The following is a 230,686-nucleotide window of genomic DNA, read 5'->3' as shown; positions in this document are numbered from 1 at the left end:
TGTTACTGCTCAATAAGATAGACACCTCTGCCCAAGAGGAACTGGAAGCCCAGGTGGCTTTTTGGAGAGAACAACTTCCCAATGCAGAGATTCACCCTATCTCGGCCTTGCAGAATTTTAATGTGCAAGGAGTGTTTGAGCGCATACTCGAACTATTGCCAGAATCTCCTGCTTTCTATCCCAAAGACATGATTACCGACAAGCCCGAGCGCTTTTTTGTCAACGAGGCTATACGAGAAAAAATACTGCTCTACTACAAAAAGGAGATTCCTTATTCCGTAGAAGTAGAAACAGAAGAATTTCTTGAAGAAGAAGATATTATCCGTATACGCTCGGTTATTATGGTAGAGCGCGATTCGCAAAAAGGAATCATCATCGGCCATAGAGGAGCTGCCTTAAAAAAAGTGGGTATCGCAGCTCGTCGAGACCTCGAATCCTTTTTCGATAAACAAGTTCACCTCGAGCTTTTCGTAAAGGTGAATAAAGACTGGAGAAGCAACAACCGGCAGCTTCGAAGGTTCGGATATGACCAGAAGTAGTATTTTTTTATATGGTATACAGCTTTCTGTATTACCTTTGCCACTGTTAAAAATTTTCACATGAGTAATATAGTAGCTATCGTAGGGAGACCCAATGTAGGCAAGTCTACCCTGTTCAATCGTCTTATCCAGCGTCGAGAAGCCATAGTAGATGCGGTAAGCGGAGTGACCAGAGACAGACATTACGGCAGAGCTGATTGGAACGGGAAAGAGTTCTCTCTGATAGATACAGGAGGTTACGTGATGGGAAGTGACGACATTTTTGAACAGGAGATAGACAAGCAAGTAGAACTGGCTATCGATGAGGCCGACGTCGTTATTTTTGTGGTGGATGTAGAAACCGGAATTACCGGAATGGACGAAGATGTAGCCCGCTTGTTACGACAAACGGACAAGCCTGTTTTACTCGCAGTAAACAAAGTTGATAACAGTGCTCGTGAAAACGATGCTGTGGAGTTTTACGGACTCGGGCTGGGCGATTACTATACGATTTCAGGGATAAACGGGAGCGGTACGGGCGAACTTCTCGATGCCCTTGTAGAGCGGCTGCCAGAGAATGAAACAGTGGTAGACGATGAACTGCCGAGGTTTGCTGTGGTGGGGCGTCCCAATGCGGGGAAGTCGTCCTTTATCAATGCGCTTATAGGCGAAAACCGCTATATTGTTACCGATATTGCCGGAACTACACGCGATAGTAACAATACAAAATACAACCGTTTCGGTTTCGAATTCAACCTCGTAGATACGGCCGGTATACGAAGAAAAGCCAAGGTGAAAGAAGACTTGGAGTTCTATTCGGTGATGCGTTCTGTACGCGCAATTGAACACAGTGATGTTTGTCTGTTGTTAATCGATGCTACCCGTGGCTTTGAAGGACAGGACCAAAGCATATTCTGGCTGGCTCAGCGAAACCGTAAAGGGATAGTTATCCTCGTAAACAAATGGGACTTGGTAGAAAAAGATACCCATACTACCAAGGCCTTTGAACAAAAAATACGAAAGCTGATAGAACCCTTTACCGACGTGCCTATACTGTTTATTTCGGCCCTGACCAAACAGCGTATTTATAAGGCGATAGAAACAGCAGTCGAGGTATACCAAAACAGGAGTAAAAGAGTGGGAACCAGTAAACTCAATGAGGTGATGCTGCCTATTATCGAAAAGACACCGCCGCCCTCAAATAAAGGCAAATACATCAAGGTAAAGTTCTGCACACAACTGCCTACCCCCACACCGCAATTTGTCTTTTTTGCCAATTTACCGCAGTATATCAAGGATCCGTACCGCCGTTTTGTAGAAAACAAACTCCGGGAGCACTTCGGTTTTAACGGGGTGCCTGTAGAGGTTTATTTCAGGAAGAAATAGGCTTGTATTTTAAGGTAAACTTTTCTGGTACTTTAAGGGGGATATAGATTATGGCTTTTGACGTTTTTTAGTACTGTCCCGAAGTCTGGTGATATATTTCATTATTCGTATTGTATTTTTTTGGTACATTTGAGGCTATCTGTCGAAGCAATATTGCCAAAGCCTAAATGCCTTGTCGCGATACACTTTATTAAGCTGGTGTTTTTTACTTATCTTTAAAGTATTCTGAGTTAATATCTACAATGAATAGGTGTTTTCTGATGAGGTTTTAATATTGAACAGCAGTAAAAAATATAAATGTACATCAGGTAAAATTTATACAGGCATTTAGAAGTTGTCCAAGCAGTGGGTGCCTCAAGTGGACTGTTATGGAGCTAAGATTTATTTTTGCAGAAATACAGCAGGGAAACCGAACAGTATTTAAAAAACTTTTTGATCAGTTTTTTGAAGAATTGGTGCACTACGCCAATCACTACCTAAAAAATATGGAGCAAAGTGAAGACGTAGTTCAGGAAGTTTTTATCTATATCTGGCAAAACGCTGATAAATTGAATGTGAGAATTTCTGTAAAGGGATATTTGTACACCATGGTAAAACACAGGTGTATAAATATTCTAAAATCCCTTAAAATAACGGACGATTTAGAATATATAGATTTTCACATAGCGGTACTACACGAATACGATCCGCTTATCAGAAATGAGAATGCTATGGAGAAAATAGTCTTCTCACAAGCAGTTGCAGAAATGATCAACACTTTTCCTGCCCAAATGCAACAGGTTTTTAAGTTGTGGTTTTACAACGATTACAATTACCGCGCTATTGCCGAAGAAATGGAAGTGTCTGTAAGTACGGTAAAGACTTACTTGAAAAGAGCTCAAAATAAGATTGCTGAATCTTTGCCACTGTCTAAAAAGAGCTTTCCATAAGATAAGACCTCTTTTTACTCCTCAATTTTTTAGAATTATTGCCACCAAATTATTTAGGGATATCCCCAGTGTAAATGATTGATATGTAGAGGTATGTTGTTGATGATTGGGATAGGTGAAATCTTTAATTTTGAAAAAAAACAAAAAAAATTATTCTTTTTTGACGTCTATTTGCAAAAAACATTGTCTTATGTGTAAGAGAGTCGCCAAAAACATCTAAAAATAAAAGCGATATATTGATGTTGAGTGATGTTCTGCCCAAAAGGAATTACACGAAGGGGATTATGGAATACATAAATATCATAAAGAAGTTGCTGAATATTTTAACGGCAGAAGAAAAGGAAACTTTTGACCGCTGGTATGAAGAATCTGAGAAACACCGGGATCGTTTTCGTCGGGAGGAAGAGTTTTTATATTCTAAGGGTTATCCGCAGGTAGACAAGACAGCAAATTGGAAGAGATTAACTGTTGAAATGGACCATTTAAAACAGCGAAATTCAATAGTTGATACCAGTATAAAAAGAAAGAGGTATTGGAGTTATGGAGCGGCGGCTTGCATTGCATTGTCCGTTGCTGTCGGAGCCTATTTTTACGGTGGTTTAGACAAGGAGATTATCCCTGAAGAAACCGTGATAGAAATGGGTGGTAGTAAAGCCATTCTCACTCTGGACGATGGTACCGAAGTGGCTTTAAAAGAGGGGGAGGCGTATACATCAGATTATATGAGTAGCAATGGAGAAGCTGTGGTGTATACCCCTGAAAAAAAAGGGAACAATCCAATTGTATACAACTATTTGACCATTCCCCGAGGGGGAGAGTTTTTGCTGCAGTTGGCAGACAGTACCAAAATATGGCTTAATTCAGACAGTAAGATCAGGTATCCCAATACTTTTGTAAAAGGACAGCCTCGTGTAGTAGAATTGCTTTATGGTGAAGCTTATTTTGAGGTTTCCTCCGCTTCAAAACACCAGGGAAGCAGTTTTAAGGTAAAAACGCGAAATCAGGAAATAGAAGTCTTAGGTACAGAGTTTAACGTATCTGCCTACAAGGAGGACGACCAGATAGTCAGTACTTTGGTTAAGGGAGAGGTCGTGGTGAGTAACGGAAGTATTACAAAAGAGCTGACACCAGGTAAACAGGCTATTGTTGTAGATAGTACTCGAGAAATTGAAGTAAAAGAAGTTGAAGTATACAACTATATGGCGTGGAAAGAGGGCTATTTTGGTTATGAAGACAAACCCCTGAAAGAGATTATGCAGATGTTGTCTAGATGGTATGACGTAGAGGTGAAAATTGAAAATAAGGAGCTGGAGAATATACGTTTTGGGGGCGTGTTGAGCCGCCGTGTACCTATAGAAGATTTGTTGCCGATGTTTTCTGGGGATATTACCTACGAAATAATTGGTAAACAAGTGATTATTAAATAACAACTCACTGTTGTTGGGGTGTTGGATATAGGACAAGCATTCGACCTTTAGTCGAGATAGACACGGCAAAATTTGGATGATAAAATATAAAAAAAACTGCCTATGAAAAAAAAATAGCAAGCCTTAGGTTTTGCCTAGCTTTAGAAATAAAAAAGGGAAAAGTTCCGGTCTTCCACAACGCTGAACAATTCCCTTGTAGTATTCATCAGTTAATAACCGAAGAAAAAACAAATTTATGGAAAATAGGAATGCCAACCACTTTTTCCTCAAGGGGAAAAGGATAACGCTATTTTTAATGAGGGTCTATATTGTACTGTTTTGTTTGGTCGCCTTTGGCTTTACTTCAAAAAGCGGGTTCTCTCAAACCGAAATCGTCGTTGAGAACAATATTACCATACCCGCTGTAGAAGCAATCAAGCTTATTAAAAGACAAACAGACTACCTCATCAATTACCGAACTGAAAGAATTAAAGAACTTCCGCAAGTATCTCTAAAGAAAGGGAAGATAAACGTCGGAGATTTATTGAGTAAAATACTGTCTTCAAGCGATTTGACTTATGAGATTCTAACCGGAAAAAGGATAAACATCGTTAAAAAACAAGATGTTGACCAAGTGGTTAAGCCGGAAGTTCAACAATTTGAACTTAGCGGAACGGTAACATCAGAACCTGATGGATCCCCCTTGCCCGGAGTGAATGTTATTGTCAAGGGGAGTAGTAGGGGGACTATAACCGACTTCGACGGTAAGTATAGCATAACGGTTCAAGATACGGATATTCTCACTTTTTCGTATATAGGATATAAAACAGAAGAAGTAGTTGTAGACGGTCAAACTACCCTAAACATAGCTTTGAAAGAAAGCGCTGAATCTTTAGAAGAAGTGGTGGTCACTGCACAGGGGATTAAAAAATCGAAAAAAGCCCTCGGATATGCCATAACCCAAGTTTCGAGCGAAGAAGTTGAAAAACGTCCAGAGGCCGATTTGGCCCGTACTCTGCAGGGAAAAGTAGCTGGGGTAAATATAACTCCGGCAAGTGGACAAACAGGTTCCGATTCCCCCATACTCATCAGGGGTAATATTTCGTTGACGGGTTCCAATAATCCACTTATTGTGGTTAATGGCGTTCCCTTTAACGGCTTGTTGCGAGACTTGGATCCCAACGATATCAAAAGTATCAATATTTTAAAGGGGTTTAATGCCGCTGTACTCTACGGTAGTGAAGGGAGGAACGGAGTGATTTTGGTCGAGACTAAAAGCGGGTCGGCCATGGTGGGAGAGGCCCAAACTACGGCAACCTATTCGTCTACATTATACGTCAATTCGGTATCGCAAATGCCCGAATTTCAAAACAAGTATTCCAATGGAGGAGAAGGAGACTTTACACCTACGGGGGTGTCCAATTTTGGTCCGGCCTTTTCTGAAATCGGTACTGCACCACATCCTTATGCATCGTTGGGAGATATCTTTCCCGAGTATGACGGTCTCACCATTCCCATTCAAGCCAAGCCCAACAATGTCAGAAATATTTTTAGGACAGGTATAGGAACCACACATTCACTCACTGTGGCGACATCTATGGAAAAAGTGGCTTTTAATGTGTCTGCCGGTTATACCGATGAGTCGGGGATTATTGCCAATAACGACTTGAAACGTTTTAATGTCAGTGTGGGAGGAAAAGCTCAGTTGAGCGATAGGTTTAGTTTGTCCGCAACGTTAAATCACTCTACTAGGAAAGTAGATTTGGTCAATGCAGCTGATATTTTTGACGCCGTATTTCACTTACCCAGATGGATAGACCTTACTGAATTGCCCTATGAAAACCCATTGACCGGAGAATCGGTGTACTACAGGAACAACACCAACCCTCTTTGGATTCTACACAATAGTGGAACTCAAGTGAAAGTGGCTCGGATGTACGGTACCTTTGCAGCCGATTATGCCGTAAACGATATGTTGAATCTGACCTATAGGGTCGGTTTAGACAACCAACATTACAACAGTTTTGATTATTCAAACAAGGGAGGATATAACGATGACGTGTACAAATACGGATATCTGAACCTGGAATCGAGAGAAGAGACTGTTGTAAACCAAACTTTGATGGCCTCTTTTAATTACGATTTAACCGATGACTTGAACCTTGAAGCCCAAGTAGGTGCCAATTCTAAGATAACCAGATACGCCTCGAGTTTGTCAGCCTCTTCAAGTCAAATCGTTTACGATTTTTTCCGTCCCTCTAATTACAGTACTACGCAATCTGACTATACGACCACAGACGAGAACATGCTCGGCTTGTTCGGGCAGTTCCAGTTTGCTTATAAAGACTATCTCTACGCTACACTGTCTGGAAGGAATGACTGGGGAAGCACTGTTGAAAAAGAGAACCAATCGCTGTTCTATCCCGGTGCTTCAATTTCTTTTATCCCGACTTCGGCTTTTGATTTCGGGGGTGATGTGGTCAATTATTTGAAGATACGGGGAGCTTATGCTACCTCTTCTGGATATCCGGAAGCGTATAGAACGCGAAGTACCTTGATCATAGATCCGCTGCGGTTTGCAGCGTATGACGGCTCTTATCCGGTGACCAATCGCTTCAGTACCCGTTATGCCAATCCGGATTTAAGACCGGAATTGCACCGGGAATTTGAAATAGGGGTAGAGGCCAAGTTGTTCCGAAACAGAGTGACTTTAGAGACCTCTCTTTACAAAAGAATTTCGGAAGATCAGATTGTCGACTCTCCATTGGCGGGATCTTCGGGTTATGACACACAATACATCAACCTCGGTAGAGTGGATAACAAGGGGGTTGAAGTCGATTTGGGGATAGATGTCATCCGAAATAAAAATCTGCGGTGGAACCTGAGAAATATTTTTACAGCCGATGAATCTCTAGTGGTCGAGACCACATCTACGGGGGCTGATATCAATGTTATAGGAGATCGTTTTGCGGTAGTAGGTCAACCCTTTGGCGTGATAAAAGGAGACTATGCGCTCAGAGACGAAGACGGCAATCTTTTGATTAGCGGTAACGGAGGAGGTACACGTGTTGGAGAGGTAATCAACAGTGCAGATGTGGGATTGGCCGATAAGGTTATTGGCGATCCCAATCCCGATTGGAAGTTGACTACCATCAATAATGTGTCGTACAAAGGTTTTACCTTCTCCGCACAGGTAGAATACCGCCATGGAGGAGAAATATACTCTAATGTAGTGAGCCGTATGTTACAAAGAGGGGTGACCAGAGATACTGAAGACAGAGACCGTTCATTTGTAATACCAGGTTATCTTGCCGATAACGATTCCGGCGAACCTTTATTAGATGCCAATGGTGATAAAATACCCAACACCATTCAGTTGAACTCCGGGAGGATTGGCTATTCGAACTACTACAACCCAAACGACCTGTCGAGTTGGGATACCTCTCTGTTTCGGTTGCGGGAAATTTCGATAGGATATACTCTTGAAAAGACCGATGGGATGAAACTGCCTTTCAAAAGGATAGATTTCACCCTTTCAGGAAGAAACTTGTGGTATAAGGCTCCGAATTTCCCTACCTATGTAAACTACGATCCCGAAAGTAATGGATTCAGAGGGTACAGTACTGTTCCTTCTACTAAAAGAATCGCCTTTGGGATAACAGCAACATTTTGATACACCTTAAAAAAACAGATATATGAAACTGAAACATTTTTGCATAAGTGTTTTGACTTCCCTGCTACTAATGGGGTGTGAAGTCTCAAACTTCGACCTTCAGGATAACCCCAACTATTTAACTCCTGAAAGCGCCGATCCGGAGTATCTATTAAACGAGATGCAGTACCTTTTTCAGCATTTTATGGGTTGGATGATACTCAATACAGATGATGTGATGCGTTATGAAGGTATGACAAGCCCGTACGGAGCCATAGTTTCTACCGATGTTCTCGATGGTGCAGATAGTGCTGAATGGGAAACCTACTATGAAGCTCTTAACAATGCCAGAACTATACAGGAACAAGCCAAAGAAGATAACACTCTGCTTTTTCACAGTGCTATCAGTAAGCTTTTAATGGGATATCTTACGGTGACTATGGTAGATTACGTGGGTAAAATACCCTATTCCGAAGCTATTAATACGGCAGAGTATTCCGACCCTAAATTAGATGAGGGGGCAGATTTGTATAAAATGGTATTGTCGGATATCGATGAGGCACTCGCAGGTATTGAGGCTTCAACTTTCAACTTTTCATCCGATTTGTTCTATCAGGGAGACAAGGAAAAGTGGATAGCCTTTGCCAATTCCTTGAAATTGCGCATTCTGGTGCAGACACGACTGGCAAGTGCCGATATAGGAGTTGCTGATTTAAAAGGAGAAATCAACGCACTCTTGGCCAAAGATCTTATAGATACCGAGGCAGAGGATTTTCAGTATACCTATAGCACTGTGGCGCAACCCGAAAGTAGACATCCCTATTTTACAAGAGGATATGTCAGTGGTTTTGGAGAATATATGGGTAATTATTTTATGAATTTACTCCTCAACGACAAAAGTGTAAGAGATCCTAGAATTCGTTATTATATCTATCGCCAGTCTGATGTAGACCCTTTTAGCGGTCCTCCATATTTGCCTTGTCAGGGTGATCCCAGCGTAGATTATTGCTATCTCGGCGATCATTATTGGGGCTACGACCACGGAGAAGATCGCACCGGACGGGGAGATAATTTGTTGAGGTCTGTATACGGAGTTTATCCCGGTGGGGGCGCATTTGATGAAGATCAATTTGTCGATGCTCCGAGCAGTACTAATAATTTAGGAGGGGCGGGTATTTTGCCTCTTATAACAACATCGTTTATGAAGTTTCTTCAGGCCGAGGCAGCTCTTACTGTGGGCTCAGATGGTGACCCGGCAACACTGTTGGAAGAGGGGGTAAGAGCATCTATGCACAAAGTGATAAATTTCGGTAATATAACGTCGCCCTACGTTCCGGGAAGTGCAGAGGTAGATACCTATGTGGCCGATGTGATGGATAGGTTCAATGCAGCTGCCACAAACGAAGAAAAGCTGGATGTGGTTATCAAGGAGTATTATCTTGCCGGTTACGGTAATTCTCTCGAAGCCTATAATGCGTATCGTAGAACTGGGTATCCGTCGGATATACAAGTACCTATAGACGATGACGACCCTACATTCCCAAGGAGTTTTCCGTACTCAGAATTAGAGACACAGCGAAATGCTTCCATCACACAAAAGAGAAATTTTGAAAAAGTGTTTTGGGATACGAATCCGGATGGTTTTATTAAATAATCACCATCAGATGAGCAAAATGATAAACATCAAACAAGAGGTATTCTCGTATTTTGACAATGTTGAAAAAAAATATAGTATGAAACAGAGTATTAGATTTTTACTGGGTATATTGCTGTTCTTCGGGTGTTCTAAGGATTATAATACCTTGCAGGATATCACCGATCACGGAGGGTTTATCTCCTTCGAAACTATGCCAGAAACCAGTTTTAACCTTTTAGAATTGGATTCAGAAGCGCTTACGGGAACATTGTGGGATCCCAACGACAATGCTGTAAGTTTCGTTCTTACGGCAGAGTACGATGGTAGCATTGCCGTTGTTGCGGAGGTAACTTCCTTTCCTACCGCTATAGAGTTGCCTATAGCCGAGGTGTTATCTGCCTTGGAGATTAACCCGGAAAGCCTTGATTCGGAATCCGTGATTTCGTTTGTAGGAACCGTAACAACTGAAGATGGTGTGGAGTACGACGGACGTTCCCCGGCATATAACAGTGACAACGAAAACGAAGGAGGAACCGCTACCAGTCGTTTAAAAGATTATTTTCCAAATCAGGCCATGGAGTTTAGTATATCCTTTTATTAGACTGTAGACGAAGCGTGTAGTTTGAAAAAGTAAGCCCTCCGGAACTTGAGCTGATATCTGAATGTCATAAGGGAGGTTCGATAGATATCGGCGTCCGGAGAATGGTTTTCCTTTCTCTTTTCGAATAATTTTTGTGGCTTATCCCGAAAAATCAAAGCGATTAAGCTGAGGTATAATGTGACAATTGGAGAGTTTAATGCCTTGACTACACTGTCTGTATTTTTAAAGTTAAAGTTTACAAAGAGGTTGTAAAAGGTGTTTTCAACCTCTGGCTTTAGGAAGAGAACAACTCTGTTCTGAAATTCCACACCTTGGCAATATAGAGCACCAAAAATATTACGGTGACCACCAATTTCATAAAAGTACCTGAAAGGAAACCCAGAAATGAGCCAAAAGCTGCTTTCAAGGCAGTTTTGCCGTCTGCTTTGTTGATGAGTTCGCCTATCAGCGCACCTACAAAGGGACCGATGAGAATGCCGAGGGGAATAGGTGCGATAATACCGACCACTAGCCCGATGGTAGTACCCCACATTCCAGCCTTGCTTCCACCAAATTTTTTGGTGCCCATAGCTGGAATTACGTAATCTAGTATCGTGATACCTACGGCTACGACAAAAGTGAGGGCGAGAAACCACCAGCTCAGAGTAACTCCTTCGGTAAAATGGAGCAGCAGTAAGCCCACCCAACTTATAGGCGGACCCGGCAATACAGGTAAAACACTTCCGAGTATTCCGATGATCATACACAAAAAACCTATAACAGTTAAAGCTATATCCATAGTTGTCGCAATATTTGAGGTCTAAAAATACTAAAAAAGAAACTGCTTTTCTACGCTTTCAAAATATTTTTAACTAAAATTTGGTTTAAATGAAGTATTGGATTATAATTGTGTATTAAAACTAAAACGCACTATCTTCTTTTTAATAACTAACTAAAACCAAAAATTATGTTACAGAAGGTAAACCTTGTATACACAGGTCGATTCAAGTATTTGTTAGTACTCCCCCTGCTTATTGGAACACTGATATGCAGTTCCTGTGCCTCAAAAAAAGCTAAAGATTCTTTGGCTTCCAAAGAAAAGGAAAGCTCGTTAGAAAAGGAGAGTTCGTTGGAGCGGATACCGATATTTCCCGGATGTGAAGATGCCGAGAATCTCCAAAGTTGTTTTCAGGCAAAAAATCGTGAACATATACGGGATTATTTTTATTATCCTGACGAAGCAATAAGTCAAAAAATTGAGGGGAAAGTGTCTATATTGTTCACCATAGATGAAGAAGGGAATGTTACGGATATTGAAACAAAAGGACCACATCCGATGCTTGAAGAAGAGGCGAAGATAGTCATCGAACAATTGCCTGTAATGACTCCAGGGATATCGTATAGGGGGAATCCGGTGAGAGTTCCTTTTGCAATTCCAATAAACTATAAACTAAGGTCTGATGGTACACCTACCTGTTCTAATGGCAAATCTATTCGTCCTGAGGGAGTCAAAAGAAATCGACATGAAATGCCTTCCTATATTAAGAGCTAACTCTTGAGTAACTGTATAGAGTAGAGGTTTAGAACATCTTTTGCAAGCCCTTGTTTTTCGCTGTAGTTATAATATCCAATGTCAGCGCGAGATAAGGGCTTGTAGTTTCTTAAGTACTTTACTCTATAGGTGTAATTTCGTAAAAAGTCGTAATTTTCGACCTTAAAAAGGTAGATTTATGCAAACACCGAGGAATGGTTTCTTGCTGGAATTCCGAAATATGTGTCGGCTCAAAATAGCTTTTCGTATTTTTATTTGGGGCTTGAGTTCCTTAGGAGTGGTGGCTTGTAGAAATAGCGAAAAGAAATCTCCTGTAGACGATCTCGTCAAAAGCGAGATAAGAAATATCGACTGGAACGACGTAGATCGATATCCACTGTTTGAAGAATGTGGTGAAAATGGGAGTAAAGGGGAACAAAAAGACTGTTTTGAGAGCCGTTTTGTAAGTTACCTCTACGAAGGTATGAACAAGCACAACATAGTGATACACGGGAGTGTGGAAGATACGATCTATGTGCGCTTTCTCATTGCCCGCACCGGAGAGATTTCGGTGGTCGAAATCGAATCGCCTGAACTTTGGCAGAAAAGGGTGCCTCAGCTCGACAGTCTTGTCCGTCTTGGTTTGGAAAATATACCCAAACCCTATCCTGCTTTGAAACGCGATATCCCGGTAGCTACAAAATATCGCTTGCCACTGCTGTTGAACGGAGATGTGGAAAAAACACAGTAAGGGAAGACATCCCCATTGTAAATCTTTATCTTTGTCGCTGTATTCTAATTATTCAGATGTGACTCAGGAGAGGATTATATTAGGCATAGACCCCGGAACGACTATTATGGGGTTCGGATTGATCAAGGTGTCCGGAAAACAGATGTCATTTCTGCAACTGAACGAGTTGCAACTGCAGAAATACAGCGATCACTATCTGAAGCTCAAACTGATCTTTGAACGTACCGTAGAACTGATAGAAACCTATCACCCCGACGAAATCGCTATTGAAGCCCCCTTCTTTGGTAAAAACGTACAGTCCATGCTCAAGCTTGGCAGAGCACAGGGCGTGGCTATGGCTGCCGGATTGTCGAGGGAGGTGCCGGTTACCGAATACTCACCTAGAAAGATAAAAATGGCCATCACTGGAAACGGAAATGCTAGCAAGGAACAGGTGGCTCGTATGTTGCAACAACTACTCAAGTTGGGAGAGCTTCCGAAAAATTTGGATGCTACCGACGGTCTTGCTGCAGCGGTGTGTCACTTTTTTAATTCGGGTAATGCACTGTCTTCCGGAAAGTCGTATGGCAGTTGGAGCTCTTTTGTAAAACAGAATGAAGATAGAGTTAAAAAATAATACTCTTCTACAGTAAAACCTCAATTCTAATCGAGCCTTTGGGAGCACTCTATATTCACATACCGTTTTGTAAACAGGCTTGTCATTATTGCGACTTTCACTTTTCCACCTCTCTGGCTAAAAAGCCGGATATGCTGACAGCTCTGGAAGGAGAATTGGAGCTTCGTGCCGAAGAGTTTAGCGGTGAACTTGTAGAGACCATCTATTTTGGAGGGGGGACTCCTTCACTGCTCACTGCCGCAGAATTGGAGCGTCTCATCGCAAAGGTATATCAGCACTACAATCTTGCTACAGCTCCAGAAATAACCTTGGAGGCCAATCCCGACGATCTTACGGAAACGAGAATACGCGAACTGGCAGCATCGCCCGTCAACCGGCTCAGTATAGGAATACAGTCGTTTTTTGATAGCGATCTTCGCCTGATGAACCGCGCCCACAACGCAGAAGAAGCCCTGAAATGCCTGGAGCTGGCTTCGAAGTGTTTTGACAATATTACGGCCGATTTGATCTACGGTATTCCGGGGATGGACAACAACCGCTGGAAAGAGAATGTACAGAAGCTCTTGCAATTCGATATACCCCATATCTCGGCCTATGCGCTTACCGTAGAAACCGGAACAGCACTCGATCGCTTTGTAAATAGCGGTAAGGTAGCCGCTCCCGACGAAGGACAGGCCGAAGAACAGTTTGCCGTATTGGCAGCCTTGCTCACAGCGGAAGGCTTTGTGCATTACGAGCTGTCCAATTTTGGAAAGGAGGGGTATTTTTCCAAAAATAATACTTCCTATTGGCTAGGAAAGAAATATATGGGTATCGGTCCCTCGGCTCACAGCTATAACGGAAGAGAACGCAGTTGGAATGTGGCCAGTAATCCGAAGTATATCAAGGCAATGCTCAAGGGAGAACTTCCTCAAGAAAAAGAGTTGCTCAGTATTGCAGATCGCTACAACGAATACGTTATGACCGGACTGCGCACTATATGGGGAGTTGCAGCCGTCAAAGTGAGAGAGGAATTTGGCGAACATTACGAAAAATATCTTATTAAACAGGCCGAGAAATATCTGGGAAACGGCTTGTTGTCTTTTGAAAAAGGAGTGCTCTACACCACCTCCAAAGGTAAATTTCTCACCGATGGCATCGCTTCCGATTTGTTTTATGTGTGAGTTGGAAAAGTGAGCTCTGTTGCGCTTTATTGGTATAATCGCTACATTGCAGTATGCAAACGATAATTTACTTTCAAGGCAAGACCTATCGCACAAATTTGAATGATCCTCTGGATATTTCCCTGCCGTTGCAAGCCTCGACAGCCAATCCCGTGGCCTGGTATCTCGGACCGCCCGAAATTGCTCCCGAACAGTCGGAAGGGTGGATAGGAAGCGTGGCCGATGGAGCCTCGGTCAACTTCAATAGCATCCGTTTTAATCCCCATGCACACGGGACACATACTGAATGTGTGGGACATATCACTCGCGAATTTCACAGTGTGAACGAGGTTTTAAATAGATTTTTCTTTATTTCGGAAGTGATTACCGTAACCCCTGAACAACAAGGGCAGGATCAGATAGTGACGCTCAGAGAAATAGAGGCACGGTTGTCAGACAATCTGCCGGAAGCATTGGTGATAAGAACATCGCCCAATGACGAAAGTAAACAACACCGCAACTACTCACATACCAATCCGCCGTATTTGGACGAGTCCGTAGCTGTATTTTTGAAAGAAAACGGGGTAAAGCACTTATTGGTCGATTTGCCTTCGGTAGACCGAGAGGAAGACGGTGGAAAGTTGCTTGCGCATAATGCGTTTTGGAATACGTCAGGGGAGCTGAGGCAGGATGCAACCATCACAGAAATGATTTTTGTGCCCGATACGATTGAAGACGGAACATATTTGCTAAATTTACAGTTAGCACCCTTTGTCAACGATGCCTCACCGTCTCGGCCGGTGCTGTTTAGACTGTGGTAGTGAGGTGATTCTTTTCAGCGCACTCATTTGGGCGTGATTGGGAGAAATAAAAACAGAGAAAATTAATGAGCGATATATCGATATTATTTATAGGGCTGGTAGCCGGAGTGGTAGCGACCTTCTGGTTGTACACCTATTTAAAGCGAAGGCAACAAAAGCAGCTGACCGAAAAGCAGTCGGTGGTGTTGCTCGAAAAAATAAGAAGGGTTTGCAAGCTGGTTACCGTAGAAGGAGAGTTTGCCGAAATTTATCACTACGAGAACAGTAAACAGGGGTTTATCAGCCTTTTTTCTGGGAGGAAAAAAGCCTTGATCGTCATCAATGCAAAGGTGCATATAGGATACGATCTGAGAAAGGTAAAGATGAATGCCGACAACAGGCGAAAACGCATTGTGTTAAACGAGTTTCCGCAGCCTCAGGTGCTGTCTATTGAACCCGATCTGAAATATTACGACGTGAAGAACGGACTTTTTAACCGTTTTGATTCCTCCGACCTTACCGAACTCAACAAAGAAGCCCGGCAGCATATCCTCGACAAAATTCCGGAGAGCGGATTGATGAATACAGCGCGAAAAGAAGTGCTAGAAGCTATACTTCTCATAGAAACCATAGTGCAAACCATAGGTTGGAAACTGGATTACTCCGCTTTGGAGTTAGGCGAAGGGGAAAATCCGGTATTAGAAAATAATACATCAAAACCCGAAACAGAAGGATAAATACGTATTGGAGTATGAATATTGACGAACTCAGAAACTACTGTCTAAACAAAAAAGGAGCTACAGAAGATGCCCCCTTCGGAGCGGATACTATCGTTTTTAAGGTGATGGGAAAGATGTTTGCATTGACTTCGTTGGACAAGTGGGAGGCTGGTGACCACTCGGTAAACCTCAAATGCGAGGTGGAACGGGCCCATCAACTTCGCGAAGAGTACGAAAGTATTCAGCCCGGATATCACATGAACAAAAGACATTGGAATACCGTACAACTCGACGGCGGAGAACTCTCTCCCGCACTGATCAGGGAACTTATTGACCACTCCTACGAACTGGTGGTAAAAGGTCTTACCAAAAAACAGCGCGAAGCGCTGGAAATGCTGTAGATATAATACGACTTCCTCAAACAAAAAAGCGACCTTGTAAGATCGCCTTTTTGTAGTGAATATCGGCAAAATTATTCGCCTTACTGTGGTGACTGCTTTAATTCGGTAAAATACTTGTAAAACAGCGGTATGGTCTCTATTCCTTTCAGATAGTTGAAGATGCCGAAGTGTTCGTTGGGCGAATGTATGGCATCGCTGTTCAGTCCGAATCCCATAAGTATGGTCTTGCTTTTCAATACGCTCTCAAAAAGAGATACGATTGGAATACTACCACCACTTCGCTGCGGTATCGGAGTCACTCCAAAAGTATCACTATAGGCTCTGCTCGCAGCTTGGTAACCAATGCTGTCTATAGGAGTTACATAAGCCTGTCCGCCGTGATGAGGTGTTACCTCTACCTTTACACCTTTTGGAGCAAGACTTTCAAAGTGATCTTTAAACAGTTGGCTTATCTCTTTCCAGTTCTGGTCAGGTACTAATCTCATAGATATTTTGGCATAAGCCGCAGAGGGGATTACCGTTTTGGCTCCTTCTCCCGTATAGCCACCCCATATTCCGTTTACATCCAGAGTGGGGCGTATAGAGTTCCTTTCGTTGGTAGTATAGCCTTTTTCCCCATAAACATCGTCTATATCCAGTGCGTTTTTGTACTGTTCGAGTGAAAAAGGCGCTTTGGCCATTTCACTGCGTTCTTCGGGCGAAATCTCTATCACCTTGTCGTAAAATCCGGGAATGGTAATATGCTGATTTTCATCGTGAAGTGAAGCGATCATCTTGGTGAGGATGTTGATAGGATTGGCCACAGCTCCACCGTATAGTCCGGAATGCAAATCGCGATTAGGGCCTACCACTTTTACCTCCATATAGCTCAATCCCCGTAGTCCGGTAGTGATAGAGGGTTGAGTATTGCTGATCATCCCGGTATCGGAAATGAGAATAACATCATTTTTCAGTTTTTCCTGATTGCGTTCTATAAACCATCCGAGACTTTCAGAACCCACTTCTTCCTCCCCTTCAATCATAAACTTTACATTACAGGGGAGCGTGCCCGATTGCACCATATACTCCAGTGCTTTGACGTGCATAAACATCTGTCCCTTGTCGTCGCAGGCACCGCGGGCAAAAATAGCCCCTTCCGGATGTATGGGCGTTTGCTTAATCACCGGATCAAACGGACCACTTTCCCAAAGATCCATCGGATCGGGCGGTTGTACGTCGTAATGTCCGTACACCAAGACCGTGGGGAGGGTAGGATCTATGATTTTTTCTCCGTAAACAATAGGATATCCCGGAGTGTCACAGATCTCTGCGTGCGCACATCCCGCTTTGAGCAAGCTCTCTTTTACAGCTTCTGCAGCGTTGAGTACATCCTGAGAAAAAACAGGATCGGCACTTACCGAGGGTATTTTGAGGAGGTCTTTTAACTCCTCGATAAAACGTTCTTTATGCTTTTGAACATACGATGAAATATCTTCCATGAAGAGAATTACTTTTATAAAACACTCAAATGTACAAAAAAGATATTTTTTAAAGAGCTATCGTTTTTAATCGAAAAATAAATTATATTTGCAGCCTCATCACATAAGCGGATGTGGTGGAACTGGTAGACACGCTAGACTTAGGATCTAGTGCCGCGAGGCGTGGGGGTTCGATTCCCTTCATCCGCACGAAAAGCCGAGGAGGAATCTTCGGCTTTTTTGTTTTGTAGTTGATTAGTTTGTAGTTCGTAGTTTGTAGTGGGGATTTTGTTGACGTGGAGACTTGGAGGTGAGGAGACTCGGTGAAAAGGAGAAAGAGGGGATACGTGTCATGGCGAGGAGCACCCCGCGCAGCGTGAGGTGCGACGTGGCCATCTCACCCCCTGAGCAACATACCATTACAAACAATCCTTTTTTAGGGAATGGTTTGTGTGTGCTTGCCGGGAGATTGCCGCGATGCCTCCCGTTGGTCGGCTTCTCGCAATGACGGGTTTTAGTTGTTTGGTTCTTCTAAAGATACTTAGCTTGGGGTGAGATCTCTCCACCTCGGTCGAGATGATATTTTCTCAGTATAGAAAACCGAAGAGCCATAAGGGTATTTTATTTTGATATCCGTACAGGATATCATCTGCAACGACATAGGCGTTTTCAACAGATTCAATTTGCTTCGTTTTTTTTCCCTTTCCTCCAATTTCAAAAGTAAATTTGTCATCCACCAAAAAATCACCATTTTCAGTATACCTAAGAGAATGTCTATAGGTCAATTGGTTTAAAAAAAAGGTTTCTCTTAGATTTCCCTTATCGGCATTTTGTCGAGCCATTAGATAAATGAGGTTGGTGTTGTCTAAGTATATTTTGGAAGGCTTTTGCAATTTACTGATACCTCGAGCGCTTTTATATAAGTTCTGAGTCAGTCCTATCTCATCAAGATAATGCAGATAGGACAATAAAGTAGCTCGATTAATTCCGATTTTATTACTTAGCTTACTTACATTGGGGATAAAGGGAACAGATTCGGCGATGATAACCAAAAGTTGTTTTACTTTGGCTACATAGGCTAAGTCTATATTTCGCAGCAAAGGAAGTTCAATTTCCAAAACCATGTTGAGCACTTCCCCCAAACGCATTAAATATAAATCAGGTTGCTCCATATAAAAAGGGAAATACCCGTATTTAAGATATTTCTCGAAATGTTCGAATGGCTTTATACGCTCATTAATTTTTTGGGCTTCCTCATGGTGATTTTTAATAATTTGGTCGAGAGACAAAACGGGAAGGTCTACCCCTGTCTCCACACTAATATGTTCCCGAAAAGAAAATCCCTGCATGCTATAGACCACAGCTCTTCGACTCAAATCGGCACGAGCATTTAAGATTTCGAGAAGAGACGACCCGGTAAAAACGATTTTCAGGGCAGGATAATTATCATATACGTTTTTCAGTTCTTGTGCCCAGCCAGGATATTTATGAACTTCATCCAAAAAGAGGTATTTGCCACCTTGCCGTTCAAAATCGCGTACTAAGTGTACAAGAGAATGGTTGTTGAACCAAATATCGTCCAAACTCACATATAAAGTTTGATTAAAAGACTCACTCAGGTTTAACTTGATATATTGTAACAAAAGTGTGGTTTTCCCTATTCCTCTTGCCCCTTTAATTCCTATAAGCCGTGCATTCCAATTGATTTCACTCATTAGGGAACGGACAAAATCAAGTGAGGTGTATTTTAACTTTTGACGAAATTGCTCTATTAAAAACTCCATTTTTGTTTATTACAGTAAACAAAAATAGAAATAATTTGTTTAATCCAATAAACAAATTTATCGACAGGCCTTTTATTTCTCTATGTTTTGAAATTCCGGGTAGTGAGATCTCTCCACTTCGGCCGAGATGAAACCCCGTCATAGCGAGGAGTGTAAGGTGCAGCTGCACGCGACGTGGCCATCGGGAAATAGTTTTTTAGTTGTTAGTTCGGAGTTGTTAGTGTGGGGCTTTTGTTTTTCTGTTTTTTTGCGTTTTTGCTTCGTTTTGTGTCAAGACAAAATGAAGGAAGGGTTTTGTTGACGGGGAGACTTGGTGATGAGGAGACTTGGTGATTAGTTATCACTCATTAACCCATTAACCCAATAACAATCCATTAGTTCATAGTTGTTTATTATGGCCTTAACTACCTTATACAGGGCGATTAGTAGAACAGCAATATGACATAAACCAGACACTGTAGAGACGCAAAATTTTGCGTCTCCCCCCATAGACGAATTAGTGTGGTGAGATTTGTAGTTGATTAGTTCTTAGTGTTTTTTCTTAATAGTTATAAAAAAGACTCCTCCCTTTAGACAAAGGGAGGTACCCTAGTGCAGCGAGGGGGGAGGGTTCTGAAACCCCAAACGATTGTACTATTCCTAAATGTTTAGGGTAAAACAGCCATGTTTCGGGCTTGTCAGAACTCCCCGTCCAGCGAAGCTGTCCACCCCTCTTTGTCTGAAGAGGGGAGTTTTTGATCTGTTAAAGATTCTTTGAGCTTGGGGGGAAATTCTTCTCTCCGCTCAGAATGAACATTTTCCGTGTCATTCCTTAATATCGATTGAGTAATGAGACCAGAAATGATTTAATCCCGATTCTTCATTTTCCGAAGTTTCTGATAGGCTTTGCTCATCTGGTTTTCTACGGTCTTTATGGAAATGTTTAATTTTTGGGCTATCTGACTGTATTTCATCCCCTTAATTTTATGGAGGACAAAAATCTCCCTACATCGCTCGGGCAGTGTATCGATAGCTTGTTGTAGCGTTTCGCGATTAGGTAGGGCTTCTTTTCCCTCGGTTTCCTCCGCCAGAAAACTTTCCAGATAAAGGTGGTCGGAAAGAAAAACAGTATTTCTGTTTCGTCTAAGGCTATTGATAAATAGATTGTGAGAGGCTCTGAAGAGGTAGTTTTTCAAGGAAGTGTGTACCGCAATGGTGTCGTGCTGTTCCCAAAGTTTGACAAAAACGTTCTGTACTATATCTTCTGCCTTGGCGCGGTTGTTACACAAACTGTAGATATAACATACCAAATCGTCGTAAAAGGCCTCAAAAATATATTTGAAAGCGGCTTTATCTCCCGAATGAAGCGCGTTGAGGAGTTCGGCCTTATTTTTCGGTTGGTATTTCATTGACAGTCGTACAGCTCGTGATAACGAAAAGATAATTTTGTTTTAACAAAAATGAAAAAAAAATATGAACTGGGTATAGGGGTTTTTTAAAAGCTTGTGTCATATAGTAAAAGTCTTCTTGTAGTTTATGGAGAAAGAGCGGTTTTACAATTTGGTGCACAAGTACTTTTCCGGCGAGCTGTCGGAAACAGAACAGCTCGAGCTAGACGAATTGCTAAAGAAAGCGTCGTATGCGGAGCTATTCAAATCGTATGCCAACTTAAACCGGCGTATTGCAGCCTGGTCGTACACGCCCCCTTCAAAAGAGAAAAAGGAAAAACTGCTAAGCGAAATCCTAAATCTGTCAACACAAAAAGGGAAAGTGCGCCGTCTTCCCACATTTGTTAACTATGCAGCTGTATTGCTTATTTTGTTGGGTGTAGGGCTGGCTGTAATCGACCGATCTCCCCAAACGGCTACACAGGATAAATCGGTTAAAAAGGGAGTGAGCCTTCGTTTGTCTGATACCCTGATAAAATCGCTCAAAAGTAATTCTCACGGGACTTTGGGAATTTTGCAGGGAGTGGAGGTAAAACAGCTGGGCGATACCGTAAAATATATTGCTACCGGAGAAGCCAATACAGAAAGCTATAGTGAAATTGATGTGCCCTACGGAGAAACCGCTGTTTTGGTACTGAGCGATAGTACTCGTATTACACTGAATTCGGGAACATGGCTGAAATTTCCGCACAACGTCACCTCGGGTTCTACCCGTGAGGTCTATTTAAAAGGAGAGGCTTTTTTTGAAGTTTCAAGAGATACTTCCCGCCCTTTTGTAGTGCGTACTGATGAGGTTGGAGTGCGAGTGCTGGGCACTAGCTTCAATGTGAGTAATTATCCGTCAGATTCCGTGGTGAGTACGGTTTTGGTAGAAGGGAAGGTGGCCTTGTACAAGGCTGCGGAAACTTATGATGAAGAAAAGGCATTGCTTATAAAGCCGGGAACACTTGCAGAATTTGACAATCAAGGGGAGTACTTGAGAACGAAAACTGTAGATACTGAACGTTATACTGCTTGGAAAGATGGTGCGATGATCTTTGAAGGAGCCGATTTTGCCTCCATTATACACAGCTTGGAACGAAAGTTTGACGTGCGTATAGAAAACCACAATAAACAGCTTGAAAAAGAGATATTTACCGCTAAATTTTATGGAGAGCCTCTGCCAAAGGTGTTGCAATCATTTCAGAGGAGTTATCCTTTTGAATATACTATAGAGGGGAATACCGTAATTATTAATTAATCGTCAATTATGAAAACCAAAACCTGACCAACACAAGCTTGTATGGAACAAAAAAATCGGAAAATGTTGCCGCATTCTCCGATTGGTGTTCACCGATTTACTAAAGTAAACCAGCTAATTCAAAACAAAAGTATGAAAAAACCTATTAACCGTTTGGGGCGCGCCTGTTGCGTCCTGAAATTTGACCTGAAAATGAAACTTGCATTATTCTTTCTTTTCATTGCTGTGTTTCGCATAGAAGCGAGCTCGTATTCACAGAATGTAAAAGTTTCAGTAGACCTCGAACAAGTTACTGTAGAAGAATTTTTTAAAACTGTAGAGACTATTACCTCTTACCGGTTTTTGTATAATCACCGAGATGTAAACCTCTCCCGTAAGATTAGTGTTTACGCCCAAAAAGAACCGCTGTCGCAAGTGCTGAAAAAAGTGTTTGGGGATACAGATGTCGTTTTTCAGCTGTTCGACCAGCAGATTGTATTAAACACAACTCCCTCTACTTTAGGCGTAGCAGATACGAAGGAAGCTGTACAAAAGTTGATTACTGGTGCCGTAAGGGATAAAAGCGGAATGCCTTTGATGGGAGCCACAGTCTTGGTAAAAGGAACCCAAAAAGGGACAACAACCGACGAAAACGGTAAATTTAGTATTATGGCCGAAGAGGGGGATGTGCTTGTCTTTAGCTATATAGGATTTACAAGTAGAGAAATACCGGTGGGATTAGAACAGGAGATTGTTGTGAGGTTGACAGAACAAGCCAACGAACTTGGTGAGGTGACCGTTACCGGATATCAAACCATATCGAGCGAGCGAACTACGGGGGCCTTTACCAAGTTGGAGAGTGAGGATTTTGAATCGCAGCGACTCAACGATCTGGATGCTGTGTTGGCAGGGCGTATTGTAGGCTATCAGGACGGGGTAATAAGAGGGGTGACCTCTATGAGCGGACTCACCACTCCGCTCTATGTTATAGATGGGTTTCCGGTAGAGAAAACCAGGTATAATCAGTACTACAGTCTCGAAGAAAACCTCCCGGATTTGAATGTGGAAGATATAGAGAGTATTACTGTGCTTAAAGATGCAGCGGCTGCTTCTATTTACGGAGCACGAGCAGCTAATGGAGTAATAGTAATCACTACCAAAAAGGCCAAGGCCGGACAAACTGATATTTCCTTTTCCAGCAGCCTGACGATTTCACCTTATAAATACTATACGGGCAATCTGACTAATGCAGCTGATATCATCGGATTGGAGCAGGAGTGGGCCAATGGAAACCCCAATTTGCAAGCCACCGGAGCTGCCGCTTATGCCACTTCGCTACTCGACAATGCGGTGTATACCAGCCAAGGGATGCAAACCCTACTCAACTACTACGCCGGAAATATTTCGGAATCTGAAATGAATAGTGCCATAGCCCGACTGGGAGCATCCGGATATCAGTATTACGACGATTTGGAGCGCTATGCCAAACGCGATCAGTATTACCAACAGTACAACCTCAGCTTTGGACGAGCCACCGAAAATAACAGTTTTAACGCTTCGGTGACGTATAAAGACAACAAGTTTGAAGATCGTTATTCAGAAGACAATTCTATAGGGATCAATTTGAGAAATTCTACTGAAATCACCGATTGGCTCAGCTTAGATCTCGGAACCTACGTGTATTTTAACAATGCAGACGAACAGGCCTTCGATCCGCTTAATCCTGGTTTTAAATTTCAGCCCTACAACCGCCTGATGAACAGCGACGGAACACCTTTTACTTCTACCGCCGCCTCGCGTTACAACCGCTCTACCTTGCAGTCTATGAATCTCTACGGCTTGTACAGTATGGATATTACCCCCATAGACGAGCTGGGGAGAAACTTGAGAGAACACAAAAATTTCAGCAATAGAACCTATGCTAAGTTAAACCTCAAATTGAGCGAAGCGTTTTCGTATAGCGCCATGTTCCAGTACGAATACGGGGTAGGACGTGTAAATCAACTGAGAGACAAGAGATCGTATGAGGTGCGGTCGAGGGTAAACGAACTGGTCACCATTTCGCCCGACAACAAAGCTGTGTACAATTTGCCCTATGGCGATATTTCGTATAGGAGTAATCAGTATTCCAACGCTTACAATTTCCGCCAGCAGCTCAATTTTAATAAATTGTTTAAGGATGTGCACCATGTCAGTGCTATCGCAGGTATGGAAATGAGACATTCCAAATTGGAGTATAGCGAGAATACACGCTATGGCTATGACGCTCAAACTTTGAGCTTTACTCCCATCAATCAGGCCGATTTGTTACAAGCTTACGGTGCTGTTTTTAGCGGGTATATGTCTCAAAACGATTTCTCTGCCGAAAGAGAACTGACCAACCGCTATGTCTCGGTATACGGCAATGCCGGATATACCTACGATTCGCGCTACTCTTTTACAGGGAGTTTGCGTTGGGATCGATCCAATCTTTGGGGCACAGACAACAAATACCAAAACAAACCGACCTGGTCGGCCGGAGCGGGGTGGAATATACACAACGAATCCTTTTTTAATCCTTCGTGGGTAAATATGCTCAAGCTGCGGTTTTCATACGGTATAGGAGGCAATGTTGCCAAAGACTCGGCGCCTTATCTCACCGCTTACTACAGCTCCAATCCCAACGTTGGAGGATTGCAAGGGGGGATTAACTCTCGTCCGAATCCACAGTTGTCTTGGGAAAAAACCACTGCCGCCAACTTGGGGGTAGATTTTTCCTTGTTCGACCACAGACTAAGTGGTACACTCGATCTGTATCACAAAAAGGGGGAAGACCTCTTGGCTAATAGCAACGGGGTACCCACAGAAGGTTGGGGGTATTCTACCTATACCTTAAACAATGGTGAAATGACCAACAAAGGTGTAGAAATCAGCCTAGACGGACGCATTGTTCAAACCTCTGATTTCTCTTGGGATATAGGTCTGATGTACGCTTACAACAAAAACAAGGTGACCAGCGTAAACGTAGAAGCTCCGGTGTATTATTTACAACTGGATTACCCTTCTGAATTTCCGAGAGTGGGTAAAGACTACAACACTATATACGGTTATCAATGGGCCGGATTGAGCGATACAGGGCTGCCTCAGGTGTACGATGCTGCCGGAGAGGCCGTATCGTATAACCCTGCCGATTTAGAGGCGATTAATGATTATGGCACAACGGTACCCGTTCAAAGCGGATCTTTTAGAACGGCGGTATCTTACAAAGATTTTTCGCTGTCTGCTCTCTTTATCTACGAATTGGGACACAAGATCAGGAATAACTTTTTGCCGATGTTTGGAAGTAGCTACTCTAGTGCTACAGGGGGATATATCGCTAATATAGCCACGCTAAACAACCGAATTAGAGATCGTTGGTTGCAACCCGGAGACGAGGCACATACCGATGTGCCCAGAGCCATATACGAGTACGATGCTGATTACAGCTACGACCTACAGTCTATTTACTCTTATGCGAGCCAAAATATTCTAAATGCTTCAAACCTGAGATTGAGCAATGTATCGCTCTCCTACAACAGTACCGATTTGGCTACTAAACTGGGTATAGAGCGTCTTCGCATAAACTTTAATGTGGAAAATGTGTTTACCATCGCTAAAAGCAGAGACGCAAAATTTCTCTTAGGAGGCTATTACAGTCCGAATTTTGTACTAGGGTTTAATGTGAATCTTTAACCGTTAAAAACAAACAGATGAAAAATAGATATATCACCTTAATATATATACTGGTACTGGCTTCGGGATTGGTTTCTTGTGAAGATTATCTAGACGATATTCCCAAGGGGTCTAAAATCCCGCAAACACTATCCGATTTTGAGGCATTGATCAGGGACGAATACACCAATCACGTGCTCAATGTAGATCAGGCGCTAAACTTGTTGAACGACAAATATGTATCTGATGCAACCTTGTCTTTTTACCCTTTGGATAAAGCTAATTATCTCTGGGATGAATCGGCCGATCGCATCAGCTTAAACCGTGCCGACGAAGCCACTTATTACGGAGGTTATGGGGGGATTTCTACCTTCAATCTGATTGTGGAGAATGCGCTGCAAACCACAGAGGCCACAGAGAGTGAACAGAGAGAGCTTTGGGCGCAAGCCAAGGTGTTGAGAGCGATGAGTTATTTTAACCTCGTCAATTATTACGCCGATACCTACGAGGCCTCTAATGCGTCGGATAAACTGTCTGTACCTTTGATTACCAGCGCAGATATCAATGCACCGAGCAAACAGGTGAGTATTCAGGAACTATACGATTTTATGCTTGCCGATATGGAGGAAGCGCTGCCTTATTTGCCCGAGACTTCAGCCACCGTACTACATCCAAACTCAGGTGCAGGTTACGCTTTTATGTCTCGCTTGTATTTGCAGATGAGCAACTATGAACAGGCATTGGTTTATGCCGATAAGGCTCTTGAAAAAAATAGCAGTCTGTACGATTGGATCGCCTATTACAACAGCAATAAATCACTTATAGAAGATCCGGACTCTTATTTGACTATGCCGTCTCCTGTGGGATTTGACTATGTGGAAAACTACAACTATCGCCATGGCGCACTGTCGAGGATTAGTCCTGAAAACGATATTCCGGTAGAACGAGCAGAGCGATTTGAAGAGGGAGACGCTCGCTTTTTGTCCCGTTGGAAGATTAGGACAGTGGGAGTGGATACCTATTACAACGCTACCTTGTCGGGCTATTTTAACTACGGAGGGATGACCACAGTAGAGGTATATCTGATAAAAGCCGAGTGCCTGGCGAGACAGGGTCAAGTAACAGATGCCGTAGCCATACTGAACAAGATACGCCAAACGAGAATATTACCCGATAAGTACACCGACCTCAGTGTTGCCGATGAAGCGGAAGCTATGGAAGCTATTATCGCCTTGAAGAGCAATGAGCTCATCATGTCTATAGTGCCTTTTTGCGATGCGCGTCGCCTGAATGCCGAAGGGGTTTACACCGTAGGATTTAGCAAGATATACCAGGGTGAGACTTATACACTGACCCCTGATTCTCATCTGTGGACCATGCCCTTCCCACAGGGGGCTACCGACAATCCGGGGAATGGAAGTCTGGTTCAAAACGTAGATAAATAATTAAAAAATCAAACAATGATCAAAACTGTAAACAAAGTATTGGGTTTGTGCTTTATCCTACTTGTAGTTTCTTGCAAGAAAAAGGCTGAGAAAAGTACAGACGCTTATGTGCTGAAAGGACATATTGAAAATATAGCAGACGGAACAACGGTAAAACTCCTGCCGGGTGCTACACATAGCAATGAAAAGGCTGTAGCAGAAACAACGGTGGAAAACGGTGAATTTAGCTTTAGCGGAAAATTGGAGGAACCCCGTTTGTTTTACGTGGTTTTCGGAGATAATCAGGGCTTTATAAACGCTGTGTTGGAGAATGCTGAAATCAGCCTGTCAGCCAAAGCCGGAGATCTTGATGAAGAGAGCGGCAGAATTGTGTTCTCTGACGAAATAATCACCGGCTCTGAGGCGCATGATTACTACCGAGAACAAATCGCTTTTAAAGAAGAGTTAGAACAGGATTATGCCGATTATCACAAAGGTTATGAAGAGTTGAGCAGGCTTTTGGGGAAAGCTAGGGGGGATAATGATGACAAATTGATGGATTCTCTGTTAAACACGTCAGAATACAAGGAATTTGAACAAAAGGAAAAGGCTTTTTTTGAAAAAGTGGAGAAGAAGTCTACAGATTTGATTTTAGGGCACAAAGATTCGTGGTGGGGTCCCTTGTTTATGCTTACTCAATACGCTTATTTTACACCTGAACAGCGACCTATTTTTGAACAGTTTTCTGAAGAGGCCAAAAACAGCTATTACGGCCAATTGCTACATGAAGAGCTGTTTCCTAAAGGAATGAAGGGAGAGAAGGTCGCTGATTTTAACTTGAAAGACAAAGATGGGAAAAGCGTACAGACTACTAGTGTATTTGCAGGTAAAAAGTATATACTGATAGATTTCTGGGCTTCTTGGTGTGCCCCCTGTCGCAAAGAAATACCCAACCTCAAAAAAGCATACGAAGAATTTTCGGGCAAAGGCTTTGAAATACTGAGTGTTTCTATCGATCAGAAACACGATGCCTGGCTAAAAGCGCTGGCGGATGAAAATATGCCATGGCCCAACCTTATAGACGATGGTTCAATGAGTGATGCCTTTGCGGTAAAAGCTATCCCTGCCACCTTTTTGGTAGATGAAAGTGGTACGGTGATCGCCGAAAATCTCAGAGGAGAGGCGTTGGATGAAAAATTGAAAGAATTACTGCCGTAATTTAAACAGGTATTAATCGATAAAAAATCCCGGGAAAACACAGATTTTCCGGGGATTTTTTTTGCTAATTCAGTGTTTTCTATTCTGCGCCACAGTTTGTTATTCCGGAGAAGTAATATTGTGGTTTACCTTAATCCAGTTAAAGCTGTTGGCGACAAAGTGCACTTTGTTATCTTTTATTTCTATCTGTACCATGGCTGTTTTTCTAGGGTGAACCTCATTTTCTGAATAATGGGTGTGTAACACATAAAAGGTGTTTCCGTCCGGTCCATTTACAATATCGCCATGCCCGATTCCGGGTTCTCCGGCACTGCTCTGTGATATGATTGGGTTTTGATCGGCTTTTTCCCAAGGACCTGTTGGATTGTCGCTTACAGCATATCCCACAGCGTAGTCCGGATTTCTGAAATCGTTGGTAGAATAGAGTAGGTAGTAAAGTCCTTCCTTTTTAACAACAGTAGGCCCTTCCGCTACCGGCCATTCCACCTGTTGGGTGTTTTCCCAAGGCTCTTCGGCATGAACACATTCGGTAAGGGTTTCTGGTTTTAAGCTGCTCAGGTCGTCGGTCATTTCGGCAACGAAAATCCTGTTCCCTTCCTGAAGACGTACGTGGTACATATATATATTGCCGTTGTCAAAAAAGACAAAAGGATCTATCTGTTTTACTGGGGCTTCTATAGCTTGTCCGTCGTTGGTAAAAGGTCCCAGTGGACTATCGGCTGAGGCTATAGCGATATGTTCGTCTGCGGTATAGGCTATATAAAACCTAGAATTGTACTCAAATATTTGAGGTGCCCAGAATCCTCCATTTCCAAAAGCATCTCCTTTTTTTAGAGCGAAGCCATCGGTTGCCCCCGAAGGGCCTTCCCAGTTTACCAGATCGGTAGAAGTATAAACCAGAAAACCCTCTCCTTCAATCTCTGGATCGCCTTTGGTTCCGTAGAGATAATAGGTGCCGTCACTTTCAAAAATGGTAGGATCTGCCAGGTAAATCTGTTTTTTTTCTACTGTTTTTGCCGGGTCTTCTTCTCGGGAGCCCGCATGTGTTTGTCCGGAATTTTGACAACCGACTACAAAACCAGCCAACCCGATAAGCAGGAGATAAAATTTGTTTTTCATGTGATGACAATGGGATTAAATCGATTAAACTTTACACCAAAATTTACTTTTTTTCCTCTATTCCAAAGTTTTTTACAAGCTTGTTGTATTCCTCACGAGAGATGGATATCATACAACCGTGTCTTACGGAAGGGGGGAGTCCGTATTTGTCCCAGTCACTGAAAAAAGTGTATCCTGAAGCCTGATACCAGGGGCCGTTGAGGTTGTCGGCAATGGAGAGTCCGTACGATACCCCCGGATATTGCTCGTAATACAGATACCACGCCTTGCCGTTGGGAGAAGGAATCAATGTTGGTGCTTCTCTGAAATTCGGACTTATGGGGTCGGAGGGAAGGGAGTAGGGACCGGTTAACTGATCGGCTCTCGCGATGCGGATCGTTTTTCCTGTAGGCCAATACAATGTGGGATAGGTCTCGTCTTTTAGTATGGCGTAATAGGTGTCGGCTACTTTGCGGATAATGACGTCTATAGTGCCAAATTCCCATTCAAACAGTTTGCGGGGTGGATTTTCAAAAGTGATAAGATCTTTTGAAAATACGTATAGGGTGCGTTGACTAGCCCAGTATCGTTCCGGATCTTCCTTGGAGCCTTCTTCGTGAGGGGTGTGCCAAGTCATGATGAATTGTCCTGAGGCCTCGTCGTAAAATAATTTTGGAGCTCCTATGCGCTGAAGTGCCTCGGTGTATCCTGGAGTTTTTCTTAGTGGTGGCGTGTAGGTGGAGTGCTTTTTCCAGCTAATGAGATCTTCCGATACCCATATTACAATGTCAGGAGAAGCATCGCTGCTATTTCCAGCCATATAATAACGACCATCGGGTCCTTTGGCGATATCGGGATGACCTTGGTAGTCTTCCGATATTCTTTTCCCGTTGTTGAGAGAATACCAATGCAATCCGTCCAAGCTAACCGAATAGTACAGGCGCCCGTAATCCTGATGGGTCATATGGGCAAAAAGATAAGCTTCATTTTTAGGTTTTTCGCCCGTTGCGACCTGACCGGGAGGGTCAGGTTGCTGGGCGTTTACGCAGGTTATTACGAAAAGTATTGGGATGAGAATGAGGCGGTATAGGGTATTCATATTTATGGTGTTACAGAAAAGTTATAGAGTGATACAGTGTGATATGTTTCCCCGGGATTGAGGGTGATAGAGGGGAAGTCGGGCTGATTGGGAGTATCGGGAAAATGTTGGGTTTCCAGTGCAAAGGCGGTTCGGAATTCGTCTTTGGCTCCGCTCTTGAAGGTGTTTTTACCTTGCATAAAGTTTCCGCTGTAAAACTGCATTCCGGGTTCTTGGGTGTATACGTTCATCACAATGCCCGATTGATCTCCTGTAACAGTGGCAGCGTGGTTCATTCCTTCTGCCGGTGTTTGATTGAGCACAAAATTATGGTCGTATCCCTGTCCGAATTTCAGTTGTTCATTGTCTGCGTCTATACGTTCGCCTATGGTATGCGGCTCGGTAAAATCGAAAGGAGTGTCTTTAACATCTCGAAGTTCTCCGGTAGGAATCAGTCCTTCATCTACAGGTGTGAACTGATCGGCATAAAATTGGACTTTGTGATTGAGTATGCTTCCACTACCTTCTCCGTTGAGGTTAAAAAAGGCGTGATTGGTAAGATTTACCGGAGTCGCTTTGTCTGTGGTCGCTTCGTATTCCATTTTTAGCGTTTTTCCAGCGATGGAATAAGTGACTTTTACATCGAGGTTTCCGGGGAATCCCTCTTCCATATCGGGTGACCTATAGTGGAGTACCAGGGTTTGTTTGTCGGGTTGCTCTGCTTCCCATACTACGTCTTGGAATCCTTTTTTACCTCCGTGAAGTGTGTTTTCTCCATTGTTTATCGGAAGAGAATAGGTCTCGCCGTTGAGTGTAAATTTTCCTTTGGCAATACGATTGCCTACCCGGCCAATGGTAGCTCCGAAATAGGGTTCAGTGGTACGGGTATAGCCTTCAATATTTCCGGGTCCCCAAACCACATCGGTCATATTGCCGTTTTTATTTGGTACCCATAGCCCGATAAGGCGTCCGCCGTAATTGGTAAAGGCTGCTTTTATATCGCTGCTTTCTACCCAGTACAGTCCTACTTGTTTACCGTCGATTATGGTGTCGAAAGCTTTTTCGGTAAGAAGAGTAGTGCCGGCATCGATACCGACTTCTTCAGAATTGATATTTTCGGTTTTCTGAACTGTTTCTGTTTTTTCTTTGCTGCTCTTTTGCTTGCAGGCGGTTAGTCCGGCAATAAGAGCGATAATAACTATTCGCGTTGTTGTTTTCATAGTGTTGAATTAAAATGTTTCGGACAAGTTCTGAAATATAGCTGAATTAGAACTTGTGTATTTTGTGAAATTTTTACTTCTCCACTGTTACAGGAATTGGTTTTGGAGTGGTTGAAGGACCGTCTACCCGCAATATTCCGTCGTCGATTTCTATACGGTCTATAAACACTACGCGTTCGTTTCCCGTAGTCTTTGTTCGACCGTGGTACACGCAATACATGTTGTTGTCGTCCAGAAACACTAGGCTGTTGTGCCCTGTTCCTGTAACTTCTCCTCCGTGTTGTGTGTTTTTTTCCAATACAGGGTTGGTGTCCGATTTTTTATAGGGACCTAAAGGTGAAGTAGCTGTGGCATAGCCTACGGCATAATTTTCTCCTTGATAGTAATTGGCAGAATACATCATGTAGTAGGTGTCTTCATTTTTAAAGGTGTATGAGCCCTCGGTCCACCGTCGGTTCATCTCCCTTGAGGTCACCGAACGGCTTTCCCATTCGGCATTTTTGTCGTCCATGCGGAGTGGTGGTTGCAGCAGCAATACAGGCTCTCCCGTTATCCCGCTGAAATCGGGTTTTAATTCTACTCCGTAGACCCAGCTTTCCTCGATTTCATCATACCAACCTTTTTTACGAGCCCATTCCGCTACCTCACTCTCTACGGGATGTTTGTAACACACTCTGGAATAGTACAAGTAATATTTACCGTTGTCGTCTACAAACACATTGGCATCGATAATTGGATATCCCGGATCGAAGAGCGGTTGATCACTTATTTCCTCGAAAGGCCCTTCCGGACTGTCGGAGACCGCGACACCAATACGGAAATTCTCCAGTTCATTATTTGGGTTGTCTCTCCATTGTGCGCTGAAAAACATATAGTATTTATCTTCGAAACGATATACTTCGGGGGCCCAAAAGTGATCCGTAGCCCACGAAGATGCGGTGTTTCCGGTATATACCTGTCCCCGAGATTGCCAGTGTACCATATCGGAAGAGCGGTATACTGAAAAACCGTCTTTGGCTCCGCCACCGGTACCGTACATATAAAATGTACCCTCGTCGTTCAGGATGTAAGGATCGCCGAAGGCTACATCTAGTGGATTGGTATAGGTGGCGACGGCTTTTTCCTCTTTTTCTCCATCGTCCTTCTGTGTTTTAGAAGGTGAGGTGTTACACGAGTAAAGCAGAAGGGCGGCAGCGGGGATGATGTAATGTGATATTTTCATTTTTTCTAGTGAATGTAACAATGTATTTTGGATTAGGTTTTAGGTGTAAACATTTCTCAATGGGAAGGAACAGTTAGCACACTGCTTCGGAATACTGGTTTCACCGATTGAGGAAAACCGTTGTTGTCCCATTCTATTTCCTGCATACGAGGTTTCCTTGCCGAACCACAACCGTCGCCCGAATTGTCGTTAGCATGGTATAATATCCAGTCTTCACTACCGTCGGGCGATTTGAAAAAACTGTTGTGTCCAGGGGCGTAAATGCTGTTTTCAGGACTTTTTGCCAATACCGGTTTGGGTAATTTTTGCCAAGAATCTGGGTGGAGAGGAGCTTCGGGGTCTACGAGTTTTAAAGCGCCAATCGCATAGTCGTCGGTCCAGCATCCGGAAGCGGAATAGAACAGAAAAGTATCGCCATTCGGATTTCTCCAGGTGACGGGACCCTCGTTCACTAAACCATTGGTCTCCCATTCCAGTTCGGGTTCCGATATCATTACCCGCTCACCTTTTAGGGTCCACGGGTTTTCCATTTCTGCGATGTACAGCTGCTGTTTACCGGTGTTTTCTGGTCGACTTTTCCCTCGCCATCCCGACCAGATAAAGTAGTGTTTGTCTCCAATAGACATTACAGTGCCATCTATGGCCCAGTGATCTGAGGTGTCTGCAATCTTGCCCTTGAATTCCCATTGGGTATTCATCGGTGAATCACTGCTGTTTTCCAAGACAAACATACGCCTGTTTATATCTCTGTCCTGGTCTGCAGTAGCGGCAAAGTACATATACCATTTTCCATCGATAAAATGAATCTCGGGAGCCCACAAATCGTGAGAGTATTCGTGCCCGGACTCAGGTTTCCATATTTCGAGCGATGTAGCCTCTCCCAGCTTTTCCATTTTATCTGTTTGCCAAAGAACAAGCCTGTCACCTAGAGTATGGGTGTAATAGTACTGCCCGTCTTTTTTCAGTACCCAAGGATCAGGCCCTGAATCGAGTAGGGGGTTGCTGAAAGTTTCAGTCTCTACACTGCTGTGTTGCTCCTCTTCCCGGGTTGTGGTATCTCCATCTTTCTTGTGGTTTTGAACACAAGCCATACCGGAAAGAATTGCAATAAAGCACAGAAATTTTGGTAAGTTGATCATAGGCTTTGTGTTCTTCAATTAATAATCCGGGTTCTGATCGAGATTGGGATTGTTATTTACATCAGATAACGGAATAGGCATTCTGATGTGTTTCCCCACTTCAAAATTCTCGAAATCGGGATCTCTTTTTGCAATTTCATCTACAGCTGCCTGAGAATCAAGATCGCCCCAGCGTTTCAAGTCTTCCCAACGAACGCTTTCCCCTACCAATTCCAGTACGCGTTCTGTTTTTAGTCTTTCTAAGAAGGCCTGTTTGTCGTTGCCGATGGAGGGATAGGCTTCTGCTAGAGGTCGCATTCCTGCTCTTTCCCGTACCTGGTCTACATAAGTATAGGCTTCTGAAGTTCTGCCCAGTTCGTTGAGCACCTCGGCATAACGCAATAGAATATCGGCATATCGAATCAGACGATAATTGATGGGGTTAAAGTAGTCTTCAGTAGTTCTGTCATTTCTCTGGTACTTTCTAAACCAGCATTCGTCATCGTCCCATTCCCATTCCCTGCCGTAAATTAGATCGCCAAAGTCGGCAGTGAGATCGGGGTAGTACAGGCTATACCTCAATCTTTCATCGATCTTATCATCAGCGGTTTTTTCCTGCTTAAAGGCATCTACCAGCCAAAATCTGGCCTGCCCGTCAGACCACCCGATATTTCTAGGTGCGAAAAACTGCGAACGGGTTGTAGACACTGCAGCATCTTGAGTTTCTCCCGTACCTCCCAGATTGTGATCGCCATATTGTATTTCAAAGACCGATTCAGAGTTGTTTTCGTTTGCGGCGGTAAAGTTATCGGCAAAGTTGTTTACCAGACTGTAAAGAGCTCCTTCTCCGCTGATGAGGTATGCCAGCGCTGCCTCAGCCTTCTCCCACTGGTGTTGTTGCATGTACAATTTGGCGAGCATGGCTTTGGCAGCCCCTTTGGTAGGGCGTCCGAGATTGGCGTCATCCCACTGTGGAGGTAAGGCGTTGAAAGCATCGTTTAAGTCTGCTTCAATCTGCTGGTGTACTTCTTCCAAAGTAGCTTGTTTTGGAAGTTCAGTTGTAGTAGAAGGATTGAGTACAATGGGTATGTTTTCCCAAAGTAGGGCGGTGTAATAATAGTAAAATCCTCTCATAAATTTGGCCTCTCCGAGAAGTTCCTGCTTTTTGTGTTCATCAGAAAATTCAATGTCAGGCACATAAGCGAGCACCTGATTAGCTCGGAAAATAGCCTTGTAATTATCCCTCCAAGTCACGTTGTTGCCTTCCCAGAAATCGTAATTGATATAGGAAAAACGGGTCCAGTCGGCAAGTTCTACCCACGGACTTTTACTAAAACCTTCATCTGAAGTGAGGTCTAATCGAAAATACATCCATCTCGCCCATGTTCCGTCTTTGTAAAACATGGCATAAATAGAATTGACTCCTTGCTGAGCGTCTTCTGGTGTTTGCCAAAACTGATCTACGGTCAACGAATTAGGGTTCTCGACATCGAGGTCGTTTTCACAGGAAAACATTGCCAGAAGGCAGGATGCTAATATACTGAGTGTTGTTGTTTTTTTCATGATAATACTGTTTTAGAAACCGAGTTCAACTCCTATAGAATAGGTTCTCAAATTAGGGAATGCTCCGAAGTCTACTCCCCTTTGGAAGGGATTGCTATTGCTGAATTCCGGATCGAGACCGCCGTATTTGGTGAAGGTCAAGAGGTTTTGTCCAGATAAACTTATTCTCAGCTTAGAAAAACCTATCTTCTCTAGCACTTGGTTTGGTACATTATATCCGACTCCTATATATTTTAATCGTACGAAACTACCGTCTTCCAACCAGCGATCACTGTCGCCTCGGGCGTTTAAGGAGGTTCCTTTTACTACTCTAGGGAAATTGGTATCCGGGTTTTCCGGAGTCCAGGGCTGTATGCCCGAACGGTAATTGGTATCGTCGTCAAAGCGGTCTACTGTACTTCTGAAACCGTTGTACACAGTGGCGCCAAAAGAACCAATCCAGTTCATGGAGAAGTCGAAGTTCTTGTATTGTGCTCCTGCATTAAAGCCCATTTCAAAATCAGGCCAAGGACTGTCTACTACATCTTTGTCTTCGTTAGTGATCTGTCCGTCGTCGTTGAGGTCTACAAAGCGGATATCACCGGGTTGTGCATCGGGCATGATAATCTTGCCTTCAGAATTTGTGTAATTACTCACTTCTTCAGCACTTTGGAAAAGTCCGTCGGTTTGCAATACATACCACATTCCAACTGGTTGTCCAGCGCGGGTTACTGTATTGCCCTGTATGCTTTCGTTAAAGCCATTACCGAGTTTTATGAGTTTGTTTTTCAGTGTGTTAAAATTTATAGAAGCGTTAAAACTGAAATCGTCATTGACTACATGATTGTAGGCGGCGTTGAATTCAAATCCTTTGTTTTCTACCGTTGCAGCATTGGTGATGGGATTTCCTCCATCATTACCTGTAGAAAGGAGGATAGGGAAGCCGAAGAGTACATCTTCTGTTCTCGCAATAAAGTAATCGGCGGTGATCTGGAGGCTGTTGTCAAACAAACCTAAATCGATCCCGATATTGGTTTGTTTAAGTGTTTCCCATCTAAGTTCAGGATTTGCCAGTCTTATTTGGGTTGCAGCGGGATACAGAACTTGATCTTTTCCTGCAACCATAGACCCTAAAGTGTTGATAAATATCATGTATTCGTAATCCGGAATGTTACCACTTCCGAGTTCTCCGTAACTCAATCTCAGTTTCAGATCGCTGACATCTTTGAGGTCGAAGAATTTTTCATTGCTAATTCTCCATCCTGCGGAGATGGACGGAAAATTGCCCCACTTGTGAGTGTCACTAAATTTAGATGAACCATCCCGGCGAAATACTGCGTTTAAGAGATAGCGATTGTCGTAATTGTACTCCAATCTTCCGAGATAGGAGATCAGGACAGATTCGTTGCGGAATCCGCCTACTACACCTTCACTCCCAAGGTCTAATACATCGAAGTAAGATCCGGTATTCGGATTGGTCAAGAGGTTTCTCTTGGTACCGTTGATTTGTTCGTAGCGGTCCTTTTGGTAGGTCATTCCTGCCACGAGATTGACATGGTGTTTTCCGAAATCTTTATTGAAAGAAATGGTGTTTTCGATCAGAGTAGTCATCGACTGTGCCTTGTTCTGATTGGTCATCGACGGCTCATCGGCCTGGTTCATAGTCCAGTTCCCTTTTCTTCTCAGATAAAAATAGTTGTCAAAACTAGTCTCATACCCAAAATTAAATCGGTATTTTAAAAAGGGGAAGGGGTCTATTTCGGCCCAAAGATTTCCTCTTATTCTGAAGTTTTCCATTTCCTGATCTATCAGATTGGCAATGGCAACTGGATTTGCGCCAAAGGTATTGGCTACGTCGGGTTTTCCATAACCGTATCCTCCGGGGTTGTTTTCGTCGTATACGGGCACGGTGGGGAACATTCTTATAACATCTATAAAAGGATTTCCCCTGTCGGCTGCTGGACTTCCAATTTCATTGGTTTTAGCGTTGGATAGAGCCAGATTTTCTCCTACGCTGAAAATCCCTTTTTTACCACTGGTGTTTACCCGGAGTGAAACTCGATCGAAATCTGTGTCTATAACGGTTCCCTTATTTCCAAAGTAGTTTGCTGAGATGAAGTAGGAAGAATTTTCACCTCCTCCAGAGAAGCTGACATTGTGGTCTTGTATCAGTCCGGTTCGGAACACCACATCTTGCCAGTCGGTATTTACACTAAGATCAAGGTTTTGGCGAGGTTCTCCTGCATTGTCGTAAGCCATATTGTTCAATCGCACAAATTCTTCCTGTCCGGCAAGGTCGTATCGGGGTACCGAGGTAAGGCTCATCTTAGAGCTGGCAGTGACCTGCAGAGGTCCCTGTTTTCCTTTTTTGGTAGTGATGATAACCACCCCATTAGCGGCTCTCGATCCGTAGATGGCTGCAGCTGCAGCATCTTTTAGTATTTGTATGGATTCGATATCGTTGGGGTTGAAGTCCCTGTTGGCCGTAGTGATCAATCCGTCGATCACATATAGCGGATTGGCGCTCTGAAGGTTTTTGAGTCCCCTGATCTGGATGGTAGCTTCCTGTCCGGGTTGTCCTCCTCCACGTACGTTCACCCCGGGAGCCAGCCCCTGTAATCCTTCGGCTACGGTAGTAGTTTGCCGCTTCTGTATCTGCTCCGATTTTACCAGAGATATCGCACTGGTGAGGTCCTTTTTCTGCTGGGTTCCGTATCCTACAACTACAACTTCTTCAAGTGCAGATACATCTTCCTGCAGCTGCAGGTTAATCTGTATCCTGTTGTTTACCTCTATTTCTTGTGTTTTGAATCCGACATAGCTAAAGACCAGAGTGGCGTCGGGTGCAGCAGGGATAGAATAATTCCCATCCATATCTGCCGATGTCCCGGTACTACTGCCCTTTACTATAATGTTTACAAAGGGAATGGGAATACCGTCTGCATCGGTAACGGTTCCGGATACTGTCGTCTGCTGGGCAAGGGCACACTGCCCCCACAAAACAGTCAGGAAGAAGATAATCCTGAAACCGGTTTTTGAATTGAGTTTGATTTTCATGGTATCTGAATTTTGATTTTTCGGTTACGTGCTTTAGTGAAACGATCTGTCGAATGAATTGCGCCCTAATTATCCAAACCTTATCGATAGGGCAAAAGACTTATTGTCAATTTGTGATAAAAAAATATTTTTTTTGTTTTTATCCTTAAATAAATAGTTTAATTTTTGTCATATCGCATATTTCAAATGTAATCGATTTTGCGTCAAAGCGATATGGTACAACTGTCTCAATATTTATTCAAATAGATTCATTTTAACATGCTTTAATGTCTAAAGAGGGGTAATGGAATGATTTGTTTAAAAATGAGACAATTTGTAAACCTTCTTTTTAAGAGAATTGAGTTGATTTGTAGAGGTATGAAATGGTATTGTTTGTTTTTGGCATTTTTTATGGCCAGTATGGGACTAACTGCACAGAATCGCACTTTTAAAAAGTTGCAGGTTGAAGATGGTTTATCTCATAATTCTGTAATCTGTATGTTGCAGGACTCCCAAGGTTTTATGTGGTTTGGAACTAAAGATGGTCTGAATCGCTACGACGGATATAGCTTTAAGTGGTTTCAGCGAGAATCCGGAAATCCAAAAGGCATAGGGAGTAATTATATAAGATGTTTGGAAGAATACAAGCACTATATATGGGTGGGAACTGATACTGGTCTGTACCGTTACGACGAGAAAAGCGAATCTTTCGATTTAGTGAAGAGTACGACCAATAAGCCCGTATTAGACATCAAGGGTGATACCAGTGGTAACTTGTGGTATATCGCTGCCGGAAACCTTTACAGGATTGGTGTTGGAGAGGGAGGAAGTATACTTAAAGAAGAGATTTTTAATCAGTTTCACTCAGAGTTTATCAGCTGTAATGACAAAGGGGAGGTTTATGTAGCTTCTTCCGATGCTATTTACAAGTATGTGCCAGATAATAGTTCTTTTAGTAAAGTGGAATTTGCTAGAGATATTGATGAAAAACTAGTTATCACTGCCATCACTACGGTGAGCCGGGATACCCTTTTTATAGGAACCAAGAACCACGGAGCCCTGCTTTACAATCAGCTGGAGGGTCGTTTGATAAAACTTCTGGACGATGGTGAAAACCCCTTGTTTGTGCGGGATTTTGTGATGAAGGGTCAAAACGAACTGTGGATAGCGACAGAATCGGGAATTTTTGTATATCATCTCGACAAAAACACCTATGAACATCTAGAAAAGAGTTATAACGACCCCTATTCACTTTCAGACAATGCGGTGTACACCCTGGTGAAGGATAGGGAAAAGGGTATGTGGGCAGGTACTTATTTTGGAGGAGTGAATTACTACCCTGAACAATATACCCCTATACAGCGCTATTTTCCGCAAGTGGCACAAAATTCGATAAGCGGTAATGCGGTGCGGGAAATCAAAAGGGATCAGTATGGAAACTTGTGGATAGGGACAGAAGATGCCGGACTTAATAAGTTTGACCCGAAAACGGGAAAATTTGTGAATTATTCTTCCGTAGGAGAGAAAGGTAGGTTTTCTCATTACAATATACATGGATTGCTCCCAGTGGGTGATCAGCTTTGGGTAGGTACTTTTGAACACGGATTGGATGTCATGGATATCCGTACGGAGAAAGTGGTGAGGCATTACGGCACGGGGGACGGAGGAGGAGATTTGAAAAGTGATTTTATTTTTTTTATCTACCAAACCAGCCAAAAGGAAATCTATGTGCTTACATCGTCGGGGATTTACAGGTATATTCCCAAGCGCGACACTTTTGAGATTGTACACGGTTTTCCCGAGACCTATCACTTTACCTGTATGATTGAAGATCAGTACGGTACCCTATGGGCGGGTACTTATTGGGATGGACTTTATTATTTTAATCCGAATACGGGTAAAAAGGGAGTTTTCCGATACGACAGAAGTGATTCGCTCAGTATTAGTTCTAATGTGATTAACGGTCTGTTTGTTGATTCTTCCCAACGGTTGTGGGTTACCACAGAGCATGGACTCAACCTTTTTCAGCAAGATTCAGCTACGTTTAAGCGATATACTAGAACAGATGGACTTCCTTCTAATGTTACCTATTCTATGTTGGAGGACGATCAAAAAAACCTATGGGTGAGTAGCTCTAACGGTTTGGTGAGATTTACACCCGACAGTGGGCAGATGCAGGTTTATACAAGATCGAACGGATTGCTTAGCGATCAGTTCAACTACAGTTCTGCCTTTAAAGGAGCCGATGGGGAAATGTATTTCGGAAGTGTAAAAGGACTGATTCGCTTTAACCCCAACCGCTTTGTACAAAACGATTACCGATCTCCTGTTTTTGTAACGGCTATTCGCATCAATAACCAGGAGGTAGAAGTGGGAGAAGAGGATTCTCCCTTGACAAAGTCTTTACTGTTTTCAGATGAGATTACGCTGAGCAATACCCAGTCTACCTTTAGTCTGGAATTTGTATCCTTGAGCTATACGGCTCCGGAGATGACGGAATACTGGTATAAGCTGGAAGGACTGAATGAAGCATGGATATCGCTAGGAAAGGACCACCGCGTGAGTTTTAGCGAACTTCCCCCAGGAGACTACCGCCTGAGGGTAAAAGCCCTTAATAGTTATGGAGTTTGGAGTGAGGAAAACAATCTTCTTATTATCCGCGTTTTGCCTTCATTTTTCGGAAGTAAAATAGCTTATGTGTTGTATGCCGTGTTGCTGGTGTTGTTGGTTTGGCTTCTATTGCGTTATTATCACCGCTATACCAAGGCTCGTAACAACAGAAAAATAAAGCAGTTGGAGAGCGAGAAGGAAAAGGAAATATACCAAGCCAAGATAGAGTTTTTTACCAATGTAGCTCATGAAATAAGGACTCCACTTACCCTTATCAAAAGTCCGCTTGAAAAACTGCTCAATCGCAGTTATCGTTCGCCGGAAATCCCACATAATCTAGAGATCATGCAAAAAAACACCTCTAGACTTATCAATCTGGTGAACGAATTGTTAGATTTTAGAAAGACAGAAATGGAGCATGTAAAGTTGAACTTTACTAAGGTGAATATCAATGAGCTTGTCGAGGAAACCTATGTGAGATTTAGTCCGTTGATCAGGGAGAGACAACTGCATTTCGATTTAGTGTTTGAAACCGGAAGTATCTATGCTTATGTAGACGAAGAAGCTGTGAAGAAAATTCTCAGCAACTTGTTTATCAATGCGGTGAAATATTCTGATCGCGAAGTAGGTGTAACCCTCCGAAGGGAAAAAGAGGATTTTTTAATCCGTTTTGAGAATGACGGACATCTGATCTCTCCCGAGCATAGGAAGCGGATTTTCGAACCGTTTTTCAGGCTTCCCGAAACTGTTAAGGAACACGGTAGTGGAATTGGCTTGTCTCTGGCTTATTCTCTGACCGAATTGCACCACGGGACATTGTTTATGGACGAAAAGGAAAAAATGACCAATGTATTTGTGTTACGACTTCCTCTTCATCAGGATATGGAGCCCGACTTTGTAAAGGAAGAGGTTGATGCCGTAATCAAATCAGATGACGAGAGTGTTAGTTTTATAGGGGAAGAGAGAAAAAATGCACGTATAGTTATTGCTGAAGACAATCGAGAATTATCAGACTTTCTGTATAGTGAACTGTCGGAAGAATACAATGTACAGATGGCTGAAAATGGAGAACGGGCATGGGAGATGATATCTGAAAAAGAGGTGCATCTGGTGGTTAGTGATGTGATGATGCCTGTGCTCGACGGCATAGCACTGTGTCAACGTATAAAAAACGATGTGAAAACCAGCCATATTCCGGTGATATTGCTCACGGCAAAAAGTGCTCTGAATGCCAAAATCGAGGGACTGGAATCGGGTGCCGATGCTTATATTCCGAAACCTTTTTCTATGGGACATCTGAAGGTGCAGATTTCCAATCTCATCGAAAACAGAAAGCATATTTTGGGGCATTATTCCAGTTCGCCCCTGGCTCATATGAAATCCATGGTCGTTTCAGATAACGATAAAACCTTTTTTGGCAAATTGGACAAGGTAATCGACGACAACCTAGCAGATCCTGATCTCAGTGTCGATATATTGGCTGAATATATGCATATGAGCCGATCTACTTTATATCGGAAAATCAAGGATATATCGAAGTTATCTCCTAATGAACTCATCAATATGAGCCGGTTGAAAAAAGCGATTCAATTGCTCGAAAATAGTGATCTCAGGATGTATCAGATAGCCGAAAGAGTAGGCTATAAGTCGCAGACTAGTTTTGGTAGAAATTTTCAGAAGCACTTCGGAATGACTCCTACCGAATTCATGCAACAAAAAATAGAGGAAAAGGCTGCTGAAGACTGATGTAGATCGGTAAACAGGGAAAGTTAATAATAGATGCTTCCGGTAGTGATATACTCAGGGGATGTTTAGGTATTTATGGGTTTGAAGCGACACCTTCCACCTCGGGTTTTTCATTACAAAATCGACGATTTCCGGTACCATTTTTTCTCGTCTGCTCCACTCGGGTTGCAGGTAGAGTATGCAATCGGGGCTGACCTTTGCAGCCTGCTCTTCGGCAAAAGCAAAATCACTTCTGTTGTATATGATTACTTTGAGTTCGTCAGCCTTTTTATAGATGTCTCCTACAGGGAGTTTTATTTTCTTTGGAGACAGACATATCCAATCCCATTCCCCACTAAGCGGATAGGCTCCGGAGGTTTCTATATGTGTTTTGAGTCCTTTATTCCTCAATTTAGAAGTCAGAGGTTGCATATTCCAAGTCAGAGGTTCTCCTCCAGTAATCACTATAGTGTCTGAGTATTTTACTGCATTGTCTACAATCCGCTCTACAGCGGTAGGCGGGTGCGTCTCTGCATTCCAACTCTCTTTTACATCACACCAGTGGCAGCCTACGTCACAACCTCCTACGCGAATAAAATACGCAGCTGTACCCTTGTGATATCCCTCACCTTGAATGGTGTAGAACTCTTCCATCAGAGGGAGCATTTCTCCCCGATCGACCAATCTTAAAACATCTTCTCTATTCATGAGGCAAAGATACGATAAGAAGTTTGGAGTTGGTTAGTTTGTTGTTTATTGTTTGTCAAAGTTTGTGGTTTGTGGTTGGCTTTGCATAATAACCAAATAACCTAATAACTTATTAACCCATTACCCTCCCTAAATAGTCGATTAGTTCTTAACTAGTCGTGTTTACTTTTTTGTTTCTCCACAGGATATTCGCTCATTGCTATTCCTGAAAATTAACTTATTTTTATACCAAAACATACTTCGATGAGTAAGGAAGAAACTTTTTTAGATACAATTACTACGGGATATACCACCAAAGGAGAAGCTGTTGTTCTGGGAGCTGCAATGTTAGACGGGGTGGCGGTAAAAGATGCTTTGGTGAGATTACCCCTTAAAATGTTTAACCGCCACGGACTGATCTCGGGGGCTACGGGAACGGGGAAGACCAAAACCCTGCAGATTTTGTCAGAACAACTCTCACAAAAGGGTATTCCGGTATTACAGATGGATATCAAAGGAGATCTCAGCGGTATCGCACAAGCCGGAGAAGCCTCCGATTTTATTATAGAACGACACGAGAAAATAGGAGTGCCCTACGAACCTCAAGGAAGTCCGGTAGAGTTGATGACTATCTCAGACGAACAGGGAGTGAGATTAAGGGCAACTATATCGGAGTTCGGACCGGTGTTGTTGTCGCGTATACTGGAGCTCAACGACACTCAGGCAGGAGTACTCGCCGTTGTATTTAAGTATTGTGACGATCGTAAACTACCCTTGTTAGATATAAAAGACCTCCGCAAGACGTTGCAGTATATAACAGAGGAAGGTAAAGAGGAGATAAGTCGAGAATACGGCAGTATATCTACAGCTTCAACAGGAGCTATATTGCGCAAGCTGGTGGCATTGGAACAACAGGGAGCGGAAATGTTTTTTGGAGAGCGCTCGTTTGAAATAGACGATTTGATGAGGGTAGACGACAAGGGTAGGGGCTATGTGAATATTATCCGGCTTACCGATATTCAAGACCGGCCAAAGCTCTTTTCGACCTTTATGCTGAGCCTCCTGGCAGAAATGTACAATACACTGCCCGAGCAGGGCGATGCCGATCGTCCGAAGCTGGTAGTGTTTATCGATGAGGCTCATCTTATATTTGACGAAGCCAGTAAAGCATTGCTCGATCAGATAGAGAGTATAGTGAAGTTGATCCGCTCTAAAGGAGTAGGATTGTACTTTTGTACCCAGCTCCCTACCGATGTTCCGGATGCGGTGTTGTCGCAACTCGGACTCAAAGTGCAGCACGCCTTTCGAGCCTTTACCGCCAAAGACAGGAAGGCGATTAAGCTCACCGCCGAAAATTATCCCTTGAGCGAATATTACAATACTGCCGAACTGCTCACCAGTTTGGGTACAGGAGAGGCATTGGTCACCGCACTCGATGAGAAAGGAAGACCTACACCCTTGGCGGCAACCTTGCTCAGAGCACCTATGAGTAGAATGGATGTGCTTAGTGATGAGGAGATAACAGCATTGATAGCAAACTCGGGACTGGTGAAAAAATACGAGGAACTCATAGACCGGGAGAGTGCCTATGAAATTCTAAATGAGAAAATTGAGACCGCAACATCTGAAGAAGCTCGTGAAAAAGCCAAAACAGATAGAAAGAAAAACTCAGGAAGAAGCAGTACGCGAATGAATCCTATTGTGAAAGTGCTTACCAGTGCTACCTTTATTAGAGGGGTGTTTGGAGTGCTGAACAAGCTCACCAAAAAGTAAAGCAAATCGAGGTTTTCTTATCAAATGAATGGTTTCGATCTAAAGAAATTACCGGTTAATAAGGATGTTGAAACTACAAGGATTTTAAAAAAATTAGTTTCCGCACATAAAGCATTGGCTGAATTAAAAGGAGTTGCTCAATAATTTGTTTAATTGACTAAGAAATATTGCTCAGTTTAGCGAGGTAGTCGAAATGTGGTCCCTCTAACAGTAACTCACAATGTAGTCCGTTGGCAATAGCAGCATTTTGCAGGGTGTTGTAATCGCAAAAAAGCCAGGGAAAAGAAGGGCCTTGAACATCCTTATACCGCATCCGGAATTCGAGTTCGCCGTAATAAGTGTCAAGTGAAGGGATCCATTTTCCACCGTCTTCATCTTCGTCAAACATATAGAGGATATCGGAGGAGTCTAACAGTATCTGTCCGTCGGGTTTCAACAGGCTTTTCAGGTGTTGTAGAAAGGGACCGATGCGGTTGAGTTTTCCGCATAACCCAAGTCCGTTCATCAGTAACAGTATCGTGTCGAATCCAGTTTCGGTATATTTCATAAGGTGGGTGTGGACGGTTTTGGTCAGTCCCCTTTTTCGGCATATTTCTACTGCTCCGAGAGAGTTGTCTATGGCGGTGACCTCTAATCGTTTTTGCTCTTGCAGATACAAGGCGTGACTCCCGGCTCCGCAGCCTATATCCAATACCTTTCCACGAGCCATCATAAGGGCTACCTGCTCTATTTCGGGCATTTCCTCATAGCTTCGGAAAAGGTAGGGAACAGGAAGTATATCTTCTTCCGAAATAGAGGTTTCCGTGATGATGTCTTCGGTGTAATTTCCGGAGTGGTAATCGCGAATAGCCATCCCGATGATGTCGGGAGTAGGATCTGTTTTAGATGCAGTATTCATTTTTTTCAGTCTTAGTGTGTAGTGTAGGTGTATTTTCTTACTTTTGTATTATGAAAGAAGAGTTGGAACACTTACCGCAACTGGCCAAAGATAAGCATAAGGAAAACAAGAAGTACTTTGCTAAACTCAGAAAAAAACCGCCTAAAAACCTCGACTATGTAATGCAGGAATTACACGATGAGGTTTTTAGTGAAGTAGACTGTCTGAAGTGTGCAAATTGCTGTAAAACTAGGGGTCCATTGTTTACCGATGCTGATATAGAGCGGATTGCCCGACATCTGAAACTAAAACCTCAACAGTTTATAGAGCGCTATTTGCGCATAGATGAAGACAAAGATTATGTGCTGCAAAGCCTTCCCTGTACTTTTTTGGATGCCGATAATTACTGTCTGATCTACGATGTACGCCCAAAGGCTTGTAGGGAATATCCGCATACCGACCGGAAAAAATTTCATCAGATAGCTAATATCACCCTGAAAAATACAGCCATCTGTCCCGCTGCCTATCGGGTGGTTGAGGCGATGAAGAAGAGGTTGGGGTAAGTGAGATGGAAAAGATTGATAAACATATCATTGTCGAAATCAAAGAGATTATTCTACGCAGCCGATATCGATCTGCTCGATTGGTAAATAAGGAGTTGGTGTCATTGTATTTTAATATTGGCAAGAAGATTAATACTACTGCAAAAAAAGAAGCTTGGGGGAGTAAGGTACTGGAAAAAATTTCTGAAGAACTGCAAAATGAACTGCCCGGGTTACGAGGGTTTTCGAGTGGTAATCTTAAGAAAATGAGAGTGTTTTCTGGTTTTTGGATAGAGCATTTAAAAATTGGTTCGGCAATGCCAAACGAAATTGTTTTAAGTCATGGGGCAATTGGCTCGGCGCTGCCGAACCAATTACCTGACAATTTTGCAAAGGTGTTTTTTTCGATTGGTTTTACTCATCATTTCAGCATTGCTTCTAAATGTGATACATTCGATGAGGCTTGGTTTTATCTGCAAAAAACAATTGTTGAACTTTGGGACTACCGGCATTTGGAGAAACAGATAAAAACTAAACTTTTTCAACGACAGGGTACTTTACCAAATAATTTTTCAACTACTTTACCTAAAGACTATACAGAAAAGGCTCTGCAAACCTTTAGGGATGAATACCTGCTTGATTTTATCAACATTGAAGCTTCGGATGAGGGAGACGAAAGGGTGCTTGAAAATGGAATTGTTCGCAATATCAAGAAATTTATTTTGTCTATGGGCAGCGATTTTGCTTTTATGGGCAATCAGTACAGATTGATGGTCGAGGGGCAGGAATTTTTTATAGACTTATTGTTTTACAACAGAAAACTACAATGTTTAGTAGCATTTGAATTGAAAAAAGGCAGGTTTAAACCTGAATATCTCGGGAAAATGAATTTTTATCTTTCCGTATTGGATGATACTGTAAAACAAGAACATGAAAAACCATCGGTAGGTATTGTTTTATGTAAGGGGAAAAACGACAAAATAGTGGAATATAGTTTCAGGGATTTTAACAAAGCTATGGGAGTTGCAACGTATAAAACCAGTGACGAATTGCCAGAACAATTTAAGGAAGCTTTGCCTGATTCTGAGAGCTTAAAAAAATTATTAGATTAGCCTATATTTCACCATCAAAATTCCGGTTACCTCCTACAGAAACTCCTAAACAATTATAAGGTAATCAGTTTTTTTTGATATATTGTGAGGGATTAATCGACCATTAAAAACTGTATTCATTTATGGCAGAGCAGAATGATAGTGTAAACCGGCTGCATCACCGATTGGAATTACTTTTAAAAAGGCAGGATGATTTTGCCAGAGAAATAAATGCACTGAGAGAGGAAATAAGTCTGCTGAAAGCTCAACAGGAGGTTGAGGTACCTGAAAGACAGGTGACACAAGACAGTAGTGCAGCCCTCCCAGAGCCTGAGCTAGCAAAACAAACTGTGCAGCATACCGACAAACAGCAAGTGGAAAAGCCCGTGAAACCACAGTCGAAAGTCATGGCTCGGCAAGCTCCTAAGGAAAAATCGGATCTGGAGAAGTTTATAGGAGAAAACCTCATCAATAAGATAGGGATAGCGATTACGGTAATCGGGGTCGCCATCGGTGCAAAATACGCCATCGATCACGAATTGGTGAGTCCACTTACCCGAATTGTCCTAGGCTATCTCGCTGGGATTGGACTTCTCGGCTTTGCGATAAAGTTGAAAAAGAACTACGAGAATTTTAGCGCCGTGCTGTTGAGTGGCGCTATGGCCATACTGTATTTTATCACCTTTGCCGCCTATAGTTTTTACGATCTAATTCCTCGACTTCCGGCCTTTGCTCTAATGCTGGTCTTTACCGTTTTTACAGTAATGGCAGCCATACACTACGGCAGACAAGTCATAGCTCATATCGGACTGGTAGGAGCCTATGCGGTTCCTTTTTTGCTCAGTGAATCTTCGGGCCAGGTATCGGTGCTGTTTTCTTATATGACGGTTATCAATGCTGGTATTCTGGTAATTGCGTTTAAAAAATACTGGAAAGCCTTGTGTTATACCTCTTTTGTGTTTACATGGCTTATATATTTTGCTTGGTATGTGACCGATTACAATGTGGACGAATACTTTGTACTGGCGCTGAGCTTTCTGTCGATATTCTTCCTTACGTTTTATCTTATGCTTCTCGCAAATAGGTTGTTTAAACGCGAAAAAACAGTTAACGATGATATACTGTTGCTCCTTGCCAATACTTTTATTTTTTACGGAATAGGATATGCCATTTTCAACAGTCATGCCACAGGTAAACAGCTGTTGGGCTTGTTTACACTGTTTAATGCTGTGCTCCATTTTGTAGTAAGTGTTGTCATTTACCGCAAGAAATTGACCAATAACAGCCTGTTTTATGTTGTTTCAGGATTAGTTTTGGTCTTTATCACCCTGGCCATACCGGTACAATTGGATGGTAATTGGGTAACCCTGCTATGGGCAGCTGAGGCGGCCTTGTTGTTTTGGATAGGAAGAACCAAGAATGTGGCCATCTACGAAAAATTATCATATCCATTGATGCTGCTGGCATTTTTCAGTATCATTCAAGATTGGAGTGAGTTTTACTATGTGTATTATGAATATTCCACAGGGGTAAAGGGAAGTACCCCTTTGTTTAATATTCTCTTTCTGAGTTCTATGTTGTTTGTAGCTGCCTTTGCATTTATGACTTATGTAAATAGTAAGTACAGTTATCTGTCTTCCTCAGGAAAGGGACTGCTTAAAATTGTATCCTTCCTCATCCCTGCCATAATGCTGACCACCCTGTACTTTGCCTTCCGGCTGGAAATTGCTGATTACTGGGCACAGCGCTATGCCTATTCATCAATTTCGGTGACCACCGATAGTCCGTCTCCTCTAATGTATTGGGATAGTGATCTGAAGTATTTTAAAAGTATTTGGATCATTAATTATTCTCTGTTTTTCTTTGCCGTGCTCGCCTTGGTAAATTACAGCAAAATAAAAAATCGCTTGTTGGGTTTTATCAATCTCGGCTTTATAATTGTTACAATGCTGGTTTTCCTGACTCAGGGACTTTACGTTTTGAGTGAATTAAGGGAAAGTTACCTAGATCAGAGCTTGTCGGAATACTACGAGAGAGGGGCGTTTAATATCGCTATACGTTATATTTCACTGATTTTTGCTGCTCTTGCAATTGTAATTGCCTATCGCTGTATTCGTATGGAGTTTAAGAGTAGAGGACTCAGAATAGCTTTCGATCTCTTGATGCACATTGCCCTATTGTGGATGGCCAGTAGCGAAGTAATACACTGGATGGATATGGCGGGTACCGAGCATTCGTACAGGTTTGGTTTGAGTATATTGTGGGGAGTTTATTCTTTTTTTCTCATCGCTTTTGGAATGTGGAAAAAGAAAAAGTACTTGCGTGTGGCAGGTATCGTATTGTTTGGAGTAGCCTTGCTCAAATTGTTTGTCTACGATATTTCGGCACTGAATACCATAGCAAAAACAATCGCTTTTGTATTGTTGGGAGTACTGCTACTGGTCATTTCGTTTTTGTATAACAAGTACAAGCATATTATATCCGATGATAAGAATAATTAAAATATGTTGCGCCCTGTATTTGTCATTTGGCAGTTTTATTGCCTACGGACAAATGGAGCGATACGACTACAAACGCGAACTAAAGGGAATCTCAGAACAATGGCATGAGATTGTGATTCCCGACGAGCTGTTTGGGAGGCTGTCTGACAATATGAACGATCTCAGAATTTACGGTATAACAAAGACCGGCGATACCATAGAGGCTCCCTATTTGTTGCGGTCGACTGACGGAAAAAAATCGGTGAAGAAAATAAGTTTCAAGCAACTCAATACTTCCAGAGACAACAAGGGCTACTACTTTAGCTTTGAAGTGCCAGACACGGAGACCGTCAATCGTATAACATTGGATTTTAAACAACAAAATTTCGATTGGCAACTTAAGCTCGAGGGGAGTCATGACCAAAACCATTGGTTTACCGTTGTAGAAGACTACCGCATCCTTTCCATACGAAATGAAACTGTCAATTTCAAATCTACAAACCTAGTTTTCCCGGAATCGAAATACCGCTATTTTCGGGTGTTTGTAAATAGTGAAGAACGACCTGATCTTCTAGAGGCGAGCATAGAGCGCTTTGAGACGACTAAGGGCGTTTTTAAAGATTACCTCCCTCAAAAAACAGAGGTAAGTGTAGACAAGACCTCCGGGCAAACTGCAATCGATATCGATTTGCCACTTCCAGTACCGGTGAGCCGATTGATGGTTGATGTAGCGGATCAATTTGATTATTACAGGCCTTTGACGGTGAAGTATTTAGCCGATAGCGTTAAAACCGAACAAGGATGGAGATATCAGTACCACACACTGACTTCGGGAACACTCAACTCTGTAGACAATGGCGTATTTACCTTTAACAGTACTGTCCTTAACAGACTGAAAGTACTTATCGACAATCGCGATAATCAGCCCTTGCATATAGAGGGTGTGAGGTTAAGTGGCTACAAACACAAACTTTTGGCTAGGTTTACGGAACCAGCTACATACTATTTGACTTACGGCAGTACATCCGCAATGAGTACGAATTACGATATCAGACATTTTACAGATAGAATACCCGAAAACCTAATACCGCTGGAAGTAAAGGAAGAAGTAGCCATAGCAAAAACAAGTGTAGAAAAACCGTCGCCAATTTTTGAAAATAAGATGTGGCTGTGGGCGATTATGTTGCTTATCATCATTACCCTGGGATGGTTTTCCTTGAAGATGATGAAGTTGGGTAATAAGGGTCCAAAAGAATAGTCCAACCCCTGCCTTAGTGAGGATAAGGGTTTTTAAAGTATCTCTGCAACCTTGGCGTTTACAAACTCCAGGAATTCTTCGTCGGCTTTGGTAAACGGATCGGGGGTATGGGAGTCGATATCGATCTGGCCGATGTTTTCTCCATTGACAAATAGGGGAATTACGATTTCCGCTTTTACGTGAATACTGCAGGCTATATAGTTGTTCTGAGCTTTGACATCGGGAACTACAAAGTTTTTATTGGAAACTGCTACCTGTCCGCATATCCCCTTTCCGAAAGGAATTGTCGTGTGATCGGTAGGTTCGCCGGCAAAGGCTTTCAACTTCAGTTCGTTTTTGTCTCCGTTTTTAAAGTAAAAACCCACCCAGTCATAGTAAGAGATGTGTTCTTTCAATAGTTCACAAAGCTCAGTGAGACGGCTCTCTACCGAAGTGTCTTTGTGAAGTATGCTTTCTACCTGGACCTCCAGTTCTTTAAAATTCATAGCAAGCGATTTTGAAGGCAAATTTAGGGAATAAACCGATAGTTTGTGGTATAAAAACAAAGCTGCCTGCCTAAAGTGATCAATATCCAAACTGTTAACAAATCTGAAAAATTCAGGGCAGTAGAGAATATTTATTATTTTTGTGTACTTATGAAAAAGGCTATTTTTAAAATAACATCCTTTTTGCTAGCCATTCTAGTGCTCTTTTCCACGGTCTCTCTTACGGTGGAAAAGCATTTTTGTGGAAATTTTTTAGTAGATACAGCCCTGTTTTCTGTGGCAGATAGTTGTGGTATGTCTGTAGAGCTGGAACAAAGTGTAAAAAAATAGTATGCCGACGGTATGGACTGTTCGGTGACCAAAACGCCTTGTTGTTCTGACGAAACTGCTCTGATCGAAGGACAAGATACCCTACAAACAGTTGTAAGCCTGGAATTACAGCCTCAGTTGCTGTTTGTACAGTCTTTTGTTTACACCTATCTCAATCTTTTTGAAAACCTGGAAGAACAGGTGGTTTCCTTTTGGGAGTACACTCCCCCACCAGTCGTACGGGATATTCAGGTTTTGTACGATACTTTTCTCATATAGTTTTTAGTGATTGTAGTTCCGTAACCGCCGAGGTTATGGTGTGGAAGAGGTAGGCTCTGCTATTACCGCTTCACGGTTCATTGTAATATCACTAAAAACAATATTCGATGCTAAATGCCATTATTCGTTATTTTTTGAACAACAGGCTGCTTGCTGTTCTCTTGCTCCTGCTATTTGTAGGTTGGGGTTTGGTTAGCTCACCTTTCAACTGGAATATCGGTTTTCTACCACGTGATCCGGTTCCGGTAGATGCCATTCCAGACATAGGAGAAAATCAGCAAATTGTATTTACCAATTGGCCGGGTAGGTCGCCACAGGATGTGGAAGATCAGATTAGCTATCCTTTGACAAGCAGTTTGCTCGGAGTTCCAGGGGTGAAATCGGTGAGGAGTTCTTCTATGTTCGGATTTTCCAGTATCTATATCATCTTTGAAGAAGATGTAGAGTTTTACTGGTCGCGATCCAGGATATTGGAAAAACTCAACTCGCTGTCACCCGGACTTCTTCCCGAAGGTGTACAGCCTACATTGGGCCCCGATGCTACTGGATTGGGGCAGGTGTTCTGGTACACCTTAGAAGGTCGAGATTCACTGGGAAATGTAACCGGAGGATGGGATCTGCACGAACTGCGTACCACACAAGATTTTTATGTGAAATACGGTCTTAGTGCCGTTCCCGGAGTGTCGGAAGTAGCGTCTATAGGGGGGTATGTGCAGGAATACCAGGTGGATGTAAATCCCGATGCCCTTAAAGCCTACAATATCGGTATCGATAAGGTGATGACAGCGGTAAAGAACTCAAACCGAGATACAGGAGCTAAAACCATAGAGGTAAATCAGGTTGAATATCTGGTTAGAGGTCTGGGATATATCAAATCGATTAAAGATCTGGAAGAAACAGTAGTGGCGGTAAATGCCAACAAGCCTATACTGATACGCGATATAGGGAAGGTGACCCTTGGCCCTGCAACGCGCCGCGGATTGCTCGATAAGGAAGGAGCTGAGGTAGTAGGGGGTGTGGTCACGGCACGTTACGGATCTAATCCCCTCGAAGTTATCGATGCGGTGAAGCACAAAATAGATGAAATAGCTCGCGGACTTCCGGTGAAAACTTTGGAAGATGGTACAGAAAGCAAGCTTACTATTGTTCCCTTCTACGATCGTACACAGCTCATACACGAAACCATAGGAACACTAGAAAGCGCCCTGTCGCACGAAATCCTCATCAGCATTATAGTCGTAGTAGTACTCCTGCTCAATCTTAGAGCTTCTATACTGATATCCAGTTTGCTGCCGGTAGCAGTGCTGATGACATTTATAGTGATGCGATATGCCGGAGTAGATGCCAATGTGGTCGCTTTGTCGGGTATTGCCATCGCCATCGGAGTTATGGTAGATATAGGGATAGTGTTTGTAGAAAATACAATCCGACACCTAAAACTTGAAGAGAACAAGGGAGCAAAGGGAAAAGAGTTGGTCGATATTATTTACCGTGCAACCACAGAGGTGAGTCCTGCCATTACCACAGCGCTCGCTACTACTGTGGTGAGTTTTCTTCCGGTGTTTTTTATGGAACAGGCTGAGGGAAAACTATTTCGCCCTCTTGCTTTTACCAAGACCTTTGCACTTCTAGCCTCTTTTGTACTCGGAATTGTTGTTTTGCCTAGCCTGTCTTATTTTATTTTTTCCATAGGGTCAAAGAAAAAACAACTCAACTGGCTGTGGAATACAGCTCTCTTCGTCGGCGGAATTGTATTGTCTGTGGTTTTTGAGATGTGGTTGCCGCTTGCTTTGTCACTGGTAGGTCTCGTCCAATTGCTCAAGCCCAGAAGTCCTCATTTTCTAGCGAAGTATGCCTCTAGAATTACCTTGTTTGTGATACTGGCAGCCAGCTTGTTTTTACTCGCACAAGAATGGATGCCCTTAGGTCATCAGAACAAGCTGTTTAACAATAGTATTTTTGTCGTTTTCTTGTTGGCTTTAATTCTTATAGCCTTACTAGCGGTGGTGCGGTATTACGAGCCTGTATTAAAATGGTGCCTTGCCCATAAGGGGAAGTTTTTACTCTTACCTCTGTTTACCATCTTTTTTGGAGTGATGGTATGGATAGGTTTCCCAAAACTTTTTGGTGTGGTGGCTAAGGGAGGAGATGCCATAGGGTGGAATATACGTACAACTTCGCTCTGGAGTGGTCTCACCCATGTGTTTCCAGGAACGGGCAAAGAGTTTATGCCCTCTCTCGATGAGGGGAGCTTTCTCTTAATGCCTACTTCTATGCCGCACTCAGGTATGGAAGAAAACAAACGAGTGATACAACAACTGGATATGGCGGTAGCCGAAATACCTGAGGTAGCCACGGTAGTCGGTAAATTGGGAAGGGCGGAAAGTGCCCTCGACCCAGCACCTGTGTCTATGTACGAAAACATCATAAACTACAAACCGGAATACAGTAGAGACAGCAGCGGAAAGCAAGCGTCTTATAAAACCGATAGAGATGGGCGTTTTATTTTGAAATCAGGAGATACGCTTACGAATGATGAGGTGTTGGAAAAGGGATTTTCTGCTCGCGATTTGATAAAAGACGAAGACGGCAGTTATTTTCGAAACTGGCGAAGTTGGGTGCAATCGCCCGATGATATATGGGATGAGATTGTAAGGCTTACCCGAATTCCGGGAGTGACCTCTGCCCCTCGATTACAACCTATAGAAACCCGTTTGGTGATGTTGCAAACAGGAATGCGTGCCCCAATGGGAATCAAGGTTTACGGCCCTGATCTCGAAACCATACAAGATTTTGGTATCAAACTCGAAAGCTTGCTCAAGCAGGTGCCTTCGGTAAAATCGGAGACTGTTTTTGCCGATCGCATTGTGGGTAAACCTTATTTGCAGCTACATATAGATCGCAGTGCCATAGCGCGTTATGGATTGAGTGTGGAGCAGTTACAACAGCTTATAGAGACAGCCATAGGTGGTGTACAGCTAACTACTACGGTTGAAGGGAGAGAACGCTTTCCGGTACGGGTGCGCTATCCGAGAGAACTCCGTGATAGCCCGGAAAAAATAGCTAAAATATTGGTGCCGACGCCTTTGGGGACTCAAATACCTCTCGGAGAACTGACCCGTATAAGTTATGTTCGCGGTCCGCAGATGATAAAAAGTGAAGATACTTTTCTCACAGGCTATGTTCTTTTCGACAAAAAGGAAAATTATGCCGAGGTGGATGTGGTAGACCACGCCCGCCGATTTATCGATGAGAAGATTGCTTCCGGCGAATTACAGCTGCCCAAAGGAGTGACTTACAAGTTTTCTGGAAATTACGAAAATGAACTGCGAGCCGCTAAACGGCTGTCGATAGTGATTCCTCTGAGCCTGATGCTGATTTTTTTATTACTGTATTTCCAATTTCGCACGGTCATTGCCTCTGCCATACATTTTTCCGGGGTGTTTGTCGCTTTTGCCGGTGGGTTTATGATGCTGTGGCTGTACGGGCAAGACTGGTTTATGAATTTTGCTGTGATGGGAGTCAATATGCGCGACCTCTTTCAGATGCATACCGTAAACCTCAGTGTGGCTGTTTGGGTGGGATTTATCGCCCTCTTCGGAATCGCTACAGACGATGGGGTGATTATGGGTACCTATATTCATCAGGTCTTTGAAGAAAAAAAGCCCACTACCGTTTTAGAAGTGAGGAAAGCTGTACTGGAAGCTGGACTTAAAAGGGTGCGTCCGGCGATGATGACTACCGCGGTTACTATTATCGCCTTACTTCCGGTGCTGACTTCTACCGGTAAGGGATCGGATATTATGGTGCCTATGGCGATACCTGTTGTGGGAGGGATGTTTGTACAGATTATGACCATATTTGTCGTTCCTGTACTTCAGGCGTATTGGAGGGAAACAGCTGTGAAAAAGAGCGAGACTAAAAACAGACCAAAAGAAATCTTATAGCTATGAGGAACACAATTTACATTATAAGTTTAGCACTGCTGCCCTTTGTAGCCAATACACAAACCCTTGACCACTATTTGCAGGAAGCTGCACAGAACAACCCGGAAGTGAAAGCTTCTTACGCTCGCTTTGAAGCAGCGATGCAAAAAGCGCCACAACTGAGCAGTTTGCCAGACCCTACACTGAGCATAAGCGCTTTCGGAAAGATGATTGAAACCCGCCTTGGAAGGCAGGAAGCAAAATTCTCACTCATGCAGATGTTCCCTTGGTTTGGCACATTGAAGGCTAAAAAAAATGCTGCAACCCTAATGGCAGAGGCGAGTTTTCAGCAATATTTAGACACCCGGGAAGCACTTTTTGTAGAGGTGAAAACGGTATATGCCGAAATGTATGAGCTTCAGGCAACCATAGCTGTTGAAGAAGAAAACTTGCTCGTACTCAATAGCTTTCGAAAATTGGCTCTGTCGAGATTTAGCAATGGAGAGGCTGCCATGGTAGATGTGGTGATGGTAGATATGAAAAGGAGTGATGCCGAGACAGAGATTGCCCTACTCAAGGATAAAAGAGCAGCGCTTACATACCGCTTCAAGGCGCTGTTGAATACAAATTACGACAGTGAAGTAGTCTTCCCTAAAACGCTCCCTACCTTGCCCGAAGAAGAAGAGATAGAGCTGAGAAATACCGAGAAAGACAGCCTTTTTGTAGCTCATCCTAAAATGCAGCAACTAGACAGACAGATAGCTTCTTACGAGGCAGGGCGAAAAGCTGCTGTTAAACAAGGAATGCCTATGCTCGGACTAGGGGTAGATTATTCCATCATCAGCAAACAGACAGAAATGAATCCGAAAAACAACGGGCAGGATGTGATTATGCCCATGCTGTCGGTGAGTTTGCCGATTTTCAGGAAGCAGCATAAGGCCAGAGTGAAAGAGGTAGATTTTCTCTCTGAGGCAGTAAGGCAAGAAAGTGTTGCAGTTAGAAACCAATTGAGGTCTGATTACGAAATGGCGCGTTACGATATCAAGAAAGCACAACAGCGCATAAGTCTGTATGAGAAACAACTGGAAAGCACAGCACAAGCCATTAAATTATTGTTGACAGCCTATGGGAATTCAAAATCCGGGATAGAGGAGGTATTGCGGATGCAACAGGAGAAATTGTTGTATCAAATGGCAAAAATCACAGCGGAAAGAGACCGTTTTGTAGCACAGGCAAAAAAAGATTATTTAAGCCCTCATCACCCCGTAGAGACGCAGGATCCTGAGTCTCAATATCCAAAAAAGGATTCAAAAAAGGAGGAATAAACGGGTTTACTCGAAACAGATTTAAAAAAGAGAGAAGAATGAAAGCAAAAAACAAAAATATCTGGATAATGGCGGGAATCCTGCTGTTAGGCTTCCTACTGGGATGGTTGGTTTTTGGAGGAAGTAAGGAGATACAGCATAATCATACAGGCGAAAAAGAAGGTAGTGCTGCCCAGACTTGGACCTGCTCTATGCACCCTCAAATCAAGCAGAGTGAAGCCGGAAAATGCCCTATTTGCGGCATGGATCTCATTCCGCTGGGGAGTGATACTTCTGAAGGAGACCCCGATGCGGTTGTCATGAGTGAAAACGCGAGAAAACTGGCCAATGTGCAAACGATGATAGTGGGGAGGGAGGCAGTAGAAAAAACACTTCGACTCAATGGAAAGCTCGTTCCCGACGAACGAAAAATCTATGCACAAACCACCCATGTGCCAGGGCGAATAGAGAAACTCAATGTCAATTTTACGGGTGAAAGAATAAAAAAGGGACAAACCCTGGCAGTGGTGTATTCGCCAGAATTGGTTACCGCTCAGGAGGAGTTGTTGCAGGCCTATGCCATCCGGAATGCGCAGCCTGAGCTTTTTGAAGCAGCAAAACAAAAGCTTCGAAATTGGAAGATTGGAGCCTCGCAAATAGAAAGAGTACTAAAAGAAAAATCTCCTTTACAGCGTTTTCCTATCCGAGCTGATGTAGATGGAGTGGTAACCGAACGCAAGATTGAACTCGGGGATTATGTAGAGCGAGGGACAGCTCTCTACGAAATTGCTGATCTTTCGGCTATGTGGGTGCTTTTTGATATTTACGAAAGTGAAATGACTTGGATAAAAGAAGGAAGTCCTATAAAGTATACCTTGGCATCGCTGCCGGGAGAAACCTTTGAAGGGGAGGTGACTTTTATAGACCCCTTAATCGACGCGCAAACCAGGGTGGCAACTGCACGCGTAGAAGTATCTAATAAATACAGAAGATTGAAACCAGGGATGTTTGCCTCGGGAGAAATACAGTCGGGAGGGGAAGCTGTAGCTGATCGTGCTATTACCATTCCTAAAAGTGCTGTGTTGTGGACAGGAGAGCGTTCTGTAGTCTATACCAAGGAAATGTCATCTAAACAGCCGTCGTTTAAAATGAGGGAAGTGGTTCTCGGTCCATCTCTCGGAGGGGCTTATGTGGTGAAAAAAGGATTGGAAGAGGGAGATGAAATCGTGGTTAATGGCACCTTTACCGTAGATGCTGCAGCGCAGTTGGCAGGAAAACCCAGTATGATGAATCCTGACCAAACAGATACCAGCACACTCAGCTTGGAGAAGATGGAAATTTCTCCTGAAGAGAAGCACACTGCAGAGCAGCTAACACTGGCATATCTCAAATTGAAAGACGCCCTTGTAGGTAGCGATATGCCGGCAGCTAGAACAGCGGTTGAGAATATCAGCGCTGTACTAAATGGGGTCGATATGACATTGTTTAAAGAAGAATCTCTGCAGTATTGGAAGGATTTCCGAGAGGAGATGACAACCTCCCTGGAGCACATGCAGACGGAAGATTTGGAGGAGTTGCGCAGTTCTTTCAAACTGCTGTCTGAAAGTGTGATAGGAATGACTCGTGTATTCGGACCGTTTTCCGTAACTTTATACGTTCAACACTGCCCTATGGCAGATGCTGATAAAGGAGCAGACTGGCTGAGTATGTCTCCTGAAATACGCAATCCGTACTTCGGAGATACTATGCTGAAATGCGGGGAAATTACAGCCGAAATTAAATAATTATAACAGGTTAAAAATTAGATAAAGATGAAAAACAAATTGATTATTGCCGCATTGGCATTGTCTATAGCTACGGTGTATTCTTGTAAGTCGGATAAAAAGGCGCAAGGGGAAGGAGGTGAGCAGCTCACAGAGCAACAGCAAACCGATCAGCTGCAGGGAAGTGTGACATTTAAAGATGAGAAAACCGGAACGGTGTACAATTACTATATCGGTGTAAAAGAGGCCTTAGTAAAAACGGATGCAGGAAAAGCGCAGAAAGAGGCGAAGATGCTGATTGCTGCGCTATCTGAACTCGACAATGCCGACAAGGCACTGCAGTTTGCCGGAGAAATAGAAGTTACCGACGATGTAGAGGTTCAGCGGAAGTCTTTTTTCGGACTGTCGGAAGAAATAACAAGCCTTGTTTCCGGACAAATTACCTCCGGGGCGATATACAAACAATACTGTCCCATGGCTTTTAACAACGAAGGGGCTTACTGGTTGTCGTCGGAAGAAGCAGTGCTGAATCCTTATTTTGGAGATAAAATGCTGAAATGTGGTACAGTTCAGGAAGTGCTGGAATAGTCGATAGAGGTATGCTACTCAGGGGAGTAAGTTTAAGTTTACTTGTATGAAGCTGTATATTAAAAATATGGTATGCGACCGTTGCAACATGGTGGTGCGCTCAGAATTGGAGAAACTGGGTGTTATTCCCGAATCTGTAGTGTTGGGGGTGGTACAACTCACCACCCCTATTACGGCAGAACAGAAATTGCAAATAGAAGCTGTACTCAGCCCGTACGGCTTTAGTTTGATAGACGATAAAAAAAGTAGACTGATAGAACGTATCAAGACTCTTGTGGTGAGTTTAGTACAGGAAAAAGATAGCACGGAAGCAAGGGTAAACCTATCCGACTATCTAAAAGAGCAGCTCCGTCACGACTATACCTATCTCAGCAATCTGTTTACGCAGGTGGAAGGCACTACTATAGAGCGGTATTATATAGCGCTTAAAATAGAAAAAGTGAAAGAACTTTTGGTGTATGACGAACTGTCGCTGAGTGAGATTGCATTTCGATTACACTATTCCAGTGTAGCTCATTTGAGTCGGCAATTTAAAAAGAGTACCGGGCTTACTCCCTCTCATTTTAGAAAGGTAGGCGAGCGAAGACGGAAATCTCTTGACAGTTTGTAAGTTGCTGCTTTTTAAGCTTGTAAAAGCATCTGCAAAACCTTTGTGAAAATCTGTAAATTGTATAATCCTTTTCCAAAATTGTATAACGAGTTCATGTTTATATAGCTGAACTTTGTAGGCTTAAAATACAGATAGATTACGATGAAACACACTTATAAAATAGGCGGCATGAGCTGTATGGGGTGTAAAGGCCATGTGGAGAAGGTATTGCAGAATGTAGATGGAGTTGTCAGGGTTGAGGTAGATTTAGATAGGGCAGAGGCTGTAGTGGAAATGGAAAAGCATATTCCCTTTAAAAAGTTTGAAAAGGCCTTTAAGACTGACGGTGGATATTACGGTATTGCACTTCCTGGGGAGGAAAATAAATTAAAGAAAGAGAAGGCTAAGGCTTCCGGTAGTGGGGTGTATTATTGTCCGATGCACTGTGAGGGAGATAAGACCTACGACAAAGCGGGCAGTTGCCCCGTGTGTGGGATGGATCTCGTTGCTGTAGAAGCGGGAGAAGTAACAGATGAAAATTACCACAGGTTGCTGAACAAGTTTAAAATAGCTGTAGCTTTTACTCTTCCTATATTTTTGATTGCCATGTCCGAAATGCTTCCGGGAGATCCTGTAGGGACCTTGTCTTTTGAGGGATATTTGCCCTCGGGACGGAGGGGTTGGAACTGGATACAGTTGGTGCTTTCTCTGCCGGTAGTATTCTATGCTGCCTGGATGTTTTTTGAACGGGCATATCGTTCTGTATTGACCCGTAATCTCAATATGTTTACCCTGATCGGACTGGGAGCTGGGGTGGCTTGGTTATTCAGTTTTGGAGGCTTGTTGTTTCCAGGAATCTTTCCGGAACAGTTTAAATCGGCTAGTGGGGCGGTTCATGTGTACTTCGAAGCGACCACTGTAATCCTTACCTTGGTGTTGCTCGGACAGTTGTTGGAAGCTCGAGCACATGGCAAGACTAATTCGGCAATTAGAGAACTGTTGAAGTTGGCGCCCAATACTGCTATTCGAATTGTAGATGGCAAGGAGCAGATGGTAGATTTGGACGATGTAAAGAAAGGCGATTTGCTCAAGGTGAAACCGGGTGAGAAGATTCCGGTAGATGGATTGATAAGGGAGGGCTGGAGTGTAGTAGACGAATCGATGATTAGCGGAGAGCCCGTGCCGGTAGATCGCAGGGAAGGAGACTCGGTGATGGCAGGAACTGTCAACGGTAACAGGAGTTTTGTAATGGAAGCTAAAAAAGTGGGTTCGGAGACACTGCTTTCTCAGATTGTAGAAATGGTTCATGCAGCTAGCAGGTCGAAAGCCCCCATCCAGAAATTGGTCGATAAGATTTCAGGATATTTTGTGCCTTTAGTAGTATTGATTTCGGCACTCACCTTTGTGGTATGGGCAGTGTACGGTCCTCAACCGTCTTATGTTTATGCCTTTGTCAATGCAATTGCAGTACTGATAATAGCCTGCCCTTGTGCATTGGGGCTGGCGACGCCTATGTCGGTTATGGTAGGTGTAGGTAGGGGCGCCCAATCGGGGGTGCTTATTAAAAATGCAGAGGCTCTGGAGCGCATGAATAAAATAGAAGTGGTGATTATCGATAAAACAGGTACAGTAACCGAAGGAAAGCCTTCTGTTGAAAAAATTGCCGCTGTTAATGGTTTTGACGAAGCCGAGCTACTGCAAAATCTCGTATCGATTAATCGTCACAGTGAACATCCTTTGGCGCAGGCGATGGTACAATATGCCCAAAAAAAACAGGTAGTGCCCAAACCGCTTACAGATTTTGAGGCCATTTCGGGAAAAGGGGTTGTCGCAAGAGATAGGGATGTTGTATTGGCTCTCGGTAACGACAAACTGATGCAGGAGGTTGGGGCAGAAATCTCTGGAGAGCTCAATGAAAAAGTAAAGAGTGAACAGCGACAGGGTAAAACCGTATCTTATCTGTCTGTCAACGGCAAAATTGTCGGTTTTGTGGTGGTGGTCGACAAATTGAAGGAAACCAGTAAAGAGGCCATAGCAAAATTACAAGCAGAAGGTATGGAGGTGATAATGCTTACCGGTGATAGTCAAGATACGGCTCGGGAGGTGAGTAAAATGCTTGGACTTAACGGGTTTAAGGCAGAGATGCTTCCTGAAGACAAACTCAAAGAGGTTGAACATTTGCAAAAGGCCGGAAAAAAGGTAGCTATGGCAGGTGATGGAATTAACGATGCCCCGGCCTTGGCCCAGGCCGATGTGGGTATAGCCATGGGGACAGGTACTGATGTAGCGATAGAGAGCGCGGGGATTACCTTGGTAAAAGGAGATCTAAACGGCATAAGTAAAGCCTATGTGCTGAGTAGTAAAGTGATGCGAAATATTAAAGAGAACCTTTGGTTTGCCCTCGGATATAATATGTTGGGAATTCCTATTGCTGCCGGCTTGCTGTATCCTGTATTCGGTCTTTTACTCTCTCCGATGATTGCGGCACTGGCCATGAGTTTTAGTTCGGTGTCTGTGATAGCCAATGCTCTTCGTTTGCGTATGGCAAAAATACAGGAATAAAAAAAGCCGCCCGAAGGCAGCTTTTTTACTGAAATTATGTTTTTTTACATCATTCCGGGCATTCCTCCTCCCATAGGGGGAGCTGCAGGAGTGTCTTCTTTGATGTCGGTAAGTGCACACTCGGTAGTGAGAATCATACCAGATACGGAAGCCGCATTTTCCAATGCGATACGGGTTACTTTCTTAGGATCGATGATACCGGCTTTAAACATGTCTACATAAGTTTCAGACTTGGCATCATAACCGAAAGCGTCTTTTCCTTCCAGTACTTTAGAAACAACTACCGAACCTTCACCTCCGGCGTTTTCGACGATGGTTCTCAACGGTGATTCGATAGCTCGAGCTACTATTTGTACTCCGGTTTCTTCATCTGAGTTGGCGGGTTTTACCTTGCTCAACACAGATTTTGCTCGTACTAGGGCAACACCACCACCAGCAACGATACCTTCTTCTACAGCGGCGCGTGTAGCGTGAAGCGCATCGTCTACGCGGTCTTTTTTCTCTTTCATTTCCACTTCAGAAGCGGCACCTACATACAATACGGCTACACCTCCAGCCAGTTTAGCGAGACGTTCCTGAAGTTTCTCTTTGTCGTAGTCTGAGGTTGTAGTTTCGATCTGAGCTTTGATCTGATTTACACGGCCTTTAATAGCTTCGGTATCACCAGCGCCGTTTACTACGGTTGTATTGTCTTTGTCTATGGCCACTTTTTCGGCAGTACCTAGCATATCGATAGTAGCATTTTCAAGAGTAAATCCTCTCTCTTCCGAAATTACAGTACCTCCGGTAAGAATAGCGATATCTTCGAGCATAGCTTTTCTCCTATCTCCAAAACCTGGAGCTTTTACTGCTGCAATTTTGAGAGAGCCTCTCAGTTTGTTTACTACCAAAGTAGCCAGTGCTTCACCGTCTACATCCTCAGCAATGATAAGCAGAGGTTTTCCTTGCTGTGCTACAGGCTCGAGTACAGGAAGGAGATCTTTCATATTGGAGATCTTCTTGTCGAAAAGAAGGATGTAAGGGTTTTCTAGTTCGGCAACCATCTTTTCAGAATCGGTGACAAAGTACGCAGAGAGGTAACCTCTGTCAAACTGCATTCCCTCTACTACATCTACATAGGTGTCAGTACCTTTGGCTTCTTCTACGGTGATTACACCTTCTTTACCTACTTTGGTAAATGCCTGAGCGATGAGTTCACCTATAGTCTCGTCGTTGTTGGCAGAAATGGCAGCTACTTGTTTTATCTTGTCTGTAGCATCGCCAACTTTTTTAGATTGTTTTGACAGGTCTTCTACCAATACCTCTACTGCCTTGTCAATTCCTCTTTTGAGATCCATTGGATTGGCTCCGGCAGCTACGTTTTTCAAGCCTTCTTTTACAATAGCTTGCGCCAGAACGGTAGCTGTGGTTGTTCCGTCACCTGCGAGGTCGTTGGTTTTGGAAGCAACTTCCTTAACCATCTGTGCTCCCATGTTTTCCAGAGCGTCTTCCAATTCTATTTCTTTGGCTACGGATACCCCGTCTTTAGTTACAGTAGGAGCTCCAAAAGATTTACTGATAATTACATTTCTCCCTTTAGGACCGAGCGTTACTTTTACTGCATTTGCCAGGGCATCTACCCCTCGCTTTAATCCGTCGCGAGCTTCAATGTCAAATTTTATGTCTTTAGCCATTTTTTTTGTTTTTAGTTACTGTTTCAGTTTAGTTACAATCCGGTTGTGATGGTAGGATATTAAACTATAGCGAGGATATCGCTTTCGCGCATCATCAGGTAGTCTGTACCTTCCAGTTTGAGTTCGGTACCAGAGTATTTTCCGTAAAGTACAGTATCACCTACTTTTACAGTCAACGGTTCATCCTTGGTACCAGGACCAACTGCAACAACAACACCTTTCTGAGGTTTTTCTTTGGCAGAATCGGGAATGATAATTCCGGAGGCAGTAGTTGTTTCTGCGGCGACAGGCTCTACCAGAACTCTGTCTGCAAGTGGTTTAATGTTTACTTTAGCCATTTTACTATTTTGTTTTAATTAAATTAGTGTTTAAACTATGCACTGTCTGGCAGAAATTATGCCAACGTGAACAGCGCTATAAAAAAGTAAAGGAAACTGACATTTTTGTAAAAAAAAATGCCAACTTATGACAAGCTGGCATTTTTTTAGGTATGTTCTATGTCTGTTTGCTATTCTGTTGTTCCGCTACTATCAGCATCTGTCGCTGCCGGAGGGATTGCGTTATTCTGCTGAGGTACCGTAGTTTCTTGTCTTTCGGGTCTGCTGTCCAACAGTTTTGATTCTTGCGATGCACTGCTGTTTCTAAGACTGAGATTAGACAACAATATCAATGCGATCAAAATGGTTGCAAGCGTCCAAGTACTCTTATCCAAAAAATCTCCTGTTTTTTTAACACCCCCTACAATTTGGCCACCGCCACCGCCAAAAGAAGAAGACAGTCCTCCACCCTTGGGGTTTTGTACCATAATGACCAAGACTAATAAAAGTGCTACGATAACGATTAGCACCATAAATATAGAAAATGTACTCATTGTTTATGTGATAATATATTAATATACTTTTGTTGTATGCGTCCCGAAAATTTTCGGTTTACCACTGCGATTAGGGGTCAATTGTCTTGCTGCAATTTTTTAATCGCCTTGATTTGGTCTGCAAAGAAACCACTTTTTTCCGGATATTTCAAACTTAAAATTTTATAAGCTTGAATGGCGTTCTTATACCGTTTTTGTTCTAAGTACACCCTGGCTAGGGTTTCGGTCATCAATTCTTCCTGCTCTACCGATGTGTTTATAGCGAGGTTTACGGAAGTCGTTTCCTTGTTTCGATCTGCTTTTGGGACGATTTTAGGGTTGTTTTTGATAAACTTGTCTATAAGATCAAACTTTCTACTCACTTCTTTAGGGACAGGGGCTTTAGTCTTTCCTTTCTGTTCGCTATTGGGCACTTTTTGTGCAAGCGGCTGGCAGGAGGATAACTTGAGCCATTCTGAAAAGGAGTGCTTTTCACTGCGATCGAAGTCGATCGGACTTCCTATACCGAGTTGTTGTTCCGCCTCCGATATAGATTGGGTTGCGGGGACAAACACCGAGGGGTCGAGAATGCGTTCTGCTTCCTGTTCGCTTCCTAGGTGAACCTGCTCGACGAGGGTGTTCCCTTTTACGTTTATCTCTTCGGCATTTACCTCGATGTCGCCGAGATTGCGGTCTCGACTGGCAATGGTCTCGGCAATGCGATTCTGTAAAAATTCTTCCGAAGTAATAAGGTCAAACAATACCGTTCTGTCGGTTGTGTAAGCTGCAGTTTTCTTCAGCGCGTCGTTGTACCGAAAACTGTTCAAGTTGCTCAAACCCCTGAGGTGAAGTGCCCTGGCCGATTGAAAGTAGGGATATTTTTCGATCAGAGTTTCCAGTGCGGTGGTTTCTTCGAGCCGGATGTTCTCGGGTTGTTTCAAAAGTGCTATGTATTCTGACGCGTCCATATTCATTTTCGGAATTGTAAAAACAGCTACCAATCGGCGAGAGAGGCATTGAAAATATCCTGTGTTATTCTCTCAAAAATCTCCTCATGGGCCGACGATTTGACAGAGTTTAACTGTGAGTTTGCAGGGAAGTCGTAATAAAAAGAAAAGGAGCGTTCAAAATCGGCATCTTCTTTGGTGTTGTTGGTAAAGCGCACGCGAACTCCTATTGTCAATCGGTTCTGGGCAGCAGTTTGTTGTGCGGTGGCCGTCATCGGTGCTACCCTATAGTCGGTGATTTCTCCTTCGTATAGCAGGTCGCCTCCTGACGGTACCAGATCGAGACTGGTCTGGTTCATAATCAGATCTTGAAGTGCGAGAGTGAAATCTCTGTCTAGTCCGGGTTCTACAAGCGGAGCTTCATTCCGGAAGGTGTTTACCTGAAAGCTCACTGCAGTACCCACATCACCCCCAGTGAAGTTGTAAATACCACAGCTCTTAAATAAGAATAAAGCCGCACAAACCGCTAGCATAGAAAAAGTTTTTTTTAGTGTACCCAGACTTGTCATGTGTAGTATTTTAGTTTTTAGTTCTTAGTCATTCTCAAACTCTTGATACTCTGTACTCACAAATCGTATTGTTTTATTTTTCGGTACAGTGTTCTCTCTGAAATTCCGAGTTCTGCAGCTGCAGCTTTTCGTTTGCCGTGATTCCTTTCGAGTGCTTTTCTGATGAGTTCCAACTCTTTGTCTTGTAGGGAAAGGGTTTCTTCTTCTTCGATTTCTTCAGCAAAGTGGTATCTATCTTCAGTATTTCGAAACGTCTTATCCTGTGCGACCGGAAGTACTTCTAGGGTTTCACTGTCTTCGTAGTCTTCGATTTCTGGATAACTTTCGGGAGAAACCGCTGCATTTCTGCCGAGATCCTCAAAATTTTCACCGGTATCAGATTTTCCGTAAATCTTCTGAATAAGGTTTTGATTTTCCTCTTTCACCTTTTGGCTGCTGCCCGACTGCATAAGTTCGAGTGTGAGTTTTTTCAGGTCGTTGAGGTCGGCTTTCATGTCGAAGAGTATTTTGTACAATATTTCTCTTTCGCTTCCAAAATCAGCCTGCGATTTTTTACTGCTGATTACTGCCGGTAGATTTTTTCCAGCACCGGGCAAGTATCCCATAAGAGTACCAGCCGAAATAGAGCGATCTTGTTCCAGTACGGAAATCTGTTCAGCCACATTTCTGAGTTGCCGAATGTTTCCTGCCCAGTGATACTCCTGCAAAATCTTCACGGCCTTGTCTTCCAGTCGTATAGCGGGCATTTTGTACTTCTGAGCGAAGTCGGAAGCAAATTTTCGGAACAACAGATGTATATCGTCTCTTCTATCTCTCAGTGGAGGGAGGTGAATTTCTACCGTACTGAGGCGATAGTAGAGATCTTCGCGAAATTTTTCCTTTTCGATAGCTGCAAACATGTCGACATTGGTGGCTGCTACAATGCGGACGTTGGTTTTTTGTACTTTAGAGGATCCCACTTTTATAAATTCTCCATTTTCCAATACACGTAAAAGCCGAACTTGTGTGGTGAGTGGAAGTTCGCCAACTTCGTCCAGGAAAATAGTACCGCCATCGGCCTCCTCAAAATATCCGCTACGGGTTTGGGTAGCCCCTGTAAAGGCACCCTTTTCGTGTCCGAATAGCTCACTGTCTATAGTACCCTCAGGTATGGCTCCACAGTTTACTGCAATAAATTTTCCGTGTTTGCGATGCGATAGGGAGTGGATGATTTTTGGAATACTCTCTTTACCTACTCCGCTTTCACCAGTTACCAAGACTGAAATATCGGTAGGAGCTACCTGAGTAGCTTTTTCGATAGCGCGGTTGAGCTTTATATCGTTGCCTATAATACCAAATCGCTGTTTTATAGCCTGTACGTTTTCCATAATCTTCTACTTGTACTCCCGGATTGATGTGAGGTGCTCGGGAAATATATTTTGTTATACATATCCGTTTGTCAGGGGTCTATTTAGAAAACCCTACAGCTTCACCTATCAGAGTTGCAGCGGTACAATCGGTGATTTTAACATCGACAAAGTCCCCGATATTGTAATGTTCTTTCGGGAAAACTACCACTGTATTTTGAGTGTTGCGTCCCATCCAGTGTGCGTCACTTTTTTTGGAAGATCCTTCAATGAGAACCTCTTCCGTTTTTCCGAGGTGTTGTTGTGTTCGGAATAAACCGTGTTCTTGCTGAAGATTGATGATTTCAGTGAGTCTACGCTTTTTGACCTCTTCCGGAACATCGTCGTCCATCTTTCTCGCTGCGAGCGTTCCGGGACGTTCGGAATAGGCAAACATAAAGCCGAAATCGTATTTTACGTATTCCATAAGAGAGAGGGTGTCTCGATGATCTTCCTCGGTTTCTGTAGGGAAGCCGGCAATCATATCGTGAGAGATCGCACAGTCGGGAATAATCTCTCTGATGTTGTCGATAAGTCTGAAATACTCCTCTCTGGTGTGCAGTCGGTTCATCGCCTTAAGTATGCGATCGCTTCCGCTCTGTACCGGGAGGTGGATGTATTTACAGATATTGGAATATTTTGCCATAGTCCTTATCACATCGAGTGTCATGTCTTGTGGATTGGATGTGGAGAACCGAATGCGCATTTTGGGATGTGCTTCGGCTACCATTGCCAATAAATCGGAAAAATTCACCGCTGTTGCTTTTTGTATCTCTGAAGCATTGTCAAAATCCTTTTTGAGTCCTCCACCATACCAGAGATAACTATCTACGTTTTGCCCCAGTAGGGTAATCTCGCGGTATCCTTTTTCCCAAAGCTGACTGACTTCTTCGAGAATGGACTGCGGGTCGCGGCTTCGCTCTCGTCCTCGGGTAAAGGGTACTACACAGAAGGTACACATATTGTCGCATCCTCTTGTAATCGATACAAAGGCTGTAACTCCATTGCTGTTGAGGCGTACCGGAGACACATCGCCATAGGTCTCTTCTTTAGAGAGAATGACATTTACCGCATTGCGACCTTCATCTATTTCTTGAACCAAGTTTGGAAGGTCTTTGTAGGCATCCGGGCCTACTACCATATCGACGATTTTTTCCTCTTCGAGGAATTTGTTTTTCAGTCGTTCGGCCATACAACCCAGTACCCCTACTTTCATAGTGGGGTTTATCCTTTTAACAGCATTGAACTTTTCAAGTCTTTTGCGTACGGTTTGTTCTGCCTTTTCCCTGATGGAGCAGGTGTTTATCAATACCAAATCGGCTTCCTCTAACTGTTGAGTGGTGTCGAAACCTTCTCCGGCCAGAATAGAGGCCACAATCTCGCTGTCGGAGAAATTCATCTGGCAGCCGTAACTTTCTATGTACAGCTTCTTGCCGTCTTTTTGATGTTGTGCATTGCGCTCTGGGCGATTCTTTATATTCATTACGAGCCGCTCTCCCTGCTTCTTTTCGTCTATTGTTTTTTCCATAATACCCTATGCTCTTAAATGGAGTGCTTTATCTGAAATTTTCCGGAAATGCCGGGGATCGAAATGACAGTGAGAAATCCGGACCGGAAAAACGAATTTCAATCCATTCGTGAATTTTACAGGGTACAAAGATAGAATTATTTATAAACTCAATGACAATTTGGCAGGGAAATGCCGAGCTAATTTTTTGGAAAAAACTACGGGGGTGCCTCCATAAATAATTTTTAATATACTTTTGTAGTCTTAAAATCGGGTTTATGGCAAAGAATTTAGTGATAGTTGAGTCGCCTGCCAAGGCAAAAACCATAGAAAAGTTTTTAGGGAAGGACTACAAAGTAGCGTCCAGCTACGGACATATTTCCGATTTGCCTTCCAAAGAACTGGGGGTAGACGTAACCCAGGATTTCAAGCCTAAATACATTGTCTCGAAAGACAAGAAAGAGGTAGTGAAAAAACTCAAGGAACTGGCCTCTCAAGCCGAAGTAGTATGGCTTGCAAGTGATGAGGACCGCGAAGGGGAAGCTATAGCATGGCATTTGGCAGAGCAGCTCAAGCTCGACCAATCGAAGACAAAGCGAATCGTTTTTAACGCCATTACTCGAAACGCCATTCTCAAGGCTATAGAAAACCCGAGGGGAATAGATTACAACCTTGTTAATGCCCAACAGGCAAGACGAGTGCTGGATCGATTGGTGGGATACGAACTCTCGCCCGTACTTTGGAAGAAAATAAAAAGCGGACTCTCAGCCGGAAGGGTGCAATCTGTTGCGGTTAGACTGATTGTAGAGCGAGAGCGAGAGATCAACCATTTTAGTCCGGAAGTGTCATTTCGCGTAACAGCCGAATTCCGAACTGAGGAAGGGAAGGCTTTTAAAGCCAAATTGCCAAAAACATTTGGCACCAAAGAAGAAGCTGAACAATTTCTCCAGCTCAATATAGGAGCAAAATATAAGGTAGCCGGTTTGGAAACCAAGCCGGCTAGAAAAACTCCAGCACCGCCATTTACTACGTCGACCCTGCAACAAGAAGCCTCTCGAAAACTCTATTTTTCGGTGAGTAAGACTATGAATATGGCTCAGCGCTTGTATGAAGCCGGACTCATTACTTATATGCGAACCGATAGTGTAAATCTCTCACCTGAGGCCTTAGGTGCTGCACAGGAAGAGATAAAACAGGCCTTTGGAGAAAAGTACAGTAAGCCGAGAAATTTTTCACAAAAGGCCAAAGGAGCACAGGAGGCCCACGAGGCCATACGCCCTACTGATATGTCGCGGCATTCGGTGTCTATAGACCGTGATCAAGCTAGACTGTACGACTTGATTTGGAAGCGGACTATAGCTTCGCAGATGAGCGATGCCGAACTAGAAAGAACCAATGTAAAAATAGAGGCAGATAGGCATAAGGAACTGTTTACAGCTACCGGAGAGGTGCTCAAATTTGACGGTTTTTTAAAGGTGTATATCGAAGGGACAGATGAAGAAGATGAAGAGCAAGAAGGATTGCTCCCGGCATTGAAAAGGGGAGAAGCCCTTGAAAATACACTTATGACGGCTACTCAGCGTTTTTCTCGTGCACCGTACCGCTACACAGAGGCATCACTTGTAAAAAAATTGGAGGAATTGGGTATAGGACGTCCGTCTACCTATGCGCCTACTATATCTACCATACTGAATCGCGGATACATCGAAAAAAGCAGCATAGAGGGAACAGAACGCAAATACACACAGCTTAGCTTGCGCAAAGGAGAATTGCAGGAAAAGACACTTTCTGAGATTACAGGAGCCGACAAAGGGAAGATGGTGCCTACTGATATAGGAACCATAGTGAACGATTTTTTGGTGACTCATTTCGAAAATATACTTGACTATAATTTTACTGCAAGAGTAGAACAGAATTTTGACGATATTGCATCGGGAGAAGAAGATTGGACTCTGATGATGAAGGAGTTTTACAAAGACTTTCACCCTCAAGTAAAAGATGTGGAAGAAAATGCCGATAGAGAAAGGGGTGAGCGCATTCTCGGAACAGATCCTGAAAGTGGGAGACAGGTAAGTGTAAGACTTGGACGCTTTGGACCTATGGTGCAAATAGGGGTAGCCGAGGAAGAGGAAAAACCGCGATTTGCCAGTTTGCTTCCGGAACAGACAATAGAAAATATTACGCTTCAGGAAGCGCTGGGTCTGTTTGAGCTACCACGTGCCTTAGGTGATTTTGAAGGTAAAGCTGTTGAGGTCAATGTAGGAAGGTATGGACCTTATGTGCGCTATGACGGCGGATTTATATCATTGGACAAAGGGGAAGATGTTTTTGATGTAAGCCTGGAAAGGGCTGTAGAGCTTATAAAAGCCAAACAGAAGGCCGATGCTCCTGTAGCGCAGTATAAAGGAAAAGATGTGACCAAAGGCAAAGGAAGATTCGGACCGTTTATAAAATGGGATGGAATGTTTGTCAATGTCAATAAAAAATACGATTTTGACGCACTTTCTGAAAGCGATATTGCAGAGCTTATCGAGGACAAACTCAAGAAGGAGGCTGAAAAGCTGGTGAGAGAATGGCCTGAAGAGGGGATACGCATAGAAAAAGCTCGTTGGGGAAGGCACAATATTATCAAGGGTAAGAGCAAGGTCGAGCTCTCTAAGGATGTGGATGTCAATGCCTTGGATTTGGAAGAGGTGAAAAAGAGATTAGGAGAGAAAAAACAAACCAAGGGAAAGACGGCAAAAGCCCGTAAAAAATAAAAGAGTGTAAAAAATAGCACCTGTAGTAAAAGGTGTTGGAGAAATTTGGATAAAAAGTATGGATTTTGAGTTCTTGTGGCCCGTAAGTACAGCCGTCGTAGCACATAATCAGTTGCTGTCTGCGCAGACTATAGGAAACCGTATAGGTATCCATACAGAGCAAGGAGGACTGCCCGATTTGGAACAAGTGAAGCTGGCTATTGTGGGGGTAGATGAGATCAGAAATTCTGTAGTACTCGGTACAGAAGCATCGCCTGATTTGAGTGAAATACGGATGCAACTATACCGTTTGTACGGGGGCAACTGGAGCAACCGAATGGTCGATCTGGGAGATATTTCGGCGGGAAACACTGTAGAAGATACTTATTTTGCAGTGAAAACTCTGGTAGAATACCTGATTAAAAAAGATATAGTTCCTATTGTTGTCGGTGGAAGTCAAGATATTACCTATGCTACGTACAGAGCTTTTGATCAGCTGGAACAAATGGTAAACCTGGTGTCTGTAGATAGCCGTTTTGACTTTGGAGCGTCTGGAGAGCTTATTTCTTCAGAATCTTATATGAGCAGGATTATAGTAGAACAACCGAACAATCTTTTTAATTTTTGTAATCTAGGATATCAAACTTATTTCAACGCACAAGAGGAAATAGACCTCATGGACAAGTTGTTTTTCGACGCTTATAGGCTTGGAGAATTGGCTGACGATATCACTCTGGTCGAACCGGTATTTAGGGATGCCGATGTGGTGAGCCTCGATATGACTTCTGTAAGAGGAGCCGATTTGGGCAGTGCTCCAGGAACGTGTCCCAATGGTTTTGACGGACGAGAAATCTGCGCTATCGCGCGCTATGCCGGAATCAGTGATAAAGTTTCCGTATTTGGTATTTACGAAAACCGGAATACGCTGCCCAATGCACAACTCACCGCTCAGATACTGTGGTATTTTATAGAAGGATATAACTTTAGAAAGAAGGATTACCCTTTTTCAGGAACGGGTAATTACGAAAAATATATTGTTCCGATGGATGAGGATATGGAATTGTGTTTTTACAAAAGTGATGTTTCCGGACGGTGGTGGATAGAAGTGCCAATTCTCGGAGTGCCTAATAATAAATTGAAAAGACATACGTTATTACCATGCACCCAAAAGGATTATTTGGACGCCTGTAATGAGATAATTCCGGAGCGCTGGTGGAAAGCTTGTAAAAAAACATCCGTGGGATAGTAGCTTTGGCGGTTTGACCATGGCCACCATATGGAATACAGTTGAAAAATTTAGAGATCGGAAGTAATAAGGTATGCGGGAATTTTTTAAACCATATTAACCGAATAAAACGAATGAAAAAATTATTTCTTGTTATTACCCTTGGAGCTGTTTTGTACAGCTGTGGCAGACAGGACAGGGGAGAGTTGGTAGGAGTAGGCGGAAAGCGATGGCATCCCGAAAAACCCTATGGTATGACATTGGTGCCCGGTGGGTCTTTTATCATGGGAAAATCGGAATCTGATGTTTCCGGCGGTTTGAATGCCCCTACCAAAACGGTTACCGTAAGGTCGTTTTATATGGATGAGACCGAGATAACCAACAGTGAATACCGTCAGTTTGTAGAATGGGTCAAAGACTCAGTGGTTCGTACTAAACTGGCTATTCTTGCCGATTATGAAGGTTTAGGACCCGGCGATGGAGGGATTGGGGAATACGCTTTTAAAGATGCCGATACTTCTCAGCTGTCGGAATACGATAAATATATGTTGGAAAATTACGGCGGCATGGGCGAAACCGGTTTTGAAGGGCGTATGCTCAATAAAAAACCGAAGTTGATATGGGATCAGAACAAATACCCGGATCAGTATTATGCAGAAGTGATGATCGACTCTATATATCTGCCGATAGAAGAGTCGTATAACGGATACAGAACCATAGATGTAACCAAGCTGAAATACAAGTACACCTGGATGGATATACAGGCTGCAGCCAAAAGGAGAACGGGCAACCGCTCCGATTTTGTCAAGACAGAAGAGATGATGATATATCCCGATACTACAGTGTGGATTAGAGACTTTTATTACTCTTATAACGAACCCATGCACAACGATTATTTTTGGCATGATGCCTATAGTGAGTATCCTGTTGTTGGGGTGTCGTGGAAACAAGCCAAAGCCTTTTGTAACTGGCGTACCAAATACAAAAATGACTTCCAAAAGTCAAGAGGAGACGGTTTTGTAAACCAATTTCGTTTGCCTATCGAGGCTGAATGGGAGTACGCCGCTAGGGGGGGACTGGAATCGGGAACCTATCCTTGGGGAGGGCCTTATCTGATGGATGAACGCGGATGTTTTTTGGCCAACTTTAAACCTAACCGAGGAAATTATGCCGCCGATGATGCTCTGTATACTGTAGAAGCAAAGTCGTATAAACCCAACGATTACGGTTTGTACAATATGGCTGGAAATGTTTCGGAATGGACAAACTCAGCCTACGATCCCAGTTCGTACGACTACGCTTCTACCATGAACCCAAATGCTTATGACGAACAAAATAAGAGAAAAGTAATACGTGGAGGCTCGTGGAAAGACGTGGCTTATTTTCTGCAGGTGAGTACGCGCGATTTTGAATACCAGGATTCGGCGAGGAGCTATATCGGTTTCCGAACAGTACAAGATTATATGGGAGCAAATGAACTAGGACGATAATCACCCTTTGAAGTTTTAATTAATTCATATCTAAATAACACATCAATTATTTACCATTATGGCAAGATCTAAATCAAATAAAACGCTGTTTAATATGGCCTATGGCCTCGGGGCATCTGTTGTGATTCTGGGTGCGCTTTTTAAGCTAAACCACTGGGAATTAGGTTTTTTAGATGGAACTGTACTTCTCGCTATTGGACTCATCACAGAGGCTTTGATATTTGCCATTTCGGCTTTTGAGCCTGTAGATGAAGATGTAGACTGGAGCCTTGTATATCCCGAACTCAATGGAGGTGAAGCCAGGAAAAGAGAACAAAAAGTAGAAGAAGAAGCTAAGGACGCCGAGGGGATGTTGTCCAAAAAATTAGACAAATTGCTCAAGGAAGCAAGAGTGGATGCAGAATTGATGAATAGCTTGGGACACAGCATACGAAATTTTGAAGGCGCTGCCAAAAATATGGCGCCTACTGTAGATGCTATTTCGTCTACTAAAAAGTACAGTGAAGAGCTCTCTTTGGCAGCCGCGCAGATGGAATCGCTAAACAGTTTGTACAAAGTGCAGTTGGAAAGCGCCGGGCGACAGGCCGCTATAAACGAAGAAGTTGCCAATAATGCGGGAAGGCTCAAAGAAGAAATGGAGTCTCTTACTTCCAACCTCTCATCTCTGAACAGTGTTTACGGAGGAATGCTAACAGCGATGAACAAGCGCTAATTAGTGAGACATAAGACTAAAATCAAACTAATTAGACATTAGCAATGGCAGGAAATAGCAGCTTATCACCACGTCAAAAGATGATCAACCTCATGTATCTGGTCTTTATAGCCATGCTCGCTATAAATATGGGTAAAGAAGTGTTGTCGGCTTTTGGTATGTTGAATGAAAAACTGGAGGCGTCGAACACAAAAGCCACTACAGATAATGCAATGGCTCTAGAGGGGCTTTCTAGATTGGCCGAGGAAAAACCAGAGAGGTACAGACCCATACTGGAAAAAGCCAATCAACTCAAGGAAGCGTCGGCAGCGTATTATACTTATTTGGAGGAACTCAAAGCAGAGATGACGGAGAACCTCAACGACAAACACGATTACGAAAAAATGGATCAGGCCAAATTCCTGGACAAAAAGTTTTTTAAAGGTGGAGGAGAATACACCGATGAAGGTCAGGAGTTTGTAGATAAGATTGACGGTTATAGAGAGACCGTATTGGGAATACTTGGAGATGAGAATTTTGAAGAGATTAAAAGTTCAGTTACAGAGAGGTTTTCTTCGGGTGAGAACGGAAAGGCTAAGAATAGGGAAGGGAAGGAAATAAACTGGCTCAACCTCAATTTTGAAGGATTTCCCCTCGTGGCTTCTCTTACTAAAATTACCCAAATACAAGCGGATATAAAAACCACCGAGAGCGATGTGTTCAATGCCATGCTCGGAGAGGAGTTGAGCAGCGAAGTGTCTATGACAAACTATTCGACACTCTTAGAACAACCTAAGTCGGCTTATTATCAGGGAGAGACTTTCGACGGAGCTATTGTACTAGGAAGGACGGATGCTACTACCAAACCTCATGAAGTGGAGCTGTATCTCGACGGAGAAAAGCTTTCAGAAGGAGACTACAGTCTCGACGGAGGAAAGGTTAGACTGAATGTGAGTGCCGGCAATCCAGGAGATCACAAGTTGGAGGGGAAATTGATTTTTATGCAGAATGAAGAAGTACTTGAAGTTCCTGTATCGGCTACATTTGCCACGATTACCAAACCTAATGCGGCGGTAATTTCGGCCGATAAGATGAACGTGGTGTACCGCGGAGTATCAAATCCGATTACCATTTCTATTCCCGGAATACCAGACAATAAAGTGACTGCTTCGGCTAGTGGACTTTCGAGAGTTTCCGGAAGTAAATACACCATGAATCCCGGAAGCGGAAGAACGGTAAATATTACCGCCAGTGGAACCTTACCCGATGGTCAATCGATTAGTACGACTACAGAGTTCAGGATTAAAGATGTACCCCGACCTGCAGGAACCATAAGAGGAGAGTCTGGAGAAGTGAGTATGCCCAGATCTAGTTTAGAGGTTTCTACAGTAGGTGCTTTACTGGAAGATTTTGACTTTGATTTAAAACTCGGGATACGAGGATTTAAATTTAAAGTACCGGGGCAACCTACTATTTCTGTAAGAGGTAATAAACTTGATGGAGCCGCTAGGAATGCCTTGAGAAGGGCGCGAAGGGGAGATGCAGTGCAGATTTTCGATGTAGAGGCTTATATAATAGGAAATACAGCATATAAGTTGAAAAAAGTATCACCGGTAGTGATACAGCTCACCAATTAATATACTTCGTTATAAGAGCGAAAAATCAAGGGCTTCTCCACAGTTGTGTAAAGACATCTGTAGAGAAGCCCTTGTCGTTGAACTAAGCTGGGGATATTCAAGAAAATCTTTACCTAAAAACAACGTTAATTAAGTTTGTATTAAGACTTTATTTCGTATTTTCGCAACTCTCGTTCACATCAAATAAACAGAAATCTCTTTCGTATTAGGGTGTGAAAATTGGTGAATCTAAAAAATCGAAGTATTATTATGTCTAAAACTGCTACTTTAGAGTATAACGGAGTGAAGTATGAGTTTCCGGTTACTGTTGGAACGGAAAATGAAATAGCGATGGATATCAAAACCCTTCGGGCACAGAGCGGAATGATTACGCTCGATCCGGGTTATAAAAACACGGGGTCCTGTGAGAGTGCGATTACCTATCTCGACGGCGAAAAAGGAATTCTTCGATACCGCGGTTATACTATTGAAGAACTGGCCGAAAAAGCCGATTTTTTGGAAGTTGCATATCTCTTGATTTTTGGTGAATTACCTACTCGAGTTCAGTTGGATCAATTTCATGAAGATATCAAAGATCAGTCTGTGGTGGATGAAGACATGAAGAAGATCCTCGACAGTTTTCCGAAGTCTGCACACCCCATGGGGGTGTTGGCATCGCTTACCAGTGCGCTAATAGCCTTCAATCCTTCGTCTGTTAATGTCACTTCGGAAGAAGATATGTACAGGGCGATTGTAAAACTGTTGGCCAAATTTCCTGTGCTTGTGGCTTGGACATTGCGAAAAAAGGAAGGCTTACCTCTCGACTATGGAGATGATACCCTTGGCTATGTAGAGAACGTTGCCAAAATGATGTTCAAAAAGCCGAATAAAGAATACAAGAAAAACGATATCGTAATCAATGCATTAGACAAATTATTGATTCTTCACGCCGATCACGAACAGAACTGTTCTACATCGACAGTTCGTATGGTCGGATCGTCTCATGCAGGTCTTTTCGCTTCTATCTCTGCCGGGATTTCCGCATTGTGGGGACCTCTTCACGGAGGAGCCAATCAAGCGGTGATCGAAATGCTGGAAGGTATTAAGGCCGATGGAGGAGATACTAAGAAGTATATGGCTAAAGCCAAAGATAAAAACGATCCATTCCGACTTATGGGATTCGGGCATAGAGTGTATAAGAATTTTGATCCTAGAGCGAGAATTATCAAAAAGGCGGCTGACGAAGTGTTGAGTGATCTCGGAGTTAACGATCCTATCTTGGAAATTGCCAAATCGCTGGAAAAAGAGGCCTTGGAAGATCAGTATTTCATAGATAGAAAATTATATCCCAATGTAGATTTCTATTCCGGTATTATCTACCGCGCCCTAGGAATACCTACCGAGATGTTTACCGTGATGTTTGCTCTTGGACGTCTTCCCGGATGGATCGCCCAGTGGAGGGAAATGCGTTTGAAAGACGAGCCTATAGGAAGACCTAGACAGGTGTATATAGGAGAGAATCAACGCACTTTCGTAGATATCGATCAGAGATAAGTGTATAGAGAAGAAAAGAGGATCGGTAATTTTCGGCTCTTTTTTTAAAAAAAAATAATATGGGGACGCACAACTGTGCGTCTCTCCTTGTTTATATTTGTAACAAAATGTAAGCGGTTATGTTAAAACTCAATGTAAAAGATGAAACCTCGAAGCTCGAGGCTCTGGTTTTGGGTACGGCGATAAGTAACGGTGGAGTACCTGCCCCAGAAGAGGCCTACGACCCTAAGTCGCTGGAACATATCCTGGCGGGGACCTATCCTTCTGAAGCGGATATGATAGCGGAGATGAAAGCTTTTGCAAGCGTATTTGAAAAATACGGCATCACCGTATATCGCCCAGAGATTATACCCAATTACAATCAGATCTTTTCCAGAGATATCGCCTTTGTTATCGACGATTTTTTTATACGATCTAACATATTGCCGCGACGAGAAAAAGAGTTGATTGCTATCACTGAGGTTATGGAAATGATAGCCCCTGAGAAAATCGTAACACCTCCCGAGGAGGTACATATAGAAGGGGGGGATGTCATGCTTTGGAATGATCACATTTTTGTGGGAACCTACAAAGGTTCGGATTATCCCGATCAGATTACGGCAAGAACTAATATACACGGGGTACAATTCCTCAGGGATTTTTTTCCGGGAAAGAAGATCAAAGAATTCGACTTGGTAAAATCGGCTACGGAAGCCAGGGACAACGCACTTCACCTCGACTGTTGTTTTCAACCCGTTGGAAAAGACAAGGGGATAATATACCCAGGAGGATTCAATAATCCAGACGATTACGAATACCTATTGAAGTTGTTTGGTCGCGAAAATCTTTTTCACATCACTCGCGATGAGATGTATTATATGTATTCCAACGTATTTTCCATAGATACGGATGTGGTGGTGTCTGAACGGAATTTTACCCGTCTGAACAACTGGTTGAGACAACAGGGCTTTACCGTTGAAGAAGTGCCTTATGCCGAAATATCTAAACAAGAAGGTCTTTTCCGTTGTTCTACTATGCCTCTAATTAGATCCTGATGTTATGAAACAACAAATTACAGATACTGTATTGATGGTCCGTCCGGTAAATTTCCGGATGAATGAGCAGACCGCTGTAAACAATTACTATCAAAAGGTGCTGAAAGAGCTTACTCCTCAAACACTACAGGAGCGAGCTTTGAAAGAGTTTGATGCCTTTGTAGAAAAATTGAGGCAAGCTTCGATAAGAGTTGTCGTTGTCCAAGACAGCGAGAATCCTGATACTCCCGATTCCATCTTTCCAAACAATTGGATTTCTTTTCACGACAACAGTACAATTGCTCTTTACCCCATGTTTGCCGAAAACAGAAGACTGGAGCGCAGGGAAGAAGTGTTGAATGCCGTAGAAAAAGAGGGTTTTCCCATTTTAGAGGTGGTAGATTATACCGAAGCGGAAGAGGACGGAATTTTCCTGGAAGGTACCGGAAGCATGATACTCGACAGGGTAAATAGAAAGGCCTATTGTGCTCTTTCTCCTAGGGCTGACGAAGAACTGTTTATCGAATTTTGTGAAGATTTTGAGTATAGTCCTGTGATTTTTACCGCTTGGCAGACTGTTAATGGTGAGAGAAAACAAATCTATCACACTAATGTGATGATGAGTGTGGGAGAAGATTTCGCGATAGTCTGTACAGCTGCCATCGACGATAGAAAAGAGCGGAAGCAACTGCTGAGTCAACTGAGGGAAGACGGAAAGGAAATTATAGAAATTTCAGAAGAGCAGGTAAATAGTTTTGCCGGCAATATGTTGCAATTGAGAGGAGAGAACGGAAAGAAGTATCTGGTGATGAGCGAAGCTGCAAGGCGAAGTCTCGACAAAAGTCAAGTCGAAAAAATTGAAGGGCATTGTGAAATATTGTCTGCGCCTCTCGATGTTATTGAGGCCTGTGGTGGAGGGAGTGCACGTTGCATGATGGCTGAGATCTTCCTCTCGAAAGGGCAAGGATAAAAATAATTGTTATATTTAAAGATTAAACTACTGCTGCAGAATATGTTGTCAAAAAAAACGAAATACGGACTAAAAGCCCTGGTTTATATGTCTAGGAGAGAAGAGGAAAGTCCGGTGCTAATCTCTGAAATTGCCGAAAGTGAAAGTATTTCTAAAAAGTTTCTGGAGATCATATTGCTACAGTTGAAGAACTCCGGATTTCTCGGCTCAAAAAAAGGTAAGGGAGGGGGGTATTACCTTTTAAAAGATCCTGAAGAAATCACCATTGCTTCACTGATAAGGGTGCTTGAGGGTCCTATAGCACCCCTTCCTTGCGTGAGTCTTCACTTTTATGAAAAGTGCAGTGATTGCAAAACAGAGGAAGCCTGTTCGCTTAACAGAATCATGACTGAGATGCGAGACAGCATGCTCAATGTACTCGAAAAAAGAACCCTCGCCGATCTTTCCAAAAAATAAATCTACACTTAGTCGAGTAAATCAATAGATTAATAGTATATTTGTTCGCTATTGTCATTAAAGTGATTTTCGATTTACTAAAAACATCAAATTTGAAGCCGGAAACCCACAGTCGGAAAGTGTCTGTACTAAAGGCCGTTTCGTGGCGTGTGATTGGTACGATAGACACTATGGTCATATCGTATATTCTCACCGGTAATATAAAGGTAGCCCTCGGAATAGGCAGTATAGAAGTGGTATCAAAAATGGTACTGTATTACTTTCACGAGAGGGCTTGGCTTCGGATAGTGAAAAAATAATGGATATGGACTTGAAAAAGATCAATGAGTGTTTGAAAGACAAGACTCCGGCTGAGATAGTACAATGGGGTATAGAGACTGCCAACAATCCGGTGGTGACTACCAACTTCCGTCCTTATGAGGCTGCTATACTGCACGCTACTACCGAGATAAAGGAGAATATATCAGTAATATGGTGTGATACCGGGTACAATACCCCTCAAACTTATCGTCATGCAGAGCGCCTCATTCAACAACTAAGGCTCAATATCCATTTGTATGTACCTCGACAAACAGTAGCGCACCGCGATGTAGTGATGGGGATACCAAATATAGACTCCCCTCAGCACAAGGAATTTACAGAGCAGGTAAAGCTCGAGCCTTTCAGAAGAGCTATGAAAGAACATAGACCTGATCTGTGGTTTACAAATCTGAGAAAGGGACAAACTGCTTTTCGCGATTCACTCGATATTGTTACTATGGGCGATGATGGCGTTGTAAAGGTCTCTCCCTTTTTCTATTGGAGTGACACACAACTGGACACCTATCTTGAAGATCACGGTCTTGAAAACGAATTTAAGTATTACGATCCGACCAAGGTGCTCGAAAACCGCGAATGTGGGCTTCATGTTTCCGGAGGTCACTAAAGTAGTGCAATGCTCAGCTCGAGATCAGTAAGATAAGGATGAAAGCCCGTGGAAAGTACGGGCTTTTTTGATGATTAGCTCATCGGCGTTTTTCAACATTTGTTATCTTTGCACGCCTTGGGGACCTAAAATCGTAGAGATGGACAAACAAGAACTCATCACAGCAAAAGTAAGAGAGGCTGTTAAAGATATTTATGATGTTGAATTGGAGTCGGTTGAGCTGCAGCCCACCCGAAAGGATTTTGAAGGAGATTTAACCGTAGTGGTTTTTCCTATGCTGCGGGTAATTAAAGGAAATCCACAGCTTATAGGAGAGCAGATAGGAGGGTATTTGCAGAAGAGTGTAAACGAGGTGGTAGGCTATAATGTGGTTAAGGGATTTTTAAATCTGCTGATTAGTGATGCCTACTATTTACGTCTTTTTGCAGAGATTAGAAATAGCCATAACTACGGGTATCGCTTACCTGATGAAAACGGCGGAGCGGTTGTGGTAGAATACTCCTCACCGAATACCAACAAACCGTTACACCTAGGACATATACGTAATAATCTCCTCGGATATTCCGTGGCCGAAATATTGAAGGCCTCTGGGAAAAAGGTATACAAGACACAGATTATCAACGATAGGGGAATACACATCTGTAAGTCCATGTTGGCATGGCAAAAGTTTGGAAATGGTGAAACCCCGGAAAGTTCAGGTCTGAAGGGGGATCATCTCGCAGGTAAATACTACGTGATATTCGACAAGGAATACAAAAAGGAAATCAAAACTCTTGTAGACAGTGGCTTGCCAGAAAAAGAAGCTGCTGCAAAAGCCCCACTTTTGCTGGAAGCGCAGGAAATGCTGCGCAAATGGGAAGCCGGAGACAAGGAGGTAATCACCCTGTGGGAAAAAATGAACCATTGGGTATACGAAGGTTTTGAAAAAACCTATGCCGATCTCGGTGTGGATTTTGATTCTTATTACTACGAGAGTAATACCTACCTTCTGGGTAAGGATATTGTGGAAGACGGTCTAGAAAAAGGTGTTTTTTACCGCAAGGAAGACGGCAGTGTGTGGATAGATCTTACGGAGGAAGGACTGGATGAAAAAATAGTATTGAGAGCCGATGGTACCGCGGTGTATATGACACAAGATATGGGTACTGCCGTGCAACGGGTAAAGGACCATCCGGATATCGGTGGAATGGTGTATACCGTGGGAAATGAACAAGACTATCACTTTAAGGTACTCTTTCTCATATTGCAGAAATTAGGATACGATTGGGCCAAACAGTTGTATCATCTGAGCTATGGAATGGTCGATCTGCCCAGTGGAAAAATGAAGAGTCGGGAAGGTACGGTGGTAGATGCCGACGACCTGATTGTTGAAATGACCGAAACAGCTGGAGAGATCTCTCGGGAGCTGGGGAAACTCGACGGTTATTCGGAAGAAGAAAAGCAGGATTTGTATAAAACCATAGGGCTCGGGGCGCTTAAGTATTATATTCTCAAAGTAGATCCGAAAAAACGCATTTTATTCAACCCTGAAGAATCGGTAGATTTTGCGGGAAATACCGGGCCGTTTATACAGTATGCCTACGCCCGAATACAGTCTATTTTGAGAAAAGCCAAGGATGTGGCTGTCGATGTGAATATCACTGTTCTTCACAATAGAGAAAAGGAATTGCTCAAATTACTGGAAAACTATCCTGCCGTTATTCAATCAGCCGCAGAAAATTACAATCCTGCAGTAATCGCCAATTACGTTTACGATGTTGTCAAGGAGTTTAACTCATTTTACCAAAATGTTTCCATACTGGGCGCTGAAGATGAGCATATACGTGCATTCCGCGTACAGTTGTCCGAAGAGGTAGCTAAGCTCATCGCCTCAGGTTGCCGTTTACTGGGGATAAATGTTCCGGAGCGAATGTAGAATTGTTTAATCAGCTTTTCGGCCCTGTTAAAAAAATTACTCTATAAATATAGTGAGGTATAATGGGGAAACAGATGGAAAATAAAGAACACTGCGACATCTTTAATATTTTATAAAGTCGGTTAGTTCATAGCTGAATATTTTTTCCCGAGCTTGGTTTTGTTGTATTAGCGTGTTTTGTGCGGGTAGGATAGCCCTGTGATAAATTTAAATTATTTTATTTAGATTGAATAAAAATAAATTATATATTTGCCTCGAATTTATTGATAATCGCATCGAATTTTCTTTCTAACTGGTAGAAATGAGCGCATATTCACAAAGATACAGAGTAGTTTTCTTTTTTTTAGTCCCCTTGATTTTCCATCAAGTTTATTCTCAGGAGAAAATAGATACCTCCATTACAGAGGTAAATATCCTGAACGAAGTCATAGTGACAGATCAGTACAAAAGAGGAAGCGTATCTGGGAAACTATTTACTGTAAATGAGATCAGTCGGCAGGATATTGAAAAACTGGCCGGTAATACCTTGGCAGATATACTTCACTATCAATTGAATATCGATATCATTCCCGATGCACAATCTGGTCGGTCTACAGTACGTATGTTTGGATTAGGTGGAGAGTACGTAAAGATATTGGTAGACAATATGCCTATGGTAAGTGATAATGGTTATGGTAACAATATAGATATCAATCAGATCAATCTCGATGAGGTAGAGCGTATAGAAGTTGTGGAAGGTGCTATGGGCGTACTTTACGGTGATAATGCGGTGGCCGGACTAATCAATATAGTAACCAAAAAAGGTATAGAAGGTAAATGGGAAGTGCAAGCTGGGCTTCAGGAAGAAACGGTTGGTGGCGAATACGATTGGTCTGAGAAGGGGCGGCATATTCAAAGTTTGAAGATGTCGTATAATATCTCAGATAGATTGTATGTTTCGGCAAGCTTTAACCGTAATGATTTTCAAGGCTTTTTTAACAATTTTAGAGGGAAGGATTATTTTAAGATAGAGGGGAGCGAAGTGAAGAACGACGAGTTGAGAGGGCATGAATGGAACCCTAAAGAACAGCTTAATCTCACAGGCGGACTGTACTATACTGCTCCGCGCTTTAATGTATATTACAAATTTGGATACTACGACGAAACCCTCGATATATACAGCCATGTGGTCAATTCTAGGGCAGAGAATGGCGCTTACAGTATTACGGCAAACGACCAACAGTACAATACTTCCCGTTTTGTGCATCAGCTCTATGCAGACGGTAAATGGAAGACTATGAACTACACCTTGTCTCTGTCTTTCCAAAAACAAGAGCGGGATTTCATGGGATATGTGTACAATGTAGGAGAACGAAGAAAACAGGAGGTGACAAAGGACATTACAGATCAATCCAGTGATTTGCTATTTTCAAGAGGAGTGTTGAGTCAAATTTTTCCGAAATCAGAGTTGTTTGATCTCACTGTTGGATATGAGCTCGTAAACCAAAAAGGATACGATGTGTCGGCCAGTGGGGCACATTCCGCTGAAATCGTAGAAAAGAGACTTGAAAATTACGACGCCTTTGCGACCGTCGACCTAAATTTTACAGATCGCTTCTCTCTGTATCCGGGATTGCGCATCAATAATAATTCAAGTTATGGAACTCATTGGATATGGGGATTGACTGCAGGATATGAATTGACCGACGACATAAAGTTAAAAGGTGTATTCGGTTCGGCTTATAAAACCCCCTCTTTTGAGCAGTTGTTCTATTATTTTGTAGATGCCAATCACGATGTACAAGGCAATCCTGATCTGAGACCGGAAGACGGGCTGTCTGCCTTAGTGTCAGTAGAAAAACGATCTGATCTGAATAATGTAAGCCTCAAACATTCAATCAAGGCCTTTCATTTTAATATCAAAGACAAAATAAGCCTTATTCTGGTGGGGAATGATTCTCCCGGAGGAAGTTTTCGCTATATGAACATAGATAGTCACAGAGTACTGGGCGCTTCCTTTGAAAATTCTTTACGATATAAAAACCTGAGTGCAGGGCTTGGACTGAGCTATATAGGAATCGCTCAAGAACTCGGTTCAGAAGAGAATAGCAGAGACGATTACCTCTATAATTTTACGGGAAATGCCGTATTGAGTTATACGATACCCTCTAAGAAGATAATATTGACTACACAGTTGAAATACAACGGAGCGCAGCCTCAGTATGTTGAGAAGAATAACGATGCTGGAGAAACCGTGTATGTGAAGGGAAAGCAGGATGCCTTTACCTGGTGGGATGCCAGTGCTAAGAAATATTTTTTGAACAATTCACTAGAACTTACCGCTGGTGTTAGAAACCTCCTAGATGTGGTAAGTGTAAACACAACTGCTGTGGCGGGAGGGGCTCATGGCGGTCCTCCCAATAGCGCATTGCTAGGATATGGGAGATCTTTTTATCTGAAACTTTTATATAAATTTAAAAACTAAACTCAATATGAAAAATTACTTTCTTTTACAAACCCTTTTTGTAGCATTACTGCTTACGGGATGTAGCGGCGACGATGACAGTGGTTCGGGATCGGGACCCGATATTCCTGTAGTAGAATCTGCCGTGATTGATGTGGAGTCAGGTGGCTCTACAGAACCCAATCAGGTATATATAGATCTGAGTACAGAAGAGACCAAGGTGGTGCGAAGGGATGCCTGGGAACTCGGTTTCTACTCCGGTTCAGAAAACAGGGTGTTCTTGAACGCTTCTATCCTAGTCACTGCAGCTGAACTTCCGGGGTATACTGATATCGATGCCGTAAACAGTAGCACTGTATTTGAAGCTCCAATGCAATTTAAATCGCTTGACTTGCAATCGTTTCAACCCGTAGATGTAACGGTAAATAATGTGGAAGAACTGAAAGTAGGACTACCCTTGGGATACGGAATGTATGGCGATGCTGATAGCGGAATCTCTTTTACAGATTCTACCGAAGGCCAACTCAACGGCACTGCTATAGCCGAGGTTTCCACAACCGATGCAGATAACAAAGTGTATATTGTTTCTGCGGGAAGTGCTATTCCCGACGAGGCAGCTGAACCTGGTTCTATAAATACCTCAGGTGATCCCAGAGGCTTTTACAAGATACGAGTACTCACCGATGGCAATGAGTATACACTGCAATATGCTGAACTAGATGCTGAAACACATCAAGAGGTGAAAATCAGCAAAGATGCCGCTTATAATATTAAGGCCTTTAGCCTGGTAAATGGAGAAGAAGTAGACGTAGAACCCGCAAAAAATGAATGGGATATCAATTTTACTAGTGTTTATTCTTATTACGGAGATTTTGCCGGAACTGTAGCCGGGGTTACTTTTTCAGATTTTGCCGTGCACAACACTCTTGGAGGTACAGGAGTATACACGGTGTTTACCTCTATTACAGAAGAAGGAGAAACCACAGTGACCGACGCGCCCTCTTTCGAAGACTTCTCTAAAGCTGATGTAGAAGAAGCCGAATTTGTGTATAATGACAAAACTGTTATAGGTAGTGATTGGCGGCAAACTGCAGGATTTTCCGGGGGAGAGGACAAAGTAAGTGACGACAGGTATTACATTGTAAAAGACGCAGACGGGAACTATTTTAAATTGCAATTCACCGCATTTTTGAATGCCGGAGGAGAAAGGGGATACCCTCAGTTTAAATACGAATTACTAGAGTAATTTGATTTGTACGTTATAGTATATTGTGAAGTAAGTTAGTTTTAAGATTTTTATTTTTTCAAGACCTATTCATTATGAAACAGTTTGCATTAGCCTTTGTACTGAGCTTGTCATGTTTGTTCAGTATGCAGGCTCAAAACAAAAAAAAACAAGATACCGAGGCCATAAAGAGTATGTGTGGTTGCTATGAAGTGGCCTTCAACTTTGCCGAGACTTTCGAATATGTTGAAGACTCTACCTATATACCGTCTAAAACCAAGCATGACAGAGGACTGGAATGGGTAGAGTTGGTAGAAGATGGCAAAGATAAAATATCTATGCAGCACCTACTTATCGTAGGGACAAAAGAAAATCCCTATATCGTTAAGCACTGGCGTCAAGACTGGGAGTATGAAAATACTGATCTCTACACCTACGATCACGACAACACTTGGAAATATGTAAGCCTTCCGGCAGATCAGGTAAAAGGACAGTGGACACAAAAAGTTTTTCAGGTAGACGACAGTCCGCGTTACCAAGGTTCTGCTTCATGGGTTCATGTAGACGGAAGACACTTTTGGGAAAGTGAGACTTCTGCTCCTCTACCGAGACGTGAATACACCCAACGCAGCGATTATAATGTAACTCTGAGAAGAAACCGCCATGAGATAGTCGATTACGGTTGGATACACGACCAAGACAACGACAAGATACTTCGTGAAGACGGTAAGGACGATGTGCTTGTCGCACAGGAGAAAGGTTATGATGTGTACAGACGTGTTGACGACAGCGAATGTCAGGCCGCGCGAGACTACTGGAAGAAAAACCAGGAGAAGTGGAGTTTGGTGCGCAACAAATGGGAAGAAGTATTTGCCCGTAAAAAGGACTTGTCGTTAGAAGAGAAGGTAGACAACAAACCCTTGTTCAAATCCCTGTTTGAGGAAGATGCTTTTAACACCTCCGAAGAAATCAATCCCCTAATCGAATCATTTGTAAAATAAAGAAGACATGCGTAACTTCAGATTGCTTATTATCCTTGTATTACTTCTTGTAGTAGGTAAGGGGGAAGCACAGGAAAGTATTTTCTTAAGTCGTGATTTCTGGAAAACCAATCCCAGTCCGGAGATAGTCGATCAAAAAATAAAGGAGGGTAACGATCCGGCTGCAGCCACTCCTTTTAATTTTGACGGAGTAGTATACGCTATTCTGGAAGATGCCCCCAACGAGGCGATTATTCGCCTGATTTCAAAAGAAGGCAACGGGGTAAACAAGCTGACTCACGATGGGCGAACCTATATTTTCTGGGCTGCCTACCGAGGAAATTCCGAACTGATGAAATACCTTTTGGATAAGGGTGCTAAAACCGATATTGTAGACGATCACGGGATGACCATCCTTAATTTCGCCGCAAATGCAGGAAATAAGAATTTAGAGGTGTATGAGCTTTGTCTACAGCATGGAGCCGATTTGAAAAACGATCTCAGCAGAGACGGAGCCAACGCTCTGTTGCTCGCAGCTTCCAAGGACGACGATCTTAAACTTACCGAATATTTCAGTTCAAAAGGGCTGGATATCAATGCTGCCGACAAGAACGGTAACGGTATATTTAACTATGTAGCCAAAGCGGGAAATATCGCTTTGATGGACAAATTGCTAGGTAGAGGGATAAAAGGAAACGATCAGGCTTTTTTGATGGCAGCTACAGGTGTCAGAGGTGCTTCTAACGGTGTTGAGGTGTACAAATACCTCGAGAGCAAAGGGCTGAGCCCGGAGGTTGTCGATAAAAACGGGAGTACTCCTCTTCATATTGCTGCATCGAGAAGTAAAGATGTGGAAGTGATTCGATACTTGCTCGACAAGGGATTGAATGGAGATCAGGCAGACCACAATGGAAATACGCCCTTTATGAATGCTGCAGCAAATAACGACTTGAAGATTGTGCAGCTGTTGTCTGAAAACTTGAAAGATATCAACCGTGTTAACAAAAAGAGTCAGTCTGCATTGAGTCTAGCAGTACAGGGCAATACATCAGATGTTGTGGAATTTCTCATTAAAAAAGGAGCCGATGTAAAGCTGGCCGATGCCGATGGAAACACTCTGGTTTCTTATCTGGTCAATTCGCTTGGAGGTAGAGGGGGCAATGGTACTATAGCCGTGTTTAATGAAAAACTCGATCTTCTGAAAAAGAATGGATTAGATATTTCTAAACCTCAGGGTAACGGAAATACTTGGTATCATCTCGCGGTAGATAAAGACAATGTCGAACTGTTGAAACTGGCTCAAAAAGCCGGTCAGGATATCAATGCTAGGAATAAAGAAGGCAATACGCCTTTGCTGTTGGCTGCCATGAGGGCCAAAGATGATGTACTCTTAAAACAGCTTCTACAACTAGGAGCTGATAAGAGCTTAACCACCGATTTTGAGGAGTCAGCTTATGATTTAGCTTCTGAAAATGAAGTGCTTAAGAAAAATAAAATTTCTCTGGACTTTTTGAAATAAACGCGAAGATGAAAAAAAGAATAGGTTTAATATCATTTTTTGTCGGATTATGCCTGGTGTTAGTTTCGTTTACTACCGTAGCCGAAACCACCAAATACAAGTGTATGGTACAGATGACCAACTATTCGGGAGAGGCAGCCTATATTGTGATTTCATTGATCAATCCGCAAGGAGAATACGAGAAAACACTGTATGTAAACGGTGATGATCCGGAGTGGTACCACAGTTTAGAGGCTTGGTGGAAATTTTACGGAAGGAAGCGGAATAATATAGATGCTATAACCGGAGCTACTATTGCGGGAGGAGCAAGGGCTATTCAAGTTATCGAAATAGAAAACTCTAAGATTGATGCCGGATACAGTCTCCGTTTTGAGTCCTCCGTAGAAGATCAAGAATACTATACTTCTGATATAGAGTTTCCACTGACTTCTGAGAATATCAAAGCTAAGCACGAAGGTAAAGGGTTTATCCGATATATAAGGATGATGCCCAATTAATCAGAGTAAAAAACAGCTACTTATGACGATTTCTATATGGAGATACAGCCACCTAGTCCTGGCTGTATCTTCTTTCGTTTTTATAGTACTGGCCTCTGTTTCGGGTGGTATTCTGGCTTTTCAGCCAATTTCCGAACAGTTAAAGCCTTATCAGATTACCGATCTGGATGAGATTAGTCTTGCTCAGACTGTAACAATCTTTAAAGAGACTTACCCAGAGGTACTCGAACTAGAGGTCGATGCCAATGATTTTGTCATAGCTTCTGTATTTACTGCCGAAGGAGATGCTTTGAGTGGATATTTCGACCCAGTGACGGCGGCATATCTCGGAGAAGAACTGAAACCTTCTCCTTTCTTTCAGTGGGTGACCAGTTTTCACCGGTCGCTGTTTATGAAGGGTATAGGTCGTTTTTTTGTCGGTCTATGCTCTTTTTTACTACTGCTGATCTCCCTTTCTGGAACCGTACTTGTCATTAAACGACAACGGGGTATCAAGCGATTTTTCTCTAGAATTGTCAATGAGAACTTCAACCAATACTGGCATGTGGTTTCGGGTCGGTTGCTTTTAATTCCCATCGTCATTATCACCGCTACGGGAGTCTATCTATCGCTGGAGAAGTTTCACCTACTCCCTGAATCTCATATAACACACCAAACCGGCGATGGTTTGCTCTCTGAAACTCCACATATCTCCTTCTCGGATTTTGAGATTTTTAAAACGACCCCGCTTTCTGAAGTCTCGCTGTTGGAATTTCCTTTTTCACCTGATGTAGAAGATTTGTTTACCTTAAAAAAACAGGGAGAAGAACTGCTTGTCAACCAGTATACAGGTGATGTAGTGAGCCGGGTGGAGACTCCATTAACGGTCGTGCTCTCTATGTGGAGCCTGAACCTACATACCGGAAAAGGCAGTGTGTGGTGGTCGGCGATTCTCGCATTGGCTTCGGTCAATATATTATTTTTTATCTATTCCGGCTTTGCCATGACATTCAAAAGGAGGCGAGGTCGATGGAAGAATAAGTTTGGTAAAGAGGAGGCAGAAATCGTTATTCTCTCAGGGTCGGAGAACGGGAGTACCCTTGCTTATGCTTCCGCTTTCTACAAGCAGTTGATCGCTGGCGGATACAAAGTTTTTATGGATGAGATGAATGAGATAAGCACTTATCCCGCCGCAAAATACTTGGTGATAATCACCGCTACCTATGGGCAAGGCGATCCGCCGGCAAACGCTGTTCACTTCCTAAAAAAACTGAAAGAACTTAACCTAAACCAAGACATCCGATATTCGGTAGTGGGCTTTGGCTCATTGGCTTATCCCGATTTCTGCAAATTCGCTCTCGATACAGACCAGGAATTACAGCGGTATATGACCCAGATGTTGCCGGTGGAGACTATCAATGACAAATCTGTGGAAGATTTTGGAAAGTGGATACGACTGTGGTCAGAAGCGACCGAGATACCCGTTTCTGTCCCAGAACCAGCCTTGGCTACAGCGCCACGCCAGCTTAAGAAATTTAGGGTGGTGAACAAAACTGTTGCCTGTGACAAGACAGGCAATACTTTTCTAATGACCCTAAAACCCCGATGGTGTCAAAGCTATTCGTCTGGCGACTTGCTGGCAGTGCACCCTCATAACGATCACCGGGAACGCCTGTATTCCATCGGTAAAGTAAATGGAGCTATTCGCTTGAGTGTAAAACTGCACGACAACGGATTGGGATCCGGTTTTTTACACGCGGCTGGAATTGGAGAAATTATCAGAGCAAGGATCGTCAGAAACCCGGCTTTTCATTTTCCAGTAAAAGCAACCGAGGTCGTATTGATTGCCAACGGTACCGGGATTGCTCCTTTTTTGGGGATGCTTCACCATAACAGCAAGGTATATACCCATTTATATCTGGGCCTGAGAGATAGCAATTCCTATGAACTCTACATACAAGATATAGAACAGCTGCTCAAAGAAGAAAAACTACAGCGGTTTTCCCTCGCCCTATCGCGGGAAGCTGACAGGAGTTATGTACAAAACAAGCTTTGTGAAGATGCAAAACTTATAGCTGAAGTACTGCAAAGGGGCGGTGTGCTGATGATTTGTGGATCACTGCAGATGTATAAAGACGTGTCGATTACTTTGGAAGACATTTGCCGGCAGCATAACGATCGGTCGTTGGAGTATTATCGAGAGAGAAAACAGATTAAGAGTGATTGTTATTAACTGTTATGACATTTTCGGTGTCATTCCGACGATAGGGGCTGTTCGCCGAAGGAGGAAGGAATCTCTAGGATAGACGTTATACTGTTGAAGATTCTTTGATCTTGTGGGGAGATTCCCTGCCGGCCGGACAGGCGGGTTCACTGCGCTCTGAATGACAGTGTCATCTCACCGTCGGAATGTAAACCCAATACTGTGGGATTTAAAAAACATCAGAAAAATACTCTAAAGGTCATATTGGGAGTAATACCGAGCGAAAGGCTTTCTACTTGCTGTATTTGCGTGCTTTGGTCGTTTTCGAGTCGGTAATAGATATCGAGGGTGTTTTTTCTATTGAGGATATTGAGTATGGCGATTCCGATATTGGCTCTTACAGAGGGGCTTATTTCAAAGTTGTAGGTAGAAGACAGGTCGGCCCTTAAAAAATCGGGAAGTCTGTCGCTGTTGGAGGGGTTGTAGTTTATACTGTTTCCCGTTTGTCTTTCGGTAACCTCATTTCCGGCGATGGGTGTGGTGTACGGTCTTCCCGAGTTCCAATTTAGTCCGAGAGCTAGTTTCAGTTTCTTTAGGGTATAGGTGCCGGCAAAGGAGATGGAATGTCTGATATCGAGATTGTTCGGGAAAGCGGAGGGGGTGAGCTCTCTGAAATTGTATTCGTTTTGAGCTATGGAATAACTGAGCCAGGTACTATAGTTCCTACCTTTTTTATTGAGCAGAAATTCTATCCCTCGCGAAGTATAGTCACCCGCTGTTCGCAGGTATTGCCCCTCGTTCTGAAATTCCTGTCCGGATGTAGTAATGCCTTTCACGGTTTTGTAAAAGGCTTCAACTCCGGTGTAAAATCCACCTCTGTCGTAATGGAGTCCGGCCGACACTTGTTTGCTTCTCGTGATGGGGAGATCGTCGTTGTTAGACAGTATCCACCTTCTCTTTTCCACTCCCAAAAAATCTCTTTGCAGGTCGATAACCTGATTGGTGACTTGGCTCCGCATTTCACCTTGAGCTTCCAAAGCCAGTCCGCCGTATATTTTTTGCCGGATACTCAGCCGGGGTTCGTAGATGTATTTTTGAAATTTGTCGATATAGTTTACCCGAATACCACCCCTGATATAGGTCCCTTTACTTGGCGATTGATAGCTGACTTCCGAAAAGAGGGCGTGATTCTGTATGACATCCTTGTCTTTGACCCGGAATCTTGGGGTGTTGATATCATCGGTATTCGTAATACCCACCTCATAAAACTGGTAACCGGCGAGCAGGTTTACTTCGGGAATTATCTTGTAGTTGATATGGGCTTTCACTCCGCTTTCGAGTACTTCGTTATTGAGCAACAGTCGCTGATCGGTATACAGGGTGTAGTTTACGGCATCGAGATTGTATTTGGTATAGTATACTTTTACGGAAGAGGTGAGTGAGGGTGACCATTCGCTCTTGACCGATGCACCGAAAGCAAGATTTTGCTGTGTGAGTGTACTCTGCTGGGCTTCTCCTGTATTTGTAGCTTTTTCGTTGTATTCCAGATTGTTCTTAAAAAGGATGGCGTTGGCTCTTATTTGATGCTTTTCATTCGGATTGTACAGCAGTTTGAGGCTGGTGTCGTAGAAATAGAAATTTTCTTCCCTCTGGATATTCTCGTTTATCTCTTGATTTTCGGTGTTTGTAATCTTGGAATCCTGGAATACCCGGTCGAAATAAGAGTTGTAGGTAGGGGTAGAGACCAAATCGGTAATCGATCGTCGCGCCGACAGGTGAAGGGCGATTTTGTCGCCCACAGGGATACGGGTATAGGCATCGGCAGCAATGAGGTTAAACCCTGCGCCGCCAGTAAGGGTGCTGTCTATAGTATTGGCCGATCTCATGTCTATGGTTCCACTTACTCCATCGCCATAAATCACACTTGCTCCATTTTTCACTACTGAAACATCCCTGGTTAGATACGGATTAAACGCCGATATCAAACCGAAGAAATGTCCGGATTGGTACATTTTTATATCATCCCATAAAATGAGGTTCTGATCATGAGAACCTCCCCTGATATTGATGTTTGAAACTGTTTCGGTAGCACTTTTGACACCGGGAAGCGCTTGAATGGTGTGAAGTATATCGGGTTCTGTAAGTCCCGGAAGTATTCCGAAGCTACCAGTGCTTATACTGATGCTTCCATCAGTTTTTTTCTGCAATCCGCTGGTGAGGTATTGTTTTACTACAACTTCTTCCAGTACCTGATATTGTGGTATAAGCGAAATAGTATCACAATCCTTTCCGACGTATTCGCCGGCTGGAAATTTTATATCCTTATATCCTCCATTTTGGATATGAATCACAGTTTGAGGAGTGACCCCCGTAAATTCTATTCTGCCGTCAAAATCACTTACGGCATATTTTTTATGGTCTAATGCTTGTACAGATGCTCCTGAAACAGGTTCCCCCAGATAATCATCCATCAGAACGAGACACAGCGACTGGGGTTGGAATGTTATGGTGTAGTATCTGTTGTCTAGTTTTTTTATGACAAGGGATGTCTGTTGCTCTAATGCGGTGATAATTTGGGATATGGAAGAGGACAAGTTGGGGACTACAACTCTAAAGGGAGCTATGTCCTGATCGGAATAGGAGAATTTAATGCCATAGTGTTTTTCCAGCCGAGGAAGAACCGCTGGCAATGCCTCTTTTTCTTGAGCGTAAAGAGGAGAAAAACACCATAAAAAAAAGGCTAAAACGACTGCTACCAGTGTTTTAGTTTTATTCTGAATACAAAATAATCTCGCTGTTGCTGCCATCCGCAAACCGGTACTTTAGATGGAATGGCAAGGTAATACTTTTTATGGCAGTTTCTAAATCGTCATTGCTAAAACTTCCCGTGAAAAGTACATCGGTATCGGTATCGCTGTGAATTTTGACATTGTATTGTCGTTCGAGTTCGCGGATAACCTCTTGAAACGGAACACTCTTAAAGGAGCTTTCATCCCTTATCCAAGACGGTTCACTTTTCGGAAAATTATCCGATTCTATCTTGCCTCCTTCGAGAGATCGGAATGTTTCACCCGATTTAAGAATAAATGTATCCTGTTCGTAAATCACTTTTACTGAGCCTTGATAACAACTGACTTCGAAGTACTGGTCGCGACTTTTTACATTAAAGTGAGTTCCTAATACGGCAACTGTTCCGACAGTGGTGTGTACGGCAAAATTATTTCCCGGCACCACTTTAAAGAAGGCTTCTCCTTCCAGTTTGAGATCTCTGTGATCTGCCCACTTCTTTTTGTTGTAACTAAGCGTAGATCCTGCATTCAACACGACTTCTGAAGCATCGGGAAGATGGATATTTGTCTTTTCTGCATTAGCGGTTTGTACAGTGACGTCGCCCTGTGCAAAAAATATGTATGAGGCAAGTAGTAATACCAATACAGCAGCGACCACAGCGATTTTTTTCCACGTCCTAAAGTTCGGTCGAAGAACAGTTGTATCTTGTTGTCGATCTATTATCTTTTGAAACACCCTTTCACTGTTAAAGGCTGGAACCTTAAACTTGTCGGTATGGATTATGATTTTCTCATACGAAGAGAGATCCTCCGTCTGTTTCAGGATGTCGAGCTCTTCTGGAGAGATTTCGCCACTCAACCACTTTGCTAACAGATTTTCATTCTTCATTATTGGCATTTAGTTATTTAACAGTTGAGAAGGGGTATACCCTACCTTGTTTTTATCTTTGAATCGATTTTCTAAATCACACACCCTCTATCTCTTTTCTGAGGCTTATCAATGCTTTGTGTATTCTTTTTTCTACAGCTTTAACCGATATGCCTAGAGAGGTGGCTATATCACTGTATTTCATGCCGTCTATTCGGTGTAGCAGAAAGGCAGTTCGTTGAGCCTCACTCAAATTAGCGATAGCCTTTTGCAACTTCTCCATATATTCTTTTTCTTCCAGAAGGAACTGCGGACTTTCTTTGTCCGAACTACCTTGCGATTCCTTGCTGTATTCAAGCACCACTTTTTTGTGTGCTACAACATTGAGAAAAAGGTTGTTGGCAACAGTAAATAGAAATGCTCCGGCTTTTTTCAAAGGTACTTTTTTACAATTGTTCCACAGCCGGATAAAAGATTCGTGTACAATGTCTTCCGCTTCTTTGGTGTCTCCACACTTATAATATATGAAATTGTTGAGTTTTTCCGCGTAATTGCGATATATCGAGGTGTAGATTTTTTCAGAACAAACAGGGTCATCTTGTTGCATGGGATAGTTTTATCTGGATATGCAAAGGTATTTATTTTGTGCGTAGAATTAAAATGATAGAATGTTAAAGCTGTTTTAGTTATATATCTAAGGAAGCTAAAGAGACTGGGTAATGGGAGCGTTTTTACTTGAAGTTTCAAATTTGTATGTGTAGGCTTTAACTTTAAAATGCGTGACAAGAGTGTTTGCTTACTCTTGTCAACCTGCGTACCTTGCAGTTCGATTGTAGAGCTCCGGTAAAAGAAGTTTAAGGTAGCAAAGGGATCGAATGACAAAAAAATAAAAAAAATGAAATGTGGGGTAGGGTATTTTCAAGGATGACTGTTTTATGTGTGAAATGTAGCAGAAGTATGAAGTTGTATTTCATAAGCGGGGTTATAACCGCAGTTGTGTTCTTTTTATGTATTGCGTGCCAAGAAGAGGTGGAGGAGACGATTGGAGAAGATCCGCAATTGGTGATAGCGGATGGTTCAGAAATGACGGTTTGGATTAGAAGAGCGACATCCAATTACGAAACGAGAGATGATTTTCTCGATAAAAATAGTTGTGGAGCTTTACAATTGCCCATTGCCGTAAACCTCAACGGAGCTGTGAGGATGATAAACAATGAAGGAGATTTAGGAATCGTTCGTGATATTATGGAGGAGTTGGAAGTTCCAGCTTTGTTGCAATTTCCATTTAAGGTGATTTCTGGTGATTATACAGAACTAGAGATCAGCTCGGAGGAAGATTTAAATCAGTTGCGAGAGCTTTGCGGTAAAAGTGTGTATGCCAGAATAGCGTGTGTGCAGTTTTTGTATCCACTGGAAATGTTGACGTACAATGCCAATAACCAAAGCAATGGCAGTATTACTGTTGAGAGTGATAGAGAACTTTTTGATTTTATGGGGTCTATCGGAGATTTGCACACTACGATCAATTATCCGGTAAGCGTAAAATTGGAAACAGGAACACAGGAAGTTAACAATAATGAAGAGCTTTTAAATCTGATAAGACAATCTGCCAAAGATTGTTCAGAGTAGAAAGTTTTAAAATATATCCACACAGTTGCAGTGATTGTCTGAAATAGACGATAACTTATACAGAAAGACATTGTAACTGTTACAATTAGGTTGTTTGGATTGAGTTGTCAGGTAGGGGTGCCTGACAGCCGGAAAAAGAGGTCGTAAGGCCTCTTTTCTCTTTTTATACATACGGTATAGGTCTGTATGTGTTTTTCTCACCGAAAATGTTTAAAATTAGAGCTTCAGCCTTGGTGGGCTTCGGTTCAAATGTTTAAATTTGCATCCCGCCGAATCAGGAGACTGGCAATTTTGCTTTGAATTCTTCGAAATTCTTTCTTGTAGAGGTGGAGTAACTCGCCTGGCGACAGTCAGGTTTCGAATCTCGTTTTGATGCGTAAAAAAGAAGCAGGTAATTATGTTTGACAATTTAAGTGAAAAGCTGGACAAAGCCCTCCACGTCCTCAAAGGGCATGGGCAGATTACGGAGATCAATGTTGCGGAGACTCTTAAGGAAGTACGGCGGGCACTGCTGGATGCCGATGTCAATTTTAAGATAGCCAAAGAGTTCACCAATAAGGTCAAGGAAAAAGCGTTAGGGCAGAATGTGTTAACTACCCTACAGCCCGGGCAGCTTATGGTGAAGATAGTGAAAGACGAACTCACCGAACTTATGGGAGGTGATGCCGAAGGTGTCGATCTTTCGGGAAATCCTTCGATAATCTTGATGTCGGGTTTGCAGGGGTCTGGTAAGACTACCTTTTCTGGAAAGTTGGCCAACTTCCTAAAAAGTAAAAAATCAAAAAAACCACTTCTCGTAGCTTGTGACGTATACCGACCCGCGGCTATCGACCAGCTGCATGTGGTAGGGGAGCAAATAGGTGTTGAGGTCTATTCTGATCGAGGAAACAACGATCCGGTAGCCATCGCCAAAGCGGGAATAGAACACGCTAAGACCAACGGGCACAATGTGGTGATTGTCGATACCGCAGGGCGTCTAGCTGTAGATGAAGAGATGATGGTGGAGATATCGAATGTTTACAAAGCCATCCAACCACAGGAAACCCTATTTGTGGTAGACGCTATGACCGGACAGGACGCTGTCAATACAGCCAAAGCCTTTAACGAGCGATTGGATTTTGACGGAGTGGTACTCACCAAACTCGATGGAGACACTCGTGGAGGTGCGGCTATTTCTATTAAGTCGGTTGTCAATAAACCCATCAAATTTATAGGTACCGGAGAGAAGATGGATGCGATAGACGTATTCCACCCTTCTCGTATGGCCGATAGGATATTGGGCATGGGAGACGTGATATCTCTCGTAGAACGCGCCCAGGAACAATACGATGAAGAAGAAGCGAGAAAACTCCAGAAAAAGATAGCCAAAAACCAGTTTGGTTTTGACGATTTCCTGTCGCAGATACAACAGATCAAGAAGATGGGAAGTATGAAAGATCTATTGGGGATGATTCCCGGTGCAGGAAAGGCGCTTAAAGGAGTGGATATCGACGACGATGCTTTTAAACATATCGAAGCTATTATACATTCTATGACCCCGGAAGAGCGCTCTACCCCCTCGGTGTTGAACGCATCGCGAAAGAAGAGGGTAGCTAAGGGATCAGGAACATCGGTGCAGGAAGTAAATCAGCTCTTGAAACAGTTCAATCAGATGAGCAAGATGATGAAAATGATGCAAGGTGGCGGTGGCCGGAAAATGATGCAGATGATGAAAGGAATGCGTTAGTGGTTTTGCAAAGCAGGTATTAAAAAATTAAATGACGAGCATGGAATTATTAGACGGGAAAAAAATATCAGAGCAGATCAAGGAAGAAATTGCGGCTGAGGTAGAGGGAATGAAAAAACGAGGAGAAAAGGTTCCTCATCTCGCAGCTGTATTGGTCGGAAACGACGGAGCCAGCCTTACCTATGTAGGTAGTAAGGTAAAGGCGTGTGAGCGCGTAGGTTTTGAATCTACTCTGGTAAAACTCCCGAGTACCATCAGCGAGGTAGAGTTGCTTCGCAAAATACATGAACTCAATGAAGACCCTTCCATAGACGGTTTTATTGTACAACTTCCGCTTCCTCGACAAATCGATACACAGAAGGTGCTAATGGCGGTTGATCCCGACAAAGATGTGGATGGTTTTCACCCGGTCAATTTCGGTAAGATGGCGCTCGATATGACTACCTTTATACCGGCAACACCTTTCGGAATACTAGAATTGTTGGAGCGCTACAATGTGGAGACCAAAGGGAAACACACCGTGGTAATAGGAAGAAGCCATATCGTTGGGCGCCCTATGAGTATCTTGATGGGCAGGAAAGGATTTCCAGGGAATTCAACCGTTACCCTTACCCATAGTCATACCAAAAATATAACACAGATTACATCACAGGCCGATATCATTATTACTGCACTGGGGCAACCCAATTATCTCAAAGCGGAAATGGTGAAAGATGATGTCGTTATTATCGATGTGGGGATTACCCGTGTTCCCGATGAAACTGCAACAAGAGGATACCGTATTGTAGGAGATGTCGATTTTGAGAATGTGAGTAAAAAGGCGAGTTATATCACCCCGGTTCCCGGAGGCGTAGGACCAATGACTATTGCTATGCTATTAAAGAATACCCTTCTGGCTCGGGAGCGACATTTGTTGCGTAGCAAAGCCTAATCTGTCGTAAAAGAAGCTTGTAGTAATAGCCGGTATACACTGTGAAGTGGTACCGGTTTTTTTATGTCTCTTAAATTTTATATAGTATATTTCTTTATTAAAAAGTAAATGAATAATAATAATTTTAGATTTTATTTTGTAAAAAGAAATGATTTAACACACTTGCACGATAAGTAAATATTTTAGAAATATTGTTTTCCATTTTTTTTATTAATAAAATACAGGTTTTCGGGGATATACCTCTGAGTAAAAAAGTTTTAATTTAGTCGGATATAAATAATAAAGGTATATGAGTTTTCTTGCTAAATTTGAGATTGACGCTATGTCATACAATATTCTTGAATATGACATTTTAGTAGAAAAGGGGATAGATCACAACGGGAAACCCGCCACCAATGCTAGGGGTGGTGAAATACGCTTGGTTGTTGAGACCGATATGAATGACCATTTTTCCGATTGGGCAGTGAGTGCTACCCAGGTTAAAGACGGGAAACTTGTTTTTTACAAACGAGATGGTATGGCTCGGATGAAATCTACGAGTTTTAAAAAGGGCTATTGTATTCGGTATAAAGAGAAATTCAGGGCCATGGGCGATGAGCCCATGTGTACAGAGATTGTGATTTCCGCTCAAGAGATCAATATCGGAAATACGCTTTATAAAAAGAGGTGGCCCTCAACGGTATAGGTTATAGGTTAAGTGTAATTACTATTTTTCCAAAATGGATCTAATCAAGAAAACGGACTGGATGGATATTGTTGTGGAGCCTCATAGGCAGACCATTCTGGTGCAACAACGGTGGAAGTACGATTGGCAAATTCTTGTTCCTGTATCCAGTTGGACCTATGATGATAAAAAGGAGTTTCATCGTCGTGCAGACGAACTGATATGGGGTCAGTGGAGCGGAAAATTTATAGTAAGGGTAGAGGGGAATTCTGATTTTGCTACCCAATTTACCGATCGGGATTTCACGGTAAATTTCGATATAAAATGGGTGTTGTCTAATGAGCATTGGAGTGTGGTTGTGCGGAAAATTCCTCCAGGAGATTTTAGAACTAGCCATGTTAAATGGGGGACAAGAACGATGCAGTTGGATACCGAAGATCTGATTCTTGTAGAAAGGGTTAAAAATGGTAAAAGTTATTTTCAGTACCCAGTGGCTCATGAATTTGGACATGCGGCTGGAAATTCAGTTTATGCCACTACACATGGGGATGAATACGGGAGTAGTAGCCCCTTTCAGTTGGATAGATCCAGTATGATGAATGTAGGAAATGAACTGAGAGACAGGCATTCGGATTATCTTATACAACAACTCAACACCATGGTGCCGGAAACTTCTTTCCGCATTTATAAAGTGCGATAATATGAAAAATGTACTGATTGTTATAGTGTGTAACTTGATCTTGGCCTGTAATACCCCTGTCCCCAAAGACAACAGCGATAAAAAGGACACACAAAAACAGGCGAACAAAATGCAAAGCCTTCCGGTTACAATAGAAGAATTGACAAAAAGATGTTTGGAGGAAAGCGTGAAAGAGTACGGACAGCCCTTGCAAACAGAGAGCTTCATACTCGATGATGCCCTTCCAGAGTCAAGGATAGAATTGAACAATTACTTTACTGTAAAAGAAAGACGAAGTGAATCTATTACAATAAAAGAAGTCATCTGGGAAAAAGATCAGGAAACTAATATCAGGGTTTGGTACAGAGAGGTCGATAACAAATGGAGTGTAGTCCATGCTGTGGAATGGACAAAGGGTGCTGAATTTTAGTAGAAAAAGATACGAAAACGAAAATATAATAGTTATGGCATTGCAAACGGATGTTACTGTAAAGGTAGGAGATCTGCGGATAAGCACCTTTCTAGATTTTGAACTGAGCCAGCGAATAGACAATCACCATGAGCTCACTATAGAATGCCGAGAAGAAGAGGTGTATATGCAAAATTTTGGTCTCAAGGGTAATTACCATCAGCTTATAGGAGAAACCATATTGGTGACCATGCAGGGTATAGACGGGATGTTTTCCACACATACCGGATATTTTAAGGGGGTGGTAACCCGTGTCAAGGCCGTAAACCAGAATGATAGCAGTGGCAAGCGGTTGCAGTTTAGGGCGTATAGCCCCACCGTACTTATGGACAATGGTCCGGAGTCATCCTCTTTTTTGAAGAAGACATTATCCGATATCATACACAATACTACTAGGGAATACGATAGTCAAATGTTGAAAATAGTATCCCAACCTTTAAAAGATGCTCCTTATCCCTATATTGTTCAATACAATGAAAGTGATTATACTTTTCTCAAACGTATGTGTTCTAGACAAGGAGAATGGTTTTATTACAATGGTATGGAGTTGATTATTGGACAGGAAAATACGGGAGAGGAAATCATCCTGCACTATGGGTATAACCTGTTTAATTATGATTTTGAAATGAGTTTGCAGCCAACCCGTTTTAAATACTATGGCAATGATCTTTCTGAAGGTGAATCTCACCAGAGCCTGACCAAAGAATTTGAAAATAGAGTTAATGGTATAACTGCAGAATTGGTCAAATCTTCCGGAAGAGTATTTTCTAAGGAAACTATTGTGCAAAACAACCAATTAATAAATGAGGGTACGGGGAAAGCTGATATGGACGATTTTGCAGAACTCAATTTTAAGAAGAAGGTGGCCAATATGGTCTATGTCAACGGGAGCAGTGAAAATCCGGCATTACGTCCTGGTGCTATTATTAGGATATTGGATGAAGATGGTAGTTCACAAGGAGTATTTAAAGTCATTGATACCACTCACCATTGTGTAGATACTGGGGAGTATCACAACCAGTTTAGGGCGGTTCCCGTGTCTGTAGAAGTGTCTCCTTATTCCACGCCTGGTGACTATTGCAAGTGTGAGAGCCAGCCTGCCATAGTAATGGATAACAATGATCCCAAGGGTTTGGGACGGGTTAAAGTACAAATGGCTTGGCAGAAAGAAAATGCCCAAACCACAGATTGGATTCCTCTAGCCTCTCCCAATGGGGGTAATGGCAAAGGCTTTCATTTTATCCCAGAGAAGGGCGAGAGCGTAATGGTAGATTTTCAGAGTGGAAATGCAGAACTCCCATATGTTACCGGTAGCGTACATCACAACCAAGCAAAAAGCGGGTATCACGATCCAGACAATAATCTGAAAGCTTTTCAAAGTAGAAGTGGAAACAAAGTGGTGATGAACGACAAAAGCGGAAGTATGTTGTTGGAAGATGCCAATGGGACCAAGTATTTTATGGATGGTGCAGGAAATATTAATATTGTGGGAGACACCTCAAAAAATATTGATATCGGACAAGGGGCAAGTACACTGAATATGGATAAAAATGGGGTGATAAATTTTTCAGGAAATAAACAATTTGCCATAACTGTAGGAGAGAGTTCCCTTATTTTACATAGTGATGGAAATATAGAACTCAAAGGGAAAAACATCATCCTTACTGGCGATGAGAATACCAAGATTACGGGCAAAAACAACCATATTGCAGGAGAAACCAAATTAGATGGAGGTGATGTATTCATCAATTAAGGAAATGAATAATAATGAGTGAACAGATACGGATAAAGCAACCTTTTACAGAAAAATATACTTTAACCATCGACTCTGACTTAATGGCTGTAAATGTAAGCATGCAATCCAAAGCCCAGATACGTTGGGATTTTAGAGTGATCCAGGTAGACCGGATAAAGGGGAGGGTAGAGATTGAGTTGATACAATTAGACAATACCCTCTTGGAATGGAATAATCCTATGGTTGAGGAAATTTCAGCAATGAGCCGGATATTCGGAAGAATGTACAATGAGTTACATCTGATACTAGATCAAAAAGGGAAAATTTTGGAGGTGTTGAATATGGAACTGATCTTGGGTAAGTGGAAACAGACCAAAACCGAAATGCAAAAAGTATTGGAGGACAACCCGGATATAGAAAAAGCAATAAGCCTCAACGACGAGATATTCCAGGATCCAGAAAAACTTAAGGCCGGAATACAGGCCAGTGAGTTTTTTAGTGTTTGTTTTGGAGAAATATACGGAGAATATACAAACACTAAGAAGACAGTGGTAAAACCCAATTTTTTTAATACGGCCAATGTACAATGGGAATATACCATTTATACGGATAACAATACCCCTTATGATTCTAAATATGTTAAAGTGTATTCCAAGGCTAATCCCTATGCTGGTTTAGGGCAGGGGTTTAATCAGAGGGCATACAAGCATTTTTCAGAACAGATAGATATAGCTAAGCTGGAGCCGATTTTGACTGAACATACTAGCTTTGGTATAGAACAGGATACAGGGAAATTATTGGAAGCTGTGATCCGTAAAGAAGAAATTGCCAAGAAGGAAAACCTGTACACTAAAATGAATTATTATATTGTTAGTGATACCTTGTTGAAGGAGAACAAGAGGATTGTAAAAAATTAAAATAGTATACCACCATTTTTTAAAAGGTTCTAAGATAGTCAAGCTGTCAAGGATGGATTTACAAGCAAAAAAGACATCAGAAAAACCAGGGGTTTCAGCCTCTAAGATTCTGCGTTTAGGAAGAAAGACCTTTGTTTTCGGGCTTGAAAGGCTACATTCTGGAAACATCAAAACAATGACTTTATTGGTCAGGTTCTCAAACCCAAAAAGGAGGGGGCAGACCGAGCTGGAGATCAAGGTTTTGAGTTTTGGTATTCGTGCTATTCGCTATGGCGATAGGTTGAGGCTGGGCTATATAAAACGCAGACAGGTCTTGCAAAAAGTATAACTTGGACATTGTGATGTTGCCGGATCATGGGTATGACAGAGAAAGGCATAAAATAAATCCCCGAACTGAAAAATATACTATGGATAACTCGGACAGTAAAAAGGAAAAAAAAATAGATTGGATAAGCAAACAGGTTCCTGTCATAAAGCATGTCCCTCGTGAAGAAAGGTTACAGGTGCTTAACAAGGCACTTAAAAATCCTGCAATTTGGATTACGTTTATCGGGCTTATGGCACTTTGGCTGTTTTTGTTCGCCGATACAATACTTTCCTGGGGAGAGATAGGCTATGGTATAGGGTCTATAAAATGGTTTGGGGCTATTTTTAAACAAATGTTTTTTCCTGTCCTTGTCCCGGCTATGGTTATTATGGGAGTGCTCTTGCTATTAAGGAATTATCTTATAAAACGTATTGTAAGAAAAGAATATTTAAATGAATAAACCATATTAGATAAATGGACCGCAATCAAAGGGTAGAAAAGATAACAAAACAAATTCCCACCCTGATAAAAGTGCCTTATGAGGAAAGGTTAAACGTATTTTATAGGGGAGGGATAAAAAGTCCTGTTTGGTGGGGAGTGTTTATAGCTCTTTTGATAATATGGATTGTTTTATTTGGAAATACAATGCTTCAGTGGGAACACTTTGATATTTTTCAAATGGGTATTAAGGATTATTCATTGGCTGTATTTAAACAAATGTTGGTTCCTGCTTTAATACCTGTATTAATAATAGCCTTCATTATGTTAATGGTAAGAAATTATCTTGTAAAGCGAATTGTTAAGAAGGAATATTTAAATGAATAAACCATATTAGATATGGGGAAAATCATCACCGAAAAGGACTTTTGGACTTGCTCTATGGGCAATGTTCCTGCTCAATTACAGGGACCAGAGCCAAGTAAGGGTTATGGTGTTAAAAAGCAAAGCGGAGAACTCTATATTACCAAAGATGATAAAGCTACGAGCAGTTGGATCGATTTTGGATGTAAAAAATATATGATGCTTATGGCCGCTGCCGCTGCCATAGCTGTCGTTGCCCTGGCAGTGGTGGGGGTTCTGACGGTAGCCACAGGGGGCGCAGCCCTAATAGCTGTCGGTGCTATAGCAGGGCTTGCAGGAGCGGCATTAGGGGCAATCGTCGGGGGACTGTTATGTGGACAGAAAGCGGCTGCGTTGAGAGAATGGACCGGTTCAAAACCTGATTTAATCATACATCAGAGAAATGCCATTACTTCAGATCACAAAATGATATGTTCTGTGGGAGGAACCATAGAAATCGCACCCAATATAAAAAACTGGAAGCAGGCCATTGCCTTGGGAAGTGCTAATTATATCCAAGGGCTATTGGAGGGAATGACCAGAGGGGCCTTTATAGGAATGGGAGGAGGAGCTCTAAGTGGAGGTGTAGGAGCTTTTGCCGCAGGAGGATTAAGAGGCTTGGGATCTGCAGGTTTGAATTTTCTAAAGGCAGCTCCGGGGTACGTAGGCCGTAATTTTGCTAAAGGAGTGTTCCTGGATTGGGGTAAAAAATCGGCAGAAGGAGGTGAAAATTTCTTGCGTACATACGGCGAAGAAGGAAGTGCCGGGGTTGGAGATTTTGCCGGTGGAATAAAAAAATCAGCCCTGGGAGATGTTGACGCAGTGAAAAATATTTTTACCGGAAACTGTAGCTGGAGTGATGTACAATCCCTAGCATTGTTATTTGCCCCTGTGTCTGGAGGGAAGAGAAAAAGCAGTGCTTCCGATAGTGCTACCCAAAGCCACAAGGGAAATAAACCAAAAGCTGAGACCGACGGAAATACTAAGCCCAAAGAGGTAGACAATGCTTCTAAAAAAAGCTCTTCTCTCAATTCATCTAAACCTTCACAAAAAGGTAAAGGAGAGGCTTTTGAAAGTAAACCAGTAGATCCACCCAACACATATAGAGATAGGAACGGGCGGCTTAGGGATGATAAAACGCATAGATTTGTCAAAGATCCGAATACCAAGCAAAAATCCGCTAGTAAAGCAGATCCGCCAAATACGTTTAGAGATAAGAATGGACGGCTTCACGATAAGACGACAGGAAGGTTTGTCAAAGACCCGAAAGTTAAAGGGAACAAGAAAAATAGATATAGAAGAAGTATGGCTGAGCGTAGAAAGACTTTAATGAGGGATAAAGATAAACTCGATCCGGAAGCTCGAAAGTATATAGAAAAAAACAATGGTAGAAAGGTGCCAAATAAGAAGTATAACAAGGATTATGATGGATCTGTTGATTATGTAGTACATCATAAGAAGCCGTTGTATACCGAAACTTCTATAGATGGAAAAAGGGCATTGGACAAATCTCCGAATATGGAGACCATACCAAGTCAAAAGCATGTTGAAACTCATTCAACTTGTGGGCCTACATATCACAGATACCCAAGAGGATAATTGAAATTATAGGATTAAATGAAAATCGATTGGTCAGAATTAACAGAAGAATATAATAATTTGCTTTCTCTGGACAGAGCTGGTCAAATAGAAGCATATTATGATTTTGAAGAAAAATTATTGAGCTCAAATCAAGGAGAAATGTTGCAGTTTCATTATAATCTCATGAAAAAAGCAGACAATCTGAAGTTGAATAATGATTTGAGGGGTACATTTATGGATAGGCCGTTGGAAGATGTTGAAGATTTTTTGTTGAATAGGTATCTGAATGAAGATGATATGAAAATGAAAGCCGATGTAATGCAGATTTTGGGAACTCTAGGAGCTTCAAAAATATTGCCTTATGCAAAGGCTGATATAAATTCGGATATAAAAGATATTCGGTATCGTTGTAATATAGTAATAGGCTGGTTAGGTGGGAAAAGTGATCTTGCGCTTTTAAACGAAAGATTAGAAAGTGAACCTGACGATGAACTTAGAGGGTATGCCGCTACAGCTATGAGGCAGTTATGGTATAGGGAACAAGCTACGACCGAAGATATCCTTCCTTATCTCTACAGGGCTCTTGTTAAAGAAGAGAAAGAAAAACCTTTGAAAATGATTATTGTGGTTATCCAGGATCTGTTGAATCGCAAGTTCGGATTACAGGAACGGATAAATGAAGGAACTATTACGGGTGATCCTACTGAGGCCAAGAAAAAAATTATTAAAGCATTGGATTTAAAATGAAAATTTATTACTGGGATTATTATTCTGATGAAGGAATAGCTTCGGATACACCGAGGGAAGCTGACCTTGAGTTTGCGTTAGATGTCTTTTATGGACTTACAGACGAAGAAGATAATTTTTTTGGCGTGGTCGATCCCAAAGAAAAAAGTATCCAGTTCATATTTGTTGAACAGGACAAATGGCTAGTGGATATTCCCAGTCCTCCAGATTTTATCAACCACCAAAAGTATGCAGATTACGATGAATGTATAGCATTGATCAAAGCCTTCTATGCAGGACAGGATATACCTGCGACAAATAAGGGGTTCTGTGAAGTGGATGTTAAAACGGAGACGCTCAACGATGTTTTATAACATGACAGAGGCTGTTCATTAAACTCTGCCTAGTAGTTCTCCACTTCTGGAGGACCCTCAGAAGGAATGGTGGTCAAATCTAGCTTGACTCGGTCTTCAAGTTTAATTGATAATTGTTGGATTGTCAATCTTCAATTTTGTAATGGTGTGGTCCATTTTTTCAACTAAGTACACCAATTTTAGAAGTGCTATATAATATAGGAACTATAGATTAATAACTGGTGTTTTGAATCGAACTCATAATCCATATTGAGTTATAATAAATTTACATTTGTAGAAAAATTCTTCAATTAAAAGTAAGTTAATAATAAATTATTTTTAATTTTATTTTGTAAAAAAAGGATGATTTCATATATTGTAGGCTGTAAATAAATACTCTACGTCTTATGTGCTTCGTTTTTCTTACAGATGCTTACTTGTTTAAAGGCTGTATGAGATAATATGGTTTAATTAATAACAAAGTTCTATGAGTTTTCTTTCTAAATTGACAATAGACAACGAAGAGATGGTGGTGTTGCGCTACCGTATGTCTATGTTACAAGACACCGATCACAGCGATCGTCCGGCTGCCGATCCACGAGGTGGCCGTATCCGAGTATTGGTCGAACTGACCAAAAGTACCTCCTTGTTCGACTGGATGCGCAACCCCAGTCAGATACGCGATGGGGAATTTGTTTTTTACCGCCGTGACGGAATGTCAAAAATGCGGGGATTAAAGTTCAAAAAGGCCTATTGTGTTTCTTATGAAGAGGCCTTTGATGCCGACGATTCCCTGCCTATGCGTGCAGAGATTACCATTGTAGCTCAGGAAATAGATATCAACGGTTCTCGCTTTGGTAAGAACTGGCCGATGGCGTTGTAGAGTTACGTTATGCCGGGAACGGCAGATAATCTGATATTTATACCTAAGAGAATAGTTGTTTTTGTTATAGAGCAATAAGAAAACCTGCCAGTGGATAACATCTGATAGATGGTGAAAATGTCAATATTATAGAGGCAGTCAAATAGAGAATAAAAAGGGATTATAAAAATATTGTACAATGGCCATACAAACGGATATCAGTATAGTGATCAACGGCGATCGACTCAGAAAATTTTCTAAGATAGCAATCAGGCAATCGCTATGTGCACATCACACTTTTTCGATAACACAACCCTTGCCTAAAGATTTTATATATAGTGCCTTAGATAAGGCGCAGGGATATGTGGGGCAGGAGGTTCATATCACTATATCTCCTCGTATTGCAAACAACTCGGGTACACTTAGTTTTAGAGGACTTATCACCGCAGTAGATGTCGATCGCAGCCGTGGAGCTGCCGGAGAGATGATTATTTCCGGATGTAGTCCTACCATAGGCTTAGACAGTGTTCCCAATACCCGTTCGTGGATGGGCAAAGAACTGTCGGAAGTGGTGTCGGATACCCTGGGCAGTCAAAAAGATTACTTAAAACTTCAATTGAACATAGATCGAGATACTGCATTAGACTATATTGTGCAGTATCGGGAAAGCGATTTCGGTTTTTTGCGGCGCTTGGCGCAAAAGAAAGGACAGTGGTATTATTACAACGGAAGTGAGCTGGTGTTTGGTCGCCCGCAATCGGAGACCTTTTCACTGGTGTACGGGCTCAATGTATCGCAGTTTAAGCGACATATGAATATTCAGCCTCTTGGTTTTTCTTTTTCGGGCTACGATCCGGAGGGAAGTACAGTACAAAAACTGAGCGCAACAGAGGTAGGATTAGAAAGTCAGGGACTTACCCAGGCGATGTTAGAGACCTCAAAGCGCGTCTTTCCCGATAGGGGAGCATCGATGCACTACACTCATCCCATCAGTTCAGGAAATGCGTCCGGTCATCTTCACGATCGTGTAAAGACCCAGTTACAGGGCAGGGTATCGGGTATGGTCAGCGCTAGAGGGATGTCTACCGAGCCCGGACTTCGTTTGGGAGATATTGTAAGTATTACCGAACCTCGGTTTTCTATAACCGGAGATCTTGCCGATGGGGTAAAAGAATCTACTTTTGGACGTTACTACCTTACACAGCTCACTCATGTTTGTGACGAAACAGGGAATTACAGCAATGAATTTGAAGGCATTCCGGATACGGTAGAAGCTCCGCCGTATACCGACGTACTCAAGCCTCCTATAGCCGAAACACAACCCGCAGTGGTGGTCGACAACAACGACCCCAAAGGGATGGGACGCGTAAAGGTGCGGTTTTATTGGGATTACGAAAGTCCGTGGGTTCGAATGATACAACCGTATGGAGGAGGAAACAAAGGGTTTTATTTTATCCCGGAGAAAGACGAGGAAGTATTGGTCGGCTTTGAAGGAGGAAATGCAGAGAAGCCCTATGTGGTCGGAACGATGTACAACGGCAATCAGTTGAATGGATACGCTACACCCAACAACGACCTCAAGGTGATACACAGTAGGAGTGGAACCAAGATAAAAATGAACGATGCCGAAGGCAGTGTATTTATCGAGGACCCTTCGGGAAACACCTGGTTTATGGATGGACAGGGGAATATAGATGTTGCTGCTCCGAAAAATGTGACGATAAGGGCTGGAGAGCATATGACACTTTCCGCCGGAGGTTCTCTAATCACTACTTCCGGAGAAGATATAAGTATTACCGCCGGAAAAAACATCAAAGAAGTAGCCATAGCCGACTACAGACTGCAAGCAGCCAACATAACGGAAATTTCAGATGGAGATTTTCGAGCCCAGGCCGATACTATTAACAACGTAGGGAGATCGGAAATAACCTCTATGAGTAACGAGGGCGCATTGAACAACCATGCGAAATCGAAGATAAACAACAACAGCGGAGAAAAAGGAAATCTGTTTTAGTTATGGGCGTGATCACTAAAGTAGCACTGAAAAACTTTACCCGTGTTGCCCGTGGAGATATCAGTCAGTATGCCGATGTAATCAATCAGGCGGCTTCTACTGTAATTAATGAAACCGCGGATGAAGGGGTGTGTTTCGGAACACCGGAAGAAGCTCCCCCCGGAGATGTGTTTATAAACAATGCCTTTTTTGCGAAGAAGAAAGAGGAAAGTGGTACTATAAAATATACCGTAGTTTCCGGCGATACCCTTTCCGGTATAGCCAGTGCACACGATACCACTGTAGAGGCTATCAAAGCGAAAAATAATATTGAAAATGCCAACGCTATCAAGGTTGGACAGGAGTTGGAGGTGCCTTCGGGAGAAGAAGAAGGCACAGTGAGCTTTGAAGCTATAACAAGTGCCAATGTGGGCGATGAAGTCTATGTAGTAGTAGAGCATTTCGGTAAGGTGAACAGTGTACAGGTGGCTCTTAAAGAAAAGGAATCTTTGCTGACTGACGGAGAAGCGCTTCCGGTGCTTCAGGACGATAAAGAAGTAAGTACTATTACCCTCTGTGAACCTGAAGAAGAATCGTTAAAAGGGAGGTATTACTGCGCTGAGATAAAATTACGTCCGGAGAAAGACGAAACTCTGGATAGCTGGCGAGAGAAGTTAGGAGAAAAGGAATTGCTGGGATATACAGATACGTTAAACCAAAGAACAGTCTCTCGAGAAGCTGTAGGAGCAGTGAGTCCGGTAGGGATGGAGCCTATTTACGGAGATACTGTAAAGAGTCTTCTTTCCATAGAAGTGGAAGCTCAGGCAGAAGAAGGAGAGGTGGTGTATTGCGGGAGAGATAGAAGTAATGTGTTTTTGAATGAGGAAGGGGAGTGGTTTGAAGTGGGAGGAGTTATAGAGGGATGGTCCATAGAAGTTCATCTATACGATAATAGATCTGATATGGGGTATGGAATTTTAGTTTTGTTAAATGGCAATGAAGAGGAGTATTGGAGAACTGTAGTTAGAGCACAGGGATATTCAAGTAAAATAGGTGGATCGAGAACTCAAAAAATGGGAGATACTCCAACAGGAACTTATAAATTTGAACAATGGAGGACTGACGGAAGTTCAACTATATACGGGGAAAATGCCAGATTAGATATGACTTATGAATCTGGAGAAGCAAAAGCGGCTGGTAGGGAAGAAATACAAATTCATGGGGGAAGACAAGAGGGTGAGGATAATCCTTATTTGTGGAATACAGGTGGATGTCTAAGAGTTTTTGATGATGCAATTGAAATATTGAAGGAAAAGATTGAAGAATTAAATTCGGGGAATGTTAAAGATTATTTTATATACATTAAGAATGATTTAAAATATGATAGTACTTCCGAAAAGTATTATATCCCATTAGATTTTGAAAAATTAAAGGAGAATGAAGATGACCAAGAAATTCTTAGAAAAGGAATTGTTAATCAGAAATATTACCGAAATGAAAGTAATTACTATACTGATATGCTTGCTGATTAGTGTTTCTTCATGTAAAAAGAACGCTTCGGACAATGATTCTGAAAGGAAATTACAAAATAAGAGTAGAGGATGTGTAGAAGAAAAATTTACTTGTGATAAAGGACTGAATGATGTCGAATTTGCACTAAAGCATTTTGAGGATGTAAAAAAATGTATCGAAAATGACGATTTATACTTGTCTCGCCTTTTGACTAATGTACAGTCTGAAGTTAATAGAGATAACATAAATAATTTAAAGCTGTTGGATTCTTTGTATTCTGTGGTGGATGGCGCAGATGCAGAGGTGTATATCGATGTTGTATTTGCTGTTTTTAAGGCAGATCCTCAAAGGCTTATTCGATACCTGTGTGAAGAAAAAGCATCCAACTTGAAAAAGGTTTGTGTCGATGCAGTTACATTTTATAGCGAGAATGAAGTCATTTCAAATGAAGAGATTAAAGAGATGTTTCGGAGGATTATTAGTGATAAAGAAATCGATTCGTGTCAGAGAGAAATAACGAATGAGATATTGAATACTGTTGTATATTATGTTGAGGATCCTGATGGTTATACTAATCTTAGAGCAGGAAAAGGAGTTGATTTTCAGGTGGTTTTGAAAGTAAAAAATAAAGAAAGGGTAAATGTTCTCAATGACTCCGGAAATTGGTGGGAAGTTGAATATGAAGGGATAAAAGGCTATATTCATAAAAGTAGATTGATTAAGTGATAAGACATTTAATCTGGAAACTAACGAGAGAAAAGTGTCAGGATAACAGAAAACACAAAAATCGATGACAATATCATTTCAGCATTGATATCTGAATATGGAAAGAAAGCTGATTTACGGTGTAAAATTTATATATAAGCGCAAAGACAAACCAGAAGAAGAGCTAAAGACCATACAGTATATCACAGAAGTTATCTATACCGATGATGGTGAAGGACAGCTCCTGTGTGCATTGAGTCGCAAGGGGTTTGCGGTAAATGGCAAGCTGGTTTATCGGCTTATGGATGTCTTTGCAGAAAAGTGTTCCAGACTGTTATACCCCTTTGTTTTCCAGCTAAGCCGCTCGGGGGTTTTACTGGGAGTGAACAATTTTGAGGAGATAAAGGAGCGTTGGGTAAAAGCGTTGCCGCTATTGCGCAGGGAGTATAGCGGACAAGAGGCAGAGGCTTACCTGAACCAAATGTCCGACAACCTTGCTTCGGCAGAAACATTCAGGCAGGCGATAAGAAGAGATATGTTTTACTATCTGTTTTTTATGCAGCAAGCTATCGGAGATAAGGAAGAACACATAGTCAGATTGCCATTGGTGCCTACAGAAAGACCTGTGCCTTTTAGATGTAGACATCGAGTAGAGCGTCAGCATACGGGGTATTTCCGGTTGAATTACACCGGAACCTATGCCTCTGAGCAGGTTCGTTACCGCACCAAGGTAAAAGAAGCTGATTTGAATATGTCGTATATCTGGGAAGAAGATGGGTTTACATTAAAAAAAATGCAAGGCATTTGTCAGCTCGTCACAGGCAAACAAAGAGAGATTTCGTTTAAAATAACACAGTTATGAGCAGTGGAAAAATAGTATGTCAGGGAGCATTATGTGAATGTAAGTACGGCGATTTTCCCGACACCCTCAAAATAGTGAGTAAACACAAGGAATATGTCAATGAAAGCGACGGTAGCGATAAGATGATCGCTACTCACTTGGATGTGGGGCAGCCTTTTGAAAAAAAGACCTTTGGACAATGTAAACTGCAACCTACTCCCGGTGGATACAAACCCTGTCAGGTACAGCTCACCCAATGGCAGGATTTTTACGAAAAGGTCGCCCTGAGCAATGGTGGTAAGGTGCTGACAGAAGAGAGCAAAGCAACCTGTCCTATTGCAGGGGCACCTTGTATTACAATAAGTTTCCACGGACAAACAGCCTCACCCACTTCGAAGCAAAAAGAACAAGCCGACGAAGAAACCCATGCCATGCTCAATCCTTTTGCCAGCCTTTCAGCACCCCAACAAGATAAAGTTGAACATCTAATAAGTGCGGAATAATGAGTAAATGGATATCCTTGTCAGGTGCTTCTTCTGGAAGTAAGGCCACGGAAACATCGCGCCACAATTATGTGATCTTTGAAGTTCCGGTAGGGCAAAAAGCAATATTTCAGTTAGATGTAGAACGTATCAGGTCGTTACAGTCCAAAAAACACCGGATGTATTTTGTAGCTCAGGGAGTAGACAATTTTGGTGAAGAGAGTTGGCTGGAATGGAAGAGTGGTCCCGCTCCAATGGCCTTGCACGAATATTTTAATCAACTTAACGGAGGAGCGGCCGACTATAGCCCGGAGTCGGTAAAACACATAGGGCGCAATTATATCACAGCATTTGAAACCCTTGAAAACGGACAAACGAACTGGAGCCAACCGTCATACCTATCTTATACCCCCGAGCAGGCAGGACAGGGTATATGGCTGGAAAGTCTGTATTACAGTCCGGACTGGGGAGGGATGGGAGCTTTTATTATCGGAGTAGATCAGCCGAAAGTACTTTCCTTTTTCGCCAAAAAAAGGGAATTCCGTGCCTATGATTCCGATGAGAATTTTATACGGGGAGATGTGCAAAGTCTGGAAGGTATTAGGTATGGAGATACTGTATACCTCCATATAGAAACCCACCGTATCATTCCGGGTAGATATACAGCCGAAGTAGACATTCTCTACCAGGGTACGCGTATCTATAATGGAGCAAAACGCCTGGAGCTCGATAAGTATGCCAATCCGGCCAATCCGGCTCTTGAATACAATCTTCAGATGCAAGAAGCTCTTTTTGTTGACTCTGCCTGGCAAGAGGCTACAGGGCATCCCAATGGGACCACGTTAGACTATACCATCCGGTTTACTTTTAGCCCCAAAGACGTGTTGGAGAACCGCACAGATGGTGGTTTTACTCCGGGAAGTCCGGTGATACGAGAGTTTACCCTTAAAGTTACGACTACTTTTTTGGATTTTATTATTCCTGTAATGGGGCAAACGCCGCAGATTGTAAGCGTCAATGAAGAAACCCTTACCCCCATAAATCACGACGAATGTAGATTTTCGGCTTTGGAGGTTGTTGTAAAAGACCAAGAACCGATAGAAATACTAAAAGAAAACAGGGAACAAGGAGTACTGTCTGTCAATCTTATCAATCCAGTAATTCCTGTAATTGCAGGAAATGGGGACGATCAGGAAATCATCGTACAACTCGAAGATGTTCATACTGAAGAATGTGAGGGAAATCCGTCTCACCACAATAATATTTTTGTTTATAATGAAGCTGTAGGAACGTGGTCGCCGAAAGAAAGTGAGGATAAACTGGTATTGAAGCCGAAGTATGTGTATCCAAGAGGGATGCAGAGACCTACCAGTATTTCAGATATTAGTATTGAGCATATAGATGTACGAGAGGTTTTAAAGTATATTTGGCCAGCACGTGATTCACTCGCTCAGCAACATAGGTTGGATGTGTCTACTTGTAGATATTTCAGAAGTATTGATATAAAAGTGTATCCCGATATAAAATGGGAGCTGGCAGTAGAATTTATAATCAATCAATCCAATTATAAAGCTGCCAATATGCCTCCGGGAAATATTTTCGCTAAACATCAGGAAAAGTCTCGGAAAGCCGGATACAAAAGATGGCTTATGAATAGAAGAGGGAAAGTTCCTATATCAATAGGATTGGGGCTTTCTGCGGAATGGAATGACGGAAGCTCTAAAAGGAGTTTTACCAATGAATTTGCAGATCGGATACAATTAGTGGCAGAAGTAATCTCCAACTCCGTAAACATACTTCAAGGGGCTATTAACTCTGCACAAGGCTTGGCGAAAGCAACTGCAATACCGATTGGTTTTGACATTAGATATCCTAAGTTTGTGATTGTTGGAAAATGGTTTCTAGAATCTGGAGATCAATTGGAGTCTGCCAACACCATAGGGGAAGTAGGGCTTGGGTTTAAGCCATTAATCGGAGCAGAGATGGTTATAGACATTTTAGGAGCGGCGATTACCGCTGTTTCTTATGGAACTACCGGAAATCCTGCCGCAGCGAAAATTATCAGTAAATTTAGACAAGGCTTGGATAAATTAGGAGCTTCTGTAGTATTTACCGCAACGTTTTACGGAGAGTTGGAAATAGAGATAGAAGCATTGAGGATAGATGAGAGGAATGGGATTGATATGCAGGGAAAATCTACTATTGGAGGACGAATGGGAGTAATGATAGAGTTGGGGATAAGTGCGGAATTGGGAAAAGCAAATGGAGCTAAATTTATGCCTATTGATGTATCTTTTAGAGCTGCTGCAAGGGCACATGGTTTTTTTGGAGGAGAATTAACTATAAACTCAGATGAAGAAGGATTGTTTATTCAACCTACTTTAAAGTTTTCAGGAATAATGCTTTCGGTGGAAATAGAAGGAGAGGTTGGTTGGTGGAAGAGTAATTTTAAGGTAGAAGAGAAAGTTATCGATGAAGATACAGTCCCTTTAGAGAAAAAATATTTCACTAAATAGTAAAAATGATGCACAATTTTGAAAAACCTTTGTATTCAGTTTATCCAACCATTTATTGTTCGGGAAGCATCTATGTCAATGATGTGCCTGTGATTGATTGGTTTGGAGAAGAAACTGAGGGAGTGGGAGGATATGCGGGAGATAATCTGGTTAACCATGTCTTATTGGAAAGTGGTAAATATAAGGTAGTGGGGAAAATGTTTCCACGACAAGGGCAGGAAAATATTACAGAAGAAGAGGTCATGATGATAGACTTTTTTTGTGCTGAAGCCGATCCTGGTAAATGGAAAGATACGAGGCATAAGTTTCATCCCCGAATAGAATCTCCATGGGACGGACTAAGTGAAGGGGTGAAGCATAAGTATTTTGAGATAATGACTGAAATCGAAGTAGAGCTTCCCTATGTTTTAGATGGCTGGCAAAATTCGGTAGATTTAACTAAAATGGATGAAGACGATCTGTTTCAGGAAGTTATTGCGTATTACAGACAGGTGTTGTCCGTATTAGAGATTAAAGATGCTCCAAAATTTTTAGAGTTATCTATGGAGAAGATGAAGCTCCAAGAGCAGGCCTTCTATTTTTCAGAAGAAAGAAAACAAAGTTTCAAGAATGGAATATCTAAGTTGTTTAATCAGAATTTGGAAGTAGAGTCTTTAGATGAAAAAGAACTAAAACTCGAGATTATAGGAAATGGGAAATTAGTGCGATTGATAAAACGAGATGGAACACAGCCCCTCCAATTTAAAAGTCCGGATAAAACAAAACAAAGTAATATTGAACTGGAGATAAAATTACACATGCGTTCAAAAAATCACGGTTTTACCATTATTTGATATTTATGAAGCGAAGGGATTTTTTTTCATACATTAGTTTTGGGGTCGTAGGTGCCTTGTTTCCAAGTTCACTGGTACACTGTTCAAACGACATATACACCTTGGCACGTATAATAGGTAAGAATTGGGACGACCTGATTAATCGTGATTTTGAAAGAAATGGAAATGAATATTTTGCATTTTTCACTTTAAATAAGGGAGATTTTGAACATCCTTATGTCGATGGAGACAAAGCACTGGTTTACTGTAGGGAAGAAACAGTAGTCGGTTATAGGATTCTGCTTAAAAGTAATGCGGAAGCTGATTCGGTGATAAAAAGAATAGACGAGATCGGTTCGGAAAAACAAAAGATATATGAAAATGAATTCGGAACGAAGTTTCAGTGGAAAACGGAAAATGGAAATATAGCCCTGAGCCTTGTCAACTGTATTTCCAACCTTTCTCCTTATATGGTTTTTAGTGAGTTTTCAGATGAAAGTAATCTGGTTGTTTTTTGAGTGTGTCAAGTTTAGGTCATTCTACGCTATACAGAGCCAGAATTCTTCGGTAATTAGATATACAAAAATTAAATTTATTTAGAATAAATAAAAATTAGATTATATCTTTGTTCGCCAAAACAAGGATATGAAGCTTTTTGTTTCCTTCATTATATTTTTTGGAACCCTGTGCGGTGTTTTTGGTCAAAACATTAGCGGAACGATATTGGACGATGATACAGGCGAGCCTATTGAAAATGTTGTCATTGTCAATACACTGGGAAACGAATGGTCGTTAAGTGATGACTCTGGTAATTTTTTGATAGTACTCAATAGCAATGTCTTTGAGTTGGAATTCAAAATACTAGGGAAGGAATCGAAAGTTGTGTCCAGCGACCAAATTGTCGATAGTGATAAGCTTATCGTTCGATTAAAAGATTACAATTTACGACTGGAAGAGGTCACCGTTACCGCTATACCCAAACGTGCTAAGATAGGTTCTGCCATAGTGTTGGACGCTTATGCAGTAAACCAAGTACAATCTTATAGCTTGAGCGATGTGCTGTCTCAACTCCCTGGACAAAGGATTGGTTCTCCTTCACTCAACAGCGCTAATACCCTGTCCCTCAGAACAGCCTTCCCCAATGCTACTAATGCATTTGGCGTTGCTTATGAGTTAGATGGTACGCGTCTTTCTAATGACGAGAATATGCAGACCTATATTTCCGGTGCGAATTTTACAGAATTTGAAAATGTGAATACCGGAATAGATTTGAGAACTATTCCTGCCGAAAACATCGAAAAAGTAGAGGTGATAAGTGGTATTCCGGATGCCGAGTACGGAAATCTTACTTCGGGACTCATCAAAATTGACAGAAAAGCCGGGATTACTCCTTTTAGAGTTAATGCAAATATTAACCAAGGTAATACTTCAGTTAGTGTGGGCAAGGGTGTACACCTCAACGATCGCTGGGGAGACCTAAGTTTATCTGTTGATTTTTTAAATGCCAATTCTGACCCGAGAAATAGCCTCACCAACTATAACCGACTTACAGCATCGGCTATTTGGTCTACTTATAGTAAATCAAAGAGTATAAAAAACACTTTGTCTCTAACTCTTCACAATAACCTAGACGATACCAATTACGACAAGGATAATGACGACGGTGGTCGGGATGCACAATTCAGAAAGGACAGAGGGGTAAAAATAAGTAATCGATTTAATTGGAAACCAGCAGCAAACTGGATCGACAATTTCAATATAAATGTGGGGTTTTCTTATGCTTACCAACATTCTTATCGTCAGTCTTTTATAAACGACGGAGGGAAAGTGGTGCCTGTCAATTTGGAAACCGGATTGTCTAATGGGGAATACACCCCCGTGGCCTACCTTATGATACAGGAAACTTATGGCCAACCCATAAATTTCAATTCGAAAATTTCATTGGATAAAAGTTTAGGCAATGACAATTTAGTACTACATAATATAGCTGCAGGTTTAAACTTTAGTTTTAGTGACAATCGAGGCCGTGGTAGAGCGTATAATCCCGAAAATGCTCATACTCAGGTGACCTTGAGAGCGGGTGGAAGCTCTTTGAGTACAGGAGAGGGAATCAGACCTCTCGATTATGGTCGTTATGTAAAACCCAGAATAGGGGTTGGGGCCTATGTTCAGGACAATATGACTTGGAGGTGGGAAAACGGCCGGGCACTGTACTCAAATATAGGGTTTAGATACGATATCCAGAATGGTTTTTCCAGTTATGGACCTAGAATCAATATGGGAGTGGAGCTGTTAAACAATTTTAGTATTCGCGGAGGATTGGGATTTGCTTCCAAAGCACCTTCGCTGGCGCAAATATTTCCTGGGGATAAATATTTTGACGTGCTAATCAGGGATTTTAGAACCTCGAGATATTCCTTCAATTTAGTACAGACCTACAAAAAAGAAATTGAGAAACAGAATATATCTCCCTCTAAAAGCTGGAAGTACGAATTGGGCGCCAATTTTAATCCTGATTTTGGTAATTTTGCGCTTACAGCATACTACAATCACACTTTTGACGGTGTAGCTTCTTACGAGCTTCGTGAAAAAGTGGCCATTCCCGAAATTGAGTTTATCTTTAACGATCCCGCTCCTCCTTCATATAACATTGTAGGTCAAAGCCCTTTTATACTAGATTATAGTTTGAGTGCGAATAACTTAGATTATATAGATAAAGGGGTTGAGTTGTATTTTAATTCTGATAAAATCAAGGCAATAAACACATCTTTCAGTCTTATGGGATCTTATGTATATTCTAAGAGTACGAATGAAACGGAGTTGATAGAACCCAGTGACGACCCGCTTGAAGAGGAATATTTATACGGAGTTTACGCTAGGAAACCTGTCAAATTGGACAAATTGAACTTGAGGGCAACTATCACCCACCACATTCCGGAATTGGGATTGCTCATCTCCCTCTCTGCTGAACAATTTACCTTTTCAACCTCTTATGCGAGTGTCGAGGCAATCTACCCTGTAGCCTATATAAATCCGGATCTCGAAAGAATAGCCATCCCTGTAAGTGAGAGAAGTGATAACAGGTATAGCAGTTTATGGAGAAATCCCAATACAAGTAAGGATATCAGGACTCCCACCTACCACAATTTTCACGCGAGAGTTACCAAAGAATTTCTCAATGGTGTCAGTATGTCTATGTACGTCACCAACTTTTTAGACTATAGGCCCATAGTGGTAATCAATGGGTCGGAGAAGAGAACAAATAGCCCGATTAGTTTCGGGGCAAACATTCAATATCAATTCTAATCGTAAATCAAAATTAAAATGAAAAGATTTTTAATGCTTTGTATGTGTGTCTTCACAATCGCTTGTAGCAAGGACGATGATGGAGATTTTGTGGCGCCAATATCGCATAGCTTTCATGTTTTATTCGAGGAAAGTTATGGGAATTCTAAACCTGTTGGAGCCGAACTGATTATGACCAACAGGGAAGATGGAAAGAAGTATAGCGGTACATCAGATAGTGAAGGAGAAGTTGCTCTCGATGTGATCCCAGGGGTGTATAACATTAACGTGTCTCTCATTTTATCTAAAGAAGAATATTTAGAATTTTCAGGGCAAGAAGTCCAAGGAGATGTCAGTTTTAATGCTTCTTTGGAAGGTGTTGCAATTAACCAGGAATCAGAAACTTTTACCGAACTTGTGCTGACTACAGGAAGGATAGGGGATCTATTGATAAAACAGATTTATTACGCCGGTTCAGATGTTAGGTTGGGAGCACTCTACCGAGATCAATTTTTTGAGATTCATAATAATTCAAATGAAACAATCTATCTGGATGGATTGTGTTTTGCACAGATTTACGGAGAAGCCTCCATGTCTGGTGAAACTGAACCTTTTCAGCTCCCCAATGGCCAATTAGACTGGAGTCAGGCTATAGGGCAGGGCGATGTAGAAAATGCAAATACAGCGTATGTGTATTCAGATGAGGTGTTGCGTTTTCCTGGAAGCGGACAAGAATATCCGTTGGAGTCTGGAAAAAGCGTTATCGTTGCGGCCACTGCCATTAATCATAAGGCACCCCTAGTTGTTGTCGATGACGAGGGCGAGGAAAAGGTTTTTGAAGTACAGGAGCCTGAACGTACCATCGACCTGAGTACAGCACCCTTTGAAGCTTATTACCGACCTTTTCAGGAATCCCAAGGTAGTTCTTATCTGGATTCTGATATAGACAATCCAAACGCTGTAAATATGGAGATTGTTTTTAAGTCTTACGGAGGGAAAGATCTAATACTTGACACTAATGGACGCGATGCTTTTGTGATTTTTAAGGCCGATACTGAAACTGTAGCCTCATGGGATGCGTTGCCTTCACCAGAAACTTTGATAGGAAATATTAATGAAAATACTAGTGCCTATCTTCAGATTCCGGTTGATGTTGTAATAGATGGCGTAGAACTACAGCGTAACGATCCGGCAAAAGCTAAGCCAAAACGTCTTCCAGACACTGTCGATGCCGGAGAAATTGCCAATATTCTCGGAGCGTATTCCTCTGAGTCTGTTATCAGAAAGGTAAGTAAGAAAGTTGGTGACAAGACTTTTTATCAGGACACCAACAACTCGAGTAATGATTTTAAGGTGTTAGAACACCCTGAAGTAATCATAGAATAATTTTTGATGAAGCGGTATATTTATATAGCTCTGATATTAGGAGTTACACAGCTAAACGCTCAAGTAAAGGATAGTTTGTCGTATAACAGTCACGATGTGGAAAGCAGTTTATTCTTTAATCTGTTGTCGAGAGATCTGTCTGGAATACCAGCAAATTACTCTTTTTATCATATAAATAATTATACCGCTTCATCACTCTATTTTGTTTTTGAAGATGGTTTGTACAAACAAGGAGGTGAGCCGGAAACCATCAAGCAATTTGGGATAAAGACCAACGGACTGTACAAAAATAAAAAGGGACTTACGTTTTTTGGTAGCTTTGCTGTTGAAAAGAGTTTTTACAATAATTTGAAATGGAATTTGTCATATGAACTTCCGGTTAAAGGTCTCATGCCCGATCCCCATTATTTCTTGGTCTCCAAAGGGGCTAAATGGAACAATCAAAACTACGGTTTAGACGGTGGGGTTTTAGTACCCTTGACAAAAAGATGGGAATGGATGATTAAGGTGGATTACAGCTTGTTTAACAAGTACAGGACAGATTACGATCCTCGTCCAAAAGTTACCTTTAACTCACTTGGTTTTACCTCTGGGGTCTCCTATCAGTTCGCCGATAGACACTTTGTCAAAATCGGAGGAGAAATGGGGTATTCCCACATTGACAACGAAGTAAATTTTTCTAATAACAATCATAATATTCCGGGGAATTATGATATTTACGTTCGATGGATGTCTGGTTATGGCTCTCTTACTAATACAGTCTCGTCTTCCACAATGCGAAGGAACAAATGGACTTCGTGGTATGTAGGGCATGCTTATAAGGCGGTAGGATGGACCTTGCTCACAGATTTCACCTATCGAAAGGACAAGAATATTACCTATGTGAGAGGAGCTGTCAAGGATTACAAAGACAGGTCAAACTACTTTGCCCGATATACGCCAGAAACGATTTCAGCCACGGTATTGGGAATTGTCGATTTGGCTCGGGAGAGTTTTCTTAAATTTAAACTTTCTGGAAGTGCGATGTCGGCAAATAATATGTGGTATTCGAAAGGAGGAAAAACATATGTCGCTAAGTGTGATGAAATCAATTTAAATATAGGATACCTTAAGCCATTGAGTTTGAATGCCAGTTTAGATGCAGGAGTGTTTTTGACTTACTGGGACTTAAACCAGCGTGACGCCTTATCTACCACATACTCTCGCTATTCAAATATGGAAATAGGAGGGCATGTCATGAGATCTTTTGAGCTTGGTAAAAACATGCTTGTAAGTCCAATTGTCAAATCGCGTTTTCGTTTAAATACCGATGCGGAATTTGCACAGGGGAATACAGATTATCTCAACAATATAGGAGCAAATGATTTTGCAGGGTATACTTTAAGAGGATTTTATGATGAGGTAGTCTATCCAGACTACGAGCTGTTTTCAAATAATGAACTGGATATAAGTATAGGAACACTACTGCGTTTTAAAACATCGGCTAGGGTAAATACCCAATTTAATTTTGATTTAGGTTTTAAGAAACCTTTCGGATCATTGCAGTATTTTCAAGAGGAACATCCTGTGCGCTACTACGGCATGATGGGATTGACATTATATTATTAGAAAAATGGATAAAAGCAAAGTAGGAGTGATATTGGCTATAGGATTGTGCTTTCTTTTTATGGGTTTTAAAATTGCGCAGGAATATGATGTCGACCAGTTGAGAAGCCTCTACAGTAGTGGAGATAAAAAACTTTGGCCAAAGGCCTTTATAGATCAAACTCTTTCCGATTATGAGGAAATAGGGCATTTGCCAAAAGTTAAATTCCCTGAAGACAACCCTTATACAGAGGCCAAGAAAACATTGGGCAAAACACTGTTTTTCGATCCTCGGCTATCGGTAAGCGGTCAGATTGCCTGTGCCAGTTGTCACGATTCCGAAATAGGCTGGGGAGACGGAAGAAGAGTGAGTTATGGCCATAACAGGCAACAGGGAAGAAGAAATGCCATGTCTCTGCTCAATGTGGCATTTGCCGATAAATTGTTTTGGGACGGAAGAGCCGAAAGTCTTGAAGAACAAGTGCAATTTCCCGTACAAGACAGTTTGGAAATGAACTTTCATATATCTCTTGCCGTAGACCGGATTTCACAAATTAGCGGATATAAAGAGCTGTTCAAAGAAGCTTACGGTGATACCACGGTGACAGATGCGACTATTAGAAAGGCCATAGCGACTTATGAACGCACCATAATAAGTGAAAGCACTAGATTTGACAAATTTATAGATGGTGAATCCGATCAGTACTCTAATGCGGAGGTATTGGGGCTGCATTTGTTTAGAACCAAGGCTAGGTGTATCAATTGTCACCAAGGAGGTTATTTTTCAGACAATGAATTTCACAATATCGGACTGACGTATTACGGACGTAAATACGAAGATCTAGGGTTGTATGAGGTCACAGGGAAAAAAGAGGATGTGGGTAAATTTCGCACTTCGAGTCTTCGAGAAATATCGAGAACAGGACCTTTTATGCACAACGGTCTGTTTCCACACCTTCGCGGAGTGGTCAATATGTATAATGCTGGAATGCCGAGACCTAAAAGAAAACCCGGTCAAGAACAGGATACGCTTTTCCCGGAGACCTCACCACTGTTGATCAAACTCGATTTAAGTGATTATGAAAAATTTTGTTTGATACGATTTCTCGGAACTTTGGAGTCGAGAAATAAACGAGAAAGTGTACCCGATTTGCCTGAATAAAACCATTGTGGTTTTAAGGAGTTGCTTGACTTCTTCAATTTTCTAGCTAACTAAAGAGGTATAACCTTTTCTTTACCAAAACCAAATACGCCACACACAAAAAAATGTATATGGCGTATTTTATAAATTTTGAAGTATTATTTACAGCGAAAAAGCCTCTTTAATCTTGTCCACATAGTCCAGCTTTTCCCAAGTAAATAGCTCTACTTGCTTTTCTATACGTCCGTTATAGGGCGATTCGAATACCTTGGTTACAGTTTGGGGTGTTTTACCCATATGACCGTAAGCCGCTGTTTCCAAGTATATGGGATTGCGTAGTTTTAAGCGCTCTTCTATTGCAGCCGGGCGCATATCAAACAGCTTTTGCACTATTCCTGCAATTTCGCCGTCGGTCATATCGACTTTCGATTTTCCGTAGGTGTCAACACTGATAGAAGTAGGCTCTACCACTCCTATGGCATAACTTACCTGTACCAGTATTTCATCGGCAACACCTGCAGCGACCAAGTTTTTGGCTATATGCCTTGCAGCATAGGCTGCACTGCGGTCTACTTTACTGGGGTCTTTGCCCGAAAAAGCACCACCACCATGAGCGCCTTTGCCACCATAAGTATCGATGATAATCTTGCGTCCGGTGAGTCCGGTATCACCGTGTGGTCCCCCTATCACAAATTTTCCGGTGGGATTGATGTGATATTGGATATCGTCGGTAAAGAGGCGTTGTAGCTCTTCCGGAAGTTGAACTTTGACTCGAGGAATCAGAATCTCCTTGATGTCTTTCTGTATTTTGCTCAACATAGCCTCGTCGTCTTTGTCAAACTGATCGTGTTGAGTAGAGACCACTATGGTAACGATGCGCTGTGGAATATCGTTATCGTCGTACTCTATAGTCACCTGTGCCTTAGCATCGGGACGGAGATAGGAGATTTCCTTTCCTTCCCTTCGCAATTCAGATAGGGTTTGCAATATTCTATGTGAAATATCCAAGGCCAGAGGCATATAGTTTTCCGTCTCTTTAGTAGCATAGCCAAACATCATTCCCTGATCGCCGGCACCTTGTTCTTCCTTACTGGCTCGATCTACCCCCTGATTGATGTCTTGCGACTGTTCGTGTATGAGTGATATCACCCCGCACGAATCTCCGCTAAACTGATATTCACCTTTGGTATAACCGATACGGTTGATAACCTCTCTCGCGATATTCTGCAGGTCGAGGTAGGTTTTCGATCTCACTTCTCCGGCCAGTACTACCTGTCCGGTAGTGACCAAGGTTTCGCACGCTACTTTAGAATCCTGATCGAAAGCCAGGAAATGGTCGAGTAGTGCATCGGATATCTGATCGGCAACCTTGTCTGGGTGCCCTTCACTTACTGACTCAGATGTAAATAAATAAGCCATTATCTCAATTCAATTTTTTGATTTGCTAACGGAGAAAGAAGCGGCTGAAAGAAGTTGCTAAAGCGGTTTGTTCTGTGGTGTTTACCAACGCCATCAAAGGCGGAACTAACTGTTTTAGCATTTTTTACCGAGGTTGCAATCAGTCAAATCCTTCCTCTTTCTTTAAATGTGCGACAAAGGTATGAAACGGATTTGAATTGTAAAATGAAATTGCTATTTATATTGGTGTAGCTTTTAGAAGAAGATAAATGTTGTTTTTTGTTAACTTGCAGAGTATCGTAATGGTTTAGACATTATTTTTTATCACAAGCAATTCAACAATGAAACAAACATTTACAGAAACCGAGCTTCGCAAATTGGAAAGGCAATTGAGTTGTCCAAGTGGAAAGTTTGGGCTTGTGGTGGGGCAGAACATGAATATCTCTAATATGGGAATGACGTTGAGCACGGCAGATTTGCTAGAGTTGGAAGATGGAAATGTGGTGTTGGAACTGGGACACGGCAATTGCGGACATTTGGATCAGCTGTTGAATAAAGCGAATGATTTGAGGTATTTTGGATTAGAAATTTCACAAACCATGTGGGAGGAGGCACGGAGGAATCATTTTGATAAGTTGGCGGAATTTCAACTTTACGACGGGGTGAACATCCCTTTTTCCGATTGTTTTTTCGATCGATTTATGACGGTAAATACGCTCTATTTCTGGTCAGATCCCGAAAAGTTACTAAATGAGATAGAAAGAATACTCAAACTGGGAGGAGTAGGAGTGTTCACCTATGCTTCTCGTGAGTTTATGAGTGCACTGCCTTTTGTAGGAGAACGATTTCGACTCTTCGATCGCTGTGATATTGAGAAACTAATAGCGAAATCAAAGTTGAATATCGAAGGGTTTTACAACAAAACAGAGCAAGTAGAAAGTAAAGTAGGTGAAGCTGTGGAGCGCAAATACACCACGGTAAAAGTGAGGAAGCTATCTAATTAAAAAAGCCGGCTGCGAAACGAATTCGAGCCGGCTTTTTTATAGACTATCGTTTATTTTTTATGTGATTGGAATTTTTTGTGTGACTGTGCTTTATTGTGTTTGTATGCACGGTGCTTTTTAAAAGATCGTTTGTGTCTGTGCTGATCCCTTTTCCACATCTGATACTGTTTCTCGTTCAGTATGTCTCTCATGCTGTTTTGAACTTCCAACTGGGCGTCAAGTCTTGCATTTACAAAGGCGAAGCGGTCTTCGGCAGTCCACTCTTTTTTCGCCTTGCGGTCACCTTTTTTGTAGGCTTCCATTCTACTTTTCCTCTTCTCGGCGAGTTCGGTGTTGAGTTTTAATATTTTCTTTTGCTGTGCATCGTCCAAATCGAATTTCAAAGCCATGCGTTTGGTTTGTAGTTCTGCGCGCTGTGCAGGGGTAAGATTTTTAAAGTACGAGATTCGTTCTCTTTTCTTTTCCATAACTTTTCTTTCCCCCTTGTCCTGTGCCATAACTCCGCTCACCAGCGAAAGTGCAATAGCTAAAGTCATTAATTTTTTCATAGTTTTTCTTTTTAAAATTTTATAGGTAAGACTATCTAAAGAAGAAAAGGTTTAATAAAAATTGATTTTTTATATGTTTTTTAACAAAAAAAGCCCAAAACAGTCAAGTTTTGGGCTTAGGTGGTATATTATAATTGTTTACTCTTCTTGTAAGTGAACCGTTTTGGTGTCGCCGTCTACTACAACTTTGACGAGTCCTAGCTTAGAAAGACCTTTCATTCCCTTATCCCAAGCTTTATTGCTCAATTGAACAGCTGATTTGAGTTCGTCGAGAGGCAGAGTTTGCTGTTTTCGAAGAATTTCGAGTATGGCTTTTTCGTTGTCGTTCAGCTCTAGGGGTTTCTTTTCAGGGCGCATCTGCGGGAAGAATAGCACTTCCTGAATTGAAGCATTGTTAGTGAGTAGCATAACCAGTCGGTCTATTCCGATTCCGATTCCTGAAGTAGGAGGCATACCGTATTCCAGTGCCCGTAGGAAGTCTTGGTCGATAAACATGGCTTCATCATCTCCTTTTTCCGACAACTTCAACTGATCTTCAAAACGTTGTCGCTGATCTATGGGGTCGTTGAGCTCAGAGTAGGCATTGGCCAATTCTTTGCCGTTTACCATCAGTTCGAAGCGTTCGGTAAGATCGGAATTGTCGCGGTGTTCTTTGGTGAGCGGACTCATCTCCTTCGGGTAGTCGGTGATGAATGTGGGTTGTATATAGTGATGTTCACACTTCTCTCCGAAAAGCTCGTCTATAAGTTTTCCTTTCCCCATAGTGTCATCAACAGGGATATCTAGTTTTTTACACACTTCTCGGAGTTCATCCTCATTCATTCCGCTTACATCATACCCTGTGTGATTCTTTATAGCCTGTAATATAGGAATCCTTGGGTAGGGTGCTTTAAAACTGATTTCGTTGTCTCCAACTTTTACCGTGCTGCTTCCGTTGGCGTCTATAGCAACTTTTTCCAGTAACTTTTCGGTAGTGTCCATCATCCAGTGGTAGTCCTTGTAGGCTACATAGAGCTCCATTACCGTAAATTCCGGATTGTGGGTTCGGTCCATTCCTTCGTTGCGGAAGTCTTTGGCAAATTCATAAACCCCGTCAAATCCACCAACTATAAGTCTTTTCAGGTATAGCTCATTGGCTATCCTGAGGTAAAGCGGAATATTGAGCGCGTTGTGATGGGTAATAAAAGGCCGTGCTGTCGCTCCTCCAGGAATGGGTTGTAGTATGGGAGTTTCTACTTCCAGATAACCGTGATTGTTAAAAAATTCGCGTATGCTGTTGGTGATTTTTGTGCGTTTTATAAAGGTTTCCTTTACGTGAGGGTTTACTACCAAGTCTACATATCGCTGACGATAGCGCAGTTCAGGATCGTTAAACTCATCGTACACTTTACCGTCGCTGTCTACTTTGGGTAGTGGCAGAGGACGAAGCGATTTGTTTAGTACAGTAAACTCTTTTACCATTACTGTTTTTTCCCCTACTTGGGTGGTAAATAACGTTCCGCGAACACCGATGATGTCTCCTATATCGAGCAGCTTCTTATACACTTCGTTATAGAGGGTTTTATCTTCTCCTGTACATATTTCGTCGCGGTTGAAGTACACCTGTATTCTTCCTTCACTGTCTTGGATTTCGGCAAAAGAAGCTTTACCCTGTATCCTTCGGCTCATAAGGCGACCGGCTATAATGACCTCTTTGGCCTCTTCGTAATTTTCTTTGATTTGCCCCGAAGTATGGTCTACCGGGTACAGCGCCGCCGGATAGGGGTCTATACCCAAAGCTCTTAGTTTTTCGAGTTTATCCCTTCTTACGAGTTCCTGTTCTGAAAGCTGCATATCAAAAAGCTATATGTTAAATTCCTTTTTATTTTAAAGATGCAAAGATAGTTACAATTTATGTTTCACCACTCTACTTGTGGGAAGTTTAAAGTTTGAGACATTGACTTTGAGATAAGAGAACTTTGAGACGTAGAGAGGAGGAGACATGGAGAGGAGAGGAGGAGACATGGGGAAAGGGAGGCTTAGTTGCGATTGCTTGGGTCTGATTTTTTAGTTATACAACCGTAAAAAAAACACAAAAGGGCCGGAGTTGAGAAAATGTTGATTTAATTTTGTGCGGGTGTAACAAAAAGATGCTTTTGTCGTCTTATTATTTGAATTTTACATTGATCAAGAACTGGTTTTTTCCTGTGATAAATAAAAGTGAATGAGTATTTGGAGAGTTTTATTAGCTATTTTCTTTCCGCCGCTTTCAGTGATAGACAAGGGGTGTGGTTCTGTAGTAATCGTTATTTTGCTTACCCTGTGTGGGTGGGTTCCGGGAGTGATTGCCTCCTTGGTTATTCTCAATAATCCAAAGCGATAGATAAAGAGGCGAACTCCTGAAATATGGGCTTGTTTTTAATGTTTATCTTTGCATTATGAATAGACAGGTAGAAATACAACATCTCGGATTTCGCGATTACAGAGAGACTTGGGATTATCAAGAGCAGTTGTTTCAGGGGATATTGGATATCAAAATGAAAAACAGGCGGAATAATACTAGTTTGGAGACGCCCAACTACCTGTTGTTCGTAGAGCATCCGCATGTGTATACTTTGGGAAAAAGTGGAGATATGTCCAATATGCTGCTCAGTGAAAAACAACTGGAGGCTAAGGGAGCTGTTTTTTATAAGATTAATAGAGGGGGAGATATCACTTATCACGGTCCGGGACAAATTGTGGGCTATCCCATACTCGACTTAGATAATTTTTTTACCGATATTCACAAATACCTCCGTTTTTTGGAAGAGGTCATCATACGCACTCTGGCCGACTATGGAATCAAGAGCATGCGTAGTGAGGGAGAAACCGGTGTGTGGATCGATGTGGGAACTCCCTTTGCACGGAAAATATGCGCTATGGGAGTGCGAGCCTCACGATGGGTGACCATGCACGGATTTGCACTGAATGTCAATGCTGATCTCGGGTATTTCGACAATATTATTCCCTGTGGAATACGGGGAAAGGCAGTGACTTCCCTAAATACAGAGTTGGGAAAAGAACAGGTGGATGAAACAGAAGTTCGCCAAAAAATACAGCAACACTTTCTGGAAATCTTTGAGGCAGAAGCTGTGGTTGCCAGCGCTGCCAAATAGTCTAGCTTCCCGCTTAAACTGGTGGTTAAATATTTTTAGGATATTTCGATGTTCTATTCCCCAAGTCGGTTTAGGTACATTCCTACGACGTTTTCAATACCCAAATACAACGATTCTGCAATGAGCGCATGTCCGATGGATACTTCGAGTAGTCCGGGAATGTTTTGTTTGAAAAAGCTGATGTTTTCCAGGTTTAGGTCGTGACCGGCATTGATGCCCAGATTTAATGCATTTGCGGTCTTTGCTGCTTCGATATATGGAAGTATACCCTTTTTGTCTCCTTTTTCAAAGGCGTCGGCATAGGCTTCGGTGTACAGCTCTATTCTGTCGGCACCTGTTTCGACAGCGCCTTCTATCATTTTTGGATCGGGATCGGTAAAGATAGATGTCCGTATACTGTTGCGCTTAAATTCAGCTATAACTTCTCTTAAAAAATCTCTGTGTTTTACAGTGTCCCATCCGGCATTTGAAGTGATAGCGTCCTCTCCATCGGGAACAAGAGTTACCTGGGTAGGGAGTACTTCTAAAACGAGATCGATAAATTTTTGTACAGGATTGCCCTCGATGTTGTATTCGGTGTAAACTACTCCTTTCAAATCCCTGGCATCCTGATAACGGATATGCCGCTCATCCGGTCGGGGGTGAATGGTAATACCTTCCGCACCGAATTCCTGAATGTCTTTTGCCATCTGAATGAGATTGGGAACATTGCCACCTCGGGAATTGCGAAGCGTGGCTATTTTGTTGATGTTTACACTTAAACGAGCCATAGCGGTAATTAAAATAAGAGCAAAAATACAAACTTCATCCTGCTTTTTTCTCACAGAATTTAATTAATTTGCTGACCGAAAAGAAGGATTTGTGGTAAGCGTTTGACTTGTAGTGAGTTGTGATTCTTTGGTCGAGAAGGCAAGAGAAGAAAGTACGATTGCCATTTTCTCGGTTCGTTTAAATAAAGTTATATTATGGAGATCAGTACCTGCATAAATTACGATATCCCTCCACTTAGTCCAGACGATACCCTTGAGAAAGTTAGGGAATGCTTTCTGAAGCTTACTAATACACATCTTCCGGTAGTAAAAGACGGATATTTGGCGGGGAGTATTTCGGAAGAGGATATGGCGGGTTTCGATTTGGATAAAAAAATATCAGACTACACCTATGCCCTCGATATGTTTTTTGTAGGTGAGCATACCAATTGGTTGGAGGTGCTTGAGGTGTTTGCGAAGAACGATGCCAATACCGTTCCGGTACTCGACAAGGAGGGACAATACCTTGGATATTACGAGTTGACCGAAATAATGGGACTCTTTAGGGAGACACCTTTTTTTAACGAACCTGGAGGGGTGCTTATTGTAGAAAAAGGAAGTGCCGATTACACCTTTAGCGAGATCTCACAAATTGTAGAGAGCAATAACGGAAAATTGCTAGGTGCTTTTATCTCTAATGGAGAGGGCGACAAAGTACAAATTACATTGAAGGTGGGAAATACCGGTCTGAATTCGATAATACAATCGTTTAGAAGGTATGGTTACGGTATCGTTATGGGTAATGAAGACGATATGTATCTGGCCAACCTCAAGGAGAGATCAGATTATTTAAAAAAATTCCTCAATATATAAAATCGCGATATTCGACTATGAAAGTAGGCCTTTTTGGACAATTTTACCACAGCGATAGTGAAAAGTACGTGCTTACCCTGCTCAAGTCTCTCGAAGAACGGGATGTGGAAGTCGTGGTTGAAGCAAAATATTTGGGACTTCTGCGTCGTTTTCTGAAAGTAGAGAAAGACTACAAAACATTTTCTTCCTTTGAAGACCTCGATCAGAGTTACGAGTTGTTTTTTAGTGTGGGTGGCGACGGAACTATACTTCGTACCGTGTTGTATATACGCGATTTGGGAATACCGGTGTTGGGGATTAATACGGGCCGACTGGGTTTTCTCGCCACAGTACAGAAAGAGAATATAAGGGAGGCAGTAGATAGTATTTTTGAAAAAAAATACGAGGTAGTGGGGCGCACCCTACTTCAAATAAATACGAGACCTGAAAACGAAACACTGGCGGAAATTAACTTTGCGTTGAACGAAGTGGCTATAAATCGGAAGGATACGGCATCTATGATAACTGTAGCAACTTATCTGAACGATGAATACCTGACTTCTTACTGGGCCGACGGACTGATCATTGCAACCCCTACTGGATCTACTGGATACTCCTTGAGTTGTGGAGGGCCGGTGCTTACACCCGACGCTGCCGGATTAGTCATAACGCCCATAGCTCCTCACAATCTCAATGCGAGGCCTCTGGTTATTCCCGACGATACCGAGATAAGACTAAAAGTATCGGGAAGAGAAGACAATTATCTCGTGTCTCTCGATTCCAGAGTAGCTACCCTGCCTGAAGAAACGGAGATTATTATAAAAAAAGCACCATTCGAGATGTATATGGTGGAGTTGCAATCGGAGAGCTTTCTCAAAACCTTGAGAAACAAATTGCTCTGGGGTGAAGATAAAAGAAATTGAGTCTCGATGTTGAATTACAAAGCCGTATAGATACAATAAGAAACTTAATTCTGTTGATTGAGCATACTAAATAGAAGGAAATTACTCATGAGCAATCATAATTGTTATATTTGCACACTTTTGAAAGTATACGGGAAAGGAGTTGTCGCCGCTTTTTTCCTGTTGCTGTGTTGTTTTGGCAATGCTCAGATTCACGAATTAGGAGTTTTTGTCGGCGGAAGTAATTTTATAGGCGATGTAGGGAGAACCAACTATATCAACCCCAATGAGCTGGCTCTGGGAGGAATATATAAATGGAATAAGAGTTCGAGATATTCGTACCGAGCAATGTTGTCGTACACCAGATTGAGTGCAGACGATAGCAAATCGGGGGATCAGGCGAGAGAGGCGAGAGGATATGCATTTTCCAACAGAATACTGGAGGCCTCTGTGGGGATAGAATTTAATTTTTGGGAATTCGACCTTCACCGATTACAGCGGCAGTTTAGCCCCTATATTTATGCCGGGGTGGCAGGGTTGAGTTATAGGGTGGCAGACCACGATAAAAATGATGATTTGGATAGTAGTAGACGGATGACCTTAGCGTTTCCATTCGGGCTGGGAGTTAAAGGAGAAGTGTTGCCCAACCTAGTTGTTGGAGCCGAGATAATAGCGAGATATAGTTTGGTTAACGATATCGACGGAAGTTACCCTGAGAAGAAACCAGAATCAGGCGATTACCTAGTATTCGGTGATTACAACACCAACGACTGGTATGTGTTTAGCGGGATTACGCTGACCTATACTTTTGGTAAAAGACCGTGTAATTACTGTTATGACTAGTGATATTATATAAAAGAGGGGGCTGTTGAATTGCCACCTTAGACAAAATAAATAGATGAACACTGTAAAAGACCACATAGATAAACAGCGGTTGCCCGAACATATAGCCATTATCATGGACGGTAATGGTCGATGGGCAAAGCAACGTGGAAAATTACGGGTGTTCGGTCATGAAAATGGAGCAAAATCGGTGCGGGAAGTGGTAGAAGGCTGTGCTGAATTGGGGGTGAAGCAACTCACGCTCTACGCATTTTCTACCGAAAATTGGAACCGTCCAAAGTTGGAAGTGGATACTTTGATGAGGTTGTTGATTACCTCTTTGGGAAAAGAGCTCAAAACCCTTAATAAAAACGATATTAGGCTCAATGTTATCGGGAGTAGGGAACTCTTGCCGAATGCGGTGTTAAAAAAGCTGGAAGCGGCAATCGAGAAAACCCGAAACAACAGCCGTATGACGCTTACCATCGCACTTAGCTACGGCTCTAGAGATGAGATTGTCCACGCGGTAAAAGCCATAGGAACTAAAGTTAAAAATAATATAATTTCGGTAGAAGATATTGACGAATCAGTTATAAATGAGCATCTTTACACGCAGGATTTGCCCGATGTAGACCTGTTGATACGCACCAGTGGAGAGCTGAGAATTAGTAATTTTATGCTTTGGCAAATAGCCTATGCCGAGCTGTATTTTACTGAAACACTCTGGCCGGATTTCAACAAGGAAAAACTGTATGAAGCAATACTAAATTATCAGAATAGGGAACGTAGATTTGGAAAAACAAGCGAACAACTTAACGAAATATAGTATGCGCAATATATATTTTGGAGCGATAACCATATTTTTTATACTTCTTTCAAACAACACGGCGCTCAAGGCGCAGGAAATCAAGTTCGACAAAGGGGAAAGCTATATTCTCGGTGGTATTGAGGTTACCGGGGTGAAGAGTTATAACAAGCAAACCGTAGTTACTTATAGTGGTTTACGTGTTGGACAGGAGATTACCATTCCCGGTGAGCAAATCTCTGAAGTCATCAAAAAACTGTGGAAACTGGAGTTGTTTAGCGATGTGAATTTTTATATCGACCGAGTAGAGGGCGAACAGGTTTTCCTGATACTCGACATCAAGGAGGTGCCCGTTCTTTCGATAGCAAAAACCGAGGGGATAAAACCCAAAAAAGGAGAAGCAGTACTCAAGGAAGCCGATATCAAGAAAGGGAAGCGAGTTACCGAAAGTTTTATTACTAATACCAGGAACTTTCTCGTCAACAAATACAAGAAACAAGGTTATTTGCATGCGAAAGCTAATATTATAACCGCTCCAGATACCTCGCAGGTAAATGCGGTGAAGATGATGGTAAACATAGACCGGGGAAATAAGGTTAAGGTAAAAGATATAGTGTTCAACGGCAACGAGGCTCTGAAAGATAAAACACTTCGCAAAGCGATGAAGAACACTAAGAAAAAGACCTTCGGCCGCTTTTGGAAAAAATCGAAATTTATCCCGGAAGATTACAAGACTGATCTCGCCGCGATTATAGACAAATACAAGGAAAGAGGATATCGCGATGCCCGGATTATTGCAGATACGGTAATCGACGACAAATCTAAGGATATCAGCATCAATATCGACCTGGAAGAGGGAGATAAATACTACTTCGGAAGCATCGACTTTGTAGGGAATACCGTATATTCCGATCGGCAATTGGCTTCACTATTGGGTATTCGACCAGGAGATACTTATAACGGGGTACTCCTACAACAGCGCATCCAAGACGATACCAAACCCGATGCCGATGATATCGCCAATCAATATCAAAACAACGGTTATCTGTTTTCTACCGTTACCCCTGTAGAAATATCTGCTAAGAACGACACTATCGATTTTGAGATACGTATCCGTGAAGGTAAACTGGCGTACTTTAACGATGTTAGGGTTTCAGGTAACGAAAAGACCAACGACCATGTTATCTATCGTGAAATCAGAACCCGTCCTGGAGAGAAATACAGCAAGGAAAATGTGATTCGAACCATTCGCGAACTCGGAGGCTTAGGGTATTTTGACCAAGAAGCTGTAATCCCGGATATCAAGAATGCCGACCCCAATGCAGGAACGGTAGATATCGAATACGGACTTACCGAAAAGGGATCTAGCCAGATCGAGTTACAAGGTGGATATGGCGGTGGAGGATTTATCGGTACTCTAGGACTTTCGTTTAGCAACTTTGCCATAAAGGATCTGTTCAAAAAAGAGGCCTATAAACCCGTGCCTATGGGTGACGGACAAACACTGGCGTTGAGGTTGCAGGCCAGCCGTTTTTATCAAACCTATAGCTTTTCATTTGCCGAACCGTGGTTGGGAGGTAAAAAACCGACGCAGTTCTCGGCTTCTCTCTCGCATAGCCGACAGTTTTACTACGACTGGCGAACAGGTAGACCTGATAAGAGTCAGCGGTTTTACATCACTAGTTTTACACTAGGTCTAGCGAAGCGACTCGAAGCTCCCGACGACTTTTTTACGCTTTCTCACTCCTTGAGTTTTCAGTATTACAACTTGGAAAATTACCCGATTGGATTGTTTAGGTTTGGGAGTACAGGATTTGCTAAAAATATCGCCTATACCGTGGCGCTTTCGAGAGATAACAGATTTCCGAAACTCATCTATCCTCGTACCGGATCTCGATTTACGATCTCGGCGAGACTTACACCTCCATACTCCCTGTTTGACGGCGTAGACTATGCAAACCTCAGTGATGATCCGAAGTTTCAGATGGAAGACGACAACGGGAACACAGTGCCTGATGAAGAAAAAATAGAACAGGAAAAGATCAAGTGGTTGGAATTCTATAAGATTAAGTTTGATGGAGAATGGTACAATCGACTTGTGGGAGACCTGGTGTTGAGAACTTCTGTCAATTTCGGTTTCTTGGGGGCTTATAACAGCGATAGAGGAGTAGTTCCCTTTGAGCGCTTTTACCTAGGGGGAGACGGAATGGCAAACTATACGCTCGACAGTAGAGAAACCATACAATTGCGAGGATATCCCAACCAGTCGCTGTCACCCAATATCGGGTCTACCATCTACAACAAGTTTTCACTGGAATTGAGATACCCCCTTACCCTAAAACCCGCAGCCTCGATTTACGGACTTATATTTGCCGAAGGAGGATCTGCGTATAACGATTTTAAAGAATACAACCCCTTCCAGCTCAAACGTTCGGCAGGATTCGGACTGCGTATCTTTATGCCAGCTTTCGGTTTGCTGGGTATAGATTTTGGTCACGGTTTCGATTCGGTAGACGGAACAGGGCAAGCCAACGGATGGGAAACACACTTTATTATAGGACAACAGTTCTGAGTTTGGCATGATATTTTCTGTATAGACAAATGTATGTTACCCTTAAGTTGAAAAAATATAAATGAAAATTATAACCGGGGTTTGCTGAAAAAATTGTTAATTTCAGGCGAAATTTAAAACAACAGGAACTCATGAAGGTTAAAGTTCTTTTGGTACTGTTATTTGCTTCGTTGTACACCGCTTACAGTCAGAGAGGGGTGAGGATAGCTTATATAGACATGGAGTATATCCTGGAAAACGTTCAGGAATATCAAGATGCGAGCGCACTGCTCGAAGAACGGATAGAGAAGTGGAAGCTCGAGGTGGAAAAGCAGAAAAATGCCATTGAAAACATGAAAAAGGAACTGGAAGCGGAAAAAGTCTTGCTCACCAGAGAGCTGATAGAAGAGCGGGAAGAGGAGATCAAAATCTCAGAAGAAGAGTTATTGAAATATCAGCAGGGCAGATTCGGACCGGAAGGCGACATGGTGCGACAGAAGCGCTTGCTGGTAAAACCGGTTCAAGATAGGGTGTTTAATGCCGTACAAGCCATAGCATCGAGAAGATCATACGATTTTGTTTTTGATAGATCTGCCGATTTGGTGATGTTGTATTCCGATAAAAAACACGATATTAGCGAGCAGGTTTTGAGGAGTATAGATCGCACCAGAACTACTGAAGAACGCCGTACAGGACGTGCGAAAAACGAATTTGAAGGAGTTAACAGAGAAGTTAACCCCGAGCGAAAAGCACAGAAGGAAAGTGTAGAGACGGAAAGAGAAAACCGTGCAAAGCTGATAGAAGAAAAGCGACAAGAGCGCATTAGAGAACGAGAAGAACGCAAAAGAGAATTTGAAGAACGAAGACAGCAGATTCTCAAAGAGCGAGAGGCTTATATGAAGGCCAAAGAAGAAGAGAGACAGCGAAAAAAAGAAGAGCGGGAACAAGCTCAGAAAGAGAATAACAACGATAACGATTAACACTTAAACATTTATTATTTTCGAAATTATGAAACAATTGAAAACGTTAGCCATTGCTTTTGTATTAGCTGTAGGAACGGTTAGTTTTGCGAATGCACAGAGCAAAGTTGCCCACATCAATGTGCAGCAACTGATGGAAGATATGCCGGAGATGAAAGCGGCTAGGGCAGAATTGGAAAAACTGGAAAAGCAGTATTCTGCAGATTTGCAGAGTTCCGGACAAGAATTGCAAAATAAAATCAAACTTTACGAAAGCGAGGCCGCAAGCAAGACTGAAGACGAAAATCAGAAGAGAGCCGAAGAAGTTCAAGGGATGCAAAATAACATCATGCAAGCCCGTCAGGCTGCCGAGCAGGAATTGCAGAAAAAACAAATGGAACTGATTCAGCCTATTCTCGAAAAAGCTCAGGCTGCCATCCAAAAAGTGGGTAAAGCCCAAGGATTCCAGTATGTATTAGACGCCTCTCCCGGATCGGGTATACTGCTCGCAGATGGGAAAGATATCATGGCAGATGTCAAAAAAGAACTCGGATTTTAACAGTATCCGAATCTGAAAATGTATAAAGTTTAATTGGCCCGGAAGTTTTGCTTCCGGGTTTTTTTTATTCGTTTATTTCACAGAAGGTTAGTGGTGTTATCACGACCATCGTGGAGAGATCTTATGCTTGGTGATATATTATTGAAGAGTCTTTGAGCCTTTGGGGAGATCCTTCGACAAGCTCAGGATGAACTGCGCTCTGAAGGACATTGTGGTGTCATTCCGACGATAGGAAGAATCTCAGGCATTGACGTTATGTAGTTGATTAGTTCTTAGTTCGTAGTGGGGCAGTGTCCCGACCATCGTGGGGGGATCTCTGACTTGGATGTTGTGCTGTTGAAGATTCTTTGAGCTTGGGTGGAGATTCATCACTCCGCTAGGGCTCCGTTCTGAATGACAACGTCTTCTACGACCTACATTCCGATACTTCCCAAACCCGAAGCCTTTTTAGAAATAAACTGAATTCCCACGATATCCAGGGAAATTTCCTAAAAGGCTTCTTGACTTTTTGCTTCGTTTTGTGTCAAGACAAAATGAAGGAAGGGGTGTGTGGAGAGGAAGAGTTGTGTTGTTGAAGATTCTTTGGGCTTGGAGGGAGATTCTTCGCTGTGCTCTGAATTGAACATTTTCTGTTTCGATATCAAGGAGCAAAAACAGTCTTGTTGTTTTTTATAAGCGTTTTTAACTGGGCTATTTCTGTAGACTCCAGTTTGAATTTTTGTTTGAGATACGCTATATGTCTGCTGTTGTGAGCATCGGTGCCTACAAAGTCAAACATACCTTCCCGAAGCAGTCGCAGTGCTGTTTTGTTTACTCCCTTCCCGTAATAAGTAGAGAGCGACAGTAGATTGAGTTGCAACAGGCATCCCGCCTTTTTCAGTTTGGCATACATATCGAAATTGTCGTGATAAAACAGATAGCGTTCCGGATGGGCTAATACAGGAGTGTATCCGGCAACCTGTAGGTCGAATAAGATGTCGAAAAGAGAAAGGGGCGGATTGATATACGACATCTCAACCAAGACGTAGTGATCTTTAAGACAAAGAATGTCTTTTTCTCGAACCAATTTCCTAAACGATTCGTCCATGAGGTATTCGGCTGCAGCGCGAAAGGAAGATACTTTTTCGATTACAACCGGGCGTACTTCTCCTTCCTTGTTTCTGATGATGTCGGAGTTGTTAGGCCATACTCCTTGTATGATATGAGGCGATGTTATAATATGCCGGATGCCGAGTTCGAGAAAATTATCGACAAGGCTGTTAGTGTCTTCAATGGTTTTGGCTCCGTCGTCAATTCCGGGCAAGAGATGTGAGTGTATATCTACGTGATCTCCTTCGAACAGATCTTTGAGATAAACCGTTTTTTTTCGGGTAAAATTTAGCAAAATACAGCATTAAAAATTAAGTGATGTAAAGTTAATAATAAAAGATGCCATGTCAAGAAAATTGATAGAAATAGAGCTGTTAATTAACCTTAGTTTTGTTGCTGTTTTCCTCAATCCAGAACTTCCATATGCCGTTTGTTACGCTCTGTACTCCACCACCTTTGTTTTTGCTTTTTTACACTTTCGATTTTTTTGTGTTTTTGCTCTTTTGTTTTTTTGTGTTTTTGTTTTTTTGAGTTTTTGTTTTTTTGAGTTTTGAATTGTGATTAAACACTGGTCTCAAGGAGACTGAGTGTTTCGAATCTTGAAGGAATATGTTGAAGACTATGGCTTTACCAACTTCCACTGGCGCCACCACCACCGCCCATTCCGCCACCGAAGCCTCCTCCAAAACCTCCTCCGAAGCCTCCTCCTGAAGATCCACCTCCAAAGCCACCACCTCGACCCATACTGCTCAGTATGATGATATCCATTAAGTCTGGTCCTCTGAATTTTCCGGTACCATTACCCCTGCCTCCTCCTTTAGAGAGGATAATTATAAGAACTATGAAAATAATGATAATGGCGAAGATACCTATGGGAATGTTTTGTATCTCGTTTTGCGGTTGCCCTTTATAAGCTCCGATAAGCACCCCGAAAATGGCGTCTGTCCCCTTGTCCAGTCCGCCGTAATAATCTCCTTTTACGAAATAAGGTTTCATCACCCGTTCGATAATGCGTTTGCTCATTGCATCGGTGAGCAGATGTTCTATACCGTATCCGTTCTGGATGCTTATTTTGCGATCCTTCTCCGCGAGGAGTATGAGTATGCCGTTGTCTTTTCCCTTTTGTCCTATGCCCCATTTTGTCAGCCAGTTGGCTCCGAGGTAATTGAGGTCTTCTCCCTGCGCAGAGCCTATGGCAATCACTACAATTTGTGTAGAAGTGCTGTCGGAATAGCGAATGAGTTTCTCTTCGAGAGCTCTTTTTTGGGTAGGGGAGAAAAGCCGACTGTAATCGTATACGCTGGTTTGTACTTTCGGAACTTCAGGGATAGAATACTGCGCCTGTAGGGGAGCTGTAAATACGGTGATCAGCAAAAAGAATAGGAAAAGAGATCGGTAAAACGCCATGAGTTCTAGTATTACTACATTTTATAGAATTATCGGGAAACTATCCTTTTGAGATCTCATCGGGAAGTTCGTTGATATCGTCTTCTTGCCAGGGGAAGTGCTGTTTGAGCTGTTTTCCGGCATGGCGTATACCTTCTGTGAGTCCCTCTTTGTACTGTTTGTTTTTAAAGTAGGCAGCCATAACCTCTTTAGTAGAGTTCCAAAAGTCGCTGGGTACTACTTCGTTGATTCCTTTGTCGCCGTATATAGCAAAGGATCGGTCTTCTACGGCAACATAAATAATTACTCCGTTGGCCAGTTCGGTCCGATTCATCCTCAATTCGTGAAACACAGCAATAGCCCGTTGGTAAGAGCTGAGCTTCCCAGAGGTTTTCTCTATGTGAACGCGAATCTCTCCGGAAGTGTTCAGTTCAGCTTCTCTTATGGCTTTTACAATCTCTTCTTCCTCTCGAGCTGTCAAAAATTGCTCTACTTCAGTCATGGTGGTATTACTTTGTTGTTACCCCTTAAGGCGAGTTTAGGATGCTTAAAAGTCAAATTCCACATCCGGTGCTTTCTCCGATCCCGGATCTGCCTGATAGCGCGCCATTTCTTCAAAACCAAACATTCCTGCGAGAATTTTATTCGGAAAAGTTTTGATGTGTTTGTTGTAAGTATTCACCCCGGCATTGAAGCGGTCGCGTGCCACATTGATTCGGTTTTCAGTACCCTCCAGTTGTGCTTGTAATTCCAAAAAGTTCTGATTGGCCTTGAGTTCGGGATACCGCTCTACCGATACCAGCAATCGCGACAAGGCAGAGGAAAGTCCGCTTTGCGCTTGTTGGTATTCCGCTATTTTTTCAGGACTCAGATCGTCGGCATTGATAGTAGTTGAGGTGGCTTTGGCACGGGCTTCTACCACTTCCCTCAGCGTGTTTCGTTCAAAGTCGGCCGCACCCTGCACAGTTTTGACCAGGTTGCCTATGAGGTCATTTCTTCGCTGATATGCACTTTCTACATTAGCCCAGGTGGTTTTGGCATCTTCCTGGTATGTTACTGCCGTATTGTTAAATCCTACTGCCCAGCTGTAAATACCTATAGCTATTACAATTAGGATGATAACAGGGATTAACCATTTTTTCATAGTGAGTGAGATTTAGTTTGTTGTTTATAATGCGTCTTTAATCTTTAAAAGAGATGCTTTTATGTTCTCCAATTTACGAATAATCTCAAAATTGGAAAGCGTTTTTTGTTTTTCTTCCTTCAGGTGAATCTTGGCGCCTTCTAGAGTAAATCCTCTCTCTTTTACCAGATAGTAAATAAGCTGCAGGTTTTTGATGTCTTCGGGGGTAAACTTTCTATTCCCTTTGGCGTTCTTTTTGGGGCGGAGTACGTCAAATTCCTTTTCCCAGAAACGGATGAGGGAAGTGTTTACGTCAAAGGCTTTGGCTACTTCACCTATACTGTAATAGCGTTTTTCGGGAAGATCTATGTGCATAATGTAAAAACTGTTGTGTTATCGTAATGCTCCCTCCTCTTAGTTGTAAATCTGATCTCCATCTTAGTCGAGAGATTGGTTTTCTTGTGAGGCTACATGTATGAGCTCTTCGTATTCTTCCGGAGTTAAGCTACCGTAATAAAAATTCATAGGGTTGATACGCTGTCCGTCTTTCGATACTTCGTAGTGGAGGTGAGGGGCTTCCGAACGTCCCGTACTGCCCACATATCCTATGAGGTCTCCGCGTTTTACCTTCTGCCCTTTTCTCACATTGTATTTGCTGAGATGGGCATACAGACTCTGATAGCCGAATCCGTGCTCTATCCTTATGTGATTTCCATAGCCCGCTGCGCGATTGTCTGATCGTATTACTACTCCATCTCCGCTGGCGTAAACGGGAGTGCCTTTGGGTGCGGAAAAATCCATTCCCCAGTGCATTTTACGCGCTTTGGTAAATGGATCCGTGCGCCATCCGTAGCCCGAAGCCATCCGCTTTAAATCTTTGTTGTTTACCGGTTGTATGGCGGGAATAGTAGCGAGCAGTTTTTCTTTGTCCTCCGCCAGTTTGGTAATCTCGTCTAGCGATTTGGATTGTACAACCAGCTGTTTTTGAAGAATCTCTAGCCTTCTGGTAGTGTTGATAATGATCTTGGAATTATCAAATCCCTCCAGATCGCGGTAGCGGTTTACCCCTCCAAATCCCGCTCGCCGTTGTTCGTCGGGAATGGGGGTGGCTTCAAAATAGAGGCGGTATATGTTGTTGTCTCTCTCCTCAATGTCGGCGAGAACTTTTTCTACTTGTTCCATCTTTTTGTTCAGCAGTTCAAACTGAAGCTCGTATTGCCTGAGTTCACGGGAGGATGACAATTCTTTAGGAGTGTTAATCAGCCCAGTGTTGAGCAGGGCAAAGAGCCCCAGAGCACCAAACAGAAACGACGCCAAGAGAAAGACGAAAAAAGTGCGTAGCTTTTTCCCTTTTTTTACCTCTATTTTTCGATATGAAAGGGTCTCTTGATCGTAATAATATTTTACCTTCGACATAAAATTAAAATATTCTATTTTTGCCCTGTAAACAACTGTAAAATCACCGCAAAAAGCTGTTTGTTGAAATCGTGCTGATAGACAAATATAAAAATTGTTTTCCAGTTAGTTCGATTTTTAGAAAAGCTTAAGATTTGCAGTATAGGATTTTACCGTTGTTTGAATACTAAAAATGCCAAATACACATCGATGAGATCACAAGAGATAAGAGAAGGTTTTTTTAAATTTTTTGAAGCGAAAAAGCACACTGTAGTGCCATCGGCTCCCATGGTTGTCAAAGACGACCCAACACTGATGTTTACCAATGCGGGTATGAATCAGTTTAAAGAATTCTTTTTGGGAAACCGAAAGCCGATCTCTGTAAGAGTAACTGATTCGCAGAAGTGTCTCAGGGTGAGTGGTAAGCACAACGACCTGGAAGAGGTGGGAAAAGACACCTATCACCATACCATGTTTGAAATGCTCGGCAACTGGAGTTTTGGCGATTATTTTAAGAAAGAAGCTATCGAATGGGCCTGGGAATTGCTCACTGAAGTATACGGTATCGAAAAAGAAAGGCTCTATGCTACCTATTTTGAAGGGGCTGCAGACGACGATCTTCCCGAAGACAGTGAGGCAAAAGCACTATGGGAGAGTCTGATTCCGACAGACAGAGTGTTGCCAGGGAATAAAAAAGACAATTTCTGGGAGATGGGAGAGCAGGGACCCTGCGGACCCTGTTCAGAAATACATGTAGATATACGCTCAGATGAAGAGAGAGAAAAGATACCGGGAAGTGCTTTGGTAAATAAAGACCATCCGCAGGTGGTGGAGATTTGGAACTTGGTATTTATGGAATTCAATCGCAAAGCCGATGGCTCTCTCGAAAAATTACCGGCGAGACATGTCGATACCGGTATGGGCTTTGAACGGCTGTGTATGGTGTTGCAAGGAGTACAGAGCAATTACGATACAGATGTGTTTACTCCTTTAATCCGAGAGATAGAAGCGGTGACCACCAATAAGTACGGAAAAGCAGAAGAGACCGATATCGCAATCAGAGTGGTAGCCGATCACCTCAGAGCTGTGGCATTTGCTATTGCCGACGGACAACTGCCTTCTAATACCGGTGCGGGCTATGTAATACGCCGCATATTGAGAAGAGCTATTCGATACGGCTTTACTTTTCTAAAGCAAGACGAACCTTTTATATACAAACTAGTAGATACACTTAGCGATCAGATGCAGCACACTTTCCCCGAGATAAAGACGCAGAAAAATCTGGTGGTAAACGTGATAAGAGAAGAGGAACAGTCGTTCTTGAAAACTCTGGAACAGGGATTGGTACTGTTGGATAGCATTATTGCCAATGCCAAAGACAATACTGTATCCGGGAATAAAGCTTTCGAACTCTACGATACTTACGGATTTCCCATAGATCTCACCGCTTTGATACTCAGAGAAAGAGGATATACTCTGGATGAAGAAGGATTCCGAAAGGAACTACAAAAGCAAAAGGATCGCTCCAGAGCGGCTACTGCAATGAGTACGGGAGATTGGGTAGTACTCTCCGACGACGACGAAGAGGAATTTGTGGGCTATGATATTCTCGAAACCCAAGTGAGAATTACCCGTTATCGCAAGGTGAACAGCAAAAAAGACGGCGAGATGTATCAGGTGGTGTTCAACCTCACTCCCTTTTACCCCGAAGGAGGAGGACAGGTAGGGGATAAGGGATATATCAAAGCCGCTAATGGCGATGTGGTCTATATCACCGATACCAAAAAAGAGAACAACCTGATTATTCATCTCGTCAAAAATTTACCGAGTAATCCCCAAGAGAGTTTTACAGCGGTGGTAGATGCCAATCAGCGAAGGCGAACTTCTGCCAATCACTCGGCTACCCACCTTTTGCATCAGGCACTTCGAGTCGTTCTCGGAGCGCATGTAGAGCAAAAAGGATCTTCAGTGCACAATGACCATTTGCGATTCGATTTTTCACATTTCAGCAAAATGACAACCGAAGAACTGCAAGAAGTGGAAAACTTTGTCAATGCGCGTATTCGCGAACAGTTGCCATTGGAGGAACGGAGAAACACTCCTTATCAACATGCTTTAGCAGAAGGGGCGATGGCATTGTTTGGTGAAAAATACGGCGATACAGTGCGAACAGTTCGCTTCGGAGAAAGTATGGAGCTCTGTGGGGGAACTCACGTGAGCAATACCGGTGATATATGGCATTTTATTATCACCGGAGAAAGTGCTGTGGCTGCAGGAGTACGACGTATAGAGGCCATTACTTTGGATGCGGCCAAAGAGTATTTTACCTCTCAGGCAGAAATGTTTAGGGAAGTAAAAGTAGCACTGCGCAATACCGATAATCCGATTAAAGCGATAACGGCACTTCAGGAAGAAAACCACTCCCTGAAAAAACAACTGGAAACCCTGTTGAAAGACAAGGCGAAAAATCTTAAAAAAGAACTTGCAGATAGCTTTGAACAAATAGGTGATGTGCGCTTTCTCGCAGCTACAGCCGACCTCGATACTCAAGCCTTGAAGGACTTGGTGTTCGATTTGGGAAGGGAGTATAAAGACCTCTTTATACTGTTGGGCACAGAGCAACAAGGCAAGGCTATACTGACTTGTTATATTTCTAAAGAACTGGCAGCGGAAAGAAACCTCAATGCCGGACAGGTAGTTCGCGAACTGGGCAAACTGATACAAGGCGGCGGCGGCGGACAGCCTTTCTTTGCAACGGCAGGAGGTAAAAATCCTGCAGGGATACCACAGGCCCTCGAGAAGGCCCGTGAATTCATTGTATAGGGCCTTGACCATATACCCGTAGAGACGTACGATCGTACGTCTCCACTCAACAATAGATTAAGGTTGAAAAATCATGAAACTGCAAACCCAAATACCAATATCCTCAGGGAATAATCACATCGATTACCATTCGAGGATATTGTTGTTGGGTTCGTGTTTTGTAGAACATATAGGAAATAAACTGGATTACTTTCAGTTCCGCATCCTGAAAAATCCCTTTGGAATACTGTTTCATCCTGGGGCAATAGCTCGTTTTCTAGACCGGGTAGTTTCGGGAAGTAAATACGAGGCAGATGAACTGTTTGAACAGCAGGGAAGCTGGCGCTGTTTTGATGCACATTCGGCTTTGGGGAATACCTCTAGAGTACAGGCTCTTGCCAATATCAATACTGCGCTCGAAGAAACAGCGTCTTTTCTCAAAACTACTACACATATCGTCATCACTTTGGGAACGGCTTGGGAATATCGTTTAAAAGAAACAGGACAGGCCGTGGCCAATTGTCATAAAATACCTCAAAGCAGATTTACAAAAAAACTCTCCTCGGTAGAGGATGTTGCAGGGAGTATTGTCCGAATCCGGGAAAATATACTTGCCATTAATCCGGATGTACATTTTGTGTTTACCATCTCTCCAGTAAGACACCTCAAAGACGGTTTTGTTGAAAATCAGCGAAGCAAGGCTCACCTCATAGCAGCTTTGCATCAAGTTATACCACAGGAAAATTACTTCACCGCTTATGAAATCGTGATGGACGAGCTAAGAGACTATCGCTTTTATGCCGAAGATATGATGCATCCCAATGCCACTGCTATTAATTATATTTGGGAGAAATTTGCAGCCGCTCACATCGCACCACAAGCTATTCCGGTTATGAAGGAGGTAGATGTCATCAGAAAAGGACTTTCTCACCGACCTTTTTCACCCGATTCTGCCGAATACCGGGATTTTAAAAGCAAGCTAAACAAACGTATACACCGATTGAAATCGGAATGGAGGTATATGAAGTTTGAGTAATAGACACCGTACTACGCTTTCTTACAATTTGTTCGTAAATTTTCTATTTGTTCTTCTTTGTTTTGTATTTAATAATTGAATTCAGTTTAAAATGTGTTTTGTGTAATCACTTTTGAATGTTTAGTTTTTAAATTGAAAGTTAAAGATAATATTTGCAGGGTATTTAGAAACAAAAATATTTGAGATATGTGTGGAATATTAGCAGTAATAGGTGCAAGTTATAGTTCAGACGGAAGTTTGGAGACGAGGAAGCCTGTAACCGATGCAGAACTTATAGGAAAGATATCAAAGCGAATGGCACACAGAGGGCCGGATGAAAGTGATCTGCATTTCACTGAAAATGGGCATGTGTTGAGTCATGAGCGATTGTCTATTATAGATTTGAATACCGGTAAGCAGCCCATACAAGGGACCGATACCGCTTGGATGGTACACAATGGCGAAATATACAATCACGGCGAACTGCGAGAAACAGTATTGAAAGACCACACTTTCCGCACTACTTCAGATTCTGAGGTTATTGTACATCTCTATGAGGAGTTTGGTTATGACTTTTGCAATAAACTTGATGGGGTGTTTGCTTTTGTGGTGATAGATGGTGACGATTTTATTGCTGGTAGGGATCCGATAGGGGTAAAACCACTATACTACGGTACAGATGCAGAAGGACGGATGTATTTTTCTTCCGAAATGAAAGTTATAGCCGATCAGTGCGTAGAGTTTGCCGCTTTTCCTCCCGGGCATTTCTACACTCCTAAAACTGGATTTGTACGTTATTTTAGTCCGAAGTGGTTTGACAGTAAAACCGCCACAAAAGACCTCGACTTAGACAAACTGCGTGAAAGTTTGATCGCGGCTACTGAGAAGCGGCTGATGAGCGATGTGCCGTTGGGTGTATTGTTGTCGGGCGGACTGGATTCGTCTCTTACTTCTTCTATTGCCTGTAGATTGCTGGAGGGTACTGGACAAAAACTACACTCTTTCTCTATAGGGCTGGATGCAGATGCTCCCGATCTTATCGCAGCTCGTAAGGTGGCAGAATATCTCGGCACCGAACATCACGAAATACACTTTACCATAGAAGAGGGGATAACTATTCTCGAAAAGTTGGTGTGGCATTTGGAAACTTATGATGTGACTTCTATCAGAGCTTCTACTCCAATGTATTTTATGAGTAAGGCCATTACCGACCTCGGAGTGAAGGTAGTGCTGAGTGGAGAGGGAGCCGACGAAATATTTGGTGGTTATCTCTACTTTAGGAACGCACCTTCTCCCGAAGATTTCCAAAAAGAAACCATCGATAGGGTACAGAAATTGTCAACTGCCGACTGTCTTCGAGCAGATAAGAGTACTATGGCTCACGGACTGGAAGCTAGGGTGCCTTTCCTCGACAAGTCTTTTTTACAGACAGCCATGGAGATTATGCCTAAATTCAAGCAGCCCAAGACATACGACGGTGTAGAAAAGTATATACTGAGAAAAGCTTTCGACACCCCCGAGCGACCTTTCCTCCCGGACGAAGTGCTGTGGAGGCAAAAAGAACAGTTTTCAGATGGTGTGGGCTACAACTGGATCGATACCCTGATTGCGCACTGTGCTTCTCAGGTAACCGATACACAAATGGCTACGGCTGCCGAAAAGTATCCGATAAACACTCCGGCGACCAAGGAAGCCTTTTTTTACAGGGAAATTTTTCACAAGCATTTTCCTCAGGAGAGCGCGGCCAAAACGGTAAAACGATGGATACCGAAATGGCAGGAAAATACCGATCCCAGTGGTCGCGCCAACGCGGCACACGTCAAAGCCGATACGACTATAGCAGTAGAAAAAGCTAGCATTACTTTGTAGATAGCCAAAACCAACCAACTATATGATTGCCCGGAATACAGTTTGTTTTCCGGGCTATCTTTTTTACGGTTCAGAGAAATCCGCTCTCCTGTGTGAGTGTGGAAAAGAACTATTCACGGTACAGTAAATACTTTTTCCGAATCTTTTTAAATGCTTTCAATCCTTCTTGCCAACTCGCCCTGATCTCACTTTCAGCCGTTCCAGATTCGATTTGTTGGCGGAGCTGTTTTGTCCCTGCCAGCTTGACGAAGAAGTCGGTGAAGAAGTCTTCTTTCTTTGCAGTACTTTGATAAGCTCTGATAAGCCATTTGAGTTCTATGCGCTGCAATCTTTCTGTGCTGGAGAGATCTTCTCCATAGCATAGTTTTCCGAGGTGTTCGGGTTTGGCAGCCCCAGCATTGGGCTCAGGGGTAAAACTGTAGGGATATTTTGATTTGGGGAGATAGGGCGAACCGTATATTTGAAACTGTTTGTCGGTACCCCTTCCTTCACTTACATCAGTGCCTTCAAAAAAACAGATGCTGGGGTAGAGGTTGACCGCCTGAGCATTGGGCAAGTTTGGCGATGGTTTTACGGGAAGTTGATAAGGCATATCTTTGGTATAATTGGCACAACTAATCACTTGAATTGGGCATTGTACTCCTTTTTCTAGCCACTTTTCACCGTTTATCATCAGGGCGTATTCACCTATGGTCATACCGTGAGCTACGGGTATGGGATGCATACCGATAAAACTCTTGTGCTGTGGCTCGAGTATAGGGCCGTCTATAAAGTGCCCGTTTGGATTGGGACGGTCGAGGATAAGCAGTGGTTTTTGAAGTTCAGCACAGGCTTCCATCACATAGTGAAGTGTAGAGATATAGGTGTAAAAACGAACACCTACATCTTGGAGATCAAAAACGATGATGTCGATGTCTTTTAGTTGTTCGGGTTTTGGTTTTTTGTTGCTGCCGTAAAGAGAAATTACCTCGAGTCTTGTAGTCGGATCTTTGCCGTCTTTCACAGTTTCTCCGGCTTCTGCAGTTCCCCGAAAACCGTGTTCCGGAGCAAAGACCTTCTCTATGTTTACCCCTCTGCTGAGCAGACTGTCTACCAAGTGAACATAGGAGTTCTTTTTCTGATCTCTGAAAATAATGCTGGAGGGATTGGCTACAACACCTACTCGCTTGCCATTTAGTAGAGGTAGGTATTTTTCTGTTTGATCGGCTCCGGTTTCTATCGTCGTTTGTGGAACGGCATTGTTTGATAGTGTTAGGTCTGTTGTAGCTTTGGAAGAGGCTCTATTGCTGCAAGACAGCAGCAACAAGAGAAAAACGAGTGGAGGAAGTTGGTTGCCCTTCCTTATAATTTCGAGGAAGTACCGTAATAAAAATGTATTTTTGGGGTTTGTAAAACAAAACATCCCGTTGAATTTAGAGTTTTTCATAGCAAAACGCATCATTAGGTCGAAAGATTATAAAAGTAGTGTATCGGCACCAATTATAAAAATTGCGATAGCTGCTATAGCCATAGGCCTGGTAGTAATGCTGGTTTCGGTAGCGGCGGGAGTGGGCTTGCAACAAAAGATCAGAGAGAAGGTTGCCGCTTTTAACGGACATATACAAATCTACAATTACGACAATAACCAGTCTGAAGTCTCGGTACATCCAATATCTTTAAACCAAGATTTTTATCCCGAATTTACATCCATACCCGAAATTATACATATACAAGGAGTGGGTTCCAAGGCGGGGATCATCCGTCTTGAAGATACCTTTGAAGGTATCATCGCAAAAGGAGTGGGAAGGGACTACGACTGGAGGTATTTTTCTGAATATCTAGTAGAGGGGAGGTTGCCCGATTATACAGGAAAGCTCAATAATGAGGTCTTACTCTCCAACTACTTGGCCAATAGATTGAACTTGAAAGTAGGGGATACTTTCTACGCATTTTTCCTGAGAGATGAGGAGAGTACTGTACCCAATCAGCGTGTTTTTAAGGTGACGGGGTTGTACGACAGCGGTTTTCAGGAGTTTGATGCGAAATTTGTGTTTACCGATCTGCGCCATATACAGCGTATGAATCGATGGGAAGAAGATCAGGTAGGAAAGTTTGAATTGTTTATCTCCGATTTCGACCGACTGGAAGAGGTAGGTAATCAGGTGTATGGGCAAACACTTTCTACCCTCGATTCGACTACCATTTTACAAGAGTTTCCTTCCATGTTCGAATGGTTGGGGATGTTTGACTTTAACACAGCTCTTATAATCGGTATTCTTATAGTAGTAGGAGGGTTTAATATGATTACTGCCCTCCTTGTACTCATTTTAGAGCGCACCCCCATGATCGGTATTCTGAAGGCCTTGGGAAGTGAAGATTGGAGTGTGCGCAAGATTTTTCTCTACAATGCGGGCTACCTGATTTTGATTGGCCTCTTTTGGGGTAATCTCATAGGTTTGGGATTGCTGTTCTTGCAGAAATACACCGGGTGGATCAAATTGGATCCGACCAATTACTACGTGTCTGAGGCTCCAGTGTATATCAGCGCAGGCTATATCGTATGGCTCAATCTGGGGGTATTGGGACTCTGCTTGCTTATGTTGTTGGTGCCTTCTTATATCATTACCCGGATTGTGCCGTCCAAAGCGATGCGGTTCGATTGATATTGCTCTGCAAATTCAGATAATTCTCTAGGGGAATTGTGAAGTATTGCGCAAGACAAGTGCGATGAAATTCTTAAATTAGCCACTTGTTATATTAAAATTATATCCATGTCGAGACTCCGAACTTTTTTCAGTACAGGATTGGTGTTGGCCGTAGTAACAGGCCACGCTCAAAATCTTTCCAAAACAGAGCGTCAGATTGCCGATGCTGTAAGTCGAAATTTTGAGGATCAGTTGGAGTTTGTCGAAAAGGTGGTCAATATAAACAGCGGAACCATGAACCACGCCGGAGTGCGGAAAGTTGGGCAAGTATTTTCTGAAGCTTTCGATGAAATTGGGTTTGGAACGCAGTGGTTGGATATGCCAGCCGAAATGGACAGAGCTGGGCATCTCTTTGCAGAGGTAAAAGGGACAAAGGGGAAAAGAGTGTTGCTTATAGGGCATTTGGATACAGTTTTTGAGGAAGATAGTCCGTTTCAGACTATGAAAAAAATAAATGACAGCACCGCTACCGGCCCCGGAGTAAACGATATGAAAGGTGGAAATACCATTTTATTATATGCCTTAAAGGCTCTTAGCGAAAACGGACTTTTAAAAGATAGGCAGGTGGTGGTAGCGCTGATGGGCGATGAAGAGTATACGGGTAAGCCCTTGTCAATAAGCCGAAAGGCACTGATAGATGCAGCAAAACGAAGCGATGTGGCTTTGGGTTTTGAGCCTTCAACCGGTTTTTCTGAAGCTACTATGGCGCGACGAGGTTCTTCGGGATGGAAAGTTGAAGTGAGCGGTAAACAGGCTCATTCTGCAGATATTTTTAGTGAAGAAGTAGGAGCAGGAGCCGTTTTTGAAGTCTCCCGTATACTGCACGAGTTTTACGAGAAGTTGAGAGGTGATCGCTATCTGACCTTCAATCCGGGAACGGTACTGGGCGGTACCGAAGTCTCTTACAACGAAGTGTTGAGCAAAGGAAATACTTTTGGGAAGACCAATGTGGTGGCCCGAACGGCTGTAGTAGACGGTGGACTGCGTTTTATATCGGAAAAACAGAAGGAAGAAGCTAGAGAAAAGATGAGAGAGATTGTATCGCGTAATTTGCCGGGTACCCAAGCGAAAATTTCTTTTTTTGACAGTTACCCTGCCATGGAACCTACAGATGGAAACAAACAATTGCTTGAAAAGCTGAGTGAGGTAAGTGTGGCTATGGGATTGGGAGAGGTGAAAGCCGCCGATCCGCTAAAAAAAGGAGCGGCTGATGTGTCTTTTGTAGCCGAGTATGTAGATTGTCTGGATAGCTTGGGCGCTATGGGAGAAGGGGCACACTCCCCCGAGGAGAATATCAATATCGAAACTTTTGAGGCCCTCACACTAAGGGCAGCCATACTGATATACAGATTGCTCTCGGAAGATTGACATTTTGCGTATGGCCTGTTGAAAAGTGAAAAAAAGAAAATTTTGAGGCCCAGGTTGTAACGTTTTGCTTTTTTTAGCGTCTAAACATCGGTAGTACCTTGCATTAAGGTCACAAAATATTTCAAAAAAAAGAAAGCTCCAAAACATGATTGAAATAAAAGACTTACACAAATCTTATCGCATGGGAGCCAATTCCCTTCACGTACTAAAAGGACTAAATCTGTCTATAAAGGAGGGGGAACTTGTAGCGATTATGGGGTCTTCCGGATCCGGAAAATCGACCTTGCTCAATATTTTGGGAATGCTCGATGAAGCAGATTCAGGCGATTATATCTTAGATGGAGTGCCAATCAAGAATCTCAACGAGACCAAAGCTGCCAAATACAGAAATAAATTTCTCGGATTTATCTTTCAGTCTTTCAATCTTATCAATTATAAAACAGCCATAGAAAATGTGGCATTGCCACTCTATTATCAGCGCGTAAACAGAAACGAACGACAGGAGAAGTCTATGAGGTATCTGGAAAAAGTGGGACTAAAAAACTGGGCACATCACCTGCCCAGTGAATTGTCGGGAGGGCAGAAGCAACGCGTTGCAATTGCTCGTGCCATGGCTGCAGAGCCAAAGGTATTGCTGGCCGATGAGCTTACAGGAGCCTTAGACAGTAAGACTTCATACGAAATTATGGATCTCGTACAGCAAATCAACGACGAGGGTAAAACCATATTGATCGTGACACACGAACCCGATATAGCGCAAATGTGTAAGCGTATTATACACCTTAAAGACGGTGTTATCGTGGAAGATTCTTTAGTGGAACAGGTAAGAGCTGCGTCGTATGTTCAGTAGAGATCGCTGGCAGGAAATATTCCAAACCATCAGCAAAAACAAGCTGAGGACGTTCTTGTCGGGCTTTACCGTGGCCTTGGGGATATTTATTTTCACTGTGCTATACGGTATGGGCAACGGACTGAAGAATTCCTTTAACGAATTTTTTATGGGAGATGCTACCAATACTTTTTCTATCTATCCCGGGCGCACCTCTGAGCCCTATAAAGGTTTTAAGAGCGGCAGGACTATTGAATTTAGAAATGACGATATAGAGGATATAAAAAAGGATTTTGCGTTTTATCTCGACGAGATTACTCCGGTAATTTCCTTTAGTGCTACTGCGAAATACAAAGGAGAATCTAATAGTTATACGATAAATGCTGTAGCCCCACCCTACCAGGATATGCAGAAGACTATACTGATGAAAGGACGGTATATCAATGTAAAAGACCTTGAAAAGAGAAGCAAGAATATCGTTATCGGTAGATTGGTAGAACTCGATTTGTTTGGAAAATCGGAAAATGCCCTTGGGAAATTCTTGGATGTTGGAGGGATTATTTACCGCGTAGTAGGAGTGTTTCAGGACGATGATGGCGACAATGAAGAGCGGATTATCTATATGCCCTACACCACGCGTCAGATGCTGGATCAGGGTACCGATAAGATAGGGCAGATTACACTGACTTACAATACCAATATCGGCTATGCCGGCGCTATGGCATTTGACCTGAGCTTGCAAAAGTACCTAAAGTCAAAGCACAATATAGCTCCCGACGACCAAAATGCTATTTATTTGAGGAATATGGCCGATATCGTTCAGCGTAATATGATGTTTGCCAATATCTTGCAATTGGTGGTTGTATTTGTAGGTATAGGCACGCTGATAGCCGGAGTGATAGGTATCAGTAACATTATGGTTTTTGTAGTGAAAGAACGCACCAAAGAATTGGGGGTTCGAAAGGCGCTTGGAGCCACACCGGCATCGGTCATAGGACTAGTGCTGCAAGAGTCTATTTTTATCACAACTATAGCGGGTTATGGCGGACTGGTGTTGGGGGTGGGAGTGCTTTCTGCTATGGGCGATCGCTTTAAGGAAGACTATTTTATCAGTAATCCGGGAGTAGGGCTGGGCATAGTGATAACAGCCACTCTTGTACTGGTGTTTTTTGGAGTACTGGCAGGATATGTCCCGGCTAAAAAGGCGGCCAATGTAAAACCTATTGTAGCGCTGAGAGACGAATAATAAAAAGAGAATACCTATGCGGTTTATTTTTGAAAGAGATACGTGGCAGGAGATTTTCGGGTCTATTCGCAAGAATAAGGTGCGTACCGTAATCACGATTATCGGGGTGTTATGGGGAATCTTTGTGTACGTCGCACTTTCTGGGGCTACCAAGGGACTGGACAACGGTTTTGAAAAGGTGTTTCAAGGTATTGCTAACAACAGTATGTTTATATGGACACAGCGCACCAGCATTCCCTATGGAGGGTTTAAGATTGGAAGAAATATACGCTTGAAACTCGGTGATGTAGAAGACTTAAAAAACAAGTTGCCGGAGATTCAGTTTATCGCTCCCCGAAATGTGATGGGTGTTTTTGGAGGTGCTCCGCCCCAGGTTATAAGAGGTGAAAAATATGGTACTTTTCCCGTTTTTGGGGATTATCCTGAAGTAGATAGAATATCGAAGAAAAAAATCTATGAAGGAGGGCGTTTTCTCAATGAAATGGATATTGAGAAGGAGCGGAAAGTCTGTGTTATTGGAGAACGGGTGAGAAACGACCTCTTCGACAAAGACGAAGATCCGGTAGGGGAATATGTAAAACTCAACAACATATACCTGCAGGTGGTAGGAGTGTATAAAAAATCGGAAAATGTGGATTTTGAAGGCGATAATTCGCTTATGTTGCCGTATACCACCTATAGAAATATATTCAATACAGGCGACAATGTAGGGTGGATGGCTATTGCGGCCTACGACAATGTTGATATTGTTGCCCTGGAAAAGGATGTGAAAAGTCTGCTCAAACGCAGACATAAGGTGCATCCCGACGATGAAAGAGCCTTTGGAGGCTTTAATCTGGGAGAGGCCTTTTCCAAGTTATTTGGCTTTGCCCGAGGATTAAACTTTTTATCTCTTTTTGTTGGGATGGCTACTATTTTGGCCGGGGTAATTGCCATTGGAAATATTTTGCTGATATCGGTAAAAGAGCGCACTCGTGAACTAGGAGTGAGAAGGGCTTTGGGGGCTACTCCTGCAGAGGTGAGAGGGCAAATTCTGCTCGAATCGGTTTTTCTCACTTTGGTTGCCGGAATCATGGGGATTATTATGGGATCTGTTGTATTGGCTTTAATCAATTTGGTGACTCGAGGAGATGGTGATTTTCCCTATGCCAATCCCACCGTACCCATACCTTATATTTTAGGAGCCCTGATGGTGATGATTTTACTCGGAACCTTGATCGGACTTATTCCGGCACAGCGGGCAGTAAATATTAAACCTATAGATGCCCTCAGGGAAGAATAGTTAGAGTAAACTAACAAATAAAGTATAAAGATTAACTAATTTAGCGTGTCATAGATGAAAATAGTAAAGTATTTGGGAATCGGAGCTCTTATTGTAGGAGTACTCTTTGCTGCAGCTTATTTTGTGAAGTCCAATAGTAAGTCGCCCATAACCTACAAGACGGAACAACCGTTTAAAATGACCATAGAGGAGAAATCAGTAGCTACAGGGAAGGTGATTCCGGAAGATGAGGTTGCCATAAAGCCTCAGATATCTGGTATCATAGGAGAAATACTAGTGGAAGAAGGCGATGAATTACAAGCCGGTGATCTCATAGCTAAAATAACCGTGGTGCCCAACGAACAAGCCTTGAATACCGCTAAGGGAAGGGTGAGCAATGCTGAAATATCGTTGAGGAATGCCAAAATAGAATACAATAGGAATAAGGAGCTTTTTGATAAGGGGGTAATTTCTGCCCAGGAATTCAACAATATAGAACTCACTTATAACCAAGCCAAACAAGAGCTTGCCAATGCTCAGAGCGATCTTCAGATTATACGTGAAGGCTCGGCTGGAGGGTCACGTACTGCCAATACAAACGTAAAGGCTACTATTTCGGGAACAGTGTTGGAAATACCGGTTAAAATAGGAGACCAGGTGATAGAGAGTAACAATTTTAACGATGGTACAACCATCGCCAGTATCGCCGATCTTTCAAAGATGATATTTGAAGGATTGGTAGACGAAGCGGAGGTGGGAAAACTTGAAGTTGGGTCTCCGCTGAAAATAAGTTTTGGAGCAATACCTAACAAGGAGTTTGACGGAACTTTAAAATTTGTGGCGCCTAAGTGGAACGAAGAAGAAGAAACTGCTTCGGGAGTGATACAATTTAGGATAGAAGCCGATATTTTAATCGAAGATGGCTATTTTATCAGAGCAGGATACAGCGCCAATGCCGCTTTGGTTCTCGACAAGAAAGAAAATGTACTCGCTATAAAAGAAGCTTTGCTTCAGTTTGATAAGGAAACCGAAGAACCCTATGTGGAAGTGCAGACAGGAGAACAGGAATTTGAACGAAGGGAAGTGGAAACAGGTATTTCCGACGGAATCAATATAGAAATAATATCCGGCCTTTCGGAAAACGACCGGGTAAAAGTGTGGAATAAAACAGAACCTCTGAAAAACAATAAATAACCCTATGAGAACAAGATTATTTTTTCTGACTTTTCTCCTCACAACCTTATTTGCCTATCCCCAGGCCAAAAAATGGACCTTGAAATCCTGTATAGATTACGCGCTAAAACACAACATAAGCGTACGGCAAAGTGAACTGGATGCTCGAGATGCCGAAATCAATAAATCGGATGCGATAGGGAACTTTCTGCCCAAGGTCAACCTAGGGGGGGCTCACTCCTGGAACATAGGGCTCAACCAAAATATCACCACGGGAATACTCGAAAACCAAACTACACAATTTACGTCTTTTCAGGGGTCGGTAAGCATCGATGTATTTAAGGGATTGCAGAATGTGAAATCCCTGAGAAGAGCCAACCTTAGCATTCTTGCCAATAGGTATAAGCTGGCTGATATGAAAGATGATATAGCGCTTTCGGTAGCCAATGGATATTTACAGGTGCTTTTCAGTAGAGAAAACCTCGAAGTAGCCAAAGCGCAGTATGCGGTTACAGTACAAGACTTGAAGAAAACTAAAGAATTGGTCGCTTCGGGGGTAGTGCCAAAAGGAGATCTGTTGGAAATAGAAGCTACTGCGGCTACTCAGGAACAACAGATTGTAAATGCTGAAAATGAACTTAGATTGTCCAGAATTTCATTGGCACAACTTCTCCTAATTGACGATTATGAGAATTTTGATGTGGCCGACGAGGATTTTATAATCCCCGAATCGCGTATCCCCGACGAGTCACCCCGAAGTATTTATGAAAAGGCACTGACCTTTAGAAATGATATAAAATTTTCGGAGGCCAATGTGGCTTTGGCCGAAAAGGATGTGGAAATAGCAAAAGGGGCAATGATGCCTACACTGTCGGCTTATTACGGTTACGATACCAGAATATCGTATCAGGACAGAACCGTGGGTACGGGAGAATTTGATCTGGTACCTATAGGGGTGGTGCCTTCTACTCAAGAGGCTGTAGTGACCAGTCGTGAGATTGTTGGAGTACGCGGACCGATGCCTTTTTTTGATCAATGGACCTTGAACGACGGACATTCATACGGTTTGCAGCTCAGTATTCCGGTGTTCAACGGTTTCTCGGCACGCAATAGCGTGAAGCGAAGTGAAGTAAACCTGGAGCGCACTAAAAATCAGCTGGAACAAGACAAATTAGATCTCGACAATGCAGTACATCAGGCTTGGAACGATACCCGTGCCGCATTCAAGAGTTATGAAGCTGCCGGTAAGGCTCTGGAAGCCCGAAAGGAAGCCTATAATTACGCTCGTGAACGGTATAATGTGGGGCTGATGAACGGTTTCGACTACGCTCAAGCACAGGCTAGGGTAGACAATGCGGAAGCTGAATTTGTAAGAACCAAATACGACTACATCTTTAAGCTGAAAGTCTTGGAATTTTATTTTGGGATACCGCTAGAGCAATTGTAATATTCATAAAACGGAGAGATGGCTGTTATTCTCAATCTGGAAACCTCTACTACCAACTGTTCTGTGTGCCTGGCTGTAAACGGCGAAGTTGTAGCGATTAAGGAACAGGACGATATAAACTATTCCCATTCCGAAAACCTCCATCTATTTGTACAAGAGGTCCTTGAAAATGCAGGTTTTCGTATGGAAGAGGTAGATGCCTTTGCCGTGAGCATGGGGCCGGGTTCTTATACCGGGCTTAGAATCGGGGTGTCTGCAGTAAAAGGCTTGTGCTATGCCTTAGACAAGCCTTTGTTGGCCATACCCACTTTACAGCTGCTGGCGTCTCGATATCGTGGAGTTGATGGACTTGTTTTGCCCTTGCTCGACGCTCGAAGGATGGAGGTCTATTCGGCAGTGTACGACTCAGAACTTAAACCGATAAGAGAAACTCGAGCTGAAATTGTAGATGAGCATTCTTTTGCAGAGTGGTTGGAAGGGGGAAAAGTGTTCTTTACCGGTAATGGAGCTGAGAAGTGCAGGGCGATTATCCTTCACCCCAATGCAGTATTTCCGGAACACAAGGAGGTGCCTTCCGCAAGTGGAATGGCATTGCTTTCTGAAGAAAAATTCAAATCAGGAAGCTTTGAAGATGTCGCCTATTTTGAGCCGTATTACCTGAAAGATTTTGTGGCGACCACGCCTCGTAAAAAGTAGGGATAAGAGATTATTTGAGCTTTGCGATGGCTTCGCCTACTGTGGCGACAGGGAGTTCGCAGGCTGAGTTTTGACATACGTATATCAGGGTGTCCTTATGTTGGTGCCGCTGTTGTAAGAGAGGTAGGTCGGACTTTTCAGTGGCGCCGCTCACAGTTTTCAAAGGGAGATAGTGGTTGTTGATTTGTTTTGTAAATGTCTCGGCCTGCGGTCCGGATACGACTATTTCTCGAAAACCAGAAGTGTGATAGAGCATAAGGCTGAGCCAGTTGGCGTGAAAGGAAGGATGACTCTGTATGTCGTCTGTCATCTGCCGCAGCATCAGACTTGCCGTTTCTCGGTATCTTTTATCGTTGAAGTGCCTAGACAGTACAAAGAGGTTTTTAGCCATGGTGGAATTGGAAGCCGGAATGACGTTGTCTTGCCTTTCTATACTTCGTGTAATAAGCGCTGAGTCTTGCTTGGAGGTGAAATAAAACATACGACTTTGCATATCGTAGAAGTGTGTGAAAACATAGTCGGTAAGTTTTTGCGACAGCTGTAACCACTTCGGATTGAGGGTGGCTTCATGAAGGGCGATAAAGGCGTCTATAACCGTGGCGTAATCTTCCAGAAAGGCATTGATATTGCTTTTTCCTCCTTTGTGATTGCGGTACAGCCTTCCGTTACCGTCGTATTGTTTTTCGAGAATAAAAGAGGCATTTTTCAAGGCTGCTTCTAAGAAAGACACTTCTCCAAAAACTTTATAAGCATCTGTATACCCCTTGAGCATTAGGGCATTCCAAGAGGTTAGTATCTTGTCGTCGAGGCGAGGGCGAGGGCGCTGTTCTCTGTGGTGAAGAAGTAGTTTTTTCCAGGAAGTCAGTTTGTTGTGAAGAGCACTTTTTTTAATGTTGTTGCGAGTGGTAACTTCCTCGTCAGATGCATTGCGGATGAGTACATACTGATCTTCTTCCCAAAAGCCGTAATCGTCAATATTGTAGTACTCTGCAAAGAGAGGGAAATCATCTCCGAGCAGGGTTTTGAGTTCTTCTTTTTCCCAGGTATAGTAGGCACCTTCCCGAAGTTGTCCTTGGCTATCTGTGCTGTCGGCGTCGAGCGAAGAATAAAAAGCTCCTTGGTTGTCGGTCAGTTCCCGACTGACGAATTCTAAGGTTTCGTAGACCACTCTTTTGTAAAGCTCTTTACCCGTAGCTGCATAGGCATTGGCATATAGACTTACGAGCTGCCCATTGTCGTAAAGCATTTTTTCAAAATGTGGAATATGCCACTTGCGATCTGTGGAGTAACGTGAAAATCCGCCTCCAATCTGATCGTATACCCCTCCGTAGGCCATTTTGGTCAGTGTGAGATTTGTGTATTCCAACAGCGACCTATCATTTTTAGTCACAGCGTACTCCAACAAAAAGGAGATATTGGCCGGCATCATAAATTTAGGAGCTCTGTCAGGTCCCCCGTATTCGTGGTCAAATTCAGCCGACCATTTAGAAACGGCATTTCTGATTGGCTCCTCTGAAAAGTTAATACTGTCGTGTTTTGGAATTACACTCTCCATCCTCAACAGTCCCTGCTCTAATCTTGTGGCATATTCCCGCAGCTTCTGAGGATCCTGTTCATAGAGGTCGTATATCTGCCACAGTGTTCCCGTCCATCGATCTTTCGGAAGATAAGTGGCACCCCATACCGGGCGGCCATCCGGGAGGGCTACAATATTCAGAGGCCATCCGCCCTGTCCGGTCATCACCTGTAAGGCAGTCATATACACCTGATCTACATCCGGACGCTCTTCTCGGTCTACCTTGATATTGATAAAACAGCGATTCATCACCTCGGCGACTTCGCTGTCTTCAAAACACTCCTGCTCCATAACGTGACACCAGTGGCACGAGGCATATCCTATACTGATGAGTAGCAATCGATTGGAAGCGACAGCCTCTTCGAGAACTTCCGATTTCCAAGCCTTCCATCGAACCGGATTGTAGGCGTGCTGTAACAGATAAGGACTGCTTTCGTGAACAAGGTCGTTGGCGTGAACTTCTGCCATGGAAAATGTTTTTAGTAAGGCGGTGAAATAAGGTAAAAAAGCGTATCAACACTATTGAAACGCTTTTTTTAAGAGCATTTTTTACTGTAGACGTTTTTTTTAATCCTGTACTTCAAAAGTGATTTTGAGGTTAACTCGAAACTCACTGATATCACTGCCCTGTACTACGGCGCTCTGATCCTGTACGTACACCGATCGGATGTTTTTTACGGTTTTTGAGGCTTGGGCAATGGCTTTTCTGGAGGCGTCTTCCCAGCTTTGGGAAGAGCTTGCCAATACTTCGATTACTTTTAAAACTGCCATAATATCAAATGTTTTAATTGATTACTCCTGTAAGATAAGAAAAAAAAACGCTGTAATTAAGGTAAAATGCCTTAAATTGTAGATTGACAAACTGTTGTAAATTTCTGCGTAATATTTTCGTAACATTAAATTAACTTTAGTTTGGTTTAGTTGGCAGATTTTTGCACCAGTAAAGAATACGTATGGAACAGATATATATAGTGATGCTTATAGCCCTAGCGCTATTGGCAGTGTTGGATTTGGTAGTAGGAGTTAGTAATGACGCCGTAAACTTTCTGAATTCTGCAATAGGGTCTAAGGCGGTTTCTATGAAGACCATTATGATAGTGGCGAGTGTAGGGATTGCTTGTGGAGCCTTGTTTTCCAGTGGAATGATGGAGATAGCACGTAGTGGTATTTTTGTTCCGGAAATGTTTAGCTTTCAGGAGGTTATGATTATTTTTATGGCTGTAATTATTGCCGATATTCTCTTGTTAGACTTTTTTAACTCTGTGGGCTTACCCACTTCTACCACTGTATCCATAGTTTTTGAATTGCTTGGGGCTGCCGTATGTCTTGGTGTCTATAAAATTGTGGTACAGGAAGGCGATATTATGAGCTTGGGAGAGTATATCAATACGTCTAAGGCTACGCAGATTGTAGTTAGTATTCTACTTTCTGTAGCCTTGTCATTTACCCTCGGATCTTTGATACAATATATCTCCAGACTTATTTTTACCTTTCAATTTGAAAAGAAGTTGAAGTACGTAGGAGCTATTTTTGGAGGTCTTGCCATTACAGCGATTACCTTTTTTATACTGATTAAGGGAATGAAAGGCGTTTCCTTTATCCCGGCTGAAATTCACGAGTGGATAAAAACACATCAATTGACGATTGTCGGTATAAATTTGGTGTTTTGGACGGTGTTGTCGCAGGTGTTGATGAGTGTTTTTAGGGTTAATATCCTTCGTTTAATTATCATTATAGGGACTTTTGCTTTAGCGATGGCCTTTGCTGGGAATGATTTGGTGAATTTTATCGGAGTTCCTATAGCTGCTTTCCAGTCGTATGGCTTTTTTACAGATTCTGGTATGCCTGCCGATACTTATATGATGGAAGCACTGGCTAGCGAAGAAATTGTAGCACCTTTTTATTTCTTGTTGTTTGCAGGAATAGTGATGGTTATCACTTTGTGGACCTCTAAAAAGGCTCGCGAAGTTATCGCTACCGGAGTAGATTTATCTCGCCAAGGAGATGGGGCAGAAAAATTTGCTCCTAATACTCTATCGCGTTTTATAGTAAGAGCTTCAGTATATGTAGGAACCGGTATTAATTATTTGATGCCTCAATCCTTACAACTCAAAATCGATAGACGATTTGAACAAGTTGAGGTTAAACAGAGAAAAAAGAGGGATGCACCGGCCTTTGATATGGTAAGAGCTTCGGTAAACCTGATGGCAGCCAGTATATTGATTTCTATAGGAACCTCGATGAAACTTCCGCTTTCCACTACTTATGTAACATTTATGGTGGCAATGGGTTCGTCTTTTGCCGACCGAGCTTGGGATAGAGAGAGTGCAGTATACCGGGTAGCTGGGGTGTTTAATGTTATTGGAGGGTGGTTTCTCACGGCAGTTGTAGCTTTTGTAGTTGCTGCCTTTTTGGCGTATTTACTCACTATTGGAGGTGTGGCATCGCTGATAGGATTGCTGATCTTGGTTGCTGTATTGTTGTATAGAAGTTCAAGGGTTTACGCACGTAAAAACCAGGAGAAAGAAGAGCAGAAAAGGCTTAGAACTGAAGACATAATTACTATACACGAAATTGTAAACGACAGTTCAGATCACATCTCTAAGGTTATAGCAAAGACTAATAAATTGTATACCGAAGTGGTTGATAATTTGGGGCTTCAAGATCTCAAAAAATTGAAGAAAAACAGAAAAACCCTTAGAAAACTGGAGGATGAGGTCGATGAGCTGAAAGGAGAATTGTTCTATTTTATAAAATCATTGGACGAATCTTCGATGGAGGCCAGTAAGTTTTATATTTTGATGCTGGATAATCTGCAGGATATGGTACAGTCTATAGGTTATATTGTAAAGAATAGCTATTCGCACGTAAACAACAATCACAAAAACCTCAAGTTTAATCAGATACGCGATCTGAAGCGGATAGACAGCGATCTACAGGTGTTGTTCGATAAAATTCAGGATATTTTTGAAAAAGAATCCTTTAAAAAGATAGATGGTATACTGGAAGAAAAGCAGGAGTTGTTCGATAGAGTTTCCGATTTGGTACAGCGACAAATAGATCGTATTCGAACCACAGAAACCAGTCCTAAAAACACCAAGCTGTATTTTGGATTGCTGTTGGAGACTAAAGACCTTATCTCTGCCAGTATGAACCTGTTGGAACTCTTTAGGGATTTCTATACCGATTATAAGGAGGTTAAGGAAAAGAACTTTACCGTACTGTAGACAGTAGGAAACAACGACTGAAAAATAAAAAATCCCGAAAACTGCGATAGTTTTCGGGATTTTTTATTTAAATGCCACAGCTTGGTGTAAGTACACCTTAGCGCTGTAAGTTGATGTTATCCGTTGATAGCTACTACTTCATTGACTTTGCCGTGAAGCATTTCCTTGAGCATGGTCTCTATGCCGTTTTTGAGCGTAAATGTAGATGAGGGACAACCACTACAGGCTCCCTGTAATACGAGTTTTACCACTTTACTCTCTTCGTCATACGATTCGAAAAGAATATTGCCTCCGTCGCTCGCAACAGCAGGCTTGACGTATTCTTCGATAATATTGACAATCTCCTTAGAAGTTTCCCCGAGATCACTGTGGTTTACTTCCGGGTCGATAACACTTTTATTAGTTTTTTGCGCTTTAATAGTATCAGAGACTACCGGTTTGCCTTCTTCGAGGTACACCCGTATGTATTCCCGTAGTTCCATAGTGATGTCGTTCCAATCGGCTATGTCGTATTTGGTGATTGAGATATAGTTCTCGTCTATAAAAACCTCTTTTACAAAAGGGAAGTGAAAAAGCGATTGTGCCAGAGGGGCATCTTTAGCTTCGTCTATATTCTTAAATTCAAAGGTGGAGAGTACCAGCTTTTTGTTGGCCACAAACTTGAGTACTGCCGGATTCGGAGTGCTTTCTGCGTAGATGGTATAAGGCAATCGGGTTTCTGTTTCCGTTTCGTTTACGACCGCTTTACCACTCTCGAGATAATTGGCTATCTGAGCGCCTACCTCCTCTTGTACATCTTGCCAAGATACGATATCATACCGCTCTATGGCGATAAAATTCCCAGAGATAAATACAGTTTTTACGAAAGGTAGGTAAAAGAGCTGTTGAGCCAGCGGAGATTCTTTGGCCTCGTCTATATTTTTGTACTCATAGCTCTTGTGTTCTGTGAGGAAACGAGAAGCCTCAAATTTTATAATGGCCGGATTGGCGGTAGTTTTTATTGTTATAGTACTGTTTTCCATATCAATTGCAATTTGGTGCAAAGTTACACATAAGAAGTGAGAATGTAGCAGGTGATCTGTCAATTACTTTTTCTGGTGACCTACACTTGTCTATATTTGTAGTCGTTACAGTAAACACTAAAAAGTATGATAGTAAAAGAGGTTAACGGTAAAGCTCCTGTAATGGGGAAAGATTGTTTTATAGCTGAAAACGCAGTAATTGTTGGAGAGGTAAAGATGGGAGATGAGTGCAGTATATGGTACAACGCTGTAATAAGAGGTGATGTACACTATATTACTATGGGCAATAGGGTGAATGTACAGGACGGAGCTGTTATTCACGCCACTTATCAGAAGTCGCCTACTACCATAGGTAACAATGTTTCCATCGGGCATAATGCCCTCGTACACGGCTGTACCATACACGACAATGTGCTGATTGGTATGGGGAGTATTGTGATGGACGATTGTGTGGTGGAGAGCAATAGTATTATTGCTGCGGGAGCAGTGGTGACCAAAAACACCAGGGTAGAATCTGGAAGTGTTTACGCAGGAGTACCGGCGAGAAAGGTAAAAGATATAAGCAGAGAACTTATCTCTGGGGAAATAGAACGGATTGCTGCAAATTATGTGAAGTATTCCGGCTGGTATAAAGACTGATGGCAGATAAAAAGAGACTGTTTTTTTAGAATATTTTTGAAGATACCTACTGCCTGTAAACTATTTGTTATTTTTGCCACAAACTACAAACTACAAACTACAAACTACAAACTACAAACCACAAACCACAAACCACAAACCACAAACTAATAAACTAAAAGCATGAAAGCATATATATTTCCCGGTCAGGGAGCACAATTTTCCGGTATGGGAGCTGAGTTGTACGAGCAGTCGGAAACAGCGAGACGACTTTTTAATACGGCCAATGAGATATTGGGATTTTCTATTACCGATATTATGTTTAACGGATCAGATGAAGATCTCAGGCAAACTAGGGTTACCCAGCCTGCTATATTCCTACACTCGGTGATACTTAGTAAAACACTGGGGAATGACTTTACCCCCGATATGGTAGCCGGTCACTCTCTCGGAGAATTTTCTGCCTTGGTAGCCAATGGGACTCTTGGGTTTGAAGACGGTCTAAAACTAGTGTTTCAGAGGGCACAGGCAATGCAAAAGGCTTGCGAATTACAAGCGGGAACTATGGCGGCAGTTTTGGGGCTTGAAGATGCCGTGGTCGAGGAGTTGTGTAGTACTGCCGAAGGTATCGTTGTTCCTGCCAATTACAATTGTCCGGGTCAGCTCGTAATATCGGGAGAGATAGAAGCTGTAAACAAGGCCTGCGAAGCCCTTAAAGAAGCCGGCGCTAGAAGAGCTTTGGTGCTTCCAGTAGGAGGCGCTTTCCACTCTCCTCTGATGGAGCCAGCTCGGGAAGAACTCGCTTCGGCCATAGAGCAAACAAGCTTTAATGCTCCTATATGTCCCATATACCAAAATGTTACTACTACGGCTGTTAACGATCCTGACGAGATAAAGAGAAATCTTATCGCACAACTTACCGCTCCGGTAAAATGGACGCAGAGCGTTCAGCAGATGGTAGCCGATGGTGCTAGCCTGTTTACCGAAGTAGGTCCGGGTAAAGTGTTGCAGGGACTGGTAAAGAAAATAGATCGAAAAGCAGAAGTTACTTCGGCCTGATATTGTTAAGGCTCATGTGAGATATAGATTTTTATCAATACAAATTATGAAGTCTTTCTCGTAATTTGAGTGTTCTTAAATTTGCCAGTATTGTGCAGAATGCTATTGTAGAATAGTAGTATCTTTAATATCTTGCAGGTTGTATTTTAATGTTTTGTTTTTGTTAAATATCATTTTGTATATATGTCATTCAAGGCGGTTTTAAAGATTGGCGACAAGCAGATAAATGTTTTAAGAGTCAATTACGATCTGGCACAGGAGGTTGATGCTACGGGTCGCCCTTCGTCTGTAACGAGAGGAGGAAGAATCAATATCACAGTTGAATCTACAGGAGATTCTTTCTTTTTTGAGTGGATGACCAACAGTTTTGAGCGCAAGAGTGGAAGTATTGTCTTTCTCAAGAGGCATACAGATGCCAAGCTAAAAGAGGTGAAATTTACAGAGGGTTACTTAGTCAAATATCGAGAAAACTTTGAGTCTACCGGCTACAATCCTCTGATGGAGACCTTTACTATTTCCTGCCGCGAACTCTCATGTGGCGGGGGTGTTCATGAAAACATGTGGGTGTAAGCCCGTCAAATATTTTTCTGAACCACTTCAAATACTTTACTACCGTCGCATTTTAAGGTTTTGGAAGGGAATTTGAGTAGCAGGGCATAGTCGTGGGTAGCCATGAGAATAGTACGTCCGTTTTGGTTGATTTCCTGTAACACTTTCATCACCTCAACGCTGGTTTGTGGGTCTAGATTACCGGTGGGCTCGTCGGCAAGTATAAGTTCGGGGTCGTTTAGCAGAGCACGAGCTATGGCTACGCGCTGTTGCTCTCCTCCCGAGAGCTGATGTGGAAATTTAAACCCTTTGGTCTTCATGCCTACGCGTCCGAGTACCTCTTCTATACGCGATACCATCTTGTCTTTGTCTTTCCATCCGGTGGCGCGTAGTACAAACAGGAGATTGTCGTTTACCGTACGATCGGGCAACAGGTTGAAATCCTGGAATACGATACCGAGTTTGCGACGGAGAAAGGGGATGTCCTTCTCCTTTAATGTCTTCAGGTCGAAGTCGGTCACAGTACCCGATCCCTGCGTAAGAGGTAGGTCGCCGTAAAGGGTTTTCATAAAACTGCTCTTTCCACTGCCAGTTTTCCCGATGAGATAAACAAATTCTCCTTTGTTGATACTGAGATTGATTTCGCTCAAAACCAGATTTTCTCTTTGGTAAATGGCAACATCGCGAAGCTCTACTATGGTATTTGACATATTCAGGCTTTTATACAAATGGTAAAAATAATAAAACTTGGGAGTAGCTGCAGTAAAGATGGGATTAATTTCTTTTGCATTGCTATAATCTTAGCTCGAGTATCGATAACCTAAAAATATTCTTTTCCTTTTTGACAAACCTTAATCTCTTTGTGGATAATTATCGTTAGAAAGCTGCGTTATAGGTTGTATATTGGATTATCTTTGATCGAAGAAAAAAAATGTTCTATGCAGTTTAAAAGGCTTATTTCACTTGTTGCCGGTTGTTGTGTACTGTCTACTGCAACTGCTCAATTATCAGAAGTTTACACCTATACCGATAAAGATTATGGAAAAGCACTGGAGCTATATCACAACAAACAATACAGTGCTGCCCAGCGCATTTTTGAAAAAGTAAGGTCGCGTACTCACGACCAAGAACTGGCGGCCAACAGTGCGTATTATGTGGCTAGTAGTGCTATAAGGCTACAGCAGACCGGGGCTGAAAAGCTCATGGAAAATTTTGTAGAAAATCACCCCACCTCTTCCAAGAGAAATACCGCCTATATCGACGCTGGGGATTATTACTTTGCTCGCGGGCAATATCCTCAGGCTCTAAAGTGGTATAACAAGACGGAAGAGCAAGAGTTGAGCACTACAGAAAAAGAGTCCTTTAACTTTAAAAAAGGATATGCCTTGTTTGCTGTAAAACGTCCTGATGAAGCCAAAACTTATTTCAATCGGGTAGCTTCTTCAGAAACATATGGAGACAGAGCTAAGTACTATTTGGGATATATGGCTTATGAAGGTGACGATTACAACGAAGCTACAGTTTATTTTGATCAGGTGTCTAACAACAGAGAGCTGAACAAGAAGTTGTCGTACTACCAGGCAGACATGAGTTTTAAGGGAGGCAAGTTTGAGGAGGCAGTTCGCCTTGCCAAAGAACAACTCCCAAAATCGAATCCGGCAGAGATTTCAGAACTCAATAAGATTATTGGGGAAAGCTATTTTAACCTCGAGCAATACGAGGCAGCCATACCTTATCTGCAAGGATACAAGGGGAAGAAAGGCAAGTGGAATAATACCGATTTTTATCAATTGGGATATGCTTATTACAAGCAGGGTGATTACGAGAAGGCCATAGGACAGTTTAACAGAATTATAGGAGGTAGTGACTTTGTAGCCCAAAACGCCTATTACCACCTTGCCGAATGCTATCTCAAAGAGAACAGAAAGCAACAGGCACTCAACGCATTTCGGAATGCGTCGGAAATGGATTTTAATGCCGAGATTACAGAAGATGCCACGCTCAATTACGCCAAGCTGAGTTACGATATCGGAAACCCATATCAAAGTGTTCCTGAAGTGCTGCATCACTTTGTGGAACAATATCCGAATTCCGAATTTCGTCAAGAGGTAGAAACCTTGCTTGTCGACTCCTATGTGACGTCTAAGAATTACGACGCTGCCCTAGAACTCCTCGAGAAAAGCAATAGTTACGGGAATGCAGCGGTATACCAGAAAGTCGCTTTTTTTCGCGGAGTGGAATTGTTTAGAGATGGGGAGTTTGAAGAGAGTGCATCCTACTTTGACAAGGCTATAGCCAAAGCGGAAGACGAAGAATACACGGCGAGAGCCATTTACTGGAGGGCAGAAACGGCATACCAGAGGAACAACTATGAGGAAGCGGCAAAATACTTTGAAGATTTTTTGGGAGAGCCCGGGGCATATCGGACTCCCGAGTTTTACAAGGTCGCCTATCAACAGGGATATGTCGCCTTTAAACAGAGAGATTACGAAAAGGCAATTGGGTATTTTGAGAAGTATACAGACAGCGAAAGCAGTCTGGAAGATCGAAAACGACTAAACGATGCATGGGTGCGCCTGGGCGATAGTTATTTTGCGACCTCAAAATACTGGCCGGCTATGGAGGCCTACAACAGTGCTATAGCGATGCGTGAAGGTCAGGAAGATTATCCTTCTTTTCAAAAGGCCATAAGTTACGGTCTCGTAGATCGCGAAGAGAAAAAAATAGAGTCCCTCAACGCCTTTATTCGAGATTTTCCCGATTCAGGTCTGCGCGATGATGCTATTTACGAACTGGGAAATACCTATGTGGGTCAAAATCGCTTAGACGATGCTACCGAGATGTATCGCCGCTTGGTAAAAGAATACCCTTTGAGTCCGTTTGCAGCGAAATCCATGCTTCGCGAGGGGCTGGTGTATTACAACGACGGGTCAAATGAAAAGGCATTGGAAAAGCTCCTCGCTGTGGTCGATTATTTTCCGAACACTTCCGAGGCCTTGCAAGCGGTGTCGACAGCCAAAATGATATATGTAGATATGGGACAGGTAGAAACCTATGCCAATTGGGTGAGAGGACTCGATTTTGTAGAAGTAACCGATGCTGAACTCGACAATGCAACTTTTGCTTCGGCAGAGCGACAGTACGCACAAAGCAAGTCGGAAGAGGCTACTAAAGGATTTGAAACCTACCTCGATAAATTTCCGAAAGGATTGCACGCAAATGAAGCTCATTTTTATGTGGCGCAATCTTATGACGAGAGAGAGGATATAACAAAGGCAATGTCTCATTATGAAAAGGTAGTGGAAGGGGGAAGAAATGAATACACCGAGCAAGCTCTGGTGCGACTCGGACAGCTATATCTCGACGGAAAAGATTACAAAAAAGCCCTTCCGGTACTGTCTAGACTGGAAGAAGAAGCCGGCTCTCCTCAACATTCTCTTTTTGCCAAGTCGAACCTGATGAAAGTACAGCGGGAGTTGGGTAATAATACGGAGGCAGTTACTTATGCGAAGGCACTGTTGGAAGATGGAGATACCGATGTGAGAGTCAGGAGAGATGCTCATACCATCATCGCGAGATCGGCCGTTGTGGCGGGAGACGACCCTACGGCAAAATCGGCTTATAAAGCCTTGGCAGAAACAGCTACCGGAGCTCTGGCTGCAGAAGCGCTTTATTACGACGCCTATTTTAAAAATAAAGAAGGCGAGTACGAAGCCTCAAATGAGCAGGTACAAAAACTCGCTGAGGAATACTCCGGATACAAGGAGTTTGGTGCTAAAGGATTGTTGGTAATGGCCAAGAATTTTTACGCTATGGGAGATGCCTTTCAGGCTACCTATATTCTCGACAACCTGATTAGCAGTTTTAGCGATTATCCTGAGCTGGTAGATGAAGCACGTACCGAACTCAACCGAATCAAGGCCGAAGAAGCCAAGACGAATTCTTCAGTAAACCTGAATAATAATTAAAATCCTATACCTGAATAGTAATGTATCATAAACCTAAAAATACCGGAAAACAGCGCCAGAATATCTTCTCATATACTTCTTTGTCGCTTTTTATCACTGTGATATGTGCGGCTACGGGAATGTATGCACAAGAAAAGGAGGATATAGGAACAGAAACGGTAAATGTGATAAAATCTTATAAGGCCAAATTACCCGAAGCCGTTAAAATAAGGGAGGAACCCATACTAAAAGATACTGTGTTGTTACAGAAAAAAGAGATTGATTACAATATTTTCTCAGTACCGGTAGCGTCGACTTTTGTACCAGAAAAGGGGAAGGTAGCCGTGATGGAAAAAAGAAAAAGAGAGGTGTTGTACAACAGCTATGTGTCTCTCGGATTGGGAAATTACAGCTCTGCCTTACTGGATTTTTACACCAGTCAGGAGTTAAGTGAGGATCAGTCGTTTGATGTCGGATTGAATCACCATTCTTCTCTGGCTCAATTGAATGAAACCGAACTCGATACTAAGTTTTTTGACACTCGTTTGGAAGCGTCCTATCGCAATGCCGGGCGTTTTTACCGATGGGGACTCAATGCCGGGTTTCACCATCAGATATACAACTGGTACGGACTACCAGAAGAGGCGGGTTTTGATTTGCCGGTGATAAATAGTATAGACGAACGACATACCTATTATACGGCTTCGGTAGGTGGACAAGTGGAGGCTGTAGAAGAATCGGTGTTTACCGGAGGAGAATTGTCGTATAAGCGTTTCTGGGATGCGGAGAGCTCTGGAGAGAACAGACTGATATTCAAACCTTCTTTTGAGTTTTCCATATCTGAAGAACAGAAGATAAGCACACGTATTGTAGCTGATTATGTAGGGGGTGAGTTCAGACACCACTACTACAGTGGAGAAAAAGTGAAATACGGCAATCTGTTATTGGGAGTCAACCCCAATTATGTATTCGGAGGAGACGATTATACGATTAATTTCGGGGCCTGGATCTTTTACGGAATGGATATAGAAAACAGGGATAACGATGTTTATATCTATCCTCAGATAGAGGCATCTTATCGTTTGGCAGATGAATATGCTACGTTGTACGGAGGTGTAAAAGGAGGGCTCGATCAGAATTCGTACCACGACCTGGCACAGGAGAACCTCTTTGTAGCACCTTCGCTATTTATAAGTCCTACAGATCGTAAATACGATGCTTTTGTAGGGTTAAAAGGAAAATTATCTACCGTGGTTGGCTATAATATAAAGGCGACATATAAGGCAGAGAAGAACAAAGCTCTGTATCAGGCAAATCCGGTGATTTCGGATATGCCAAATAACGAGGGGTATATGTACGGCAATTCGTTTGGGGTAGTATACGACGATGTAACGACCTTTTCAGCATTTGGAGAACTGCATGCCGATATCAATCGCAATCTCACACTCGGAGTCAATGCAGAGGTATCAGGATATGATACAGACGAACAGGAAGAAGCTTGGAACCTCCCCGTGTACAAAGGCTCGCTCTTCGGCGATTATCGCATAGGTGAACACTGGTCGGCTGGAGCCAATATGTTTTTTGTGGGTAAGCGAAAAGATTTGTACATACCGTTCAACAGTACTCCTTCAAGTCCTGAAATTGTAGACCTGGATGGTTATGTCGATATTAATCTGCGCTTAGGATACAGGTTTAACGACCAGGTTTCGCTGTTTGCCAAAGCCAATAATATTGCTAATAATCGCTACACACGATGGATGAATTATCCTGTTCAGGGCTTTCAGATTTTGGGAGGAGTCACCTATAAGTTTGATATGTAAACGACAGGGACTATTCCAGGCCGTCTATTGAGACAAACACCTTGCCTTTGAGTTTTACCAGAGCTATCATGGCATTGGTGGCCAATTGCATACGGTCTAGTTCGATGTCTTGTATTTCTCCGTTCACAAAAACACCTTTTGTAGGAGAATAATTGTGGAGGTACTGTCCCATCATTTCCTTGCCTTCAGCTATGTCGGATGCGATAGAATACCGGCACTTTTCTTGTAATTGGAGAAGTACATAATTGCCGGCCAGCCACTGTGCCGATTTCAACAGGGCGTTTTTGGTGTCCAGGACATAGTCTAACTTGTCGAAATAGACCTCTTTGGTTACCCGGTTGTACTGTGGATACCCGGCTAGGTATATAGTTCCCTCAACACTGCCCGATACCTCGAGAGCGACGATTATCTTTCCTTCCTTGTGCCAGATATCGACTTTCTCTACCGATATTTTTCGCCTGCCTTCCCCGAATTCGTAACCCTTGAAATTTTTGGTAATCACTCTTGAAGCATCTTTGTACGACGATATCACAGCGATGCTGACATTTATCGATTCCGGAATTTCTGTTACCGGTTTAAGTGCAATAGTCTCTTGGTCGAAAACTGTCGGGGGTTGTTGACCGATAACTGTTTCCATAATACACTTCATACCCATTTTGAAGAAAATGGTCTGATCTTTCAGGCTGGCATCGGTGATATATAATTCCTGAGGAATGATGCGCATCCAGCTTTCGTATGTGTCGCTCATCTGGAAAGGGGTGCTTATCTTTTGTAGGGCGTCCAAAACATTGGGCTTAAAATCGAGTGTTTCTCTGATAGCCTGATCTATACTCTTTTCTATCGCCGATCGGAACAAGGCGACTGCCGGATTGACCAAACTGGTTACCGCAACTTTTTGCCCCATGATATTGGTGGAAGGTTCTTCATTCCATATCAGCGATTTTAAGCTTGTATTGGTGCGTATCTCCCAGTTGAAAAGACCGATGTCGCTTATTAGAGTGACGGTTCCGTTTAGGTATATGTCACTGATGTCGTCGAGTGGGAGGCCAAAGTTTCTGGCGCTAAATTTGTATTGTATCAGCGCCTTGAGCGGAATCACTGTTTTGAGTTTTCCGTTTTCGTTTGTAATGGAAATTTTCTGTTCTTTCCACACCTTCATCTTCAAATCGTCTTCTTCAAAATCGTCGTCTTCGTAAATGAGCCCGTCGAAGGAACTGTTGGTCATACGCTCTACGTCTTTTAGCTTTATACTCACCGGAAGATTGATAAACGAGTGTGTGTTTTGATAAGCGGTAGAGGCTGCCTCATCGGGTTCAGGTTTTAGGGTTTCTATCTTTTTGGTAGTCGAACAAGCTGCAAGGAGCATACAGATCAAAAGGCAGGAAAGTAATGTATTTGTGCGTATGTTGTTTTTCATGACGGAGCACGGTTAAAAAGTGCCTAAAGATAACAATTTAATTTCCTGTTCAATTTGTCTGAAACACCCCGAGTCATTACTACGGTATAATTACAGCTTTTTTATATCTTTGAGGCCGTGATGAAACCAGTGGAAAGAATAAAACAACCCATCTATACAGAGATGGAACTTTTCGAGAAAAAGTTCCGTGACTCCATGTCTTCAAAGGTTTCGTTGCTCAATCGCATCACTTATTATATCGTAAACCGCAAGGGAAAGCAGATGCGGCCTATGTTTGTGTTTTTGGTCGCCAAAATGGTTTCGGGTGGAAAGGTAAACGAGCGCACTTATCGCGGTGCTTCGGTCATAGAGCTTATCCACACCGCAACTCTGGTGCACGACGATGTGGTAGACGACAGCAATCGGCGGCGCGGTTTTTTTTCCCTCAATGCACTGTGGAAAAACAAGATTGCCGTATTGGTAGGAGATTATTTGCTCTCTAAGGGGCTGTTGCTCTCTATAGACAACGACGATTTTGATCTGCTAAAGATTATTTCTGTCGCAGTCAGGGAAATGAGTGAAGGTGAGCTGCTTCAAATAGAAAAAGCTCGGAAGCTCGATATAACTGAAGAGGTGTACTACGAGATCATCCGCCAAAAAACGGCTACCCTTATAGCTGCCTGCTGTGCCCTTGGAGCCTGTTCGGTAAAACCCGGATCTGAAGAAACCGAAAAGATGAGAAAGTTTGGCGAACTCATAGGTATGGCTTTTCAGATTAAAGACGATTTGTTCGACTACGGTGAAGAGCGCATAGGAAAACCGACGGGAATAGATATCAAGGAACAGAAAATGACTCTCCCTCTTATATACACCCTTAATCACTGCTCTGAAAAAGATAAGCGCTGGCTTATCAACTCGGTGAAGAATCACAATAAGAATGTAGTGAGGGTTAAGCAGGTTATCAGTTTTGTAAAAGACAATGGCGGACTTCAATACGCCGAGCAAAAGATGAAAGAGTTCCAGAAAGAAGCTTTGGATATACTGAACACTTATCCCGATTCTGAATACAGAGACTCTTTGCAACTGATGGTCAACTACGTCATAGATCGCAAAAAATAGATTTCTTCAAAAAAAGGATGTTCAAGCAACCTTTTTTTAAAGCGGGGCGTCTATATAAATGAAAGTACCCGATGAAACGACGATTTTTGAAGATTATACCACTGCATAAAGACGAAAGACAATTGTTGCGCAAGGCGGCTGCAAATCACCGAGGGGCCCAACAAGAACTGTACAATAAGTACGCACCCAAAATGCTGAGTGTATGTCGCAGTTATGTAAAAGACGAGCATTTTGCAGAAGACGTGATGATAGGGAGCTTTTACAAAGTATTTACAAATCTCGAATCTTTTCGTTTTGAAGGGAGTTTTGAAGGATGGATACGGCGGATTGTAGTTCGGGAGTGTATTTCCTTTTTGCGCAGGGAAAAATCGCTGTCTTTTGTTGAGGCCAATGCTTTTCCGGAAAATACTACAGTGAATATACCAGAAACAGACCTTCCGGATGTGGAAGAGATACAAATGCTTATCGATCTGCTACCCGAAGGCTATAAAACCGTTTTGCTGATGTATGCCGTAGAAGGGTATTCGCATCGGGAAATAGCAGACATCTTAAATATCTCTGAGAGTACGTCAAAATCGCAATTGTTTAAAGCGCGAAAAATGCTAAAAAACCGTATGTTGGAGTTAAAGAGAAAAGAAAATGGAACGAGATAAACTAGATAGACTGATAAAGGAAAAGCTAGAAGCGAGGCGTATAACTCCTTCTGTATCTGCCTGGAACAGCTTGGAGCAACAACTCGAAAACCGACAGACAGCCGCATCGGGACGAAGGAAGATATGGCTTTATGCCACCGCTTCTGCAGCTGCCGTACTGTTGTTGGGATTGCTGTTGTTGGAAAACCGGCCTGAGCAGGAAACGGTACCTGCAGTTGTTAGCACAGTGAAAACTGTTGATACTATCTCGACAAGAGTTGAAAATAAGGACGAGAAAGTAGAAAATAAGAATGTAGAAATAGCTGTAACAGCAGAGCAAACGCCAGTTCTCGAATATCCGGAATCTGTGAAACAAAGGCATATTGAGGTAGATGCCCCTCCGGTAGATAAAACCGTAGAAGAACCCGAGGTACAAGCTGTACTCGTTCAAGCCGAAAACACCGAAAAGGCGAATAAGGAAGACGAGAAGGTTACCGGTATAGTGTCGAAACTTTTGGAAATTAACAAAGAGAGAGAAGTGACCGACGAAGATATCGAAATGCTTCTCGCACAGGCACAGCGTGAAATAGCCGTAGAACGCATGTCAGATAACAGGGGTAGTATAGATGCTATGGCACTGTTGGACGAGGTGGAGGCCGAGATGGATCAGTCTTTTCGAGAAAAGGTGCTGGAAGCATTGAAAGAGGGGCTAGCCAAAGTAGGTACGGCGCTTGTCAATAGAAATTAGTACAAAAATCATCCATAAAATCCATTAATCATGTTGCGAATTGTTTTGTATGTCACCTTGGTGACCATGACTTTTATTGTCCAAAATTTAAAGGCACAGACTCCAAAAGACAGCCTCGACACAAGTATCAAAGAAGAGCTTCTCAAGACCTATAAACAGGAGAGGGAGCGTATAGTTTCGGAAGAGAAATCTAGATTAAAAAAGGAAGTAGAGCGCATACAAAGCCTACAGCGAGGAGGGGAGATTACCGCTGATGAAGCACAGCGACGGAAAGAACAACAAGCAAAGCGATCGGCTTTAAACATCGAGAACAGATTGGCCATTTTAGAAAATAAAATGGCTTTGGCAGAGCGGGGAGAATACGAAAAATATAGAGATGAAGGGAATGAAGCCGTGTTGAGAATAAATTTTGGGGCAGAAGAGGAAGCCGATGGAGATCGTCTTTTTGGAGTAGTGTTCGACAGTGGTAACAAGAAAAAAAAGTACGACAAAAAAACGACTTCTAATCTCGTTATAGGAATAGGACTCAACAATGCTATTATCGAAGGACAATCGCTTAACGACAGTCCGTATAAAACTTGGGGAAGTAGGTTTTTTGAATTGGGATGGCAATGGAAGACAAGATTGCTTAAAAACAGTAATGCTGTACGGGTGAGTTACGGACTCTCTCTTCATTCCAACGGACTGAAACCTAAAGATAATCAGTATTTCGTGAGCGAGGGGGCAATGACTTCTCTGGAGTCTTTTCCACATAGCTTGAAAAAGAGTAAATTCCGCCAAGATCATCTTGTAGTTCCTTTGTTTTTTGAATTTGGACCTTCGGAAAAAAAGGAATACGACGATTATTTTAGGTATTCTACAGACAAGAAGTTTAAGGTAGGCATAGGTGGCTATGTGGGAGCAAGCTTAAGTTCGAGACAGAAACTGAGATACCGGGATGAAAATAGAAGTAGAAGCAGAGAAAAGCTAAAAGGCGACTATAATACCAACGATTTTGTCTACGGTTTGGCGGCCTATGTGGGAAGAGGTGATATGTCAGTTTATTTAAAATACGATCTCAGTCCCATTTTTAAAAATCCCAATCCGGAACAGCGGAATATTTCTCTCGGGCTCCGTTTTGAGCTGTGAGGTAATTTTAAAAACACTCGATAGAAAAATTAAATTCCGTATTTTTGGTTTCCGATCCGCAGGAATTTAATCATTAACCCAACACCAAGTAACTTATTAACCCAAACCACAAACAACCACAACCCAATAACCCAATAACCAAAAGACAACAGCTTTGATCTCTAAAGATACCATAGATAAAGTTTTTGAGGCATCCCGAGTAGAGGAGGTAATAGGCGACTTTGTACAGCTGAAGAAGTCGGGTTCGAACTTTAAAGGGTTGAGCCCGTTTACAGATGAACGCACGCCGAGTTTTATGGTATCTCCGGTAAAGCAGATATGGAAGGATTTCTCGTCGGGAAAAGGGGGGAATGTGGTGGCTTTTTTGATGGAGCACGAGCATTTTACTTATCCTGAAGCTGTTAAATACCTAGCTCGTAAATACAATATAGAGATAGAGGAAACGGAGCAGACCGACGAGCTGAAGCAGCAAGCCGATGAGCGCGAGAGCATGTATCTCGTAAGTGAATTTGCTCGAGACTATTTTGAGGATGTGTTGTGGAATACAGAACCGGGAAAAGCCGTCGGACTCACTTATTTCAAGGAACGCGGATTTACAGATGAGACCATACGCAAGTTTGGGCTCGGCTATTCTCCCGACGAATGGGAGGCTTTTACTAAAGAAGCACTTGCCAAGGGATATCAGTTGGAATTTCTCGAAAAGACGGGACTGACCATTGTAAAAGAAGACAACAGAGGAGAAGGAAACAGGCAGTTCGACCGTTTTAAAGGGCGAGTGATGTTTCCAATACAGTCTATGAGTGGTAGGGTTTTGGGCTTTGGTGGACGGATATTGAAGACCGATAAAAAGGCTGCAAAATATCTCAACTCTCCCGAAACCGCTATTTATCACAAGAGCAAGGTACTGTATGGTATTTATCATGCGAGGCAGGCCATAGCGAAAGAGGATAACTGTTTTTTAGTAGAAGGCTATACCGATGTAATCCAGTTTCACCAAAATGGTATTGAAAATGTGGTTGCTTCCAGCGGAACGGCACTTACTCCTGAGCAGATAAGACTTATACATCGGCTCACCAATAATATTACGGTGTTGTTTGACGGTGATGCTGCCGGTTTGAGAGCATCCTTACGCGGGGTTGATCTCATATTGGAGCAGGGGATGAATGTAAAGGTCTGCCCCCTGCCTGACGGTGAGGATCCCGATAGTTTTGCGAGAGCAAATTCTTTTGAAGACTTGACGCTTTTTCTACGGGAAAATGCCACCGACTTTATTCGTTTTAAGGCTTCGTTACTTATGGAGGAAGCACAAGACGACCCTATTCGCAAGGCGGAGACTATAAGAGATATTGTAAACAGTATTGGGAAGATACCCGACAGAATACAACGTGAGGTTTATGTGCAGGAGTGTTCACGAATTATGGATATCTCGGAAGAGGTGCTCTTTAATACCCTGGCACAGATGGGGCGTAAGGAGATTGCAGAAGCCAGTAAAAGGCAGCGTCAGCAGCGACAACAAGCGGGTATGGAAGTGGTTCGGGAGCAACCTAGCCCTGCAAAAATAGATCAGCAATATGTGTTGGAGCGCAAGATCATCGAATTATTGCTTATTTACGGCAATAAAATTGAAGAATTTGAAGATCAGGTGCTAAAGCAAGACGAGAAGGGAGAATTGAAGATGGAAAAAATTGTGAGCGAATACCGAGTTTTTGAAAAGGTGTTTCTCGATTTACAAGAGGATGAGGTAGAGTTGGGAAATGAGGTGTTTAGAAAACTCTTTTCAGTGCTTGTAGAAAAATTAGGTGGAGCCGAAGATTTTTCGATAGACCGTTTTGTACAGGATTTGGAGCCGGATGAAGCCAGAGAAGTGACTTCTATACTGATGGACGAAGAAAAATACATGCTGCATCGATGGGAAGATCAGGACATATTGGTGAAAGACAAAACACAGACGGTAGCACAGCTGGTGAGTGAAACCATCCTCAATTTACGTTGTTATCTCATAGATAAAAGAGTAGGGGAATTACAGCGACAAACACTGGAAAAAAAAGATGGTAATCCAGATATCCTCGAGGAGATCATAAATTACCATCAATTAAAACGTATGCTTGCCCAAAAACTCAATCGAGTGCTTTAGTTGAGGGAAATTTTATTAGTACAGTTCCAGTGCCTTGGCCTGTTGCAGCATATCTACCATATTATCTACATTGAGTTTACGCATTAATCTGGCTTTGTAGGTACTTACAGTTTTTTCGTTGAGCCCGAGTTCTTCGGCGACGTATTTGTTTCGCTTGCCTTCGGCAAGTAACTTTAAAACTTCCACTTCTCGAGTAGAGAGTTTTCTAAAGAATTTTCTCGGCTTGTTGGTGCTCTCGTCAAAGGCGAGGCGTTGCGCCAACTCGTTAGTGATGAAGAGCCCACCATTGGCAATTTTCGTAATAGCTTCAGATAGCATTTGAGTGTCTGCATTCTTTGAGAGATATCCCGAAGCTCCGGCTCGTAAAGTACTCAATGCATAAACATCTTCAGACTCCGAACTAAAAATGAGTACACGGGCTTGAGTCTGTTCTTTTTTTAATTGTCGCAGTGCAGTAATCCCGTTCACTTCGGGGATATTCATTTCCAGTACGATGATGTCAGGTTTTAATTGGGGTAGAAGGTCAAATAGCTCAGAAGTGGTGCGTGCTGTTCCCACTACATCGATTTCTTTATTGCCGCTCAGCGCTGCAATAATGCCATCTTGTACTACCGGATGGTTGTCGGCAATCAATACTTTAATCATAATGATTTGTTTTTATTTAGGATCAGTTAGGTTCACATTGCGAAACAAACCAACGCAATTAAGTAGGAAAGTTAGCCGGTATTATATAGTAGATTTGAGGTTAGCGGCGGTAAATGTACTTAAAAAAAATATCTAATGCAAGATAAGCAGGGCATATTTTGTTATTTATGTAGTTAAAATACTATAAAAAAAGTTTAATATTCTGTTAAAATTTTATAAAATACACTTACAATGAATGATTTTTTTGAATATAGACATATCCGGTTTTCCGGAAATTCTCGGGTCTTTTATTTTAGTGACGGAGGAATTTTACACCTTGGTATGGGGGTCATTTTGTGTTTGTTAGCTCTGTTGAGCCTGCGATATATCGTCAATACTGTTTTTTGTCGTCCTGTGAAATCCTCTGGTTTTTTCCCTTCTTCATCTACAAGCATAGCCCATTCCAATTCCGGATAGGAGGCACCTATCTGGTCTTCATCGGTTCGGTCGTCTCCCCACAATCCATCAGTAGGAGGGGCTTGTTGAATTTCTTCGATAATACCGAGCTGGGCGGCAATTTCGTATACTTCTGTTTTGAGTAAATCGGCAATGGGACTGAGGTCAACTCCTCCATCTCCGTATTTGGTGTAAAAGCCCACTCCAAAATCTTCCACCTTATTACCCGTCCCTGCCACTAGGAACCCCTTGAGCCCTGCAAAGTAATAGAGGGTGGTCATTCGCAGTCTTGCTCTAGTATTGGCAAGAGTCATAAAACGATCTTCTTCTTTAGGTACGGCGGGCAGACTGTTTACCAGGCTGTCGAATACCGGACTGAGGTCGACTGATTGTGATGAAATATTGCCGTACTTGTCTTTGAGCCATTTGATATGCCCACCCGCCCTGCTTACTTGCTTTTCCTCTTGGTGTATGGGCATTTCGAGGCACAATACTGGATATCCGCTAAGCGCGCACAGTGTGGAGGTCACCGCTGAATCGATACCTCCAGATATACCGATGACAAATCCTTTTGTGCCAGATTTTTGTACGTATTCTTTAAGCCAATCTACAATATGTTTTATTACTTTTTCAGTTTGCATGTGTTTGTTGATTAACTGTGCTAATTTTGCACAGATAAGATTTTGTTCTCTGCCGATAAAATTATTAAAAAGATTTATCGTTTATACATATTAATTTAATAGGTATGCGAAAAGTAGTATCAATTGTAGTATTTGCTGTAGTTTTGTTTGTCTCTTGCAAGGGAGATCACGGTTTGGAAGATCAAATAAGCAAAATTCCGATTGAGCTTCACCTTAACCGATTTGACAAGGACTTTTCGGAAGCTGAGCCCGCCGATCTTCCTCGATTAAAAACCAGTTATCCCTTTCTTTTTCCAGATCGGTATCCAGATAGTATATGGATTGCAAAAATGAAAGATAGCCTGCAAATTGAGCTATCTGCTGAAGTACAGCAAGCATTCCCCGATTTCTCTACAGAACAGGAGCAGCTGAGAAAACTGTTTCAGCACATCAAATACTACTTTCCTCGTTTTGAAGCTCCCGAAGTGGTAACGCTGACCTCTGATGTAGATTATCAGAACCGAGTGATTTGGACAGATAGTCTGTTGTTGGTGTCTTTGGATTGTTACCTAGGAGCCGATCACCATTTTTATAGAGGGATTCCAGTTTATGTGAGTAAAAAGTTTAGCGGTAAAAACATAGTGCCGGAGGTAGCCCTGGCATACGCTCGAATGCAGGTACCTCCCAATCACAAACGAAGCTTTGTCGATGAGCTGATCTACGAGGGCAAGCTCCTTTACTTTTGCGACCTTTTTCTTCCAGAGGTATCTGATGCCCAAAAGATGGGATACACCGAAGAGGAAATAGCATGGGCAAAAGCTAACGAACAGGAAATGTGGCGTTATTTTGTAGAGCGGGATCTGCTGTTTTCTACCGATTCTAGGCTTAGTGACCGCTTTATTCTTCCGGCTCCGTTTTCAAAATTTTATCTGGAATTGGACAATGAGTCTCCGGGGGAACTCGGTCGTTTTATAGGATGGCAGATTGTCAGGTCGTATATGAAAAACAATAATGTATCTTTGCAGCAATTGCTACAGCTTCCGGCCGAACAGCTGTTTCGGGAGTCTCGCTATAAGCCGGGTAAATGAGTCGATAAAATTTAGAATTAAAGCGTAAACACCCTTATAAAGTAAAATAGATATGGCTAAAACACATACTTCAGATATAAAACTTACCGTAGAACTGGATGAGAACAGAGTTCCGGAAAAGCTGAGGTGGACTGCCAAAGATGGAGGAATAAAAGAAGAAGAGGCCAAGGCAATGCTACTTTCTGTGTGGGATAGCAAACAACAGGAAACCCTTCGCATCGATCTTTGGACTAAAGATATGCCGGTCGATGAGATGAAGGTGTTTTTTCACCAAACTCTTGTGGCTATGGCCGATACCTTTCACAGAGCTACACAAGATGAAAAAATGACGGCTACTATGCGGGATTTTTGTGCGTATTTTGCAGAAAAACTGGAATTGAAAAAGTAGGGAAGGCTAGCTTCTAAGCGCATTAGTTTAATTGGCGATTGATTTGGTCAATATATCCCAACAACTCGTCTTTTCCCAAACCATTTTGAGCAGAGGTCACTATGTGAGGAGGAGCCTCTTCCCAAGCGTCTTCGGTCAATTTTTGCATATATTCTTCGGTCTTCTTGGTGATAGCTGCGGGTTTGAGCTTGTCTGCTTTGGTAAACACTATAGTGAAAGGAATTCCATTTGTTCCCAACCAGTACATAAATTCCAAATCTATTTTTTGAGGATCCAGTCGTATGTCGATAAGCACGAATGCCGCAACTAATTGCTTTCGCTTTTCAAAATAATCGGTAATCAGCTTCTGGAACCCCTGTCGTTGTTTTTTAGACACGCGCGCATAACCATAGCCGGGAAGATCTACCAAAAACCAGCGGTTGTCTATGCGGAAATGATTTATCAGTTGAGTCTTTCCTGGTGTTCCGGATGTTTTTGCTAGCCCCTTCCTGTTGGTCATCATATTGATCAGCGAAGATTTGCCTACATTAGACCGACCGATAAAGGCGTATTCCGGAATCGGATCTCTTGGGCATTTGCCTACATCTGTATTGCTGATTACAAATTCTGCCGTGTGAATCTGCATAAAATTGGGTTTAAAAATTTCTCTTGTTCAACCATTCTTCCATCAAGCTGTTGAACTCATCGGGATGCTCCATCATTGGAGCATGACCACATTTGTCTATCCAGTAAAGGTCGGAATCGGGTAGGAGTTTGTGAAATTCTTCGGCTACGTTTGGAGGTGTGACCGTGTCGTTTTTCCCCCAGATAATACAAGTGGGAGTGTTCATATTTGGGAGGTCCTTGGCCATATTGTGGCGAATTGCACTTTTGGCAATGGCCAGTGTTTTGATGAGTTTTGAACGGTCGTTTACCGTGGCATAAACCTCGTCTACAATTTCCTTGGTAGCTACCTTGGGATCGTAAAATACATCTTCACTCTTCTTTTTGATAAACTCGTAGTTTCCCCGCTTTGGATATCCATCGCCCATAGCGCTCTCGTACAAACCGGAACTCCCTGTGATTATAAGCGCTTTAACGTGTTCGGGAAACATCTTTGTGTGTAAAAGTCCAATGTGACCCCCTAGGGAATTGCCGAGTAGAATGACCTGATCCAACCCTTTGTGCTGAATAAATTGATCTAAGTATTTGGCAAAACTCTTTACATTGGTTCGCAATAGAGGCTTGTTGTATATCGGTAGTTCGGGAGCAATAATTCTGTATCCTTTTGTGGAAAAGTGTTCGGTAACACCGTTGAAGTTACTCAAACCTCCCATAAGTCCATGAAGTATAATGACGGGAGTTCCTTCTCCTACTTCTAAATAAGAATATTTTCCTTCTTTCTTAATGTTCTGTACCATTAATAGGTTCGTTTCTAAGTTAGCAAATTTACATAAAAATGTTTCACGGCAAATCTCAGGGCGTGTCTATACACTTATTTTTTTGATAAAGTACAATTATATCGAAATTAAAAGGTGTTTTAGTTCAGCAATTTCGTTGAAATACTTAAGAAATAGATACGATTATCATGAAAAATATACTGGGATGAGTGTAGTGTAAATCACATCAAGTTACTCCTTTTTCTACGTGAATAAATAAGGTGTTTTACAGCTAAAAAAACAAAACTTATCAACAAAGTGGTAAAAAGTGGTAAAAAGTGGTAAATAATTCCATATATTTGAAAATACAAATACGGAGTGCTTAAGGCTTGATAATGAATAGTTTTATAGGGACATATGAATGTAAAGCGGATGCAAAGGGTAGGATAATGCTTCCTGTTGCTCTTAAAAATCAGCTTTCACCACTGTTGCAGCAAGGTTTTGTTTTAAAGCGTGCTGTGTTTCAGTCTTGTCTTGAACTCTACCCTATGGAGGAGTGGAATGCGCTGATGGTAAAGATGAATAAGCTAAACCGGTTTAAGAAAAAAAACAACGATTTTATAAGAAGGTTTACAGCTGGAGTGCGAATGGTTGAGGTGGATGCTGCCGGTCGATTACTCATACCGAAAGATCTGGTGTCATTTGCGGGAATAGGTAAGGAAGTGGTGTTGTCATCGGCTATAAACATTGTTGAGGTCTGGGATAAAAATAGTTATGAACAGGCTATAGATGATGCTGCATTGGATTTTGCAGAGCTGGCCGAAGAAGTAATGGGAGATGACGATGAAGGTACCGTATCATAAGCCGGTTTTGTTGAAAGAGTCTGTAGATGGGCTTCGGATAAAGGAAGATGGAGTGTATGTGGATGTGACCTTCGGAGGAGGGGGGCATTCTCGTGAAATATTGAGTCGCTTAGGTGAAAAGGGAAGGCTTTATGCTTTTGATCAGGATGAAGACGCGCTTGCGAATCGTATTGACGATGAGCGCTTTGTGCTTATTCATGAGAATTTCAGGCATATTCGACGTTTTTTGCGCTTGTACGGGGTTCGGAAAGTGGACGGTGTGTTGGGTGATTTTGGAGTGTCTTCTCATCAGTTTGATATGGCGGAAAGGGGGTTCTCTACCCGATTTGAGGCCAATCTTGATATGAGAATGAGTCGGAGAAATGAGCTCTCCGCTTATGAGGTGGTCAATGAATACGATGAAGAGACATTGCGTCGGGTGCTCTTGCAGTACGGTGAGTTGAAAAATGCACGTGCTATAGCTCGAGCTGTGGTGGAGGCGAGAAAAGCTACTCCTATTCACACTACGGAAGCGTTGAAAAGCGCACTGCGCCGTTTTCTGCCAGCACATAGAGAAAACAAAGTGTTGGCTCAGATATATCAGGCTTTTCGAATCGAGGTGAATGGTGAGATAGAGGCTCTTAAGGAATTTTTGATACAGATGCCTGAATTGATAAAAAAAGGGGGGTATCTCAGTTTGATAAGTTATCACTCGCTGGAAGATAGGTTGGTAAAGAGGTTTGTGCGTAACGGTATGTTTGAAGGGGAGCCGGAAAAGGATTTCTACGGCAATGTGGATGTGCCCTTTAAGAAGTCGGGAGGTTTGATAGTGCCCGACCCTATGGAGATTGAGTTAAATAATAGAGCGAGAAGTGCGAAACTCAGGATAGCTGAACGCGTTTAAAAACGGAAGTGAAAACTTAATTTATATACGCACTATGAAGAACAGGTTGATCGATATACTAAAAGGGGAGTTTCTGGTCAGTGAAGACGCCGTTAAAAATTGGCGTTTTATCCTTTTTGCTTCGGCTTTGGCAATATTGATGATAGCCAGTTCCCATAGCGTGGATAGAAAGGTGCTCCTGATTTCACGGCTCAATGACGAGGTTAAAGAATTGAAAAGTGAGTATGTAGATACTAGGGCTACCATGCAGCAAATGAAACTGGAATCGGCCATTATGGCTCGATTGAAAGATAAGGGGGTGAAGCAGTCTGAGATACCACCTAAAAAAATAGTGATTGCAGAAAGTAATATAAAATAGAACGTATTTATCGCGAAATAAAGCTCAGTACGGTATTATGCCAGTTACAGAAAAGAAAATATTAAACAGATTGTATTTCCTCGCTGGGTGTATGTTCTTGTTTGCGCTCGGTGTTGCGGTAAAGCTGGTGTATATTCAAGTAGATGGTGAAGAATATCGTCAGATGGCAGAAGAGAGGACGATTCGGAATTTTACTATTCCGGCCAATAGGGGAAATTTGTATTCTGACGATGGCAGTTTGTTGGCTACCTCTGTCACTAAATACGATATCCGTTTCGATGCCCTGACAGCCTCTTCCCAGAATTTTGAAAAATACCTAAAGCCTCTCTCGGATAAACTTTCCGAAATGCTTGGAAAGTCGTCTTCTTATTATCAGAACGCTTTCCGTAAGGCGAGGGTCAATAAGAATAGGTATCTGCTTGTTGCGAGAGATTTGGGATATGCAGATTATATAAAGATAAAGAGTTTTCCACTTTTTGAACTCGGACCCTATAAGGGAGGAATCATTGTAGAGCAGCACGTAGAGCGCGAGCATCCTCTCGGTAAAATTGCCGAGCGCAGTATAGGTTACGAGCGTTTGGATGGTAGCGGTCATGAACTGCGAGTGGGCTTGGAAGGAGCATACGGAGAATATTTGGAAGGAAAAGAAGGGAAAAGGTTGAAGCAGCGCATAGCTAAGGGGCAGTGGAAACCAATTAGCGATAATAACGAAGTAGAACCCCGAGACGGTTATGATGTGGTGTCGACCATAGATATCAATATTCAGGACATTGCCCATCACGCTTTGTTGGCTCAGTTGGAAAAATACAAAGCTGAGCACGGTACCGCTGTGGTGATGGAGACCAAAACAGGCGAGGTCAAGGCAATTTCAAACCTCGGACGTACCTCCGATGGTAAGTACTATGAAAAACTGAACTATGCCATAGGAGAGTCGCACGAACCGGGATCTACCTTCAAATTGATGGCTCTGGCTGTGGCTCTAGATGACAAAGTAGTAGATACCAGCGATATTGTCGATACCGAAAAAGGAGTAGTTAGCTATTACCGTAGAAAGGTGAGAGATACTAAGTATGGTGGATACGGGAAAATAAGTATAGGGCGTGCTTTTGAGGTCTCTTCTAATGTGGGGGTCGTCAAGACGATTCACGATCACTATAGTGACAACCCGAGAAAGTTTGTAGATAAACTTTATGAGATGGGGCTTAATAAGCCGCTCGGGCTTTCTATAAAAGGAGAAGGAAAACCCTATATACCCGATCCTCGAGATAAGAAGAGGTGGAGTGGAATAGCTCTGGAATGGATGGCTTTTGGGTATGGAGTGTCTCTTACTCCCTTGCAAACGCTTACGTTCTACAATGCTATTGCCAATGATGGGGAAATGGTGAAACCCAGGCTTATCAAAGAGGTGAGAGAGTGGAATAAGACCATTAAAAAGTTTGAAAAAGAAGTGATAAATCCTCAAGTATGCACTCCGGAAACAGTGAGTAAATTACAAGGGATGCTTAAAAATGTAGTGCTTAAAGGTACTGGTAAAAGACTTTATTCTCCCAATTTCTCTATGGCGGGTAAAACTGGGACAGCTCAGAAAAATTACAACCCGAAGAACAAGCAACGCCTACAGTATATCTCCACTTTTGCCGGATATTTTCCAGCCGATGATCCGGAGTATTCCTGTATTGTAGTTATTCACGAACCCGATAGGAGTGTGGGGTATTACGGAGCTGATGTGTCGGGACCGGTATTTAAGAGTATTGCGCAAAAAGTCTATACCAGTTCGCCGGTAGAAGATGTGGTTAAAGATTTGGAGCAGGACAAACCGGAAACCGAAAAAGACTACCAGTCATACTATGCAAAAGCACAGCAGTCAGGTAATGTAATGCCCGATGTGAAAGGAATGAGCGGTATGGACGCTATACCCTTGTTGGAAAATTTAGGGCTTAAGGTGAAGACTATTGGTAGTGGAAGAGTAAAAAGGCAGTCCGCGAGTGTCGGAAATAAGATAAAACCTAACGAAACCGTAGTGTTGGAGCTTTCGTAGATTATGAATGTACTGAGAGACATATTGTATAAGGTAAAGATAGAGGCCGTGGCTGGAGATACTTCCGTGGCTGTAAATGATCTGTGTTTCGATTCGAGAAAGGTGAGTTTGAACGATGTCTTTATTGCGGTAAGAGGAGAGGAAGTCGATGGACACGCATTTATCGATGCTTCTCTTCGACAAGGAGCCGTTGCCGTGGTCTGCGAAAAGATGCCAGATAGTATTGTAAACGGAGTTACCTATGTACAGGTAGAGGATACACATACCGCTCTGGCGGTTATGGCTTCTAATTATTACAAAAACCCTTCTGAGAATATAAAAGTGATAGGTGTCACTGGAACTAATGGCAAGACCACTATTGCGAGCTTGCTTTATCAGCTGTTTCGGAAGGCCGGATACAAAACCGGGTTGTTGTCTACAGTGAGGATTATGGTAGATGACGAAGAACACAAAGCTACCCATACCACGCCAGACCCTCTTGCTATAAACTACTACCTCGACTTGATGACAAAGGCAGGGGTAGAGTTCTGTTTTATGGAGGTTAGCTCACATGGAATAGCACAGAAGCGAACAGAAGGACTTCGATTTTCCGGTGGGATATTTACCAATCTCACTCACGATCACTTAGATTATCACAATAGCTTTGCAGCCTATAGAGATGTGAAGAAACACTTCTTCGACACCTTGCCCAAAGGAGCTTTTGCACTGACCAATGCCGACGACAAAAACGGTATGGTTATGATTCAGAATACAGCGGCGACAAAATATACCTATGCCTTAAAATCGTATGCCAATTTTAGAGCGAAAATACTGGAGAATCAATTTAGTGGACTATTGCTCAAAATCGGAGAAAATGAGGTTTGGGTAAAACTCATAGGACAATTCAATGCCTATAATATACTTGCGGTATATGCCGCAGCCGAATTGTTGGGGCTGGAAACTGTAGAAGTCCTTCGACTGGTAAGTGAATTGGAAAGTGTACAAGGGCGGTTTCAATACTTTGTTTCGGAAGGAGGGATAACCGTTATTGTCGATTATGCGCACACTCCGGATTCGCTACAGAATGTACTGGATACTGTGAATAGTATTCGAACCGGTAACGAGGAAGTCATTACCGTAGTTGGGTGTGGCGGAGATCGCGATAGGGCAAAAAGACCTCTTATGGGTGAAATTGCTGCAAGCTTGAGTACTAAGGTTGTCTTTACATCCGACAATCCTAGAACGGAGGATCCCGAACTGATTATTGAGGAAATGGAAAAGGGGGTACCTCCCCAATATTACAACAAAACCCTGTCTGTTACAGACCGCAGACAGGCTATAAAGGCAGCCTGTCAGATGGCAGACCGAAACGATATTATCCTCATTGCCGGAAAAGGACATGAAACCTATCAGGATATCAATGGAGAACGAAGGGACTTTGACGATTTTAAAATTTCAGGAGAGCTGATAAAGGCACTCGATAAATAAGAACAGTAACGCATAAAAAGAAGAAACTGAATGCTATACCACTTATTTGAATACTTGAGTCAACACTACCAGATTCCAGGAGCCGGACTTTTCCAGTTTCTCTCCTTTCGCGCTGCCTTGGCAGTGATATGTTCTTTGTTGATATCTACCATTTTCGGTAAGCATATCATAAACCTTCTTCGAAAACAACAGGTAGGAGAAACTGTGAGAGACCTCGGACTCGAAGGACAGTCGGAAAAGGCGGGAACCCCTACTATGGGAGGAATTATCATAATACTGTCTACCCTGGTTCCGGTATTGCTCTTCGCTCAACTCAACAATATTTACATCATTGTGCTCATCATCACTACGATATGGATGGGAGTTATCGGTTTTGTAGACGATTATATCAAAATATTTAAAAAGGATAAAGAGGGGCTTAAAGGCAGATTCAAGGTGTTGGGACAGATAGGTTTGGGGATTATTGTAGGCGCTACCTTTTATTTTCATCCTGAAGTCACAGTAAAGGAAGGAGTTAATCCCAACTATGTGCAAGTCGCATCAAACAAAGTGCAGATCGATGCTGGAGAAGAGGAAAAGTCGACCATTACCACAATTCCCTTTGTAAAAGACAACGAACTGGACTATTCAAAGATTATTGCTTGGGCGGGTGATAATTACAAGGATTACGCTTGGCTTATCTTTATTCCAATAGTGATTTTTATCGTTACAGCCGTTTCAAACGGAGCAAATCTCACCGATGGAATAGACGGCCTGGCAGCGGGCTCGTCGGCCATTATCGTCATTGCATTGGGGATTTTTGCCTGGGTTTCGGGAAATGTCATTTTTTCCGATTACCTCAATATTATGTATATCCCCCGGGTAGGAGAAATATCGGTGTATATCGCTGCTTTTGCCGGAGCTCTTGTAGGCTTTTTATGGTATAATACCTATCCGGCTCAGGTGTTTATGGGAGATACAGGAAGCCTTACTATTGGGGGGATTATTGCGGTAATTGCTATTGCAGTGCGCAAGGAATTGCTCATCCCGGTATTGTGCGGGATATTCCTAGCCGAAAACCTTTCAGTAGTGTTGCAGGTGGGGTATTTTAAATACACCCGTAAGAAATACGGAGAGGGCAGACGAATTTTTCTGATGTCGCCTCTGCATCATCACTATCAGAAAAAAGGATATCACGAGAGTAAGATAGTAACGCGCTTCTGGATTGTGGGGATTATGCTGGCAGTGATAACGATAGTAACCCTAAAGGTGAGGTAAGCAAACCTAGAAATGATAAAAACGGACGTGAAAGAGGGGATTGAAATGAAAAAGTTAATAGTACTGGGAGCAGGAGAAAGCGGAATAGGTACAGCGATTCTAGGTAAAAAAGAAGGTTTTGAGGTATTTGTTTCAGACAGAGGAACGATAAAACCGAAGTATCGCAACGTTCTTGATCAATTTGAAATATCGTGGGAAGAAGGCAGTCATGACGAAGGCAGAATACTGCAGGCTGACTTGGTGATGAAAAGTCCGGGAATACCAGATAGTGCAGCGCTGGTAAGACAGCTGGTAGATCAGGGAATTCCGGTGATTTCGGAAATAGAGTTCGCAGCTCGTTACACCCGTGGAGTGCTGATCGGTATTACGGGAAGCAATGGCAAAACCACCACTACCACGCTCACGCATCACCTGTTGCACAAGGGCGGATTGAATGTTGGAATGGCAGGGAATATAGGAAAGAGTTTTGCCGGAATGGTGGCTGAAGATGACAAGGAGTTTTTTGTGTTGGAAATCAGCAGTTTTCAGTTGGACGGTATTAGGGAGTTTCGTCCGCATATAGCTGTGATTACCAATATTACACCAGATCACCTCGATCGGTACAATTACGAGTTTGAACAGTATACAGCATCCAAGTTTCGGATTGCAATGAATCAGACAGAAGAAGATTACCTCATATACGATGCAGATGATGAAGTGATTTCAGATTGGCTCGAGAAGCATCCGGTAAGATCGGTGCTATTGCCTTTCTCACTCGAAAAAGAGGTGTCGCAGGGCGCCTGGATAAACAATGATAAAATAGTAATAAACATAGATAACGAACAGAGTATTATGTCTACAGACACATTAGTATTGGAAGGAAAACACAACGTCAAGAACACTATGGCGGCTTCCTTGGTGGCACATTTAGTAAAGGTGAGAAAACAGACCATAAGAGAGAGTTTTGAAAACTTTCAAGGGGTGGAACACCGATTGGAAAAAGTGTTGAAAATTCAGAATGTGCAATACATCAACGATTCTAAGGCTACCAATGTCAACGCAGTGCACTATGCGCTCGACAGCATGTCGGCTCCTACGGTGTGGATAGTGGGCGGACAAGATAAGGGCAACGATTATTCGGTACTGATGCCCTTGGTTCGCGAAAAGGTAAAAGCCATTGTGTGTCTAGGGGTGGATAACTCAAAAATAATAGATGCCTTTGGTAGGGTGGTAGATGTAATGGTAGAGACACAATCTATGGAGGAAGCGGTAAAGATAGCTTATAAGATAGCTGAGAAGGGAGATAATGTGTTGCTATCTCCCGCCTGTGCCAGTTTCGATTTGTTTGAGAATTACGAAGATCGAGGAAATCAGTTTAAAGAAGCCGTAAAACACTTGTAACAGTTTGTGAAAAGCGGAAATGAGATAGTATGCAGAGTCTGTTTAAAAATATCAAGGGAGACCGGGCCATTTGGGCTGTAGCCGCGCTTTTGGCCGTGCTTTCATTCCTGCCGGTGTACAGTGCGAGTTCCAACCTGGTATATGTGGTAGGAACTGGAACTAGTGTGGAATACCTGTTGGTAAAACACGCTGTACTGTTACTGATGGGATTCGGGATTATTTTTGCGATTCATCGTATTCCGTATAGGTATTTTAAGGGGCTGTCTATACTCTTTATGCCTGTGGTTTTTTTGGTGTTGATATTCACTTTGTCTCAAGGTACGACTATCGGTGGCGCGAACGCCAGTCGATGGATCAAGATTCCCTTGGTTGGGATTACTTTTCAGCCATCGGCCTTGGCCATAGTTGTACTTCTTACTTATGTGGCAGGCTATCTGTCTAAGATAAAAGATAGGGTGGTTAATTTTAAAGAAACTATAGTTCCGTTGTGGTTGCCTGTATTTGCGGTAATGGCATTGATACTCCCTGCCAACTTTTCTACTACGGGAATTCTGTTTGTCATAGTGCTGTTGCTGTGTTTTATAGGAGGGTATCCCATAAAACATCTCGGGATGATAGTGGCTGCTGGGATATTTGGACTTTTTCTGTTTATACTGGTCAATAAAGCTTTCCCTAATCTGTTGCCCAACCGTATCGATACTTGGGTGAGCAGAGTTGAAAGCTTTACTAACGGAGAAGATAGCGAGGCCGATTATCAGATTGAAAAAGCCAAGATTGCCATTGCCACTGGAGGGGTACTGGGAGTAGGTGCTGGAAAGAGTGTGATGAAGAACTTCCTCCCTCAAAGTTCATCCGATTTTATCTATGCTATCATCGTAGAAGAATACGGTTTGGCAGGAGGTTTATTACTCCTGTTTTTGTATATGCTATTGCTGTTTAGAATCGTTATTGTAGCCAATAAGGCCGATTCCATTTTCGGGAAACTTCTCGTTATAGGAGTGGGATTACCTATAGTGTTTCAGGCGTTTATCAATATGGCAGTGGCGGTTGAAATCTTTCCTGTTACCGGACAGAATTTACCTCTGATAAGCGCGGGAGGTACATCGATTTGGATGTCTTGTCTGGCTCTGGGTATTATTTTGAGTGTAAGCGCCAGAAGAGAAGAGGAGGAAGTGAAGAAGGAAATAACAGCAGAACAACAAAATCCATTAGAGATTTTAAGTGGACAATTATAGGTTTATCATATCAGGAGGAGGAACAGGCGGGCATATTTACCCGGCCATAGCCATAGCTAACGAGTTGAGAGCCCGTTATCCAGAAGCGGTGTTTCTGTTTGTAGGAGCAAAGGATCGTATGGAGATGGAAAAAGTACCGAGTGCTGGCTACGACATAGAAGGTTTGTGGATATCAGGAATTCAGCGCAAGCTCTCTCTGAAAAACCTGTTGTTTCCAATAAAATTGATAAGCAGTTTGTGGAAAGCGCGCAGTATCGTCAGAAGGTTTCGTCCCGATGTGGTGATAGGTACCGGTGGCTTTGCCAGTGGTCCCTTGCTTAAAGTAGCTTCTTCACAAGGAATTCCTTGTGTGTTACAAGAGCAGAATTCGTATCCGGGAATTACTAACAAATTGCTCGCCAAAAAAGCGAGTAAGATATGTGTTGCTTACGATGGATTGCAGCGTTTTTTTCCGGCTGATAAGATTGTAAAGACAGGAAACCCTGTACGACAAGACCTCTTGGATGTTTCCGGAAAAAGGGAAGAGGCGATGGAGTTTTTTAAACTCGATCCAGAGTGCAAAGTACTGTTGGTGCTGGGAGGTAGTCTCGGGGCGAGAGCTGTTAATAGGCTGATACGGAATAACCTAGGGTTTTTCGCCGATTTGGGGGTACAGCTGCTGTGGCAATGCGGTAGTCTGTATTATGAAGAATTTAAAATACATGCGAGCAATACGGTTGCTATACACCCGTTTATCAACGAAATGGCCTTGGCCTATGCCGCAGCCGATATGGTGATATCTAGGGCAGGGGCCGGGTCGGTCTCAGAATTGAGTATAGTGGGAAAACCGGTGATATTTGTGCCATCGCCCCACGTAGCTGAAAATCATCAGGTTAAGAATGCTCAGGCAGTGGTGAATAAAAATGCTGCAATACTGATAGAGGAAAAAGATTTGGATAGTGTTTTTGAAGAGAAATTCAGAGCCTTGGCAGGCTCAGAGCAGAAACAAGACGAGCTTGGACACAATATCGGGAAACTGGCTCTCCCCAATGCCACTTCTGATATTGTAGACGAAATAGAAAGATGCCTAAAAAAGTAGGATTGAGCGGAATTTATACATGGAGATAAAGAGTATACATAGTGTTTATTTTGTAGGAATAGGAGGCATAGGAATGTCGGCCTTGGCTAGGTATTTCCACTTTATAGGTAAGGAGGTGGCCGGTTATGACAGGGTGTCTTCTAGTATAACAACAGGCTTGGAAGAAGCGGGGATTACTGTAACTTATTTGGATGATGACCGTGAAATTCCCAACAGCTTTCAGAACCCAGAACACACACTTGTAGTTTACACTCCTGCAATACCGAAAGACAGTGTGCTTTTGCACTATTTCAAAGCGGGCGGTTTCCAGGTGAGTAAGCGTGCGGAGGTACTCGGGTATATTACCACAGATACCTTCTGTTATGCCGTTGCAGGAACACATGGAAAGACCACTACCTCGTCCATTTTGGCCTATCTGCTCAGGGAAACCGGTACGCAACTCACAGCTTTCCTCGGAGGGATATCGGAGAATTTTAACAGCAACTTCCTAATCGAAGGAGAAGAGGTGACTGTTACAGAAGCTGATGAGTTCGATCGTTCATTCCTGCATTTGTCTCCTGATATAGCCTGTATAACTTCAGTAGATGCCGATCATCTCGACATATATGGAAGTAAGGATGAGATGGAAAAGAGCTTTCGCGATTTTTCTAAGAAGGTAAAACCTGGAGGGAAATTGATTGTGCACTTCGGTCTTCCTTTTGAGGGAGTGACCTATGGCTTTGAAGATGCTGCCGATTACGGACTGGAAAATATAAAAATAAGTGAAGGGCATTATGTATTTGATATTCGCATGCCTAAAGGAAAGGTGAATGGAGTCGTTTTCGGAAAACCTGGAAAGCACAACCTGCTGAATTCCGTGGCGGCGTTTGCCATGGCGGTTGAAGGAGGAAGTTCTCCTGAAAAGGCAGCCCAAGCTCTCGCAGGTTTCAAAGGAGTAAAACGTCGTTTTTCTTATCAGATCGATACCGCAGAAATAGTTTATGTGGACGACTATGCCCACCATCCTACTGAGATAGAAGCAGCACATCAGGCCGTTAGAGAAATGTACCCAGGGAAAAAGGTGCTGGCTGTGTTCCAGCCTCATTTGTACAGTCGCACGCGCGATTTTTTGGAGGAGTTCGGCAAGAGTTTATCCGCTTTCGATCAGGTAGTTCTGTTAGATATTTACCCGGCGAGGGAATTGCCTATTGAGGGAATTACTTCCGAAAAGTTGCTACAGAAAATATCACATGATAACAAGCAATTGTCGAGTAAAGAAGCTTTGCGAGAATTACTCCAAAAGACCGATGCCGAGATTATACTCACTCTTGGAGCGGGAGATATAGGGGCAGAAGTGCCGCGAATAAGACAGATACTGGTCGATAGATTTGGTGTTGAAGACTAAAAGAACAGTGTTAAAATGAACCAAATACTCGTATAATTGAGGATGATGAGAAAGGTAATTCACATAGTAAAATTGTTCCTTGTGATGGCTGTGCTGATATTTCTGTACTCCTTCGCCAATCACAGGTATGACAAAAAAAAGTTGAGTGGAATAGACGTAGTATTTTTAGATGGAGACAACCTTTTTATCACGCATCAAACGGTTAATAAATTGTTGATACAAAATGCAGACTCTATACCAGATATACCCAAAGAAAAATTAGTTTTGAATAAATTGGAGGATATACTAAACTCTAATGAAATGATACAAGACGCTCAGGTTTATATGACTGTAAACGGACAACTTGAAGCGAAGATTAAGCAAAGAGAACCCATTGCCAGAGTTGTGGGAAAATCCTCTTATTACATAGATAGACAGGGAAAACGCATGCCTTTGTCGCCGGTACATACGGCAAGAGTGCCACTGGTATCGGGTAATGTCGATGAAGACTCGATAAAAGAGGTGTATGCCTTGGTAAAGTATATAGATAGAGATGGTTTTTTGAAGAAGAATATTACCGGTATTCACAGGGAGGCTTCCGGATATACACTGCACCTGAGAACAGACGATTTTGCAGTGGTATTGGGAGGGGTAGATAGTTTGGGACAAAAAATTGTCAACTTTAAAGCGTTTTATCAGAAAGCATTAAAAGATCAATTACTCGACAAGTACAATAAAATAGACCTGAGATTCAATAACCAGGTGGTGTGCACCAAAAAATAAGTTATGGAACAGGAGAAATACGGAATAGGACTGGACATAGGAACCACGAAGATTGTGGTTATGATAGGCCGTAAGAATGAATACGGAAAGATAGAGATATTGGGTATTGGCAAAGCCAAGAGCCTGGGTGTACACCGAGGGGTAGTGAGCAATATTACCCAGACGATACAATCCATTCAACAGGCGATCCAAGAGGCTGAAAATAATTCGGGGAAACGTGTAAATGAGGTTGTGGTAGGCATTGCTGGACAGCATATCAGAAGTTTGCAGCACAGTGATTATATCACCCGAACCAATTCTGATGAAGTAATCGACGATCTCGATGTAGATCGGCTTTGCAATCAGGTGTATAAATTGGTCATGCTCCCTGGAGAAGAGATTATACACGTGTTGCCCCAGGAGTTTAAATTGGATGGACAGTCGGAGATCAAAGAACCTGTAGGAATGTATGGAGGAAGGCTCGAAGCTAATTTTCACGTAGTAGTAGGGCAGGTTTCTTCTATTCGCAATATAGGTCGTTGTGTAAAGAGTTCCGGATTAGAATTGTCGGGAATAACACTAGAGCCGTTGGCTTCGGCCAATGCCGTGCTAAGTCAGGAAGAGAAAGAAGCTGGAGTAGCTTTGATCGACATAGGAGGTGGAACTACAGATCTGGCTATTTTTAAAGATGGTATTATCCGTCACACCGCTGTAATTCCCTTTGGAGGCAATGTGATTACCGACGATATCAAGGAAGGCTGTTCTATCATAGAAAAACAGGCAGAACTGCTCAAGATCAAATTTGGTTCGGCCTGGCCAGGGGAGAACAAAGACAACGAGATTGTATCCATTCCCGGGCTAAGAGGTAGAGAGCCCAAGGAGATAACCTTGAAAAATCTATCTAAGATTATCCATGCTAGAGCTGTAGAGATCATAGAACAGGTGTATATGGAAATCAAGAATTACGGACATGAGGAACAAAAGAAGAAACTCATAGGCGGAATTGTCTTGACAGGGGGGGGTAGCCAGTTAAAGCACCTGAAACAACTGGTGGAATACATCACCGGAATGGATACGAGAATAGGCTATCCCAACGAGCATTTGGCAGGCGATTCTGATCCGGAAGTGGCTAGTCCCGTTTATGCTACGGCAGTGGGATTGGTAATGAATGCTCTCGACAGACAGAGCAGATCTGTCGCAGAAGAACAAGTCACCGAAAAAAGTAGTCAAACCAAGGAATCACCGAATAACCCAACCGATGAACCCAAAACAGCATCAGATTCAACAGGGACTGGAAGACGCAAGTCTTTCCTCGAAAAATGGTCTGATAGAGTAAAAGAATTTTTAGACAATGCTGAATGATAGTATTGACTGAAGAAAAGTAGTAAAACCTGTAAACAAATATTATGAGTAGCAACACAGATTTTGGAAACATCTCGTTTGATATGCCCAAAAACCAAAGCAATGTAATCAAGGTTATAGGCGTTGGCGGAGGAGGAAGCAATGCGATAAATCACATGTTTCAACTGGGGATTAAAGGAGTCGATTTTGTAGTGTGTAACACCGATTCGCAAGCCTTAGACAACAGTCCTGTACCCAATAAAATACAACTAGGAGTTTCTCTTACGGAAGGACTCGGTGCAGGAGCCAATCCGGAAGTAGGAGAAAAATCTGCTATAGAGAGTTTTGAAGAGATCAAGGGAATGCTCGACAGCAATACTAAGATGCTCTTTATTACCGCAGGTATGGGAGGCGGTACCGGTACAGGAGCTGCACCTATCATAGCTAAAATGGCAAAGGAAATGGACATCCTAACTGTAGGTATAGTAACTATTCCTTTCCAATTTGAAGGGAAAACGCGTAACGAACAAGCTCGAAGAGGAGTTGAAAATCTGAGAAGTCACGTTGATTCTCTAATTGTGATCAACAACAATAAACTTAGGGAAGTATACGGTAACCTAGGGTTTAAAGCTGGTTTTTCTAAAGCTGATGAGGTTTTGGCTACCGCTTCGAGAGGTATAGCTGAAGTTATTACTCATCACTATACCCAAAACATCGACTTAAGGGATGCTAAGACAGTATTGTCAAACAGCGGTACCGCTATTATGGGGTCGGCTTCAGCTTCAGGAGGAAGTCGTGCTCAGGATGCTATTGTCAAGGCACTCGACTCGCCCTTGCTCAACGATAACAAGATCACAGGAGCCAAGAACGTACTGCTACTTATCGTTTCTGGTGGAGAAGAGATCACTATCGACGAGATTGGGGAAATCAACGATCACATCCAAAATGAAGCTGGTCACGGAGCCAATATTATCATGGGAGTTGGGGAAGACGAATCGTTGGGTGATGCCATTTCGGTAACTATTATCGCTACAGGTTTTGATATAGAACAACAACACGAAATCGTCAATACAGAAGCCAAGAAAATTATACACACTCTAGAAGATGAACAAAGAGCGGTGCAGAATCTCACTCCAGATAAAACATCGATGACTATGAGTTTTCCCGACGCTTCCCATCAGGAACTACCGAGGAAAGAGCAAAAGGCTATAATACATACACTTACGGAAGACGATGATACAAACTTGATACCTACTTCCGATATCCTCAGAAATATGGATGTGGTGTATGACGAAGTTTATGCCAAGGAAGAGGATTTCGTTATTATAGATACTACAAAGCAAATCGAGAATTTGGAGGTTGAAACAGAAGAGGTGGATATCGATGCGAGAAAAGCACAACAACAAACCACTCTTTCCTTTGATATGCCGGTAAAAAAAAACTCAGTAGAGACTAATAAACCTACAGTTGATACGAAAGAGCAACCTGAAAGACCTGTGACTAAGGTTTTTGAACTCGATATAGATGAGGCCAAGGATTATGATGTAAGAGATCATGTAGAAGTAATACCTGTAACGGAAGTGTCGGAAGAGGGTGTACGTCGTTATAGTTTGGATGATTACATGGAAGTAGAGAACAGGCTTTCTAATGCTAGTGCTAAATCTACTCCAGCAGATGAAGTGACAGATCAGGAACTCGCTTTGGAAAAAAAGGTGATTAGCACTCCGGAAGAAGGTGTGGGTTCGGAGGAAGTAGATCCGTTTAATACATCGATAGAAGAGAGTTTGAAGTTGAGAGCTGAAGAGAGACGCAAAAAACTCAAGGAGTTCAACTACAGGTTTAACAACAGTATTTCTAAGATTGACGAGATAGAAAAACAACCTGCCTATAAAAGGCTTGGGGTAGATCTTAGTGAAAGATCGTCAGATGGTGGTGCATCGAGAATTTCAGTGGGAAATGACAGTAATGACGATGTACAGTTGCGAACAAATAATTCTTTCTTACACGATAATGTGGACTAAAAATAGTCGATAAGATTTCGGTGTCTTTCACCGGGTATAAGAAGCTTAATGATCAAACGCCATATCCTTCTGGATCGTGGCGTTTGATTATTTTAGAGGGTAAAAAAACTGTATTTTTACACAGCATATTATATTTCTTTCTTATATTCGCAAACCAGAATAAAACTGATACGATGAGTCTGCAAAGCAAGGTAATGGAAGCGATGAAAACGGCGATGAAGGCCAAAGATAGCATATCTTTGGAAGCGTTGAGAGCCATTAAATCGGCCTTGCTGCTCGCGCAGACCGAAAGTGGAGCGAAAGAACTTACTGAAGAAGATGAGTTGAAAATGTTACAGAAGTTGGTAAAACAGCGAAAAGACAGTGCAACCATCTACGAGGAGCAAGGAAGAGCTGACTTGGCAGAGCCTGAATTGGCTCAGGCGGCAGTTATAGAACAATTCCTTCCCGAACAACTCAGTGAAGAAGAAATCGCTAAGGTGATAGATGAGCTCATAGTCCAGACTGGTGCCGAGAGTATGAAAGATATGGGGAAAGTGATGGGAATGGCTACTAAAGCACTGGCCGGAAAAGCTGATGGCAAGATTATCTCTGCGCTTGTAAAGCAAAAGCTCGCTTGACGACAAACCCGCGAAGTCGGGTGTGGGCAGGGAATTTGTAGGTGATATTCTAGAATAAAAATAATTCTCATTTTTCGAGAATACGGCCCCGTGGCGCAACTGAATAGCGCATCAGATTTCGGCTCTGAGGGTTGCAGGTTTGAATCCTGCCGGGGTCACGAATAAATAGTGCAAACAAAAAAACGCCAAGTAACACTTGAGTGTTTTTTTGTTTGCACTATTTTCAAAGCGGAGCTTTGCAGGATGTGCGCAGCAAATCCTTTCGTGAATCTGGAATAGCCAAAATCAGATGTTTAGCCAAGTAACACTTGAGTGTTTTTTTGTTTGCACTATTTTCAAAGCGGAGCTTTGCAGGATGTGCGCAGCAAATCCTTTCGTGATCCTGTGTACGTGTCTTAATGTTACATTTACTGTTAAAAAGAATATCCCCACCCCAGCTAAGGAATTAGCAGTTTAGAAAATTCAAATTTTCACGACTTCTTACGCGAAAATAAGCGTAAAACCAAATAACCAAACAAAATAAAAATGGATATTACTACACTGAAATGAAGATAGTTAATAAGATAATATGTTTCATGTATATTTATTGTAAGGAATTGATCTCTCGTTAAGAGCCCAACAAGTAATACAACTCCCAAAAAAATAAAAATCAAATACTTTTTCATTATGCTTAGGTTCTAGTATAATAATAATCCAAAAAAAAGGCGTTAAATAAGGTAAATTCCCCACTTTTAATTTTATTAAAACTTACAGAAATATGGAAGGTAACGACCATTGTCTCTTTCTCTATAGAAGGGAAACAGTACAAAAACAGGTGATTAAAACCGGTAACTAGCTCCTATGTTGACAATGCCTTTATGCCCAAATCCCAACTCGACAAAACCTCCGAGCTGTCTTCCTATTCTCAGTCCTAGCGGATTTATTTGAAAAGCAAAAGAAAAGTCTGAGTCTTTTAGCATTTCTCCTTGAATGTCGTTTTTGGAAGACAGTACCATGACTCCTAAACTTGCAGTACCATAAAAATCGATCATAGAGCTTTTTGAATAGGAAAGTTCACCAGTAGGCATAATGACAAAGGCATTTATTTTTGAAGTATAGCTATCTCTGTCAGCTTCGTTACCTCTTTCCTGCATAGTGCGCTCTATATGCAAATAGCCCACATCGGCACCCACCCTGAGTTTGGGTGATAATTGACGAGTATATCGGATACCAAACATTCCTTGTTCTTTGCTGTCTACTTCCCTATAATCTTTACCGGCTAGGGTGTTGATAAGTAAATTATCCAAAGCATCTCCGAGAACAGCTCCCAATTTAATGGAAGAAGCATCGCTGTATACGATACGGATATCGTTTTTGGCTGTTTGCTGTGCTTGCATACTGAATGCGCCAAAAAAAAGTATAACGGTCGATACTACAAATGACTTTCTCATTTTTCAATCAAAATTTAATATATTGACCTGTCGAAGATAGGCGATTTCAGTGTATGAGACAAGGTGTAGTAAGTGATATTTGTCTATTTTAAAAGAATTGTCTGCTATAGATAAAACGAGTTTAATCATTAAAGAGTAGATTGTGAAATTTGGAAAAGTAGAACATCCTGAGTACGTAGATTTTTCTTTCCCCCAAGATCATCAGGATACTGCCGGGGTATTGGCATCGGATAGAGGAGAAGGAGACTTGGAAATTTATATAGGTTGTGCAAAGTGGAATAGACAGGATTTGAAAAATTTTTATCCAAGGGGAACAAAAGACGAATTGTCGTACTACGCTTCCCAATTTAACGCCATAGAACTAAATGCTAGCTTTTACAGAAATTTTCCTCCATCGCAATTTGTAGCATGGTATGATAAAGTGCCGAAAGATTTTCGTTTTTTTCCCAAGGTCAATCAGCGGATAAGCCATCTCAAGCGCCTTTTGGATTTTGAAGCTCCCTTAGAAGAATACCTGGAGGGAGTAGTACACCTCAAGGAAAAGTTGGGGACGGTGTTTTTGCAGATGCACAATAATTTTGCCCCCAAGAACTTCGATCGAGTTATTCCTTTTATAGAACAGTGGCCAGAAGAGATTCCTCTCGCTGTAGAGTTTCGTCATACCGACTGGTTTAACGATACTGCAGTTGCCGACGAGCTCTGCCATTTACTTCGGGAGAACAATGTGGCCAATATAATTGTCGACACTGCGGGTAGAAGAGATCTTATGCATATGCGACTCACCAATAACGAAGCTTTTGTGCGTTATGTCGGAGCCAACCATTCCAGTGATTACGACCGACTAAACGATTGGGTAGAACGCCTGACACAGTGGACGCAGATGGGTTTGAAGCGGATTCACTTTTTTGTACACCAAAACATCGAACAGGCTTCACCTCTGTTGTCTGCCTATCTTATAGAACAGCTTAACAGCCGTTTGCAAACGGCTATCAAAATACCTCAAACTCTAATAGATACACAGAAAAAACTGTTTTAGATCTGTTTTTTTTAAGCTTTGGAGTCCGTTTACAATTTGTATTCCGATTGATGGAATGTGATAAAAAAGTGATAAACTATTGCGAAGTATAAACAGGTATGTTAACTTTGTAAACAGATGAATTGTGATTTGCAGCTATGGGGAATATTACCGAAATAGTTGATTCCTTGGAAAATAAGATGAGTAAGCTACTTCATAAAATGGAAGTTTTAAAGCAGCAAAATCTCAAACTTGAAAAGGAATTGACACTTTCCCGAAAGACTTTGGAGGAAAAAGAAACCGTCATAATCGATTGGGAGGAAAAGTATAAAGCCCTTAAACTGGCAAACGCAATGTTGGGCAGTAGCGAAAGCAAAACAGAAACTAAGCTTAAGATAAATACTTTGATACGAGAGATAGACAGTTGTATTGCTCAACTCTCGGAATGAGGTGATCTGTGAGAAAATATGGAAGACAAGCTCAGGATAAAAATATCGATAGCCGATAGGGTATACCCGCTTACTATAGAGCCTTCTCAGGAAGAAGGGCTTAGAAAAGCGGCTAAAAATATCGAAGGGCTTGTAAAACAATTTGAACAGAATTACGCCGTGAGAGATAAACAAGATGTGTTGGCCATGTGCGCTTTGCAGTTCGCCTCTCAAGTGGAACAGAAAAGTATAGATAGAGAAAGAGGAAATGAAGAGGCTGTAAAACGCCTAGAAGCGCTTGGCGAATTGCTTGATTCACAACTTAGTTCATAAGATACACAGGTTCTTTAAATAGAAATAAGGTACTGCCTACATTGGTATTATAGTTTGATAAACTCAACACTATTCAAATTGAAAAGGGTGAGTTTCGGTTGTAAAAGCAAGCCGTTACCGGTTTTCTGGTAAGACGGATCCTTGATCAGCCGGTTAGCCCTAAACTTGTCTATAGGAGTTTATACATAACCCTTGCCGATGTAGGCTTTTTTATTAAAACGATAATACGATGGATATAATTATGATTGTTGCGGCGGGTGTAATAGGAGTGGTTCTAGGGATCGCTATTGCAAAGATTATGGAGAAGAAAAATGCTTCCAAAATCATTTCCGCTGCCAAAGGAGAGGCTGCCTCTATAGTAAAAGAGGCCAAAGCCGAAGGTGAAAGCATAAAGAAAGACAAGATATTCCAAGCTAAGGAAAAATTTCTGGAACTGAAAGCGGAACACGAGAAGGTTATTGTGGCAAAGGACAAGAAAATTGCTGAGATTGAAAAACGTACTCGAGATAAGGAAGCTCAGGTTTCTGGAGAACTTTCTAAAAACAAAAAGCTGAATGAAGAGCTAGAGGTGAAAGTAAAAGATTACGATTACAGACTCGAAATTCTGGACAAAAAACAAGCAGAGGTAGAAAAGTTGCACAAAAGTCAGGTGAAACAGTTGGAAATTATATCTGGTTTGCCTGCCGAAGAGGCCAAGAGCCAGTTGATGGAGTCGCTAAAAGCGGAAGCAAAATCTGATGCGATGAGCTATGTACAAAATACATTGGAAGAAGCAAAACTCACAGCGCAACAAGAAGCCAAAAAGGTAATCATAAACACCATTCAGCGAATTGGTACCGAAGAAGCCATAGAGAATTGTGTGTCTGTATTCAACTTGGAATCCGACGATGTAAAAGGACGTATCATAGGACGGGAAGGTCGAAATATCAGAGCACTGGAAGCTGCAACTGGAGTAGAGATTATTGTCGACGATACTCCCGAAGCTATTATACTATCTTGCTTTGATGCGGTGCGAAGAGAAATCGCCCGCCTGTCGTTACACAAGTTAGTAACCGATGGAAGGATACACCCGGCGCGTATTGAAGAGGTAGTACAAAAAACGACACGACAGATCGAAGAGGAGATCATAGAGGTTGGAAAAAGAACAGTAATCGACCTCGGAGTTCACGGACTTCACCCTGAACTGATTAAGATGGTGGGACGTATGAAATATCGTTCTTCATATGGGCAGAACCTATTGCAACACTCAAGAGAGGTGGCCAAGCTGTGTGGCGTGATGGCTGCAGAGTTAGGACTCAATCCGAAACTTGCGAAAAGAGCTGGATTACTACACGATATTGGAAAAGTGCCAGAAGCCGAAACAGAGATGCCACACGCCATCCTCGGTATGGAATGGGCTGAGAAATACGGCGAAAAACCAGATGTGTGCAACGCTATTGGAGCTCACCACGACGAGGTGGAGATGAAATCTCTAATAGCTCCTATAGTGCAGGTGTGCGACGCTATAAGTGGTGCTCGACCAGGAGCCAGAAGGCAGGTGTTGGATTCATACATACAGCGTCTTAAAGACCTTGAAGATATTGCTTTCGGATTTAACGGTGTTAAAAAAGCTTATGCCATTCAAGCCGGTAGAGAGCTCAGAGTGATTGTAGAAAGCGAAAAGGTAAGCGATGACAAGGCAGCCGAACTCTCTTTTGAAATATCTCAAAAGATACAGACCGATATGACCTATCCGGGACAGGTGAAAATCACCGTAATCCGTGAGACCAGGTCGGTGAACGTGGCCAAATAAAAACTTTCGGGTATTGATACCCGCAGATAGATAGCATAAAAAAACGGTACAAACAAACATATTTTGTACCGTTTTTGCTTTTAGATATCCGGCGGAGCCTCTACTATTCAGCTCAGTCTATTTTCCGGAGCTGTTGCAATTTAGCTTTCCAGAGCTCGAGGGATTCCCTGTGTTTGTCGATATTCTTGTTTACCTCCCTAACTATAGGGTTGTCGTCGTCGGCGTTGATAAACTGCAGGTTGTTTTCCAACTGTCTGATCTCGTTTTTGACCTCGTCTATCTTGCGTCGAATAAATATTTTTTCATTGTCGATGAGCCCTTCTTTGTCAGAATTGGCGAGTTCTTCTAGCCTATTGCCGTATTTTATAAGCTCTATATCTTGTTGGTTTACCTCTAGTTTTTTTAGAAGGGCATCTATTATTTTATTGAATTTACCTTCTATATTGCGCTTAAAATGGGGCACTTTTCCATATGATCTCCATTTCGATACAATGCTACTCAGCGTTTCGAGATCTTGCTCTCGAGAATCTCCAATTCGGAAATCTTTGAGACTTTCTAAGAGCATTTCCTTATTTTGTAAAGCTTCTGCCTCTTCTTTACTTCCTCGATTTTTGCTTTCGTGAAGTCGGTCAAAATAATGATTACACACCGATTTGAACTCTTCCCACATTTTGTCCGACAATTTTCTCGGTACATGACCTACCTTTTTCCAATCGCTTTGTACTTTTTTCATCAGGGGAGTGGTAACCGCCCAATCTTCGCTGTTCATGTGTTCTTTGGCGATTTCGAGAAGTTCTTTTTTTCGAGCCAGGTTTTCTTGTTGCTCTTTTTTTAGGTTTTTGTAAAATTCATTTTTCTGTTTGTTGAACTTCCGAGTTGCCTTTTTAAAGGTAGTCCAGATTTCGTCGCTAACATTTCGGGGAACGCGACCGGCGTTGAAAAATGCCTCTCTCAGAGCCTTGATTTCCTTAATCTGTTTTTGCCACTGTCCGTGAGACTTAGCCTTATTACTGGCTATTGCCTCGATTTTACCTATGATTTTGCGCTTGCGTTCCAGGTTTTGCTCATGAATTTTATCCATGTCCTTGAAGTACAGCTGTCTTCTTTTGTGAATTACTTTGGTAGCTGCGCTAAATCGGTTCCATATATCTTCTCGATGTTCTCTATCTACCGGACCGAGGTCTTCTTTCCAGATCTTGTGCAACGATTGCAACTCGCGAAAGGCAATATTGATATCGGGAATATCGGCCAGTGCTTCGGCTCGGGTAATAATCTTCTCTTTTTCTTCCAGGTTGTGTTTGAAATCGAGATCTCTGAGGTCGCGATTCAGATCTAAGAAATCGTAAAATCGCTCTACGTGATGATGGTAGGTGCGCCATACATCGTTGTAATTTACCCTGGGTACAGGTCCGGCCACCCTCCATCTATCCTGGAGTTCCTTGAAGTGTTTGTAAGTGGTGTTGATGTCTTCTTCAACACTTATAAGACCTTTTAACGACTCTATAATCTCCAGACGCTTGGCGAGATTATTCTTGAGATTCTGCTCTAGATTTTTATAATACAGGTTTCTTTTTTCCCGATATTCGCTATAGGCTTCGTTGAACTCTTGTTTTACGGAAGGATAGTAACGAAAATCTATTTCATTGCCACCGTCCTGTAGAAACTCTTCTTTCTTTTCGTCGTGGAGTTCCTGGAATTTCTGATCAAATTCGTACTTGATCTGGTCTACGTGATCTTTGATGGCCTGAACCTTCTCACTGCGCATTAGTCTTTTTAGCTCAGTTACCAGTTTTTCCATATCCATGGCGTGGTAGTCCAGTAAAGGTATGGAGTGCCGTTTGGCATTGTCTTCGTCCTCGGCATCTTCGGCATTTGATTCCTCTATCTCATCTATAGCTTTGTTGTCATCTTCATCTGTGGTAGGCGTATTGATTTCTTCAGACTGGCTTGTGTTGTCTGATATCTCTTTTGAAGATGACTCTGGAGAAGTACTATCAGTGTGGTCGATATTTCCGGCTTCTTCCCCTGTGTTTTCTATCTCTTTTCGTTCGTCGGGCCGGTGCAGATCGTTCTCATTTTGGTCTAACATCTTGAAATGTTTAAGGTTCATCATTGCTTTAGGATGTGAAAGATACTAACAACTGAGAAAATGGCAAAACTTTTGCCGCTTTTACAAGGGTGTAAAACGACAGATATCCAATGGGATATAAGCAGCTTTTATTTAGAGGAAAAAGCTGTACACCTACCGAAGAAGTGGTCTAATGTTTTTGAGTACTGCTCTTGTTTGGGAGATTTATATAGAAGTTGTTATCGTGAGCTACTCCTGGCTATTCCATATTTCCCAGGCTTTTTCGGCCTGTAGCTCTAACATTTTTAAGCCGTTGCGTGTAATGGCTCCTCTACTTCTTCCTTCTCTTAGAAATGCTGTTTCTGAAGGATTGTAAATCAGGTCGTACAGCAAGTGGTTAGCACCTATGTGCTGGTAGGGGATATCGGGTTTTTGATCTGTGTTGGGGAAGGTGCCAATCGGACTACAATTTATAATAATATTGTGATTTTCAACAACTTCTTTGTTTAGATCCTGATAGGACAATTGCTTCGCAGCAGGGGTTCGAGATACGAAGGTATAGGCTATGCCCAGTTCGTCAAGACTGAATGCAATGGCTTTAGAAGCGCCTCCTGTGCCCAGTATTAGGGCATTGGTGTGACAGGGCTTGAGCAATGGTTGTAAAGAGGCGAGAAAGCCGTAATAATCGGTGTTGTAACCTGTGAGTCCTGACCGGCATATTTTAATGACATTTACAGCACCTATTCGCTTCGCCTTATCGCTGAGTTCAGACAAATACGGAATTACAGCTTCTTTGTAGGGGATGGTGACATTCATTCCGCCGAGATCAGGGTGTTTTTCTACAAGTGAGGGGAACTCCTTTATGTCTTGAATGTCAAAATTTGTATACGAGTGATCTTGTAGCCGTAGTTGCTGAAATTTTTTTTTGAAATATACCTGAGAAAAGGAGTATGAAATATTTTTTCCGACGAGTCCGAATAATGGCATGATGTAATAATGATATTTTGGGATTGTCCCTTGTGTTTATTAGTTATCTTATCCTTTGTGTGCGCCGGCCGTACCAGTCGAGCCCCAAAACGATAAGTACTCCAAATATAATAAAAGCAATGGCTATCCAAGTTTCCGAACCAGAAAAATCGGGGATATACCGTTGGTAATTCGCAACTATGGGTTGACCTGCACTGTCGACTAGCATATTGCCGGAGGCATCGCTGTGGAATACCGCACGTTTCCAAGGCCATACCACGCCTAGTGATCCTGAGATAAAGCCTATAATAATGGCTGTAGTGATATTGTGGAAGTGCTTGAGTACGTAGTTGAGCAGATGAGACAGTGTGACCAGTCCGGTAGCCGACCCCAGGGTAAATACGACGAGAATAATGAGCATATCGATACGGTTGGGGTCGTTTACAAAGGAAAAATCACCAGTAATGACCTCCGATACGGTAAAATACAGTGCGTTGACCGAATCTACCAGGAGCAAAACGTAATTGCCCAATAGCATAAGAATAAAAGATCCGGAAAGCCCGGGGAGAGTCATTCCGGAGACACTGATAATTCCGCAAAAAAATATGAATAACAAATCGGTGTTTTCTCGTGCGGGACTCAAAAAGCTTATAGATACACCCGATAAGAGTCCTACAACGGCCCATAACACCGTTTTTCGATTCCATCGAAAACCTTTAGAGATATAATAGATAGATCCAATAATCATCCCGAAAAAGGCAGCCCATACATACAATTCCTTCTTCTCCATAAAATAGTCCAGAATGCGAGATACACTAAAATAGCTGACGAGCATTCCGAGTATAAGTATGCCCAAAAACCTTCCGTTTACGTAATTGTAAAAAGATCTGAACCTTCCATTGACCAACAATTTGAAGGCCTTGAGGTTTATTTTTTGAAGGGAGTAGATAAATTCTTCATAGAATCCGGCTACAAAGGCCACAATACCTCCAGACACCCCAGGAACCTTATTGGCAGCCCCCATGGCGAGCCCTTTGATGAATAGGAAAATTTTGTCTTGTATCGTTCTAATACTATTCATTGCTCTTTTGCGCCCTTATTGCAATTCTCTCCAGTAAATATATGGTAAGAAATCCAAAAACAGCAGAAATGACAGCCGTAAATACTTGGGCATCGCCGTCGAAGTGAATGGGCAAGATACTTTTTTCCAACAGAGGTACCTGTTCGTTGTGCGAATTTGTACGCCAGGAGAGCACCTCTTTCCACGGCCATATTTTATTTAGCGATCCCACCATAAAACCGGTGAGTAGTGCGAGAGTGGTGTTTTTATGGTGTTTAAACATCCAGTTTAGAACCCCGGAAAAAGATTTAATTCCGATAATGGCTCCTATGGCAAATACCGCCAGTTTGCTAAAGGCTTGGCTTATTAATTGAAAGTCGAACTGAAATATGCCTTCGCGAAACTGGTTGACGGTACTCATTACTATGCCGTAAGATCCCATAAGAAGGAGGATAAAGGCTCCTGAAATACCCGGAAGAATCATGGCTATAATAGCGATAAATCCGGAGAAAAACAGATAAGCATAACTGTCTGGAGAGCTCACTGGGTGGGCAATGGTGATATAATAAGATACTGCAATACCTATCGCAATAGCTATGATGGCACGTATATTCCATTGTGAGACCTGTTTTCCCACAAAGTAAATACTCGCTATTACCAGTCCGAAAAAGAAAGACCAAACTACTATGGGATAGGTCTCGAGTAGATAGGTGATAAGTTTGGCCAACGACATTATACTTATAGCTATACCTGTGAGTAAAGCTAGAAGGAAATTGCCATTAAGACTATTCCACATCGCTTTAAAGCCCTCTTTTTTCCACACTTTGAGGGAAGATAGCTTAATGTTGTCTATAGTGCTGACCAGTTCTTCGTATATGCCTGATATAAAAGCTATGGTTCCTCCTGAAACTCCGGGTACTACATCGGCTGCTCCCATAGCCATTCCCTTAAGGGTTACAAATAGATACTCTAAAGGTTTTCTGCGCATTTTTTGTTCTTTAAAGAGCAAAAATAGAAATTTAAAGTCCGTTTAAGTTTTGTTTTTGGAGTTTTTTGTGAAGTATTCTACTTTGCTATCTGATAGGTTTTTATCAAATGTAGATGTTTTATGCCACCCAGGTATAGGTGACTGTTTTAGATTGAAGATTTTTTAAAGTCTGCTATAATATCCTTGACGATTTTGGACTGAAATACTCCTGGGAAAATATCCTTGATTTGCAGGTGTAGATCAAAGTCTTCTACAAGTGCTTTTTTTAGGTGTAATTGTCCTTTTTTACTATTTGATAGCATAAAATATAAAGCGGAGATACGGTATTCTAACAGCGCTTCACTCGGGTAGAATTCCAGTGCTTGAAGCAGGACGTGAACGGCATTTTCATATTCGCCAATTTCGACGAGTACATCACACCAAGAAATCCAAGTTTCGAGTTCGTAGTTTCCGAGCTCTACGGTTTTCTGATAAGCGATATCGGCCTCTTCGTAATAACGGAGTTCTCTGTTTATTTCTGCCAGTCGTTTCCAGTAGGTGATATTTTCGCTATCTATGTTAATCGCTTTGTGGATATAGTATTTTGCCTTGTGGAAATTGAGCTGTTTTAGATAAAAATCGGTAATAGCAATCCACCCCTTGTCCAGTAGAGGGTCTTCGTGTACAGTTTGGTAATAGTACTTTTTAGCCTCGTTGAAGCGGTTCAGTTTTTCATAACACTTACCTATCCTGAGATAGGCGAAAGAAGTGGGGTCGTCTAGGCTCAAGGTGAGCTCGTAATTTTCTATTGCCTCTTTGTATCGTCCCATTTTTTCGAGTACTTTCCCTCTTTCGAGATAGGCTCCCACAAAGGTGTCGTCGGAGATAATCGCAAAATCGAAAGCGGCAAGTGCCTCTTTGAGCATTTGTTTCTGGAAATACTGTTTTCCTACTTGATGCCATCCCACCTCGCTGTACGGATTGCGTTCCAGATAAGAGTTCAGATAACTTATTGCCCCGTCGTGGTCTTCCAGAAAATCGAAACAATAGATAAGGTTGTAAAGAGCCGAATAATCTTCCGGATCTTCGTCCAGACATTTTATAAAGAAATCTCTGGCTTCTGCATATTTGTCCATAAAGAGATACTCCATCCCTATGAGGGAGTAGATATCGGCATTGTCGCTGGTGTGAACAAGGGCTTCGCGTAGAAAACGGATAGCCATTTCGTGCTTGTCTTTTTTCGAATAGATATTGGCACGCTGAATATAGATCTCCTCGTTAGAAGATTCTACGGCTGCCAAATCGTCCAACATTTTTTCTGCGAGGTCAAACCTGTTTTCAAAGACAAGTACCTCTATCTGCAGCAATTTTAAATTGGTAGAAGAGGTGTGCTGTCCCAGACCTATTTGTATAGCTTTTTTGGCAAGAGCTACCTTTCCGGTATCGAGATAATGATGTATAATATCTTCAAAATCATCGGCATCGAAAAAATAGACGTCATTGGTCTTCAGCATGGATTCGAATTTCGAAATCGGGAAATTCCGGTTTTCGTTAGAACTAAATGGCATAGGCATGCTTGTTTAGAATTCCACTATAATAAATTTAAGGTTTGGCACTCAAAAATCGGGTCTCATCGGCTATTTGTTATCAACAAAGTAGTTAACATCAATCGTGCCATTCGTTGAGTATATCTATTATTACAGCACATCCTTGCCGTATTTCATCTTCTGAAATTGTGAGTGGAGGGGTGATTCTCACAGCTTTCCTCTCAAATAACAGTCCAAACAGTAGCAAAGCTCGCTTTAGGGATTCCTGTATAATGTGAGCGCTCAGTTTTTCAGATGCTGTCATTATGGCAAGCATAAGTCCTTTACCTCTTACCTCTGTGATTAGCGGATGTACAAGTAATGAGCGAAAGAGAGCTTCTTTTGCTTGTATATCGACCATAATGGAAGTTTCTGTCAATTCCTGCAGTGTTGCCAGGCAGGCCGAGGCTACTACGGGATTTCCTCCAAAAGTGGTGATATGTCCGAGAGCTGGTTTGTCCATCAGTTGTACCATGTGCTTTCTCGCCGCTGTAAAGGCCCCAACCGGCATTCCACCTCCCATACCTTTGCCCATCACGAGAATGTCTGGAACAATGTGGTAATGTTCAAAACCGAAGAGTTTTCCCGTTCTTCCGAAACCGGGTTGTATTTCGTCGAGTATGAGTAGTGCTCCGGTTTCGTCACAGCGTTTCCTCACTTTTTGCAAATAGTTGTCTTCCGGCACTATAAAACCGGCGCCACCTTGTATGGTTTCCAGAATTACAGCGGCAGTTTTGTCAGTAATTTTTTGTAGATCTTCCTCTTTGTTGAAGCTGATAAATTTATTTCCGGGAATAAGTGGGCGGAAAGCTTGTTTTCGCTCTTCATACCCCATAACACTCATAGAGCCCTGGGTGTTTCCGTGATATGCGCCATGTGCAGCTATGATTTCGCTTCTTCCCGTGACTCTTCTGGCCAATTTTAATGCGCCTTCAGTAGCTTCGGTGCCGGAGTTTACGAGATAGGTGCTATCTAGCGGATCGGGTAGGTTTTCGGCAAGTAGTTTGGCTAATTTTACCGCAGGGTGTTGTATAAATTCGCCGTATACCATAACGTGCATATAACTTTCGACTTGATCACTTACCGCCTTTACTATTCGCGGATGACTGTGTCCTAAGGTGTTTGCAGATACTCCTGCGATAAAATCGAGATATGCTCGGCCATCTGTATCGTAAATATAACTACCCTCAGCGCGGCTTACTTCCAGTGCCATAGGCCGGGGAGAGGTCTGTGCCTGATAACTTAAAAAATCCTTTTTCATCATATCCTTTGGCATTCATTATTGAGGTGTTTCTTCCGTTTCCGAGGTTTTTGAGCTTGGCGGTTTTTGAAGTAGGCTGTCTATCGCTGTAGTATCCGGCAAATGGAAATCGGTACTATCTATTACCGGGAGGCTTATCTTTGTAGTGTCTCTTATCTCAATCCTTGTGCTATCTATCGCCTCTCGTATTTTGAGTAGGCTGTCTGTAGCGGTGCTATCTGGCAAATGAAGGTCAGTACTGTCTTTTATAAGGCTGTTTGTTTTTGTCGTATCTATATCGACGGTGTTTGTACTGTCTGTAGGCTGATTAACTTTTGGAAGGGTATCGGTGGTTGTAGGAGGGATGCTATCCCTTTTTCCTGCCTCTGAAGTCGGTCTAGAATGTTGTCTGGGAGGTAGCTGCTGCGGAACGGAATCCATCATAGCCTTCCGGTATTCTTCTTCCTCTTCTTCGATATCGATAGGATTGTCTATTCCCCTGATCTTTACGAGTTCTATATTTCTGTCATCTTCGTCAAAAATGTCCTCTTTAGTACGTATCATCTCGTCTCCATGCCATACAAAGCCTCTTAATTTTCGCGCGTTTGGAGGGAGTTCTTCTTCGGGGTACAATACAGCATCGGGATTGATAAAATACGAGATGTCCTGCATTTCGTTGTTGGCAAGAGTAAACTGTATATTACCACTCACGTGTTTGTCGATACCTATCAATTCGTTTTTGTCGTTCCGGGTGTAGTATATCGATTCGGCGTTCTTGATGATATCGACTATTCGCAACTGGTTTTCTTCAAAGTACCCGAGTAATTCCTTGCCCTTGATCTGATTATAGCCATTTTCAGTAAGGGTGTCTTTTTGTACGACAAAGGCGTTGTCCCACACTCTTAGTGAATCCAGTTGTTCGGTTTCCGGATTGCTCAGCAGATTGATACTGTCTCCCGTCATCTGGGTTTCTCCAGACCACAGTATCGGACGTCTGATCAGTTGGGTGATGCCGGTTTTCTGATTAGAGTGTATAGAGTCGCATTTTCCACTCATGTCCGACTTGTAGAATTTCGCGTTGTAATAGGCGCGAATAATACGGTTTTCTGGTTTTCCAGTAACCATGAGAGTGTCTCCGTGAATATATATAGAGTCGTTTTCGACTTCGTTTATGGCTACAGCGCGCTTGGTGATAAACAGCGAGTCTTTTTCTTTGAAAACCTCGGCGTAATGTCCTTTTACAATCCCCTTATTAATGGTGTCGGTTATTTTAATATTGTTGGTAGCCGAAGCGAAATTATCCAGTTTGTTAAAATAGATGCTGTCTCCGTTTATAATGCGGTTGTTGTATTCTACCTGCGATCTCTTTACAAAATACCCCTCTTCACTTTGTGTTTTGTAAAACCCTCTTTCGCAGTATATGGTATAGTCTTTTCCAACAATGGTCGAAGGTCCGAACATATAGGCGTGTTTGGTGGTGGTGTAATAATCGAGCCGCAGTGAATGGAGTACGTAATCGGGATTGGTAACTGTGACATCTTTTACAAACTTAAACTTTTTCGGAGTCAGATAATACCTACCCTCTTCGCTGGTCAGTATATTGGTGCTGTCTTTTACGGTTCCTGAGGTATTGTAATAAGCTTCTTGTATGTTGCGGTCGAAGTAGAGTTTGTCTGTAGTAAGGGTCATATCGGGATTTTGTAGAACAACCTCTTTTTCGGCCATGGCCAGTTTGCTGTTACCGCTGTATTCCAAGTAACCACTGTTCATTTGCAAGGTGTCACCTTGTTGCAGATATACATTGCCAAAGGCCTTGAGCAGGTTGTCTGCCGGATATAAAACGGCGACATCACACCAGAGGTCTACTCCTTCGTGCTCAAATTGTACTTGTCTCTCTTTTTTGGTGAGTACGGTGGCCCCCGGATATTTTTGGTTGTCTTCGTTGTAGACTCCTCCGTATACGACCTTTATTTTTTCTTTCTTCTTCGCCTTCTCTTGAGCGAAGGAGGTGAGAGATGATAGCAAGACAAAAGCACAGATTATGTGTTTCAAATATGTGGACACCTTGTAAAATTTACGTCAAAAATAATCTTTTTTGCAGAGGAGAACTTGCTTTTAAGAGGAATTTAAGGGAGGAAAGAGCTTGGATGCCTGAAGTTTTAAAGTGCAAATTGCCTTTTTAGTGTACCTCAAAATAAAATATTCACTAAAAAGGCAATTTGTAACTGTTGTTTAGCGGTATATAGTTTGTGTTCTGTCGGGACCTACAGATACTATTTTTACCGGAACTTCGAGTTGTTCTTCGAGGAAGCGAATATAATCTTGAAGTTCTGACGGCAGTTGATCGGCCGAGTCGAGCCCTGTGAGATCTTGATCCCATCCTTTGAGTTCGGTATACACGGGGGTTACATTTTCCTTTTCTATCGAAAATGGCAGATGATCTATTACTTCGCCTTTGTATTTGTATGCAGTACACACTTTGAGTGTGTCAAAATTGGAGAGCACATCGGCTTTCATCATCATGAGTTGTGTAACTCCGTTTACCTGTACAGCGTATTTGAGGGCTACGAGATCGAGCCATCCACAACGTCTGGGGCGTCCTGTTACTGCACCAAACTCATTGCCTACTTTTGCCATGCGTTCACCTACCTCGTCAAAGAGTTCGGTAGGGAAGGGGCCACTTCCTACTCGAGTAGTGTACGCCTTGAATATGCCGTATACTTCTCCTATGCGGTTGGGCGCTACACCGAGTCCGGTACAGGCTCCGGCGGCGGTAGTATTGGAAGAGGTGACATAGGGATAGGTGCCAAAATCAATATCCAAAAGCGATCCCTGTGCTCCTTCGGCAAGTATTTTCTTTTCTTGTTTCAGCGCGTTGTTCAGGTAAGCTTCACTATCTATAAAAGTCAGTTCTTTCAATTTGGCCACAGCACTAAAGAATTCTGCTTCCAATTCGGGGAGGTTGTATTCCATATCTACGTCGTAATGACGTATCATGTTTTCGTGTTTTTTGACCAAGGCGCGGTATTGCGATTCGAAGGTGTCGAGTTCCAAGTCACCTATTCGAAGCCCATTTCTACCCGTCTTGTCCATATAAGTAGGACCTATACCTTTTAGCGTAGATCCGATTTTGGCTTTTCCTTTCGACGCTTCAGAAGCGGCGTCGAGTAAGCGGTGTGTAGGTAAAATGAGGTGAGCTTTTCTGGAAAGTATCAATTTGCTCTTGTAGTCGATATCAAATTTTTCCAGTCCTTTCAATTCTTGTACTAGTACAACGGGGTCTATAACAACACCATTGCCGATAACGTTTACAGCACTGGGGTGAAATATACCAGATGGGATGGTGCGAAGAATGTGTTTTATACCGTCAAATTCAAGCGTGTGCCCGGCATTTGGTCCGCCCTGAAAACGGGCTATGATATCGTAGTTTTTGGTGAGTACATCGACAATTTTTCCTTTGCCTTCGTCTCCCCACTGAAGTCCGAGTAGTAAATCTACTGCCATGGTGTTATTTGTGTTTATACAGTCTTGATGTTAATACAAAATTTGGCTTCCATTCGGGAAATACTTGTGCGATAACGGATTTTTAATCCGTTGTTCCCTAAGGAGCCTCAGTGTGATTTTTCTATATTGAGTTATGATTTTTCTTCGTCCCTGGTAGCGTAAAAATACAGGGAGTGATTGTGTATTTTGATGTTGAATACTTCTTCTATGGTCTGCTTGATAGATTGAATACGCGGGTCGCAAAACTCCATAACATCGCCGGTGTCGGTGAGGATAACGTGGTCGTGTTGTCTGTCGAAATACGATTTCTCGTAATGCGCCTGATTTTGCCCAAACTGATGTTTTCTGGCCAGTCCGCACTCCAATAAAAGCTCTATGGTATTGTACAGTGTTGCTCGGCTCACCCTGTAGTTTTTGTTTTTCATTTTGATGTACAGCGATTCTATATCAAAATGATCTTCACTTTCGTATATCTCTTGTAAAATAGCGTAGCGTTCCGGAGTTTTTCGATGGCCGTTATCTTCCAGAAAACGGGTGAAGACATTTTTTACAATCTCCTGATTTTTCTTATTTGTGGTATCACTTGTCATAATTGGATATCAAAATATTAACATACAAACTTACGCATTTTTTTTTCGATCTTCTTCGGGTATACGCTTTCGCAAATACATAAAATCCTAAAAAGCAAAGGTACGGAAAGATTTTTGTTTGAACCAGAGTGAAATTTGAAGGATACAGGCTGATGATGTCTATGAGCTTACAATCGGGTCACCTTGTCTATTCCGTTCATTTTCTTTAGGTTGTCTATAAGTTTTTTCAGGATAGTGTTGTTTTTGACAACTACGGTGATTTTTCCCGAAAAAATCCCGTCGTCAGAATCGAATTGTATACTCTTCATATTGACATGCATATTGTTTGAGATAATCCGAGTTACATTACTCACTAACCCCATATTATCTATTCCCGACAACCCGATCATCACCACAAATTCCTGTTGGCTGGAGTCTATCCATTTTGCCGGAATAATGCGATAGGCGTAATTTGATTGCAGGGCTATGGAATTAGGACAATCCTTTTTGTGAACTTTGATTCCTTCGTTGACCGTAATAAATCCAAAAACGTCGTCACCAGGTATGGGATTACAGCAATTGGCCAACTTGTAATTGAGCTTTTCCTCTTCCTTGCCAAACACTAATAGGTCGTAGGTAGAGGTAACTTCGTCTTTTTCTACTTCTTCCTGTGGTGCGGAAGGCGTTTTCCGGATGCGGTTCTTGAAAAAATTTATAAAGGTATTGGTTCTATTCGACGCAAAATTTTTGAGCATCTGATTGTCTATGGTTCCGATGCCTACTCGAAAGAACAGATCCAGGCTGGTTTTGAGTTTAAAATAAACCACCAGCTCGTTTACCACTTTTTCGTTTAGGGTGATTTTGAGGTGTTTTAACTTCCGTCTCAGCAATTCTTTACCTTCTTCGCCTATGAGTTTTTTGTCTTCTTTTAGCGAGGTTTTAATCTTGGCTCTTGCCCGTGCTGTGGTGGCATAATCCAACCAGTTAGCATTGGGTTTGGAGTGTTCTGAAGTGATGATTTCCACCTGGTCTCCACTTTTTAGAGTATGACTCAGTGGGACGAGTTTGCTGTTTACCCGGGCTCCTCTGGTGTGCATCCCGATTTCGGTGTGGATGTTAAAGGCAAAGTCGAGTGCAGTGGCTCCTTTGGGCAGTGACTTTAACTCTCCCTTGGGGGTAAAGACAAAAATTTCTTTGGAATAGAGGTTGAGTTTAAATTCTTCTACAAAATCTACTGCATTGGCATTGGGGTTTTCCAGCGCTTCCTGAAGACGATTTAACCATATTTCTATTCCTTGTTCTTTCTGATCGCCGTGTTTGTACTTAAAATGAGCAGCATATCCTTTTTCGGCTATTTCGTGCATGCGTTCACTGCGTATTTGTACTTCTACCCAGCGTCCTTTAGGTCCCATTACGGTGATGTGAAGCGCTTCGTATCCGGTGGATTTAGGAGATGAAATCCAGTCGCGAAGACGCACCGGATTTGGGCGGAAATGATCGGTGACTACGGAGTATATTTTCCAAGCGAGAAACTTTTCATTGGCGGCATCCGATTTGTAGATAATCCTAAGCGCAAATTTGTCGTAAACCTCCTCGTAAGTAACCCGCTGTGCCTGCATTTTTCGCCTGATAGAAAAGATGGATTTCGGCCGTCCTTTAATCTGATAATTCAAACCCTCTTTGTCCAAACTTTCCCGTATGATATTTGAAAAAGCATCGATATAAGCTTTTTGGTCTTCTTTGCTCTCTTCTACCTTGTCCAATATGTCGTTGTACACCTGTGGCTCGGTGTATTTGAGTCCGAGGTCTTCCAGTTCGGTCTTTATGTTGTACAGTCCTATACGATGAGCCAGCGGAGCATAGATGTACAGGGTTTCAGAAGCGATTTTCACCTGTTTGTGCTCCGGCATGGATTCCATGGTTTGCATATTGTGTAATCGATCTGCAATCTTGATGATGATAACCCTGACATCGTCGTTGAGGGTGAGCAGCATTTTTCGGAAATTCTCCGCCTGAAGCGAAATATTCTTTTCTTTGCTCAGGTTCGATATTTTTGTAAGACCGTCTACGATGACCGCTACGGTTTTTCCGAACATCTCTTCGATGTCTTCAAGGCTGTAATCGGTATCTTCCACCACATCGTGTAGTAAGGCCGCAGCGATAGAGGTAGCGTCCAGCCCAATTTCGGAAGCCACAATCTTGGCTACGGCAATAGGGTGGAATATATAGGCTTCCCCGCTTTTTCTCCGCTGGTCTTTATGAGCGTCTACAGCAGTGTCAAACGCCTTTCTGATGAGTTTTTTGTCTTCCTCACTCAGCGTTTGGTAACTGATGCGCAACAGTTCTTTGTACTGTTTGGCAATCTCCTTGTTTTCTCTTTCGGTATCGATTACTACTGTCATATATCCCTGTTCTTCTGTGATCGTTGCAAAAATCGACTATTTGTCGGTCAAATTCTTCTTTTAAAATGCTCTTATATAAAGTTAATAAAATTCTTTTGTATATTCATCACAAATTTTATGCCCCACTTATCTTTTGTTGTACAACAGACAGATTTTCCGGTTTTCCGGACTCGATCGGCCTACTCGTTATTATTAGCATATTGTCATAAAAATACCCTGAAGAGGGTATGTTTTTTAAACATTCCTTGAGTAAGTTTGTCAAAAGGGAAATATCAGCTTGTTGCCAATGAATAAAAAGCTACGCTCTTTTTTGTTGATATACTTTGTAGTTACTGGGATATGTATGGCACAAATTATCCCGGCAGATACACTTACTGTTAAAAATATTGCCCAAGAACAGGGACTTTCTCAACTGGGAGCAGCAGCTTTGGCTATGGACGACAACGGTTATGTCTGGATTGCTACGGAGAACGGACTGAACCGGTTTAACGGCTATGAAATGAAGGTGTTTCGCGCCGGAGATAAGCCCGGTGAGCTTCCCGATGACGATGTGACTGATTTGTTTTACAAAAGCGATACACTGTGGATTGCTACCACCACGCATTCGCTGGTAGCCTACATTCTTTCCGAAGATCGTTTTTTGAGTTTTGAGGATCAAATAGATTTTGAAGCCTACCCTTTGGTGAGATACAGCAGCGTGTTGTATGCCGTCGACGAGCGATACCTTTTGGTTGGTGCAATTGGAAATTGTTTGCTGGTCGATAGAAAAACACTGGAGTTTACGGTTATCCCTATCCCTAAATCCAAAGAGAACGATTATGTTACTGCCATACAGGAGATAGGAGATGATACATTTCTCATCGGAACCAATTTTAGTGGGATTTACAAATTAGACCTTCGTCAGAAATCGGTGGGTATCGAAAAGGTTTTCAATCGCTTTAAGGAGAGTAAGATCAATTGTTTTTACCCTTTTTCAGATACAGAAACGCTTATAGGAACAGACGGAGGCTTATTTGTGTATTACTGCGAGCAAAACACTGTAGAGCGTATAGGTCACCCTCCCGATTTTGATACTGCGGTGAGAAGTATTGTCAAATGGGATGACAATACCTTGTTGGTAGGAGGTTTTCTGAATACCTATCTTTTGGACCATCGATTGCAGTGGAGGAAGATGATTTTTGTGGAGGACGATGGAAAACAGTTGCAATCGGGGGTTTTGTGTGTTGCAAAAGACAACCAAGACGGACTGTGGATTGGCACTCAGGAGCGCGGGATTCTTTACTACCATCCCAAAAGGGAAAAGTTTATTCCCTATCGCATTAAGGCTCCTGGTTCACCTAAGAAAGATTTTATCAGTATTTTTAGTTTTCTCAGAGACGGCAATACTATCTGGATGGCTACAGAGTTGGGATGGGTGCGTTACAGGCCTAAAAAGGATGATTACAAACTCTATATGACCAACTGTTTCCTAGAATATGTGATACAAAAGGATTTTAAGGGAGATATATGGGGTGGCGGATTTGAAAGTGGCCTGGTAAGGTACAATCGTAAAGAAGACGCCTTTGAGCCCGTGCCTTTACCGTTTCAGGATTCAGATATTATTCACATTACTCCCGTGCATAGAGACACTATATTGGTACACACTTGGTCGAGTGGTATTTACGCTCTTAATACTGTCGATTACGGGGTGAGTCTTCGTCCTATTGGCGGTAAGGCATTGGTGCGATCGCGAAATAGTTATACCGATACTTCCGGAACCTTGTGGATAGCCAGTGACGAAGGCTTGTACCGCATCAGAGACGGCAAAACCACCTACTACAACGAACAGTTGTCTAATGCAAGAGTGTTTAGCATAGCCGAGGATCCGTTTAAAAATATATGGGTAGGAACGGCAAAGGGATTAAATAAAATAGATGCCAAAAGCGGTACCGTCAGTCATTTTATGGCTCAGAGCGGTTTGCCTAATGATTTTATTTACGGAGTGGCATCCGACGATAAAGGGAATATATGGGTATCTACTAATTTCGGGCTTTCAGAATTTGACAGAGAGCGCAACACCTTTAGAAATTACACGGAGGAAGACGGTCTGCAGAATAATGAATTCAACGGTAGATCGGCCTATAAAGATAGTCTCGGTCTTATGTATTTTGGTGGGATGAACGGATTTAATATGTTTCATCCCGACAGTGTAAAAGTCAATAGAAAAATAGGTAAAACCCTGATTGAACAAGTGAGGTTGTTTGGTAAGTCGGTGGTGTGGAATGCCATGTATTCCGATACTCTTGTGTTTTCTCACGACCAAAATGTGATTACCTTCGATTATTCCAGCCTTAATTATTTGTGGCCCGAAAGAAATCAATACCGTTTTTATCTGGAGGGTTTCGACAAGGAATGGCGTCCGGTAACACGCGAACGCAGTACTACCTACACCAACCTAGATCCCGGAACCTATGTGTTCAAGGTGAAAGGGAGCAATAACGAGTTGTTTTGGGGCGAGCCCGACAGTTTAACCGTAGTAATCGAATCGCCCTGGTTTGAGACCCTTTGGTTTAAGGTGATTGCCATTTCTTTTTTGTCACTGTGTATTGTCCTCTTTTTCCTCTACAAGAATCAGCAACAGAAAAGGTTGAATGCGAGATTGTCTAGAATGGTAGACGAGAGAACAGCAGAACTCACCGAAGCCAATGAGGCCCTGAATCGCTCACTTTCGGTAAGCCAACAGCAAAAGGAGAATATTACCTTTCTCATGCGGGAGCTCAACCACAGAGTGAAAAATAATCTACAGCTCATCACTAGTCTTATCGATATTCAGAACACTAGTATACCCGAAATATCACTTCAGGAAAAATTCAAATTGCTGCAGTCGCGTATCTATACGGTATCTAAGGTACACGATATACTGAATGCTAATAGCGATAACAAATACCTCCAAATAGATCGCTTCCTTACATCTATAGCCCAAGACCTGATTAGTTTTTCGGGAGAGAAAATAAGTTTAAAACTCGATTTGGCAGCGGTAATATATCCGGTGGAAAAAATCACCTATGTGGGACTTATTCTCAACGAGCTAATCACCAATACCGTAAAACACGCATTTGATAAAGGACAATTAGATCGAAAGATTCGCATAAGTTTTGAGGATGTAGGCGAACGGTTTAGATTGGTATACAGTGACAACGGCAAAGGTTTTGACCCCGGAAGAGCCGATGAAACCAAGAAAATGGGACTTAGCCTGATCTATACCCTTGCCCGTGAACTCAAAGGCGAAGTGACTATTGTAAACAAAAAAGGATCAACCCTTATATTAACCATTGCCAAAAACCCCGATAAAAATGTCAAAGCAGATATTGATTGTTGAAGATGAAGTTATTATAGCCAACAGTATAAAAATATATCTCGACAGCAATGGCTATGAAAGTCAAGTGGTCACCAACCCGATTGAGGCGGGAGAAGCTATTGCGACAAACAAATACGACGCCATTATCAGCGATATCAATCTCAACAGTGAGGTGTCGGGACTCGAACTGATTGAAAACAATGTAGGCGAGGAGGTCCCGGTAATATTTCTCACCGCTTATTCCGATATAGACACCATGAAAAGTGCCGAGCGACTTATGCCGTATGCTTATATCACCAAACCTTTTAACAAGGATCACCTACTCCTGACCCTTAATCTCGCCATAGCCAATCACAAAAAGAGGTTTATCCATCAAATTACCGATGCCAATAGTGCTTTGGATATCAGGTTGAGCAAAAGAGAGCTTGAGATACTGAGATTGATGACCCAAAGTATGACTACGGAAGAAATAGCAGATCAGCTGTGTATCAGTCCGCTTACGGTAGCTACTCATCGCAAAAACATCTTTAGAAAAACAGGTGCCAAAAGCCTTCTTGAGCTAGTGTCTCTTTCGGTGGCTCACGGCTGGGTATGACGTTTTAGCGATGCAGGTTTTTTATCCGTTGTAACAGGGTGGGATGCGAATAGTGTACTTTTACATAAGCCGGATGTGGAGTCAGGTTGCTCAGATTGTTTCTCGACAGTTTTTTCAGTGCCGATATCAGGGGATCGGCAGAATAGGTGTCGCCGGCATAGTTGTCGGCCTGATACTCAAATTTTCTCGAGACATAGTTCATTATTATTCCCGTAATCTCCGAAATCGGACTGTACAATATGCCGAAGGTGATAAGACCGGTGTGAAAACTGTGTTGCGATACGCCTAAGGCATGCGACAACTCGGGAAAATTGACACATAGAGACAGCAGGTAGAGGGTGAGCCCTGTAAGTATTGTAGAAAGGAAGAGGTTAAACAGTATGTGTTTTCTCTTGTAGTGACCTACTTCATGAGCGAGTACAGCCACTATCTCCTCAGTGTCCAGGTCTTTTATCAGAGTGTCGTAGAGCGTAATTCTCTTTTCCCTGCCAAAGCCAGAAAAATAGGCGTTTGCTCGGCTCGATCTTTTAGAACCGTCTATGACAAAGATGTTGTTGAGTGTAAAACCGACTCGAGAAGCATAGCGCTCTATTGCGGTTTTCAATTCCCCTTCTTCTAAAGGAGTCTGTTTGTTAAACAGCGGAACGATTAGTCGGCTGTAAAACATATTCATCAGTACAGAAAAAAAGGCGACAGCCCCCCAGGCGTAGAGCCAGAATTGTCTTCCGGTAAGTTGGTAAAACCAGATAATCAGAGCTGTAATGCTCCCTCCGAGTACAGCACCCATAAGCCATCCCTTGAGTTTGTCGGTGAGGAAGAGCATAGGGGTGCTCTTGTTGAAGCCGTATTTTTCCTCGATTACAAAGGTGTGGTACCAGCTAAAAGGAGTGCTGATCAAATCGCTGGCGAGAACAATCATTCCGAAAAACAACAGGGCGACTACGATCTCGTTGTCCGAAATGCTCCTCGCGAGTTGATCGGTAAATTCAAAACCGCCGGCGAAGAGAAATCCGAGAGTGAGCAAGAGGGAAAAGCTCGAAGACCAGATAGAGAAGCGGTAGTTTTCCTTTTTGTATTGCTGAGAGCGATGGTATTTGTCTGCGTCGTATACGTCGTTGAGCAGTTGGGGAGTAGCATCGTCAAAATGTCGGGCGTTGAGATAATCCAAAATCTGGTCGATAGCGAAGTCTAATACGAGTATAGCAATAATAATATAACTCAGTGCAGTCAGTTCCATACATTGTTGTTAGCGTAAGGACAAACTTCGTGAAAGCAATCGTAATAATCAAGAGACAGGTTTCTTATATTTGCCAAGGAGAGTCATACATTTGAAAAGAACAACAGCAAGGTGGAAAATTACTTAGCAGAACTGAACGAGGCACAGAGAGCTCCTGTGTTGCATATGGAAGGTCCCTTGATGGTCATAGCCGGAGCCGGATCGGGAAAGACCCGAGTACTTACCTATCGCATCGCTTACCTTATGCACAAGGGAGTAGATGCTTTTAATATCCTGGCTCTGACCTTTACCAATAAGGCCGCTCGAGAAATGAAAGCGCGTATTGCCAGCATAGTAGGAAACAGCGAAGCAAAGAACCTGTGGATGGGTACTTTTCACTCTGTTTTTGCCAGAATACTGCGTTTTGAAGCCGACAAGCTGGGGTATCCTAGCAATTTCTCTATTTACGACACTCAAGATTCCCAAAGGCTTATCAGTGCCATCATCAAGGAAATTGGGCTGGACAAGGATGTGTACAAATACAAGCAGATACAGAACAGAATATCTTCGTATAAAAACAGTCTGATTACAGTCAAGGCCTATTTCAATAATCCGGATTTGGTAGAGGCCGACGCCATGGCCAAAAGGCCGCGGATGGGCGAAATCTATGCAGCTTATGTAGACCGTTGTTTTAAGGCAGGGGCTATGGATTTTGACGATCTGTTGTTGAGAACTAATGAGTTGCTCACTCGTTTCCCCGAAGTGCTGGCCAAGTACCAGGAGCGCTTTCGGTATATTTTGGTCGACGAGTATCAGGATACCAATCATTCGCAATACCTGATTGTAAAGGCACTGAGCGATAAGTTCCAGAATATTTGTGTGGTGGGCGACGACGCCCAGAGTATCTATGCGTTCCGCGGGGCAAATATCAATAATATCATGAATTTCCAGCGTGATTACGACGGGGTGCAGGTATACCGATTGGAACAAAATTACCGCTCTACTAAAAACATAGTGGAAGCGGCAAACTCGGTGATTGAAAAAAACCAGACCAGACTGGAAAAAGTGGTGTGGACAGCCAATGAGAAGGGAGGAAAAATAAAGGTGCATCGCAGTATTACTGATGGAGAAGAGGGTAGATTTGTAGCCGGTTCTGTATTTGAGTTAAGGATGCAGGAGCAATTGC

The 230,686-nt window shown here is 42.5% G+C and carries 186 protein-coding genes, 2 tRNA genes, 1 other RNA gene and 1 pseudogene (2 of these 190 only partly in view); 134 read left to right on the top strand and 56 right to left on the bottom strand.

Annotated elements, in window-relative coordinates; all coding sequences use genetic code 11:
* The 7 genes from era to ACYZZR_RS01370 all read left to right on the top strand — a co-directional run.
* Positions 1-539, top strand: the 3' portion of a protein-coding gene (gene era / locus ACYZZR_RS01400; RefSeq protein WP_461532198.1) for a GTPase Era. It extends 349 nt beyond the left edge of the window; 539 of the gene's 888 nt are visible here — the last part of the coding sequence; its start codon lies off the left edge, out of view; it ends in the stop codon at positions 537-539.
* Between the two features lie 60 nt (positions 540-599).
* Positions 600-1,904 (top strand): ribosome biogenesis GTPase Der, encoded by a 1,305-nt coding sequence (gene der, locus ACYZZR_RS01395; RefSeq protein ID WP_461532197.1) that lies wholly within the window; start codon positions 600-602, stop codon positions 1,902-1,904.
* Between the two features lie 368 nt (positions 1,905-2,272).
* Positions 2,273-2,833, top strand: coding sequence for an RNA polymerase sigma factor (locus tag ACYZZR_RS01390; RefSeq protein ID WP_461532196.1), 561 nt, complete (start codon positions 2,273-2,275; stop codon positions 2,831-2,833).
* Between the two features lie 239 nt (positions 2,834-3,072).
* Entirely contained in the window at positions 3,073-4,260 is a 1,188-nt protein-coding gene (locus tag ACYZZR_RS01385) for a FecR family protein (protein WP_461532195.1), read from the top strand.
* Positions 4,261-4,495: 235 nt separating this feature from the next.
* A complete protein-coding gene (locus tag ACYZZR_RS01380; RefSeq protein WP_461532194.1) occupies positions 4,496-7,912 on the top strand; it encodes a SusC/RagA family TonB-linked outer membrane protein in 3,417 nt (1,138 codons plus the stop codon).
* Between the two features lie 22 nt (positions 7,913-7,934).
* On the top strand, positions 7,935-9,545 hold the full coding sequence (locus ACYZZR_RS01375) for a SusD/RagB family nutrient-binding outer membrane lipoprotein (RefSeq protein WP_461532193.1): 1,611 nt from the start codon (positions 7,935-7,937) through the stop codon (positions 9,543-9,545).
* A 79-nt stretch (positions 9,546-9,624) separates the two neighbouring features.
* Positions 9,625-10,128, top strand: coding sequence for a hypothetical protein (locus ACYZZR_RS01370; protein WP_461532192.1), 504 nt, complete (start codon positions 9,625-9,627; stop codon positions 10,126-10,128).
* 274 nt (positions 10,129-10,402) lie between these two features.
* On the opposite strand, the gene ACYZZR_RS01365 is transcribed toward ACYZZR_RS01370, so the two are convergent.
* Positions 10,403-10,906: a DUF456 domain-containing protein gene (locus ACYZZR_RS01365; protein WP_461532191.1), complete on the bottom strand. Its 504-nt coding sequence runs from the start codon at positions 10,904-10,906 to the stop codon at positions 10,403-10,405.
* A gap of 168 nt (positions 10,907-11,074) precedes the next feature.
* On the opposite strand from ACYZZR_RS01365, the gene ACYZZR_RS01360 reads away from it, so the two are divergent.
* The 7 genes from ACYZZR_RS01360 to ACYZZR_RS01330 all read left to right on the top strand — a co-directional run bounded on the left by ACYZZR_RS01360 (position 11,075) and on the right by ACYZZR_RS01330 (position 16,067).
* The gene (locus tag ACYZZR_RS01360; RefSeq protein WP_461532190.1) at positions 11,075-11,659 is read left to right on the top strand and encodes an energy transducer TonB; all 585 of its coding nucleotides are present in this window, start codon (positions 11,075-11,077) and stop codon (positions 11,657-11,659) included.
* A gap of 178 nt (positions 11,660-11,837) precedes the next feature.
* Positions 11,838-12,389, top strand: coding sequence for a hypothetical protein (locus ACYZZR_RS01355; RefSeq protein ID WP_461532189.1), 552 nt, complete (start codon positions 11,838-11,840; stop codon positions 12,387-12,389).
* Positions 12,390-12,447: 58 nt separating this feature from the next.
* Complete coding sequence (ruvC, locus tag ACYZZR_RS01350) at positions 12,448-13,005, top strand: crossover junction endodeoxyribonuclease RuvC (RefSeq protein WP_461532276.1); 558 nt, start codon at positions 12,448-12,450, stop codon at positions 13,003-13,005.
* Positions 13,006-13,043: 38 nt separating this feature from the next.
* Entirely contained in the window at positions 13,044-14,168 is a 1,125-nt protein-coding gene (gene hemW / locus ACYZZR_RS01345) for a radical SAM family heme chaperone HemW (protein WP_461532188.1), read from the top strand.
* Positions 14,169-14,221: 53 nt separating this feature from the next.
* Positions 14,222-14,968: a cyclase family protein gene (locus ACYZZR_RS01340; RefSeq protein ID WP_461532187.1), complete on the top strand. Its 747-nt coding sequence runs from the start codon at positions 14,222-14,224 to the stop codon at positions 14,966-14,968.
* A gap of 65 nt (positions 14,969-15,033) precedes the next feature.
* Positions 15,034-15,684: a DUF4230 domain-containing protein gene (locus ACYZZR_RS01335; protein ID WP_461532186.1), complete on the top strand. Its 651-nt coding sequence runs from the start codon at positions 15,034-15,036 to the stop codon at positions 15,682-15,684.
* A gap of 14 nt (positions 15,685-15,698) precedes the next feature.
* A complete protein-coding gene (locus tag ACYZZR_RS01330) occupies positions 15,699-16,067 on the top strand; it encodes an MmcQ/YjbR family DNA-binding protein (RefSeq protein WP_461532185.1) in 369 nt (122 codons plus the stop codon).
* Between the two features lie 80 nt (positions 16,068-16,147).
* Here ACYZZR_RS01330 and ACYZZR_RS01325 read toward each other — a convergent pair whose 3' ends face one another.
* A complete protein-coding gene (locus ACYZZR_RS01325) occupies positions 16,148-17,545 on the bottom strand; it encodes a dipeptidase (RefSeq protein WP_461532184.1) in 1,398 nt (465 codons plus the stop codon).
* Between the two features lie 107 nt (positions 17,546-17,652).
* Between ACYZZR_RS01325 and ACYZZR_RS01320 the strand changes: the two genes are divergently transcribed.
* Positions 17,653-17,734 (top strand) — tRNA-Leu (locus ACYZZR_RS01320).
* A 377-nt stretch (positions 17,735-18,111) separates the two neighbouring features.
* Here the strand turns inward: ACYZZR_RS01320 and ACYZZR_RS01315 are convergent.
* Both ACYZZR_RS01315 and ACYZZR_RS01310 read right to left on the bottom strand, forming a co-directional pair.
* Positions 18,112-19,308, bottom strand: coding sequence for an ATP-binding protein (locus tag ACYZZR_RS01315; RefSeq protein ID WP_461532183.1), 1,197 nt, complete (start codon positions 19,306-19,308; stop codon positions 18,112-18,114).
* Positions 19,309-20,153: 845 nt separating this feature from the next.
* Complete coding sequence (locus ACYZZR_RS01310; RefSeq protein ID WP_461532182.1) at positions 20,154-20,696, bottom strand: RNA polymerase sigma factor; 543 nt, start codon at positions 20,694-20,696, stop codon at positions 20,154-20,156.
* Between the two features lie 127 nt (positions 20,697-20,823).
* Here ACYZZR_RS01310 and ACYZZR_RS01305 point away from each other — a divergent pair, with 127 nt between their 5' ends.
* From ACYZZR_RS01305 to ACYZZR_RS01290, 4 genes are all read left to right on the top strand, one after another.
* Positions 20,824-21,975 (top strand): FecR family protein, encoded by a 1,152-nt coding sequence (locus ACYZZR_RS01305; RefSeq protein ID WP_461532181.1) that lies wholly within the window; start codon positions 20,824-20,826, stop codon positions 21,973-21,975.
* Between the two features lie 132 nt (positions 21,976-22,107).
* Positions 22,108-25,665, top strand: a complete 3,558-nt coding sequence (locus tag ACYZZR_RS01300) for a SusC/RagA family TonB-linked outer membrane protein (protein WP_461532180.1) — start codon at positions 22,108-22,110, stop codon at positions 25,663-25,665.
* A 17-nt stretch (positions 25,666-25,682) separates the two neighbouring features.
* A complete protein-coding gene (locus ACYZZR_RS01295) occupies positions 25,683-27,089 on the top strand; it encodes a RagB/SusD family nutrient uptake outer membrane protein (RefSeq protein ID WP_461532179.1) in 1,407 nt (468 codons plus the stop codon).
* A gap of 15 nt (positions 27,090-27,104) precedes the next feature.
* Complete coding sequence (locus ACYZZR_RS01290) at positions 27,105-28,286, top strand: redoxin domain-containing protein (RefSeq protein WP_461532178.1); 1,182 nt, start codon at positions 27,105-27,107, stop codon at positions 28,284-28,286.
* A 99-nt stretch (positions 28,287-28,385) separates the two neighbouring features.
* Here the strand turns inward: ACYZZR_RS01290 and ACYZZR_RS01285 are convergent, their stop codons facing one another.
* From ACYZZR_RS01285 to ACYZZR_RS01255, 7 genes are all read right to left on the bottom strand, one after another.
* Positions 28,386-29,405 carry a glycoside hydrolase family 43 protein gene (locus tag ACYZZR_RS01285; protein WP_461532177.1) on the bottom strand — a complete coding sequence of 340 codons (1,020 nt, stop codon included), beginning with the start codon at positions 29,403-29,405 and terminating at the stop codon, positions 28,386-28,388.
* Between the two features lie 43 nt (positions 29,406-29,448).
* Positions 29,449-30,483 carry a glycoside hydrolase family 43 protein gene (locus ACYZZR_RS01280; protein ID WP_461532176.1) on the bottom strand — a complete coding sequence of 345 codons (1,035 nt, stop codon included), beginning with the start codon at positions 30,481-30,483 and terminating at the stop codon, positions 29,449-29,451.
* Between the two features lie 2 nt (positions 30,484-30,485).
* Positions 30,486-31,682 (bottom strand): aldose epimerase family protein, encoded by a 1,197-nt coding sequence (locus ACYZZR_RS01275; RefSeq protein WP_461532175.1) that lies wholly within the window; start codon positions 31,680-31,682, stop codon positions 30,486-30,488.
* A 73-nt stretch (positions 31,683-31,755) separates the two neighbouring features.
* Complete coding sequence (locus ACYZZR_RS01270) at positions 31,756-32,904, bottom strand: glycoside hydrolase family 43 protein (protein ID WP_461532174.1); 1,149 nt, start codon at positions 32,902-32,904, stop codon at positions 31,756-31,758.
* A gap of 56 nt (positions 32,905-32,960) precedes the next feature.
* Complete coding sequence (locus ACYZZR_RS01265; RefSeq protein ID WP_461532173.1) at positions 32,961-34,043, bottom strand: glycoside hydrolase family 43 protein; 1,083 nt, start codon at positions 34,041-34,043, stop codon at positions 32,961-32,963.
* 18 nt (positions 34,044-34,061) lie between these two features.
* Complete coding sequence (locus ACYZZR_RS01260; protein WP_461532172.1) at positions 34,062-35,585, bottom strand: RagB/SusD family nutrient uptake outer membrane protein; 1,524 nt, start codon at positions 35,583-35,585, stop codon at positions 34,062-34,064.
* A gap of 12 nt (positions 35,586-35,597) precedes the next feature.
* Entirely contained in the window at positions 35,598-38,621 is a 3,024-nt protein-coding gene (locus tag ACYZZR_RS01255) for a SusC/RagA family TonB-linked outer membrane protein (RefSeq protein ID WP_461532171.1), read from the bottom strand.
* A 357-nt stretch (positions 38,622-38,978) separates the two neighbouring features.
* On the opposite strand from ACYZZR_RS01255, the gene ACYZZR_RS01250 reads away from it, so the two are divergent.
* Positions 38,979-42,956: a hybrid sensor histidine kinase/response regulator transcription factor gene (locus tag ACYZZR_RS01250; protein WP_461532170.1), complete on the top strand. Its 3,978-nt coding sequence runs from the start codon at positions 38,979-38,981 to the stop codon at positions 42,954-42,956.
* Between the two features lie 54 nt (positions 42,957-43,010).
* Here the strand turns inward: ACYZZR_RS01250 and ACYZZR_RS01245 are convergent, their stop codons facing one another.
* Positions 43,011-43,643: a 7-carboxy-7-deazaguanine synthase QueE gene (locus ACYZZR_RS01245; protein WP_461532169.1), complete on the bottom strand. Its 633-nt coding sequence runs from the start codon at positions 43,641-43,643 to the stop codon at positions 43,011-43,013.
* 243 nt (positions 43,644-43,886) lie between these two features.
* On the opposite strand from ACYZZR_RS01245, the gene ACYZZR_RS01240 reads away from it, so the two are divergent.
* The gene (locus ACYZZR_RS01240; RefSeq protein WP_461532168.1) at positions 43,887-45,395 is read left to right on the top strand and encodes a helicase HerA-like domain-containing protein; all 1,509 of its coding nucleotides are present in this window, start codon (positions 43,887-43,889) and stop codon (positions 45,393-45,395) included.
* 157 nt (positions 45,396-45,552) lie between these two features.
* Here the strand turns inward: ACYZZR_RS01240 and ACYZZR_RS01235 are convergent, their stop codons facing one another.
* Positions 45,553-46,293: an SAM-dependent methyltransferase gene (locus ACYZZR_RS01235; protein WP_461532167.1), complete on the bottom strand. Its 741-nt coding sequence runs from the start codon at positions 46,291-46,293 to the stop codon at positions 45,553-45,555.
* A 50-nt stretch (positions 46,294-46,343) separates the two neighbouring features.
* Here ACYZZR_RS01235 and ACYZZR_RS01230 point away from each other — a divergent pair, with 50 nt between their 5' ends.
* From ACYZZR_RS01230 to ACYZZR_RS01215, 4 genes are all read left to right on the top strand, one after another.
* Positions 46,344-46,835: a YkgJ family cysteine cluster protein gene (locus tag ACYZZR_RS01230; RefSeq protein ID WP_461532166.1), complete on the top strand. Its 492-nt coding sequence runs from the start codon at positions 46,344-46,346 to the stop codon at positions 46,833-46,835.
* 5 nt (positions 46,836-46,840) lie between these two features.
* Positions 46,841-47,926: a PDDEXK nuclease domain-containing protein gene (locus tag ACYZZR_RS01225; RefSeq protein ID WP_461532165.1), complete on the top strand. Its 1,086-nt coding sequence runs from the start codon at positions 46,841-46,843 to the stop codon at positions 47,924-47,926.
* 122 nt (positions 47,927-48,048) lie between these two features.
* The gene (locus ACYZZR_RS01220; protein ID WP_461532164.1) at positions 48,049-50,406 is read left to right on the top strand and encodes a DUF2339 domain-containing protein; all 2,358 of its coding nucleotides are present in this window, start codon (positions 48,049-48,051) and stop codon (positions 50,404-50,406) included.
* Positions 50,390-51,643, top strand: a complete 1,254-nt coding sequence (locus tag ACYZZR_RS01215) for a DUF3999 family protein (RefSeq protein WP_461532163.1) — start codon at positions 50,390-50,392, stop codon at positions 51,641-51,643. Before ACYZZR_RS01220 ends, ACYZZR_RS01215 begins: the two co-directional genes overlap by 17 nt.
* A 32-nt stretch (positions 51,644-51,675) precedes the next feature.
* On the opposite strand, the gene ACYZZR_RS01210 is transcribed toward ACYZZR_RS01215, so the two are convergent.
* On the bottom strand, positions 51,676-52,128 hold the full coding sequence (locus ACYZZR_RS01210) for a GAF domain-containing protein (protein ID WP_461532162.1): 453 nt from the start codon (positions 52,126-52,128) through the stop codon (positions 51,676-51,678).
* 150 nt (positions 52,129-52,278) lie between these two features.
* On the opposite strand from ACYZZR_RS01210, the pseudogene ACYZZR_RS01205 reads away from it, so the two are divergent.
* The 7 genes and pseudogenes from ACYZZR_RS01205 (at position 52,279) to ACYZZR_RS01175 (ending at position 63,448) form a co-directional block, all read left to right on the top strand.
* Positions 52,279-52,716: pseudogene (locus tag ACYZZR_RS01205) on the top strand (HYC_CC_PP family protein).
* A gap of 107 nt (positions 52,717-52,823) precedes the next feature.
* Entirely contained in the window at positions 52,824-56,663 is a 3,840-nt protein-coding gene (locus ACYZZR_RS01200) for an efflux RND transporter permease subunit (RefSeq protein WP_461532161.1), read from the top strand.
* Between the two features lie 2 nt (positions 56,664-56,665).
* On the top strand, positions 56,666-57,967 hold the full coding sequence (locus tag ACYZZR_RS01195) for a TolC family protein (protein WP_461532160.1): 1,302 nt from the start codon (positions 56,666-56,668) through the stop codon (positions 57,965-57,967).
* A gap of 38 nt (positions 57,968-58,005) precedes the next feature.
* Positions 58,006-59,730, top strand: a complete 1,725-nt coding sequence (locus ACYZZR_RS01190; RefSeq protein ID WP_461532159.1) for an efflux RND transporter periplasmic adaptor subunit — start codon at positions 58,006-58,008, stop codon at positions 59,728-59,730.
* A gap of 27 nt (positions 59,731-59,757) precedes the next feature.
* Positions 59,758-60,297, top strand: coding sequence for a DUF3347 domain-containing protein (locus ACYZZR_RS01185; RefSeq protein WP_461532158.1), 540 nt, complete (start codon positions 59,758-59,760; stop codon positions 60,295-60,297).
* Between the two features lie 46 nt (positions 60,298-60,343).
* Entirely contained in the window at positions 60,344-60,907 is a 564-nt protein-coding gene (locus tag ACYZZR_RS01180) for a helix-turn-helix domain-containing protein (RefSeq protein WP_461532157.1), read from the top strand.
* 141 nt (positions 60,908-61,048) lie between these two features.
* Complete coding sequence (locus ACYZZR_RS01175) at positions 61,049-63,448, top strand: heavy metal translocating P-type ATPase (RefSeq protein WP_461532156.1); 2,400 nt, start codon at positions 61,049-61,051, stop codon at positions 63,446-63,448.
* A 44-nt stretch (positions 63,449-63,492) separates the two neighbouring features.
* On the opposite strand, the gene groL is transcribed toward ACYZZR_RS01175, so the two are convergent.
* The 7 genes from groL to miaB form a co-directional block, all read right to left on the bottom strand.
* On the bottom strand, positions 63,493-65,121 hold the full coding sequence (gene groL, locus ACYZZR_RS01170; protein ID WP_461532155.1) for a chaperonin GroEL: 1,629 nt from the start codon (positions 65,119-65,121) through the stop codon (positions 63,493-63,495).
* A gap of 59 nt (positions 65,122-65,180) precedes the next feature.
* The gene (locus ACYZZR_RS01165; protein ID WP_123217069.1) at positions 65,181-65,459 is read right to left on the bottom strand and encodes a co-chaperone GroES; all 279 of its coding nucleotides are present in this window, start codon (positions 65,457-65,459) and stop codon (positions 65,181-65,183) included.
* A 170-nt stretch (positions 65,460-65,629) separates the two neighbouring features.
* Complete coding sequence (gene secG, locus ACYZZR_RS01160) at positions 65,630-65,992, bottom strand: preprotein translocase subunit SecG (protein WP_461532154.1); 363 nt, start codon at positions 65,990-65,992, stop codon at positions 65,630-65,632.
* A 77-nt stretch (positions 65,993-66,069) separates the two neighbouring features.
* Complete coding sequence (locus tag ACYZZR_RS01155; RefSeq protein WP_461532153.1) at positions 66,070-66,945, bottom strand: hypothetical protein; 876 nt, start codon at positions 66,943-66,945, stop codon at positions 66,070-66,072.
* Positions 66,946-66,965: 20 nt separating this feature from the next.
* Positions 66,966-67,451, bottom strand: a complete 486-nt coding sequence (locus ACYZZR_RS01150) for an LptE family protein (protein WP_461532152.1) — start codon at positions 67,449-67,451, stop codon at positions 66,966-66,968.
* Between the two features lie 92 nt (positions 67,452-67,543).
* Positions 67,544-68,854: a sigma-54 interaction domain-containing protein gene (locus tag ACYZZR_RS01145; RefSeq protein ID WP_461532151.1), complete on the bottom strand. Its 1,311-nt coding sequence runs from the start codon at positions 68,852-68,854 to the stop codon at positions 67,544-67,546.
* A 79-nt stretch (positions 68,855-68,933) separates the two neighbouring features.
* Positions 68,934-70,400 carry a tRNA (N6-isopentenyl adenosine(37)-C2)-methylthiotransferase MiaB gene (miaB, locus tag ACYZZR_RS01140; protein ID WP_461532150.1) on the bottom strand — a complete coding sequence of 489 codons (1,467 nt, stop codon included), beginning with the start codon at positions 70,398-70,400 and terminating at the stop codon, positions 68,934-68,936.
* Positions 70,401-70,657: 257 nt separating this feature from the next.
* Here miaB and topA point away from each other — a divergent pair, with 257 nt between their 5' ends.
* From topA to ACYZZR_RS01050, 18 genes are all read left to right on the top strand, one after another.
* A complete protein-coding gene (gene topA / locus ACYZZR_RS01135; protein ID WP_461532149.1) occupies positions 70,658-73,138 on the top strand; it encodes a type I DNA topoisomerase in 2,481 nt (826 codons plus the stop codon).
* 58 nt (positions 73,139-73,196) lie between these two features.
* Complete coding sequence (locus ACYZZR_RS01130; protein WP_461532148.1) at positions 73,197-74,363, top strand: formimidoylglutamase; 1,167 nt, start codon at positions 73,197-73,199, stop codon at positions 74,361-74,363.
* Positions 74,364-74,476: 113 nt separating this feature from the next.
* Positions 74,477-75,832 carry a T9SS ring complex lipoprotein PorK/GldK gene (porK, locus tag ACYZZR_RS01125; RefSeq protein WP_461532147.1) on the top strand — a complete coding sequence of 452 codons (1,356 nt, stop codon included), beginning with the start codon at positions 74,477-74,479 and terminating at the stop codon, positions 75,830-75,832.
* Between the two features lie 58 nt (positions 75,833-75,890).
* Positions 75,891-76,544, top strand: coding sequence for a type IX secretion system motor protein PorL/GldL (gene porL / locus ACYZZR_RS01120; protein ID WP_461532146.1), 654 nt, complete (start codon positions 75,891-75,893; stop codon positions 76,542-76,544).
* 44 nt (positions 76,545-76,588) lie between these two features.
* The gene (gene porM / locus ACYZZR_RS01115; protein WP_461532145.1) at positions 76,589-78,160 is read left to right on the top strand and encodes a type IX secretion system motor protein PorM/GldM; all 1,572 of its coding nucleotides are present in this window, start codon (positions 76,589-76,591) and stop codon (positions 78,158-78,160) included.
* A gap of 249 nt (positions 78,161-78,409) precedes the next feature.
* Entirely contained in the window at positions 78,410-79,693 is a 1,284-nt protein-coding gene (locus tag ACYZZR_RS01110) for a citrate synthase (protein ID WP_461532144.1), read from the top strand.
* Positions 79,694-79,812: 119 nt separating this feature from the next.
* The gene (locus tag ACYZZR_RS01105; RefSeq protein ID WP_461532143.1) at positions 79,813-80,727 is read left to right on the top strand and encodes a dimethylarginine dimethylaminohydrolase family protein; all 915 of its coding nucleotides are present in this window, start codon (positions 79,813-79,815) and stop codon (positions 80,725-80,727) included.
* Positions 80,728-80,731: 4 nt separating this feature from the next.
* Positions 80,732-81,676: a citrulline utilization hydrolase CtlX gene (gene ctlX, locus ACYZZR_RS01100; RefSeq protein WP_461532142.1), complete on the top strand. Its 945-nt coding sequence runs from the start codon at positions 80,732-80,734 to the stop codon at positions 81,674-81,676.
* 42 nt (positions 81,677-81,718) lie between these two features.
* Positions 81,719-82,132 (top strand): RrF2 family transcriptional regulator, encoded by a 414-nt coding sequence (locus ACYZZR_RS01095; RefSeq protein ID WP_461532141.1) that lies wholly within the window; start codon positions 81,719-81,721, stop codon positions 82,130-82,132.
* A 92-nt stretch (positions 82,133-82,224) separates the two neighbouring features.
* Positions 82,225-82,431, top strand: coding sequence for a DUF2061 domain-containing protein (locus tag ACYZZR_RS01090; RefSeq protein ID WP_461532140.1), 207 nt, complete (start codon positions 82,225-82,227; stop codon positions 82,429-82,431).
* Between the two features lie 5 nt (positions 82,432-82,436).
* Positions 82,437-83,057: a phosphoadenosine phosphosulfate reductase domain-containing protein gene (locus tag ACYZZR_RS01085; protein ID WP_461532139.1), complete on the top strand. Its 621-nt coding sequence runs from the start codon at positions 82,437-82,439 to the stop codon at positions 83,055-83,057.
* A gap of 139 nt (positions 83,058-83,196) precedes the next feature.
* The gene (gene argS, locus ACYZZR_RS01080) at positions 83,197-84,972 is read left to right on the top strand and encodes an arginine--tRNA ligase (RefSeq protein WP_461532138.1); all 1,776 of its coding nucleotides are present in this window, start codon (positions 83,197-83,199) and stop codon (positions 84,970-84,972) included.
* Between the two features lie 301 nt (positions 84,973-85,273).
* The gene (locus ACYZZR_RS01075; RefSeq protein WP_461532137.1) at positions 85,274-87,436 is read left to right on the top strand and encodes a TonB-dependent receptor plug domain-containing protein; all 2,163 of its coding nucleotides are present in this window, start codon (positions 85,274-85,276) and stop codon (positions 87,434-87,436) included.
* 7 nt (positions 87,437-87,443) lie between these two features.
* Positions 87,444-88,661 carry an HmuY family protein gene (locus tag ACYZZR_RS01070; protein WP_461532136.1) on the top strand — a complete coding sequence of 406 codons (1,218 nt, stop codon included), beginning with the start codon at positions 87,444-87,446 and terminating at the stop codon, positions 88,659-88,661.
* Positions 88,662-88,735: 74 nt separating this feature from the next.
* Entirely contained in the window at positions 88,736-89,641 is a 906-nt protein-coding gene (locus ACYZZR_RS01065) for a DUF6607 family protein (protein ID WP_461532135.1), read from the top strand.
* Positions 89,642-89,648: 7 nt separating this feature from the next.
* A complete protein-coding gene (locus ACYZZR_RS01060) occupies positions 89,649-91,139 on the top strand; it encodes an ankyrin repeat domain-containing protein (protein WP_461532134.1) in 1,491 nt (496 codons plus the stop codon).
* Positions 91,140-91,147: 8 nt separating this feature from the next.
* Entirely contained in the window at positions 91,148-91,636 is a 489-nt protein-coding gene (locus tag ACYZZR_RS01055; RefSeq protein ID WP_461532133.1) for a DUF2271 domain-containing protein, read from the top strand.
* Positions 91,637-91,658: 22 nt separating this feature from the next.
* Positions 91,659-93,848 (top strand): PepSY domain-containing protein, encoded by a 2,190-nt coding sequence (locus tag ACYZZR_RS01050; protein WP_461532132.1) that lies wholly within the window; start codon positions 91,659-91,661, stop codon positions 93,846-93,848.
* 209 nt (positions 93,849-94,057) lie between these two features.
* On the opposite strand, the gene ACYZZR_RS01045 is transcribed toward ACYZZR_RS01050, so the two are convergent.
* The 3 genes from ACYZZR_RS01045 to ACYZZR_RS01035 all read right to left on the bottom strand — a co-directional run bounded on the left by ACYZZR_RS01045 (position 94,058) and on the right by ACYZZR_RS01035 (position 98,082).
* The gene (locus ACYZZR_RS01045; RefSeq protein WP_461532131.1) at positions 94,058-96,625 is read right to left on the bottom strand and encodes a TonB-dependent receptor plug domain-containing protein; all 2,568 of its coding nucleotides are present in this window, start codon (positions 96,623-96,625) and stop codon (positions 94,058-94,060) included.
* Positions 96,588-97,496: a FecR family protein gene (locus ACYZZR_RS01040; RefSeq protein ID WP_461532130.1), complete on the bottom strand. Its 909-nt coding sequence runs from the start codon at positions 97,494-97,496 to the stop codon at positions 96,588-96,590. The genes ACYZZR_RS01045 and ACYZZR_RS01040 overlap by 38 nt, the downstream gene beginning before the upstream one ends.
* Before the next feature lie 76 nt (positions 97,497-97,572).
* The gene (locus ACYZZR_RS01035) at positions 97,573-98,082 is read right to left on the bottom strand and encodes an RNA polymerase sigma factor (protein ID WP_461532129.1); all 510 of its coding nucleotides are present in this window, start codon (positions 98,080-98,082) and stop codon (positions 97,573-97,575) included.
* A 350-nt stretch (positions 98,083-98,432) separates the two neighbouring features.
* Between ACYZZR_RS01035 and ACYZZR_RS01030 the strand changes: the two genes are divergently transcribed.
* The 27 genes from ACYZZR_RS01030 to ACYZZR_RS00900 all read left to right on the top strand — a co-directional run bounded on the left by ACYZZR_RS01030 (position 98,433) and on the right by ACYZZR_RS00900 (position 127,172).
* Positions 98,433-99,104, top strand: a complete 672-nt coding sequence (locus tag ACYZZR_RS01030; protein WP_461532128.1) for a hypothetical protein — start codon at positions 98,433-98,435, stop codon at positions 99,102-99,104.
* A gap of 397 nt (positions 99,105-99,501) precedes the next feature.
* The gene (gene ffh / locus ACYZZR_RS01025; RefSeq protein ID WP_461532127.1) at positions 99,502-100,830 is read left to right on the top strand and encodes a signal recognition particle protein; all 1,329 of its coding nucleotides are present in this window, start codon (positions 99,502-99,504) and stop codon (positions 100,828-100,830) included.
* 40 nt (positions 100,831-100,870) lie between these two features.
* Positions 100,871-101,761, top strand: coding sequence for a bifunctional 5,10-methylenetetrahydrofolate dehydrogenase/5,10-methenyltetrahydrofolate cyclohydrolase (locus tag ACYZZR_RS01020; protein WP_461532126.1), 891 nt, complete (start codon positions 100,871-100,873; stop codon positions 101,759-101,761).
* 289 nt (positions 101,762-102,050) lie between these two features.
* Entirely contained in the window at positions 102,051-102,446 is a 396-nt protein-coding gene (gene tssD, locus ACYZZR_RS01015; RefSeq protein WP_461532125.1) for a type VI secretion system tube protein TssD, read from the top strand.
* Between the two features lie 61 nt (positions 102,447-102,507).
* On the top strand, positions 102,508-103,125 hold the full coding sequence (locus ACYZZR_RS01010; RefSeq protein ID WP_461532124.1) for a hypothetical protein: 618 nt from the start codon (positions 102,508-102,510) through the stop codon (positions 103,123-103,125).
* 1 nt (position 103,126) lies between these two features.
* Positions 103,127-103,534, top strand: a complete 408-nt coding sequence (locus ACYZZR_RS01005) for a hypothetical protein (RefSeq protein ID WP_461532123.1) — start codon at positions 103,127-103,129, stop codon at positions 103,532-103,534.
* Between the two features lie 34 nt (positions 103,535-103,568).
* Positions 103,569-105,326, top strand: a complete 1,758-nt coding sequence (locus ACYZZR_RS01000; protein WP_461532122.1) for a type VI secretion system Vgr family protein — start codon at positions 103,569-103,571, stop codon at positions 105,324-105,326.
* Between the two features lie 14 nt (positions 105,327-105,340).
* Positions 105,341-106,225, top strand: a complete 885-nt coding sequence (locus ACYZZR_RS00995; protein ID WP_461532121.1) for a hypothetical protein — start codon at positions 105,341-105,343, stop codon at positions 106,223-106,225.
* A 52-nt stretch (positions 106,226-106,277) separates the two neighbouring features.
* Positions 106,278-106,553 carry a hypothetical protein gene (locus ACYZZR_RS00990; protein WP_461532120.1) on the top strand — a complete coding sequence of 92 codons (276 nt, stop codon included), beginning with the start codon at positions 106,278-106,280 and terminating at the stop codon, positions 106,551-106,553.
* Positions 106,554-106,632: 79 nt separating this feature from the next.
* The gene (locus ACYZZR_RS00985; protein WP_461532119.1) at positions 106,633-106,992 is read left to right on the top strand and encodes a hypothetical protein; all 360 of its coding nucleotides are present in this window, start codon (positions 106,633-106,635) and stop codon (positions 106,990-106,992) included.
* Positions 106,993-107,006: 14 nt separating this feature from the next.
* Positions 107,007-107,357 (top strand): hypothetical protein, encoded by a 351-nt coding sequence (locus ACYZZR_RS00980; RefSeq protein WP_461532118.1) that lies wholly within the window; start codon positions 107,007-107,009, stop codon positions 107,355-107,357.
* Between the two features lie 12 nt (positions 107,358-107,369).
* Positions 107,370-108,971 carry a PAAR-like protein gene (locus ACYZZR_RS00975; RefSeq protein WP_461532117.1) on the top strand — a complete coding sequence of 534 codons (1,602 nt, stop codon included), beginning with the start codon at positions 107,370-107,372 and terminating at the stop codon, positions 108,969-108,971.
* 18 nt (positions 108,972-108,989) lie between these two features.
* A complete protein-coding gene (locus ACYZZR_RS00970; RefSeq protein ID WP_461532116.1) occupies positions 108,990-109,700 on the top strand; it encodes a HEAT repeat domain-containing protein in 711 nt (236 codons plus the stop codon).
* A complete protein-coding gene (locus ACYZZR_RS00965; protein WP_461532115.1) occupies positions 109,697-110,053 on the top strand; it encodes a hypothetical protein in 357 nt (118 codons plus the stop codon). Before ACYZZR_RS00970 ends, ACYZZR_RS00965 begins: the two co-directional genes overlap by 4 nt.
* Positions 110,054-110,519: 466 nt before the next feature.
* Entirely contained in the window at positions 110,520-110,915 is a 396-nt protein-coding gene (tssD, locus tag ACYZZR_RS00960) for a type VI secretion system tube protein TssD (RefSeq protein ID WP_461532114.1), read from the top strand.
* Between the two features lie 178 nt (positions 110,916-111,093).
* Positions 111,094-112,908, top strand: a complete 1,815-nt coding sequence (locus ACYZZR_RS00955) for a type VI secretion system Vgr family protein (RefSeq protein ID WP_461532113.1) — start codon at positions 111,094-111,096, stop codon at positions 112,906-112,908.
* 2 nt (positions 112,909-112,910) lie between these two features.
* The gene (locus ACYZZR_RS00950) at positions 112,911-114,419 is read left to right on the top strand and encodes a LysM peptidoglycan-binding domain-containing protein (RefSeq protein WP_461532112.1); all 1,509 of its coding nucleotides are present in this window, start codon (positions 112,911-112,913) and stop codon (positions 114,417-114,419) included.
* On the top strand, positions 114,382-115,125 hold the full coding sequence (locus tag ACYZZR_RS00945) for an SH3 domain-containing protein (RefSeq protein ID WP_461532111.1): 744 nt from the start codon (positions 114,382-114,384) through the stop codon (positions 115,123-115,125). Before ACYZZR_RS00950 ends, ACYZZR_RS00945 begins: the two co-directional genes overlap by 38 nt.
* 97 nt (positions 115,126-115,222) lie before the next feature.
* Positions 115,223-115,966, top strand: coding sequence for a hypothetical protein (locus ACYZZR_RS00940; protein WP_461532110.1), 744 nt, complete (start codon positions 115,223-115,225; stop codon positions 115,964-115,966).
* Complete coding sequence (locus ACYZZR_RS00935; protein ID WP_461532109.1) at positions 115,963-116,448, top strand: DUF4280 domain-containing protein; 486 nt, start codon at positions 115,963-115,965, stop codon at positions 116,446-116,448. Before ACYZZR_RS00940 ends, ACYZZR_RS00935 begins: the two co-directional genes overlap by 4 nt.
* Entirely contained in the window at positions 116,448-118,943 is a 2,496-nt protein-coding gene (locus ACYZZR_RS00930) for a hypothetical protein (RefSeq protein WP_461532108.1), read from the top strand. The genes ACYZZR_RS00935 and ACYZZR_RS00930 overlap by 1 nt, the downstream gene beginning before the upstream one ends.
* A 5-nt stretch (positions 118,944-118,948) precedes the next feature.
* On the top strand, positions 118,949-119,776 hold the full coding sequence (locus tag ACYZZR_RS00925) for a hypothetical protein (RefSeq protein WP_461532107.1): 828 nt from the start codon (positions 118,949-118,951) through the stop codon (positions 119,774-119,776).
* A 5-nt stretch (positions 119,777-119,781) separates the two neighbouring features.
* Positions 119,782-120,273, top strand: a complete 492-nt coding sequence (locus ACYZZR_RS00920) for a hypothetical protein (RefSeq protein WP_461532106.1) — start codon at positions 119,782-119,784, stop codon at positions 120,271-120,273.
* A 127-nt stretch (positions 120,274-120,400) separates the two neighbouring features.
* On the top strand, positions 120,401-123,061 hold the full coding sequence (locus ACYZZR_RS00915; protein ID WP_461532105.1) for a TonB-dependent receptor: 2,661 nt from the start codon (positions 120,401-120,403) through the stop codon (positions 123,059-123,061).
* Between the two features lie 18 nt (positions 123,062-123,079).
* Positions 123,080-124,426: a DUF4876 domain-containing protein gene (locus ACYZZR_RS00910; RefSeq protein WP_461532104.1), complete on the top strand. Its 1,347-nt coding sequence runs from the start codon at positions 123,080-123,082 to the stop codon at positions 124,424-124,426.
* Positions 124,427-124,432: 6 nt separating this feature from the next.
* Entirely contained in the window at positions 124,433-126,034 is a 1,602-nt protein-coding gene (locus ACYZZR_RS00905; RefSeq protein WP_461532103.1) for a DUF6850 family outer membrane beta-barrel protein, read from the top strand.
* 4 nt (positions 126,035-126,038) lie between these two features.
* The gene (locus ACYZZR_RS00900) at positions 126,039-127,172 is read left to right on the top strand and encodes a cytochrome-c peroxidase (RefSeq protein ID WP_461532102.1); all 1,134 of its coding nucleotides are present in this window, start codon (positions 126,039-126,041) and stop codon (positions 127,170-127,172) included.
* A 141-nt stretch (positions 127,173-127,313) separates the two neighbouring features.
* On the opposite strand, the gene metK is transcribed toward ACYZZR_RS00900, so the two are convergent.
* The gene (gene metK / locus ACYZZR_RS00895; protein WP_461532101.1) at positions 127,314-128,570 is read right to left on the bottom strand and encodes a methionine adenosyltransferase; all 1,257 of its coding nucleotides are present in this window, start codon (positions 128,568-128,570) and stop codon (positions 127,314-127,316) included.
* Positions 128,571-128,890: 320 nt separating this feature from the next.
* Between metK and ACYZZR_RS00890 the strand changes: the two genes are divergently transcribed.
* The gene (locus ACYZZR_RS00890; RefSeq protein ID WP_461532100.1) at positions 128,891-129,553 is read left to right on the top strand and encodes a class I SAM-dependent methyltransferase; all 663 of its coding nucleotides are present in this window, start codon (positions 128,891-128,893) and stop codon (positions 129,551-129,553) included.
* A 50-nt stretch (positions 129,554-129,603) separates the two neighbouring features.
* Here the strand turns inward: ACYZZR_RS00890 and ACYZZR_RS00885 are convergent, their stop codons facing one another.
* Positions 129,604-130,101 (bottom strand): hypothetical protein, encoded by a 498-nt coding sequence (locus ACYZZR_RS00885; protein WP_461532099.1) that lies wholly within the window; start codon positions 130,099-130,101, stop codon positions 129,604-129,606.
* 138 nt (positions 130,102-130,239) lie between these two features.
* The gene (gene lysS, locus ACYZZR_RS00880; RefSeq protein ID WP_461532098.1) at positions 130,240-131,934 is read right to left on the bottom strand and encodes a lysine--tRNA ligase; all 1,695 of its coding nucleotides are present in this window, start codon (positions 131,932-131,934) and stop codon (positions 130,240-130,242) included.
* Positions 131,935-132,304: 370 nt separating this feature from the next.
* On the opposite strand from lysS, the gene ACYZZR_RS00875 reads away from it, so the two are divergent.
* Together ACYZZR_RS00875 and lipB are read left to right on the top strand one after the other, a co-directional pair.
* Entirely contained in the window at positions 132,305-132,463 is a 159-nt protein-coding gene (locus ACYZZR_RS00875; RefSeq protein WP_461532097.1) for a YqaE/Pmp3 family membrane protein, read from the top strand.
* Positions 132,464-132,518: 55 nt separating this feature from the next.
* Entirely contained in the window at positions 132,519-133,235 is a 717-nt protein-coding gene (gene lipB, locus ACYZZR_RS00870; RefSeq protein ID WP_461532096.1) for a lipoyl(octanoyl) transferase LipB, read from the top strand.
* A gap of 53 nt (positions 133,236-133,288) precedes the next feature.
* On the opposite strand, the gene ACYZZR_RS00865 is transcribed toward lipB, so the two are convergent.
* Positions 133,289-134,005 carry a pyridoxine 5'-phosphate synthase gene (locus tag ACYZZR_RS00865; protein WP_461532275.1) on the bottom strand — a complete coding sequence of 239 codons (717 nt, stop codon included), beginning with the start codon at positions 134,003-134,005 and terminating at the stop codon, positions 133,289-133,291.
* A gap of 195 nt (positions 134,006-134,200) precedes the next feature.
* On the opposite strand from ACYZZR_RS00865, the gene ACYZZR_RS00860 reads away from it, so the two are divergent.
* From ACYZZR_RS00860 to ACYZZR_RS00830, 7 genes are all read left to right on the top strand, one after another.
* The gene (locus ACYZZR_RS00860; protein WP_461532095.1) at positions 134,201-134,857 is read left to right on the top strand and encodes a CBS domain-containing protein; all 657 of its coding nucleotides are present in this window, start codon (positions 134,201-134,203) and stop codon (positions 134,855-134,857) included.
* A gap of 17 nt (positions 134,858-134,874) precedes the next feature.
* On the top strand, positions 134,875-135,759 hold the full coding sequence (locus ACYZZR_RS00855; protein ID WP_461532094.1) for an NAD kinase: 885 nt from the start codon (positions 134,875-134,877) through the stop codon (positions 135,757-135,759).
* Between the two features lie 87 nt (positions 135,760-135,846).
* Entirely contained in the window at positions 135,847-136,581 is a 735-nt protein-coding gene (porG, locus tag ACYZZR_RS00850) for a type IX secretion system protein PorG (protein WP_461532093.1), read from the top strand.
* A gap of 55 nt (positions 136,582-136,636) precedes the next feature.
* The gene (locus ACYZZR_RS00845) at positions 136,637-137,386 is read left to right on the top strand and encodes an isoprenyl transferase (RefSeq protein WP_461532092.1); all 750 of its coding nucleotides are present in this window, start codon (positions 136,637-136,639) and stop codon (positions 137,384-137,386) included.
* Position 137,387: 1 nt separating this feature from the next.
* Complete coding sequence (locus tag ACYZZR_RS00840; protein ID WP_461532091.1) at positions 137,388-139,937, top strand: BamA/OMP85 family outer membrane protein; 2,550 nt, start codon at positions 137,388-137,390, stop codon at positions 139,935-139,937.
* A gap of 131 nt (positions 139,938-140,068) precedes the next feature.
* Positions 140,069-140,896 (top strand): OmpH/Skp family outer membrane protein, encoded by an 828-nt coding sequence (locus tag ACYZZR_RS00835; protein WP_461532090.1) that lies wholly within the window; start codon positions 140,069-140,071, stop codon positions 140,894-140,896.
* A 28-nt stretch (positions 140,897-140,924) separates the two neighbouring features.
* Positions 140,925-141,434 (top strand): OmpH/Skp family outer membrane protein, encoded by a 510-nt coding sequence (locus ACYZZR_RS00830; protein WP_461532089.1) that lies wholly within the window; start codon positions 140,925-140,927, stop codon positions 141,432-141,434.
* 640 nt (positions 141,435-142,074) lie between these two features.
* Here the strand turns inward: ACYZZR_RS00830 and ACYZZR_RS00825 are convergent.
* The 6 genes from ACYZZR_RS00825 to ACYZZR_RS00800 all read right to left on the bottom strand — a co-directional run bounded on the left by ACYZZR_RS00825 (position 142,075) and on the right by ACYZZR_RS00800 (position 146,448).
* Complete coding sequence (locus ACYZZR_RS00825) at positions 142,075-142,818, bottom strand: tyrosine-protein phosphatase (protein WP_461532088.1); 744 nt, start codon at positions 142,816-142,818, stop codon at positions 142,075-142,077.
* Between the two features lie 332 nt (positions 142,819-143,150).
* Complete coding sequence (locus tag ACYZZR_RS00820) at positions 143,151-143,930, bottom strand: TPM domain-containing protein (RefSeq protein WP_461532087.1); 780 nt, start codon at positions 143,928-143,930, stop codon at positions 143,151-143,153.
* 40 nt (positions 143,931-143,970) lie between these two features.
* Entirely contained in the window at positions 143,971-144,411 is a 441-nt protein-coding gene (locus tag ACYZZR_RS00815; protein ID WP_461532086.1) for a TPM domain-containing protein, read from the bottom strand.
* A 45-nt stretch (positions 144,412-144,456) separates the two neighbouring features.
* Complete coding sequence (locus tag ACYZZR_RS00810) at positions 144,457-145,053, bottom strand: LemA family protein (protein ID WP_461532085.1); 597 nt, start codon at positions 145,051-145,053, stop codon at positions 144,457-144,459.
* Between the two features lie 24 nt (positions 145,054-145,077).
* On the bottom strand, positions 145,078-145,407 hold the full coding sequence (locus tag ACYZZR_RS00805; protein ID WP_461532084.1) for a MerR family transcriptional regulator: 330 nt from the start codon (positions 145,405-145,407) through the stop codon (positions 145,078-145,080).
* A gap of 63 nt (positions 145,408-145,470) precedes the next feature.
* Positions 145,471-146,448, bottom strand: a complete 978-nt coding sequence (locus tag ACYZZR_RS00800) for a M23 family metallopeptidase (RefSeq protein WP_461532083.1) — start codon at positions 146,446-146,448, stop codon at positions 145,471-145,473.
* A 189-nt stretch (positions 146,449-146,637) separates the two neighbouring features.
* Here ACYZZR_RS00800 and alaS point away from each other — a divergent pair, with 189 nt between their 5' ends.
* The 3 genes from alaS (at position 146,638) to asnB (ending at position 152,113) form a co-directional block, all read left to right on the top strand.
* Complete coding sequence (gene alaS, locus ACYZZR_RS00795) at positions 146,638-149,250, top strand: alanine--tRNA ligase (RefSeq protein ID WP_461532082.1); 2,613 nt, start codon at positions 146,638-146,640, stop codon at positions 149,248-149,250.
* A 73-nt stretch (positions 149,251-149,323) separates the two neighbouring features.
* Positions 149,324-150,265, top strand: a complete 942-nt coding sequence (locus ACYZZR_RS00790; protein WP_461532081.1) for a GSCFA domain-containing protein — start codon at positions 149,324-149,326, stop codon at positions 150,263-150,265.
* Positions 150,266-150,451: 186 nt separating this feature from the next.
* Positions 150,452-152,113 carry an asparagine synthase B gene (asnB, locus tag ACYZZR_RS00785; RefSeq protein WP_461532080.1) on the top strand — a complete coding sequence of 554 codons (1,662 nt, stop codon included), beginning with the start codon at positions 150,452-150,454 and terminating at the stop codon, positions 152,111-152,113.
* A gap of 109 nt (positions 152,114-152,222) precedes the next feature.
* Here asnB and ACYZZR_RS00780 read toward each other — a convergent pair whose 3' ends face one another.
* A complete protein-coding gene (locus tag ACYZZR_RS00780; RefSeq protein WP_461532079.1) occupies positions 152,223-153,515 on the bottom strand; it encodes an exo-beta-N-acetylmuramidase NamZ family protein in 1,293 nt (430 codons plus the stop codon).
* A gap of 4 nt (positions 153,516-153,519) precedes the next feature.
* Between ACYZZR_RS00780 and ACYZZR_RS00775 the strand changes: the two genes are divergently transcribed.
* From ACYZZR_RS00775 to tsaB, 8 genes are all read left to right on the top strand, one after another.
* The gene (locus tag ACYZZR_RS00775; RefSeq protein ID WP_461532078.1) at positions 153,520-154,755 is read left to right on the top strand and encodes an ABC transporter permease; all 1,236 of its coding nucleotides are present in this window, start codon (positions 153,520-153,522) and stop codon (positions 154,753-154,755) included.
* A 108-nt stretch (positions 154,756-154,863) separates the two neighbouring features.
* Positions 154,864-156,165: a M20/M25/M40 family metallo-hydrolase gene (locus ACYZZR_RS00770; RefSeq protein WP_461532077.1), complete on the top strand. Its 1,302-nt coding sequence runs from the start codon at positions 154,864-154,866 to the stop codon at positions 156,163-156,165.
* A gap of 145 nt (positions 156,166-156,310) precedes the next feature.
* Positions 156,311-157,015 carry an ABC transporter ATP-binding protein gene (locus ACYZZR_RS00765; RefSeq protein WP_461532076.1) on the top strand — a complete coding sequence of 235 codons (705 nt, stop codon included), beginning with the start codon at positions 156,311-156,313 and terminating at the stop codon, positions 157,013-157,015.
* Complete coding sequence (locus tag ACYZZR_RS00760; RefSeq protein WP_461532075.1) at positions 157,005-158,240, top strand: ABC transporter permease; 1,236 nt, start codon at positions 157,005-157,007, stop codon at positions 158,238-158,240. Before ACYZZR_RS00765 ends, ACYZZR_RS00760 begins: the two co-directional genes overlap by 11 nt.
* Positions 158,241-158,256: 16 nt before the next feature.
* Positions 158,257-159,522: an ABC transporter permease gene (locus ACYZZR_RS00755; protein WP_461532074.1), complete on the top strand. Its 1,266-nt coding sequence runs from the start codon at positions 158,257-158,259 to the stop codon at positions 159,520-159,522.
* A gap of 54 nt (positions 159,523-159,576) precedes the next feature.
* Positions 159,577-160,695 (top strand): efflux RND transporter periplasmic adaptor subunit, encoded by a 1,119-nt coding sequence (locus ACYZZR_RS00750; protein WP_461532073.1) that lies wholly within the window; start codon positions 159,577-159,579, stop codon positions 160,693-160,695.
* Positions 160,696-160,699: 4 nt separating this feature from the next.
* A complete protein-coding gene (locus tag ACYZZR_RS00745) occupies positions 160,700-162,121 on the top strand; it encodes a TolC family protein (protein WP_461532072.1) in 1,422 nt (473 codons plus the stop codon).
* 18 nt (positions 162,122-162,139) lie between these two features.
* Positions 162,140-162,817, top strand: coding sequence for a tRNA (adenosine(37)-N6)-threonylcarbamoyltransferase complex dimerization subunit type 1 TsaB (gene tsaB, locus ACYZZR_RS00740; RefSeq protein WP_461532071.1), 678 nt, complete (start codon positions 162,140-162,142; stop codon positions 162,815-162,817).
* A 10-nt stretch (positions 162,818-162,827) separates the two neighbouring features.
* Here tsaB and ACYZZR_RS00735 read toward each other — a convergent pair whose 3' ends face one another.
* Entirely contained in the window at positions 162,828-164,861 is a 2,034-nt protein-coding gene (locus ACYZZR_RS00735) for a thioredoxin domain-containing protein (protein ID WP_461532070.1), read from the bottom strand.
* A gap of 99 nt (positions 164,862-164,960) precedes the next feature.
* Positions 164,961-165,164: a dodecin family protein gene (locus ACYZZR_RS00730; protein WP_461532069.1), complete on the bottom strand. Its 204-nt coding sequence runs from the start codon at positions 165,162-165,164 to the stop codon at positions 164,961-164,963.
* A gap of 182 nt (positions 165,165-165,346) precedes the next feature.
* On the opposite strand from ACYZZR_RS00730, the gene ACYZZR_RS00725 reads away from it, so the two are divergent.
* Positions 165,347-167,620 (top strand): inorganic phosphate transporter, encoded by a 2,274-nt coding sequence (locus ACYZZR_RS00725; protein ID WP_461532068.1) that lies wholly within the window; start codon positions 165,347-165,349, stop codon positions 167,618-167,620.
* 116 nt (positions 167,621-167,736) lie between these two features.
* Here ACYZZR_RS00725 and ACYZZR_RS00720 read toward each other — a convergent pair whose 3' ends face one another.
* A complete protein-coding gene (locus tag ACYZZR_RS00720) occupies positions 167,737-168,642 on the bottom strand; it encodes a NifU family protein (protein WP_461532067.1) in 906 nt (301 codons plus the stop codon).
* A gap of 126 nt (positions 168,643-168,768) precedes the next feature.
* Between ACYZZR_RS00720 and ACYZZR_RS00715 the strand changes: the two genes are divergently transcribed.
* From ACYZZR_RS00715 to tssD (ACYZZR_RS00705), 3 genes are all read left to right on the top strand, one after another.
* Positions 168,769-169,281: a gamma carbonic anhydrase family protein gene (locus ACYZZR_RS00715; RefSeq protein ID WP_461532066.1), complete on the top strand. Its 513-nt coding sequence runs from the start codon at positions 168,769-168,771 to the stop codon at positions 169,279-169,281.
* Between the two features lie 162 nt (positions 169,282-169,443).
* Positions 169,444-170,319 (top strand): ACP S-malonyltransferase, encoded by an 876-nt coding sequence (gene fabD / locus ACYZZR_RS00710; RefSeq protein ID WP_461532065.1) that lies wholly within the window; start codon positions 169,444-169,446, stop codon positions 170,317-170,319.
* 183 nt (positions 170,320-170,502) lie between these two features.
* Positions 170,503-170,889, top strand: coding sequence for a type VI secretion system tube protein TssD (gene tssD / locus ACYZZR_RS00705; protein WP_461532064.1), 387 nt, complete (start codon positions 170,503-170,505; stop codon positions 170,887-170,889).
* A gap of 5 nt (positions 170,890-170,894) precedes the next feature.
* On the opposite strand, the gene ACYZZR_RS00700 is transcribed toward tssD (ACYZZR_RS00705), so the two are convergent.
* Positions 170,895-171,578, bottom strand: a complete 684-nt coding sequence (locus ACYZZR_RS00700; protein ID WP_461532063.1) for a cell division ATP-binding protein FtsE — start codon at positions 171,576-171,578, stop codon at positions 170,895-170,897.
* Positions 171,579-171,806: 228 nt separating this feature from the next.
* On the opposite strand from ACYZZR_RS00700, the gene ACYZZR_RS00695 reads away from it, so the two are divergent.
* Both ACYZZR_RS00695 and ACYZZR_RS00690 read left to right on the top strand, forming a co-directional pair.
* A complete protein-coding gene (locus tag ACYZZR_RS00695) occupies positions 171,807-174,836 on the top strand; it encodes a tetratricopeptide repeat protein (protein ID WP_461532062.1) in 3,030 nt (1,009 codons plus the stop codon).
* 20 nt (positions 174,837-174,856) lie between these two features.
* A complete protein-coding gene (locus tag ACYZZR_RS00690; protein ID WP_461532061.1) occupies positions 174,857-176,635 on the top strand; it encodes a TonB-dependent receptor in 1,779 nt (592 codons plus the stop codon).
* A 10-nt stretch (positions 176,636-176,645) separates the two neighbouring features.
* Here the strand turns inward: ACYZZR_RS00690 and ACYZZR_RS00685 are convergent, their stop codons facing one another.
* Positions 176,646-178,052 carry a DUF4403 family protein gene (locus ACYZZR_RS00685; protein ID WP_461532060.1) on the bottom strand — a complete coding sequence of 469 codons (1,407 nt, stop codon included), beginning with the start codon at positions 178,050-178,052 and terminating at the stop codon, positions 176,646-176,648.
* A gap of 120 nt (positions 178,053-178,172) precedes the next feature.
* Here ACYZZR_RS00685 and ACYZZR_RS00680 point away from each other — a divergent pair, with 120 nt between their 5' ends.
* From ACYZZR_RS00680 to dnaG, 5 genes are all read left to right on the top strand, one after another.
* Positions 178,173-179,150 carry a polyprenyl synthetase family protein gene (locus ACYZZR_RS00680; RefSeq protein ID WP_461532059.1) on the top strand — a complete coding sequence of 326 codons (978 nt, stop codon included), beginning with the start codon at positions 178,173-178,175 and terminating at the stop codon, positions 179,148-179,150.
* An 86-nt stretch (positions 179,151-179,236) separates the two neighbouring features.
* Positions 179,237-179,803, top strand: a complete 567-nt coding sequence (locus ACYZZR_RS00675; protein ID WP_461532274.1) for an RNA polymerase sigma factor — start codon at positions 179,237-179,239, stop codon at positions 179,801-179,803.
* Positions 179,790-180,530 carry a hypothetical protein gene (locus ACYZZR_RS00670; RefSeq protein ID WP_461532058.1) on the top strand — a complete coding sequence of 247 codons (741 nt, stop codon included), beginning with the start codon at positions 179,790-179,792 and terminating at the stop codon, positions 180,528-180,530. Before ACYZZR_RS00675 ends, ACYZZR_RS00670 begins: the two co-directional genes overlap by 14 nt.
* A 30-nt stretch (positions 180,531-180,560) precedes the next feature.
* Positions 180,561-181,658 (top strand): porin family protein, encoded by a 1,098-nt coding sequence (locus ACYZZR_RS00665; RefSeq protein WP_461532057.1) that lies wholly within the window; start codon positions 180,561-180,563, stop codon positions 181,656-181,658.
* A 154-nt stretch (positions 181,659-181,812) separates the two neighbouring features.
* Positions 181,813-183,792, top strand: coding sequence for a DNA primase (gene dnaG, locus ACYZZR_RS00660; protein ID WP_461532056.1), 1,980 nt, complete (start codon positions 181,813-181,815; stop codon positions 183,790-183,792).
* Between the two features lie 15 nt (positions 183,793-183,807).
* Here the strand turns inward: dnaG and ACYZZR_RS00655 are convergent, their stop codons facing one another.
* Together ACYZZR_RS00655 and nadE are read right to left on the bottom strand one after the other, a co-directional pair.
* A complete protein-coding gene (locus ACYZZR_RS00655; protein ID WP_461532055.1) occupies positions 183,808-184,437 on the bottom strand; it encodes a response regulator in 630 nt (209 codons plus the stop codon).
* A gap of 287 nt (positions 184,438-184,724) precedes the next feature.
* Entirely contained in the window at positions 184,725-185,513 is a 789-nt protein-coding gene (gene nadE, locus ACYZZR_RS00650; RefSeq protein ID WP_461532054.1) for an NAD(+) synthase, read from the bottom strand.
* Between the two features lie 104 nt (positions 185,514-185,617).
* Here nadE and gldB point away from each other — a divergent pair, with 104 nt between their 5' ends.
* Both gldB and gldC read left to right on the top strand, forming a co-directional pair.
* Entirely contained in the window at positions 185,618-186,580 is a 963-nt protein-coding gene (gldB, locus tag ACYZZR_RS00645) for a gliding motility lipoprotein GldB (RefSeq protein WP_461532053.1), read from the top strand.
* 52 nt (positions 186,581-186,632) lie between these two features.
* The gene (gene gldC / locus ACYZZR_RS00640) at positions 186,633-186,968 is read left to right on the top strand and encodes a gliding motility protein GldC (RefSeq protein WP_461532052.1); all 336 of its coding nucleotides are present in this window, start codon (positions 186,633-186,635) and stop codon (positions 186,966-186,968) included.
* A 22-nt stretch (positions 186,969-186,990) separates the two neighbouring features.
* On the opposite strand, the gene yihA is transcribed toward gldC, so the two are convergent.
* Positions 186,991-187,593 carry a ribosome biogenesis GTP-binding protein YihA/YsxC gene (gene yihA, locus ACYZZR_RS00635; protein ID WP_461532051.1) on the bottom strand — a complete coding sequence of 201 codons (603 nt, stop codon included), beginning with the start codon at positions 187,591-187,593 and terminating at the stop codon, positions 186,991-186,993.
* 10 nt (positions 187,594-187,603) lie between these two features.
* A complete protein-coding gene (locus ACYZZR_RS00630) occupies positions 187,604-188,368 on the bottom strand; it encodes an alpha/beta fold hydrolase (protein WP_461532050.1) in 765 nt (254 codons plus the stop codon).
* A gap of 353 nt (positions 188,369-188,721) precedes the next feature.
* Here ACYZZR_RS00630 and mraZ point away from each other — a divergent pair, with 353 nt between their 5' ends.
* The 15 genes from mraZ (at position 188,722) to ACYZZR_RS00555 (ending at position 205,150) form a co-directional block, all read left to right on the top strand.
* Positions 188,722-189,189, top strand: a complete 468-nt coding sequence (gene mraZ / locus ACYZZR_RS00625; RefSeq protein WP_461532049.1) for a division/cell wall cluster transcriptional repressor MraZ — start codon at positions 188,722-188,724, stop codon at positions 189,187-189,189.
* Positions 189,170-190,072 (top strand): 16S rRNA (cytosine(1402)-N(4))-methyltransferase RsmH, encoded by a 903-nt coding sequence (rsmH, locus tag ACYZZR_RS00620; protein ID WP_461532273.1) that lies wholly within the window; start codon positions 189,170-189,172, stop codon positions 190,070-190,072. The genes mraZ and rsmH overlap by 20 nt, the downstream gene beginning before the upstream one ends.
* Positions 190,073-190,106: 34 nt before the next feature.
* Positions 190,107-190,430 (top strand): FtsL-like putative cell division protein, encoded by a 324-nt coding sequence (locus ACYZZR_RS00615; RefSeq protein WP_461532048.1) that lies wholly within the window; start codon positions 190,107-190,109, stop codon positions 190,428-190,430.
* A 37-nt stretch (positions 190,431-190,467) separates the two neighbouring features.
* The gene (locus ACYZZR_RS00610; RefSeq protein WP_461532047.1) at positions 190,468-192,468 is read left to right on the top strand and encodes a penicillin-binding protein; all 2,001 of its coding nucleotides are present in this window, start codon (positions 190,468-190,470) and stop codon (positions 192,466-192,468) included.
* A gap of 3 nt (positions 192,469-192,471) precedes the next feature.
* Positions 192,472-193,935 carry a UDP-N-acetylmuramoyl-L-alanyl-D-glutamate--2,6-diaminopimelate ligase gene (locus ACYZZR_RS00605; RefSeq protein WP_461532046.1) on the top strand — a complete coding sequence of 488 codons (1,464 nt, stop codon included), beginning with the start codon at positions 192,472-192,474 and terminating at the stop codon, positions 193,933-193,935.
* Between the two features lie 30 nt (positions 193,936-193,965).
* Positions 193,966-195,192: a phospho-N-acetylmuramoyl-pentapeptide-transferase gene (gene mraY, locus ACYZZR_RS00600; RefSeq protein WP_461532045.1), complete on the top strand. Its 1,227-nt coding sequence runs from the start codon at positions 193,966-193,968 to the stop codon at positions 195,190-195,192.
* 45 nt (positions 195,193-195,237) lie between these two features.
* A complete protein-coding gene (gene murD, locus ACYZZR_RS00595; RefSeq protein ID WP_461532044.1) occupies positions 195,238-196,572 on the top strand; it encodes a UDP-N-acetylmuramoyl-L-alanine--D-glutamate ligase in 1,335 nt (444 codons plus the stop codon).
* A 29-nt stretch (positions 196,573-196,601) separates the two neighbouring features.
* Positions 196,602-197,807 carry an FtsW/RodA/SpoVE family cell cycle protein gene (locus tag ACYZZR_RS00590; protein WP_461532043.1) on the top strand — a complete coding sequence of 402 codons (1,206 nt, stop codon included), beginning with the start codon at positions 196,602-196,604 and terminating at the stop codon, positions 197,805-197,807.
* On the top strand, positions 197,794-198,885 hold the full coding sequence (gene murG / locus ACYZZR_RS00585; protein ID WP_461532042.1) for an undecaprenyldiphospho-muramoylpentapeptide beta-N-acetylglucosaminyltransferase: 1,092 nt from the start codon (positions 197,794-197,796) through the stop codon (positions 198,883-198,885). The genes ACYZZR_RS00590 and murG overlap by 14 nt, the downstream gene beginning before the upstream one ends.
* Positions 198,886-198,904: 19 nt before the next feature.
* Positions 198,905-200,269, top strand: a complete 1,365-nt coding sequence (murC, locus tag ACYZZR_RS00580) for a UDP-N-acetylmuramate--L-alanine ligase (protein ID WP_461532041.1) — start codon at positions 198,905-198,907, stop codon at positions 200,267-200,269.
* 42 nt (positions 200,270-200,311) lie between these two features.
* Positions 200,312-201,031 (top strand): cell division protein FtsQ/DivIB, encoded by a 720-nt coding sequence (locus ACYZZR_RS00575; RefSeq protein ID WP_461532040.1) that lies wholly within the window; start codon positions 200,312-200,314, stop codon positions 201,029-201,031.
* A gap of 3 nt (positions 201,032-201,034) precedes the next feature.
* Entirely contained in the window at positions 201,035-202,372 is a 1,338-nt protein-coding gene (gene ftsA / locus ACYZZR_RS00570; RefSeq protein WP_461532039.1) for a cell division protein FtsA, read from the top strand.
* A 44-nt stretch (positions 202,373-202,416) separates the two neighbouring features.
* Positions 202,417-204,372: a cell division protein FtsZ gene (gene ftsZ / locus ACYZZR_RS00565; protein ID WP_461532038.1), complete on the top strand. Its 1,956-nt coding sequence runs from the start codon at positions 202,417-202,419 to the stop codon at positions 204,370-204,372.
* Positions 204,373-204,545: 173 nt separating this feature from the next.
* A complete protein-coding gene (locus ACYZZR_RS00560; RefSeq protein WP_461532037.1) occupies positions 204,546-204,992 on the top strand; it encodes a GatB/YqeY domain-containing protein in 447 nt (148 codons plus the stop codon).
* A gap of 84 nt (positions 204,993-205,076) precedes the next feature.
* A tRNA-Arg gene (locus ACYZZR_RS00555) sits at positions 205,077-205,150 on the top strand.
* Between the two features lie 660 nt (positions 205,151-205,810).
* Here ACYZZR_RS00555 and ACYZZR_RS00550 read toward each other — a convergent pair.
* Complete coding sequence (locus tag ACYZZR_RS00550; protein WP_461532036.1) at positions 205,811-206,422, bottom strand: hypothetical protein; 612 nt, start codon at positions 206,420-206,422, stop codon at positions 205,811-205,813.
* 142 nt (positions 206,423-206,564) lie between these two features.
* Between ACYZZR_RS00550 and ACYZZR_RS00545 the strand changes: the two genes are divergently transcribed.
* The 5 genes from ACYZZR_RS00545 to rny all read left to right on the top strand — a co-directional run bounded on the left by ACYZZR_RS00545 (position 206,565) and on the right by rny (position 209,990).
* The gene (locus ACYZZR_RS00545; protein WP_461532035.1) at positions 206,565-207,458 is read left to right on the top strand and encodes a DUF72 domain-containing protein; all 894 of its coding nucleotides are present in this window, start codon (positions 206,565-206,567) and stop codon (positions 207,456-207,458) included.
* Positions 207,459-207,595: 137 nt separating this feature from the next.
* Positions 207,596-207,886, top strand: a complete 291-nt coding sequence (locus tag ACYZZR_RS00540; protein ID WP_461532034.1) for a hypothetical protein — start codon at positions 207,596-207,598, stop codon at positions 207,884-207,886.
* Between the two features lie 18 nt (positions 207,887-207,904).
* Complete coding sequence (locus ACYZZR_RS00535; protein ID WP_461532033.1) at positions 207,905-208,198, top strand: cell division protein ZapA; 294 nt, start codon at positions 207,905-207,907, stop codon at positions 208,196-208,198.
* Positions 208,199-208,259: 61 nt separating this feature from the next.
* Positions 208,260-208,379, top strand: a non-coding RNA gene (gene ssrS, locus ACYZZR_RS00530) — 6S RNA.
* A 48-nt stretch (positions 208,380-208,427) separates the two neighbouring features.
* A complete protein-coding gene (gene rny / locus ACYZZR_RS00525) occupies positions 208,428-209,990 on the top strand; it encodes a ribonuclease Y (protein ID WP_461532032.1) in 1,563 nt (520 codons plus the stop codon).
* Between the two features lie 112 nt (positions 209,991-210,102).
* On the opposite strand, the gene ACYZZR_RS00520 is transcribed toward rny, so the two are convergent.
* From ACYZZR_RS00520 to ACYZZR_RS00475, 10 genes are all read right to left on the bottom strand, one after another.
* The gene (locus ACYZZR_RS00520; RefSeq protein ID WP_461532031.1) at positions 210,103-212,079 is read right to left on the bottom strand and encodes a DUF349 domain-containing protein; all 1,977 of its coding nucleotides are present in this window, start codon (positions 212,077-212,079) and stop codon (positions 210,103-210,105) included.
* A gap of 228 nt (positions 212,080-212,307) precedes the next feature.
* On the bottom strand, positions 212,308-213,045 hold the full coding sequence (locus tag ACYZZR_RS00515) for a shikimate dehydrogenase family protein (RefSeq protein ID WP_461532030.1): 738 nt from the start codon (positions 213,043-213,045) through the stop codon (positions 212,308-212,310).
* Positions 213,046-213,088: 43 nt separating this feature from the next.
* On the bottom strand, positions 213,089-214,105 hold the full coding sequence (locus ACYZZR_RS00510) for a DUF368 domain-containing protein (RefSeq protein ID WP_461532029.1): 1,017 nt from the start codon (positions 214,103-214,105) through the stop codon (positions 213,089-213,091).
* On the bottom strand, positions 214,098-215,072 hold the full coding sequence (locus ACYZZR_RS00505) for a polyprenyl-phosphate transporter (protein WP_461532028.1): 975 nt from the start codon (positions 215,070-215,072) through the stop codon (positions 214,098-214,100). The genes ACYZZR_RS00510 and ACYZZR_RS00505 overlap by 8 nt, the downstream gene beginning before the upstream one ends.
* A 146-nt stretch (positions 215,073-215,218) precedes the next feature.
* Positions 215,219-216,619: a tetratricopeptide repeat protein gene (locus ACYZZR_RS00500; RefSeq protein ID WP_461532027.1), complete on the bottom strand. Its 1,401-nt coding sequence runs from the start codon at positions 216,617-216,619 to the stop codon at positions 215,219-215,221.
* A gap of 97 nt (positions 216,620-216,716) precedes the next feature.
* Entirely contained in the window at positions 216,717-217,898 is a 1,182-nt protein-coding gene (locus ACYZZR_RS00495; RefSeq protein ID WP_461532272.1) for an aspartate aminotransferase family protein, read from the bottom strand.
* An 18-nt stretch (positions 217,899-217,916) separates the two neighbouring features.
* Positions 217,917-219,929 (bottom strand): OstA-like protein, encoded by a 2,013-nt coding sequence (locus ACYZZR_RS00490; RefSeq protein ID WP_461532026.1) that lies wholly within the window; start codon positions 219,927-219,929, stop codon positions 217,917-217,919.
* A gap of 180 nt (positions 219,930-220,109) precedes the next feature.
* Complete coding sequence (locus ACYZZR_RS00485; RefSeq protein WP_461532025.1) at positions 220,110-221,381, bottom strand: adenylosuccinate synthase; 1,272 nt, start codon at positions 221,379-221,381, stop codon at positions 220,110-220,112.
* 131 nt (positions 221,382-221,512) lie between these two features.
* The gene (locus ACYZZR_RS00480) at positions 221,513-221,971 is read right to left on the bottom strand and encodes a Fur family transcriptional regulator (RefSeq protein WP_461532024.1); all 459 of its coding nucleotides are present in this window, start codon (positions 221,969-221,971) and stop codon (positions 221,513-221,515) included.
* Positions 221,972-222,138: 167 nt separating this feature from the next.
* Positions 222,139-224,352, bottom strand: a complete 2,214-nt coding sequence (locus tag ACYZZR_RS00475) for a RelA/SpoT family protein (RefSeq protein WP_461532023.1) — start codon at positions 224,350-224,352, stop codon at positions 222,139-222,141.
* Between the two features lie 343 nt (positions 224,353-224,695).
* Here ACYZZR_RS00475 and ACYZZR_RS00470 point away from each other — a divergent pair, with 343 nt between their 5' ends.
* Together ACYZZR_RS00470 and ACYZZR_RS00465 are read left to right on the top strand one after the other, a co-directional pair.
* On the top strand, positions 224,696-227,710 hold the full coding sequence (locus ACYZZR_RS00470; RefSeq protein WP_461532022.1) for a ligand-binding sensor domain-containing protein: 3,015 nt from the start codon (positions 224,696-224,698) through the stop codon (positions 227,708-227,710).
* Positions 227,685-228,284: a response regulator transcription factor gene (locus ACYZZR_RS00465; RefSeq protein ID WP_461532021.1), complete on the top strand. Its 600-nt coding sequence runs from the start codon at positions 227,685-227,687 to the stop codon at positions 228,282-228,284. Before ACYZZR_RS00470 ends, ACYZZR_RS00465 begins: the two co-directional genes overlap by 26 nt.
* A 4-nt stretch (positions 228,285-228,288) precedes the next feature.
* On the opposite strand, the gene ACYZZR_RS00460 is transcribed toward ACYZZR_RS00465, so the two are convergent.
* Positions 228,289-229,521, bottom strand: coding sequence for a M48 family metallopeptidase (locus ACYZZR_RS00460; RefSeq protein ID WP_461532020.1), 1,233 nt, complete (start codon positions 229,519-229,521; stop codon positions 228,289-228,291).
* A gap of 111 nt (positions 229,522-229,632) precedes the next feature.
* Between ACYZZR_RS00460 and ACYZZR_RS00455 the strand changes: the two genes are divergently transcribed.
* Positions 229,633-230,686: the beginning of an ATP-dependent helicase gene (locus tag ACYZZR_RS00455; protein WP_461532019.1), read on the top strand. The gene runs 1,277 nt beyond the window's last position; 1,054 of the gene's 2,331 nt are visible here — the first part of the coding sequence; it begins with the start codon at positions 229,633-229,635; its stop codon lies beyond the right edge, outside the window.

Source organism: Sinomicrobium sp., assembly GCA_029266035.1.
Taxonomy (GTDB): domain Bacteria; phylum Bacteroidota; class Bacteroidia; order Flavobacteriales; family Flavobacteriaceae; genus Sinomicrobium.
The sequence above is the reverse complement of the archived record's forward strand: the minus strand, read 5'-3'. Positions and strand labels throughout refer to the sequence as shown.

What these genes read in the sequence shown, in the direction of transcription:
- der (WP_461532197.1), top strand. Translation starts at nt 600, where the DNA reads ATGAGTAATATAGTAGCTATCGTAGGGAGACCCAATGTAGGCAAGTCT.
- ACYZZR_RS01390 (WP_461532196.1), top strand. Translation starts at nt 2,273, where the DNA reads ATGGAGCTAAGATTTATTTTTGCAGAAATACAGCAGGGAAACCGAACA.
- ACYZZR_RS01385 (WP_461532195.1), top strand. Translation starts at nt 3,073, where the DNA reads ATGTTGAGTGATGTTCTGCCCAAAAGGAATTACACGAAGGGGATTATG.
- ACYZZR_RS01380 (WP_461532194.1), top strand. Translation starts at nt 4,496, where the DNA reads ATGGAAAATAGGAATGCCAACCACTTTTTCCTCAAGGGGAAAAGGATA.
- ACYZZR_RS01375 (WP_461532193.1), top strand. Translation starts at nt 7,935, where the DNA reads ATGAAACTGAAACATTTTTGCATAAGTGTTTTGACTTCCCTGCTACTA.
- ACYZZR_RS01370 (WP_461532192.1), top strand. Translation starts at nt 9,625, where the DNA reads ATGAAACAGAGTATTAGATTTTTACTGGGTATATTGCTGTTCTTCGGG.
- ACYZZR_RS01365 (WP_461532191.1), bottom strand. Translation starts at nt 10,906, where the DNA reads ATGGATATAGCTTTAACTGTTATAGGTTTTTTGTGTATGATCATCGGA.
- ACYZZR_RS01360 (WP_461532190.1), top strand. Translation starts at nt 11,075, where the DNA reads ATGTTACAGAAGGTAAACCTTGTATACACAGGTCGATTCAAGTATTTG.
- ACYZZR_RS01355 (WP_461532189.1), top strand. Translation starts at nt 11,838, where the DNA reads ATGCAAACACCGAGGAATGGTTTCTTGCTGGAATTCCGAAATATGTGT.
- ACYZZR_RS01340 (WP_461532187.1), top strand. Translation starts at nt 14,222, where the DNA reads ATGCAAACGATAATTTACTTTCAAGGCAAGACCTATCGCACAAATTTG.
- ACYZZR_RS01335 (WP_461532186.1), top strand. Translation starts at nt 15,034, where the DNA reads ATGAGCGATATATCGATATTATTTATAGGGCTGGTAGCCGGAGTGGTA.
- ACYZZR_RS01330 (WP_461532185.1), top strand. Translation starts at nt 15,699, where the DNA reads ATGAATATTGACGAACTCAGAAACTACTGTCTAAACAAAAAAGGAGCT.
- ACYZZR_RS01325 (WP_461532184.1), bottom strand. Translation starts at nt 17,545, where the DNA reads ATGGAAGATATTTCATCGTATGTTCAAAAGCATAAAGAACGTTTTATC.
- ACYZZR_RS01315 (WP_461532183.1), bottom strand. Translation starts at nt 19,308, where the DNA reads ATGGAGTTTTTAATAGAGCAATTTCGTCAAAAGTTAAAATACACCTCA.
- ACYZZR_RS01310 (WP_461532182.1), bottom strand. Translation starts at nt 20,696, where the DNA reads ATGAAATACCAACCGAAAAATAAGGCCGAACTCCTCAACGCGCTTCAT.
- ACYZZR_RS01305 (WP_461532181.1), top strand. Translation starts at nt 20,824, where the DNA reads ATGGAGAAAGAGCGGTTTTACAATTTGGTGCACAAGTACTTTTCCGGC.
- ACYZZR_RS01300 (WP_461532180.1), top strand. Translation starts at nt 22,108, where the DNA reads ATGAAAAAACCTATTAACCGTTTGGGGCGCGCCTGTTGCGTCCTGAAA.
- ACYZZR_RS01295 (WP_461532179.1), top strand. Translation starts at nt 25,683, where the DNA reads ATGAAAAATAGATATATCACCTTAATATATATACTGGTACTGGCTTCG.
- ACYZZR_RS01290 (WP_461532178.1), top strand. Translation starts at nt 27,105, where the DNA reads ATGATCAAAACTGTAAACAAAGTATTGGGTTTGTGCTTTATCCTACTT.
- ACYZZR_RS01285 (WP_461532177.1), bottom strand. Translation starts at nt 29,405, where the DNA reads ATGAAAAACAAATTTTATCTCCTGCTTATCGGGTTGGCTGGTTTTGTA.
- ACYZZR_RS01280 (WP_461532176.1), bottom strand. Translation starts at nt 30,483, where the DNA reads ATGAATACCCTATACCGCCTCATTCTCATCCCAATACTTTTCGTAATA.
- ACYZZR_RS01275 (WP_461532175.1), bottom strand. Translation starts at nt 31,682, where the DNA reads ATGAAAACAACAACGCGAATAGTTATTATCGCTCTTATTGCCGGACTA.
- ACYZZR_RS01270 (WP_461532174.1), bottom strand. Translation starts at nt 32,904, where the DNA reads ATGAAAATATCACATTACATCATCCCCGCTGCCGCCCTTCTGCTTTAC.
- ACYZZR_RS01265 (WP_461532173.1), bottom strand. Translation starts at nt 34,043, where the DNA reads ATGATCAACTTACCAAAATTTCTGTGCTTTATTGCAATTCTTTCCGGT.
- ACYZZR_RS01260 (WP_461532172.1), bottom strand. Translation starts at nt 35,585, where the DNA reads ATGAAAAAAACAACAACACTCAGTATATTAGCATCCTGCCTTCTGGCA.
- ACYZZR_RS01255 (WP_461532171.1), bottom strand. Translation starts at nt 38,621, where the DNA reads ATGAAAATCAAACTCAATTCAAAAACCGGTTTCAGGATTATCTTCTTC.
- ACYZZR_RS01250 (WP_461532170.1), top strand. Translation starts at nt 38,979, where the DNA reads ATGAAATGGTATTGTTTGTTTTTGGCATTTTTTATGGCCAGTATGGGA.
- ACYZZR_RS01245 (WP_461532169.1), bottom strand. Translation starts at nt 43,643, where the DNA reads ATGAATAGAGAAGATGTTTTAAGATTGGTCGATCGGGGAGAAATGCTC.
- ACYZZR_RS01240 (WP_461532168.1), top strand. Translation starts at nt 43,887, where the DNA reads ATGAGTAAGGAAGAAACTTTTTTAGATACAATTACTACGGGATATACC.
- ACYZZR_RS01235 (WP_461532167.1), bottom strand. Translation starts at nt 46,293, where the DNA reads ATGAATACTGCATCTAAAACAGATCCTACTCCCGACATCATCGGGATG.
- ACYZZR_RS01230 (WP_461532166.1), top strand. Translation starts at nt 46,344, where the DNA reads ATGAAAGAAGAGTTGGAACACTTACCGCAACTGGCCAAAGATAAGCAT.
- ACYZZR_RS01225 (WP_461532165.1), top strand. Translation starts at nt 46,841, where the DNA reads ATGGAAAAGATTGATAAACATATCATTGTCGAAATCAAAGAGATTATT.
- ACYZZR_RS01220 (WP_461532164.1), top strand. Translation starts at nt 48,049, where the DNA reads ATGGCAGAGCAGAATGATAGTGTAAACCGGCTGCATCACCGATTGGAA.
- ACYZZR_RS01215 (WP_461532163.1), top strand. Translation starts at nt 50,390, where the DNA reads ATGATAAGAATAATTAAAATATGTTGCGCCCTGTATTTGTCATTTGGC.
- ACYZZR_RS01210 (WP_461532162.1), bottom strand. Translation starts at nt 52,128, where the DNA reads ATGAATTTTAAAGAACTGGAGGTCCAGGTAGAAAGCATACTTCACAAA.
- ACYZZR_RS01200 (WP_461532161.1), top strand. Translation starts at nt 52,824, where the DNA reads ATGCTAAATGCCATTATTCGTTATTTTTTGAACAACAGGCTGCTTGCT.
- ACYZZR_RS01195 (WP_461532160.1), top strand. Translation starts at nt 56,666, where the DNA reads ATGAGGAACACAATTTACATTATAAGTTTAGCACTGCTGCCCTTTGTA.
- ACYZZR_RS01190 (WP_461532159.1), top strand. Translation starts at nt 58,006, where the DNA reads ATGAAAGCAAAAAACAAAAATATCTGGATAATGGCGGGAATCCTGCTG.
- ACYZZR_RS01185 (WP_461532158.1), top strand. Translation starts at nt 59,758, where the DNA reads ATGAAAAACAAATTGATTATTGCCGCATTGGCATTGTCTATAGCTACG.
- ACYZZR_RS01180 (WP_461532157.1), top strand. Translation starts at nt 60,344, where the DNA reads ATGAAGCTGTATATTAAAAATATGGTATGCGACCGTTGCAACATGGTG.
- ACYZZR_RS01175 (WP_461532156.1), top strand. Translation starts at nt 61,049, where the DNA reads ATGAAACACACTTATAAAATAGGCGGCATGAGCTGTATGGGGTGTAAA.
- groL (WP_461532155.1), bottom strand. Translation starts at nt 65,121, where the DNA reads ATGGCTAAAGACATAAAATTTGACATTGAAGCTCGCGACGGATTAAAG.
- ACYZZR_RS01165 (WP_123217069.1), bottom strand. Translation starts at nt 65,459, where the DNA reads ATGGCTAAAGTAAACATTAAACCACTTGCAGACAGAGTTCTGGTAGAG.
- secG (WP_461532154.1), bottom strand. Translation starts at nt 65,992, where the DNA reads ATGAGTACATTTTCTATATTTATGGTGCTAATCGTTATCGTAGCACTT.
- ACYZZR_RS01155 (WP_461532153.1), bottom strand. Translation starts at nt 66,945, where the DNA reads ATGAATATGGACGCGTCAGAATACATAGCACTTTTGAAACAACCCGAG.
- ACYZZR_RS01150 (WP_461532152.1), bottom strand. Translation starts at nt 67,451, where the DNA reads ATGCTAGCGGTTTGTGCGGCTTTATTCTTATTTAAGAGCTGTGGTATT.
- ACYZZR_RS01145 (WP_461532151.1), bottom strand. Translation starts at nt 68,854, where the DNA reads ATGGAAAACGTACAGGCTATAAAACAGCGATTTGGTATTATAGGCAAC.
- miaB (WP_461532150.1), bottom strand. Translation starts at nt 70,400, where the DNA reads ATGGAAAAAACAATAGACGAAAAGAAGCAGGGAGAGCGGCTCGTAATG.
- topA (WP_461532149.1), top strand. Translation starts at nt 70,658, where the DNA reads ATGGCAAAGAATTTAGTGATAGTTGAGTCGCCTGCCAAGGCAAAAACC.
- ACYZZR_RS01130 (WP_461532148.1), top strand. Translation starts at nt 73,197, where the DNA reads ATGGATTTTGAGTTCTTGTGGCCCGTAAGTACAGCCGTCGTAGCACAT.
- porK (WP_461532147.1), top strand. Translation starts at nt 74,477, where the DNA reads ATGAAAAAATTATTTCTTGTTATTACCCTTGGAGCTGTTTTGTACAGC.
- porL (WP_461532146.1), top strand. Translation starts at nt 75,891, where the DNA reads ATGGCAAGATCTAAATCAAATAAAACGCTGTTTAATATGGCCTATGGC.
- porM (WP_461532145.1), top strand. Translation starts at nt 76,589, where the DNA reads ATGGCAGGAAATAGCAGCTTATCACCACGTCAAAAGATGATCAACCTC.
- ACYZZR_RS01110 (WP_461532144.1), top strand. Translation starts at nt 78,410, where the DNA reads ATGTCTAAAACTGCTACTTTAGAGTATAACGGAGTGAAGTATGAGTTT.
- ACYZZR_RS01105 (WP_461532143.1), top strand. Translation starts at nt 79,813, where the DNA reads ATGTTAAAACTCAATGTAAAAGATGAAACCTCGAAGCTCGAGGCTCTG.
- ctlX (WP_461532142.1), top strand. Translation starts at nt 80,732, where the DNA reads ATGAAACAACAAATTACAGATACTGTATTGATGGTCCGTCCGGTAAAT.
- ACYZZR_RS01095 (WP_461532141.1), top strand. Translation starts at nt 81,719, where the DNA reads ATGTTGTCAAAAAAAACGAAATACGGACTAAAAGCCCTGGTTTATATG.
- ACYZZR_RS01085 (WP_461532139.1), top strand. Translation starts at nt 82,437, where the DNA reads ATGGACTTGAAAAAGATCAATGAGTGTTTGAAAGACAAGACTCCGGCT.
- argS (WP_461532138.1), top strand. Translation starts at nt 83,197, where the DNA reads ATGGACAAACAAGAACTCATCACAGCAAAAGTAAGAGAGGCTGTTAAA.
- ACYZZR_RS01075 (WP_461532137.1), top strand. Translation starts at nt 85,274, where the DNA reads ATGAGCGCATATTCACAAAGATACAGAGTAGTTTTCTTTTTTTTAGTC.
- ACYZZR_RS01070 (WP_461532136.1), top strand. Translation starts at nt 87,444, where the DNA reads ATGAAAAATTACTTTCTTTTACAAACCCTTTTTGTAGCATTACTGCTT.
- ACYZZR_RS01065 (WP_461532135.1), top strand. Translation starts at nt 88,736, where the DNA reads ATGAAACAGTTTGCATTAGCCTTTGTACTGAGCTTGTCATGTTTGTTC.
- ACYZZR_RS01060 (WP_461532134.1), top strand. Translation starts at nt 89,649, where the DNA reads ATGCGTAACTTCAGATTGCTTATTATCCTTGTATTACTTCTTGTAGTA.
- ACYZZR_RS01055 (WP_461532133.1), top strand. Translation starts at nt 91,148, where the DNA reads ATGAAAAAAAGAATAGGTTTAATATCATTTTTTGTCGGATTATGCCTG.
- ACYZZR_RS01050 (WP_461532132.1), top strand. Translation starts at nt 91,659, where the DNA reads ATGACGATTTCTATATGGAGATACAGCCACCTAGTCCTGGCTGTATCT.
- ACYZZR_RS01045 (WP_461532131.1), bottom strand. Translation starts at nt 96,625, where the DNA reads ATGGCAGCAACAGCGAGATTATTTTGTATTCAGAATAAAACTAAAACA.
- ACYZZR_RS01040 (WP_461532130.1), bottom strand. Translation starts at nt 97,496, where the DNA reads ATGAAGAATGAAAATCTGTTAGCAAAGTGGTTGAGTGGCGAAATCTCT.
- ACYZZR_RS01035 (WP_461532129.1), bottom strand. Translation starts at nt 98,082, where the DNA reads ATGCAACAAGATGACCCTGTTTGTTCTGAAAAAATCTACACCTCGATA.
- ACYZZR_RS01030 (WP_461532128.1), top strand. Translation starts at nt 98,433, where the DNA reads ATGAAGTTGTATTTCATAAGCGGGGTTATAACCGCAGTTGTGTTCTTT.
- ffh (WP_461532127.1), top strand. Translation starts at nt 99,502, where the DNA reads ATGTTTGACAATTTAAGTGAAAAGCTGGACAAAGCCCTCCACGTCCTC.
- ACYZZR_RS01020 (WP_461532126.1), top strand. Translation starts at nt 100,871, where the DNA reads ATGGAATTATTAGACGGGAAAAAAATATCAGAGCAGATCAAGGAAGAA.
- tssD (WP_461532125.1), top strand. Translation starts at nt 102,051, where the DNA reads ATGAGTTTTCTTGCTAAATTTGAGATTGACGCTATGTCATACAATATT.
- ACYZZR_RS01010 (WP_461532124.1), top strand. Translation starts at nt 102,508, where the DNA reads ATGGATATTGTTGTGGAGCCTCATAGGCAGACCATTCTGGTGCAACAA.
- ACYZZR_RS01005 (WP_461532123.1), top strand. Translation starts at nt 103,127, where the DNA reads ATGAAAAATGTACTGATTGTTATAGTGTGTAACTTGATCTTGGCCTGT.
- ACYZZR_RS01000 (WP_461532122.1), top strand. Translation starts at nt 103,569, where the DNA reads ATGGCATTGCAAACGGATGTTACTGTAAAGGTAGGAGATCTGCGGATA.
- ACYZZR_RS00995 (WP_461532121.1), top strand. Translation starts at nt 105,341, where the DNA reads ATGAGTGAACAGATACGGATAAAGCAACCTTTTACAGAAAAATATACT.
- ACYZZR_RS00990 (WP_461532120.1), top strand. Translation starts at nt 106,278, where the DNA reads ATGGATTTACAAGCAAAAAAGACATCAGAAAAACCAGGGGTTTCAGCC.
- ACYZZR_RS00985 (WP_461532119.1), top strand. Translation starts at nt 106,633, where the DNA reads ATGGATAACTCGGACAGTAAAAAGGAAAAAAAAATAGATTGGATAAGC.
- ACYZZR_RS00980 (WP_461532118.1), top strand. Translation starts at nt 107,007, where the DNA reads ATGGACCGCAATCAAAGGGTAGAAAAGATAACAAAACAAATTCCCACC.
- ACYZZR_RS00975 (WP_461532117.1), top strand. Translation starts at nt 107,370, where the DNA reads ATGGGGAAAATCATCACCGAAAAGGACTTTTGGACTTGCTCTATGGGC.
- ACYZZR_RS00970 (WP_461532116.1), top strand. Translation starts at nt 108,990, where the DNA reads ATGAAAATCGATTGGTCAGAATTAACAGAAGAATATAATAATTTGCTT.
- ACYZZR_RS00965 (WP_461532115.1), top strand. Translation starts at nt 109,697, where the DNA reads ATGAAAATTTATTACTGGGATTATTATTCTGATGAAGGAATAGCTTCG.
- tssD (WP_461532114.1), top strand. Translation starts at nt 110,520, where the DNA reads ATGAGTTTTCTTTCTAAATTGACAATAGACAACGAAGAGATGGTGGTG.
- ACYZZR_RS00955 (WP_461532113.1), top strand. Translation starts at nt 111,094, where the DNA reads ATGGCCATACAAACGGATATCAGTATAGTGATCAACGGCGATCGACTC.
- ACYZZR_RS00950 (WP_461532112.1), top strand. Translation starts at nt 112,911, where the DNA reads ATGGGCGTGATCACTAAAGTAGCACTGAAAAACTTTACCCGTGTTGCC.
- ACYZZR_RS00945 (WP_461532111.1), top strand. Translation starts at nt 114,382, where the DNA reads ATGAAAGTAATTACTATACTGATATGCTTGCTGATTAGTGTTTCTTCA.
- ACYZZR_RS00940 (WP_461532110.1), top strand. Translation starts at nt 115,223, where the DNA reads ATGGAAAGAAAGCTGATTTACGGTGTAAAATTTATATATAAGCGCAAA.
- ACYZZR_RS00935 (WP_461532109.1), top strand. Translation starts at nt 115,963, where the DNA reads ATGAGCAGTGGAAAAATAGTATGTCAGGGAGCATTATGTGAATGTAAG.
- ACYZZR_RS00930 (WP_461532108.1), top strand. Translation starts at nt 116,448, where the DNA reads ATGAGTAAATGGATATCCTTGTCAGGTGCTTCTTCTGGAAGTAAGGCC.
- ACYZZR_RS00925 (WP_461532107.1), top strand. Translation starts at nt 118,949, where the DNA reads ATGATGCACAATTTTGAAAAACCTTTGTATTCAGTTTATCCAACCATT.
- ACYZZR_RS00920 (WP_461532106.1), top strand. Translation starts at nt 119,782, where the DNA reads ATGAAGCGAAGGGATTTTTTTTCATACATTAGTTTTGGGGTCGTAGGT.
- ACYZZR_RS00915 (WP_461532105.1), top strand. Translation starts at nt 120,401, where the DNA reads ATGAAGCTTTTTGTTTCCTTCATTATATTTTTTGGAACCCTGTGCGGT.
- ACYZZR_RS00910 (WP_461532104.1), top strand. Translation starts at nt 123,080, where the DNA reads ATGAAAAGATTTTTAATGCTTTGTATGTGTGTCTTCACAATCGCTTGT.
- ACYZZR_RS00905 (WP_461532103.1), top strand. Translation starts at nt 124,433, where the DNA reads ATGAAGCGGTATATTTATATAGCTCTGATATTAGGAGTTACACAGCTA.
- ACYZZR_RS00900 (WP_461532102.1), top strand. Translation starts at nt 126,039, where the DNA reads ATGGATAAAAGCAAAGTAGGAGTGATATTGGCTATAGGATTGTGCTTT.
- metK (WP_461532101.1), bottom strand. Translation starts at nt 128,570, where the DNA reads ATGGCTTATTTATTTACATCTGAGTCAGTAAGTGAAGGGCACCCAGAC.
- ACYZZR_RS00890 (WP_461532100.1), top strand. Translation starts at nt 128,891, where the DNA reads ATGAAACAAACATTTACAGAAACCGAGCTTCGCAAATTGGAAAGGCAA.
- ACYZZR_RS00885 (WP_461532099.1), bottom strand. Translation starts at nt 130,101, where the DNA reads ATGAAAAAATTAATGACTTTAGCTATTGCACTTTCGCTGGTGAGCGGA.
- lysS (WP_461532098.1), bottom strand. Translation starts at nt 131,934, where the DNA reads ATGCAGCTTTCAGAACAGGAACTCGTAAGAAGGGATAAACTCGAAAAA.
- ACYZZR_RS00875 (WP_461532097.1), top strand. Translation starts at nt 132,305, where the DNA reads ATGAGTATTTGGAGAGTTTTATTAGCTATTTTCTTTCCGCCGCTTTCA.
- lipB (WP_461532096.1), top strand. Translation starts at nt 132,519, where the DNA reads ATGAATAGACAGGTAGAAATACAACATCTCGGATTTCGCGATTACAGA.
- ACYZZR_RS00865 (WP_461532275.1), bottom strand. Translation starts at nt 134,005, where the DNA reads ATGGCTCGTTTAAGTGTAAACATCAACAAAATAGCCACGCTTCGCAAT.
- ACYZZR_RS00860 (WP_461532095.1), top strand. Translation starts at nt 134,201, where the DNA reads ATGGAGATCAGTACCTGCATAAATTACGATATCCCTCCACTTAGTCCA.
- ACYZZR_RS00855 (WP_461532094.1), top strand. Translation starts at nt 134,875, where the DNA reads ATGAAAGTAGGCCTTTTTGGACAATTTTACCACAGCGATAGTGAAAAG.
- porG (WP_461532093.1), top strand. Translation starts at nt 135,847, where the DNA reads ATGAGCAATCATAATTGTTATATTTGCACACTTTTGAAAGTATACGGG.
- ACYZZR_RS00845 (WP_461532092.1), top strand. Translation starts at nt 136,637, where the DNA reads ATGAACACTGTAAAAGACCACATAGATAAACAGCGGTTGCCCGAACAT.
- ACYZZR_RS00840 (WP_461532091.1), top strand. Translation starts at nt 137,388, where the DNA reads ATGCGCAATATATATTTTGGAGCGATAACCATATTTTTTATACTTCTT.
- ACYZZR_RS00835 (WP_461532090.1), top strand. Translation starts at nt 140,069, where the DNA reads ATGAAGGTTAAAGTTCTTTTGGTACTGTTATTTGCTTCGTTGTACACC.
- ACYZZR_RS00830 (WP_461532089.1), top strand. Translation starts at nt 140,925, where the DNA reads ATGAAACAATTGAAAACGTTAGCCATTGCTTTTGTATTAGCTGTAGGA.
- ACYZZR_RS00820 (WP_461532087.1), bottom strand. Translation starts at nt 143,930, where the DNA reads ATGGCGTTTTACCGATCTCTTTTCCTATTCTTTTTGCTGATCACCGTA.
- ACYZZR_RS00815 (WP_461532086.1), bottom strand. Translation starts at nt 144,411, where the DNA reads ATGACTGAAGTAGAGCAATTTTTGACAGCTCGAGAGGAAGAAGAGATT.
- ACYZZR_RS00810 (WP_461532085.1), bottom strand. Translation starts at nt 145,053, where the DNA reads ATGAAAAAATGGTTAATCCCTGTTATCATCCTAATTGTAATAGCTATA.
- ACYZZR_RS00805 (WP_461532084.1), bottom strand. Translation starts at nt 145,407, where the DNA reads ATGCACATAGATCTTCCCGAAAAACGCTATTACAGTATAGGTGAAGTA.
- ACYZZR_RS00800 (WP_461532083.1), bottom strand. Translation starts at nt 146,448, where the DNA reads ATGTCGAAGGTAAAATATTATTACGATCAAGAGACCCTTTCATATCGA.
- alaS (WP_461532082.1), top strand. Translation starts at nt 146,638, where the DNA reads ATGAGATCACAAGAGATAAGAGAAGGTTTTTTTAAATTTTTTGAAGCG.
- ACYZZR_RS00790 (WP_461532081.1), top strand. Translation starts at nt 149,324, where the DNA reads ATGAAACTGCAAACCCAAATACCAATATCCTCAGGGAATAATCACATC.
- asnB (WP_461532080.1), top strand. Translation starts at nt 150,452, where the DNA reads ATGTGTGGAATATTAGCAGTAATAGGTGCAAGTTATAGTTCAGACGGA.
- ACYZZR_RS00780 (WP_461532079.1), bottom strand. Translation starts at nt 153,515, where the DNA reads ATGTTTTGTTTTACAAACCCCAAAAATACATTTTTATTACGGTACTTC.
- ACYZZR_RS00770 (WP_461532077.1), top strand. Translation starts at nt 154,864, where the DNA reads ATGTCGAGACTCCGAACTTTTTTCAGTACAGGATTGGTGTTGGCCGTA.
- ACYZZR_RS00765 (WP_461532076.1), top strand. Translation starts at nt 156,311, where the DNA reads ATGATTGAAATAAAAGACTTACACAAATCTTATCGCATGGGAGCCAAT.
- ACYZZR_RS00760 (WP_461532075.1), top strand. Translation starts at nt 157,005, where the DNA reads ATGTTCAGTAGAGATCGCTGGCAGGAAATATTCCAAACCATCAGCAAA.
- ACYZZR_RS00755 (WP_461532074.1), top strand. Translation starts at nt 158,257, where the DNA reads ATGCGGTTTATTTTTGAAAGAGATACGTGGCAGGAGATTTTCGGGTCT.
- ACYZZR_RS00750 (WP_461532073.1), top strand. Translation starts at nt 159,577, where the DNA reads ATGAAAATAGTAAAGTATTTGGGAATCGGAGCTCTTATTGTAGGAGTA.
- ACYZZR_RS00745 (WP_461532072.1), top strand. Translation starts at nt 160,700, where the DNA reads ATGAGAACAAGATTATTTTTTCTGACTTTTCTCCTCACAACCTTATTT.
- tsaB (WP_461532071.1), top strand. Translation starts at nt 162,140, where the DNA reads ATGGCTGTTATTCTCAATCTGGAAACCTCTACTACCAACTGTTCTGTG.
- ACYZZR_RS00735 (WP_461532070.1), bottom strand. Translation starts at nt 164,861, where the DNA reads ATGGCAGAAGTTCACGCCAACGACCTTGTTCACGAAAGCAGTCCTTAT.
- ACYZZR_RS00730 (WP_461532069.1), bottom strand. Translation starts at nt 165,164, where the DNA reads ATGGCAGTTTTAAAAGTAATCGAAGTATTGGCAAGCTCTTCCCAAAGC.
- ACYZZR_RS00725 (WP_461532068.1), top strand. Translation starts at nt 165,347, where the DNA reads ATGGAACAGATATATATAGTGATGCTTATAGCCCTAGCGCTATTGGCA.
- ACYZZR_RS00720 (WP_461532067.1), bottom strand. Translation starts at nt 168,642, where the DNA reads ATGGAAAACAGTACTATAACAATAAAAACTACCGCCAATCCGGCCATT.
- ACYZZR_RS00715 (WP_461532066.1), top strand. Translation starts at nt 168,769, where the DNA reads ATGATAGTAAAAGAGGTTAACGGTAAAGCTCCTGTAATGGGGAAAGAT.
- fabD (WP_461532065.1), top strand. Translation starts at nt 169,444, where the DNA reads ATGAAAGCATATATATTTCCCGGTCAGGGAGCACAATTTTCCGGTATG.
- tssD (WP_461532064.1), top strand. Translation starts at nt 170,503, where the DNA reads ATGTCATTCAAGGCGGTTTTAAAGATTGGCGACAAGCAGATAAATGTT.
- ACYZZR_RS00700 (WP_461532063.1), bottom strand. Translation starts at nt 171,578, where the DNA reads ATGTCAAATACCATAGTAGAGCTTCGCGATGTTGCCATTTACCAAAGA.
- ACYZZR_RS00695 (WP_461532062.1), top strand. Translation starts at nt 171,807, where the DNA reads ATGCAGTTTAAAAGGCTTATTTCACTTGTTGCCGGTTGTTGTGTACTG.
- ACYZZR_RS00690 (WP_461532061.1), top strand. Translation starts at nt 174,857, where the DNA reads ATGTATCATAAACCTAAAAATACCGGAAAACAGCGCCAGAATATCTTC.
- ACYZZR_RS00685 (WP_461532060.1), bottom strand. Translation starts at nt 178,052, where the DNA reads ATGAAAAACAACATACGCACAAATACATTACTTTCCTGCCTTTTGATC.
- ACYZZR_RS00680 (WP_461532059.1), top strand. Translation starts at nt 178,173, where the DNA reads ATGAAACCAGTGGAAAGAATAAAACAACCCATCTATACAGAGATGGAA.
- ACYZZR_RS00670 (WP_461532058.1), top strand. Translation starts at nt 179,790, where the DNA reads ATGGAACGAGATAAACTAGATAGACTGATAAAGGAAAAGCTAGAAGCG.
- ACYZZR_RS00665 (WP_461532057.1), top strand. Translation starts at nt 180,561, where the DNA reads ATGTTGCGAATTGTTTTGTATGTCACCTTGGTGACCATGACTTTTATT.
- ACYZZR_RS00655 (WP_461532055.1), bottom strand. Translation starts at nt 184,437, where the DNA reads ATGATTAAAGTATTGATTGCCGACAACCATCCGGTAGTACAAGATGGC.
- nadE (WP_461532054.1), bottom strand. Translation starts at nt 185,513, where the DNA reads ATGCAAACTGAAAAAGTAATAAAACATATTGTAGATTGGCTTAAAGAA.
- gldB (WP_461532053.1), top strand. Translation starts at nt 185,618, where the DNA reads ATGCGAAAAGTAGTATCAATTGTAGTATTTGCTGTAGTTTTGTTTGTC.
- gldC (WP_461532052.1), top strand. Translation starts at nt 186,633, where the DNA reads ATGGCTAAAACACATACTTCAGATATAAAACTTACCGTAGAACTGGAT.
- yihA (WP_461532051.1), bottom strand. Translation starts at nt 187,593, where the DNA reads ATGCAGATTCACACGGCAGAATTTGTAATCAGCAATACAGATGTAGGC.
- ACYZZR_RS00630 (WP_461532050.1), bottom strand. Translation starts at nt 188,368, where the DNA reads ATGGTACAGAACATTAAGAAAGAAGGAAAATATTCTTATTTAGAAGTA.
- mraZ (WP_461532049.1), top strand. Translation starts at nt 188,722, where the DNA reads ATGAATAGTTTTATAGGGACATATGAATGTAAAGCGGATGCAAAGGGT.
- rsmH (WP_461532273.1), top strand. Translation starts at nt 189,170, where the DNA reads ATGAAGGTACCGTATCATAAGCCGGTTTTGTTGAAAGAGTCTGTAGAT.
- ACYZZR_RS00615 (WP_461532048.1), top strand. Translation starts at nt 190,107, where the DNA reads ATGAAGAACAGGTTGATCGATATACTAAAAGGGGAGTTTCTGGTCAGT.
- ACYZZR_RS00610 (WP_461532047.1), top strand. Translation starts at nt 190,468, where the DNA reads ATGCCAGTTACAGAAAAGAAAATATTAAACAGATTGTATTTCCTCGCT.
- ACYZZR_RS00605 (WP_461532046.1), top strand. Translation starts at nt 192,472, where the DNA reads ATGAATGTACTGAGAGACATATTGTATAAGGTAAAGATAGAGGCCGTG.
- mraY (WP_461532045.1), top strand. Translation starts at nt 193,966, where the DNA reads ATGCTATACCACTTATTTGAATACTTGAGTCAACACTACCAGATTCCA.
- murD (WP_461532044.1), top strand. Translation starts at nt 195,238, where the DNA reads ATGAAAAAGTTAATAGTACTGGGAGCAGGAGAAAGCGGAATAGGTACA.
- ACYZZR_RS00590 (WP_461532043.1), top strand. Translation starts at nt 196,602, where the DNA reads ATGCAGAGTCTGTTTAAAAATATCAAGGGAGACCGGGCCATTTGGGCT.
- murC (WP_461532041.1), top strand. Translation starts at nt 198,905, where the DNA reads ATGGAGATAAAGAGTATACATAGTGTTTATTTTGTAGGAATAGGAGGC.
- ACYZZR_RS00575 (WP_461532040.1), top strand. Translation starts at nt 200,312, where the DNA reads ATGATGAGAAAGGTAATTCACATAGTAAAATTGTTCCTTGTGATGGCT.
- ftsA (WP_461532039.1), top strand. Translation starts at nt 201,035, where the DNA reads ATGGAACAGGAGAAATACGGAATAGGACTGGACATAGGAACCACGAAG.
- ftsZ (WP_461532038.1), top strand. Translation starts at nt 202,417, where the DNA reads ATGAGTAGCAACACAGATTTTGGAAACATCTCGTTTGATATGCCCAAA.
- ACYZZR_RS00560 (WP_461532037.1), top strand. Translation starts at nt 204,546, where the DNA reads ATGAGTCTGCAAAGCAAGGTAATGGAAGCGATGAAAACGGCGATGAAG.
- ACYZZR_RS00550 (WP_461532036.1), bottom strand. Translation starts at nt 206,422, where the DNA reads ATGAGAAAGTCATTTGTAGTATCGACCGTTATACTTTTTTTTGGCGCA.
- ACYZZR_RS00540 (WP_461532034.1), top strand. Translation starts at nt 207,596, where the DNA reads ATGGGGAATATTACCGAAATAGTTGATTCCTTGGAAAATAAGATGAGT.
- ACYZZR_RS00535 (WP_461532033.1), top strand. Translation starts at nt 207,905, where the DNA reads ATGGAAGACAAGCTCAGGATAAAAATATCGATAGCCGATAGGGTATAC.
- rny (WP_461532032.1), top strand. Translation starts at nt 208,428, where the DNA reads ATGGATATAATTATGATTGTTGCGGCGGGTGTAATAGGAGTGGTTCTA.
- ACYZZR_RS00520 (WP_461532031.1), bottom strand. Translation starts at nt 212,079, where the DNA reads ATGTTAGACCAAAATGAGAACGATCTGCACCGGCCCGACGAACGAAAA.
- ACYZZR_RS00515 (WP_461532030.1), bottom strand. Translation starts at nt 213,045, where the DNA reads ATGCCATTATTCGGACTCGTCGGAAAAAATATTTCATACTCCTTTTCT.
- ACYZZR_RS00510 (WP_461532029.1), bottom strand. Translation starts at nt 214,105, where the DNA reads ATGAATAGTATTAGAACGATACAAGACAAAATTTTCCTATTCATCAAA.
- ACYZZR_RS00505 (WP_461532028.1), bottom strand. Translation starts at nt 215,072, where the DNA reads ATGCGCAGAAAACCTTTAGAGTATCTATTTGTAACCCTTAAGGGAATG.
- ACYZZR_RS00500 (WP_461532027.1), bottom strand. Translation starts at nt 216,619, where the DNA reads ATGCCATTTAGTTCTAACGAAAACCGGAATTTCCCGATTTCGAAATTC.
- ACYZZR_RS00495 (WP_461532272.1), bottom strand. Translation starts at nt 217,898, where the DNA reads ATGAAAAAGGATTTTTTAAGTTATCAGGCACAGACCTCTCCCCGGCCT.
- ACYZZR_RS00485 (WP_461532025.1), bottom strand. Translation starts at nt 221,381, where the DNA reads ATGGCAGTAGATTTACTACTCGGACTTCAGTGGGGAGACGAAGGCAAA.
- ACYZZR_RS00480 (WP_461532024.1), bottom strand. Translation starts at nt 221,971, where the DNA reads ATGACAAGTGATACCACAAATAAGAAAAATCAGGAGATTGTAAAAAAT.
- ACYZZR_RS00475 (WP_461532023.1), bottom strand. Translation starts at nt 224,352, where the DNA reads ATGACAGTAGTAATCGATACCGAAAGAGAAAACAAGGAGATTGCCAAA.
- ACYZZR_RS00470 (WP_461532022.1), top strand. Translation starts at nt 224,696, where the DNA reads ATGGCACAAATTATCCCGGCAGATACACTTACTGTTAAAAATATTGCC.
- ACYZZR_RS00465 (WP_461532021.1), top strand. Translation starts at nt 227,685, where the DNA reads ATGTCAAAGCAGATATTGATTGTTGAAGATGAAGTTATTATAGCCAAC.
- ACYZZR_RS00460 (WP_461532020.1), bottom strand. Translation starts at nt 229,521, where the DNA reads ATGGAACTGACTGCACTGAGTTATATTATTATTGCTATACTCGTATTA.